The sequence below is a fragment of the Ideonella sp. WA131b genome, from assembly GCA_023657425.1.
In the GTDB taxonomy this organism is placed as follows: Bacteria; Pseudomonadota; Gammaproteobacteria; order Burkholderiales; family Burkholderiaceae_C; genus Rubrivivax.
Map to the genome: position 1 here is coordinate 227167 of JAGTJW010000002.1, position 230686 is coordinate 457852.

Here is a 230686-nt window from a genome sequence, read left to right on the forward strand (position 1 = left end):
CTCGTCACTCAGGTGCAGCCGCCGGGCGAGCGTGGCCGAGCCGTAGTAGCTCAGGCCCTGGGCATCGGACACCGTGACCAGGAACAGGTACAGCGCCGCCGAGCGGGCCTCACAGCGGTCGATGAAGTGCTGCTGCACGAGCGCCTGGTCAACCCAGCTGAACTGCTCGGGGACCTGGCGCAGCCGCTCGGGCCGAAGTAGCTGCTTGATGGCCTTCACCGCACCTCCCGTTGATCACGTCGCGCCCAAGTTGTACGAGGCGCCGGGTGGTGCTGGCCATGTCATCTTGTAGCGCCGGCTGGAACAGATGGGCCACAAGCCCCGCCAGCAAAGGCGATTCGGCGATCAAGAGATCTTGTAACGCCACGGTCGGGGGCGCCCCGGGAGCCTCGACACGATTGGCCGATTCCTCAATCGAATCAGGCACTTGCAGCGGCAAGAGATCTTGTAACGCCCGCGGCGGGCGCACCCGGTCGCAGCTGTAGCCGGGATGCGCGGCGCGCCAAGCCTGGACGCGGGCGACGTGCACGGGGCCGCTGAAGTAGTCGCGGTTGGATGGCTTGGACAACCAGGCGGCCTGGCTGGCTGCCTTGCTCGCGCGCCGGCAATCGACGGCGCAGCAGTAGCGCTGACGTTCACCGCTGCGATGGTCGGGGAGGAAAAACTCCCCGCACGACATGCACTTGCGCTGTCCCGCCTTGGCCATCGTCGCTCCCCAACGAACCCGTCGAGCGCGACAACCACCTCGAGCGAACACTCGTCGGCGCAGAGTCTGAAGAAGAAGGAGAACGGAGCTGAAGAAGACCGTCAGAGACGGTGATCCGAAGAAGACGGATCAGCAAGAACACGCACGTTCAGACCGGCTGAAAGAAGACAAATTCAAGCCGGCGCCCACACCAGGACATCGCCGCGATCTTGGGCGACGAGTTCGCTTCGAACTGACAGCACCCGCGTCCCGGCGGGCGCAGTGCGGAGGCCAATGACCGGTCTACGGCAACCTGTTCGCGAAGTTGGCTGGCCGGAACCGACCCATCAGCGACACTCGCCCCCTTGAATTGATCGCCTTGAAGCAGTCGCTCGCGCGGGCGACGCGCCACGAACGCCCCCAAGCAAGGTCCCCAGCTGCGCGGCCGCAACGAGCAGCCGTGAGCGCAGCAGCACCATGCGGCGGGCACACGGATGTGGCCACAGGCGATGATGTTGACGCTGCCGCAAGACTAGGCGAGCGAACCCGGACGCATCGTTCGATGTGCACCATTTGCTGCGGGACGGCGCGCGCGAGGTCTGCCCGCGCCCCACTCTCTTCCTGGCGAATTCGCGCAGGGGCCAACGATCGGGTCAGGGTGCGAACATGGCCTGCAAAGTCTGCAGCGCTGAAGCCAGCGTCGCCGGGCGCAGGGCACCCAGCCGCTTGACCAAGCGCACACGGTCGAGCGTTCGGATCTGATCTAGCACGATTAGGCCCTGCTTGCCCTGGAAGGTGAGCGCAACGCGGAACCGCGCGGGCCGCGACCCAGTGGTCATGGGTGCCACGATCACGGTGCGCAAGTGCGCGTTCATGTCGTCGGGCGAGATCACGACGCAGGGTCGGGTCTTCTGGATCTCGCTGCCCACTGTCGGGTCGAGCTGGGCCAGCCAGATGTCGCCGGTCTTCATCACCAGACCAGTTTGTCGTCGCCCTCGTTGGCGACCTCCGGCCAGACCAGCGCGTCGCCGCCCTGTGCGGCCAAGCGCCGCGCGTCGTCGGCCCATCCTTCACGCGGGTTGCGGTGGATGGCGCGGATCTCGATCACACCATCGCGCACCTGCAGGTCGGCCGTGCCTTCCAGGCCTACCTGGGCCAGGATGGGCTTGGGGATCAACACACCCTGCGAGTTGCCCATCTTGCGGATCGCGACTTCCATGGTCTGCTCCGAAAACTTTCAGTAAGCACAATGGTAGCACGACGGCGGGCGGCTAGTGGCTCTGGCACTCCGGCCGGTGCTGCGGGTGGTGCAGCGCGTGGTCACCCGGCATCTGCTGGACGGCGCCGGGCTCGCGGCCGATGAAGGCCGGGCGGCGTCCTCACGCTGATCCAGCGCTTGGGCTCCGACGATGGACCGGCTGCTGGCTGCCGTCGACGACGACGTGCCGCCGAAGCGGAATGCGATGGCACGGCGCTCGCTGCAGGCGCACCTGTTGAAGCTGCGCGACGACGGACTCATCACCGAGTCCATGCCCCGACACCGGACACCAGACACCGGACACGCGGCACGGCCTGAGCGTCAGTCGCCGTGGTGGCCGGCGTCGCGGGCGAAGCCGGGCGCCAACGCTGCCGACGCGGCCCGGTAGCGCTCATAGGCCGAGCAATGGGCAGCGCGCGTATGCGCTTGCGGTTCGATCCAGCGCTCGATGGCGGTGAAGCGCCGGCTCGCGTCGACCAGGTCAGCCGCACGCCCGGTGGCCACGGCCAGGATGGCGGCCAGGCCCTGCGACGTGAGTTCATGATCGGCCAGTACCGCCACCGGCACGCCCAGCACGTCGGCCTTGATCTGACCCAGCAATGCGCTGCGCGCCAGGCTGCCGGCCAGGCGCGCACTGTGCAGCGCGACGCCGCATTCGCGCATCACGTCGGCAATGTGGCCCACCGAGAAGGCCAGGCCCTCGAAGACCGCGCGCGCCAGATCGGCCGGGCGGCTGCTCAGGCGCAGCCCGAGCATGGCCCCGCTGGCCCAGGGGCTCCACAGCGGCGTGCGCTCGCCCGACAGGTAGGGCAGGAAGCTCAGGCCGTTGGCCCCCGGTGGCGCCTCGGCCGCCTTGCGCTCCAGCGCCTGGCCGGGTCCTCGCGCAGCAGGCTGCGGCACACCCATTCCAGTGAGCTGGCCGACAAGGTGAGACCGGCCCGCGGCGACGCCGACATTGGCCTGCGCCAATAGGTTCAAGGACTTCGAGCGCGCCACACTAGGTGAGCAAGTCCTCGTCGTCATCGTCGGTGGAACCCGCCGGACGGTGCTGTTCGCGAAGCGCACCGTTCACATGAGCCCAAAACGATGTCTTGCGGGCGTGGCGGGTGCGGATCTCGGCAACGTAGGCCTCGTGCGGCGTCAACGGCTGCAACGCGATGCCGCTGGCGGCAATCTCGCCGAGCCGGGACCAGTACCGGGCGGCATGCCCGTAGGCGCGCGCGTTCGCGCGATCCAGGATGCCGTGGAGCAGGGCGCGGTACACCGCGGTTTCGGCGCGCAGGCAGTCGTGCGCACGCAGGGACTTGGCCAGCGGAACCAGGCTGCCATAGTCGCCACCATCGATGTGAGCTGCCCCGGCCAGCAGCCTGTTCTCCGCCGCCTCGACCTCGCCCAGGTGCAGCAGCAGCTTGGCTGCCCCCGCCGGCTCGTCATGCGCCAGGGCCAGTTGCCGGGCGCGCTCCCTGGCCTGGGGGCGATCCGTCTCTCGCTGATGCTCAAGCCAGCGTTCCAGATCATGCACCGACAGCGAGTCCTCGAACGCTCGCTGCCGGATCGGCAGGCTTGTCCGCGCCGATCGAACTTTGACCCACCCTGCCGACTGAACTTTGACCCAGGGCTGGTGACCGGGATCGCTTGATCCCGGGTGTGGACAACTGTAGCTGCTGGCTCCTTTCGGTTTGTGTTTGGATGCCCTTCGCGGGGCGGCAAGCCGCGGAGGGCGTAGCCCGTAGAGGCTTGCCGCCCCGCGACCGCGCGATCAGCCCGGCTCTGCAGGCCGGGCCCGGCGTTCCTGCTCCCGGGCCTTGATGCGCCGCTTCGTGCTGGCTGTGGCCTGCGTGACGCGGTAGCTCTCGTTGCCGGTCTCCACGATGTGGCAGTGATGCGTGAGCCGGTCCAGCAGCGCTGTGGTCATCTTCGCGTCGACGAACACGGTGGACCATTCGGCGAAGTCCAGGTTGGTGGTGATCACCACGCTGGTGTGCTCGTACAGCTTGCTCAGCAGGTGGAACAGCAGCGCACCGCCGGCCTGGCTGAACGGCAGGTAGCCCAGCTCGTCCAGGATCACCAAGTCCAGGCGCAACAGGCTCGCTGCGATGCGCCCGGCGCGCCCTTCAGCCTTCTCGCGCTCCAGCGCGTTGACCAGGTCCACCGTCGAGTAGAACCGCACGCGCTTGCCGTGCTCGGTGATGCCGGCCACGCCGATGGCCGTGGCCAGGTGGCTCTTGCCGGTGCCCGGGCCGCCCACCAGCACCGCGTTGTGCGCGGCGGCGGTGAACTCGCAGCTGGCCAGCTGCGTGACGAGCTTGCGGTCCACCAGCGAGACCTCGAATTCGAAGCCCGCCAGGTCGCGGTGCACGGGGAACCTGGCCGCGGCCATCTGGTGGCTCACCGAGCGCGTGGCACGGTCGCTGGCTTCGGCCTTGAGCATGTACTCGATGAGCCAGCGCGAGCGCTCCAGTTCGCCGCTGTTCTGCTCGCCCAGTTCGGCCCAGGTGGCGGCCATGCCGTGCAGCCGCAGCGCCTTCAGTTCACTGATGACGTCACGCATCTTCGGCTCCTTGTTCAGCCTCGATGCGCCGCAGCCGGTCGTAGCGTGCCGTGTCGGCCACGGGCTTGGTCAGCGCCCCCAGTGCCGTGGCTACGTTCTGCGGTCGCGGCGGCGCGGTCAGCCGCGCCAGCACGTTGCCCACGTGCTCGGGGCTGACCCGGCCGCTGGGCCCCGCACGCTCCATCGCCAGTTCGGCCGCCACCAGCACGGCATCCAGCCCGGCCACCTTCACCAGGTCCAGCACCTGCGCCATCAGCCGGTCACCCCCGGCGTGCTTGAGCAGCGCCTGGCGCAGCCTGGCCAGCGGCTCGGGCAGGTCCTTGAACGGCGCCCCGTTGCGCAACGCGCCAGGCTTCCTCTGCAGCAGCGGCACGTAGTGCATCCAGTCGTACACCGTCTTGCCCTTGCCTGGCTGCCGCTCGTGCTCGGCCACCACGCGATCCTCCGCCACGATCACCACCCGGCTCGGGTACAGCCGGGTGCTTACCGTGTGCCGCGCCCACTCGCACGGCACCGAGTAGCGGTTGCGCGCCACCGTCACCAGGCACGTGCTGCTGACGCGGCTGAACTCCTGCACGTAGCCGTCGAACGGCGTCGGCATCGGCATCAGGTGCTGCCGCTCCAACTCCAGCATCTCCAGCACGCTGAACGCCTTGTACTCGGGGTGGCGCAACTCCGCCCACAGCGCACGGCAGCGCTCGGCCAGCCAGGCGTTGAGCTCGTCCAGCGTGCTGAAGCGCTGGTCCCGCGCGTCCAGCCAGATCCGTCGGCGGCTGTCCTGCACGTTCTTCTCGACGACGCCCTTCTCCCAGCCGCTGGCAACGTTGCAGAAGTCCGCATCGAACAGGTAGTGCGCGCACATGATCGTGAAGCGCAGGTTGACCTCACGCGCCTTGCCCTTGCCCACGCGGTCCACGGCGGTCAACATGCAAGTCGTAGATGCCCCGGCGTGCCACGCCGCCCAGCGCCGTAAACGCGCGGGTGTGGGCATCGAACAGCATCTCGTGGCCCTGGCTGGGGTAGGCCACCAGCCAGAACGCCCGGCTCGCGCACAGCTTCGTGTGCGCCACCTGCAGCCGCTGGTACACGCCACCGATGACCAGTGGCTCCTCGCTCCAGTCGAACTGGAAGGCCTCACCAAGTTCGAAGCTCAGCGGCACGTAGGCATCGCCCGACTGCACGCCACCGCGCTCAGCACGCCACGCACGGATGTAGTCGGTCAGCCGGCTGTAGCCGCCGTCATAGCCCACCGCGGTCAGCTGCGCGTGCAGCGCCTTGGCCGTGCGCCGCTCCTTCTTCGGCCGCCTTGCGTCGGCCAGCAGCGCCTGCTGTACCGCCTCGACAAACGGCGCCAGCTTGCTCGGCACCTCCGGCCGCCTGTACTTCGGCGCCTCTGCCTTGCCGATGCGCAAGTACTTGCGCACCGTGTTCCTCGCCAGGCTCGTCGCCTTGACGATCTCTCGCACCGACTTGTTCTCGCGGCGACGCATCCGCAAGACCTTGCCAATCATGGCCATGGTGATCACTCCTCGCACCCCGCGCCGCTGTGGATAAGTCGGGCAGGGTAGGTTGAACACCCGGGTCAGTTTTCGGTCGGCACGATCCTCGGAAGTGGGTCAAATTTCAGTCGGCGCCAACACCCAGCGCCCGGTCCAGTTCGAGATCACGCCGGCAACCCGGGATGCCTTGCAGGCGTGGATCAAGCAGGCTGGCCTGAAGTCGGATGACTTCATCTTCCCCAGCCGGCTCCACGACTCACTTCACCTCGGTACTCGCCAGTACGCCCGGATCCTCGGGAACTGGGTCGACGAGCTGGGCCTGGACCGCGCCGACTACGGGACGCACTCGATGCGCAGGACGAAGGCGACACTGATCTACCGGCGCACTAAGAACCTGCACGCTATGCAGCTGCTGATGGGCCATTCCAAGCTGGAGTCGACAGGCCGCACGCCGCTGTCGCGCTCGCCCTGACGCACCCACTCGCGCAGCGTCTCATCTCGCGCCAGACAAACTGGCTTGAGAAAGAACGAATGGCGGCTCAGGCTCGGGCGTCTGTCTACATTCCCCAGCGCAAGGCCGCCGTGTGCAGGGGCGCATCCCACAGCGCCAACATCGACGGGTCTGCCGCACAGACGGTGATCGAGCATCCCGCCATTTCCAACGACGTCACGTACGATCCCGTCAGATGCCGGACGGCCTTCACGCCTGCACCAGCAAGGACCTTGTTCGCTGCATTCACCATCACATACAACTCCATCAACGGCGTGCCACCGAAGCCATTTACCAGCAAGAACACCTCTTGCCCGCGCTTGAGCGACAGGTCCTTCAGCACAGCGCCCGTGAGTTCGGCCGCAATCTCTTCCGCGCTGGTCAATCTCACCCTGCGTCGGCCGGGTTCGCCGTGGATACCCACGCCCATTTCCATTTCATCAACGCCGATCTGAAACGTCGGCGAGCCCGCTGCCGGCACCGTGCAGGAAGTCAACGCCACGCCCATGCTCGCCGTGCTCTTGTTCACCGCATCGCCCAGCGCCTTAAGGTCTGCCAGGCCTTCGCCCCGCTCGGCCGCTGCGCCAACGATCCGTTCGACCAACAACGTGCCTGCCACGCCGCGGCGTCCGGTGGTGTAGGTGGAGTTCTCCACTGCCACGTCGTCGTTGATGATGACCGTGTCGTTCTCGCGGTCCAGCATCTCGGCGGCCATCTGGAAGTTCATCATGTCGCCAGAGTAGTTCTTCACGATGAACAGCACGCCCGCTCCCGTGTCCACCTCTTGCGCGGCCGCGAGCATCTGATCAGGTGTGGGCGACGTGAACACCTGGCCTGGGCAGGCCGCATCGAGCATGCCGTGGCCGATGAACCCGGTGTGCAAGGGCTCGTGGCCGGAGCCACCCCCTGAAATCAACGCCACCTTGCCGGGTTTGAGCGTGCGTCGGCGCACAAACTGCAGGCCCGGATCCAGGGTCACGATGTCGGCATGGGCAGCAGCGAAGCCCTGGAGCGACTCGGCAAGAACCGTATCGACGTGGTTGATGAGCTTCTTCATGTCGGGACCTCGATGGCTTGACGTTGAGGGGACGACCAGACGCGGCTCAAAGCCGGTCGCAGATGCTGCTGATGATCAAGGCCATCGAACGCGAGCCGGGGTCTACATGGCCCAGCGCGCGCTCGCCCAAGAATGAAGATCGGCCTCGGCCGGCCTCCATCTGCGCCGTTGCCAGCACACTGTCGTCGGCACATTGCCGAACACGGGCCAGCAGTTCAGCGCCATGGAGCTCACCCGCTGCGGCCAGCAACTGGCGCACGGGGTCCAGCACATCGAGCAAGGTCTTCTGGCCAACTTCAGCCTTGCCCAGCCGGGTCAAGGCCTTGATGCCTGCATCCAGCGCCCGGGCCAGGTCAGCCGAGGTCGGTTGCGCCGGAAGCTCCTTGGCCAGAGTGACCAGCAAGGTGCCGAATACCGGGCCGGATGAACCGCCGATGGTGGACATGCAGGTCACGCCCATCGTCTTTAGCGCTTCGTTGAGGCTCTGGGTGCTCAACACGTCCATCTTGGCCTGGATGGCCTGCGCGCCGCGACGCATGTTCAGACCATGATCGCCGTCGCCGATGGCCTGATCGAGCGCCGTGAGTTCGTCCACATGGTCGATCAGGGTCTGCGTGGCCGCTTGGATGAGTGGGGTGTGATTCATGGGGACTCTTCAAACGATTCATCAAACTACGGATGGGAGCTCAGGCCGACAGCCGCTGGCCGCTGGCGTCGAACCACAGGGCACGCCGCACCTCCAGGTTCACGGCGTCGCCGGATTCAAGGCCGGTGCCGGCAGTCGTGGCCGACACCAGTTCCTGGTCGGTGCCGCTGACTTGCACGTGCACCAGGTGCTGGTCGCTCAGGCGCTCGACGCGCAGCACGCGGGCCGTCAGCTCGGCCGCGTCGCCGGCGCTTGCGCGACTCAAGCCGAGATGCTCGCTTCGGATGCCGATGGTGGCTGCCTGGTCTGGAGCGGCCATGGCAGCCAAGGCGCTGCGCGGCACGAGGTTGATGCGTGGCGCACCCAGTCGAGATGCCACATAGCTGCTGACCGGGTCTTCGTAGATCTCGCGAGGCGTGCCCAACTGCACCAGCCTGCCCTGTTCCAGCACGCCCACGCGGGTGGCCATGGTCAGCGCTTCGGTCTGGTCGTGGGTGACGTAGAGCATGGTCGCACCCAGGTCCTGCTGAATGCGCTTGAGCTCCAGGCGCAGGTCGTTGCGCAGCTTGGCGTCTAGCGAAGACAGCGGCTCGTCCATCAGCGTGACCGCCGGGTTGCGCACCAAGGCGCGGCCGATTGCCACACGTTGCATCTGTCCGCCTGACAAGCGCGTGGCCGGGTTCTGCAACTTGTCGTCGATGCGCAGCATGCGGGCCACTTCGCTCACCTTGCGCTCGATCTCGGCCTTCGGCGTGGGCCGCAAGGGCGAACGCAAGGGGAACGCCAGGTTCTCGAACACGGTGAGGTGCGGGTACAAGGAATACTGTTGGAACACAAAGGTCACGTCACGTCGCGCCGGATCCAGCGCGGTGACGTCGCTCCCGCCGATGAACACCTGGCCTGCATCGGGCTTCTCCAAACCGGCCACCAGACGCAGCGTGGTGGTCTTGCCAGCCCCGCTGGGGCCCAGCAGCACGATGAATTCGCCGCTGCGAATGTCCAGATTCAGGCTGTTGACGGCGTGAACGTCGCCAAAGCGCTTGTCCACACCTTCGAGTCGAAGGTCAGCCATGATGCGCCCCTGTCTGCGTGCGACGAGCGCGTGCGTGTGCAGCAACGGGCGTGTCGTCGCGCGCCGTCTGCAACGCGCGACCACTGGCCTCATCGAACAAGGACACCGCTGACGCATCGAAGCGCAGCCCCACAAGGTCGCCGCGCACCACCGGTGCATCCACACCCACCTTGGCGCGCAAGATGGCGCCCGATGCCGTGGCCACGGTGACGATCTGGCTGATGCCCAGGTACTCGGTACCCAGCACCTCGGCGCGCAGTGCAGAGTCGTCGGCAAAGTCCACATGCTCGGGCCGCACACCACACAGCAAGGTGCTTTGGGGCACGTCTTGGCGCAGCGCGGGCACCGCCACGCGGGCCGGGCCAATCTGCACCGCATCGGTACCCTTGTTCAATGCCGCCTCGAAAGGCAGGAAGTTCATGGCCGGAGAGCCGATGAAGTCTGCGACAAAGACACTGGCCGGCCGTTCGTAGATTTCCATCGGCGCGCCGAGCTGCTCGATGACGCCCCTGTTCATGATGGCGATGGTGTCGGCCATCGACATGGCCTCAGTCTGGTCGTGTGTGACCACCACCGTGGTGGCCTGCAAGCGGTCATGCAGCGCCCGCAGCTCATGGCACATCACCTCGCGGAACTCAGCGTCCAGCGCACCCAGTGGCTCGTCCATCAGGAAGGCCATGGGCTGGCGCACGATGGCCCGGCCGAGCGCGACACGCTGGCGGTCGCCGCTGGACAAGCCCGATACCGACGAGCCCAGCAAGCCCGCGATGCGCAGCGTGGCCGCTGCCTCGTTCACCCGCCGCTCGATCTCGGCCTTCGGCAGGCCCTGAGACACCAGCGGGAAAGCGATGTTCTGGCGCACGTTCATGTGCGGATACAGCGCAAACATCTGAAAGCAGAAGGCAATGTCGCGCGCCGATGCGCGCTTGAAGCTGACGTCTTCATCACCCAGGAAGACTTGCCCCGAGGTCGGCAACTCCAGCCCGGCAATCATGCGCAGCGTGGTTGTCTTGCCGCAGCCCGAGGGGCCGAGGAGGCAGAAGAACTCACCGTCTTGCACCGTGAAGGTGGAGTCCTGAACGGCGGTGAAGTCTGCGAAGGCCTTGTGCAGGTGCAGCACCCGAATTTGTGCCATGGCTCCGGTCTCAGTCAGGAAACTTCGAGACCACCATGAACATCACGGTGCCGACGAGCGTGGTCACGAAGGACCAGGTGTAGAGGACCAGCGCAAAGGGTTGCAGCATCATGAAGATGCCCAAGGCGATGACGATGCAAGCCAGCATTTCCATGGGGCGACGACGCAGCGCCTTGGGCCAGGAGGAGGACTTCACTTGCGCACCGCTCCGAAGGTGATGCCACGCAGAAGGTGTTTGCGCAGCAGTATGGTGAAGACAAGGATGGGCACCAGAAACAGCGTGGTGCCGGCGGCCACCGCAGGCCAGTCCTGCCCACCCTCGCCGATGATGATGGGGATGAAGGGCGGCGCGGTCTGCGCCGTGCCCGAGGTCAGCAACACGGCAAAGGCGTACTCGTTCCACGAGAAGATCAGACAGAAGATCGCAGTGGCCACGATGCCGGTCGTGGCCTGTGGCAGCACCACTTTGCGGAAGGCCTGCAGCCGGGTATAGCCGTCGACCATGGCCGCCTCTTCGTATTCCCGCGGGATCTCGTCAATGAAGCCCTTGAGCAGCCACACCGCCAATGACACGTTGATCGCGCTGTAGAGCAAGATCATGCCCAGCCTGGTGTCGGAGAGCCCCAGTTCCCGGTACATCAGGAAGATCGGGATGGCCACCGCAATGGGCGGCATCATTCGCGTGGACAAGATGAAGAACAGCAAGTCGTCCTTCATCGGTACCTTGAAGCGCGAGAAGGCATAGGCAGCCATCACGCCAAGGCCCACCGCCAGGACAGTGGAGCCAACGGCGATGATCAGCGAATTGACAAAGCGTGGAACAAACTTGGATTGCCCCACCACCACCATGTTGTCGGCGCGCGCCTGGCGCTCGCAGGCGTCGTTGGCGGGTGGCAACTGGGCGATGTATTCCGGTGTCTGTCGCGAACGCGTGGTGAAAAGGTTGCAGAAGCCTTCGGTAGACGGCTCGAAGATGACTTTGGGCGGGTAACTGATGGAGTCGGCTGGGGTCTTGAACGCGGTCAGGATGATCCAGGCCAAGGGCACAATGGTGATGAAGGCATAGAGGGCGACCAGAACGCCAGCCACGATGCGGCTCGTGACCGAGGGCTCGACCACGGAGTGCGCTGTGCTGATGCCGAGTTTCATGATGTGAGCTCTTGCGCGATCAGCGACTCTTGACGTGGTTCAAGGCTTTGACGTAGATGTTGGCCAGGCCAAACACCGCGACAAAGAGCGTGACGGCGAAGGCCGACGCGTAGCCCGTGCGCCACTTCTCGAACGCCTCGCGCTTGAGGGTGATCGACGCCAGTTCGGTTGCCGACCCCGGGCCGCCGGACGTGAGCAGGTTCACCATGTCGAACATCTTGAAGTTCTCGATTCCGCGGAACAGCACGGCCAGCATCACGAAGGGCAGCACCATCGGCAGCGTGATCGACCAGAACTGCCGCCACGGCGACGCGCGGTCGACTTCAGCGGCCTCGTAGATGTAGTCGGGAATCGAGCGCAGCCCGGCCAGGCAGATCAGCATCACATAGGGCGTCCACATCCAGGTGTCGACGATGACGATGGCCCAGGGTGCCAGGTTGACCGAGCCCAGCATCGAGAACGAGGATGGCGCCACATCGCTGAAGAAGGCCACGACGTAGTTGAACAAGCCGATCTGCGGCTGGTACAGGAATGCCCAGAAGTTGCCCACCACAGCAGGCGAAAGCATCATCGGGATCAGGATCAGCGTGGTCCAGAAACCATGGCCGCGGAACTTGCGGTCGATCAACCATGCGAGCGTGAAGCCGATCAGCACCTGCAGCAGGATGGTCCAGAACAGGAAGTGCGCGGTGGTCTGCATCGCCACCCAGATGTCGGGGTCCGTGAGCACGGCGATGTAGTTGTCCAGCCCCACGCCCAGCACCTCGGCGTTGGGCCGGTTGGCGCGGAAGTTGGTGAACGACAGCCGGACCGTCCAGATCAGCGGGAAGATGTTGATGGCCAGCAGCAACGCCATCGTCGGGCCGATGAACAGCCACGCCACGCTGCGGTCGGACAGGCCGCGCATGCGTTTGGCAAGTGGCGCAGGCGTGGCCTTGGCGATGCTCTGCGCCAAGGGCGTGTTGCTGAGACTCATGAGGTTGGGGCTGCGCCGGGTCGAGAGTCGAGGTGCCCCGGGCCGCTGGGGCCCGGGGCCATTCAGCCGATCACTTCAGCTTGCCGTCTTCCTTGAACACCTTCTTCCAGTCAGCCACCAAACCATCCAGCGCTTCCTTGGCGGTGCCCTTGTCGGCCACTACGAAGTCGTGCATGCGCTTTTGCATCGCCAGCATCAGCTGCGCATAGGAAGGCTCGGCCCAGAAGTCCACCACCATGCCCATCGAGTCCAGGAAGGCCTGGGCGAAGGGCGAGCTCTTGGCGTAGCCCGGGTCTCGCAGCACCGCGTTGTGCGCCGATGAACCACCAATGGCCTGCCACTTCCTTTGCACGGCCGGGTCGGCAAACCACTTGATGTACTGCAGCGCTTCGTTCTTGCTGTTGGAATAGGACACCACCGAGATGCCCTGTCCACCGAGCTGCACGCCCTTGGTCTTGTCAGACGGGTTGGTGAAGAAGCCGATCTTGTCGCCGCCGACGTTCGGATCCTTGCTCAGGCCCGGAAAGAAGGCGAACCAGTTCATCATCATCGCCACCTGGCCCGACTTGAAGGCATCCAGCCCCTCGCCCATGTAGGCGTTGGTCAGTCCCGGCGGCGTGCTGCCCTTGTAGAGGGCCTTGTAGAACTCCAGGGCCCTAACGGCATCGGGCGAATTGACGAAGCCGTCCATTGCATAGGGCTTCTTCGGATCCTGGTACCTGAAGCCCATCGGCACAAGCACGTTGGTCACGCCCATCGTGATGCCTTCACTGCCACGCTCGGTGAAAATGTAGGCGCCGAAGACCTTCTTGCCATCGACCATGCGGCCCTGGAAGAACTCGGACACCTGCCTGAATTCCGCCCAGGTCTTGGGCGGAGCCAGGTCGCGGTTGTGCTTCTTCTTGAACTCGGCTTTCAGCTCGGGCTTCGCGAACCAATCCTTGCGGTAGGTCCAGCCCACTGAGTCGGCCATCGCCGGCAGGGCCCAGTAGTTGGGCGTGCCCTTGGGCCACTCGGCATAGCCGGTCACCGTGGCCGGTGCAAAGTCGGACATCTTGATGCCCTCCTTCGCAAAGAAGTCGTTCAGCTTGACGTAGTGGCCGCTCTCGGCCGAACCACCGATCCATTGGCTGTCACCGATGATTAGGTCACACAGCTTGCCCTTGCTGTTGAGCTCGTTGAGCATGCGATCGGCAAAGTTTGGCCACGGCACAAACTCGAACTTCATCTTGATACCGCTCTTGGCGGTGAAGTCCTTGGAAAGTTCGACCAGCGCGTTCGCCGGGTCCCAGGCTGCCCAGCACAAGGTGATGGTTTTGTTCTGCGCATGAGCAGCGGTGCCGCCCAGTGACAAGGCAGCGGCAGTGGCCAGGGCCTGAAGCCCCGCCAGCGTTCTGTGTTTCATGTTCATGAAGTCTCCGTTGGGGTGTATGGACTCTTGGGCACACATCCGGCATCCGCTCAGTCCAGGTTTTCAGCGGTCAGGATTTCAATGCGCGGTTGCGCGACGTTGAGGGCGCCACGTACGTTTTCGCACTGGGCGCGCAGAACACGCGCCGCGGCCAATACGCAGTAGTGGATGTCTTGGTGCAGGAGGTAGGACAGCGCGCCGTTCGTCAAGAGCGTCCGGTGCGTGTCGGTCAGGTCGTGAGCGATCGCGCCGGCCTGCGTCGCCAGGCCACTCTTCACGAGTGCCTGCACGACGCCGGCAGCTCCTGAGCCCACGTTGTAGATGCCGGCTACGCGCGAAGCATCGACGTAGCCGGCAAGGAACTCGGTCAGCGCCAACTCGGCCCCGACTGCATCGGCCGGCAAGTCGGGTACGCGCACCATGCGCAACCGGGGGAATCGCTCTTCGAGCACCTGCGCAAAGCCGACCCGACGTTCAATTTCGGCCGACATACGGGTGGCCTGCGAGCACAGCAACAGCGTGTCGCGCACATCGGGCTGCGCCATGCGCGCCAGCAACAAGCCTGCTGTGCGGCCAGCGGCGCGGCTATCGGCCCCGATGTAGGTTTCGCGCATCGAGCCGGCTACATCGGAAAAGAGCGTCACCACGTGCACGCCGGCCCGTACCAGCTCGTTGATCGCCAGCTTGACGGGTGGCAAGTCCGGCGCCAGCAAGGCGATGCCTTGGCAGTCACCCAATGTCGCCAGGTCCGCGGCGAACCGCGCCGGGTCCCTGGCATCCAGCCGATGGGTGACTTCGGTGATGTGCTGGTGCCGGAAGTCCCCTGCGGACTGGGCAATCTGCCTGTCGATCAGACCGAAGAACGGCGATGCATCGTCGGGCAACACGTAGGCAAATCGGAAATTCTCGCCACGGCGCGGGCGCCCGGGTTGCGGCTTCGCACCGAGCGTGGCCACCACCTGCATCACCCGATCGACCATTTCCGCATTGACGCCGGGGCGCCGGTTGAGCACGCGGTCAACCGTTGCGGTGCCCACGCCGGCCAGACGAGCGATCTCGGCGATGGTGGGAGTCGTGGCCATGCTCAACGGGCGGTGTGATGTGATGACTTTATAAACATCAATAAGTAAATCAATCATGGTTAACGAGGGCCATCATCGCGCCGCTCACAAGCGAAGCGCGGTGGGCGGCCCACACGCGACCGCATCGTCAAGGTCAGGTGTCGCGCCGGCAAGGGCATGGCAGGCGGATTGCCTGTCTGCCGTCAGTCGCGAACGGCCCGAACTGGCCGATGGCGGGTCCCCACCAGCGGCAGCTTACTGGTGCCTCATTCAGACTCATCAGACCGGCTGGCGGTCAAGCAGAAGCCAGTTTCAGATCACAGTTCCGCGCCGAAGCGGCCGGCGCTGAATCTGCCAAGACTCCCAACCGTGTTGAGAGGCCAGCCCATCGGAAACCACGCCGTTCGTCAGTGCTACCAAGATGAATAACATTAGCTTGGCATGCTTGCTATAGATCTAAAATGGTGCGCATGGAAAACGCGCTGTCAGCGCCACCCCGCACGTCCGCGGATCCGACCTGGCCGGACGAGGCTTCGTTGGCCGCATTCCGCGCCTGGCTTCAAGGGGTGCCCAGCCGCGCGGCCGTCGATCGCTATCTGCCCGATCGCCGGGCTGCCGGCGCATCGGCGCGCTCGGTGATCGGGCTAGTGAAACGCCAGCTGGTGGCCTTCGCGACGAGCCGCGCGCGGGCAGACCTGGCCGCCACTTTGTCGGCGGCCAGTCCACTCGACCGGAAACTCGTCAAGGCCGGCGCTGCCGCCATCGAGACGTTGCGCGGGATGCCCGCTCCGCAGCCTCTCCTTGGCGACGCCGTCGAGCGCTGGCTACCTGTGCGGCTCGTTGGCGTGTTGCACGCGGCGGGCATCCGCACGCTGGCCGACCTGACCCTGCGCGTGCCCAGGCGCCGGCGGTGGTGGGCAGGCATCGCGGGGCTCGGTCCGGCAGGTGCCCGTCACATCGAGGCGTTCTTTGCCCAACATCCTGCGCTGACCGAACGCGCTCGCGCGCTGATCACAGTGAACCTAAATGCAGCAGTTACCCCGGCGCCGGGAGCGGCGGCGGCGGGGTTGGCAGGCCGATTTGGCCGACGATGCGCTGGCAGATGTAGGCCAGCAGTGCCCGCCAGCGGTCGAGCTTTGGCAACTGCTCCGCAGCAGCTTTGACGTGCTGAATGGCCGCATGAACGTTGGCGATCATCGACTTGATCAAGCCAGCTTCGGCGTGCATCGGCGTGAGGTACAGCGTGGTCTGGTTGCCGCTGCTGGTGGCTCGACCCACGGCCGCCAGCAGCAGTGGCCGGCTCGTCAGCGCCTCGCGCCGGGCCTGCGGGTTGGCCGCCCTGACGTACCAGCTCCACCAGTTGTAGACCAGTGCCACGGCTCGCGCGGTGACCTGGCTGCGGTGCATGTCTTGCGTGGTGAAGCCGCCCCAGCCCCATTGGTTCTTCAACTCGTCGAACCCGTTCTCGCAGTCGCAGCGATCACGGTAGAGCTGGCCGATCGCCGCGATGTCGTACGTCGCGTTGGTCGCCAGTACGGTGTACTCCCAGACCTGCGCGTTGTCTTGCACCTCGTCGTGCGGCAGCGCCAGGACGAGTTGCCCGTTGGTCTCGTGCTGGCCGCGCTTCTTGCTCGTCAGCGCGATGTCGTGCTTGATGCGCCGTCGCAGCACCACGACGCGCCGTGCCTTGCTCCAGCCGCTCAGGCGCAGCTCGTCTTCGATGGCCTGCCAGCCCTGGCTGGCCTCGGTGGCGCGCGTCCAGTCCTCGCGCCTGAACAGTCGCTCGATGAGCCGCTTGACGTTGGCCGTCTTGCGCAGGCGCAGCAGGTAGCTCAAGGAGCGCTGCTCGCACACGTCGATGATGTCCTCGTTGCCATAGCCGCAGTCACCGCGCACCAGCGCCGGAGTCTTGTCGCCCAGCTCGTCGAGCAGCCGCGCCATCGCGGCCTTGGCGTGGCCCGAGGTGTGTTGCTTGCCCGAACTGAGCACCGCATCGAGCACCAGACGCAGGTTGCCGACCCAGAAGGTGTGCAGCACGTGGCTGGGGCGGCCCGGCTTGTGCGGGTTGTAGCCAATCTCCGCACCTTCCTGGCGGCCGTACAGCGGCTTGATGGTGGCATCCATGTCCAACACCCACGGCCGGTCCAGTGCTTCGCGCACGCTGCTCATCAGCGCGCTGCGCATCCACGGTTCGCTGGCCTCTGGCACCATCGCCGCCAGCGCCCGGCGCACCGAGTCTTCGCTGACCATGCCGCGCAGGCCCAGGGCCTTGGCCGCCACTGCGTCGCCGCGCACGCCGGCAATGTGCGCGTAGCGCTTGCTGCCGGCCAGGATGCCCAGCATCAGCGTGCCCAGCACGTCACGCGGGCGCGATGCGTTGGGGCTGCTGTACTTCAGCGGGCAGTCCTGCACCCAGCGGTCGAAGACACCGGCCGTGGCCAGGAATTCGGCGAAGAACACGATCTGTCCGTGGGGCGTGGCCTGCGCTGTCTCGTCCCAGCGCACGTGCACGCGACCACCCATCGTGTCGACCACCATGGCGTCCTCGCTGGCCTGCGCCAGAGCCGTCTTCTTTGGTTCGTTGCCTTCACCCATCGGGTGAGTGTGCCAAACAGCCTCAACCCCGCGCCAGCGTTGAAGAAACCGGCACGGGCGCGGGTTCAACAGCGGTTCTTAGGGTGAACCAAGCGCAGGAACTGGTCCCCTGGGAGCGACTGGTCATCCCCTTAGACGTCGATGGCTCCCGGGGTACCTTCCGAGCGCCGCGGGCCAGCTGTGCGCTCGACGCCTGCAACGACAGCCAGGCCGTGGACGCCTGGCTGTCGCTGCACGAGTCGGCGGCGACCCAGCGGGCCTACCGCAAGGAGGCCGAGCGGCTGATCCTGTGGGCGATCGTCGAGCGCGGGCGTGCTTTGTCGTCGCTGACCACTGAGGACGCCATTGCCTACCGCGCCTTCCTGCGTCATCCGAGCCCTCGCGCGCGCTGGGTCGGCCCACCGCAGCCGCAGTCGTCGCCGGCGTGGCGCCCCTTCGCTGGCGACCTGTCGGCGCGCTCGGCAGCCTATGCGCTGTCGGTACTCAACGCCCTGTACCGATGGCTCATCGAGCAGCGCTACGTGCTGGCCAACCCGTTCACCGGCGTCAAGGTGCGAGGCGGCCGGCCGGCGCAACTCGACACGTCCCACGCCTTCACCGAGCACGAGTGGAAGCTCGTGCGGGTCGTCGCCGAAGGCCTGGAGTGGTCCTACGGCTGGAGCGAGCCGGCAGCGCAGCGGCTGCGCTTCCTGATGGACTTTGCCTACGCCACGGGCCTGCGAATCAGCGAGCTCGTGGGCGCGCGACTGGGCGCGATCGAGTCGGACGCGCACGGCGACACGTGGATCCGGGTCGTCGGCAAGGGCCACAAGGCCGGCAAGGTCGTGTTGCCGCCGCTGGCCCGTGCCGCCCTCGATCGCTACCTTGTTCAACGGGGGCTGCCCGTGACGCCTTCGAAGTGGCGCCCGTCCACTTCGCTGATTGGCAGCCTTGGAGAGGATGGAAGTGGAATCTCCTCGTGGCGGCTGTGGCGGGTGCTGAAACGGTTCTTCGCCACGGCGGTTGAAGTCGTGGAGGAAGGCTCCCCGGCCCTCGCTGAGAAGTTACGGCGGGCCACGCCGCACTGGACGAGGCACACGCATGCCACGCACCTGCTCGAAGGCGGCGCCGAGCTGACCACGGTGCGCGACAACCTGCGGCACGCCTCGCTCGCCACGACCTCGATGTACCTGCACACCGACGATGCCCGACGGGCCAAGCAGGTGGCCGATCGGTTCGCGGCCCCGCGTTCATAGCCTACAGTCGTCTCGCCCACACGCACACCGCACTACCGGTGCAGCCAATCACCTGCGACGCCTGCCGTCAGCCCACGCCCGCCCACGATGTCGTGAACTACGGGTCGATGGAGGGCGGCTACCGGCAGCTCTGCGGCCGATGCTTCAACGAGGCGGCCGCCAGCCGCCTCGGTCTGCAGGGGTTCGAGCACGTGGTCTTCGAACCCGTGCGCATGGTCGACGGGCGCGGCGCCGAGCACGAGTTCCGGTTTCGCACCAGGCTGTTCGGGCCCGGCATGGCGATCGACGCGTTCGAGCTGCGCGACGGCAGCCCGGCCGGGTATGAGTTTCAGGTGATCGGGGAGCCAGATGACGACCCTCTGGAGTTGCTAGGCAAGCTCATTGGCAAGATGCGCCGGGCCCTGGCTCTCACCCACATTGAGGACACCGACCACGGCCTGCAGGTGAACGATCGCCTGATCTTGCGTGGCACTGTCGACAGCGATCCCGACGACGACCATCGTGTACCGATGGTCGTCATCGATGGTCGAGAGATCTCCTGGGACGAACTCGGCCGCATGGTGGCGGCTTTCGAGGGCTGGCAGTTCAAGCTGGAGTTTCGCGACCGAAGCGACGAGGTCTGACCGGGCAGATCGCGGAAGCCTCGGGTGCGGATCTCATAGGGCCGCCGGAGCCGAAGCGCACCAATCTGCACGAAAAGTACGGAGCGCGCGGAAGTGCCGAAAACGTAAGTGCTTGTCGTGCAAAGGTTTTTCAGAGCAAAGCGCACCAATCTGCACGAAAAGTACGACTACCCCGCCAGCGGCGCGCCCAGGCGGCCATCGGCCGACACCACCCGCAGCGAGCCGCCCTTTTCGGTGACGAGGCGGCGCCCATCGGGAAGGAAGGCCAGGGCCCAGGCGTCCTGAAGGCCCCGCACCACCGGTTCGGTGCGAATGGGCTGCGCGGTGGCTGGGGCGGTCAGCGCGGCGGCCAGCGCCAAGGCTGCCACGATACGGACTGCGGGATGCTCGGTCATGTCGCGAGGATGCCGCGCCCCGTGTGCCCTTGCCGGCGCGCGGACTTCAGGTCGCGGCCTCGGCGGCTTCCACCACCATCTGCACGCGCTGGCGGCCGTTCCACTCGTCCAGGCTCACGCGGTAGGCCAGGCGGGCCTCGGCGGGCAGGGTCTCGGTGCGGTTGAACCAGATGCCATCGCGCTCCTGGCCGGCGTGGCGCAGGCGCAGCTTCAGGTGCTTCTCGCCCACCAGGCGCTGCTGCAGCACCTGCACCGTATCGCAGAACAAGGGCGGCTCGAAACCCTGGCCCCACACCTGATCGTCGAGCAGAGCCACGGTCTCGGGGTTGAACCACTGCAGGTCCAGCGGGCCGTCGGTGCGCAGCGTGCGCGTGAGCGCGCCGGCGTCGAGCCACTCTCGCGCCACGGCCTCCAGCAGCGACCCGAAGCGCGCCACGGCCAGGGCCGCGGCATCGGCATCGGCATCGCCATCGGCCAGGGTGCAGCCTGCAGCCATGGCGTGGCCGCCAAAGCGCGCCAGCAGCGCCGGGTCGCGCTTGGCCACGAGGTCGAGTGCGTCGCGCAGGTGAAAGCCCGGTATCGATCGTCCCGAGCCCTTGAGCCGCCCGTCGGCCCCGCGCGCGAACACGAAGGTCGGCCGGTGCAGCCGCTCCTTCACGCGGCCGGCCACGATGCCCACCACCCCCTCGTGGAAGCTTTCGTCGAAGAGGGCCAGCGCCGGCGGCGGCGCGGGCGCGGCGTCGGTCAGCAGCGCCAGCGCCTCGTCGGCGCGCTCGCGCATGCCGCCCTCCACCTCGCGCCGCTCACGGTTGATGGCGTCCAGCCGCTGCGCCAGCTCCTGGGCACGCGCGGCGTCGTCGGTGAGCAGGCACTCGATGCCCAGCGTCATGTCGGCCAGCCGGCCGGCAGCGTTGACGCGCGGGCCCAAGGCGAAACCGAAGTCGAAACCCGCGGCGCGGGCCGGCTCGCGCCCGGCCACACGGAACAAGGCCGCCACCCCCGGCTGCATGCGGCCGGCCCGGATGCGCCGCAGGCCCAGCGCGACCAGCCGCCGGTTGTTGGCGTCGAGCTTCACCACGTCGGCCACCGTACCCAGCGCCACCAGGTCCAGCAGCGCATCGAGCCGTGGTTCGGCCCCGGCCGCGTACAGGCCGCGGGCCCGCTGCTCGGCACGCGCCGCCAGCAGCACGTAGAACATCACGCCCACCCCGGCCATCGCCTTGCTGCCGAACTCGCAGCCGGGCTGGTTGGGGTTGACGATGACATCGGCCGCCGGCAGCACGACGGCTCCGTCGTCCACGCGCGGCAGGTGGTGGTCGGTGATGAGCACGGCCATGCCCAGCGCCTTGGCGTGCGCCACGCCTTCCACGCTGGCGATGCCGTTGTCCACCGTGACCAGCAGCCCCGGCTGCTGCGGACGCGCCAGCTCCACGATGGCCGGTGTCAGGCCGTAGCCATGCACCGCGCGGTCGGGCACGACGTAGCCCACCGCGCCGGCACCGAGCATGCGCAGCCCGCGCAGCGCCACGGCGCAGGCGGTGGCACCGTCGCAGTCGTAGTCGGCGACGACGCAGATGCGGCGACCCGCCGCAATGGCGTCGGCCAGCAGCCGGCCGGCGTCGGCCGCGCCCTTCATCGAACCCGGCGGCAGCAACCGCGCCGGACTGGTGTCGAGTTCGTCCGCCGACACCACGCCGCGCGCCGCCAGCAACCGCGCCAGCAGGGGGTGCACACCCTGCTGTTCGAGCGCGTAGGCCAGGCGCGGTGGTGCCGGCCGGGGCTGCAGCAGCGGGGCGGTCACAGCGCGTCGAGCCAGTCGGCCAGCGAGGGGCGGCCCCAGCGTTGCCGCCAGCGCTGCCAGGCCGGGGCCGACGTGTCGCCAAGGGTGACGCTGCCACGCTCCCCACACAGCGTCAGCCGCGCCGGCTGCCCGCGCCGTGTGCGCGTCAGCAGTTCGGCCAGCCCGCCGGCCTCGAGCACATCCCAGGCCTTGCACCAGGCGGCCCAGTCGCCAGCCAGGGCAGGCGCGCGCAAGCCCTCGTGCAGCACCACGCCGGCGGCATCGGCCAGCGGCTGCCGAGCTCCGCAGCCGCTGACCCACACACTGTTGACGGCGTGCAGCCCGCGCTGTTCGCGCCCGGCGTTGATGGGGTGGTCGTGCAGCAACATCTGCACCTCGGCCTGAAGGCGGCGGAGCCGACGCGCCGCGGCATCGCTGCCCAGCCAGGCGTCGACGTTGCGGCCGATCACACGGTCGAGGCTGGCGGTGGGCAGGCCACCCAGGCTCTCGTGCGCGGCGAACCACGCATCCGGGCGGCCCCAGGCCAGCACCCAGCCGTCGCCGGTGAACAGAGGGCGCACGGCCTCGCACAGCGCACGCGACGTCGCCTCGTCGAGCACGAGCGCGGCCGGGTCCACCAGGCTCACCTGTTCGGTGCCCAGGTGCCAGTGCACGGGGGTGAGCTGCGCCCAGGCGAGCGCGCCCGTGTCGATGCCGCAGCGTTCAGCCTCCAGCGCTGCCAAAGGCAGCGCGCCGTCGGCACCCTTCCAGCCCTGGGCCCGCGCGTAGGCGCGCTCGTGCGGGGGCGACAGCGTCCACTCGTCGCCCGCGTCGCGCCCGGCTTCGGGCAGGCGATCGCGCAGCGCCGCCAGCACCGGCCGCTGCAGGCCACGCACGGCGGCGCGGCCTGCATCGGGCAAGGGGGCGGCGTAGGGGACGATCAGGTGCATCGGCCATGGATTATCCCGGCCACCCGACGGCGGGCCGGGGACGGCGGCCACCCACGCTCCCAGGGAGGCCACGGCGCGGCCACGCCCCGGGCCCTGCACCCCCTCGGGTAGCATCCGCGCCCCATGCTCGGGCCTTTCCATGCCCCGTTCGAGTGGCAGATCGGCTGGCGCTACACCCGCGCCGGCCGGAGCGGCCGCCGCAACGGGTTCATCTCGTTCATCAGCGCCATCTCCGTGCTCGGCATCGCCCTGGGCGTGGCGGCACTGATCATCGTGCTCAGCGTGATGAACGGCTTCCAGAAAGAGGTGCGCGACCGCATGCTCAGCGTGGTGGCGCACGTCGAGGTGATGGACGCCACCGGCAGCGCCTTGCCGGACTGGAAGGCCACCGCCGCCAGGGCGTCCGAAGACCCGCGCGTCGTGGGCGCGGCGCCCTTTGTCGTGGCGCAGGCGCTGCTCGGCCGCGGCGACGATCTGCGCGGCGCCGTGGTGCGCGGCATCGACCCCGCCGAGGAACCCAAGGTCACCGACCTGGCCCGCGGCAGCGCCGCGCTGATGGCGCAGCTCAAGCCAGGCGAATGGAACATCGTCGTCGGCGTCGAGCTCGCGCGGCTGCTGGGCGCCGGCATCGGCGACAAGATCACGGTCGTCGCCCCGGGCGGCCAGACGACGCCGGCGGGCGTCGTGCCGCGGTTGCGCCAGTTCACGCTGGCGGGCACCTTCTCGGCGGGCCACTACGAGTACGACAGCGCGCTGGCCCTGATCCACATCGACGACGCGGCGCGCCTGTTCCGCGTCGAGGGACCCATGGGCGTGCAATTGCGCCTCGCCGACGTGATGGACGCGCGCGTGGCCGGCTCCGATCTGCAGGCGCGGCTGGGCGGCGACGTCTTCGTGCGCGACTGGACGCGCATCAACCGCAACTGGTACGACGCCGTGCAGATCGAGAAACGGCTGATGGGCATCATCCTGACGCTGATCGTCGCGGTGGCCGCGTTCAACCTCGTCAGCACGCTGGTCATGACGGTGACGGACAAGCGCGCCGACATCGCCATCCTGCGCACACTGGGCGCGAGCCCACGCTCGATCATGGGCATCTTCATGGTGCAGGGGGCCACGGCCGGCATCATCGGCACGCTCGCCGGCTGCGGCCTGGGGCTGCTCGTGGCCTACAACGTCGACGTCATCGTGCCGGCCATCGAGCGGGCGCTGGGGGTGGCCTTCCTGCCCGGCAGCATCTACCTGATCAGCCGCATGCCCAGCGAGCCCATGGCCTCCGACATCGTGCCGGTGCTCGTCACCTCGCTGGTGCTGGCCTTCGTGGCGACGATCTACCCGAGCTGGCGCGCCAGCCGGGTCAACCCGGCGGAGGCGCTGCGGTATGAGTGAGCCCGCGGCCGGGCCTGTGCTGTTGGCCACCGACCTGCACAAGCGCTTCCGCGAGGGCCGCGGCGACGGCTCGATCGACGTCACCGTGCTGCGCGGCCTGAGCCTGCGTGTGGACCGTGGCGAAACGCTGGCCATCGTCGGCGCCAGCGGCTCGGGCAAGAGCACCCTGCTGCACCTGCTGGGCGGCCTGGACGCCCCCTCCAGCGGCCGTGTGGAGCTGATGGGCCGCGACGTCACCCGCATGAGCCCGGCCGAGCAGGGTGGGTGGCGCAACCGGCACCTGGGCTTCGTCTACCAGTTCCACCACCTGCTGCCGGAGTTCACGGCGCTGGACAACGTGGCGATGCCGCTGCGCATCCGCCGCGACAGCGTGGCCGCGGCGCGCGCAGCCGCGCGCGAGATGCTCGGCAACGTGGGCCTGGGCGAGCGCGTGGCGCATCACCCGGCCGAGCTGTCGGGCGGCGAGCGCCAACGCGTGGCCATCGCACGAGCGCTGGTCACGCGCCCGGCCTGCGTGCTGGCCGACGAGCCCACCGGCAACCTGGACCGCGGCACCGCCGCTGGCGTCTTCGAGCTCATGCTGCAACTGGCAGCGCGCGACGGCACAGCCTTCGTCGTTGTCACGCACGACGAGAGTCTGGCCGCGCGCTGCGGCCGCACGCTGCGCCTGGAGCGCTGACGGCCGCGCGGCAATGGCGCACCACCTCACCAACGCCGACCTGCACAGCCACAGCACGGTGAGCGACGGCACGCTCACGCCCGAAGCCGTCGCCGCGCTGGCCGCCGAGCACGGCGTGGAACTCTGGGCGCTGACCGACCACGACGAGGTCGCCGGCCAGGCGCCCGCACGCGCCGCCGCCCACGCGGCGGGCATCGCCCACCTCACCGGCTGCGAGATCTCGGTCAGCTTCGCGGGCGAGACGGTGCACATCGTCGGCCTCGGCTTCGACGAGACCGACGCCGCGCTGGTGCAGGGCCTGGCCGCCACCCGCGCCGGCCGCACGCGGCGCGCGCGAGAGATGGGCGAGGGCCTGGCGCGGGTGGGCATCACGGGTGCCTACGAGGGCGCGCTGCGCCTGGCCGGCAACCCGGATCTGATCACGCGCACGCACTTCGCGCGCTTTCTCGTCGACGCCGGCGTCTGCCCCAACACGCACAGCGTCTTCACGCGCTACCTGAAGGAAGGTCTGCCGGGCTACGTGCCCACGCAGTGGGCGCGGCTCGGTGACGCGGTGCGCTGGATCACGGGTGCGGGCGGTCTGGCCGTGATCGCCCACCCGGCGCGCTACCGCTTCTCGCCCACGGCCGAGTACGCGCTGATCACCGAGTTCATCGGGCACGGTGGCCGCGGCATCGAGGTCGTCACCGGCAGCCATGGTGTCGCGGACGTCGTCAAGTACGCCGACACGGCGCGCGAGTTCGGCCTGCTGGCCTCGCGCGGGAGCGACTTCCACTCGCCTGCCGAAAGCCGGGTCATGCCCGGCGAATTGCCCGATCTGCCGGGCTCTCTGACGCCTGTGTGGCAGGTGCTGCAGGAGCGCATCACCCGCGCCGCCTGAAAAAGAAGCCTCCGGAGAAACCCGGGATCGCCTACACTCACCGGCTGCCCTGAACCCAGGGCACTCGCTCATCTCCTTCGGCCCTCTTCCTCTTCTTGGTGACTTCGGGCTGGCGGCGATGCCGTCTGCGGGCTCCCTCGCCCGCCTCCGAACCCGGGTCATTCCATGTCCTTCGATACCTTGGGGCTCGCCGAGCCCCTGGTCCGCGCCTTGTCGGTCGCGGCCTACACCGAGCCCACGTCCGTCCAGGCCGAGGCCATTCCCGCGGCGCTTGCCGGCACCGATCTGATGGTGTCCAGCCGCACCGGCAGCGGCAAGACCGCCAGCTTCATGCTGCCCGCTCTGATGCGCGTGCTGGCGCTTCGCGAGAGCGAACCGCGGCCAGCGCCGATGCCGCGCCCCGAGGGCGGCCCGCGCGGCCCCCGCTTCGTGCCGCAAGGCCCCAGCGTGCTGGTGCTCGCACCCACGCGCGAGCTCGCGCTTCAGGTGGCCAAGGCCGCCAGCGACTACGGCCGCTTCATCCCCGGCCTGCGCGTGGCCACCGTGGTGGGCGGCGTGCCCTACGGCGCGCAGTTGCGCGCGTTGTCGGGCCCGCTGGACATCCTCATCGCCACCCCCGGCCGCCTGCTCGACCACCTGGGCGCCGGCAAGCTGCCGCTGGGCCGCGTCGGGATGTTCGTACTCGACGAAGCGGATCGCATGCTCGACATGGGCTTCATCGACGACATCCATGCCGTTGCCCAGGCGCTGCCGCAACCGCGCCAGACGGTGATGTTCAGCGCCACCTTCTCGGGGCCTGCCGGCCGCCTGGCCGAGGAACTGCTGCGTCAGCCCCGCCGCATCGAGGTGGCCTCGCACACCGAGACGCATGCCGACATCGAGCAGCGCCTGCATTGGGCCGACGACCTGCGCCACAAGAACGCCCTGCTCGACCACATCCTGACCACGCGCGAGGTTGACCAGGCCCTGGTGTTCACGAGCACGCAGCGCGACGCCGAGGCGCTGGCCCTGCGTCTGGCCGACATGGGCCACGCCGTCGATGCGCTGCACGGCGGCATGCCGCAGGGCCGACGCAACCGCGTGCTCGACGGTCTGCGCAACCGCCGCCTGCGCGTGCTGGTGGCCACCGACGTGGCCGCGCGCGGCATCGACGTCAAGACCATCAGCCACGTGATCAACTACGGCCTGCCGATGAAGGAGGAGGACTACGTCCACCGCATCGGCCGCACCGGGCGGGCCGGCCGCACGGGGCTGGCGGTGACCCTGGCCGAACGCCGCGACTTCGGCATGGTGCAGCGCATCCAGCGCTTCACCACACAGCGCATCCCGGCGGCCACGATCAGCGGCCTGGAGCCGCGCACGCCAGAGCCCGCGCCGCGTGCCAAGCCGGGCTTCGGCGCCAAGCCGGGCGGCTTTGGTGTCAAGCCCGGGCCCAAGCGCTTCGGCAACGGGCCCAAGCCGGGCTACGGCAAGCCGTTCGCGCGCGGCGGCGCGGCCAAGCCGGGGCGCTGAGCCCCGCGGCCGTCGTCAGACGGCCAAGAGGTCGACCTCGAACACCAGGGTGGCGTTCGGCGGGATCACCCCGCCGGCACCGCGGGCGCCATAGCCCAGCTCGGGCGGGATGGTGAGCACCCGTGTACCGCCGACCTTCATGCCCTGCACGCCCTCGTCCCAGCCGCGGATCACCTCGCCATGGCCGAGGCCGAAGCTGAAGGGCTGGCCGCGGTCCTTGCTGCTGTCGAACTTGCGGCCACGCGCGTTGGCGGCCGACGGGTCATGCAGCCAGCCGGTGTAGTGCACGCGCACACGCTGCCCGGCGTGGGCTTCGGCACCGGTGCCGACGACGGTGTCTTCGATCTGCAGGCTCATCGGGTTCCTTCCGGGAGACGGTGGTCAGGGGCCGCGATGATGCCAGCCCAGGCCGTCACGGCCGCGGCCAGCCCCTCGGCCACGCCGCCCGAGACCGGTAGCTGCATCCCCAACACAGCCGCGGCGGCGGCGAGCGCGGCCGACGGGTCGGCCAGGTCCAGCGGCCTGGCGCCGTTCTGCTTGCTGAGCTTGTGGCCGTCGACCGCCCGCACCAGGGGCGTATGGAGGTAGCGTGGGGTCGGCAGGCCCAGCGCACGCTGCAGCGCGATCTGGCGTGCGGTGTTGTCGGCCAGGTCCTCGCCGCGAACGACGTCGGTGATGCCCTGCGCCGCATCGTCCACCACCACGGCGAGTTGGTAGGCCCACAGGCCGTCGGCGCGCTTGAGCACCAAGTCACCGACGTCGGCCCTCAGGTCCTGGGTCTGCAGGCCCAGGCGCCGGTCGGTCCAGTCCATGACGCCGTCGACGCGCAGCCGCACCGCGCGCGGTGGCTTGCCCTGCAGCCCGTTGCGGCAGGTGCCGGGGTAGACACGCTCGCCGAAGCGCAGGGGCGGGCGACCGGCGGCGACCAGCGCCGCGTCGATGTCGGCGCGCGTGCAGCCGCAGTCGTAGGCATGGCCCGCATCGCGCAACGACTGCAGCGCCGCCGCGTAGGCCGCGCTGCGCGTGTGCTGCCACAGCACAGGCTCGTCGGGGTGCAGGCCGCAGGCGGCGAGCTGGCCGAGGATGGCCTCGCCGGCACCGGCCACGCAGCGCGGCGTGTCGACGTCCTCGATGCGCACGAGCCAGGCGCCGCCGTGCACACGTGCATCCAGCCAGCTGGCCAGCGCCGCCACCAGCGAGCCGGCGTGCAGCAGCCCGGTCGGCGAGGGCGCGAACCGGCCGCAATAGCGCGCACGGATGCTGCTCACCACCACCCGGCCGCTACACGCGCCAGACGTGGCGATCGATCAGCGAGCGCCGCGTGGCCGCGCTCTCCAGCTGCTTGAGCCACCACTGCAGCGCACGCCCCAGACCCAGCGCGCTGCGCTCGGCGCGCCAGGCGTAGTGCATGCGCGCCACCGGGTTGGCGCGCACGGTGGCCTTTTGCACCAGACGGCCGGCCTCGACCAGCGGCCGCGCCATCGGTTCGGGCAGGTAACCGCAGCCCAGGCCGCGCACCAGCGCCTCGAGCTTGGCGCGCATCGTCGGCACCGTCAGGACGTCCTGGCCCGGCAGCAGGTTCACGGTGAGCGGTGCCAGGCGTTGCGCGGTGTCGGCCACGGCCACGGCGCGGTGGTGCACGAGCTCGGCGTCGTCCAACGGCTCCGCGACCGCAGCCAGCATGTGGTGCGGCGCCACACAGTAGATGAAGGGCATCTCGCCCAGCTCGCGGAGTTCGATGCTGCCGGGGTTGCGGTGCTCGCCGCTCACACCGATGGCCAGCTCGACCTGGCCACTGACCAGCGCCTCCCAGGTGCCGGCCAGCACGTCGCTGCGGATGCGCAGCCGCGTGCCGGCATCGCCGTGGTCCTGGCAGAAGGCCTCGACGAGTTCGAACACCGTCGTTGGCGACAGGATGTCCTCGACACTGATCGACAGCTCGGTCTCCCAGCCGCCGGCCACGCGCCGCACGCGGCTGGCCACGGCCTGCATCTCCTGCAGCAGCCGGCGGCCCTCGTGCAGCAGCTCACGGCCAGCGTCGGTGAGCTGCGCCTGGCGCGAGCTGCGATCGAACAGCAGCGCATCCAGGCTCTCCTCGAGCTGGCGCACGCTGTAGGTCAGCGCCGAGGGCACCTTGCCGAGCTCGCGCGCCGCGGCGGCAAAGCTGCCCGTGCGCGCGATGGTGTCCACCATCATCAGCGCATCGGGCGTAAGCGCCTGGTGGTGCTGGGGACGGGCGCTGCCGCCGGGGGCCTTGTCGAACATGGCTTCATCTTATTTGAACGCGGCCTTGAAGCCCGCTCGCCCGCCGCGCGTCGGCCCGCGCGCACCATGCCGGTCATCGATCACCTTTGGGCCCGGAGGTCCGACATGCTCACCCTGCGCCGCTCGGCCGACCGTGGCCACGCCGACCACGGCTGGCTCAAGAGTTTCCACAGCTTCAGCTTCGCCGACTACTTCGACCCCGCGCACATGGGTGTGGGCAACCTGCGGGTCATCAACGAGGACCGCATCGCGCCCGGCACCGGCTTCGGCACGCACGGCCACCGCGACATGGAGATCGTCAGCTACGTGCTCGACGGCGCGCTGGCTCACCAGGACAGCATGGGCAACGGCACGGCTGCCGGCCAGGCCGACGGCGTCATCCGCCCCGGCGACGTGCAGCGCATGAGCGCCGGCACGGGCGTGATGCACAGCGAGTTCAACCACCAGCCCGACCGGGCCACGCACTTTCTGCAGATCTGGATCATCCCCAGCCGGCGCGGCATGACGCCCGGCTACGAGCAGAAGCACTTCGCGCCCGAGGTCAAGCGGGGCCGCCTGGCGCTGGTGGCCTCGCCTGATGGCGAGCAAGGCAGCGTGACGATCCACGCCGATGCGCGCATCCGTGCCGGCCTGTTCGATGGCAGCGAGCACGCCGAGCTCGCACTTGACCCCTCGCGCATCGCCTACGTGCACGTGGCGCGCGGCGCGCTGCGCGTCAACCAGCGCGCGCTGCAGGCCGGGGACGCGCTGCGCCTCGACGGCGAGCCGGCGTTGGTGCTGGAAGGTGGCGAGGCTGCCGAGGTGCTGGTGTTCGATCTCGCACCCTGACCAGCGGCGCGCGCGGGCGCCTGCGGCGGCGTCAGCGGGCCGGCGGCTCGGTGCGCAACAGGACCCAGGCGGCCAGCAGGCCGGCGCCCACGTTGAGCAGCGCCACCAGGCCCACCACGAGCAGCCCGGCGGTGTTCAGCGGCAGCGCGCGCAGCGCCCAGCCGCAGACCGAGGACAGCGCGTCGAAGCCGACCATCATCCAGAACATCGGGTTGCGTGGCTGCCACAGCCGCTGCCACTTCACCGCCATGGCGCGGCCTCAGGCGGCGGCCCGGACGAGGCGCTCAGTGGCCAGGCGCGCGCCGGCCACCAGGGCGGCCAGCTTGGCCTCGGCGACCTCGCGGCCCATCGGCGCCAGGCCGCAGTTGGTGCAAGCGATCAGCTTGGCCGCCGGCACGAAGCGCAACGCGGTGCCGATGGTGTCGGCCACCTCCTCGGGCGTCTCGATGGCTTCGCTGGCGACGTCGATCACACCCACCATGACCTCCTTGCCCGCCAGCAAGGCCATCAGGTCGGGCGGCACGTGCGAGTGGAAGCACTCCAGACTCACCTGGTCGATGCGGCTCTGTGCCAGCGCCGGGAACACCCGCTCGTACTGGCGCCACTCCTCGCCCAGTGTCTTCTTCCACTGCACATTGGCCTCGATGCCGTAGCCGTAGCAGATGTGCACGGCGGTCTTGCACGCGCGGCCCCGATGGGCCGCGCTCCAGGTGCCCAGGCCCTGCGCGGCGCGCTCCAGCGCCTTCGCGCCCCAGTCGGCGGCCTCGTCCATGTAGACGTTGAAGGCTGGCTCGTCGAACTGGATCACGTCCACGCCGTCGGCCTCGAGCGCCAGGGCCTCCTGGTTGAGCAGCTCGGCAAAGGCGAAGGCCATCTTCACGCGGTCGCCATAGAAGCGGTCGGCCACGGTGTCGCAGATCGTCATCGGCCCGGGGAGCGTGAACTTCACCTGCCGCGTGGTGTGCGCGCGCAGGAAGCGCGCCTCGGTGGCGTGCACGCGGCCGCGCAAGGCCAGCGGTGCCACCACCTGCGGCACCATGGCCTTGTAGCGGTCATTGCGGATGCCCATCTCGACCTTGTTGACGCGGTCGATGCCATCCACCTGCTCGAGGAAACCGTGCACGAAGTGCTGGCGGCTCATCTCGCCGTCACCAATGACGGAAAGCCCGGCGTCTTCCTGGGCCTTGATCCACAACAGTGTGGCGTCGAGCTTGGCCCGCGCCAGGTCGTCGCCCGCGGCCTTCCACTGCGGCCAGAGCTTGCGGGTCTCCGCGAGCCAGGCGGGTTTGGGCAGACTGCCGGCGATGGCGGTGTCGAACATGGTGATCAGGCGGGTCTTGGGTGCGGGGCGCGGAGCTTAACTCCGATGCCCAAGCTCCTCACCCGCGCCGAGCAGGCCACGCTGCGCGAGCAGGGGCTCCAGCCGCGGCGGGCGGCCACGAAAGGCCGCAAAAGCCGCGTTCGGCTCGACCCCGTTGCCCGCCGCGTAGATGTGGCGCTGCAGCCGCGTCGCAACCTCGGCGTCGAAGGGGCCCGCGCCCTCGGTGAAGGCACCCCAGCCGTCGGCCTCGAGCACCTCGGCCCACAGGTACACGTAGTAGCCGGCGGCGTAGCTGCTGCCCGAGAACAGATGCTGAAAGTGCACCAGGCGGTGGTTGATGCCGCAGCCCGCAGGCAGCCCGGCCCGGGCCAGGAACTCGGTCTCCCAGGCGCAGACCTCGGCCGGCGGTTCGGCCTCGCTGCGGGCGTGCAGCGCCAGATCGAGCAGGGCGCTGGCGGTATAGCGCACGGTCTCGTAGGCCTGGTTGCAGTGCTGCGCGCGCTGCAGCCGGGCGATCAGCGCCTCCGGCATGGGCTCGCCGGTCTGCCAGTGCCGGGCGTGCTCGCGCAACACCGCGGGCTCGGCAATCCAGTGCTCGAACAGCTGCGACGGCAGCTCGACGAAGTCGCGCAGGACCTGGGTGCCCGACAGGCGCTGGAAGCGCAGGTCAGACAGCAGCCCGTGCAGGCCATGGCCGAACTCGTGGAACAGCGTGCGGGCGTCGTCCAGCGACAGCAGCGTCGGACCGCCCGCCTCGCCGCGCGCGAAGTTGTTGTTGTTCAGGATGATGGGCGTCTGCGCCTGGCCGTCGGCGGTGTTGCGGACCTGCCAGCGCAGCGCGTTCATCCAGGCGCCGCTGCGCTTGCCAGGCCGCGCGAAGTTGTCCTGCAGGAACAGCCCCTGCACCGCGCCATCGGCCGCGCGCACCTCGTAGGCGACGACGTCGGGGTGGTAGACGGGCAGGTCATCGCGGCGCTCGAACCGCAGGCCGAACAGCCGCCCGGCACACGCGAACGCCGCCTGCACGACGCAGCCGAGCTCGAAGTAGGGCTTGATCTCGGCGTCATCCAGAGCAAAGCGCTCGCGACGCAGGCGCTCGGCCCAGAAGCGCCAGTCCCATTCGCGCAGGGGCTGGCCGGCCTGCGCGGGCAGCGCGGCGTCGCGCAGCGACTCCAGCTCGCGGCGATCGGCCAGCGCGCGCGGCACGGCGCGCTGCCAGACGGCCTGCAGCAAGGCTTCGACCCGCTCGCGCGTGCCGGCCATGGTGTCGGCAAGCGCGAAGTCGGCATAGCAGGCATGGCCCATCAGGCCAGCGAGTTCGTGGCGCACGCGCAGGATCTCGCACACCACCGGGCGGTTGTCCAGCGCGCCGTCTTGCTCGCCGCGGCCAACCCAGGCGCGCCAGACCTGCTCGCGCAGGTCGGCGCGTTCGCTGAAGCTCAGGAACGGCACCACCAGCGAGCGGGCCAGCGTCACCAGGGCACCGGGCAGGCCGCGGTCCTGCCCGGCCTGGCGCGCGGCGGCACGCACAAACGGCGGCAGGCCGGCCATCGCGGCGGCATCCGGCAGCGGCAACTGCCAGTCGGCTTCGGCGCGGAGCACGTTCTGCGCGAAGCGCGTGTGCAGTTCGGCCAGGGCCTGCATCAGCTCGGTGTGGCGCTGGCGCTGCGGCGGCGGCAGCCGGGCACCGCTGCGCACGCAGTCGAGGTGCTGCCGCTCCAGCAAGCGCAGCGACTCCGTGTCCAGGCCCAGCGTGGCGCGGCGTTCGTGCAGCGCATCCAGCCGCAGGAAGAAGGCGGTGTCGGTGTGGACCGCGCTGTGGAGCGCCGCCAGCGGCGCCGCCAGGCGGCGCTGCACCGCCTGCAGGGCGTCCGACGTGGCCGAAGCGCACAGCGTGCTGAACAGCGCCTGCAGCTGACCAAACCGGCGGCCGGCGCGGTCGAAGGCGGCACAGGTGTTGTCGAAGTCGGCCGGGCCGGCTTGGGCGCCCAGCGCAGCCACCTCGTCGCGGTGCTCCTGCATCGCCTGCATCAGCGCCGGCTCGAAATGCGCCGGCTCGATGGCGCCGAAGGGCGGCAAGCCGTGCGGCGCCGTCCAATCGGCCAGGAGAGGCTGCCCCACCCTGCCGGCGCTCACCGGCCGGCCTTGATGGCGATCTCGTCGTCCTCGCGGTAGCGTCGGTCGGCACAGCTGGTGACCCAGCCCTTGCGCTCTTCTTCGAGCTTGGCGCCGGTCTGGTTCCAGGCGTTGTTGCGCTGGTTCCAGTCGGCGATCGCGGCGTCGAGCTGCCGAGCCTTGGCGTTGAACGCGGCGATGATCTTCTCGCTGTCGGCCGTGATGCTGCCGCGTTCGGCTTCCAGTTCCGTCTGGGCCTTCTGAAGCGCCTCGCGCTCGGTGTTCAGGCGCAGGCGTTCGCGCTCGCCGGCCGGCCCCGCGGGCGGACGGGCATTGAAGGCCTCGATGTCGCGGTTCCAGGCCACCACACGTGCCGCGTGCGCCTCCATGCGGCCACGGAACTCGGTGACGCGCGCGGACGCGGCATCGACCTGGGTGCGCTCGGCGCGCAGTGCCTCCTGCTGAGCGGCGATGCCCTCGCGCTCGCGATCCAGCGGCGCGCGCGCCTGCTGGTGCTCGGCGATGCGCAGCCGGATCGACTCTTCCTGGCCGAGGCAAGCGCGCAGTTCATCGCGGGTGAGGATGGGTTGGCGCGAGGCCGCGCCGGTTCCGCCACTGAGCGTGGCCGTGCGCTCGCCAGCGGATGCCGTCGGGCTGGCCGCCGGGCGTGCGGGGGCCGGCTTGGCGGCGGGTTGCGGGGACGTCTGAGCCACTGCCTGCGACGCGGGCAGAGCAGCGCTGGCCAGCAGCAGCAGCAACGGTGTGAGCTTCATCGTGGGCACTGCCTCGGGGTCGGTCGGTCCGGACGGGCGCGGATTCTGCCACCCTTGCCGTCGCGGCCCGGGGCGCCGACACTCGGGCGCCACCCACGCACCGCTGGAGACCCCGAGATGGTGAAGACCCTGCTGAAGGCCTTGTTCACGCTGGTTGCGATCGCCGGCCTCGTGCTCACGGCCGGCAGCCTGCTGTTGTCGCGCGAGTTCGTGGTCGAACGTCGTCTGGTGATGGCTGCGCCGGCCGAGCGCGTGTTCGAAGAAGTGGCCGACCCGCGGCGCTGGGCGGCGTGGTCGGCCTGGAACCGGCGCGATCCGGCCATGCAGATCACCTACGAGGGCCCGTCCAGCGGGACGGGCGCGGCCTGGGCCTGGCGCAGCGCCACCGAGGGCGACGGACGCATGAGCTTCACGGCCGCCGAGCCTGGACGGCGCCTGGCCTACGACCTGGCCTTCGCCGAGTTCGGCACCACGTCCAAGGGCGAAATCCGCCTCATGCCCACGGCCGCTGGCACCGAAGTGATCTGGGTGATGCAGGGTGACATGGGAAGCAACCCGATGTACGGCTGGTTTGCGCTGTTTGCCGACCGCATGGTGGGCCCGGACTTCGAAACCGGACTCGCCAACCTGAAGGTCCTCGTCGAAGGGCGTTGAGAGACCCCGGGGCCGCGCCGGGTCCGCAACGCGCTGTGGCACAGTCCCTTGCCGCGCCGTGCCCCGCGCCCTTGAGTTTGCCCACCGATGCCCCGCCCGATCGCCGCCCCATGGCGCTGAAGTCCACCGTCTACAAGGCCGCCGTCCAGGTGGCCGACATGGACCGCAACGTCTACGCGACGCATGCGCTGACGCTGGCGCTGCACCCCTCCGAGACTGAAGAGCGGCTCATGGTGCGTGTCCTGGCCCATGCCCTGCTGGCCGACACGTCGGAAGGCGCCGACGCGCTGCAGGCCGCGCGTGGCTTGTCCGACGTCGACGAGCCCGACCTCTGGCAGCACGACCTCTCCGGCCGCCTGCTGCGCTGGGTGGAGATAGGACAGCCCGACGACCGCCGCCTTGCCAAGGCCTGCGGCCGGGCCGACCGCGTCAGCGTCTACGCCTACGCCGGCAGCGTGCCGGTGTGGTGGGCGGCGCTGCGCGGCAAGGTGGCGCGACTGTCCAACCTGGCGGTCTGGCAGCTCCCCGCAGCGCAGAGCCAGGCCCTGGCCGGCCTGGCGCAGCGTTCGATGCAGCTGCAGGTGACGGTGCAAGACGGCCTGGTCTGGGTGGCCGACGGCACCCGCTCGGTCGAACTGCAGCCCCAGGCCCTCTGGCCCGCGACCTGACGATGCCGATCGTGCGCGTGCTGGTCATCCTGGCGCTGCTCGTGCTGCCGCTGGCAGCCCACCCTGCTCCACGCTCCGCTGGTGCGACGATGAACCCCGACGACGACCCCTTCCTCTGGCTCGAAGACGTCACCGGCGAGCGCGCGCTGGCCTGGGTGCGCGAACGCAACGCCCTCACCGAAGCCGCGCTCATGGCGCGGCCCGGATTCGCCGAGCGCGAGCGCACCATCCTCGAGGTGCTGGACTCGCGCGACCACATCCCCACCATCAGCCGCATTGGCGACCGCGTCTACAACCTGTGGCGCGACCCCGCCAACCCGCGCGGCCTGTGGCGCCGCACGACGCTCGAGGAGTACCGCAAGCGGGAGCCCGCCTGGGAGACCGTGCTCGACCTCGACGCCCTGGGCAGGGCCGAGAGCGAGAACTGGGTTTGGGGCGGCGCCACCTGCCACGGGCCCGCCTACCGGCGCTGCCTGTTGCAGTTGTCGCGCGGAGGTGCCGACGCGACGGTGATGCGCGAGTTCGACCTCGTCGGCAAGCGCTTCGTGTCGCCGGCCGAGGGCGGCTTCCGCCTGCCGGAAGCCAAGAGCCTGTCGGCCTGGGCCGACGCGGACACCATCTGGGTCGGTACCGACTTCGGACCGGGCTCGCTCACCCAAAGCGGCTACCCGCGCATCGTCAAGCGCTGGCAGCGCGGCACGCCGCTGGCCGACGCGAAGACAGCCTACGAGGGCCGCGCCCAGGACGTGGTCGCCTTCGTCAGCGTCGACCTGACCCCCGGATTCGAGCGCACCGTCTTCTACCGCGCACCCGACTTCTACAGCACCGAGATGGCGCTGCAAGTGGGCGAGCGCCTGGTGCCGCTGCCCATGCCACCGGACGCCACTCTGCGCTTCTGGCGCCGCCATGTGCTGATGGAGCTGCGCAGCGACTGGCAGCCGGGTGAGCAGCGCTTCGCGCGCGGCGCGTTGCTGGTGGCCGACGCCGAGGCCTACCTGGCCGGCCAGGCGCACTGGACGCTGCTGTTCATGCCCAGCGCCACGCGCTCGCTGGTGGACACCGTCACGACACGCAGCCGCCTGATCCTCAATGTGCTGGACAAGGTCGCCAACCGGCTGGAGGAATGGACGCCTCCCGATCGGCCTGGCGCCCCCTGGACCCGACGCGAGGTGCAGGCCCCGCACCCCGGGCGGCTGTCGGTGGTGCCTCTGCACGATCCGAGGGTGGCCGACGACCCTCTGGCCGAACACCTGCTGTTGAGCAGCGCCGACTTCCTGCAGCCCGACGCGCTGTGGCTGCTGCGCACCGGCGAAGACGCCCGCGAGCAGCTGAAGTCGAGGCCCCGTCTGTACGACGCCGAGGGCATGCGCGTCGAGCAGCGCTTTGCCATCAGCCGCGACGGGGTGCAGGTGCCCTACTTCGTGATCTGGCCCCGGGGTGCAAAGGCTGACGGCCGCAACCCCACGCTGCTGTATGGCTACGGCGGCTTCGAGGTGCCGATGACGCCCTGGTACAGCGGCAGCGTGGGCCGCGCCTGGACGACGCAGGGCGGCGTCTACGTGCTGGCCAACATCCGCGGCGGCGGCGAATTCGGGCCGGCCTGGCACCAGGCCGCGCTGCTGGGGGAGCGCCAGAAGAGCTTCGACGACTTCATGGCCGTGGCCGAGGCGCTGGTGCGCGAGGGCATCACCAGCCCGCAGCAGCTCGGCATCCAGGGCGGCAGCAACGGCGGCCTGCTCGTCGGCGCGGTCATGCTGCAAAGGCCAGAACTGTTTGGCGCCGTCGTCAGCCAGGTGCCGCTGCTGGACATGCGCCGCTACCACCGCCTGCTGGCCGGCGCCAGCTGGATGGCCGAGTACGGCGATCCCGACCGGCCCGAGCATTGGGCTTTCATCTCGCGCTACAGCCCGTACCACAACGTGCGGCCCTCCCTGAAGCTGCCACCGGTGCTGTTCGTCACCAGCACCCGCGACGACCGCGTGCACCCGGGGCACGCCCGCAAGATGGCCGCCCGCATGCTGGAGCAAGGGCATCGTGTCTGGTTGTGGGAGAACACCGAGGGTGGCCATGGCGGCGCCGCCGATAACGCGCAGCGCGCGCGCATGCAGGCCCTCGAGTACGCCTTTCTCTGGCAACAACTGGCAGGCCGCTGACGCCAGACGGCACGCCCGATGTCGCTGCTGCACTGGATCGACGACGGGCAGCCGCTGCCGAACGCCTCCTTGGCGCTGGGCCCGGGCACCGAGGCCCCGGGGCTCGTGGCGGCCGGCGGCCGCGTCACGCCCGATCGGCTGCTCGAGGCCTACCGCGCCGGCATCTTCCCCTGGTACAGCCCCGGCCAGCCGGTGCTGTGGTGGAGCCCAGACCCGCGCATGGTGCTGCCCGTGGCCGAGTTCCGCCTGTCACCTTCGCTCAAGAAGACGATTCGCCGCTTCCTGCGGACACCCGGCTGCGAGGTCCGCGTCGACCTCGACCTGGCCGCCGTCATCGGGGCCTGCGCGGGCACGCCGCGCGAAGGCCAGGAAGGCACCTGGATCGTGCCGGCGATGCGCGACGCCTACGTGGCCTGGGGGGCCATGGGGCAGGTGCACAGCGTGGAGACCTGGGTTCAGGGCCGGCTGGTCGGCGGGCTGTACTTCGTGCTGCTGGGCCGCATGGCCTACGGCGAGTCGATGTTCTCGCACGCCACCGACGCGAGCAAGATCGCGCTGGCCGCACTGGTGGCGGGCTGTCGGCGCCGCGGCATCGCCTGGATCGACTGCCAGCAGAACACCCGCCACCTGGCCAGTCTGGGCGCCCGTGAGGTGCCGCGCGAGCGCTTCCTGGAACACGTCTGGCGTGCCTCGAGAGAACAGGGACCCGCGGCCTGGACCTATGATCCGGACGACTGGGCGCTGCTGCTGGAGCCGCCCGTGACGCCCCTGCCCTCCCCCGCGTGACGCACCCGAAGGAATTGCCGCTGCGGTCGTTGCAGTTCTATGCAACGGCCCCCTACCCATGCAGCTACCTGCCCGAGCGCCAGGCGCGCTCGCAGGTCGCCACGCCCAGCCACCTCATCCACGCCGAGACCTACTCGGGCCTGGTGGCCAGCGGCTTCCGGCGCAGTGGCATGTTCACCTACCGACCCTGGTGCGATGGCTGCCACGCCTGCGTGCCCTTGCGCGTGCCGGTGGAGCGCTTCCGGCCGACACGCAGCCAGAAGCGCGCGCAGCGGCAGCATGGTGCCCTCGTCTCACGCGTGCTGCGTCTGGGCTTCGTGCCCGAGCACTACCAGCTCTACCTGCGCTACCAGACCGGACGTCATGCCGGCGGCGGCATGGACCAGGACAGCGTCGACCAGTACACGCAGTTCCTGCTGCAAAGTCGCGTCAACTCGCGCCTCGTGGAATTCCGTGAGGCCGGGAGCGACGGCCAGACCGGGACGCTGAAGATGGTGAGCATCCTCGACGTGCTGTCCGACGGCATCTCGGCCGTCTACACCTTCTACGAGCCCGAGCCGCACACCAGCTACGGCACCTACAGCATCCTGTGGCAAATCGAACAGACGCGCATCCTGAACTTGCCGCACGTGTACCTGGGCTACTTGATCGCGCAGAGCCCGAAGATGGCCTACAAGGCGAAGTTCGGGCCCCATCAGGTGCTGGTGGACGGCGCCTGGCGCCACACGGACGGATCCTCAGCCGACCGCTGACCAGCCCTCTCCGGCCCCCACGGCACGGCCTTCGCTCTGCAGCTTGAGCAGGTGCGCCAGCAGCGAGCGCGCAGCCACGCCGTGCAGCGCGGCGGGAACGTCGTCGTAGACGCGCGGCAGCAGCGCCTCCAGCGGCTGCGGCGCGGCCGTGAGGGCCTGCAGCACCTTGGCCTCGCGGCGCAAGCGGTGGGCCACCAGCGCGTCGATCACCGCAGGCGGCTCCGCGACCAGAAAACCGTGCCCCGGCGCCAGCCAGTGCAAGAGGCGCGTGCCCTCGTCGTGCGCCCGGCGCAGCGTGCGCAGCGACTCCAGGTAGGCCGCCATGTCGCCATCGGGCGGGTTGATGACGACAGTGGAGCCTTGCATCAGGTGGTCGCCGGTGAACAGCAGCCGCTCCGACTCGAGCCACCAGCACAGGTGGTTGCTGGCATGGCCCGGCGTGTGCACCGCGTGAAGGCTGAGACCGTCACCGAGATCGAGCCGCTCGCCGTCGGCCGGCTCGTGGTCCGGGCGGAAGCTGTCGTCCTGCCACATCCGGTGGCCGGCGAGCCGGCCCCACACCGGCGCGCCAGTGGCAGCGGCCAGCGGTGAAGCGCCGGGCGAGTGGTCGCGGTGCGTGTGGGTGGCCAGAATGGCCAGCGGCCGCCCGCCCGCGGCTGCAGGCAGCGCGGCCTTCAGCGCCTGCAGGTGGCCCTCGTGGGCCGGTCCGGGATCGATCACCACCCAGCGGCTGCCGCTGCCCACCAGGTAGCTGTTGGTGCCCGGGCCCGTCATCGGCCCGGGGTTGGGCGCGGTGATGCGCGCCACGTTGGGTGACAGCCACACGACGCGCCCCGGCAGCAGTTCGGCCAAGACATCGGCACGCCCTTCGGGATCGAGGCGGCCGATCTCGGCGTAGGGCAACTCGTGCGGCAGCACGACCACCGGCTTGCCGGCGCGCACGGCGCGGCGCGGCATCACGCACGGCGTCGGTCCGCGGTCGCGCGCAGCCGCCAGCGCCGCAGCCACATCGGCGAAGGCGGCCAGCTCCTTCAGCGTCACGGCGGTCACCGGCAGCAGCTTCAGGCCCCGCCCGGGCGACAGGGCCTCGGCCGGTGTGAGCCACATCAAGTCGACGGCCTCGGCGAGATCGGGCACGGCCTGCTGGCCCGCCGGTGCTTCGGCGACAAAGAATCGCGTATCGAAACGCTTGGGGCTGCCCGGTGGGGTGAGCCAGTGGCTGTGATAGGCCAGGCCACTCAAGTCGATCGTCAGCCTGGCGGCGTCGCAGAGCATGCCCATGGTGGCTTCGTTGCGGTGCAGCCGGTCGCGCCAGGGTGCAAGCGCGAGCGCCTGGGCGGGTGTCACGGCATGGCCGTCGGCGCCATGGGCGATCAGCAGGCCGACCTCCTCGAAGGTCTCGCGCACCGCGGCGATGGCGTAGTCCATGCCGCCGGCAGGCAAGCCCATGCGCGCACTGAGCGCTGCGTCGTCGGCGCCATGCACGCGGCCGTAGACCTCGTGATCGCGTGGGTCGAGCACGCCGCCTGGGAAGACCGTCACGCCGCTGCGCAGGTCGCCCTGGCGTTCGGCGCGGCGCAGCATCAGCACCTCCAGGCCCGGCTCGCCGTTGCGCAGCAGGATCAGCGACGCCGCGCGGCGCGCGTCGGCGGGTGTCTGGTGCACGGCAGTCCTCACAGCAACACCCCGGCCGCACGCAGCGCAGCGGCATCCAGGCCGGCCTCGGCGAGCACGGCGTCGCTGTGCTCGCCGGGCCTGGCGGGGCGCCGCAGCGCGGGCGCTGGGGTGCGCGAGAAACGTGGCGCCGGGGCCGGCTGCCACTGACCCTCGACCTCGACAAAGCCCTCGCGGGCCTGCGCGTGCGGGTGCGCCGGGGCCTGATCGAAGTCGAGCACCGGGGTGATGCAACTGTCGGTGCCGGCGGCACGGTCCGTCCACTCGGCCTGGCTGTGGCGGCGGAACGCCGCGGCGATGGCGCTGCGCAAGGCGGGCCAGGCGCGGCGGTCGTGCTGCCGGATGCACCACTCCGCATCCAGGCCCAGCAGCGCGACGGCCTCGGCAAAGAACCTCGGCTCCAGCGCCGCCAGACTCATCCAGCGGCCGTCGGCGGTTTCGTAGCAGGCGTAGAACGGCGCGCCGCCGTCGAGCAGGTTGCTGCCACGCCCGGGGTGCCACTGGCCGGCGGCGCGCAGACCCCAGAAGATCGAGCCCAGCGCTGCGGCGCCGTCGACCATGGCCGCGTCAACCACCTGCCCGCGGCCCGAGCGCTGCCGCTCCCACAGCGCCGCCATCACGCCGAAGGCCAGGAACATCGCGCCGCCGCCGTAGTCGGCCACCAGGTTCAGCGGCGGCAAGGGGGCACCGCCGGCCGGGCCGATGGCCTGCAGCAGACCGGTGAGCGCGAGGTAGTTCAGGTCGTGGCCGGCCTGCGGCGCGAGCGGTCCGTGCTGGCCAAAGCCGGTCATGCGGCCATAGACGAGGCGCGGGTTCGCCGCCGCGCAGGGTTCGGGGCCGAGGCCGAGCTTTTCCATCACGCCGGGGCGGAAGCCCTCGACCAGCACGTCGGCGCCGGCCACCAGGCCCAGCGCCGCATCGCGGCCGGCGGGCTGCTTGAGATCCAGCGCCACCGAGCGCCGACCGCGCGCGTTGACGTCGTGCTCCGGTGCCAGGGCCAACCCGAGGCCGCTGGGGGCCATGCGGTCGACGCGCACGACATCGGCGCCGAGATCGGAGAACAGCATGCAGGCCAGCGGCGCGGGGCCGATGCCGGCGAACTCGATGACTCGAAGGCCCTGCAGCGGGCCCTGGGCGGTATCCGTCATGGCCGGCAGTGTGCCCGAGTCGGCGGTCATCACCCCGCAGGGCTCCGGACCAGGATCAAGCCGCTGGCGGCACCGTCGGCGGGGGCGGCGGCGCATCGCCCGACTGGCGCTCGGCCAGGAGCCAGGCAGCGAATGCGGCGCGTGAGGCCTCGTCGAGCGGCGCCTCGTCCAGCCCCGGCAAGGCCCTCCCAGCCGCGCGTTCGGCGGCCAAGGCAGCCACATAGCCGCGCTCGAGCTCCTGCTGCACGCGGACGAAGCGTTGCTGCATGCGCACCAGCGCCCGCAGGTCCTGGCCGACGGCGAGAGCCGGCCCCTCTGCGCCCAGGCGCAGCGCGGTGTAGGCCACCGGGATCTCCTCGTCGCCTGCCGTGCCACCCGACGACCGCAGAAGGTTCACCTCGCGTCGGCGGCCGATCCCGGTGGTGCCGACGTCGGCGAGCAGCTTGTCGACCTTGTGGCGGGTCTGCGGCGTCACCGTGTCGCCGAGCAGCCGGCCCAGCCAGCCTTCGCTGACGGAGGCCAGGCTGCGCGCCTCGTTGTGGGCAATGGCCGTGATGGTGCCCTCGCGGTCGACGACCATCGCGATGTCGCAGGCCAGGCTGGCGAAGGCCCTCGCCAGCTCCGGCGCGTACTGCGCCAGCAGCGCGAGCTCGGCATGGTCGGGCTGGGAGCGGGTCATGATCGGTGGCGCCGGCGGGTGGGGGCGCGTCCGCGGGGTGGGATACGCCAGAGTCAGGCTCGCACGAGGCCCAGCAGGTGCGCCACGTCCTTGAAGAAGATCCTCACGTGCGCCATGGGCTTCTTGCGCGCCAGCTTCTTGTGCATGTAGGACTCGAAGGTGAGCTGCTGCACGTCCTTGTCGCGACAGATGCTGACGAAGCGCTCGCGACGCTTGTCGCTCACGTACCAGAAGCGCTGCATGATGCCCAGCACCCAGAACACCATGCCGTGATCGCGCATGAAGCGCTTGCGCGCCAACTTCAGCGCCTTCGCCTCGCCAGTGCGCAGGAATTCGGCGGCCGCCTCGGCGGCCAGACGGCCGCCGGTCATGGCGTAGTAGATGCCTTCGCCCGAGGCCGGGGCGACCACGCCAGCGGCGTCACCCGCGAGCACCACATCGCGCCCGTTCTCCCAGCGGGGCAGCGGCTTCATCGGGATCGGCGCGCCCTCGCGGCGCAGCGTGGGCGCCGTGTCCAGGCCGCTGGCAGCCCGCAGCTTGGCGGTGGCGTTGCGCAGCGAGAAGCCCTTGTCGGCGCTGCCGGTGCCGACGGACAGCGTGTTGCCGTGCGGGAAGACCCAGCCGTAGAAGTCGGGCGAGAGCTCGCCGCGGTAGACGACGTCGCAGCGGCTCGGGTCGTAGCCTTCAGGCGGCTGCTCTGGGCGCGCCACGATCTCGTGATAGGCGAAGACGTAGCTGGTGCGCTCGGCGCCGGGCACGGCCTGCCGCGCGACCTCGCTGCGCGCGCCGTCCGCGCCGATGACGACCCGAGCCCGCACCTGGGCGCGGGCCGGCGGCTGCGGCCCGCGCTCGCTGCCTGCGCTGGCGTCGGTCTCGAAATGCACGACGGCAGTGCCGTCGGCCGCGCGCCCGAGTTCAGTGAAGCGACCCCGGCGGCGCACGGCGCCGGCCGCGGCGGCCCGCTCGCGCAGCCATTCGTCGAAGACCTCGCGGTCGACCATGCCGACGAAACCGCCTTCGATCGGAATGTCGACGCGCTGGTCGGTGGGCGAGACCATGCGTGCGCAACGGGCCTTGGCGACCAGCAGTGAATCGGGGATCTCGAAGTCCTTGATCAGGCGAGGCGGGATGGCGCCGCCGCAGGGCTTGATGCGGCCTGCCCGGTCGAGCAGCAGGACGCTCAAGCCCTGGCGCGCGAGATCGTGAGCCGCCGTGGCCCCGGCCGGGCCGCCTCCGACGACGACGGCGTCATAGGTACGGGGAGCGCTGGGTGAGTGGTTCATGCGGTTCCTCCTGCCCGCGGTGTGGCGCGGGTTGCGGGTTCAATGCGGGGCGCGGCGGCCGCGGCAGGCTGTGGCAGGGCGATGCGCAGCGCCAACCAGGCGGCGACGATGAAGAGCAGGGCCTCGACCGCGAACACCATCCCGTAGGCGGCCACCTGGGAGCCGAGGGCCCAGCGTGCGAGATCGCTGGCCGCTGTGCCGGCCACTCCCCCCACGGCAAAGCCCACGGCCTGCGCGGCGCCCCACAGGCCCATGCGCGTGCCCTCGCGCGACGCCCGACCCTGGCTGGCCAGGGCCATCATCGAGCCGATGGCGGCGATCGAGAAGGCCCCGTTGGCAACGCCGAGGAGGAAGACGTTGGCGCGCAGCGGCCAGGGTGGCCCGAGCGCGGCACCGGCCACCAGGCCCAGCAGCGTCAGCGCCGAAGCCAGGCAACCCCCGAGGATCCAGTGGCGCAGCGAACCGAGCGAGACACCGGCGACACGGCGCCCGGCCATCGCGGCCAGCAGCATGCCGGCCAGCGTGCCGCCGTGCTGCAGCCCCGACAGCTGGGTACTCTCGCCCGGCGTGAAGCCGAAGCGGACGCCGGCATAGGGCTCGAGGATCAGGTCCTGCGCGCTGTAGGCCAGCATCGACACCAGCACAAAGATGGTGAAGCGTCGGGCGTCTGCCTCGCGCCACACCTCGGCCAGTGCGGCACGGAACGGCGGGCGGTCGTGGCTGGGCGCGGTGACGCGCAAGGCACGGCGCTCGACCCCGGCGATGGCCACCAGCGCCAGCACCAGGGCCACGGCCGAGACCACGCCCGACACCTGGACCAGCCTTTGCGGGCTGAAAGGGTCGAGAAAGCTTCCGGCCAAGCCCGCGCTGCCGGCAAGGCCGACGATCATCATCACCCACACCAGCGTGGCGGCACCAGCGCGCCGCTCCGGCGACACCCGCGCGGCCAGCAGCGCCAGCACCGAGGTGCCGGTGGCCGACACACCCAGGCCCACGAACACAAAGCTCGCGGCGGCCAGTGTCAAGCCGGCGATGGGCGCCGTGGCCGCCCAGGCGGTGCCCGTCGCGGCACCGAAGCCGCCCAAGGCCAGCACCACCATGCCACCGACGATCCAGGGGGTGCGCAGACCGCCACGGTCGGACCCGAAACCCATGCGCGGCCTCGTCAGTTGCACGGCATAGTGCAGCGCGACCATCAGGCCCGGCACCAGGGCCGCTAGCTGCAACTCGACCACCATGACGCGGTTGAGCGTGGAGGTGGTGAGCACGACGATGGCTCCCAAGGCCATCTGCACCAGGCCGATTCGGAAGATGGCGAACCAGCTCACCGCACAGCCCTTGGGGACGGGACCTGCGGGCCGTGCACGCGGCAGCGGGCCGGTCTCATGCCAGGCCCCGGAGCGCGAACGCGCTGACCAGCATGCCGGCCACGAACAGCGTCACGCCCAGGCCACTGAACCAGATCGCGCGCTCCACCGGCGCGGCGACAAAGCGGCGTGCCATCAGCACTTGTGCCAGCACGAGGCCGGCGACGGCGGCGGCGTGCACAGGGCGGCCCCAGTCGAGCAGCAACGCGATCACGAGCGCCTGCGCGAGCACCATGGTGCCGGCCGCGGCGAGGGCCGCGCGTCGCGGGCCCAGTTGCACCGGCAGCGACGCAATGCCCATCCTGCGATCACCGGCGATCGACTTGAAGTCGTTGAGCGTCATGATGCCGTGGGCACCGGCGCTGTACAGCGCCGCCAGGATCAGCGAGCGCAGGTCGGGCATCGCACCACCGGCCATGACGGCGGCGCCGGTGAACCAGGCCAGGCCCTCGTAGCTGATGCCGCAGGCCGCATTGCCCCACCAGCCGTTGCGCTTGAGCCGCAACGGCGGCGCGCTGTAGGCCCACGCCAGCAGCAGGCCCACCACCGCGGCGCCAAAACCCCAGGGCCCGAGCAGCAGCGACAGCAGCAGCGACAGCAATGTCCAGAGGATGGCCACATAAAGGCCCCAGCGGCCCGGCATGCGACCCGAGGGGATGGGCCGGTGCGGCTCGTTGATGGCGTCGACGTGGCGGTCGAACCAGTCGTTCACCGCCTGGCTGGTGGCACACACCGCCGGTCCGGCCAGCAACACGCCCGCGACGACGAGGCCGATCCGCCCGTCCAGCGACTCGCCGGATGCCACGACGCCGCACCCGAACGCCCACATGGGTGGGAACCAGGTGATCGGCTTCAGCAGTTCGGCAACCGCCGAGGGCGCAGGCAAGGCCATGCCGGCATGGTGCCCCCTGGCCTGAAAAACGTCAATCCAAATTTACACGATATGCGTCATGTCGGGTTGACTATCGGGCTTGATGCCGCCCGGGCGCAGAGCTTCAGCCGTCACCCTCGCCAGCACCCTCACCGGTCGCCAGGCCATACCGACGCAGCTTGACGTAGAGGCTCTGCCGAGACAGTCCCAGAAACTGCGCCGCCAGCGCGCGGTTGTTGTGCGTCATCTGCAACGCAGTCTCGATGCACAGCTGCTCGATGACCTCGGCCGTCTCGGCGACGATGTCCTTCATCGGCACTCGACCGACCAGTTCGGTGAGTTCACCGGGGGAGCGCCCCAGGGCCGCCACGCCGCGGTCGGCGTTGTCGATGCGGCGGCCGATGTCGCGGATCGAGAAGGCCAGAGCCGGCGAGGCCCCGACGTCCAGCCGGGTCGCCGACACCTCGACCTCATGCTCCACCCCCACCTCGCCGCGCAGCGCCGTCGGGAAAGCAGCCACGACGTCGGCGTTGCGCAGATTGGTGAGCAGCACGTTGAGCTCGACGCCGGTGCGGCCGAGCCAGCGATCGAGCAGCGCACCGCGGGCCGCTTCGGGGCTGGCCAGTTGCGCCAGCGTCGCAAAGGCAGCGTTTGCGCGCAACACACGGCCCTGGCCATCGGTGAAGGCCAGCGCGTCGGCTGTGTGGCGCTCCCAGGCCTCGAGCAGATGGGTGTGGTCCTCGGCGGGCGCGTGGCCAGCGGCACGGGCCGAGCGCCGACCGTCCGCCGAGGCGGCAGCGGCAGGGCGCACGCGCAGCAGCAACTGCGATGACTGCTGCTGGCGGAACACCGCCAGCGAAAGCTCGAACTCGGCGTCTGGCGGCGAAGCCGAGCCGCTGGACAGACGCACGCGCGTGCGCTCCGGCGCAGCGTCGGCCAAGCCACTGCGGCTGCCCGCCAACCAGGCCTGGAGCCGGCCCTGCGAAGAGCCTTCGAACAGCCCGGGCAGCGCGATCCCGGCCAGCCGGCCCGCCGCGCGGCCGAACAATGCCTCGGCGGCGGGGTTGGCTTCCAGCACCTTCAGCGTCAGGCTGTCGGCAATCAGAACCGCCTCCGAGGCAGTCTGGAACAAGGTGCGGTAGCGGGTCTCGGCTTCACGAAAGCGCCAGTAGTCGCGCTCCATCGCCTGCTGGGCATCGACCAGGCGGCGCTGCAACTGGGCCGTCGCGCGAAGGTCGCGGCCCAGTGCCAGCAGGGCCGGGGCCTGCAGGTCTGTCGCCTCGTCGACCAGGGCCAGGGCCGTGTAGCTCACCGGTATGTCGTCACGCCCGTGCACGGCGTGGTTCACCTGCCGCCAGCGGGCCGGCTGTCCGGCTCGCACGTCCTTGATCAGGGAGTCGATCTTGTCGCGCCCTTCCACCGTGACCAGGTCGCGCCAGAGGCGGCCGCGCCAGCCTTCGCCCAGCAACAGGGCCAGTTGGGGATCCGGGACACGCAGATCCAGGACCACCGCATCGCGGTCGAGCACCAGAACGATGTCGCTGGCGGTGCCCAGAAGGCGGTTCGCCACGCGAGAGTCGAAGTCGCCGATCAGATCCGGCTTGCGGGCTGCCGGCCGCCTCATGGGAGGTCTTTCGGTTGCTGACGGCAGTTCGGGGCCCGAATCAAGGTGGTCGTCTCCCGGGTTTTCGGATCAGGTCACGCGTGCAGCCCCGGACTGCTCCCGCACACGTTGGGTCACCAGCGCCTCGGCCACGCTGGGGGCGTTGCGCCCGTCGGCGGTGGCGTCGGCGCCGACCTGACCCGCCCACTCAGGATGGATCGAGAACAAGGGGCCACCGACGAGCACCACCAGTGACGGGTTGCGCGACGCCAAGCGAACGGCCGCGATGGTATCGCGCAGCCACGGCAGGCCGGTCTCGCTGCCTAGGGAAAAACCCACGGCGTCGAACCAGTCGCGTCTCACCCACGCCACGGCCTCGACCCCGACCCCGGCAACACCACCCAGGACGTCCCAGCCTTCGCGGCGAAAGAACTCGGCGACCATCGACAGGCCGAACATGTGCTGTTCGCTCTCAGGCTGCGTGAGCAGTACGCGGCGGCCGTGGAATGGGTGCTCGACCTCACGGCCGAAGTCGGGGCTGAGCTGGCGCATCAGGCGCTGCAGACGGCCCAGGCTGACGGTGGCCGTGGCGAAGTCGACACGGTCCTGCTCCCAGAGAAGCCCGAGCTCGCGGGCCGCCGGGGCCAGCAGGTCGACGTAGAGGGTCGCCACGGACACGCCCCGCTGGCGCAGGGCCTGGATCATTTGGTCGGTTCGTTCGTCGTCTTCGGCGATGAGCGCGTCGACAAAGGCCTGGATCTCCCTTGGAGCGGGACCGGGACCTTCGGCGCCGGGGGTCTCGCGGTGCTGTCTGACCAGGCGCGGGATGACGTCGGTCTCGAGCGTGCGGGTCAGGCGCGAGACGCGCAGGCGGACGGCGTTCAAGTCGGCATCCACCCGCGCGGGCTGCGGATCGGGGGTTGCGGGAGGCCAGACGGTTGAGCTGGGCGTGCAAGGCTCAGGCTGGCCGGGCTTCGGGGACGGGCTGGGCCGCATGCTGGGTACCTCCTCACCGCCGCCGCTGCGGTCGCTCCGGGGAGCGACCGCAGCGGATCCTGCCAGGGGCCGCCGACCCTCCCCGACCCAGCACCGCCAGGCGGGGCCTTGGTCGGCCCGGAATCCCCGGCCCGGATCCGCTTTGCCGGCCGAGCACTGCAACAGCCTGCCTTGTACACCGGGGCGTCGCTGTGGTCAAAAGGGCCAGACCCACCCGGCGCGGGCGTGGATCGGCCAGTCACGCTCATCCTGATCCTCGTCTTCGGGTCGCGCGCGGCCATCCTGCGGTGGCTGCGCCTGGGCGCTGTGATGAAGGCCCCGCCGCCTCGAATGCAACGGTGGGGCCGGGTGAATCATCCACCTCCCGAAGTGTCAATGTCAGTTTACGTCTATCTCGATTGACATCCGCGCGTCCAGCCCCTAGGCTGCCCACATCCCTGACATGCGGGACTGCCACGGGACCCGCCCCCGCAACCGAGCCGACGATGTCCACCCCCTCCCGCGCCCCCGCCCACCGGAGCCCGCTGTACACCCCGGAGCAGCGGCGTCGGCGCGACGCCTCGGCCTGGACCCTCGTGCAGGGCATCCTGGCGCCGCTGCAGTTCGTCGTGTTCGCCGCCAGTGCGGTGCTGGTCTTGCGCTACCTGGCCGCTGGCACCGGCTATGAGATCGCGACGGCCTCGGTGCTGCTGAAGACGCTGTTGCTCTACACCATCATGGTCACGGGCTGCATCTGGGAGAAGGTGGTGTACGGCGTGTACCTGTTCGCCGAGCCCTTCTTCTGGGAAGACGTGTTCAGCATGCTGGTGCTGGCGCTGCACACGGCCTATCTGGTGACGCTGTTCGCCGGCTGGCTGGGTCCGCAAGGACTGATGGTGTTGGCGCTGGCCGCCTATGCCGCTTATCTCATCAACGCCACCCAGTTCGTCCTCAAGCTGCGTGCCGCGCGCCTGGCCGCACGCGCCGCCGACGCGGCCGGCCAGGGAGTCCCCGCATGAACACCGTCATCCCGCTGCACGCAGCCGCCGGCGGCTGCAGCACCGCCGCCGTCCTGCGCGAGCGTGGCCAGCACGAGGTGTTCTGCGGCCTCACCGGCATCGTCTGGCTGCACCGCAAGATCCAGGATGCCTTCTTCCTGGTGGTGGGCTCGCGCACCTGCGCGCACCTGGTGCAGAGCGCCGCGGGGGTGATGATTTTCGCTGAGCCCCGTTTTGCGACGGCCATCCTCGACGAGCGCGATCTCGCCGGTCTGGCCGACGCCAACGACGAACTCGACCGCGTGGTGGCCCGCTTGCTGGAGCGCCGACCCGACATCAAGACGCTGTTCCTGGTCGGCAGCTGCCCCAGCGAGGTCATCAAGCTCGACCTGTCCCGCGCCGCCGAGCGGCTCTCCGCGCAGTTCCTGCCGCGCGTCCGTGTCCTCAACTACAGCGGCAGCGGCATCGAAACCACCTTCACGCAGGGCGAGGACGCCTGCCTGGCCTCGCTGGTGCCGGTGATGGCGAACACGGCCGAGTCGCAGCTGCTGGTCGTGGGCGCGCTGCCGGACATCGTCGAAGACCAGCTCGCGCGGCTTCTCGGCCGGCTCGGGCTGCCGGCGCGCATCGGCTTCCTGCCGGCGCGGCGCAGCGACCAGCTGCCCGCCGTGGGCGAGGGCACGCGCTTCCTGCTCGCGCAGCCATTCCTCGGCGACACCGCCCGCGCACTCGAGGCCCGCGGAGCGCGCCGCATCGCGGCGCCCTTCCCCATCGGCGTCGAAGGCACCACAGGCTGGCTGCAGTCTGCGGCCCGCGCATTCGGCGTGGCCGACGCGGTGGTGGAGCACGTCACCAGCAGCGCGCGCGAGCGTGCCGCCGTGGCGCTGGCGCGGCTGCGCGAGTCGCTGGAGGGCCAGCGCCTCTTCTTCTTCCCGGACTCTCAGCTTGAGATCCCGATCGCGCGCTTCCTCGCGCGCGAACTGGGCGCGAAGCTGCTTGAGGTGGGCACACCGTTCCTCCACCGGGACCTGATGGCCGAGGAACTGGCCCTGCTGCCTGCGGGCACTCGCCTGTCGGAGGGCCAGCACGTCGAGCAGCAGCTCGACCGCTGCCGCGCCGACCGGCCCGACATCACCGTCTGCGGGCTGGGCCTGGCCAACCCGCTGGAGGCCGAGGGCCTGACCACCAAGTGGGCGATCGAACTGGTGTTCACGCCGATCCACGGCTACGAGCAGGCGGCAGACCTGGCCGAGCTGTTCGCCCGCCCGCTGCGCCGCAAGGCCCTGCTGGCGCGGTCCAACCCCGCGCGCGTGGCAGCCTGACACCATGCAACTGACGCTCTGGACCTACGAAGGCCCGCCGCACGTGGGCGCCATGCGCGTGGCCACGGCCCTCACCGACGTCCACTACGTGCTGCACGCGCCGCAGGGCGACACCTACGCCGACCTGCTGTTCACCATGATCGAGCGGCGCGACCGCCGCCCGCCCGTCACCTACACCACCTTCCAGGCGCGCGATCTGGGCGGCGACACCGCCGAGCTGTTCAAGACCGCCACGCGCGAGGCCTTCGAGCGCTTCCGGCCCAAGGCGCTGCTGGTGGGCGCCAGCTGCACGGCCGAGCTGATCCAGGACGACCCCGGCGGCCTTGCCCAGGGCCTGAAGCTGCCGGTGCCGGTGGTGCCGCTGGAGCTGCCGGCCTACCAGCGCAAGGAAAACTGGGGCGCCTCGGAGACGCTGTACCAGTTGGTGCGCGCGCTGGCGCCTCGCCGCGATGCCGTGCCGCGCCGCCCGGCGCGCGAGCGCCAGTGCTGCAACCTGTTGGGCCCCACGGCGCTGGGCTTCCGCCACCGCGACGACGTCGCCGAGGTCAGCAAGCTGCTGGCCCAGATCGGCGTCGACGTGCACGTGGTGGCGCCGCTGGACGCCAGCGCCGCCGACATCTCCCGCCTGCACGAGGCCGACTTCAACGTCGTCCTCTACCCCGAAATCGCCGGCCAGGCCGCCAGCTATCTTCAGCGCGCCTTCGGTCAGCCTTTCACCAAGACCGTACCCATCGGCGTGGGCGCGACGCGCCAGTTCATCGCCGAGGTCGCGGCGCTCGCCGGCATCGACGCCACGGCGCTGCTGGCGCGCAGCAGCTCGCGCGCCAGCTGGTACTCGCGCTCGGTCGACAGCACCTACCTCACGGGCAAGCGCGTGTTCGTGTTCGGCGACGCCACGCACGCCATCGCCGCCGCGCGCGTGGCGGCCGAGGAACTGGGCTTCCAGGTCGTGGGTCTGGGCACCTACAGCCGCGAGTTCGCGCGCGATCTGCGCGAGGCCGCCGCGAAGTACGGCGTCGAGCCGCTGATCAGCGATGACTACCTCGAGGTCGAGCAGAAGATCGCCGAGGCCCAGCCCGAGCTCGTGCTGGGCACACAGATGGAGCGCCACATCGCCAAGCGGCTGAAGCTGCCTTGCGCGGTGATCAGTGCACCCGTGCACGTGCAGGACTTCCCGGCGCGCTACTCGCCGCAGATGGGCTTCGAGGGCGCCGCGGTGCTGTTCGACACCTGGGTGCACCCGCTGATGATGGGCCTCGAGGAGCACCTGCTCACCATGTTCCGCGAGGACTTCGAGTTCCACGAGGGCGCCGCAGCCTCGCACCTGTCGCACGCCGGCGCGCCGCGGGAAGCACCCGAGAGCGTGCCCGTGGCCAGCCAGGCGCCGGTGGTCGAACCCGCGCCCGCGCCCGCCGCCAACGAGCCCGCACCGGTGGACGCTGCCGTGCCGGTGGCTGCGCAGTCCGGCGCCACCTGGGCCCCCGACGCGCAGAAGGAGCTGCAGAAGGTGCCCTTTTTCGTGCGCGGGAAGGCCCGCCGCAACACCGAGCGCTTCGCCGTGGAGCGAGGTTTGGCCCTGATCACCGTCGAGACGCTGTACGACGCCAAGGCCCACTTTGGACGCTGATCAGACGCATCAACTGACGCATCACATGAAGACCACCGCCCCGCCCTCGCTGCGCTTCGTCCTGGTGACCATGGACCCGCACCTGCAAGGCGCGGCCGAGCGCGCCCGCGGCACACTGGAGCGTCAACTGCCTGGCCTGCGTTTCTCCATGCACGCGGCCTCCGAGTGGGCCTGCGACACGCAGGCCCTGCAGCGCTGCAGGGACGACATCGCGCAGGGCGACATCATCGTCGTGACCATGCTCTTCATGGAGGAGCACTTCAAGCCGGTGCTCGATGCGCTGGCAGCGCGCCGCGAGCACTGCGATGCCATGGTCTGCGCGATGAGCGCCGGCGAGGTGGCCAGGCTCACGCGCATGGGCAAGTTCGACATGGCCAAGCCGGCCAGCGGCGTGTTGGCGCTGCTGAAGAAGCTCCGCGGCAAGAGTGGCGCCGAGCAGGCCAAGGACGGCAACGCCCCCAGCGCCAGCAGCGGCGAACGCCAGATGAAGATGCTGCGCCGGCTGCCGCAGCTGCTGAAGTTCATCCCCGGTACCGCGCAAGACGTGCGGGCCTATTTCCTGACCCTGCAGTACTGGCTCGGCGGCTCGCAAGACAACGTCGTCAACATGGTCCGCTTCCTGGTGGACCGCTACGCCGGCATGGCCGTGGGCACCGGGGCTCGGGCCACGCTGCGCGGTCACACCACGGCGGACGGCCCGGTGGAGTACCCCGAGGTCGGCGTCTACCACCCGCGCCTGCCTGGCCGGCTGTCTGACGAGATCGCTGCACTGCCGCAGCTGGTGCCTGCCGATCGGGCCAAGGGCCGCGTCGGCCTGCTGCTGCTGCGCAGCTACCTGCTGGCCGGCAACGCGCGCCACTACGACGGCGTGATCGCCGCACTCGAGGTGCAGGGCCTGCAGGTGGTGCCGGCCTTCGCGTCGGGTCTCGACTCACGCCCGGCCATCGAGCGCTTCTTCATGGCTGACGGCCGCGCCACCGTGGACGCGGTCCTCTCGCTGACCGGCTTCTCGCTGGTCGGCGGACCGGCCTACAACGACTCTCGAGCCGCCGAAGAGATCCTGGCCCGGCTCGACGTGCCCTACGTCGCCGCGCACTCGGTGGAGTTCCAGAGCCTGCCCGAGTGGGGCGGCTCTGCGCGTGGTCTTCTGCCGGTGGAGACCACGATCATGGTCGCCATCCCCGAGCTCGACGGCGCCACCGGCCCCGGTGTCTACGGCGGCCGCGGCGGCGCGGCCGGCAGCACCTGCCGCGGCTGCGAGAAGGCCTGCCACTTCGAGCAGGCCGATACCGACATGCAGACCTGCAGCGAGCGCACCGCGATGCTGGCTGCGCGCGTGGCCAAGCTGGTGGCGCTGCGCCGCAAGGCCCGCAGCGAACGCCGCGTGGCGATGGTGGTGTTCAACTTCCCGCCCAACGCCGGCAACCTGGGCACGGCGGCTCACCTTTCGGTGTTCGAGAGTGCCTTCGAGACGCTCAAGGGCCTCCAGCGCGAGGGCTACACGGTCGATCTGCCGGCCAGCGCCGACGAACTGCGCTTGCGGCTGCTGCAGGGCAACCGGGCGCGCTTCGGCGCCGATGCCAACGTGCTCGCGCAGATCCCGGCGGCTGACCACGTGAAGCGCGAGCGCTGGCTCAAGGAGATCGAGGCCGCCTGGGGCCCGGCGCCGGGGCGGCAGCTCTCCGACGGCCGCTCGATCTTCGTGCTCGGCGTGCACCTGGGCAACGTGGTGCTCACCGTGCAGCCCGGCATGGGCTACGAGGGCGACCCGATGCGCCTCCTGTTCGAGCGCGGCTTCGCGCCGACGCATGCCTTCAGCGCCTTCTACCGCTGGTTGCGCGAGGACTTCGAGGCCGACGCCGTGCTGCACTTCGGGACCCACGGCTCGCTGGAGTTCATGCCCGGCAAGCAAAGCGGCATGACGGGCAACTGCTGGCCCGACCGGCTGATCCGCGACCTGCCCAATTTCTATCTCTACGCCAGCAACAACCCCAGCGAAGGCGCGATCGCCAAGCGCCGCGCGGCGGCCACGCTGGTGAGCTACCTCACGCCGCCGGTCTCTGAGGCGGGGCTGTACCGTGGACTGCTCGACCTGAAGAGCTCGATGCAAAGCTGGCGCGGGCGCGATGCGGGCGCCGAGCAGCAGGCGCTTGCCACCTTGATCCAGTCGCAGGCCGCGCGCCTGGAACTGGCCGCCGCCGAGCCCCCCTGGCTGCTTGACGAGGCCGAACGCCAGGTGCAACGCCTCACCGCCGAGGTGCTGGAGCTCGAGTACACGCTCATTCCCCACGGCCTTCACGTCGTCGGAAAGCCTCCACGCCCGAACCAGCGTGCCAGCTTGTTGTGGGCCATCGTCGAGGCCGACAACCCCGCGGGGCTGAGCCGCGAATGCGTCGAGGCCATCACCCGGGGCCGCACGCCCGGGCAGGCCCTGGCCGACGCGGGCCGCCCGGCCAACGCCGACGCACTGGCCGCGCTGGCAGCGCTGGCCCACCACAACCACCTCTTGGCCGAGGACCACGAGATCCCTGGCATCGTGCGCGCCCTCGACGGCCGCTTCGTGCCGCCCGCCCCCGGCGGGGACGTGATGCGCAACCCCGAAGTGCTGCCCACCGGGCGCAATCTGCACGGCTTCGACCCCTTCCGCATCCCCAGCGCCTGGGCCGTGCGCGACGCCACGCGCCAGGCAGAGAAGTTGCTGGAGCGCCACGCGCAAGACGGCCACGGCTTGCCGGAGACGGTGGCGCTGGTGCTGTGGGGCACCGACAACCTCAAGAGCGAGGGCGCGCCGCTGGCCCAGGCGCTGGCGCTGATGGGCGCGGCGCCGCGCTTCGACGGCTATGGACGCCTGGCCGGGGCCATGCTGATCCCTCTGGAGCAGCTGGGACGCCCCCGCATCGATGTGGTGATGACGCTGTCGGGCATCTTTCGCGACCTGCTGCCGCTGCAGATCCGCATGCTGGCCGAGGCCGCCTTCATGGCCGCCAGCGCCGACGAGCCCGAGACGCAGAACTTTGTGCGCAAGCATGCCCTGACCTGGCAGCGCGAGCACGGCGGAGATCTTGAGACCGCCGCGCTGCGCGTGTTCGGCAATGCCGACGGCGCCTACGGCGCCAACATCAACCTGCTGGTCGACAGCAGCACCTGGCAAGACGAAGACGAACTCGCCGAGGCCTACACCAAGCGCAAGGGCTACGCCTACGGTCGCGCCGGCAAGCCGGTCGCGCAGGCGGCGCTGCTCAACCACGTGCTGGCCGACGTGGCGCTGACCTATCAGAACCTGGATTCGGTGGAGCTCGGCGTCACCACCATCGACACCTACTTCGACACGCTCGGGGGCATCAGTCGGGCGGTCAAGCGCGCCAAGGTGGCCGGCGGCGCCACAGGCGCGGCGGCCGAGGTGCCGGTCTACATCTCCGACCAGACACGCAGCGAAGGCAGCGGCACCGTGCGCACGCTCTCAGAACAGGTGGCGCTGGAAACCCGCACCCGCATGCTCAATCCCAAGTGGTACGAAGGCATGCTGGAGCACGGCTACGAGGGCGTGCGCCAGATCGAGGCGAGCATCACCAACACCTTCGCCTGGAGCGCGACAACCGGTCAGGTCGCCCCCTGGGTGTACCAGCACCTCACCGAGACCTTCGTGCTCGACCCGGCGATGCGCGAACGCCTCGCCACCCTGAACCCCACCGCCAGCGCCAAGGTTGCGAGCCGTCTGCTTGAGGCCTGTGACCGCCAGTACTGGCAACCCGACGCCGACACCCTGGCCGCGCTCAAGCGCGCGGGCGAGGAACTCGAAGACCGCCTCGAAGGGGTCTTCGACGGCCCGTACCAGGACGTCCACCAGAGAGCCGCCGCATGAACGTCACCGAAGTCCCCGTCACGAACATCGGCCGCGGCGCCCGCCCGGCCCCGGACCCCCGCGAAGATGGCGAGGGCAGCGTGCAGGTGCAGCAGGACGGCAACGTCAAGATAGGCACTGCCAAGGTCTTTGCCATCTACGGCAAGGGCGGCATCGGCAAGAGCACCACCAGCTCCAACCTCAGCGCCGCCTTCAGCAAGTTGGGCAAGCGCGTGCTGCAGATCGGCTGTGACCCCAAGCACGACAGCACCTTCACGCTGACGAAGAAGATGCTGCCCACCGTCATCGACATCCTTGAGACGGTGAACTTCCACGCCGAGGAGCTGCGCCCCGAGGACTTCGTCTTCGAGGGCTACAACGGCGTCATGTGCGTCGAGGCCGGGGGCCCGCCCGCGGGCACGGGTTGCGGCGGCTACGTGGTCGGCCAGACGGTGAAGCTGCTCAAGGAGCACCACCTGCTGGAAGACACCGATGTCGTGATCTTCGACGTGTTGGGCGACGTGGTCTGCGGCGGCTTCGCGGCGCCGCTTCAGCACGCCGAGCGGGCGATGATCGTCACGGCCAACGACTTCGACTCGATCTTCGCGATGAACCGCATCGTGCAGGCCATCGGCGCGAAGGCCAAGAACTACCGCGTGCGGCTGGGTGGCGTCATCGCCAACCGCAGCGCCGGCACCGACCAGATCGACAAGTACAACGCCCGCACCGGGCTGAAGCTGGCGGCGCACCTGCCGGACCTCGACGCCATCCGCCGCAGCCGGCTGAAGAAGTGCACGATCTTCGAGATGGAGAGCACGCCTGAGATCGAGGCCGTGCAGAAGGAGTACCTGCGACTGGCGGCCAGCATGTGGGCGGGTTCCGACCCCCTGCCCTCGGTGCCGATGAAGGACCGCGACATCTTCGATCTGCTGGGCTATGACTGAGCGCCCAACCTCGCTTCGCTCGGCACCCCCCGAGGGAGCCGTTCGCCAGCAGCCCGGCGAAGCCGGTTCTGCGGCTCTGGCTTGGCCGGGCGCCGACGCGCGCTACGTGCAACGCCGCGGCGAGATCGAGCACTACTTCGACCGCACCGCGGCCGACACGTGGGCGCGCCTGACGAGCACGGCCCCCGTGAGCCGCGTGCGCGCCACCGTGCGCGCCGGGCGCGACCGCATGCGCGACACGCTGCTGGGCTGGCTGCCGGCCGACCTGCGCGGCCAGCGCGTGCTCGACGCCGGCTGCGGCACCGGCAGCTTCGCCCTCGAGCTGGCACGCCGCGGCGCCCAGGTGCTGGCCATCGACCTGAGCCCGCAGCTCGTGGACGTGGCGCGCGAGCGCTGCCTGGCGCAGCTGCAGGCCGAAGGCGCACGCGGCTCCATCGACTTCCGCAGCGGCGACATGAGCAGCCCCGAACTCGGCCGCTTCGACCACGTGGTGGCGATGGACTCGCTGATCCACTACCGCACGGCCGATGCCGTGCGCGTGCTCGGTCAGTTCGCCGACCGCACCGCCGGCAGCATGGTGATCACCTTCGCGCCCGCAAGCCCGCTGCTGTGGGCCTTCTACGGCGCCGGCAAGCTGTTCCCGCGTGCCGACCGATCGCCGTCCATCGTGCCGGTGTCGCAGGCCGCGCTGGCGCGCCAATTGCGGCTGCACGCACCCATGGCCGGCTGGCAGCTGGCCGACTCGCGACGCATCGCCAGCGGCTTCTACACCTCGCAGGCCTACCGCCTGCAGGCTCCGCGGGCTTGAGTCGGCCCATGGACCTCTTCGGCTCCGCCCTCGGCCTCGTCCGTCGCCGCGGCCTCGTGGACTGGTCGGGCGTGGCCACGCGCTATCTGCCCTTTGCCGACGTGGCCACACCCGAGCTGCCACTGGCCCAGCTCGTGCGGCTGGCGCTGTTTCAGGTGAGCGTGGGCATGGTCGGCGTGCTGACGGTGGGCACGCTCAACCGCGTGATGATCGTCGAGATGGGCGTCGGGGCCTGGCTGGTGAGCCTGATGGTGGCACTGCCCCTGCTGTTCGCACCATTTCGCGCGCTGGTGGGCTTCAAGTCCGACCATCACCGCAGCGCCCTGGGCTGGCGTCGCGTGCCTTTTGTCTGGTTCGGCAGCGGGGCGATGTTCGCCGGACTGGCGATCATGCCCTTCGCGCTCGTCCTGCTGACAGGGGAGACCACCGTACAGCAGGTGGCGGGCCACGTGGCGACAGGGCTCGCCTTCCTGCTGGCCGGTGCCGGCGCGCAAACGGTACAGACCGCCGGCCTCGCTCTGGCCACCGACCGCGCCACCGAGGCTACGCGCCCACGCGTGGTGGCGTTGATGTACGTGATGCTGCTGGTGGGCATGGTGGGCAGCGGTTTGCTGTTCGGTGTGCTGCTGGCCGACTACACCCCCACGCGACTGGTTCAGGTCGTGCAAGGCACGGCCGTCGTCTGTCTGGCACTCAATGCCGTCGCGGTGTGGAAGCAGGAGGCCCGCAACCGCAGCCGCGCCACAGCGCCACCCGACACCTCGCGTTTCTCGCAACGGTGGGCGCAGTTCGCGCAGCACGGTCGAGTCGCCCGCTTCCTGCTGGCCGTGGGCCTGGGCACGGCAGCCTTCGGCATGCAGGACATCATCCTCGAGCCCTACGGCGGCGAAGTGCTGGGCCTGAGCGTCGGCCAGACCACGAGCCTGACCGGCATCATGGCCGCCGGGGCGCTGCTGGCCTTCGCGTGGGCCGCGCGGCAGCTGTCGCGCGGGACCTGCCCGCGCCGGCTTGCCGCCCATGGCCTGCTCTTCGGGTTGGCCGCGTTCTCGCTCGTGCTCTTCGCCGAGCCGCTGGGCTCGCCGCTGCTGTTCCGTGCCGGTGTGGCGCTCATCGGCTTTGGTGGCGGCCTGTTCTCCGTGGGAACGCTCAGCGCCGCGATGTCGCTGGACAGCGGTGGCCTGCACGGCATGGTGCTGGGTGCCTGGGGCGGTGTCGTTGCCACTGCGGCCGGCCTGTCAGTGGCACTGGGCGGCGCGCTGCGCGACGGCGTCGGCCACCTGGCGATGAGTGGTGCCCTGGGCGAGGCACTCATGATGCCCGCCACGGGATACGCCATCGTCTACCACCTCGAACTCGCGTTGCTGTTCGCCACGTTGGCCGTCCTGGGCCCGCTGGTGACGCGGCCACGCAAGCGCCACCCGACCAGGCACGACAGCGGCGGCACCGAGCCGCGCCGCTTCGGGCTGGCGGACTTCCCGGGTTGAGCAGTTCCGACCCCGCCCACCAGGCCCAACAGGCATCTCTGCAAGCCAACCCTTCTAGGAGCCCCTCATGGGAACCGGAGCCATCACAGCCTATGTCGACGTCGCACAGCTTGTGCTGTACGTCTTCTGGATCTTCTTCGCCGGCCTGATTTACTACCTCGCGCGCGAGAACCGCCGCGAGGGCTATCCGCTCGAAACGCACCGCGGCACCACGCACCAGGGCTGGATCGGCGTGCCTGCGCCCAAGACCTACCGGCTGCACGACGGCTCCGAGATCCGGGTGCCATCGGGCTCGGCCGGCGCGCAGCACGTGAACGCCGAGCGCACCTACGACAACGAAGGCTCGCCGCTCGATCCGATCGGCAACCCGCTGCTGGCCGGCCTGGGCAGCGGCGCCTGGGCAGACCGCGCCGACCGGCCGGATCTCGATGCGCACGACCAGCCCAAGATCCGCCCGCTGGCGATGTTCCCCGAGATGGGGGTCAGCGAGAAGGACCCCGATCCGCGCGGCATGCAGGTGATCGACCCCTATGGCGACATCGCCGGCACGGTGCGGGAGCTCTGGGTCGATGGGCCCGAGATGATGTTCCGCTTTCTCGATGTCGAACTCGCCGACGGCAGCCGCCGCGCGCTGGTGCCGATCACCTTCTGCCGCATCACGCGCGAGGCCGTGTACGTGCATGCACTGCTGGCGCATCAGTGGCGAGAGGTACCGGTCACCCGCTCCGCGGACAGCATCACGCTGCTCGAAGAGGAGAAGATCGCCGCCTACTTCGGCGCCGGTCTGCTCTTCGCCGAACCGAAGCGCTCGGAGCCGCTGGTATGAAGTCGGTCGCAGCCGCCACCGCCAAGGCCCCGCACCGGGGCCAGGAGCATGAGTTCGAGCCGCAGTTCGGGCTACCCGAGCGCCTGCCCCCAAGCGAGCGGCTGCTTTGGCAGGGCCAGCCTCTGCCGAGCATCGTGGCCCGGCGGGTGTTCCACCTGCCGCTGGTCACCGTCTACTTCGCCGTGATGCTGACCTGGAGCATCGGCGCCCAGCTGCAGGACGGCGTCGCTCTGATGGCGGCGCTGCGCGGCTCGCTGGTCCTGGGCTTGCTCGCGGCCGTGGCGATCGGCATCCTGGCCGCCCTGGCGCGGCTGACGGCCAGCACCACGGTCTACACACTCACCGACCAGCGCATCGTGATGCGCATCGGCATTGTATTGACCGTGACCTACAACCTACCGCTGAAGCACCTCGACGCGGCCCACTTGCTGCCCTTGTCGGGCACGCAGGGCGAGATCGCGCTGCAGCTGCGCGGCGACACCCGCATCGCCTATCTGCACCTGTGGCCCCACTCTCGGCCCTGGCTGTTCGCGAGGCCGCAGCCCATGCTGCGTGGCCTGGCCGACGCCCAAGCGGTCTCGCGGCAGTTGTCCGAAGCCTGGGCGATGGTCAACGCCCAGGCGGCCCGACCCGAGGCGGCGATCCAGACGCCGACGTCGATGGAGCTTCAACCCCAGGGGAACGCTGCATGAGGGCCGTCCACAGCGTGCACGTCCAACCGGACCGCATCCCGCGCTGGCTGGTGCGTGTCATCGCCGTATTGCTGCTGCTGGTGCTGGGCGGCGTCGGCGTGATGCGCCTCTCGGGCTTCAGCCCAACGGTGCACCCGCCCGCGGCGCTGGCCCAACGCGCCCTGGCCTTCGCCGACACCGCCGAGGGTGCCGTGCGCGTGAGCGACGCGTCCACCGGCGAGGTGCTGGCCGAGCTGCGCGGCGAGCAGGGCTTCCTTCGCGGCGTGCTGCGTGGCCTGGCGCGCGACCGGCGCGCGCACAGCGTGGGCCAGGAGCCGCCCTACCTTCTATCGCTTCACGCCGACGGCCGGCTGCTGATCACAGATCCCGAGACCGCCCGACGCATGGACCTCGCGTCTTTCGGCCCCGACAACGCGGTCGTGTTCGCGCGCTGGCTGCCCGCCGGAGCGCTCCAGTCGCTGCAGACCACGCCCCAGGAGAAGTAATCCATGAGCACGATCCAAGCCATCGCCAACACCAACGAGGTGATGCAGCGCGCCAAGACCGAGAACCTGATCTCGCCGCGCTTCTACACCACCGACTACGCGGCCATGGACAAGCTCGACGTCAGCGCGCTGCGCGCCGAGTGGGACGCCATGCTCGCCGAGTACGAAGGCGACAACAACCACGACCACTTCAAGCGCGACGAGGCCTTCGCGTCCGAAGTGAAGCCGCTGCCGCCCGAACTGCACCAGGAGTTCCTGGACTTCCTGATCACCAGCATCACCAGCGAGTTCAGCGGCTGCGTGCTCTACAACGAGATCCGCAAGAACGTCGACAACCCCGACATCAAGCAGCTGATGACCTACCTGACGCGAGACGAGTCCCGCCACGCGAACTTCATCAACTACTCGCTGCGCGACTACGACCTGGCCGTCGATCTGCAGGCGCTCAAGGCCAGCAAGGCCTATACCTACTTCAAGCCCAAGTACATCTTCTACGCCACCTACCTGAGCGAGAAGATCGGCTACGCGCGCTACATCACCATCTACCGCCAACTCGAGAAGCACCCCGAGCTGCGCTTCCACCCCATCTTCCGCTGGTTCGAACGCTGGTGCAACGATGAGTTCCGCCACGGCGAGAGCTTCGCCCTGATCATGCGCGCCAACCCGCAGCTGCTGCAGGGCGGCAACGTGCTGTGGATCCGCTTTTTCCTGCTGGCGGTGTACGCGACGATGTTCGTGCGAGACCACACACGCCCGGTGCTGCACCGCGCGATGGGGCTGGAGCCCGACGACTTCGACTACCGCGTCTTCGACATCACCACCGAGATCAGCCGGCAGGTGTTCCCGGTGTCGCTGGACACCGATGCGCCGGCCTTCCGCCGCGGGCTGGCGGCGCTGGTGGAGGCGCGGGTGGCCTTCGACTCTGGCGCCGCACGCGGCGGCCTCGGTGGCCGCCTGCAGCAGGCCGGCGCGGCACTGAAGGGCGCGTGGCACTTCGCGAAGCTGTACCTGCACCCTGTGAAGAAGCACGCGCTGCCGACCCAGATCCGCGTCGCGCCGGTCTGGTGAGGCGCGCTCGGACGCGCCCTTTCTGATGGAGTACGCCCTGCCCCCGATCGCCGCGGTGCTGCTGTGGTGGCTGGGCACGGGCATCGTGATCCTGCTCGACCGCATGCCGGCGTCCTGCGGCGGTCGCAAGACCGTGGCCTTCGTCGCGGCCACGAGCTGCGCCGTCGCGGCGCTCGTGTGCATCGCCGAGACCGCGCATGACCGCGGGGTGGGCGCGGCGTATGCCGGGTTCACTTGCGCGGTCGTGGTGTGGGGCTGGCACGAGCTGGCCTTCCTGGGCGGCTGGATCACCGGCCCGCGACGTGTCGCGGCCACGCCGGGCGCGCGCGGGCTGGGCCGCTTCGGGCAGGCGCTGCAGGTGCTGCTCTGGCATGAGCTGGCCCTGCTGGCAACGGCCGTGGCACTGTGGCTGCGGCTGGGCGGGAGCGCCAACCCCACGGCGGCCTGGACCTTCACCTTGCTGTACGCCATGCGCGTCTCGGCCAAGCTCAACCTCTACTTCGGCGTGCGCAACCTGGCACTGGACTTCCTGCCGCCGCACCTGCTGTACCTGGGCAGCTACTTTCGCCAGCGTGCCATCAACGCCCTCATGCCCTGGTCGCTGCTGGGCGGCGCGGTGGTGACGGGCTGGCTGATCGTCGGCGCACAGGCCACCACGGGCGGTGCGCAGGCCGCCCACCTGCTGCTGGCGTCGCTGCTGACGCTGGCTCTCGTCGAACACCTGATGATGGTGCTGCCGCTGGAGCCTTCTGCGCTGTGGCGCTGGGCCCTGCGCCGGCCCGTGGAGGCGCGATCGTGAATCCCAATCCCAGCGGCAGCGGCAACGCCCTCGTCATCGGCAGCGGCTTTGGCGGCTTGGCCGCGGCCATCCGCCTCAGCGTGCGCGGCTGGCGCGTTCAGGTGCTTGAGCGCCTGCCCCAGCCCGGTGGCCGCGCCCGCGTGCACCAGCAGGACGGCTTCCGCTTCGATGCCGGCCCTACCATCATCACGGTGCCGCACCTGTTCGAGGAACTGTGGGCGCTGGCGGGACGGCGCCTGGCCGACGACGTCACGCTCAAGCCGCTGAATCCCTACTATCGCGTGCGCTTTGACGACGGCCGCTGGTTCGACTACAGCGGCGACAACGCGGCGATGCGCGCGGAGGTGGCGCGTTTCGACCCGTCGGATCTCCCCGGCTTCGACGCGCTGGCGCGCGAGGCCGACGTCTGCTATCGCGAGGGCTTCGAGAAGCTCGGCGCGGTGGCCTTCGACAGCGTCGCTCAGCTGCTCGTGGCGGTGCCGAACATGATCCGAATGAGAGGCTGGCAAACCATCTGGCAGATGGTTTGCAGGCATCTGAAGAATCCCTACCTGCGCGTCGTGTTCAGCTTCCACCCGCTGCTGATCGGCGGCAACCCGCTCAAGGTGACGGGCAGCTACGCGCTGATCCACTCGCTGGAACGTCGCTTCGGCGTGCACTGGGCCATGGGCGGCACCGGCGCACTGGTGCAAGCCATGGTCAGGCTGCTGGCTGACCGTGGCGTGCCGGTGCGCTGCGACGCCGACGTCCAGCGCATCCTGGTCGAGAACGGCCGCGCCGCCGGGGTGCAGCTTCAGAACGGCGAACGCCTGGCCGCCGACATCGTCGTCAGCAACGCCGATGCCGCCTGGACCTACAAGCACCTGGTACCTGACGCCCGCCGACGGACCTGGACTGACCGCAAGTTGGCGCGAGCGAAATACTCGATGAGTCTGTTCGTCTGGTACTTCGGCACCAACCGCCGCTACGACGGCGTGCCACATCACCAGATGGTCCTCGGCCCACGCTACGAAGGCCTGCTGACCGACATCTTCCTCAAGCACAAGCTCACCGAGGATTTCAGTCTTTACCTGCACCGCCCGAGCGCCAGCGACGACAGCGTCGCACCGCCCGGACACGACTGCTTCTACGCGCTGTCGCCGGTGCCGCACCTGGACAGCGGCGTCGACTGGGCCACCGAAGCCGAGGGTTACCGCCAGCGGGTCCAACGGCGGCTCGAGCAGACCGTGTTGCCCGGCCTGGGCCAGCACATCGTGAGCTCACGCGTGACGACGCCGCAGCAGTTCCACGACGATCTGCTGTCCTACAAGGGCGCCGCCTTCGGCATGGAGCCGCGGCTGTTGCAGAGCGCCTGGTTCCGCCCGCACAACCGCAGCGAAGACCTGCGGGGCCTGTACCTCGTGGGTGCGGGCACCCACCCGGGTGCGGGCGTGCCAGGCGTGCTGATGTCGGCCCAGGCGCTCGAGACGGTGCTACCACCGCTGCCACCGCTGCCGGTGACGGCCGCGGCAGCGCCGCGCTCGCTGTCCAGCGCGGGGGTGGTGGCGCGATGAGCAGCGCCCTGATGCCGGCTGCTGCCACGGGCGACGCGGCGTTGCGGGCCTGCCGAACGCTGATGCGCGGCGGCTCGAAGTCCTTCTTCACCGCGTCGCTGCTGCTGCCAGCGCGTGTGCGCGGGCCCGCGACAGGCCTGTACGCGTTCTGCCGCGTCGCCGACGACGCCATCGACGGCAGCACCGAGCCAGAGCGCGCGATCGGACAGCTGCGCCAGAGGCTGGATGCCGTCTACGACGGCCGCCCCGGCCCCGAACTCGCCGATCGCGCATTGGCCTGCGTGGTGCAGCGCTGCGAGATTCCGCGCACGCTGCTGGACGCACTGCTCGAGGGCTTCGAGTGGGACGTGGCCGGCCGCCGCTACGAGACCATCGACGACGTGCATGCTTACGGCGCACGCGTGGCCGGCGCCGTGGGTGCGATGATGGCGCTGGTGATGGAGACCCGCAGCGCGCCCGCGCTGGCTCGCGCCTGCGAGCTGGGCGTGGCGATGCAGCTCACCAACATTGCCCGTGACGTCGGCGAGGACGCGGGCCTCGGCCGCCTGTACCTGCCCGCGCAGTGGATGCGCGAGGAAGGCCTGGATCCCGGGGCCTGGCTCGCTCGACCGACCTTCGACCAGCGGCTTGCGCGCGTGGTGCGGCGCCTCGTCGATGAGGCTGAGCGGCTTTACGAACGTGCCGAGTGCGGGGTGCCAGCGCTGCCGCGCGACTGCCGCCCGGGCATCCAGGCCGCGCGGCTGGTGTATGGCGAAATCGGCCAGACCCTGGCGCGTGCCGGCCTTGACTCGGTGACTCAGCGCACCGTGGTACCTCGCAGCCGACAGCTGGCCCTCCTGGCGCGCTCGATGCTGGCCAGCCTGGTACCACCGGGTCACCCGCTGACGGCCGGCGGCACGGTGCCGCCGCTGCCGGCGGTGCGCTTTCTGGTTGACGCTGCCGCCGACGACCGGCTGCCGGCTCGCACCTTCTACCAGCGCACGCTGCGCGTGCTGGCTCTGCTGGAGCGTCAGGCGCAGCGCGAGCTGGCCTGACGGGCCGGAGGATTGCACCGTGTCCACCGCCCCTGCATCACCGGGCCGTCCGACCTGGCTCATTGGCGCCACCGTACTCGCCTACCTGGCCAGCGCCGTGGCTGGCTTCATGCTGGGTTTCGGCTTCGTTCAGAACGCGGGCGGCGGAACCCTCCTCGGCCTCGCGGCCGGCCTCAACGGTGCCCTTTTCTGTACGCTGATCGCAGACGGGGTGCTGACGAGACTGCTTGGACGGCGGTCCCGCCGCTGAGCACAACCACCAGAAAAAACGGCCACGCTGCTGCGCGGCCGCCTGGGCTCGGGCGTCGATCGACGCTCAGGCGCTGGTCGTTTTGCGCTTATGGTCGTATTTGCGGTTCGACTTCTTGAACTGCCCGCCGAGCCAGAAGGCAAAGACGATGAACCAGGCGATGAACAGCAGGTGGTGGACTTCCATCGAGGAGCTCCGACAGGCCTCGCGGCCTCAAGAGGGGTTTGAAGAAGGGGTGCCCTGCGGAAACGAGGCACCGCAGAAGGCCCGGGATCCGACGCCGACCAGCGGCCTCATCACCCAGACGGTGGCGATCAACAACACGATCTCGATCGCATAGACGACAGCATAGCCGCTCACGGGGCCGCGCAGCGCCCCGCCGCCGAAGACCCCAGGCCCCCAGGCGATCACCGCGTCGCGGAGCAGCCCGCCGGCAGCCACGGCGACCCCTGCCGCGGTGGCTTGCACCGCCCCCCAGGCCCCAAGAGCAAGGCCGGCATGCTCCCGCGGTGCACGGTTCATGGTCAGAGTCAGTGTGCCGTGGGCGAACAAGCCGCCGCCGAAGCCGATGCCCACGACCCCCAGGACAAACAGGCCGACGGAGTGCGCCAGCGCAGCAACCAGCACTGCACCGAAGGCAGGTACCCCAATGACAGCCCCCAGCGCGGCCATGCCGGCGGGGTCTAGGGCGCGGGCGCGGCCGCCCAGGACGAGCGGCCAACCGCGGGTGAGCAAGCGCGATGCCAGCGTGAAGCCGGCCAGCCCGCCAGATGCGAAAGCCGCGGTCAGCCAGGTGGTCTGGCCCACGCTCATGCCCAGCACCTGGCCACCATAAGGCTCGAGCAGCACGTCCTGCATCGCGAAGCCCATCGTGCCCAGGCCGATGACGCACAGCCGCCGCCACGTGCCGTCGAGCGCGGCGTAGCCCCGCCAGGCCTCGCGGAAGTCGGGCTCCGGCGCAGGGTCGCGCAGGCGGCTGCGCCCGATCGACTCCTGCTTCCACAGCGCGACGGTGTTCAGCACCAGCGTCACCACGGCGCAGGCCTGGATCACCTGCACCAGACGGCCGGGCGAAAACTCAGCCAATACGGCGCCGAAAGCAAACGCGCTGACGATGGTGCCCAGCAGCAGCATCACGTACATCAGGCCCACGACCTTGGGCTGGTCTTCGACGGGTGCCAGGTCGGTGGCCAGCGCCAAGCCCGCAGTCTGCACAGTGTGGACACCGGCGCCCATCAGCAGAAAAGCCACCGCGGCGCCGGCTGGCCCCAGCCACGCGGGCCAGTGCGCCGACTGACCTTGGCCCGCGAGCACCAGCAGCGCAAACGGCATCACGGCCAGGCCCCCGAACTGCAAGAGGGTGCCCATCCAGATGAAGGGTACGCGCCGCCATCCCAGCGCACTGCGGTGGTGATCCGACTTGAAGCCGATCAATGCACGCACCGGCGCATAAAGCACCGGCAGCGCCACCATCAGTGCCACCAGCCCGGCACTCACGCCGAGTTCGACGATCAGCACACGGTTCAGCGCGCCCACCAGCAGGGCCAATGCCATGCCCACGCTCACCTGGAAAAGCGACAACCTCAGCAGGCGCGACAGCGGCAGCGTCTCGCTCGCCGCGTCGGCAAAGGGCAGGAAGCGCGGGCCCAAGCCGGCCCAGCTGCGCATCAGGCGACGGCTGAAAGGGCTCATGGGTCGCTGGCGGCGAGGCGGTGGTGGACGACGATGACGCTCTTCCCATGGGCGCGGGCCACGCGCATCGGAAGAGCGCCCGGCAGGCAGGCCTGCCGGGGCGTCTCGATCACCGCCGCTACTGCTTGGCGGTGGGGGGTGCCGTCGCCGCGGTGGACGTCGGCGTGGTCACCATCGCCGTGGCGGTGCCCTTGCCCTCCAGGAACTTCTTTACCCACGTGGTGTTCGTGACCAGCATGTAGTGCACGCTGAACGAACCAATGGCCACCGCGCCGAGGAACAGCGGGATGCCCACCGTCGGCTTGACCACGAGCCAGAGCTTTCCGTAGATCATGTTGGCTCCTTCGTGCTTACTTCAGCCAGGGGGAGTAGATGTACGCAAACAGGTGCGCGAGAGCGGCGATGAAGCCGAAGATCTGCGTGCCCTGGATGAGGTGCTTGTGGATCTCTTCCGACTGCTCTTCGGTCAGGCCGGTCGGCCAGACCTTGTCGGATCCGGTTGCGTCTGCCATGTTTTCTCCTTGTGTGGGAGCACTGCGAACTCGTGCAAAACCTGCACGCGGGTATCGAACAGCCGCGCCTGGGAAGGGTGGGCTGTTGTCATTGTGACCTTACAGTTTTTGAAGTCAAGCCGTATTGACACTGTGACGCCGGAGTGCGTCGGCTGCACCCCACGCGCCGTCATCCTCAGCCTCGCCTTGGCATGCGGAAAGGCAACAAGGCCTGCACCCAAGGCGCAGCGAAACGGCGGGCCGACAGCGTCTCGTGCACTCCGGTGGCCTCGTGGCCGTCCAGCTGGGTGCGCACCAGCGTGCGGGCGTAGAACGGCGTGTCCTCGAGCGTGCGCTCCACGCGTGCGACGGCCTCGCTGCGCAACCGACGGCCGATGCGCCAGCCGGTGGCAGGAAGGCCGTGGCGGGGCGGCAGAGCGAGCGTCGTGACGCGCCCGTCGGGATGAAAGCGGCGCCCAATGTGGCGCTCGCCGCCCTGGCGCAACCCCACGTCGTAGGCAACCACGCAACTGCCGTCGGGCAGCGGCACGCGCATCCAGTCCCAGGTCGTGAAGGGCTCGCTGATCGGCTCATCGCCCTCGTTGCTGTCGAGGTAGGCACTGCCCTGCCAGCGCAGGCCGGGGCGGTCGAACGCCACGTCCACGCGGGCGCAAGGTGCGATCGGGCCCCAGCGGTGGCGGCCGGCGGCGTCCAGCGGTGCGACGAAGTCCACCAGCGCCCGCGGCCGCACGACGACCCGTCCGCGCACCGGTCGCGGCAGCGGCGAGCCGATCTCGTCGATGTCAATCACCAAGGCGCCGTCTGACCAGGCCATGCGACTCGGGCCAAGCTCAAATTGCGTGGCGCTGCGCAGCACATGGCGCGCGGCGCGTTCGGTCATCGTCCAGCGGCCTTGGCCACCGCCGTACAGGCAGACGTTGAGCGCGCAGTGTTCGTCGGCCCTCGCCCGCCCCTGCTGCCAGGCGCGGCGGTAGTAGGGGGAAAAGACACTGCCCACGAAACCGATCAGCGTCAGGGCGTGGCGGCCGTCGTCGCTGAGCGCATCGACGTACCACCAGCAATACGCACCCGGCTCGACCGCTGTGTCGAACCGAGGCGAGCCATCAGCGTGGCGGCCGCGAGCCGTCCCGACATGGCCGCCATCGGCACGCCCGGCCCCGGATGCACACTGCCTCCCGCCAGGTACAGGCCCGGCAGCGCCGTGGCCGCCGCCGCGCGGCGGAACAGCGCCATCCAGCCGTGCGTCGAAGGGCCGTAGAGCGCCCCGCCCGTGGCCGGAAAGAGCCGGTGAAAGTCCACCGGCGTGCGCCGCAGCACCTGGTGCGGGTGGTCGATCTGCAGCGTCAGGCCGCAGCGGCGCAGCAGATCCAGACTGCGGGCTTGACATGCATCGGTCTCCGGGTCGTCGAAAGAACGGCAGTCGCCGTCAGGGGGTGCGTTCACCAGCATCAGCAGCCGCTCGGGTGCGCCATCGACCATGGGCAGCGGGCCGCCGTCCAGGCGGTCCTGTGCGCAGAGGTAGACGGTGGCGCGGCGTGGCAGACGGCGGGCGCGGAACACGTCGTCGAACTCGCTGGCGTAGTCGCGGTCGAAGAAGACGTTGTGCCGTGCCAGGCCGAAGCCAGTGGTGCGCACGCGCATCGCCCAGGTCACGGCCGACAGCGTGCGTGCCCTCGGCGGCGCGGGCCGGGGCGCCAGGCCGGGCAGGCCCTGCAGCATCGGCGCCAGCGCACTGGCATCGCCGTTGAACACCACCGCGTCGCTGGCCAGCGTCTCGCCATCGGCCAGCCGCACGCCGCTGACCTGGCCCTGCGTGTGCTCGATGGCCTGCACGCGCGCGCCGTAACGCAGTCGTGCACCACGGGCCAGGGCCAGCCTTGCCAGCGAATCCGCCAGCGCCGCCATGCCGCCCTGCACGGCCCACACGCCCTCCTGCTCGACGTGCGCCACCAGCATCAGGGTGGCCGGCGCGCCCCAGGGCGAGGCGCCGCAGTAGGTGGCGTAGCGCCCGAACAGCTGGCGCAGCCGCTCGTCGCGGAACTCCCGCTGCAGCGCCGAGGCGAGGCTGGCCAGCGGCCCCAGCGCGGCGAGCGTGGCCAGCCCGCGCGGGCCGAGGTCGCGGATCATCTGCAGCACGCCGGGCTTGCCGCTGCGGATGTGCGGCCTCTCCAGCTGGCCATAGACACGGGCTGCGCGTTCGCAGAAGGCCAGATAGGCGCGACCGTCCTCCGGGCCGGCGAAGGCCGCGATGGCCTCGGCCGAGCGGGCCCGGTCGGCGAACAGGTCCAGCCGACTGCCATCCCGCGCCCAGGCGTGGCGCGCCAGCACCGGCAAGGGCGTCAACGGCGGCAGCGCCTCGGCCACCGAGCTGCCGACGTCGGCCAGCAGCTCGTCGAACACCCACCGCATCGTGAACACCGTGGGCCCGGCGTCCAGCAGGGCGCCGTCCACGCGCACCGGGTGCATCTTGCCGCCGGGGCCGTCGGCGGCCTCGAGCAGGGTCACATCGAGCCCTCGCGTGGCCAGCAGCAGCGCGCTGACCAGCCCGCCGATGCCGGCACCGACAACGACGACACGGGGCTCAGGCATCACCGCCCGCCAAGACCCCAGGCCGCACGAAGTCGAAACCGCTGCCGGCCCAGCGGCCCTGCATCCACAGCGGCACGAAACGAACGAACATCGATTCCGAAAAGTAGCCCTCGCGGGTCGAGGCCTCGATGGCGCGCTGGTGCGCGCCGGTGCGCGCATAGGCGTTCATCGCTGCGACGTCGTCCCACAGGCTCAGCGTGGCCTGGCGCAAGACCGGTGCTTCGCCCAGGCCAACCGCCAGACGGCAGCCCGGGGCCGCAGCCAGCGCAGACTCGGACGCTGGCGAGTGACGCCAGAAGCGCAGCGCCTGTGTCGGCCGGATGGAGGCCCGCGTGAGCGCCACCAGTGGCTCGCCAGGACCCGGCGACGGTGAGATGGCGCGCATGGCTTGTCCGCCCCAGCGCCCACGCGCCGACGAGGCCTGCAGCACCGCCACCAGGCACTGCTCGGCACGCTCCCGGTAGGCGGCCACGCGCGGCGAGCGCCAGACGCAGCGCATCGCGTCGGCCACGTCATCGAACATCATGAACACGCCCTGGTGGTCGAGTCCGGGGCGCAGGCCGAAACCACCCCCGCGGCCACTGCCCAGCACGCGCACGAAGCGCAGCCCCGGCTCGGCCCGCCAGGGGCGACCTCCCCGTGCAAGCTGCACCACCGCCCAGGGCACGCTGTCGCTGCGCAGGCGGGCCAGCACGACGACGGCCAATCCCGGGTCGGGGAGGAACCCAGGCGGGCGGGACGCAGCGGAGGTGTCGGACCCGGTACGCAGCACGCGCGTGCGCCCGCTGCTGTCGTCGGCTTCGCGCGGCAGCGCCAGTGCCCTCCAATCCCTGGGCGACCGTTCAGCGGTCATGCCGGGCTCCGAGACAGCATCGACAGCGTCGGGCGATTACTGCAAGCGCACCTCGACGCGACGGGCGGCCGGGTCCTCGCCGGCCACGTTGGCCTCGGTCTGCCTTGGCTTGTCCAGGCGCACCCGGGCCGGGGCGATGCCGGCGGCCAGCAGGGCCTCGCGCACGGCCTGCGCACGCTTCTTGGCCAGTTCCTCGTTGGCAGCCTTCTCGCCGGCCACCGAGTGGTAGCCCGACACCATCACCACCGACTTCGGGTTGCCGCCGAGCGCCGTGAGCAGAGACTCCAGGCCCTTGCCCTGATCGGCTGCAAGCTCGTTCGAGTCGACACCAAAAAACAGCACGGCGCGGCCGGCCTCGGTGACCGGCGGCGGCAGCGTCAACAACGGTGCCAGTGCCTGCAGCCCAGGGTAGAGCTTGGCCATCTCTTTGCCGCCAAGTGGCTTGTTCTGGCCGGCGTGGCAGGTTGCGCAGTACGCCTTGCCGACGTCGCCGTGCGGGCCGAGGCGGTCTTTGGGTAACGCGCCAGTCAGCGGCACCACGTAGGTGTTGTTGATGTCGCGCTCCATGCGAATGCCGTGCCAGGCCGTCACCTTCTTCGGGACCCACCCGGCGAAGCTCTGCGAGTTGTGGCAGAAGGTGCAGTTCTGGCCCAGGCCCTTGCTGAAGTGCATCATCAGCGCGTAGGTGCGCTCGGCCTGCTGGATGGGCGCGCCGTTGCCGATGCCCTGCGGCAGTGGCTGCTTGCCGTAGACCTTGATCTCGTCGTCGCCCAGCAGATAACCCGAGTAGGGGTCATAGGGCAGCGAGGTCAGTCCGGGCCCGGTGGCCTTGTTCTGGCCGAAGTCGTTGCCGAGGGCACCGCCCAGCGAAGCGTTGCGCACCGGCGTGAGCGGCTTGAACCACATGTTCGCCGGCACGGGGGCGCCGCGGTGGCAGGTGTAGCAGGTCACGCCGGTGGCGCCGGTGTGTACCTTCCACTGGCTGTTCAGGGCCTGCGTCATCTGGATCATGCGCCGCGCCACGACCTTTGTGTACTTCGAGTCGTCGGCGAAGTTGGCGCCGATGTGGCAGTGGTTGCAGCCCTGCTCAGGCGACACCCACTGCGTGATGGCGTTCATGTGGCGGTTGAACTCGGCCACGGACAGATCGCCCAGCACCTTGACGTTCTGGTAGACCTGCCCCGCCTTCGGTCCATCGGCGCTGGCCGGCGGCGCATCCTCGGGGGGAGTGGCCCGAGCCGCGGCTTCCTGGGCGGCCAGGCGCGGGTTCACGGTGTGCTGCATCGCCGTGCCGCGGAAGCCCTGCTGGGCGGTTTCCACCGGCGGGCGTTCACAGCCCGCGAGCAGCAGGGCGGCGGCGAGGGCGGCCAACGTACCCAGCCTGGCGGGCCAGGAGGCGGGGGAGTGGGTGCGCGCGGTCATCACTTGGCTCCCGTCGTCAGCGTTGAGGGGTCGATGGCCGTGCCCAGGACTGCCGGGTAGCTCGGCGCCACGCCGTGCTTGACCGCCCACAGGTACCAGTTGTCGACCACCGTGCCCGACAGCAGGATGCCGATGCCGCCGGTGATGGGCGTGAGCACCGCGAACCACCAGGCCCAGCGGTGGATGGACTCCATCGTGGCGTTCCAGCCCATCGTCCAGCGCCAGAACAGGGCCGCGCGTTCGCTGGCCGTGCCACGATCGACGATCTGGTCGATCTCGCGGTCACCGCCATAGCGCGTGACGGCCAGGATGGTGGCGCCGTGCATCGCGAACAGCAGCGTGCTGCCGTAAAGGAAGACGATGCTCAGCGCGTGGAAGGGGTTGTAGAACAGGTTGCCGTAGCGCAGCGAAAACGCCGCGGTCCAGTCCAGGTGCGGAAAGATCCCGTAGGGAACCCCCTCGCTCCAGCTGCCCATCAGCAGCGGCCTGAACAGGCCGAGCACCAGGAACAGCCAGATGGCCGCCGCGAACGCCCAGGCGATGTGGGTGCCCATGCCGAGCTGGCGGGCGCGGTTGTAGGTGCGCATCCACCAGGTCAGCACGCTCACGAGCAACAGCGCTGAAGCCAGAAGCCACCATCCGCCTTCGTTCATCGGCGGGATGGACAGACCGTACTTGGGGTGCGGCGGCTCAAGCGCCAGCCACGGCAGCTGGCGGATGAATTCGATGGGGTTCCAGTTCACCGAGGCGAGCTGGTTCAAGCCCATGATGTTGATCGCGAGCGTGCCCGTGATGAGCGAGATCAGGCCCAGCGACCCCAGGTACAGCGGCCCGATCTGGGCATTGCCCAGGCGGCCGAACAGGTGCACGAGGAAGGGCTGGCCAACGCGCGTGTCGTTCTTGGGCGGCAACTCGACGCCGTCGTGCGCGGGCCCGACGGGTTGCACGCGGGTGAAGAGATTCTGGTAGGGAATCTGGCTCAGCATGATCGGCTCCTCACTTCCAGATCGGCAGCTGCAGCCACCAGTTCCACCACTCGGGCCATCCGCGGGTCCAGAACGGGCCGCTGATGACGATGCAAACCGCACTGAAGAATCCTGCCGCCATGGCCAGGAACAGGCCCAGGCGGTGGATGCCCAGCGTGCCCACCGAGTAGCCGATGAGATCTCGGAAGAAGGTGTCCTCGTAGTCCGGCGTCTTCACCCGCTCGCCCTTCGGCGGGTTGGTGGCGCTCAGCACCAGGGCACCGTGCATGGCCAGGGCGAGCGTCGTCGTGAAAAAGAACGTGATCGCCAGCATGTGCGCCGGGTTGTAGTGGAAGTGCAGGTACTGGTAGCCGATGTTCGACACCCAGTCGAGGTGGCTCCAGATTCCATACGGGAAGCCGTGCCCCCAGGCACCCATCAGCACGGGGCGGATCACCACCAGCGTCACGTAGGCCAGGATGGCCATGCCGAAGGCTGCCGGCACGTGATAGCCCATGCCCAGTTTTCGGCAGATCTCCACCTCGCGCAGCGCCCAGCTCACGAAGGCGCCGATCGCGCACACGGTGACGATCTGCCAGATGCCGCCTTCCTTGAGCGGCGCCAGGGCCAGGCCGTACTTCAGGTCGGGCGGAGCGATGTTGATGGTCCACGGGTTGAAGGTGCCCTGCACCGCCGCGCCGTAGAAGATCATTGCCGTTCCCAGGAACGTGAAGAAGATGGTGGTGACGCCGAAGAATCCGACGTAGAAGGGACCGACCCAGAAGTCGAACAGGTCACCGCCAACGAGGGTGCCGCCCCGCACCCGGTACTTGCGCTCGAAACTCAGCATGGCCATGGCTATGGGTCCTCCGCGCCCCGCGCCGCGCGCAGCCTGACTGCCAGGTGCCGCGGCCCGGAGGCCTTGTGTTCGGGTGGCAGGGGGTCACGGCGAGGCTTGAGGGCTGCCGCGCCACCTGCCGGTTACTGCTGGTACTGCGGGGGTACTGCGGGGGTACTGCGTTGACTGCGGATACGGTGCAGGCGGGCGCTGGCCCGCCGGGTCACTTCTTCGCGGCCGTCTTGTCGACCACGGCCCGCGCGTTCGGACCGTCGAACCAGTTGTAGGTCGCGGTGCTGAGCAGGATGAGGTGGATCATCGCCGCCAGGCCAAAGAGGAAGATCCCCTGCACGACCATCGCGCGCAGCGGGTCGTAGAGCTTCCAGATACGCCACATAGAGAGTTCTCCTATTGAAGGTGGGACATGAAGGTGTAGACCGCGGACTTGACGCCACCGGTCATCGACTTCACGCCTTCCGCGCCGGGCAACCAGGAACGCCACTGGCAACCGAACAACTGCCCGATCACCGCGATCAGCCCGAAGAGCACGAAGCCCAACAGAAAGATCGTCGAAGTCGAGACCGAGTCGGCCTGTCCCTCGTGCCGATGAGAAAGGTGTCGTGCGTCAGCCATTGCCGTCTCCTTCAGTCGCTTCGGGGGTCGGTCAGAGCCAGGGTCGCCAGATCCAGACCAGCAGGTGTGCGACCACGGCAACAGCCGTGAACCCCACGAACCCCTGGACCCAGAACCGGTGGAACTCCTGGGCCTCGTCGTCAGTCAGGCCCGAGATCGAGCCCTTGCGTTCAGCCATTGGAATGACTCCTTTGCTTCGGCCTCGCGGCCGCCTTTGCGCCAAGCCCGCGCAATGGGGCAGCCGTGGCCCAACGCCACGACATCGGGTGGGGAGCGTGCGAAAAGCCGGCTCCTGGATTCAGCCCGAAGACCGTCGCGTGCTGCGTCATGCCGGCACCCCGCGCGTCTCGGGAAGGTGATCGACGGTCACGGCAGCGGCCCCGGCACGGCGTGCGACGGCCTCGGCGGCGTCGCGCCACTGCTTGGCCGCCGAGATGCGCACCAGAACCGGTTCCTTCTCGACGCGCTCGGCGAGCTGCGCCTGAGCCTCGTCGTCCCAGGGCAGCGGCGCTTCTTGCCCGGCGCCGCCGCGGACCGGCGTGGCCTCGATGCGGTCGAGCTCGGTGCCCAGCGGCAGGATGTGGAACAACGCGTCGAACAGTGCGTTGCAGAACTCCTGCACCAGGTAGGTGGCGCCGGCATATCCCATGAACGGTGTGCCCGTGGCGCGGCGGATCAGTGCGCCCGGAAAACTGGCCGGAATCCAGCACGGCCTGGGCCCAGGGCCGCTGCTGGCCTCGGCCAGGTACATGCGTTCGTTGTACGAGCCGTAGAGAACGAGCGGCGTCTTGTCGTGCACGAGGCGACGCACCGTCTCGTTGTCGGTCTTGGCCCCGGCCTTGCGCGGCACTGCAAAGTGGCAAGGCAGTCCCAGCTCGTCTTCGAAGAAGTGGCGGATGCCGCGCGTGTAGGTTTCGTTCGCCACCACCGCAAAACTGGCGGTGCCAAAAAAGTCTTGCGTGACGCTGCGCCAGAGGTCCCAGATCGGCTTGATCGTGGTGTGCTTCTCGCGCTCGATGAAGGGCTCGGGATCCAGCTGCAGCAGCGCACCCAGCTCGCGCAGGAACGCGGTCGTGCTGAACAGGCCGATGGGTGCTTGCAGGTAGGGGCGTTCCAGCGCCTCGCAGAGCATGCGGCCGTATTCGCGGTACAGGCACACGTTCACGTCGGCGTTGGCGAGGTTGGCCACGTCGGCCAGATGGCTGCCGAGCGGAAACACCATGTTCACGTCGGCACCTATGCCCTCCACCAGGCGACGGATCTCGGCCACGTCGCTGGGCATGTTGAAGGTGCCGTAGCAGGGGCCGATGAGGTTGACGCGCGGCTTTTCTCCAGCAGGCCGCTCGGCGAACGGCGTGCGGGCAGGCACCTTGCGCGGGCCGTACTGCTGCCACAGCCAGTACATCGCTCGGTTGGCGCACTGCCACTGGTCCTCGTCGATGGTGCGTGGCAGGAAGCGCTGGATCGTCGTGCCCTCGGGCGTGACGCCGCCGCCGATCATCTCGGCGATCGAGCCCGTCACCACCACCGCGGGCAAGTCTGGGTCGAGTGCGGCGTGCGCCTTCTTCATCGCGCCTTCGGTGCCTTCGCGGCCGAGCTGCTCTTCGGCCAGGCCCGTCACCACGATAGGCAGCTCGTGCGGCGGCAACGCGTCGGTGTAGTGCAGCACGCTGGTCACCGGGAGGTTCTCGCAGCCCACTGGGCCGTCGATCACCACCTGCAGGCCCTTGATGGCCGTGAACACGTAGACCGCGCCCCAGTAACCGCCAGCCCGGTCGTGGTCGATCACGTAGTTGAGCTTCGGTGATCCGGACCGGTCCATCAGATCATCTCCTCGGCCTTGCGCTTCTTCATCAGCTTGATGACCTGACGCTGGGTCTCGGCACGGAACTCGGGGCGAAGCACGGGCTTTTCGCTCCAGACACCAGCCTGGTCGCCCTCGCCCACCTCGCCGAAGAACTCACGCATCTGCTCGAAACGCGCCTTGTTCGCGATGGCCGCGTTCACCACCTGCGCCAGACTGCCGGCACCCGCGGGGCCCATGAGCGGACGGGCGCTGATGAGGTTGGTGAAGTACAGGCCCGGGATCGTGGCCGCCTTGGCGGCCTGCACCACGGGTGTCGTGCCGATGGCCAGATCGGGGCGGAACTCGCGCACCGCGGCAATGTCCTGCTCCAGGCTGGCGCGGAACTGAACGTGCACGCCGCGGGCCTGCAGCCAGGCCAGATCGGGCGCGCTCCAGGGCGTCTGCGGGCAGGCCGTACCCACGTAGGGCACCTCGGCGCCGCTCTCGATGAGCAGACGGGCCACGAGCAGCTCACTGCCTTCATAGCCGCTCACGGTGATGCGGCCTCGGATGGGTGTCTTGGTCAGCACCGCCCGGATGGCAGGCAGAAAGCGGTTCTTGGCCGCGTCGATCTGCGCCTGCGGCACATTGCAGGCCGCGCCCACGGCCTGCAGCCAGGCCTCGGTGCCGTCGTGGCCCACCGGGGCCGACGGCAACACGGTGCGACCGGCGGCCTCGAACTCGCGCACGCTGGCGGTGTAGAAGGGGTGGATGGCGGCCACGGCCGCGCAGTCGAGCGCGGCGTAGAGCTCGCGCCACTCTCGCGTAGGGACCACGGGGCCCGCGGCCAGGCCCAGGGGCTCGAGCAGCGCGCCGATCACCAAAGGGTCGGCCGGGAACATCTCGCCCAGCAGCGTGATCGTGGGTTTGCTGCTGACGCCCTGGCGAGGTGCCATCACCGGGCCGGCCTCGGCCTCGGCACGGGCGTAGCGCAGCATGGCGCCGGCCAGCACATCCTTGGCCTCGGCGTGAGTGGGCACGCCAAAGCCAGGCACGTCGATGCCGATGATGCGCACGCCGTCGATCGCCTTGGGCAGCAGCTGCAGCGGCACACCGCTGGCCGTGGGTACACAGAGGTTGATGATGACGATGGCGTCGAGGTTTTCGCCCTTGGCCTGCGCGTGCACGGCGTCGCGGATGTCCTCGAACAACTTGCCCGTCACCAGCGTCTCGCTGTTGAAGGGCACGTAACCGACGCTGCGGCGCGCGCCGTAGAAGTGGCTGGTGAACGTGAGGCCGTAGACGCAGCAGGCGCTGCCGGAGAGGATGGTGGCCGTGCGCCGCATGCGCAGCCCCACGCGCAGCGAGCCGAAGGCCGGGCACATGCTTTGCGGCTGCTCGTGCGGGCCCCGACCTTCTTCAGGTCCGGCCACCGGGTAGTCACGGGCGTACTGCGCCAGGACCTCGCTCTTGCCCGCGGCCTGGGCCGCGGCGAGCATGCCGTCGCGGTCGCTGCAACTCAGGGCGTCAGGCTGCGTCATAGACGACCTCGAGGGTCGGCTTGACCAACTCGGTCTTGCCGACCATGTCGAACAGCGTCGCCGGCTCCATCTTGAAGTCGCGACCCGTGACCTCGGCGCTGAAGAGGCCCAGCAGTTCGTCCTGCGTCTGCGGCTTCGGGCGCACCGGGGGCGCTTCGGCGACGTTGCGCGCCAGCTCGGCGAACAGCGGGCCCCAGGCGCCATCGGGCTTGCCGATGATCTCGTAGCTGGCACTCTTGCGGCGGATGTCCTCGTGCGCGGGAATGGCCGCGAGCACCGGGATACCGGCATTGGCCGCGAACTTCTGCGCCTCGCCCGTGCCGTCGTCCTTGTTGATCACCATGCCGGCCACGCCGACATTGCCGCCGAGCTTGCGGAAGTACTCGACCGCGCTGCACACATTGTTGGCCACGTACAGGCTCTGCAGGTCGTTGCTGCCGACGACGATGACCTTCTGGCACATGTCGCGCGCAATCGGCAGGCCGAAGCCGCCGCAGACCACATCGCCCAGGAAGTCGAGCAGCACGTAGTCGAAGCCCCAATCGTGGAAGCCGAGCTTCTCAAGCGTCTCGAAGCCGTGGATGATCCCGCGCCCGCCGCAGCCGCGGCCAACCTCGGGGCCGCCGAGCTCCATCGCGTAGACACCATCGCGCTTGAAGCAGACATCGCCGATGGCGACGGCCTCGCCGGCCAGCTTCTTCTTGCTGCTGGTCTCGATGATGGTGGGCGTGGCCTTGCCGCCGAACAGCAGGCTGGTGGTGTCGCTCTTCGGATCGCAGCCGATCAGCAGCACCTTCTTGCCTTGCTGGGCCATCATGTAGCTGAGGTTGGCCAGCGTGAAACTCTTGCCGATGCCGCCCTTGCCATAGATGGCAATGATCTGGGTCGTCTTGGTCGCCGCACTGGTGGGCACCGGATCGGGCTCGATGGCCGCTTCGGCCTTCAGGCGCTCGTCGCGCAGGAAGATGACGGGGGACGCAGTACCGCTCATTGGCAACCCTTCCAGTCGAGAACCATCTTCAGGCAGTGCATGTCGCTGAAGGCCGTTCGGTAGGCGCCCGCGGCATGCTCGGCACGCTCGCGGTGCGTGATGAGGCCCGACAAGTCGAGCCGGCCTTCCTCGGCCAGCTGCCGCACAGCCAGCATGTCGGCGCGCTGCCACTCGGCGGCGGCGCGGATGTGAGCCTCGCGCATGAAGGCGGGCGCAAAGTTGAAGGCCACCGGCTCGGCATAAAAGCCCGCGAGCACGATCTCACCGCCCTTGGTCAGATGTGGCATGGCCTTGTCGATGATGCGCACATCGCCGCTCACGTCGTAAACAGCGCGGTAGTCGCGGCGCTTGTCGGCCTCGGGGCGGATGACCTCGTAGCCGGACGCGCCCTCGCTGCGCGTGGCGTCGAGTTCCCAGACCGTGGGCGGCGGCAGGCCGGCGGCCACCGTCAGACGCGCCAGCAGCCGGCCAAGGACGCCGTGGCCGATGATGAGTTCGGGCGCATTCACCGGGTGCTTCTTGCCGCCGCAGGAGACCGCGTGGTAGGCCGTGGCGGCCAGCGCCAGCAGCACCGCCTGCTCGCCCAGGCCGGGGTCGACGCCATAGACACGCTCGTCGCCCACCACCAGCCGCGCCGCCGCGCCGCCGAACAGGCCGCGAACGGGCCCGAAACAGCGCGCGCCCGGCACAAAAACGGTCGAGCCCACCTTGTGCTGCGCCTTGGGGCCGGCCTGCACGACCCGGCCAACCGATTCGTAGCCCGGCACGAGCGGGTAACCCATGCCAGGAAACATGGGCATGCGGCCGGTCCACAGGAGCTTCTCGGTGCCGGTGCTGATGCCCGACCATTCGATGTCGACGACGAGGTCGGCCTCCCCGGCGGCGTCGAGCTTGAGTTCATCCAGCGACAGCGCTTCTGGCGCCTGCATCACGACAGCGGCGGTCTTCATGCGGGCTCCCGGTTGACGGCCGATCCAGGCCGGCCGGGACCGGAGAGCCTGAAGGAGGTGTGGAATCGAGACATCGCGGGTGTCATCCTAGCCTGACACTTACCCATGTCAATAGGTCTTTACTTGGTTTGGTCGCGAAACGATCGGTCCGGGGCTGCCGCTGCCCCGGTCACACCCGCCCCGCGCCGGGCCACCAGCACGCCGGCCTGCAGCGGCATTCGGGTGCGACGGGCGCGCACGTCGGTGAACCCGGCCTGCTGCAAAAGCAGAGCCAGCGCCTGCGCAGTGCGCGGCTGGCCGCGCCCCATGGCCAGCAGGTACAGACCGAAGTAGGCGTCGCCCATCGCATGCGCACCGGGCGCGTCGGCCATCGGCTCGGCCACCACCAGGGTGCCGCCGGGCGGCAACACCCGCGCCACCGCGCGCAGGATCGACAGCGCGTGCTCGTCGTCGTGGTCGAACAGCACGCGCACCAGGGTCGCCAGGTCGGCACCGGTGGGCAGCGGGTCGTCGAAGAAGCTGCCCCCATGCACCTCGACGCGCCCACTCAGGCCCTGGCTCCCCAGGCGCGTGCGTGCCAGCTCGGCCACCGGAGGCAGGTCGAACAGCATCGCGCGCAGGCGGGGTGCTGCGGCCAGCGCCGCAGAGACGAAGCGACCCTCGCCGCCGCCCACGTCGAGCAGCACGCGGTGCCGCCCCAAGGGGTAGGCGTCGAGCAGTTCCTCGATGACCATCGACTGAGACGCCGTCATGAGCGCGGAGTACTCGGCCACCTGGCGCATGGGCAGCGCTTCGGCGCCCTGGTCGGAGTCGCCCTGGCGAGCCGGGTAACTGGCGTAGGGCCAGTAGGCGGCCATTGCGCTGCCGGCGCCTTCGTCGCGGAGAAGCGCCACGGGGTCGCGCAGGTCGGCGTACAGCGTGGCATGGTGCTCCACCATCGCCGTCAGCGCGCTGTTGCCGACCATCGGCGCGCCCAGAGCGCCCAGCCCGTAGCGACTGCTGCCGTGCCGGCGCAACAGTCGCAAGGCCACGCCGGCATCGAGCAGGCGCTGCATCGAGCGCAGCGGCAAGCCGTGTCGCTGCGCCATGCGCACCGCGGTGTCGGGGCCAGAAGCCAGGTGCTCGAACAGTCCCAGCCGCACGCAGGCGAGCAGCACCTGGGTATAGACAAAGCCGGCGACGATGTCGAACAGTTCGCCCGCTCGCCGCTGCACCAGCGGCCGCGTCAGCCAGAACCCGCTGGCCCAGCGCCGAAACCCGGGGCGGACGACGAGACCGTCGAAGAAGCCGTGCCAGCGCTCGCGCCAGCCCGCCACCGGCTCAGTCGCCGAGGCCGACCACTTCAGGACCTCGCTGTCGCGCGGCTCGGTGCGGCCGATCATCATCAGGCGGCGCTCAGGCCACTGCACGGAGCTTCGGCCCGGCGCGCAAGGACGGCGGAACCAGCCGTTCGGACTCGGCCCGCACCAGTGCGCGCAGAAAAGGTGCGCCGCGGCACGCGGGCACGGCGTCAATGGCGGCCTGCACGAGGCCCTCGAACTGCGCCAATGCGGCGTCCATGCCCTTCTCAAGCGCCACACTCGGACGGCCGAGCGCGAGGTCCTGACCGATGGGCTTGCCCAGCCACTCGGGCTGCGCGGCGACGTCGCGGATGTCGTCGGCCACCTGGTAGGCCTCGCCGAGGCAGTCGCCCAACGGCGCCCAGGCCTCGGAATCGCCTCCGGCAGCCAGCGCGCCGGCCCGCGTGGCCGCGGTGAACAGTGCGCCGGTCTTCAGTCGCTGGTACTCGCGCAACGGTACCCGTGGCTCGCACTCCCAGGCCTGTCCAGCAACGATGCCGCCCGGCATGCCCACACCGGCGGCCACCGTGTGCAGGAGCGGAGACAGGCGTGTGGGCTGCAGCGCGCCGGCTCGCGCCAGCACACCAAAGGCGGTGACGATCAGCGCGTCGCCCGTCAGCACCGCCAGCCGCTCGCCATAGGCACTGTGCACCGACGCCTGGCCGCGGCGGATGGGTGCGTCGTCGAAGCACGGCAGGTCGTCGTGCACCAGCGAAGCGCAGTGCAGCAGCTCCACCGACACCGCCGCGGCATCGGACAGCGCAGGCGCATCGTCACCGCAGGCCCGGGCCACCGCCAGCGCCAACTGCGGCCGGATGCGGGCGCCACCCGGGAACACCGCATGCTGCACCGCCGCCTGCAGCCGCGGCGGGCAGCCCGCGCCCGTGGCGGTGTCGAGCGCAGCGCGCAGAGCAAGTTCGATCCGGGTAAGTGTCGGCATGGTGGCAAGCTCCCGGGATGCCGGCGCGTCAAATGCGCATGTCGCATCCATATGTCAATTGGACTGGACACAGCATAGGCATCGAGCAGGCCGCCGTCAATGCGCGCGAACGTTGAAGCTGGCGCCGCTGTCCGGAGGGCGCGGCGACTTCCGTCGCGAATCGCGCAGGGGCCCGGCGTTCAGTTCGTCAGGAGCAGGCGCTCGATCAGCGCCGATGCCGCAGCCGGCGATTCCTCGTGCGCCAGGTGCCCGAGCCCCGGCAACCGGTGCACCGACGCATCCGGCACGCGAGCCGCCAGGGCTTCGGCCTGGGCAGGAGGCACGGCGGCATCGTTCTCCGCAGCCACCAGCCGCAGCCGCGTGCCGAGGGCCGGCAGGCGCGGCAGATCGCGCAGCAGCGGCGCAAGGTCCCAGGCGGCCATCATGGCGATGACGGCACCAACGTGCCTGGTGTCGCCGGCCAGCCGCGCGTAGTGCGCACGACTGCCGGCATTGAGCGAGGAGCCCGTGCCGCGCAGCAGCCGATCCAGGGCGGCCGGGCGGGCAGCGTGCCAGGAGAACAGGGCCGGCGCCAGAGGATTCAGTGCCAACAGACGCGCCAATGGCGCGTACCACCATCCGGCACTGCCGCCGGGCGGGAACCACGCGCCGTTGAGGCTGACCAGTGTCCGGGGGCGAGCCAGCCCGTCCAGAACCAGGCGGGCGCCGACGGCGGCCCCGGCGCTGTGGCCTACGACCGCTTCGGGTGCCACGTCCAGCGCCTTCAGCAGCGCTCCCAGGCGCGCCGCCATGCCAGGCAGCGACAAACCCTCGACGCGGGGACGCTGCGTGAAGGCGTGGCCGGGCAGGTCAGGGACGATGAGGCCATGGCGCTGCGACAGGTGCTCCACCAGGCCGGCGTAGGAGTGTGTCGACGCGCCCGTGCCGTGCAGCAGCAGCAGCCACGACGCGCCTGGATGGGGTGGGGCCCAACGCTGCACATGCCAACGCAGGCCGCCTGCGTCGACCTGCATGCTGTGGCCCGCATGGGGCCAGTCAACGGGCAGGCGGGGGCGTGCGCCCATGTGGTGGGCCCCTCAGGGCGCCTGCGGCGCTCGCAGCACCGCCTGCACAGCGCCGCTCAGTGCGTGCGCATCGGCCTGTGGCAGCGCCAGGTAGCGGGCACCCATGGCCAAGGCCAGCGCCGCCGCTGCCGGCTCAGGCCGCACCGAGGTGTCCACGAGCAGGCTGCGCACGCGCAGGGCGCGCAGCCGGTGGGCCGCGGCCAGTGCGTCTTCGGCCGCCTGAGTGCGCCCGCCCTGCCCTCCCAGCGTCACGTTGGCGCGGCCGTCGGTGAGCAGCACCACGAGCGGCGACGCGCCTTCACGCTGCACCTGCGAGACCACGCGAAGCGCCATCTCGATGCCCGCGGCCAGCGGCGTGCCGCCGCCACCGGGCAGGCCGGCCAGGGAACGCCGCGCGCGCACCAGCGAGCGTGTGGGCGGCAGCAGCAACTCGGCACCGCGCCCGCGGAAGGCCAGCACGGCCACTTCGTCGCGCCGCACATAACACTCGGCCAACAGCAGCTCGACGGCCCCTTTGGCCTCGGCGAGACGGTGCAATGCGGCCGAGCCGGACGCGTCGACCGCGAACACCGTGGTCGTACCGCGCCTTTCGGCGTAGCGACGCACGTGGAAATCGTCGGGCCGGACGTGCACGCGCGGGCCTTGAGCGCGGTCCGGCTGCGCGGTCCAGGCCCTGCGGCGCAGTGGCTGCCAGGGCGCGGCGGCGCGCAGCGTGGCCACCAGGTGCAGCCGCGCGCCCTGCGATGGCGGGCCGCGGCGCGCGCCCAGCGGCCGCCCACGGCTGCGCGAGACCTGCGTGGCGCCGGCCTTGCCCCCGCGCGCCGAGCGCGCACGCGCGGCATCGCCGTGCAGCAGCTGCGCCAACAGGCCGGGCGGGATGGCGGCGGTGGCGGCATCGAGCACGCGGTCCTGAAGCGGCGTCGTTTCTTCGTGCGGTGACGCGGGGGTTTCGCCCGGCGGTGGTGATGCGGCTTCGTCGGGCGGCGGGGTCGGTGGCGGAGTCTGCTCGGCAGTCTCCTCAGCCCGGTCCGGCGGCAGGCGCGTCGCGCGCGGCGCAAGCACCAGAGCCGCGGCGCGGTCGGCGTCCCCGGCGTCTGCCATGCCCCGGCCGAACAGCGCCGCAGAGGCTCGCGCAAGCCGCACCGCGGCCCAGGCAGCGCGCGGCGAATCGACGCCCAGCACGAGCGTGGCCGCGACCAGCGCGGCCACCAGTTCGTCGGGCACCTGCACCGTGGCAACGCGGCGCCGCGCCTCGGCCACGGCTTCGGCCCAAGCGGCCACGTCGGCGGCTTGCGGCGCGTCGCGCCAGCCCAGGCCGCGCAAGGGCAGCCACAAGGCCAGTCGGTCGGCCAAGGCCGCCGCCAGCGGGCTGTCGTCGCCCTCGGCCTCGTCGAGGGCGAGCAGCGCAAAGCCGGCGGGCACCACGGCGCTCAGACCGTCGCGCTCGACGCGCAGCGTGCCGCTGTCCAGCGCCGCGGCCACTTGCGCTGCGGTGCCGGGTGTCAACCGCTCGGCCATCGCAGCCACCACGATGCCACCGTCGGCGGCAGCCAGCAGCCCCTGCTGCAGAACTGCGCGGCCCGTGGCCAGCGTCGCCTGCAGATCCAGCCCCCCGGACAGGCGGTCTTCACTGGCGTGCTGCGGCAGCCGCCGCCAAGGTGTGCCCGTAGGCAGCAGCGCGCGCAGGGCCTCGAGCCAGGCGTCGCGCACCGGGCCGGCAGGGCCCATCAGGCGAGCGCCCCCAAGGCCGCGTGGATCGACGGCCAGCAGCGCCGCAGCCAGGGCCAGATCCCGGCCGGCGGACTCGCTGGCGTCGGCCATCGTCGGCTGGCGGCTGCAGGCGGCCCGCTCAGGCAGCCGCGGCCTGCGGAGCGCCGAAGGCCTCGGCCAACACACGCTCAACACGCACGCCGGCATCGGTGTCGTCCAGGGGGTCGCGGCGCAGGCGGTGGCGCAGCGCGGGCCGGGCGATGGCGTGGACATGCGCGTCGGAAACCGCCGCATCGCCCTGCAGCGCTGCAAAGGCCCGTGCTGCGCGCATGAGCGTCAACTCGCCGCGCAGGCCATCGGTGCCCAGCGCCGTGCAGAGGCTGGCGATGCGCACCAGTGCGGCATCCCCCAGGCTCACCTTGGCGAGCCGCTCGCGGGCGCGCACGACACGGCGGCGCGTGGCGTCCTCGTCCTTCTTCCAGCGTGCGGCGAAGGCCTCGGGATCGCGCTCGAAGGCGTCGCGGCGCTTGATGACCTCGATGCGCGTGGGCAGGTCCTGCGGTGTGCGCACGTCGACCGCGAGGCCGAAGCGGTCGAGCAGCTGCGGGCGCAGTTCGCCCTCCTCGGGGTTGCCGCTGCCCACGAGCACAAAGCGCGCGGGGTGGCGCACCGACAGGCCCTCGCGCTCGACAACGTTCTCGCCCGAGGCGGCGACGTCGATCAGAAGGTCCACGAGGTGGTCCTCCAGCAGGTTGACCTCGTCGATGTACAGGAAGCCGCGGTTGGCACGGGCCAGCAGCCCGGGCTCGAAGTGCTTCGTGCCTTCGGTGAGGGCGCGCTCGATGTCGAGCGCGCCGACGACACGGTCTTCGGTGGCGCCCAGCGGCAGGTCAACGACCGCCACGCCCACCGGCGCGCTCTTGCCGCCGGCTCGGCCAGCGCAGGGCTCGGCCTTGCTGCAGAACGGACGTACGGGGTCGCAGGCATAACGGCAGCCGACGACGGCCTTCATCCTGGGCAGCAGCGCCGCCAGTGCGCGCACCGCGGTGCTCTTGCCGGTGCCGCGATCGCCGAAGATGAGCACGCCGCCGACGGCGGGATCGACCGCGGCGACCAGGATCGCGAGCTTCATCTCGTCCTGACCGACGATGGCGCTGAAGGGGAAGGCGTGGTTCATCGCTGCCTGAGAGTGTCAACTTCAATATACACGACGACAGGTCTGCGCATCTGACGAAGAGCCTGCGCCGTCAGGAATCCAGGTCCAACGGAGGGCGCCACTGCGATGTCGGCACTTCGCGCGAGCGACCTGTCAGCAGCCCCAGCGCCAGGGCTGCCACGCCAATGGCAGCCACGGTGCCCAGCGGCGCCGCCAATTCGCCCTCGAAGGCGCCAAACAGGCTGACACGGAACGCCCGCACCACCCACGACAATGGCAGATAGGGGTGGATGGCCTGGAACTCGGCATCGGACAGCTCAATGGGCAACAGCGCGCCGGCTGCCGACACCTGCACCACCAGCAGCAGCACGGCGATCACCTTGCCCAGGTCGCCGAGCAGGCGCACCAGCGCGAACACCAATGCCAGGAAGGTGGCCGACGCCACAAACAGCGTCGCCGCAAAGGCCGCCGGTGCGGCCACCGGCACCTGCAGCACGCCGCGCAACAGCGCCAGCATCAACAAGGCCTGCAGCAGCACCGCCGCCAACGGCAGCGTCAGCTTGGCCGCGCCCACCTGCCAGGTGGGCGCCGTGCCCAGCGGCTCGGGTACGCGGCGCCAGTGCACCAGAAAGGCCGCCATCACTGCGCCCACCCACAGCGCCAGCGGCACGAAGTTCGGAGTCAGCGCCGTTCCGTGATTGGGCACCGGCGCAGCCACCTCGATGCGCGGCTCCACCGACAGCGCCAGGCCCTGCGCACTGCCACCTGGCGCATCGACGCCGCCCGGCAGGCTGCCGCGCACGAGGCCGATGCCAGCGGCGAGGCGGTCGGCGCCGTCGGCCAGTTGGACCAGGCCGGAATGCAGCACCTGCTGGCCCGAAGCCAGCTGGCGCAGGCCGCCGTTCAAGGACTCCTGGCCCCGCACGAGCTCACGGGCGCCGTCGACGAAGCTGTCGAGTCGGGCATCGTCAGGGAGGCGCCCCAGCACCGGCGCAAGCGCCGCACCGGCACGCTGAGTGCCCTCGGCCAACGCGGTGACGCCATCCTCCAGACGCTCCGCACCGCCAAGCAGGCGGGCTTGGCCGGCCACGGCCTGATCGAGGCCGCTGACGAGTTGGCCGGCGCCGTCCTCCAAGGGCACGATGCCTTCCACCAGACGGGAACCGAACAGAGGCACTTCGTCGGCCGCGGTCTTGAGCGAGCCGAGGCCGGCCTCGACGCGCCGCGCCCCGGCAGCGAGCCCGCCAAGCCCCCGCCCGAGTTCCTGTTGCCCGTCGACCAGGGCCCGCGCCCCACCGCGCAGCGCCAGCAGATCGACGTCGGAGGGCCGTGTGCGGTCGATGCCCTTCAGCACCGGTCCGAGCTGGCGCAGGCCGGCTGCGAGCTGTTGCGCGCCCTCGTTGAGCTGCGTGGCCCCGGCTCGCAAGCCCTGCGATCCATCGGCCGCCGCTGCCGCGCCATCGGACAGCCGCGCCCCGCCTTCGCGCACGCGCGCCATGCCCGCGGCGAGCTCGGCACTGCCGCCGTGCAGGTCGACCAGCGCACCGCGCAGCGCCTCCAGGCTGCGCTGCGAGCCGGCGGCGGTCGACAGCACCAGCTCCCAGCGGGCCTCGCCGAGCATGGTATTGACGCGCTGCGCCACCTCAGGGGCGAAGCGCCTTGCGAACCCGGCGCTTGCGTAGTGGTTGCCTTCGCTGGTGTAGATCGTGAGCTTGGCGGCGCCGGGCTGCTCGGCCGGCAGCGCGCTGCGGCTGAAGTCCCTGGGCAGCTCGAGGCTGAAGGCGAGCAGACCGCGGCGCACGTCGCGGCGGGCCTGCTCGGCATCGTCGTAACGCAGGTAGCGGAACTGGCCGTGCCGTCGGATGGCCTCGATGACCTCGGTGCCGAGGTTCAACGAGCGGTCGCGGTAATGGGCGCCTTCGTCCAGGTTCACCAGCGCGGCAGGCAGCTCGCGCGTGTGCGAGGCGGGGTCCCACATCGCCTTCAGGTAGATGAAGGCGTAAAGCGCCGGCACCAGCAGCACACCCGCGAAGGCGATCGCCAGCCGCCGGTGGCGGCGCATCAATCGCCACTCGGCATGCAGGACTTGCAGGAAGGGGGAGGCGTTCGACAAGGCTCCACCTTAGCCGCATCGGCTCAGAAAGACCAACGGCACACGAAGGTGCCGCTTGATGCCTGCGCAGCCGCAGGCCGATGCTGGTGGGCGGTGCAGGGTTCGAACCTGCGACCCCTGCCGTGTGAAGGCAGTGCTCTACCGCTGAGCTAACCGCCCGGAATCTGCGAACAAAACGTGTTCCGGGTAGCCCGGCATTATGCCACGGCCGAGGGCAGCTCGTTCGGACGCCAGACCGCGCCCTGCTTGCAGGCCTTGTCCAGCTCGCGCAGCAACTCGTCATGTGCCTTCCGTTCAGGGCCGCTCGCCTCGAGCAGCGGCAGCACGAGGGCGCGCAGGTCGGACGAAACCTCCTCGCTGCGCGCGCCCCCCAAGGGCGATGCCCCTTCCGCGGAATCGACAACCAGCGAGTCCTGTCCACGCGTCATCGCCAGGTACGCCTGGGCCAGCAGGTCGGCGTCGATCAGCGCTCCGTGAAGGTCGCGCCCGGAGGTGTCGACCCCCAGCCGTCGGCACAGCGCATCCAGAGAATTGCTCTTGCCTGGGTACTGCTCGCGGGCCATGAGCAGGCTGTCGGTGACCTGCGCGCAGTGCTCCGAGAAACGCGGGCGACCCAGCCGGTAGAGCTCGGCATCGAGAAAGGCGAGGTCGAAAGCGGCGTTGTGGATGATCACCTCGGCGCCGTTCACGAAGGCCAGCAGTTCGTCGACCACGACCGCAAACGCCGGTTTGTCGGCCAGGAAGTCGTCAGTGATGCCGTGCACCCGCACCGCGTCGGGGTGGCTGCTGCGCCCGGGGTTCACATAGTGGTGAAAGCGGCGGTCGCTGAAACGGCGGTTGTCGAGCTCGATGCAGGCGACTTCGATGATGCGGTCTCCCTGCTCGGCCGACAGGCCGGTGGTTTCGGTATCAAGAAAAATCTGGCGCATGGCGGCATGCTAGGAGCGTGGGCGGCAGAAATCCAGCCCCGCGTTGGGCCGACTTCGGGGCCCAGGCCAGGCGCCGCGCGCAGCCCGGGCTGTGCGCCCGGGCCAGCGTGGCAACGCCGCATGGGCCCCGAAATCGGCCCAACCCGAGGGGCCGGGGCGGCCAAAGCCGCTGGCGGGTGTTGCGCCGCTGGCGCGGGCGTCAAGCCCGCGCTGCGCGACGCGCCTACGCCAGTGGCTTTGGCCGCCCCGGCGCGGGGCTGGATTTCTGCCGCCCACGCTCCTAGGAGCGTGGGCGGCTGGCGGGCTGCCGGCCGCACCAAAGCCACAGCGCCACGCCGCCCCCGATCATGGGCAGGCACAGCCACTGGCCCATGCTCATGCCCAGGGCCAGGATGCCCAGGAAGCTGTCGGGCTCGCGGAAGAACTCGGCCACAAAACGCAGCACACCGTAGCCCACGAGGAAGGCAGCCGCCACCTGGCCGCGGGCACGCTCGCGCTGGCCATACCACCACAGCAGCGCGAACAGCAGCAGGCCCTCGAGCAGGAACTGGTAGATCTGCGAGGGGTGCCGCGGCAGCGCGCCGCCACTCTGCGGGAACACCATCGCCCAGGGCAGCGCGGGGTCGGCGGCGCGGCCCCAGAGCTCGCCGTTGATGAAGTTGCCGATGCGGCCCGAGGCCAGGCCGGTGGGCACGCAGGGCGCCACGACGTCCATCATCTCGAGAAAGGGCCGCCCGCGCGAGCGCGCCCACAGCGCCAGCGAGACGATCACGCCCAGCATGCCGCCGTGGAAGCTCATGCCCCCCTTCCAGAGCATGAAGATCTCCACCGGGTTGGCGAGGTACTGGCCGGGCTTGTAGAAAAGCGCATAGCCCACGCGGCCGCCCACGACGCCGCCGATCACCCCCCAGAAGAGCAGGTCCTCGACGTCACGGCGCGTCCAGCCGCGCGCGGCGAACTGCGGCAGCGCCACGCGGCGCGTACCCAGCCACCAGAACAGGCCGAATGCCACGAGGTAGGTGAGGCCGTACCAGTGCACGGCCAACGGGCCGATCGCGATGGCGACGGGGTCGAACTGCGGGTGCTGGAGCATGTGCTCGGGCGCCAGGCGGCGCCAGGGGCGGCAACGGGATCCCGATTCTCACCCGGCGGGGCGACGGCACGCCATGCGACGCTCTACTCGCCCAGGTAAGCGGCCCGCACCTTGGGATCGGCCAGCAGCGCCTTGGCCTCACCCGACATGGTGACCTCGCCGGACTCCATCACGTAGCCGCGGTCCGCCAGACCCAGCGCGCGGCTGGCGTTCTGCTCCACGAGCAGAACCGTGGTGCCGCGGCTGTGGATGTCGGCGACGACCTCGAAGATCTTGTCCACCATGATGGGCGAAAGGCCCATGCTGGGCTCGTCGAGCAACAGCACCTTGGGCTGCGCCATGAGCGCGCGACCCATGGCCAGCATCTGCTGCTCGCCGCCGCTCATCGTGCCGGCCAGCTGCGTGGCGCGCTCTTTCAGCCGCGGGAAGATGCCGAAGACGCGCTCGATGTCGGCGGCGATGCCGTCCTTGTCGTTGCGCACGAAAGCGCCCATCTGAAGGTTCTCGACGATGGTCATGCGCGTGAACACGCCCCGACCCTCCGGCACCATCACCAGGCCCTGCTTGACAAGATCCCAGGCGCCCTGCCCCTTGATGGACTTGCCGAGGTAGTGGATCTCGCCGTCGGCCACCGGCAGCGTGCCGGTCACGGCCTTCAGCGTGGTGGTCTTGCCGGCGCCGTTGGCGCCAATCAGGCTGACGAGTTCGCCCTGCCGGACCTCGAAGCTCACGCCCTTGACGGCCTGGATGCCACCGTAGGCGACCTTCAGGCCGCTGACCTTGAGCAGGGCCGCGCCCTTGTCGCTGGACGTCATCGAATCCTCAATGCGCTGCGTGACCGGCGCCCAGGTAGGCCTCGATCACCTTCTCGTTCTTCTGCACCTCGGCGGGCGTGCCTTCGGCGATCTGTTTGCCGTAGTCGAGCACGGTGACGCGGTCACACAGGCCCATCACCAGCTTCACATCGTGCTCGATGAGCAGGATGGTGCGGCCGTCCTTGCGGATGCGGTCGATCAGCTCGCGCAGCACCACCTTCTCGGTGGCGTTCATGCCGGCGGCGGGCTCGTCAAGGGCCATCAGCTTGGGCTCGGTGGCCAGCGCGCGGGCGATCTCCAGGCGCCGCTGGTCGCCGTAGCTCAGTGTGCGCGCACGGTACTCGGCATAGCGCCCGATGCCGACGTAATCGAGCAGTTCCTGAGCCCGTTGCGTAATCGCAGCCTCTTCGGCCTTGAATCCGGCGGTGCGGAAGATGGCGCCCGCCAGACCCGACTTCGTGCGCACGTGGCGGCCGACCATCACGTTCTCGAGCGCCGTCATCTCGGGGAAGAGGCGGATGTTCTGGAAGGTGCGCGCGATACCCTGGCGCGCCACTTCATGCACCGCCGAGGGCTCATAAGGGGCGCCGCCAAGCTCGAAACTGCCGCCGTCGGGGGTGTACAGCCCGGTGATGACGTTGAAGAAAGTCGTCTTGCCCGCGCCGTTGGGGCCGATCAGGCCATACACCTGGCCGGCGCGGATGGTGACGCCGACATCGGACAACGCCTGCAGGCCGCCGAAGCGCTTGCTCACGCCGGCGACCTTGAGGACGACCTCGCCCGTGAGGGTGCTGTGCGGGGTGCTCATGCCTTGGTCGTTCCGACAGGTCCGGGTTGCGCCGCCGCCTTGCCATGCTCACGCGCCGGCCACAGACCTCGCGGCCGCAGCAACATGATGGAGATCATGGCCAGCGCAATGAGAAGTTGGCGCAGGATGGATGCATCGAGACGCCCTCCCGTCATCTGCTGGAGTGGGCCCGACACCGCGCGCAGCACCTCGGGCAGCGCTGCCAGCAGAAGAGCCCCGAGCACCACGCCGGGCAGGTGGCCCATGCCGCCGAGCACGACCATGGCCACGATCATCACGCTCTCCATGAGGCTGAAGCTTTCGGGGCTGACGAAGCCCTGGAAGGCCGCGAACATGCTGCCGCTGACCCCACCGAAGGTGGCACCCATGCCGAAGGCCAGCAGCTTCATGTTGCGGGTGTTGATGCCCATGGCCTTGGCGGCGATCTCGTCTTCGCGGATCGCCATCCAGGCGCGGCCGATGCGGCTGGTCTCGAGACGGTGACAGATGACGACGCTCACCACCACCAGGGTCAGGAACAGGTAGTAGTACAGCGTGACGGACGGGATCGAAAAGCCGCCCACGACCAGCGGCTTGCCGAAGTTGACCCATGGGTCGGCAGCCGGTCCGATGGTCATCGGGTCGATGCGGTCCAACCCCCGCGGCCCATTGGTGATGTTCACCGGGTGCTCGAGGTTGTTCAGGAACACGCGGATGATCTCGCCGAAGCCCAAGGTGACGATGGCCAGGTAGTCGCCCCGCAACTTGAGCACCGGCGTGCCCAGCAGAACACCGGCGATGGCCGCCAGCCCCGCGGCGAGCGGGATCACCATCCAGATTGGCGTGTGCAGCCCGTTCGGGAACATCGCGGCGATGGCCGGGAAGGTCTCGAAGAGGTGCGGGCTGGCCAGCAACGCGTACATGTACGCGCCCACCGCGTAAAACGCGACGAAGCCCAGGTCCAGCAGACCGGCGTAGCCAACGACGATGTTCAGGCCCAGCGCGAGCAGCACGTACAGCAGCGCCGTGGCCAGGATGCGGATCCAGAAATTGCCCATGCCCACGGACTGCATCAGCAGCGGCAGCGCCAACAGCGCCAGTGCGCACAGCACGAAGACCACGATCTTGGTGTGCATCGACTGCATCGCGGCTCTCCCTCAGGCGCGGTCGGCCACGCGCTCGCCGAGCAGGCCCTGCGGCCTGAGCGTGAGCACGAGGATCAGCGCCACGAAGGCGAAGATGTCGGCGTAGTGGCTGCCGAGCACGCCGCCGGTGAGCGCGCCCAGATAACCGGCACCCAGAGCCTCCACCAGACCCAGCAGCAGGCCGCCCACCACGGCGCCGGCCAGGTTACCGATGCCCCCCAGCACCGCGGCCGTGAAGGCCTTGAGGCCCGGCAGGAAGCCCATGGTGTGCTGCACCGTGCCGTAGTTGGCCGCCCACATGATGCCGGCTACCGCGGCGAGCACCGCACCGATCACGAAGGTGGCCGAGATCACGAGGTCGGGCTTGACCCCCATGAGCGCCGCCACGCGCGGGTTCTCTGCCGTGGCGCGCATGGCGCGGCCGAGCTTGGTCCGGTTGACGATGTACATCAGCACCGCCAGCACGATGGCCGTGACGCCCAGGATGAGGATCTGCGTCACCGTGATCACCGGGCCGCCCAGGTTGATCGGCTCGGTGGGCAGCAGCTGCGGATAGGGCTTGGGGTTGGGCTTCCAGAGGATCATGGCGATGGTCTGCAGCAGCAGGCTGATGCCCATGGCGGTGATCAGCGGCGCCAGCCGCGGCGCGTTGCGCAAGGGGCGGTAGGCCAGCTTCTCGATCGAGAAGTTGAGCGCCGCGCACACCACCACGGCACAGCCCATCGACATCAGCATCAGCGCCCACCCCGGCAGCCCGGTGTCCACCAGCAGCGTCACCACCGTCCAGCTGGTGAGGGCGCCGAACATCAGCACCTCTCCGTGCGCGAAGTTGATGAGGTTGATGATGCCGTACACCATGGTGTAGCCCAGGGCCACGAGGGCGTACATGCTGCCCAGGACCAGACCGTTGATGATCTGCTGGAGGAATGTTTCCATGCGTGGGGATCTCCGTTGACCGGGGAGTCATGCAAGAACCCGGCCCGGGGTAGACGGCGCGGATTCTAGGTGTCGGTCGCGGGGTCCTCGGCCGGGGGTTTGCGAGCGGCTTCCGCGTCGCGGCGGCGGAGTTCGGCGAGCTTGTCGGCGATGCGCAGCTCCAGGCCCCGGGGCAGCGGCTCATAGTAGCGGCGGCCGGCCAGGTGTGGCGGCAGATAGGTCTCGCCGGCTGCGTAGCCTTCCTCCTCGTCGTGGGCGTAGCGATAACCCGTGCCGACGCCGAGAGACTTCATCAGCGCCGTGGGCGCGTTGCGCAGGTGCATGGGCACCGGGTGGGTGCCGTCGCGGCCCACCTGCTCGCGCAGCGCGCCCCAGGCCTTGTAGACGGCGTTGGACTTGGGCGCCACGGCCAGGTAGGCTGCAGCCTGCGCCAGGGCCAATTCGCCCTCGGGCGAGCCCAGGCGCTCGAATGCTGCCGCGGCATCGAGGCACATCGCGAGCGCGCGTGGGTCGGCCAGGCCGATGTCCTCGCTGGCCATGCGCACCAGGCGGCGCGCGGCATAACGCGGATCCATGCCGGCGTCAAGCATGCGTGCCAGCCAGTACAACGCCGCATCGGGGTCGGAGCCACGCACACTCTTGTGCAGGGCCGAGATGAGGTCGTAGAAGACGTCGCCACCCTTGTCGCCGCGCCGCAGCAGCTTGCCCAGGGCGGCCTCCAGTTGCACCGGGCCCAGCGTGGTGGCGCCAGGGTGGGCGGCCACGGCGCTCTCGTAGGCGTTGAGCAGGCGGCGGCCGTCGCCATCGGCAAAGGCGATGAGCTGCGCGCTCGCAGTCTCGTCGGGTTGCGGGCCCTGGATGGCGGCCTGCGCGCGCGTGAGCAGTTCGCCGAGCTCGGTCTCATCCAGCGGTTCGAGCACAAACACCGCCGCGCGCGACAGCAGCGCGGCGTTGACCTCGAAGCTCGGGTTTTCGGTGGTGGCGCCGATGAAGCTGAACAGCCCGGCCTCGACGTGCGGCAGGAAGGCATCCTGCTGCGACTTGTTGAAACGGTGCACCTCATCAACGAACAGAACCGTCGCCCTGCCCTGGCGCGCCAGGCGCTGGGCCTGCTCAACGGCCTCGCGGATCTCCTTCACGCCCGAGAGCACGGCCGACAGCACGATGAAATGCGCGCCCGTGGCGCCGGCCAACAGCCGCGCCAGTGTCGTCTTGCCCACACCCGGCGGGCCCCACAGGATCATCGACGGCAGCCGTGCGGCATCGAAGGCCACGCGCAGCGGCTTGCCCGGCGCGAGCAGATGGCGCTGGCCCACCACCTCGTCCAGCGTGCGCGGTCGCAGGCGCTCGGCCAGCGGCACCGTGACCGAGGACGGCGTGCCGGCCGCCAGCGTCTCGTCGAAAAGGCCGTCCTGCGCCATGCGCCTGGCCCCAGTTACTGCTCGACGAGTTCGGCGCCCGGCGGCACGGCGAAGCGGAAGCGCTCCGCCGGCAGCGCCACGTTGGCCTCGAAGCGCGAAAACACCAGCCGCGACCGTTGGCCGAAGCCGTCCTGCACCTCGATGACGGCGAGCTCGTTGCCGCGGAAGCCCACGCGCATCCACTCGAAGGCGCCGTCGCGCGCCTGTGGCGTGGCGCGCACCCAGTCCAGGCCCTCGGCCGAGGGCTCGGCGCGCAGGCCGAAAGCCGGCTCCAGCGCGCCGCCGGCCAGAAGTGCGGCCGGAGTGGATGCCAGCGCCTGCCCGAGCGGGCGAGAGCTCACCTGATTGAGGTCGGGATCGTGCATCCAGACCTTCTGGCCGTCGGACACCAGCGTCTGCTCGAAAGGCTTGCGGTAGACGAAACGGAAACGATCCGGCCGCGCGAAGGCGAACTCGCCGCTGCTGCTGCGGCGGCGCTGGCCATCGGGCGAGGTGACGGTCTGCGTGAACAGCGCCTGGCCCGAGCGCGTGTCGCGCACGAAGGCGCGCAGCCGCTCGGCGGCGTCCTGCGCACGGGCGGCCGGCGCCAGCGCCAGGCCGGCAGCCAGCAGCAGCGCGCGGCGGGAGACCGGGTGGCGCTTCATTCGTCGCGTTTGGGCACCAGGATGTCGCGGTTGCCGTTGTGGCCCATGGGCGACACGAGACCGGCCTGCTCCATCTGCTCGAGCAGCCGCGCGGCGCGGTTGTAGCCGATGCGCAGGTGGCGCTGCACCAGCGAGATGCTGGCGCGCTTGTGCTGCAGCACCACGGCCACGGCCTGGTCGTACATCGAGTCGCCTTCGCCGCCGCCCGTGGCCGCTCCGCCGCCGCCCTGGGCCGCGTCGCCTTCGCCGTCGAGCACGCCGCCTTCGAGGATGCCCTCCACGTAGTTGGGCTCGCCCTGCTGCTTGAGGTAGTCCACCACGCGGTGCACTTCGTCGTCGGACACGAAGGCGCCGTGCACGCGCACCGGCAGCCCGGTGCCGCTGGCCATGTAGAGCATGTCGCCCATGCCCAGCAGCGCCTCCGCGCCCATCTGGTCCAGGATCGTCCGGCTGTCGATCTTGCTGCTGACCTGAAAGCTCATGCGCGTGGGGATGTTGGCCTTGATGAGGCCCGTGATCACGTCCACGCTCGGCCGCTGGGTTGCCAGGATCAGGTGGATGCCGGCGGCACGTGCCTTCTGCGCCAGCCGCGCGATCAGCTCCTCGATCTTCTTGCCGACCACCATCATCAGATCGGCCAACTCGTCGATCACCACCACCACGTGCGGCAGGCGCTCCAAGGGCTCAGGTTCGTCGGGCGTCAGACTGAACGGGTTGCCGAGCTTCTCACCGCGCTCGGCGGCCTCGGCGATCTTCTTGTTGTAGCCGGCAAGGTTGCGCACGCCCAGCTTGCTCATCAGCTTGTAGCGGCGCTCCATCTCGCCCACGCACCAGTTCAGCGCGTTGGCGGCCTGCTTCATGTCCGTCACCACCGGGGCCAGCAGGTGCGGGATGCCCTCATAGACGCTCATCTCGAGCATCTTGGGGTCGATGAGGATCAAGCGCACGTCGCGAGCCTCGGCCTTGTAGAGCAGGCTCAGGATCATCGCGTTGATGCCGACCGACTTGCCCGATCCCGTGGTGCCTGCCACCAGGCAATGCGGCATCTTCGCCAGGTCCGCCACCACCGGGTGGCCGACGATGTCCTTGCCCAGGCCCATGGTCAGCATCGAGGCGCTGGCGTTGTAGACCTCGCTGCCCAGGATCTCCGAGAGTCGGATGGTCTGCCGGCGCGCGTTGGGCAGCTCCAGCGCCATGTAGTTCTTGCCCGGGATGACCTCGACGACGCGGATGCTCACCAGGCTCAGGCTGCGCGCCAGGTCCTTGGCAAGGTTGACGATCTGCGCGCCCTTCACACCCGTGGCAGGCTCGATCTCGTAGCGCGTGATGACCGGGCCGGGGCTGGCCGCCACCACGCGCACCTCGACACCAAAGTCCTTGAGCTTCTTCTCGATGAGCCGGCTGGTCATCTCCAGCGACTCGGGCGTGACGGTCTCCTGGCGGTTGCCCGCCACGTCGAGCAGGTCCACTTGCGGCAGCCTGGTGTCGGTGAGTTCGGCGAAGAGCGGCTGCTGGCGTTCCTTGGCCACGCGGGCCGAGGGCACCGGCGGCGCAGCCGGCGGCGTGACGACCAGCGGCGGGTGTTCGTCGATCGCATCGCGTTCCTCGACGACGCCGAGCTCGCGCTCGCGCGCCGCGAGCTCGCCCAGGCGCAGGTCCTCTGCGCGCTCGCGATTCTCGGCCCTTCGCTCGCGAAGGTGATCGACCCAAGCGCCCAGCGACTCCATCACCGCCAGCCACGAGAAACGCAGGGCCAGCGAGGCTCCACCCAACAGCGCCACGATCCACAGCACGCCCGAACCGGCGAAGCCGAGCCACTGCATCGACAGCGGGCCCAGCCACCAGCCCAGCACGCCGCCGGCATGCCCCGGAAGAGCAAGCTCGAAGCGGTACAAGCGGGTCCACTCCAGCGCGCAGCTGGCCGCCAGCAACAGCAGCATGCCCGCCAGCACCCGCAGGTGCCCGGGTCCGGGCGGCCTCGGCTGCCTGCGCAGACTGCGCGCCAGCGCCCACAGCCAGGCACGCAAACCCACCGGCACCAACCACCAGGCCGACCAGCCGAAAAGGAACAGCGCCAGGTCGGCTGCCCTCGCACCCACGAGGCCGACCGCGTTGCTCACCGGCTCGCCGCTGCCAGAGGTGGAGAACGCCGCGTCGCCAGCATGGCGGGTTGCCATCGCCAACAAGAACAACAGCCACGCCAGGCCACCAAGCGTCAACGCGACCTTGCGACGCCAGGGCAGCGCCACGCCGGATTCCGGCGCGTCACCGTCGTCGTGCCCGAGGTCGCCCTGAAGCGAGCCGAGTGGAAAGCTCATGGGCGGCATTCTGGCCGATGCCGCGGCCAGCCCAGCGACGCCAGCTTCAATCGTTCGTCAGCCGTTCCTTGATGACAACCGAACCGCTCTCCTGCGTCTCGATCACGCCGCGCTCCTCGAGATCCTTCATCACGCGGCTGACCATCTCGCGTGAGGCGCCCACCACCTTGGCCATGTCCTGACGGCTGACTTTGTGGCGCACGATCCTGAGGCCATCGATGTCCTCGGCCATGTCAAGAAGCGTGCGCGCGACGCGCCCGTAAACGTCCAGCAGTGCCAGGCTCTCGATCTGCCGGTCGGCGTTGCGCAGCCGCTTCACCAAGCCGCGCAGCACGCCATAGGCAAGCGTGCTGTTCTCGGGGAGGCAGCGCACGAAGTCGGCGCGGGCGAGCACCAGCATGTCGGTCTGTATCTCGGCACGCACGGTCGCGCTATGCGGCTCGTTGTCGATCAGGCTCATCTCGCCGACGTAGTCGCCCGACTGCAGCACTGCCAGGATGACTTCGCGGCCGCGGTTGTCGGCCGTGAGCACACGGGCACGGCCGTTGAGCAATATGAACAGGGCGTTGCTCTTGCATCCCATCTCGACGACCAGTTCGCCCCGTCGGAAACGCCTCTTCCCGACGCTGTCGGCGATCGCCCGGGCCTGATCGGCCGTCAGCATCGAGAACAGCGGGACTCGCCGGATCAGATCCAGGTTGGACAACATCGACACGCAGGGCTCCCATTTTCTGTAGCAGGCCGCACCCCCCGCAGGACAAGCATGCGGTCTGCAAGAATCGGTCTTGAACGTCACTCTATTGTGCCCATGGCAGGGCGTGCAACCCACGGGTGCGCACCCAAGCTCATGATCCGTTCCTCACCCGAGCGACGCGCCATCTTCACACGCATCCGCACCGACCATGCCCAACGCCCCGCTCCACGCCCGCGTCCTGATCCTCGGTTCCGGTCCCGCAGGCTATACCGCCGCCATCTACGCCGCGCGTGCCAACCTCAAACCGGTTCTGGTGACCGGCATCGCGCAGGGCGGCCAGCTGATGACCACCACCGACGTTGACAACTGGCCGGCCGATGTGCACGGCGTGCAGGGTCCCGAGCTGATGCAGCGGTTCCTGGAGCACGCCGAGCGCTTTGACACCAGCCTGGTGTTCGACCATGTCAACGAGGTGGATCTGCGCCAGCGCCCGTTCAGGCTCAAGGGCGACAGCGGCAGCTACACCTGCGACACGCTGATCATCGCCACCGGCGCCAGCGCCAAGTACCTGGGCCTGCCCAGCGAGGAAGCCTTCATGGGCAAGGGCGTGAGCGGCTGCGCCACCTGCGACGGATTCTTCTACCGCGGCGACACCGTGTGCGTCGTCGGCGGCGGGAACACGGCGGTGGAAGAGGCGCTGTACCTGTCCAACATTGCCGACAAGGTGCATCTGGTGCACCGCCGCGACAAGTTCCGCGCCGAGGCCATCATGGTCGACAAGGTCATGGCCAAGGTAGCGGCCGGCAAGATCGAGCTGCACCTGTGGCATACGCTTGACGAGGTGCTGGGCGACGACTCCGGCGTCACCGGCGTGCGCCTGAAGAGCACGCGGGGGGGTGCGGTCAAGGACCTGGCGCTCAAGGGCTGCTTCATCGCGATCGGCCACCAGCCCAACACCGACATCTTCAAGGGCCAGCTCGAGATGAAGGACGGATACATCGTCACCCGGACCGGACTGGACGGCATGGCCACGATGACCAGCGTGCCCGGCGTCTTTGCCGCGGGCGACGTACAGGACCACGTCTACCGCCAGGCCATCACTTCGGCGGGCACAGGCTGCATGGCGGCGCTGGACGCGCAGCGCTTCCTGGAGCAGCAGGAGGCCTAAGCGCCCGCTCGCGCTATACTTGCAGGCTTTGCCGGCCTTTGGTAGCCCGGCTCGGGAAACCGCCACCCGCTCATGGCGAGGTCAAGCCGCAACACACCACCGTCGGGCTGGTTCAGTCCTTCAGGCCCCGGGGTGCCGGCTGTTCGTGGAGATGTGACGATGTCACGCGTCTGCCAAGTCACGGGCAAGGGCCCGATGGTGGGGAACAATGTGTCCCATGCCAACAACAAGACCAAGCGCCGGTTCCTGCCGAACCTGCAGTACCGCCGCTTCTGGGTCGAGAGCGAGAACCGTTTCGTGCGCCTTCGGGTCACGAATGCCGCCCTGCGTCTGATCGACAAGAAGGGCATCGACGTCGTCCTGGCCGACCTGCGCGCGCGCGGCGAAGCCTGATCAGCGAAGGAGCATCACCATGGCCAGCAAAGGCGGACGCGAGAAGATCAAGCTGGAGTCGACGGCCGGCACCGGGCACTTCTACACCACGAGCAAGAACAAGAAGACCACGCCCGAGAAGCTCGAGTTCCTGAAGTTCGACCCCAAAGCGCGCAAACACGTGCTTTACAAGGAAGTGAAGCTGAAGTAAGTCGCTTCGGCGGTTTCCCCTGCAGACCCGCCCGGATGCCCTGTCCCGGCGGGTTTTCAGTTGCCCGGCGACACCCGCAGACGGGTGGGCGCCATGAAAAAAGCTCCCCGCAGGGAGCCCTCTTCAGCACGGCGTTCGTTGCTGGTCAGCGCACGATGCCCAGCGACTCCTTCTTGCCACCCTTGTAGGTGTAGAGCGTCAGGGCGCCGTTCTTGATGTCGCCCTTCTCATCGAAAGCGATCTTGCCCGTCACGCCCTGGTACTCGATGGCCTTCAGCGCCGGCAGATACTTCTTGGGGTCGGCCGAGTCGGCCTTCTGCATCGCGGAAACCATGGTCATCACGGCGTCGTACACGTACGGCGCGTAGATCTGCACGTCGGCGTTGAACTTGGCCTTGAAGTCAGCCTCGAACTTCTCCATCGCGGGCTTGCCGGCCTCGTCGATGCCACCGGCTTCGGCGCACACGACCTGGCCGTCGCGCATGGCGCCAGCCGCCAGCTTGGGCAGCTCGCCCGAGCAGATGCCGTCACCGCCCATGAACTTGGCGTTGATGCCCAGCTGCTTCATCTGGCGCATCATCGGGCCGGCCACGGCGTCCATGCCACCGAAAAACACGACGTCGGGCTTCTTGGCCTTGAGGCTGGTCAGAATGCCGGTGAAATCGGTGGCCTTGTCGCTGGTGAACTCACGGCCCACCACGCTGCCACCCGCGGCAGCGACGCCCTTCTCGAACTCGTCGGCGACACCCTGGCCGTAGGCCGTGCGGTCATCGATGACGGCGATGCTCTTGCCCTTGAGTTCGGTGACGGCGTACTTGCCCAGCGTGCCGCCGAGGTGCACGTCGTCAGCCACCACGCGAAACGCCGTGGCGTAGCCCTGGCGGGTGTACTTGGGGTTGGTGGCGGAGGGGCTGATCTGCGGAATGCCGGCGTCGCTGTAGATCTTGGAAGCCGGGATCGTGGTGCCGCTGTTCAGGTGCCCAATGACGCCGTGGACCTTGGCATCGGCCAGCTTCTGCGCCACGGCCGTCCCCTGCTTCGGGTCGGCGGCATCATCTTCGGCCAACAGCTCGAAGCTGACCTTCACGCCCTGGATCGTCAACCCCTTGGCATTGAGCTCGTCGATCGCCATGCGGGCGCCGTTCTCGTTGTCCTTGCCCAGGTGCGCGATGGCGCCGCTGGTGGGAGCGACATGGCCGATCTTGATGGTGGTGGCCGCCGGTGCGGGCGCGGCAGCGGGGGTGGCGGCCGGCGCAGGCGTCGCATCTTCCTTTTTGCCGCAAGCGGCAAGCAGCGCGACGGTCATCGCCGAGGCGGCGACAAGCTTGAGATTCATCAAGGGATCCTCCTGGGGGGACGAAAAAACGTTCGGATTGTAGGCGCGCCGCGCGCCGCGCCATCCGGACAAGCTCTAGCCGCTGCGCGGACCCGGCGCCGTTGCGCGCCCGTCGAAGCGCACCACCGGCCTCAGCCCTCGCTCCTTGTAGGCCCGCCAGCGCAGTCGCCCGCCGTCGACTTCGTCAGGCTGCTGCGACACCAACTCGATCAGGCGCTCGCAACCGTCCAGGAGCCCAGGCGCATCGGCGCCAAGATTGACCCACACGCCGGGACATGGCGCGGCGTCGCAGGCTGCGCGGGTCTCGGCAAAGCCGGACACGACCCACAGTGGGCTGCGCCGCCACACGGTGTCAGCCACGCCGAGCCTGGCGTGCGCCAGGAACTCGCGGGCTTCGAAGCTCCAGAACTGGCGCGACATTGCCTCCCAGCGGGGCGAGACGACGCAAACCCGGCTGCCCGCACGCAGCGCCTTCCGCACCAGGCGCATGGCGTGGTCCAGCGGCTCGGCCAGCCCGGTGTGGAACTCCACCTCCACGCCACGCGCTCCCGGCACAGGGTAGCGACGCTCAGCGCACGCGGCCGAGCACGAAGTGCGTCAACAGCGGCACCGGGCGGCCGGTCGCGCCCTTGGCTGCGCCGCTCTTCCAGGCGGTGCCGGCGATGTCGAGGTGCGCCCAGCACAGCTTGCCGGCGAAGCGCTTGAGGAACATCGCTGCGGTCACGGCGCCGCCGGCGCGGCCGCCGACGTTGCCCATGTCGGCGAAGTGGCTCTTCAGGGCCTCGTCGTACTCGTCGTCCAGCGGCAAGCGCCAGGCGGGATCGAAGGCCGCGTCGCCGGCGGCCTGCAGCTCGGCGGCCAGGGCGTCGTCGGGGCTGAACAGCCCGCTGCGGTGGTGCCCTAGCGCGATCACGCAGGCTCCGGTGAGGGTGGCAATGTCCACCACCGCGGCTGGCTTGAAGCGCTCGGCGTAGGTGAGTGCGTCGCAAAGGATCAATCGGCCCTCGGCGTCGGTGTTCAGGATCTCGATGGTCTGGCCGCTCATGCTGGTGACAACATCGCCGGGCTTGACGGCGCGACCGCCGGGCATGTTTTCGGTGGCCACGACGATACCCACGAGGTTGACCTTGGCCTTGAGTCGAGCCACTGCCGCCATCGTGCCGAGCACGCTGGCCGCGCCACCCATGTCGAACTTCATCTCGTCCATCTCGGCCGCAGGCTTGAGGCTGATGCCGCCGGTGTCGAAGGTGACGCCCTTGCCGACCAGCACCAACGGCGCGTCGGCCTTGGCCCCGCCCATCCAGCGCATGACGATGAACTTGGGCGGCTGCTCCGAGCCCTGGGCCACCGCCAGGAAGGAGCCCATGCCGAGCTTCTGGCAGTCCTTGCGCTCCAGCACCTCGACCTTCAGACCGTGGCTGCGCGCCAGCGCCAGCGCCTGCTCGGCCAGGTGGGTGGGGGTGCAGTGGTTGCCGGGGCGATTGGCCCACTCGCGGGCCAGGGTCACGCCCTCTGCCAGGGCCTCGCCGGTGCGCAGGCCCGCGGCCACAGCGGCGGCCTCGGCCTTGTCGGCGCACAGCAGGCTGATCGTCTTCAGGCGCGAGGATGCCGGGGCACTGGGCTTGGTTTCGCGATAAAGGTACGTGGACTCGGAGGCCACCACCGCCAGTGCCTCGCCGTGACTGGCGTCGAGCGATCCGAATCCAGCCGTGCAAACGGCCAGCGTACGTGCGCCGCCGCCCTTGAGCACGCCCAGGCCAGCCACCAAAGCCCGCCGGAACGCACGCGTCGTACCCGCACCGGCGAAGGCGAAAGCCACGCGCGCGGCCTTCACGCCGGCCAGCCGGTGCGCATACAAGACCTGCCCGGGCTTGGCGTCGAGGTCGCCTTCGCGCAGAGCGCGCGCGAACTCGTCAGCCAGGGGAAGATCGAGCGCCGCAGCGGCTTCGGCCGACGCCACGATGACCAGCAGGGCATCGGCGGTGGCCGTCGAGGCCGAGCCGGCCGTCGTTGTCTTGAAGTCCATAATGGAACGAGTCAGGTAAAGCCGCAAATGATATTCGATTCGACCATCCGCAAGGAGTTGGCCCGGGGCTTCGGAGCCACCCTCGTGGTCATCCTGACCATCGTGCTTACCAACGCGCTGATCCGCTCGGTGGGCCAGGCCGCCAGTGGCAACGTGGCACCGCAGGACGTCGTGCTGCTGCTGGGCTACGTCACACTCGGGCAGTTGCCCACGCTGCTGTCGTTGTCGCTGTTCGTTGCCGTGGTGGTGGCGCTGTCTCGCATGTACCGCGACAGCGAGATGATCATCTGGTTCGCCAGCGGAGTCGGCATAGGCCGCTTCGTGCAGCCCGTGCTGCGCACGGCTTGGCCGGTGTTGCTGGTCGTGGCGCTCCTGGCGCTGTTCGTCTGGCCCTGGGGCAACCGCGCGAGCCTGGAACTGCGCGAGCGGTACCAGCAGCGCAGCGATCTCGCCCGCGTCACGCCTGGCGTGTTCCAGACCTCTTCGGACGGCAACCGCGTGTTCTTCGTTGAACGCGAAAGCCTGGACGGCGTGAACGCGCGCAACGTGTTCATCCTGACGCGCAGCGGCGCCACGGAGTCGGTCACCACGGCCCGTGCCGGGCGGCTCGAGCGTGACGGCAACGACCGCTTCCTGGTGCTCGAACGCGGCCAGCGAAACAGCGTCGACCTCGACCGCGGCGGGCGAGCGCTGGCCCGCTTCGAGAGCTACCGGCTGCTGACCGGCGAGCGCGCCGCGCACTCGGCGGAACAGCGCAGCCCGCGCACCGTACCGACGGCCGCGCTGCTGGCGCAACCCTCCCCACGCCACCAGGCCGAGCTCGCATGGCGCCTCGGCCTCGTGCTGGGTGCAGGCAACCTGATGCTGCTGGGCATCGCGCTGGCGGCTGCCCAGCCTCGGCGGGCCAGCAACTGGAATCTGCTGTTCGCGCTGCTGGCCTTCGTCGTGTACTACAACCTGATCAATCTCACCCAGTCCTGGGTGGCCAGCGACCGCGTCAGTCTCGGCGCCGCGCTGGCCGGCCTGCACGGCGGCGTGTTCGCGCTGGCGCTGGCGATGCTGTGGTGGCGCGACCATGCCAGCGTGACGCGCTGGCCCGGGCGGCGCCGCACGGTGACCGCACCATGAAGACCATACGCGCGCTGCTGTACCGCGACATCGTGGCCTCTGTGCTGTTCGTGGCGCTGGCCTTCCTGTCTCTGTTCTTCTTCGTCGACTTCGTCGACGAGCTCGAGAGCGTGGGCCAGCGCGGCCGGACGGCCTGGCACGCCGGGCAGGCGGCGCTTCTCGAGCTGCCCGGGCACCTGTACGAGCTGCTGCCGATTGCGGTGCTGATCGGCAGCATCTACACGCTGTCGCGACTGGCCCAGACTTCGGAGTTCACGATCCTGCGCACAGGCGGACTCGGGCCTGGGCGGGCCTTGCAACTGCTGGCGGTGCTCGGCGTGGCTTTCGGCATCGTCACCTTCGTCGTCGGGGACTTCATCGCGCCATGGGCGGAACGCCAGGGCGTGCAACTCAAGGCGCGATTCGCAGGCGGGCTGGCGATCGGTGGCGCCGGCGCCTGGCTCAAGGAACGGCGCGACGCCGCGGCCGGAACGACCGCCCAGGGGCGCAACGTCTCGGTCAACGTCGCGGCCACCGGCAGCGGCGGTACGCTGATGGGGGTGCGCATCTTCGAGTTCGACGACGACGGTGCGCTGGTCCGGCGCATCTCCGCGCCGCAGGCCCGCGTGGGGAACAACGGCAGCTGGACGCTGGACGACGCCGAACTCACGCGATGGCCGAGCGCGCGCGAGCCCGGCCCGCTGCATCTGACGCTCACCCGCCACACCACCCTGACCTGGCCCAGCACCCTCGACGAACGCGTTGTGGCTGCTGCTGTGATGCCGGTGGCGACGATGAGCACACTGGAGCTGTGGCGCTACAGCCAGCATCTGAGCGACCAGGAGCAGGCCAGCCAGAACCAGCGCATCCGTTTTTGGCGCAAGGCGCTGTACCCGCTGTCTTGCCTGGTGATGATTGCATTGGCGTTGCCCTTCGCCTACCTGCATGCGCGCGCCGGAGGCGTGAGCCTGAAGGTCTTCGGCGGCATCATGCTGGGGATCAGCTTTGTCCTGCTGAACAATCTCACTGGCCACGTGGGCAACCTCCAGGACTGGACGCCCTGGGTGGCCGCTGCCGTGCCCAGCCTCGCGTACTTGTTGCTGTCGATGGCCGCGTTCGCGTGGCTGGTTCGTTACCGCTGATCCCGCCGCCCGCCCACCCAGCCCATGCACCCCGGATTGATTCTCTGTGCCCACGGCGCGCGGGACCCGCGTTGGGCCTCGCCGTTCGAGGCCGTGGCCGCCGCCGTGCGTGCGGCGCGGCCGGGGCTGCCGGTCCGCCTGGCCTTCCTGGAGTTCATGGCGCCCACGCTCCCCGAAGCGGGCGCCGAGCTGGCCGCGGCCGGCTGCACGCAGCTGACGGTGCTGCCGATGTTCCTCGGCGCCGGTGGCCACGTGCGCAAGGACCTGCCGCTGCTGATGAGCACGTTGAGCGCCGCGCACCCGGACCTGCAGGTGAGCCTGCTGCCCGCGGTGGGCGAGATCGACAGCGTCGTCGCAGCGATGGCCGCCGCCGCGTTGGCGCAGCTCCCACAGACGGGGGTGCGTCGATGAACCTGCAGCAGTTCCGCTTCGTCCAGGAGGCGGTGCGCCGCAACCTCAACCTCACTGAGACAGCCAAGGCACTGCACACCTCGCAGCCCGGCGTCAGCAAGGCCATCATTGAGCTCGAAGAGGAGCTCGGCGTCGAGATCTTCGCGCGCCACGGCAAACGCATCCGTCGCGTCACCGAGCCCGGCCTGCAGGTGCTGCGCTCGGTGGACATCATCCTGCGTGAGGTCGCCAACCTCAAGCGCATCGGGGAGGATTTCTCCAAGCAGGACGTCGGGCTGCTGTCGATCGCCACCACGCACACACAGGCACGCTACTTCCTGCCCGGCCCGGTGACCGAGCTTCGCCGTCGCTTCCCCAAGGTGCAGGTCCAGCTGCACCAGGGCATGCCCGAGCAGGTGGCGAGCATGCTGCTCGATGACGTGGCCGTGATGGGCATCGCCACCGAGGCGCTGGCCGGGCACGAAGGCCTGGTCACGCTTCCCTGCTACGAGTGGCAGCATGTGATGGTGGTGCCTGCGACGCACCCCTTGGCTGCCGTTGAACAACCCACGCTGGATCAGCTGGCGGCCGAGCCGCTGGTGCTGTACCACCCCACGGTGACCGGACGCACCCGCATCGACCAGGCCTTCGCGCGCCATCAGCTGAGCCCGCGGGTGGCCCTGGAGGCCATCGACTCCGACGTCATCATCACCTACGTGCGCCTGGGCCTGGGCGTCGGCATCGTGGCCGAAAGCGCCGTGGCCGCAACCTTGCCCAACGAACGGGCCGACCCCGGACTCGTGGTACGCCCTCTGGGCCACCTGTTCGGCAGCAACCTCGCGCGCGTGGCCTTCAAGCGCGGCGCCTGGCTGCGACGCTACGTCATCGCCTTCGCCGAGCTGCTGTCGCCGCGGCTGTCGCAAGCGCTGATCGAGCGTGCCATGCGGGGCGATGGCACCGACTACAAGCTCTAGGAGCGTGGGCGGCAGAAATCCAGCCCCGCGTTGGGCCGACTTCGGGGCCCAGGCCAGGCGCCGCGCGCAGCCCGGGCTGTGCGCCCGGGCCAGCGTGGCAACGCCGCATGGGCCCCGAAATCGGCCCAACCCGAAGGGCCGGGGCGGCCAAAGCCGCTGGCGGGTGTTGCGCCGCTGGCGCGGGCGTCAAGCCCGCGCTGCGCGACGCGCCTACGCCAGTGGCTTTGGCCGCCCCGGCGCGGGGCTGGATATCTGCCGCCCACGCTCCTAGGTCCGAACCCATGCCCGACAACGCCGTCCGCACGCCAGCCCTCGCCAGCCGCCTGCCGCAGGTGGGCACTACCATCTTCACCGTCATGTCGGCTCTGGCCGCCGAGCGTGGTGCCGTCAACCTGGGCCAGGGTTTCCCCGATTTCGACTGCGACCCGGCGCTGCTCGACGCCGTTCACGCGGCCATGCGCGAAGGGCTGAACCAGTACCCGCCCATGGCGGGTGTGCCGCTGCTGCGGCAGCGCGTGGCCGACAAGATCGCGGCACTGTACGACCGCCGGTATGACGCCGACAGCGAGATCACCATCACCGCCGGTGCCACGCAGGCCATCCTGACGGCCATCCTCGCCGTGGTCCACCCGGGCGACGAGGTGATCGTGCTCGAGCCCTGCTACGACAGCTACGCGCCGAACATCGAGCTCGCCGGCGGCCGGGTCGTGCGCGTACCGCTCACCCCGGGCAGCTTCCGCCCCGATTTCCAGCGGATCAGCGCAGCGCTCACGCCCCGCACTCGCCTGTTGATCGTAAACAGTCCACACAACCCCAGCGCCACGGTCTGGACGCAGGCCGACTGGCTGCAGCTGGCGGCGCTGCTCGCACCCACCGAGGCGCTGCTCGTCAGCGACGAGGTCTACGAGCACATGGTGTTCGACGCCCGGCCGCACATCAGCGCCAGCAGCGTGCCGGCCCTGGCCGCGCGCGCTTTCGTGGTGTCCAGCTTCGGCAAGACCTTCCACGTCACCGGCTGGAAGGTCGGCACTGTGGCCGCGCCGGCCGCGTTGACGACGGAGTTCCGCAAGGTCCACCAGTTCAACGTCTTCACCGTCAACACCCCAGTTCAGCACGGGCTGGCACGTTACCTGGCCGACCCGGCGCCCTACGCCACGCTTGCGGCCTTCTACCAGCGCAAGCGCGACCTCTTCCGGGACGGTCTGGCGGCGACGCGGCTGCGGCTTCTGCCCTGCGAAGGGAGCTACTTCCAGCTTGTGGACTACTCGGCGGTGAGCGATCTCGATGAACTCGGCTTCTGCCGCTGGCTCACCGCCGAGATCGGTGTCGCAGCGATCCCGCTGTCGGTGTTCTACGACGGCGGCCTGGATCAGAAGCTCGCGCGCCTGTGCTTCGCGAAGCGGGACGACACGCTGGCGCGTGCGCTGGAGCGGCTGGCGAGCTTGTAGCGGCGTGGTGGGTGGGCGGCAGAAATCCAGCCCACGCTAGGGTCGAAGACGCGACTTCTCTTCGAGCAGATCGGAAAGGCTCGTGTCCCGGTCGCCGCCGGTGAGGACGAAGTCCACGGGCGCATTGGTCAGACTGTCATCGGGCCGCATCGTGTCCTTGAAGGCGTCGTGGCCCAGCCGTCGAAGCGAGGCTGGAGCGGTGATGTCGTTGGCGCCGACGTCGGACATGGGCAGCAGCAGATCGACGCTGCCGGCATCCGCAACGTCGAGGTCGAGCAGGTCGCGCGCCAAGGCGTACAGGATCAGCACCTCGCGGTAGGCAGGCAGGTCGAACAGCTCGCCGCGGCTCTTGCGGTACAGCAATGCTTCAAGCTCTGCCACAGCGTCCAGCGGCCGCCCCCAGACCTGCTGCAGACGCGGGACGATGCCGGGGTAGTCTTCCAGCAAGCGGCCGCTGGTGAGATCGACACCCCACTGCGGCGCGTAGGCGTTGAAGCGCTGGTTGAAGCGCTGGCGCATGCGCTCATAGGCCGCGTGGTCGTCTCTGCGGTGGTGGATCTCCAGCAGCTTCAGGTAGGGCAGCGGACTGCCGCCACCGGTGCTGCGCAGATGCTCGGCCAGCAAGTTGACCGCGGCCTCGTCCTGACCCAGCACCATGAAGAACTCGGCCTGCTGCTCAAGGTCAAGCAGTTCCTCTATCGACACGTCGCGAGGCGACGCCTCGTTGCCACGTCCACCCCCCGGCTGCGTGTCGGCGCGGTTCAACGGTCTATCGGGCAAGCCGCCTGGCTCGAACAAGGCCACGGCCGGCGGTTGGCCAAGGAGATTCACATCAGCGTCTTGGCCAGGCAGTGTCTCGCTGCGCATGCCAGGAGGCAGCGTGGTCGGGGGCGGCGGCCAGGCCAGGGGTGGGGCCGCTGGCGGCCACCCGCGCTGAGCACCAGCGCTGGCTGCGGCCAGCTTGCGCCCGGCTTCCGTCACGGTGCCGCTCTCGGGGCTGCTGCTGACGGGGGAGCTGCCACCCTCCCGCGACATGAAGGCCACCGGCGCCGCCGGCATCCGGGACGACGGCGTTGCGTCGAGACCGCCCTGACCCGACAGCGATGTGTCGGGCCCGGCGCCGCCGAAGGCGTCGGCCTGCTGTTGCCACTGCTCGCGCTGTGCTGCCTGCACGCGGCCCAGGCGCCACGCCAGCCACGCCGCCACCGCGGCCAGCAGCAGCCAGGACAGCATCAGGGGCATCGTCCAGCGTGACGACGATTGGGCCTCGAGCAGCTGCCCGCTCAGCGAGGCAATCAGGTCGCGGCTGGCCGCACCCTCGCTGCGCAGCTGGGCCAACTCCAACTCAAGCGCCTCCACGCGCTGTGCCGAAGCCGAGGCGGCGTAAGCAGCCGCTTGCGCGGCACTGGCGGCCTGGGCGACGGCCGCCATGGCCTGCGCTACGGCATTGGGCTGCGATTTGCCGCTGCCGCGTCGGGGTGCGACCTCGGTCAGGTCAAGCTGCAGCCGCGGTGCCGCGCCGGCACGCTCCGCTTCGGCGCGCTGCCGGGTCTCGCGGGCAGCACGCTGTCGGGCCAGCCGCTCCTCGCTCAGCCGAGCCCGACGTGCCTCACGTGCAAGGTCCTGCTCCGCGGACAACGCAGCCGAGGGCGCGGTCCGCGGTGGTTCGGCAGGCGCTGCCGGCATCGCATCAACACCCCGCCCGGCTGACACGGCCGCCGAAACGACAGGCGGGCTGACTGCCAGGGCCTGAGTCGGCGACGGCGACGACATGCCCATGTCGGGGGGGTCGGCGAACACCACGTAGCTGCGGGCCATGCGGTTGCTGCAGATCACGACCAGTTGCACCTGCACGACGGGTTCGTCCACGTTGCCCTGGGTCTGCACCCGCACGCGTGCCGCCGTCGCGCTCGTCATGTCCACGAGAGTGCGCACCAGCGGCGGTGGAACGCGACGGTCGCCGATGACGACATCGGCCGACACGCACTCGGAGCTGAGGACCTCGCCCGGGTCGAGCCGGGCGGCCACTCCGAAGTTCAGGGGCTGGCCCAGCGTGGCGCCAGATTCAGCAGGACCAAGGCTCGCGGCGCCAGCCCCGCCTGCCATGGCCAGCAGACAGGCGGTCGCGTACCGGATCATGGCCCCGCCGGTGTTCCGTGCGAACCAGGGCCAGCGGCGATGCATCAGGTAAGTCTTGTGTCGAGTTACTTCAGCGAATTCACTCTAGCAGAAGGGTGCACGGAGCGCCGCAGGGGGCGAGGCCCTGCCTGGCAGCAGGAGCAGGATCGTGTCATCTTTCGTGGCCGGGCAGCCTGCGGCGTTCGGCACTCAGCGATCCCATCCCGGGTGATGGCATGCCAAACGCCGGAGCAGGCCCGGCCAAGCAATTTGTGCGCCAAGGCCGCGCGTGCCGGCGGCAGCCTGCTCTCGCGCGGTGGCCACGATGCCCGGATCGATGCCGATGAGCGCGCCGCCACCGGCCTGCGCACGCAACTGGATGCTGCACGAGGTCTCGAAGAAGTACATCGCCAGGAAGGCCTCGGCCACGCTGCGGCCCACCGCGAGCAGACCGTGGTTGCGCAGCATGAGGTGGGTGTTGGTGCCGAGGTCGGCCACGAGGCGCGGCTTCTCGTCATCGCGCAGTGCCACGCCTTCGTAGTTGTGATAACCGAGCGACGACAGCACGAAGATCGAGTGCTGCGAGATCGGCAGCAGCCCGCCCTTCTGCGCCGAGACCGCCACGCCGTTGATGGTGTGCGTGTGCAGCACACAGCCGGCGTCGTGGCGTGCGCCGTGCACGGCGCTGTGGATGACGAAGCCCGCGGGGTTCACGGCATGCGGCGTGTCGTCGAGCTTGACGCCGTGCGCATCGACCTTGACCAGGCTGGACGCCGTCATCTCCTCGAACATCAGGCCGTAGGGATTGATGAGGAAGGCGCCCGTGGGTTCACCGCGATCGTCGTCGACGCGGGCGCTGATGTGCGTGAAGACCAGGTCGTCCCATCCGAACAGCGCCACCAAGCGGTAGGCCGCGGCGAGGTCGCAGCGCAGCCGCCACTCCGCGTCGGCGATGTGGGTGGGGCGGACCGCGGCGGGCTCGGCGCTCGTGCTCATGGGCGACTCCGGAGAGGGCGACAATGCATGTTCCGCCCCTGTCGCTCGCACGACAAGCCATGAATACCCCGGTCCTTACACTCGACGAACAGCACAACATCGACAGCGGCGCGTGGTTCAGCAAGCTCTCGACCCCCTTACGAGCAGACATCTTGTCACGCGCCCGGGTGCGGCGCTTGGCCGACGCCGAACCCTTGGCCAGCCGTGGCGCGCCGGCCGAGGAGTGGTGCGCGGTGGCACGCGGCGCAGTGCGCATCAGCTCGGTGTCGCTGTCGGGCAAGCAGGTGACGCTCACCTACGCCGAGCCAGGCAGCTGGTTCGGCGACATCGCACTCTTCGACGGCCTGCCGCGCACGCACGATGCCGATGCGCACGGCCCGACGACGCTGCTCACCGTGCGCAAGACCGATTTCCGCGCGCTGCTGCAGCACCACGTGGAGCTGTACGACGCGCTGCTGCGACTGAACTGCCGCCGCCTGCGCCTGATGTTCGACAGCTTCGAGGACCTGAACACGCGCCCGCTGCAGGCGCGGCTGGCCAAGCAGCTGTTGCTGCTGGCGCGCAGCTACGGCGTCGCACATGGGTCCGACGGCAGCGAGATCCGCATCGGCCTGGCGCTGGCGCAGGAAGATCTGGCGCAACTGCTCGGTGCCTCGCGCCAGCGCGTCAATCAGGAGCTGAAGGGCTTCGAGCGCGAGGGCGCCCTGCGCGTGGAGCCGACGCGGCTGGTGGTGACCTCGCGCGAGAAGCTGATGGCTGCGGCCGAGCGTTGAAGACGCGCCCGCCACGCTTGAACGACTAGACCGGAGACCCGCCCCACATGGACCGCTACACCGGCACCAGGCCGATGGCCGAGAGCCACGCCTTCGACGTCGCCGCGCTCGAGCGCCACCTCGTGCAGCACCTGCCCGGCTTCGACGGCACGCTGACCGTGACGCAGTTCAAGGGCGGCCAGAGCAACCCCACCTACCTGCTGGCCACGCCCACCCGGCGCTGGGCTTTGCGCAGCAAGCCGGGGCCGGTGGCGAAGCTGCTGCCATCGGCGCACGCCATCGAGCGCGAATACCGCGTGATGAAGGCGCTGGCCGGCCGCGGCGTTCCGGTGCCGGCGATGGGCCTGCTGTGCGAGGACGAGTCCGTCATCGGCCGCGCGTTCTACGTCATGGAGTTCGTCGAGGGCCGTGTGCTGTGGGAGCAATCTCTGCCCGGCATGAGCACGGCCGAGCGCGGCGCGGTCTACGACGAGATGAACCGTGTCATTGCGGCGCTGCACACGGTGGACGTGGCCGCCGCGGGCCTGGCCGACTACGGCAAGCCCGGCAGTTACTTCGAGCGCCAGATCGGCCGCTGGAGCAAGCAGTACCTGGCCTCACGCACCGAGGACATCCCCGAGATGGAGCGCCTGATCGATTGGCTGCCCGCGCGCCTGCCGGCCAGCGCGCGCGACGAGCGGCAGGCCTCGGTGGTCCACGGCGACTTCCGCCTGGACAACCTGGTGTTCCACGCCACCGAGCCGCGGGTCTTGGCGGTGCTCGACTGGGAGCTGTCGACGCTGGGCCACCCGCTGGCGGACTTCAGCTACCACTGCATGGCCTGGCATATCCCGCCGGGCGTGTTCCGCGGCATCGGCGGGCTTGATCTCGCAGCGCTGGGCATTCCCACCGAGGCCGAGTACGTGCGGCGTTACGCCGAGCGCACCGGGCTTGGCGGCGCATCCACCGGGGCGCTGATGGCCGACTGGAACTTCTACCTCGCCTACAACCTGTTCCGCCTGGGCAGCATCACCCAGGGCATCGCCAAGCGCGTGGTCGACGGCATCGCGTCGAGCGCCGAGGCACGCGCCACGGGCGCCGCCACGCGCACGCTGGCCGAGCTGGCCTGGCACTTTGCCCGCCAGGCGGCCTGAGCGCGGCCACCCCGCATCAACCGGAGACGACACGATGGACTTCGACTACTCGCCGCGCACCCAGCAACTCGCCACGCGGCTGAACGCCTTCATGGCCGAGCACGTTTACCCGGCCGAGCCGGCCTACTTCGAGGAGATCGAGGCCAACACGCGCGCCGGTCGCCGCTGGACGCCGCTGCAGACCATCGAACGGCTCAAGCCCAAGGCGCGCGAAGCCGGGCTGTGGAACCTGTTCCTCCCGCCGACCGCGGAGGGACAGGCCGCGCTGGAGCGTGGCGAGGCCGAGTACGGCTTTGGCCTGAGCAACCAGGACTACGCGCCGCTGGCCGAGATCATGGGCGCCGTGCCCTGGAGCAGCGAGGTCTTCAACTGCAGCGCGCCCGACACCGGCAACATGGAGGTGTTCGCGCGCTACGCCACGCCCGAACTCAAGAAGCGCTGGCTCGAGCCGCTGCTGGCCGGCGAGATCCGCAGCGCCTTCGCGATGACCGAGCCCGCGGTGGCCAGCTCCGACGCCACCAACATCCAAGCCGACATCCGCCGCGACGGCAGTCGCTACGTCATCAACGGCCGCAAGTGGTGGACCAGTGGCGCCGGCGACCCGCGCTGCGCCGTGTACATCTTCATGGGCAAGACCGACCCGCAGGCTCCGCGCCACTCGCAGCAGTCGATGATCGTAGTTCCCGCGAACACGCCGGGCATCACCGTGCTGCGGCCGCTCACGGTGTTCGGCTACGACGACGCACCGCACGGCCACATGGAGGTTGACTTCGTCAACGTGCGCGTGCCGGACGACCACATCCTGCTGGGCGAGGGCCGCGGCTTCGAGATCGCTCAGGGCCGGCTCGGCCCCGGTCGCATCCACCACTGCATGCGGCTGATCGGCATTGCCGAGCGTGCGCTCAAGCTGATGTGCGAGCGCGCCGTGGCCCGCACTGCCTTCGGCAAGACCATCGCGCAGCAGACAGTGACGCAGGAGCGCATCGCCGAGGCCCGCTGCCTGATCGACCAGGCGCGACTGCTCACGCTGAAAGCCGCGTGGATGATGGACCGCGCCGGCAACAAGAGCGCCAAGGCGGAGATCGCCATGATCAAGGTCGTGGCACCGCAGATGGCCTGCAAGGTGATCGACTGGGCGATGCAGGTCTTCGGCGGCGCCGGCATGAGCCAGGACACGCCCTTGGCCTACTTCTACACGTTGTCGCGCACGCTGCGCTTCGCCGACGGGCCCGACGAGGTGCACCGCAACGCGATCGCGAAGCTGGAGATCGGCAAAGTGATGCCGAGGGTGTGAGGCTGTCCGAGCTCTTGGGCCGAAGGCGCTTCGACCAAGGCGAAATCCCTCGGCTGCTTCGGCTGCTGCGAGTTGCCGTGGTTCCGGCAGTCGGTCGTGGCAACAAGCGCTTGATCCCGAATCCTTTGGCCGCGCAAGGAGAGCGGTCAACTGCCGGATCCAGGCTTACCTGCTGCGCTCGTCGCCGGGCAGAGCGCTGGTGCTCGACAACCCGGGCAGCAGGCTCGGCGAATTCGCGTCGCGGCTCCCGGCGGCCACGCGCTGCGCCTCGCGCATCGCGGTCTCGAACAGGCGCAGCCAAGCCTGGAGCGCCGGCAGCTCGGGATCGGCCAGCGCAGTGCGCAGCATGAGGCGACCGCGGCCGATCATCAGCACCATCGGCACCGCGGCCTCGACACGCAGCGCTGCCAGCGACTGCGCCAGAGGTCCGGCCAGCCACTGCAGCAGCCAGGGCTTGAGGCTGGACAGCGCGACGTAGCGGTCGGCGAGCTGGCCCAGGTCCTTGCTGTCGAGCCTGGGGAACATCACCAGCCAGCGCATCTCGGGCGGCGTCTGGTTGTCGATGCGCGTCTGCACGCCCTCGACGTACTGTTCGAAGACGTCCTTTTCCATCTGCTCCTGCAGTGGAACGTTCATCACCACCACCTGCAGCTCGGCGCTCAGGCCCAACTCGGCTCGGATGCGCAGTTCGTGCCCGGCGATGTACGGCCGCTGTGAAGGCCCCCACTCGAGCCTCCAGGGCGATGCACCGAGTCGGCCGTCAACCACGAAGCCTTCGTCGGGCACAGGGCGGAAACCGTATTGACGCTGATGTGCCCAGGGCACGAGGTCTTCCCAGTCATGACTCTCCTGAGCGGTGCCACCGGCGCCGGAGAACAGCCGCTTCAGTACGCCCAGCATGGTTCAGAATCCCTCGGGTCCGCCAGGAGACGACACGATGATCGAAGTGTATTCGTGGGCCACCCCCAACGGCCACAAGGTCCACATCATGCTCGAGGAGTGCGGCCTGCCCTACCGTGTGCACGCGGTGGACATCGGCGCGGGCGACCAGTTCAAGCCCGAGTTCCTGGCCATCAGCCCCAACAACAAGATCCCGGCCATCACCGACCCCGACGGGCCCGACGGCCAGCCGATCTCGCTGTTCGAGAGCGGCGCGATCCTGCTCTACCTGGCCGGCAAGACCGGCCGCTTCCTTCCCGAGGGCACAGCCGCGAAGTACGAGGTGCTGCAGTGGCTGATGTTCCAGATGGGCGGCGTCGGCCCGATGCTGGGCCAGGCCCACCACTTCCGCATCTACGCGCCCGAGAAGATTGCGTACGCCATCGACCGCTACACCAACGAGGCCCGCCGCCTTTACGGTGTGATGAACAAACGGCTGGCGCGAAGCAAGTACCTGGGCGGGCCCGAGTACTCGATCGCCGACATCGCGGTCTACCCCTGGCTGCGCAGCTGGAAGAACCAGGGCATCGACTGGAACGACTATCCGAACCTGCGCCGCTGGTTCGACGAGATCGGCGCCCGGCCCGCGGTGCAGCGCGGCTGCGAGGTGCTGGCTGCGGCGCGCAAGCCCCTCACCGACGACAAGGCGCGCGAGTTGCTGTTTGGCCAGGGGCAGTATCGGCAGCGCTGACGCGGGCTGCCCGACAATCGGGCCCTGCTGCCCGTAGCTCAACTGGATAGAGCAGCGGCCTTCTAAGCCGCAGGTCGGGGGTTCGAGTCCCTCCGGGCAGGCCAGCCGTCGGCTTTTCTGGCCTGGATGCCTATACAGTCCGCGCCATCGTGACGATGGCCGATCTCTCCACCGTGGCGCGCACCGGCGAGCTGAGCGCCGAGCAGCACGCCGCCGTGCACCACGGCGACGGGCCGCTGCTCGTGGTGGCCGGCGCCGGCAGCGGCAAGACCACCACGCTGGCTGCCCGCCTGGCAGCGCTGGTGCAGCGTGGGGCCGACCCCAGACGCGTCCTGCTGCTCAGCTTCTCGCGCCGCGCGGCCATCGAGCTGGCCGAACGCGCCGCTGCGCGGCTGCACGCCATGCTCGGACTGCCCGCCAGCACGCCGGCGCCGCGGCTGCCCTGGTGCGGCACCTTCCACGGCATCGCGGCCAGGTTGCTGCGTGCCGAGGCCGTGGCACTGGGGCTGGATCCTGGCTTCTCGGTGCTCGATGGCGCCGACGCCGAGGAGCTGATGGCCCAGCAGCGCCTGGCCCTCGGCCTGGCCGGCCGTTCAGTGGCCGCCCACCGCGTGCCCACAGCCGCCGTCTGCCTGGCGATCCACGCGCGCGGCGTGGCCACCGGCCTGCCCTTGGCCGAGGTGCTGCGGCTGCACTTCCCCTGGTGCCAGCTGCCAGGCGACGACGACAGCCGCACACTCGCGTCGCTGTTCGCGGCCTATGGCAACGCCAAGCTGCAGCAGCGCCTGCTCGACTACGACGACCTGCTCGACGCCTGGCAGCTGGCGCTGCAGCAAGGGCCGGTGGCCGAGCGGCTGCGCGCGCGCTTCGATCACGTCCTCGTCGACGAGGTGCAGGACCTCAACCCGCTGCAGTGGCGCATCGTCGAGTTGCTGCGCCCGGGCGGCCGGGGGCTGACCGCGGTCGGCGACGACGCGCAAGCCATCTACGGCTTCCGAGGTGCGGCCGTGGCCGGCATGCTGGGTTTCCCGGCGCGCTGCTCGCCACCGGCGCGCGTGCTCGTGCTGACCATCAACCACCGCAGCACGCCCCAGATCGTGGCCAGCAGCAACGCCGTGATCGCACAGGCCACCGAGCGCTTCGCCAAGACGCTGACGAGCCCGCGGCCGCCGGGCGCGCGCCCGACACTGCACCTGGCCGCCGACGAGGCCGCCGAGGCCCGCGGCGTGGCCGGCGCCGTGCTCGAGGCGCGAGAGGGCGGCCTGGCCTTGCGGCGCCAGGCCGTGCTGTTCCGCACCGCCACGCACAGCCAGGCGCTGGAGCTGGAGCTCCTGCGCCGCCGCGTGCCCTACGTCAAGTTCGGCGGCCTGCGCTTTATGGAGGCGGCGCACGTCAAGGACGTGCTGGCCGTGCTGCGCTGGGCCGATAACCCGGCGGCCACGCTGGCCGCGCAGCGCGTGGCGAGGCTGGTGCCCGGCATCGGGCCGGCGGCGCTGCAGCGCCTGGCGGCGGTGGGGTACGACCCGGATCGCTTCGAGCCGCCCCGCGCCGCTGCCACCCCCTGGGCGGCATTGCGTGCGCTGATGCAGACCCTGCGCGGCCCGCAGGCGCGCTGGCCCGACGACATGGCCCGCGTGCTCGATTGGTACCGCCCGCACCTGGAGAGGCTGCACGCCGACGCCACGCCGCGCGCCACCGAGCTGCAGCAGCTGGCCACCAGCGCAGCACGCCACCGCGACCGCCTGGCCTTCGTCACCGAGCTGGTGCTCGAGCCGCCCTCGGGTCATGGCGCCGAGGCGGGCCCGCCACTGCGCGACGACGACTGGCTCACGCTGTCGACGCTCCACTCGGCCAAGGGCCAGGAGTGGAGCGCTGTGCACATCCTGCGCGTGGTCGACGGCGCCATCCCGTCCGACCTGGCCACGGGTCGCGCCACCGAGATCGAGGAGGAACGCCGCCTGCTCTACGTGGGCATGACGCGTGCACGCGACACGCTGGCGCTGTGGGCGCCGCAGGCCTTCCACGTCACGCAGCAGCGCGCGTGGGGCGGGCGTCACGTCACGGCGCTGCGCTCGCGCTTCGTCGACGAAGCGGTGCTGGCGACGCTCGACATGGCGGTCGAGACCACCGACCAGGTCCCGGCCCCCGAGGGCGCGGGGCGGTCCGCCTCGGCCGTGCCCTCCGATTCCGGGGGCCTGCTCGCCGAACTCGCGCGTCGGCGCCACCGCGGCTGGGCACCTTGACCGGCCTCGTTGAGGACATCGGCCGTGGTTGCGCGCAGCGCCTTGACCACGTCGGCCGGCAGCCCCTCCCCCCGATCTTTCGCTGGATGACGATCTCCGAGACCGTGCTGGGCTCGTGCCAACCGCTGGCGTAATTGTTCTTCCCCGCGTTCGGCAGTCCCGGGCGCGCGTCGAGGAACGGGACGACGAACTCGGCTGCATCGATCACGCCGCGCTCCAGTGCCGGGAAGTTCTCGCCGCCGGGCAACTGGCGCACTTCCACGCCGAGCGCCGAGCAGATGCGCCCCGCCAGCCCCGGAATCCGCATCTTCACGCCCTTCCGGTCCGCCAGGCTGCGGATCTCCTTCTTGAACCAGCCCGTCGTCTGCACGCCCGAGCAGCCGGCCGCAAACGGCACCACCTTCAGCGGGCGGTAGGTCTCCTCCCACAGCGCATTGCCGCCGCCGAACGGCAGCCACGCGCAGTGGCCCAGGAAGCTCATGCCGACGGGCACGGTGGCAACGTACTGCGCCGCGAAGGCCGGCAGCAGTTCGCCGGCGGCGAACACCTGGATCTTGATGCGGCTGTTGGACCTCTTGTCCACGCGCTCGGCAAAGGTGGCCGCACTGCCGGGGCCCACCTGGTAGAAGGGCAGACCGGCCGGCCAGGTGGTGGTCATGCGCCAGCGGAAGTTCACCAGGTGCCGAACCCGATCAGCAAGAGCGCCAGCGGCACCGACACCACGAACACCAGCGCGGCCCACAGCGGCGCGGACCAAAAAGGTGCGAATCTGCCAGTTGTAGTGGGACACGAGCCAGGTGCCGCGGGCGTCGCTGCCCTTCACGCAGTTGATGACCACCGCGATGATCGAGGGCCAGCCGAAGATGAAGGCGCCGATGAACCTTGGGTGATCGCCTGGTTGATCACGGGGTCGTCACAAGTCGATCCCGAGGGCGTTTGCTCGTCCCAAGGAAGGCCAGTGCGAAGGTCGGCCGCCGCTTCAGGCGACTGCATGCGCAAGGCCCGATCGCCAAGATCCCGCGCACCCGACGCTGGCGCGTCAGCGACCACGGGCGCAAGGTCATGGGGTCCACCATGTACCTGCGCGAGCGCCACTTCCCGAATGTCTACGCCGGCGTCATGCACTGATCTTCCTTGCAGAGAACAAGGAAGCCGCAGCAAGAAAATCCATCCACCTCGACGATCTCCACCGCCTTCTGCACTTTCTCTTGCACGGTGTCGACGACTTGGTCCAGTGCCCACTCTTTCGTTTTTGATTTGGCCTTTCGACCTGAAAAACCACTTCTTTTTGCTGCATGCGGGCAGTAACCCAGGTTCCATCTATCGCTAGCATCCGAGTCTATCGGTCTGTCCCAGGATGCCGTCATGGACAACACCCTCCTCGGCGCGGCGCAATGGCTCTGGCCGGCTGTAAGCCTTGCCCTGGCCTCCGGCTCGGCCGCGCTGCTGGCGCTTTGGATTCGCGCCCGCCGCAACGCCGCGCGCGAGCGCGACATAACCGCCGTCCTGACACAGTCGATCGAGCTGCTGCCGTGCCAGTTCGCCGCCTTCGCCCCCGATGGCCGCCTGCTGCTGCACAACGACACCTACCAGGACCTCCACAAGGTCAGCTTCGCCAGCCTGCCACGGCCGCTGACTTACGAGGCGATCATGCGCGTGGCCGTGCAGGCGACCCACCCGCACGAGGTCGAGGCCGAGCTTGCCCGCCGGCTGGCCGCGCACGAGGCCGCCGACGGCACCCCGTTCGAGCGCCTCTATCCCGACGGCCGCTGGATGCACGTGGTCAAGAAGCGCCTGCCCAGCGGCTGCGTCGCCGGCTTCGCGCTCGACATCAGCGCGACCAAGGCGGCCCAGGCGCAGATCACGCACCTGGCCCGGCACGACCCACTGACCGGCCTCGGCAACCGCGCCGCGTTCCAGGCCGCCCTGGCCGAGGCCGCGTCTGACCCTGCCGGCGCGACGCTGGCTCTGGCCGACCTCGACCACTTCAAGCAGGTCAACGACCTGCACGGCCACGCGGTGGGCGATGCACTGCTGGCCGAGGTGGCAGGCCGCATGCGCGCCGCCGTGCGCCCGGCCGACACGGTCTGCCGCCTGGGCGGTGACGAGTTCGCGATCGTGCTGCGCGGCGTCGGCGGCGACACCGCCTTCGGGCTCGCCCGGCGGCTGCACGGCGCGATCACCGCCCCCTGCACGATTGAGGGCAGCGCGCTCGACTTCGGCTGCAGCATGGGGCTGGCCTCCACCTGCGCCGGCGTCCCCGGGCCCGCGCAGCTGCTGCGCCACGCCGACCTCGCGCTCTACCAGGCCAAGCGCAGCGGCCGCAGCGCCGTGCTGGCCTACTCGGAGGAGCTTGGCGCGGCCGAATTCCGCGCCGAGCAGCTGCGCGTCGAGCTGCGCGAGGCGCTGCTCGACCCCGACAGCGCGGGTGCTCGCCTGCATCTGGCCTGGCAGCCGCAATTCGAGATCCGCACCCGCGCGCTGGCCGGCGCCGAAGCGCTGCTGCGCTTCGATAGCCCGCGCCTGGGCCGCGTCTCGCCGATGGAAGTGGTGGGTGCGGCGGTCGCCATGGGCCACGCCCGCGCGCTCGACGATCGGGTGATCGCGCTCGCGCTGGACCAGGCAGCCGCGTGGCTGGGCCGGCCCCGCCTGCCGCCGGTGATCGCCATCAACGTCACCGCGGAATCGTTGACCGACCCGACCTTCCCGGGCCGGCTGGGCGTCGCCCTGGTCGCGCGTGGACTGGAATCCGCGAGGATCGAGATCGAGATCCCCGAGGCGATCGCGATCCGCGACCTCCATGCGGTGGGACCGCAGCTTGCGGCCCTGCGCGCCTTGGGCGTGCGCCTGGCGCTGGACGATTTCGGCGCCGGCCATTCCAGCCTGGCGCACGCGCTGCGCTTGCCGGTGCAGCGGCTGAAACTCGACCGCAGCATCGTGTCGGAGTTGCCGCAGGGCGTACGGTCGCGGGCGATGCTGCGGGCGATCACGGCACTGGCCCGCAGCATGGAGATCGAGCTGCTGGCCGAGGGCGTGGAGACCGAGGCGCAGGCCTATGCGCTGCGGCGCGAGGGCGTGACGCTGGTGCAGGGCTACCTGTACGGCGTGCCGCAGCCGGCCTCGGCGCTGATCGCCGCGCCAGCACTGGCCGCGGCCGGGTAGCGGCCGGGCCGTCGGCGCTTGCGCCGCGGGGTCAAGACAGGTCTTGCTGGTCCATGATTGGCGAACCCACCCCGGGTCTGCGGCGCTCGGGCCAGCCCGCCCGCAACCGCCCCGCCCGCAACCGTGCGCACGTGGCCAAACCGCTGAAAGGAGCTGTTGTCGCAAGGGCCTGCACTGGCGGCTTGACTCCGGCAGCCGCAACTGCCCGAACCGCTTCAGCAGATTGCGATCGCACGCACAACAATAGGCGTCGGCCGACGACCTCGGCGGCCCGTCGGGCCCCCTCGCACCCCGCCACCCCGATGCCCAGCCCGTCATCCACCAAAACAACCGGAGAGCCCGTCATGACCCGGCCCATCAAGATGCTCAGGCGCCGGGGTGTGCTGGTCGAGGACGAGGCGATCTTGACCCACCCGGGGCTGGACCCGCAGCCCCCGCCCAGGGTCAGAGCGCGCGAGGCGGGGCAGGACTGAAGCCGCCTGATCCGCGCCGGCCGTCACATGCCCGTCGCCCCCGGCTGCAACGCAAGACCGCAGCTGCGGCGGCGTCGACCGACGCGTGAGTGCGGCACTGTCGGAGTCAGGGTCAACGACGAAGACGCGATCACCAGCGAGCGCTTGTGAGCTCTGAAGAGCCGCTGAAGAGCCCGCCGAAGCCGTATCGCGCGACGTCATGGTCGCCAAATCCAAGCACCCCAGACCGCCGCAGGATCGGCACAGGTCGACGCCGAAAGCGTTGAAATTCCTACGCACTTCGTCGCACCCGGCTGGCACAATCTGACGCGCTCTGCCCGACTCCGAGGTCTCGTCATGCCCAGCTTCCGCTCGCGCCGCCGCCTCATCCTCGCCTGCCTCGGTTCAGCACTTGCGACGAACGGCGTTCGTCCGGCCTGGGCGCAGGCCTCCGCTGCCTATCCCTCGCGACCGATCCGCCTGATCGTCCCGTTTCCCCCGGCCGGCGCCACCGACATCCTCGCGCGTGAACTGGCGCGGCAGCTGTCGGACCGGCTCAAGCAGCAAGTGGTCGTCGACAACCGCCCTGGCGCGGGCGGAACGCTGGGCAGTGACCTTACCGCCAAGGCGCAGCCCGACGGCTACACGATCCAGATGGCCACCAGCTCGACCCACGCCATCGGTCCGCTGCTCAACCCGAACATCCCGTACAACCCCAAGACCGACTTCACGCCAGTGGCGCACGTGGCCGATTCGGCCAACGTGCTTCTGGTCGCACCGAACGTGAAGGCCGCCGACGTGCGCGAGCTGTTGGCCCTGCTGAAGTCGCAGCCGGGCAAGTTCAACTACGGCTCGAGCGGCAACGGAACGATCGTTCACCTGACAGGCGAGCTCTTCAAGTCGATGACGGGCACCTTCGTCGTGCACATCCCGTACCGCGGCACGGCGCTCGTGATCCCCGACATGATCGCGGGCCAGATCCACCTGCTGTTCGACAACGTGGCCTCGGCCCTGCCGCACCTGAAGGATGGCCGCGTGCGGGCACTGGCCGTCACCTCGCGCACACGTTCCCAGGTGTTGCCCGACCTGCCAACGGTGGCTGACACCGTGCCCGGCTTCGAGTCCTCGACCTGGTTCGGCGTGTTTGGGCCCAGGAACATGCCGGCCGAAGCCACCCAGCGCCTGAACGGCGAGATCAATGCGGTCCTGAAATCACGCGAGTTCATTGATCGGCTGAAGACGCTTGGCTACGAGGCAGCCGGCGGCAGCCCGGCTGACTTCGCACGGGTGGTGCAACGGGACACCGACAAATGGGCGCGCCTGATCAAGGAGCGGAAGATCACGGGTGAGTGAGATCGACGCCGGCCCCGACCCCTTCTTGCGCGAGCTCAGACCCGACTCTGACAGTTGCGGGGCACATGGACCTTGTTCTGGCTCGTCGCGCCTTCGTAAGTTATTGATTTGACGAACCTCGGAGTGGCCGATTTGCGCCAAGCGCCCAGAGGCAGGGATTGGCGTAGAACCCTTGCTTGTCCGACGTAGAGCTGCCTACGCTTGGGCACATAGGCCTACGCGAGTCCAAGCCAGCGCGAGCTGATGTCACGCTGGTGTCGTATCTGCAGTTGGCCGAGAACGTGTGGTCGCGCGAGCGACGCCGCTCCGAGACCCACGGGGTCTACAACTGGAGGTGGTCGTGCTTCGGGTTGGGCCGATTTCGGGGCCCATGCGGCGTTGCCACGCTGGCCCGGGCGCACAGCCCGGGCTGCGCGCGGCGCCTGGCCTGGGCCCCGAAGTCGGCCCAACGCGGGGCTGGATTTCTGCCGCCCACGCTCCTAGACCGGCTGTTCCTCGGCGAAAACCGGTCGGCTCCACTCGGCCATGAGCTGACAGCGATGGCGGGCAGCCGCCTGGCTGTTCGCCCCTCTGCCGCCCATCAGCAGGGCCGTTCCCGTCCACGCGCTGGGGTAAACCTCGAACCGGCGAGGAATTCCTCGGGATAGGCTGCTGAGGGTCGTCCATCCTCTTCATCCAGGAGTGACCATCGCGTGAGTCTCTACAGCAAGTTGCAGCAGCGTCACGCCGAGGGCCGGCCGGTACGCATCGGCCTCATCGGTGCAGGCAAGTTCGGATCGATGTACCTGGCCCAGATTCCGCGCACACCCGGTGTGCATCTGGTCGGCGTTGCCGACCTCTCGCCCGAAGCTGCCAGCCGGAACCTGGCGCGGGTGGGCTGGGATCCGCGACGCATACAGGCGGATTCGCTGGACGCCGCTGTCAAGGCTGGCACCACCCATGTCGGCGACGATTGGCAGGCGTTGGTATCGCACCCGGCCATCGACGTCATCGTGGAATGCACCGGCCACCCGATCGCGGCGGTGGACCACTGCCTGGGAGCCTTCGCGCACGGCAAGCACGTCGTCAACGTCACAGTCGAGGCTGACGCTTTCTGCGGCCCGCTGCTGGCGCGGAAGGCGGCGCAGGCGGGCGTTGTCTACTCCATGGCCTTCGGCGACCAACCCGCACTGATCTGCGACCTGGTCGACTGGGCACGCACCTGCGGCTTCCCGGTGGTCGCTGCCGGCCGCGGGCACAAGTGGCTGCCACACTTCTGCGAATCGACGCCCGACACTGTGTGGGGCCACTATGGCCTGACGCCCGAGCAAGCCGACCGCGGCGGACTCAACCCGAAGATGTTCAACAGCTTTCTGGACGGCAGCAAGCCGTCGATCGAGTGCACGGCGGTGTCCAACGCCACGGGCCTTGCGGTGCCCAGCAACGGGTTGCGGTATCCACCGGCCAGCGTGGAGGACATCCCCTTCGTCACGCGACCGACAAGCGAAGGCGGCGTGCTTGAGCACAAGGGCATGGTCGAAGTGATCTCGTCGTTGGAGACCGATGGCCGCGTCATCCCCTACGACATCCGCATGGGCGTGTGGGTGACAGTCGAGGCTGAGAGCGACTACATCAAGCACTGCTTCGAGGAATACAACGCCCATACCGACCCCAGCGGGCGCTACTTCACGCTGTACAAGCGCTGGCATCTCATCGGGCTCGAGGTCGGCGTGTCGGTGGCCAGCGTGGCCTTGCGTGGCGAGCCCACGGGCGTGCCGACCGCTTGGAACGCCGATGTGGTGGCCACCGCAAAGCGCGACTTGAAGCCCGGTGACATGCTCGACGGTGAGGGCGGCTTCACGGTATGGGGAAAGCTGCAACCGGCCAAGTCGTCGATGGCCATGGGTGGGCTGCCCTTGGGTCTGGCGCACAACGTGCGCGTGATGCGCCCCGTGAGCAAAGGGCAGTGCCTCTGTTGGGCCGACGTGGCGGTCGACACCGGCACCCATGCCTGGCGGATGCGCAAGGAAATGGAGCAGGCGTTCGTCCCTTGACGCGTCATGAGGTGCCCTGATGCCGTGCGTGCGGAGTTGGGGGCCGCTCCGTGGCTGCCGGTAGGTGCACCAGTTGACCCCAAACGCTTCGTCGACGGCATGGAGGCTGCGTTCGGCCGGATCGAGCGCTTCGGTCGCTCCACTGCCAGGGGCATCTGCGCCACGGGCGACCTCGTGGTCAGTGCCGACGGTCGATTTCGGGCAGCCAACTCGACGAACAGTCTGCCGCAGACCGGTCATTGAGCTCCGGCCCTGCGCCCGCCGCGACGTGAGCAACGTTGGTTCGAAGCGAACTCATCGCCCAAGATCGCGGCGAGGTCCTGGCGCTCGCCCAGCAGCCGGACCATATCCAGGTGGTCTCCGCGTTCGAAGCAGCACCACAGCAGCGGGAACTTTGCGACCCGCCGGGTCCGAAGCCCTGCAATGCCAAGAAGCTCGCGGGCGAAGAAGACCGCGTCACGCAGGCGCCGGGCGACGGATCCTCAGCGAGCCGCGCAGGCACGCGCACAAACGCTCCGAGGCAGACCCGCCTGCGGCAGCCCGGCCTGGCGGAAGGGGTTGGCACTCGGGCGAGCCTGTCGCCGACTGATCAAGGGACGCCAGTCAGCGACGATGGCTGCCCAGTCGCGCCAGCAAGGGGTGGACGGCTCGCAAGCGCACCCAGCGCGCGCAGACCCGCGTGTGGATTGCGCCTGAACCTTCAGTTTCGACCGCCTCGACGCCAGCCGCTTCAAGTTTGCGCGCGGTGCCCGACAGGAGGCATGCAGGCACGACTTCTTCAGGCAAGGCTGGCACGGAACGCATGCCCAAGACCAAACGGTGCCGCTCAGGCGCGATCGATGGAGAAGCGGGCGATCAGCCCTTCTCACAAACGGATCGTTCGACCGCTGCCGGCTGCTGCTACCCCGGCGCTACCCCGCCAACCAAACTCACCCGCTGCGCGCAGGCCAGTTCTTGAATTGCATGGTCGGGGTGACACGATTCGAACGTGCGACCCACTGGTCCCAAACCAGTTGCGCTACCAGGCTGCGCTACACCCCGACGAATGCCGCATTCTAGTCAGCCGCCGTCCCGTGCAGCGGCCGTTCGCCGAGGACGATGCCATCGGCGTCGGCGTACAGCCAGTCGCCCGGGCGCACCGCCACGCCCTGCAGCCGCACCGGGCCTCCCTCGTGGCCGCCGCCGCCGCGCTTGGCCGGCGGCATGGGGCACAGCGCCAGCGCGCGCACGCCCACGGCGGTGGCGCGCAACTCGGCCGCATCGCGCACCGCGCCGTCGATAACGATGCCGGCCCAGCCGTTGCGCGCCGCTGCCGCCGCCAGGTTGCCGCCCACCAGCGCGGTGCGCAGGCTGCCGCCGCCGTCCACCACCAGCACGCGGCCCTGGCCGGGGCTGTCGAGCAGGCTCTTCACGAGCACGTTGTCCTCGAAGCAGCGCACGGTGGCCACCGGGCCGGCAAAGCGCGGTTGGCCGCCGTAGTCGTGCCAGCGCGGCGGCAGCACGCGCAGCGCCGTAGGCTCGTCGCGGAAGGGGTCGCAGAGGTCGCAGGTCGAGAAGTCGATCATGGCGTGGCGCAGGGGGCCCGGGCTGGGCGTCTCGCCGAGCCTAACATCGCACCTTCATGCCGAGTTCAGCCCCGCCCCCACCAGCGCCGGCACCGGCCGCACCCGGCACCGCGCTGGTGGCCGCCTGCCTGGCGGCCACCTGGCTGATCTGGGGCTCGACTTACCTCGCCATCAAGTGGGCGCTGGTGAGCTTTCCGCCGTTTTTCCAGATGGGCACGCGCTTCCTGGCGGCCGGCGGCCTGCTGATGGCCTGGATGCTGCTGCAGGGGGCGCGGCTGCCCACGCGGGCCGAATGGATCAGCGCCCTCGTGCTGGGCGCGCTGATGTTGGGCGGCGGCTACGGAGCCACCGCCGTGGCGCAGACCACGGTGAGCTCGGGCCTCGTGGTGGCCTTCATCGCCGTGGTGCCGGCGCTGGTGGCGCTGGCCGAGTGGCCCTACGGCGTGCGGCCGAGCCGGCGCGAGGCCGCCGGCATCGTGTTGGGCCTGGTGGGGGTGGTGCTGCTGGCGCGGGGCGCGGGCTTCGGCGCGTCGTTGCCCGGCCTGTTGTGGCTGGTCCTCGCCTGCGTCACCTGGAGCGTGGGCAGCGTGTGGGCACGCCATGGCCTGCCGCGGGCCCTGGGGGGTGGCGCGCTGGCGCTGGCGCACGGCGCCACCGGCTATGCCAGCCAGATGCTGGCCGGCGGCGCCTTGCTCGCACTGTCTGCGCTGGCCGCCGGCGAGCAGCCAGCCTGGCCGCCCGAGGGCCGCGCGCTGTTGTCCTGGGTGTATCTCGTGCTGGCCGGCAGCCTGGTGGCTTTCTCGGCCTACATGGTGCTGCTGCAGCGCACCAGCGCAGCGCTGGCGTCGAGCTACACCTTCGTCAACCCGGTGATCGGCCTGCTGCTGGGCGTCACGCTGGGCGGCGAGGCGGTGACGGCCGGCGAGTGGCTGGCCGCGGGCGTGGTCTGTGCGGGGGTGGTGCTGCTGCTGATCAGGCCGCGCCCTTGAGCGCCGCCGCGCGCACCGCCGTGAGCGTGGTGCGCGAGGTGATCACGTCGGTCGGCAACTCCAGGTGCAGCAGCGCCGGGCGGCCCTGGGCCTCGATGGCGGCGATGCAACGGTCGATCCCTGCCACTGCGTCGGCCGTGGTGGCGGCGAACTCGCCGTGCCAGCCATAGGCGCGCGCCAGCGCCGCGAAGTCGGGGTTGAAGAGGTCGGAGCCGCTCACGCGCGCCGGGTACTCGCGCTCCTGGTGCATGCGGATGGTGCCGTAGCTGCGGTTGTCGACGACGATGCTGAGCAGCCGCTTCGCGCCGTAGGCGGTGGCCGTGGCCAGCTCCTGCCCGTTCATCAGGAAGTCGCCGTCGCCGGCGAGGTTGACGGCCCAGCGTCCGGGCTGCAGCAGGCTCGCCGCCACCGCCGCCGGCAGGCCGTAGCCCATGGCGCCGCTGGTGGGCGCCAGCTGCGTGCGGCCGTGGTGCTGCAGGCCCGGCAGAACGCCGTAGCGGTGCAGCCAGCCGGCATAGTTGCCGGCGCCGTTGGTGTAGACGGTGCTCTCGGGCAGGCGCTGCTGCAGCGTCTTCACCACCACCGCCAGGTCCATCGGCTCCACCGCCGCTGCCACGAGGTTGGCCTCGTAGTCGGCGCGAGCGGCCTCGGCGTGGGCGCGCCAGCGCAGCTCGGGCGGCGCGGTGAGCGCCTCCAGCGACTTGGCCGCGGCCGGCGTCGCGGCCTGGATCAGCAGGTCGGCGGCGTAGACGCGGCCCAGCTCCTCGGGCCCGGGGTGGATGTGCACCAGCGCCTGCGCCGGCCGCGGCGCGGCCAGCAGCGTGTAGCCGCTGGTCGTCATCTCGCCGAGTCGCACGCCCAGGGCAATGACGAGGTCGGCGTTGCGGATGCGCGCCGCGAGCCGCGGGTTGATGCCGATGCCCACGTCGCCGGCATACAGCGGGTGGCGGTTGTCAAAGGTGTCCTGGAAGCGCCAGCCGCAGGCCACTGGCAGCTGCCAGTTCTCTGCAAAGCGCTGCAGCGCTGCGGCGGCCCCGGCGTCCCAGCCCGGGCCGCCAGCGATGACGATGGGCCGCTCGGCGACCAGCAGCCGCGCGCGCAGTTCGCGCAGCGCGCCCGGCGCCGGCCAGGCGCGCGCCGGCTCCGCGCGCGGCAGCACCCGCGCAGCCGTAGGCGTGGCAAGCATGTCCTCGGGCAGCGCCAGCACCACCGGGCCCGGGCGGCCCTGCTGCGCGGTGTGAAAGGCGCGCGCCACGTACTCGGGAAGGCGGTCGGCGCTGTCGCACTGCGCCGCCCACTTGGCCATGCCCAGCGTGCCGGGGCCGAACACCTGGCGGTAGTCGAGCTCCTGGAAGGCCTCGCGGTCGCGCTGGTCGCTGGCAACCTGGCCGACGAACAGCACCATCGGCGTGGAGTCTTGAAGGGCCGTGTGCACGCCGATGCTGGCGTTGGTGGCGCCGGGGCCGCGCGTCACGAAGCACACCCCGGGCCGGCCCGTGAGCTTGCCCTGGGCCTCGGCCATGAAGGCGGCGCCGCCTTCCTGCCGGCAGGCGATGAAGCGGATGCGGTCGCGGTGTTCGTGGAAACCGTCGAGCACGGCGAGGTAGCTCTCGCCAGGCACGCCAAAACAGGTGCTGATGCCCTGTTCGATCAGCGTCTCGACGAGCGCATGGCCGGCCAGGCGCGAGGGGGTGGGCGGGTTGGACATGGCAGCCACCCTAAGCGGCTGCCGGGCGCAGTGCGCGCAAGCGCAGCGCCACCAGCGAGGCTGAGCCCACGCCCAGGAGCAGCGCCAGCGCCGAGCCGCCGAACACGCCGCCGGCGTGGCCGTGGTCGAGCAGCCAGCCAAACACCGGCGCCGCGAGCGCGAAGCCGACGTCCAGGCCCGAGTACACCGTGCCGTAGACCCGGCCCGTGGCCCCGGGCGGCGCGGCGCGCTTGATGAGCATGTCGCGCGAGGGTCCGGCCAGCCCGGTGCCGAAGCCTGCCAGCGCCGTCACTGCCGCGGCCGCCAGCGGCGGCAGCATGCCGCTGGCCACCAGCAGCAGCAGCGCCGCGCCGGCGGCCATGGCCATCCCGATGATGAGCTCCAGCCGCTGCACGCGCGCGACCACGAAGCCGCCCATCACCATCCCGGCCGCGCCACACAGCATGTAGCCGGTGACGACGAAGGCCGTGGCCGACAAGGGCAGGCCGTACAGCATGGCCAGCGCCGGGCTGGCGAAGCTTTGGATGGCCGCCAGCGCGGCCGTGCTCCAGAAGAAGAAGCTGAAGCACAACCACACCGAGGGCAGGCGCAGGAAGGCCAGCGGGTGCTCAGTGGCGGCGGCAGCCGCACCGGCGCGTGGCGCAGCAACGGCATCGGGGCGGCGGTCGTTGATGTCCTCGCGGCGCAGCGCCAGCAGCAAGAGCACCGCCAGCGCCCAGAGCGCCGCGGCCAGGTAGGCGGCACGCCAATGGCCGAAGAGCTCGGCCACACCGATCAGCAGCACCGGCGCCACCGCCCAGCCCAGGTTGCCCGAGATGCCGTGCACCGAGAACGCATGGCCCAGGCGCGGCGACGACACGCGCTTGTTGAGTATGGTGAAGTCGGCCGGGTGAAAGGGTGCGTTGCCGATGCCGGCGAGGACCGCCGCCAGCACCAGCCCGCCCGGGCCGCGTGCGGAGGCCGCCGCGAGTGCCGCCGCGACGAAGCAGCCCAGCGCCGCCAACAGCACCGGCCGCGCGCCGACGCGGTCAACCAGGAAGCCCGCCATCGCTTGTCCAACGCCGCTGATCACGAAGAACGCCGACACCAGCAGCCCGAGTTCGGAGTAGCTCAGGCCGAATTCGCGCATGAACACCGGGAACATCGGGGGCAGCAGCAGGTGGAAGAAGTGCGAGGTGCCGTGTGCGACGCCGACCAGTCCGATCACGGTGAAGTCGGCACGGGCTGCAGCCACCGGCACCAGGGGCTTGGGGGCGAGGGACGTCATGCCGGCAGCCTAGCGACGCGCGCAGCGACCGGGTTACGATAGTCGGCCAGATTCTGTCGCGATTGCGCCATGGCCCGCCCTGTCTTCAACTGTCCCTCGGCGCCGCGACCGGCGCGCCGCAGTGCCCCAGCGGTGCCACGGGTCCACGCCCACGTGCCGGCCCCCGGACCGACCGACTTCGCGCCCACGCCCGAACACCCCCTGCGGGTGCGCGCGCGCCGCATGACGGCGGCCTCGCGCATCGCGCCGCACCGCCATGCCTGGGCGCAGGTGGCGTGGTCGGCCACGGGGGTGCTGCGCGTCAGCGCCGGCAGCCACACCTACATCGTGCCGCCGTCCCGCGCGGTGTGGATTCCTCCAGGCGTGGAGCATGTGGTGACGGTGGTGGAGGACGCCGAGTTGCGCACGCTGTACCTGCTGCAGCCCGGCGGCCGCTGCGGACCGGCCGCGCTGGATGCGGGCGTGGCGCGCGTCGGCTGGCAGCAGTGCCGGGTGCTGGAGGTGTCCCCCTTGCTGCGCGAGCTGGTGGAGCAGCTGGTGGAGCCACCCGACGACGCCGCGCGCGGGGCCTGCCTGGTGGCGCTGGTCCAGGACGAGCTGGCGCGTGCCCGCCCGGTGCCGCTGGGCGTGGGCCTGCCGGCCGACAAGCGGCTGCGCGCGCTGTGCGAGGCGGTGCTCGACGACCCCGCGCGCCACGCCACGCTCCAGGACTGGGCCGCTGGCTGCGGCGCCAGCGTGCGCACGATCGCACGTTTGTTCCGCCAGGAGCTGGGCACCACCTTCGCCGAGTGGCGCCAGCAGGTGCTGCTGGCCAAGGCGCTGTCGATGGCCGCGCGCAAGCGGCCGATGGCGCACATCGCCGCCGAGCTGGGCTACGCCAGCGCCAGCGCCTTCACGGCCATGGTGCGGCGCTCGGTGGGCATGCCGCCCAGCCGCTTTTTCGCGTCGGCCTGACCCAGCCCTGCTTGACGGGCGCGCCACGCACCCCACATCCCCATTCTGTTGCCGAGGATCCCATGAACGAGACCGTGCAGGTCAACTACACCCGTCAGGACGCAGGCGGCGCCTGCAGCACCCAGCAGGCCTGGGCCCGGGTACCCGCAGCGCTGCCGCCGCCCGAGCGCCAGGCGGCCCTGGCACGCGCTGCCGCGTTGCTCAAGGCCCGAGGTGCCGTGCTGGTGGCCCACTATTACGTCGACGGCGACCTTCAGGATCTGGCGCTTGCAACCGGCGGCATCGTGGCCGACTCGTTGGAGATGGCGCGCTTCGGCCGCGAACACCCGGCCCGCACGCTGGTGGTGGCCGGGGTGCGCTTCATGGGCGAGACGGCCAAGATCCTGAGCCCGGACAAACGGGTGCTGATGCCGGACCTCGAGGCCACCTGTTCACTCGATCTTGGCTGCCCGCCCGAGGCCTTCGCCGCCTTTTGCGACGCCCACCCCGACCGCGAGGTCGTGGTCTACGCCAACACCAGCGCCGCCGTGAAGGCGCGTGCCGACTGGATGGTGACGAGCTCGTGCGCGCTGGCCATCGTGCAACACCTCAAGGCCCAGGGCAGGAAGATCCTTTGGGCACCCGACCGCCACCTCGGCCGCTACATCCAGGAGCAGACCGGCGCCGACATGCTGCTGTGGAACGGCGCCTGCATCGTGCACGACGAGTTCAAGGGCCTGGAGCTCGAACTGCTGAAGGCCGAGCACCCGGGTGCGCAGGTCCTGGTGCACCCCGAGTCGCCGGCGCCCGTGGTGGCGCTGGCCGACGTCGTGGGCAGCACTTCGCAGCTGCTGAAGACCGTCGTCGACGGCACGGCCCGCGAGTACATCGTGGCCACCGACAACGGCATCCTGCACCGCATGCGCCAGCTCGCTCCGGGCAAGACGCTGATCGAAGCACCCACGGCGGGCGCCAGCGCAACCTGCAAGAGCTGCGCGCACTGCCCCTGGATGGCCATGAACGCGGTGCAGGGCGTGCTGGCCTGCCTGGAACGCGGAACCGGCGAGATCCAGGTGCCCGAGCCAGTGCGCAGCCGGGCCGCCGGCTGCATCGAACGCATGCTGGACTTCGTCAAGGCCCACCCGGCCGCGCTGGCCATCCCGCAGCGCGGCGCGCCGAGCGGCCTGACGCCAGACCTTGGCGCCGCCTGACGGCTGCCTTTTCGCTTCAGACCGGCAACGGCGCGCCGATAAGCCCATCTCAACCCGAAGCGCCGTCGCTGGGGGGAGGAGACGCCATGAGCGCCGATTTCACGACCGTCCGCAACCACAACGAGCGCGCCGTGTTCGACACTGTGCGGCGTCTGGCTCCGCAGTACCCGGGCCTGGACCACGACCTTGAGCTGCTGGCCGACGTGGCCTGCGTGGCCCTTAACCGACTCGCCCCGCGATACATCCGTCACGAGGTCGACTTCGTCTTCTACCTGAGCGAGCGCGAACGCAGCGACAGCGACCGCCAGCTCATAGAGGCCATCGAGTACGCCTTCGGCTTCGTGCAGGCCCGCACCGCCATGCGCGCCCGTGGCTGAGCACAGCAAGGACGTCGCCGCGGCACGCCAGCGGCTCCGCGAACTCTGCTACCTGCAGCCCGAGGCGGCCGCCGAGCTCGGGCGCCTTCTCGTGCCACTCGGTGGCGCCCTGGCGGCCGAGGGCTGGCTGCACATCGCGCTGGCCGAATTGCGCACCGGGACTGCTGCCGACACCGGCCGTCAAGCTGACGCGGCACTGGCCGAGGCCCGCCAAGTCTTCGAGGCGCTGGGCGACGGAAGCGGCACCGCCTGGTGCGACGAGGTGCGCGCGATGGCGCTGCGGCGCCAGGGCGACTTTGCCGGCTCGGCGCGGCTGCAGACCGAGATCGACGGCCGGCCCGGCGTCGAACGCGACGCGATGTTCCGATTCCTCGCGCACAACTCGCGCGCCCTCACGCACAAGCTCAACGGGCACGTCGACGAGACCTTGCACCACTTCTACGCCGCCCGGGAGGCCGCCTTCGAAACCGGCCTGGACGGGCCGCGCATCACCGTCGTCGCCAACCTCGGCGGCTTCCACCAGGCGCTGTACAACCTGGACGACGCCCGTCAGCTCAGCGAGCAGGCACTGGCCGAGGCCCGGCGCTGCGGCATGCGGCTGCTGGTGACGGCCTCGTGTGCCAACCTGGTGCTGGTTCATTACGCGGCGGGCAACCCCCCTGCCGCGCGGGCCATGGCGGGGTTCTTGCTCGAGCATCCGGCCGAGACGGTGGACGACCTGCCCCGCCACCATCCTTTGCCGCTGGCCCTGGGCTTTCTGGCCAGCGGCGAGATCGACCAGGCCCTGCGCTACCTGGCGACCGGTGCCGTGAGTGGCATCGCCGACGGCGATGGCCATTGCGAGTGGGCCTGGATCAAGTCGCGCTGCCTGCTGGCCCAGGGCAACGCCAAAGGCGCACGCGAACTCGCCGAGCGCACGTTGGCGCAGCGGGTGGATCGCCAGCGGTCAGACCCGCCCTATGCCTCGATGCAGCTTCGTCAGGCGCTCGCCGACGCCTGCGAGCACCTGGGGGATCACGCGGCGGCCCTGCGCTGGCAGCGTGAGGCCCATCAACGCTACACACACCTCGTGGGCCGCAGCGCGCGGGCGCGCATCATTGCGCTGGAGGTTGGCCATCGGCTGGCGGCCACCCAACGCGAACGTGACCTTGCGGTGCTGGGCCACCGGGAGGCCGACGACGACCGCCGCCGCCTGGCCGAGCTCAATGCCCAGCTCGAGGCCAAGGTGGCCGAGACCGAACGGCTGCACCAGGCCTTGCGCGAGCAGGCCCTGCGAGACCCGCTGACCGGGCTGCACAACCGCCGCTACCTGTTCGAAGCCGGCCCGGGCCTGCTGGAGCGGGCACACCGCAACCAGTGCATCGCCTGGGTGGCGCTGCTCGACCTCGACCACTTCAAGCTGCTCAATGACACTTACGGCCACCAGGCCGGCGACCAGGTGCTCAAGCGCTTTGCCGCGCTGCTGAGGGAGACCCTGCGCAAGAGCGACATCCTGTGCCGCTACGGCGGCGAGGAGTTCGTGGCCGTGATGCCGGACATCGACGGCGAGCACGCCCACGCCGTGCTCGAGCGACTGCTGCAAGCGCTGCAGCAGCTGCCGCCGGAGCCCGGGCGCCGCCGCGTGCCGAACGGCAGCTTCTCCGCGGGGGTGGCGATGTTTCCGCGCCACGGGACCACCCTGGAGAAGCTCCTGCTTCGCGCCGACAAGGCGCTGTACGTGGCCAAGCGCCAGGGGCGCGCGCGCATCGAGCAGGTGCCGGCCACCGGCTTCAGCACCCTGGCTTGACGCCGGCACAGCCGGTCGGGCTCAGCGGCTTCTGGCAGGCCGCGTCAGCACCGTCGGAAAGCTCACCGGCAAGGTGTGCGGGAAGTCGCGGCTGTAGTGCAGGCCACGGCTCTCGTGGCGGCGAAGCGCACTGCGCACGATGAGCTCGGCACACACCACCAGGTTGCGCAGCTCCAGCAGGTCGCGGTTGACGCGGAAATTGGCGTAGTAGTCGTCGATCTCGTCGCGCAGCAGCTTGATGCGGTGCAGCGCCCGCTCCAGACGCTTGGTCGTGCGCACGATGCCGACATAGTTCCACATCAAGAGGCGCAGCTCGTCCCAGTTGTGGGCGATCACCACCTGCTCGTCGGCATCCTCGACCTGACTCTCGTCCCAGGGCGGCGGATCGGGCGCATCGACCGCCGGCAGCCGCGCGATCGCGTCGGCGCAGCTTTGACCCAGCACCACGCACTCCAGCAGCGAGTTGCTGGCCAGGCGGTTGGCACCGTGCAGGCCGGTGTAGGTGGTCTCGCCAACGGCGAACAGCTGCGGCAGGTCGGTGCGGCCGTCCAGATCGGTGACGACGCCGCCGCAGGTGTAGTGCGCCGCCGGCACCACCGGGATCGGCTGGCGCGCGATGTCGATGCCCAACTGCCCGCAGCGGGCATGGATGGTGGGGAAATGAGACTTCAGGAAGGCCTCGCCCTTTTCGGCAACGATGGGCCGCGCGTCCAGCCAGACGTGGTCCAGCCCGTGCTTCTTCATCTCGAAGTCGATGGCGCGGGCGACGATGTCGCGCGGCGCCAGCTCCAGGCGCGCATCGTGCTCCGGCATGAAGCGCGTGCCGTCGGGCAGCGTCAGGTGCGCGCCTTCCCCCCGCAGCGCCTCGGTGATGAGAAAGCTGCGTTCCTGCGGGTGGTAAAGGCAGGTCGGGTGGAACTGGATGAACTCCATGTTCGCGACACGGCAACCGGCACGCCAGGCCATCGCGATGCCGTCGCCGGTGGCGGTGTCGGGATTGCTGGTGTAGCGGTAGACCTTACCCACCCCGCCGGTGGCCAGCACCACGGCCGCGGCCGGCAGCGTCTCCACCCGCTTCGCGTCCATGTCCAGCGCGTAGACGCCATGACACCGGGGCTCTGGGTCACCCTGCTTCAGGTGGCGCGAGGTGATCAGGTCGACCGCCACCCAGCGTTCGCGCAAGGTGATGCGCGGGTGCTCGCGGGCACGCGCCAGCAGCGCCTGGTGGATGGCCAGTCCGGTCGCGTCGGCGGCGTGGGCGATGCGGCGCACCGCATGGCCGCCCTCGCGCGTGAGGTGCAGGCCCAGCGGGCCTTCGGGGTCGGGCGAAAAGCCCACACCCTGGTCGACCAGCCAGCGCACGGCGGCAGCGCTGTGCTCGGCGATGAAGCGCGCGGCGTGTTCGTCGACGATGCCGGCACCGGCCGCCTGGGTGTCGCGGACGTGGCTCTCGACACTGTCGTCGGAACCCAGCACGCCGACGATGCCGCCCTGCGCCCAGGCCGTGGCGCTCTCGGACAGGCTGCGCTTGGCGAGCACCACCACCGGGCGGGAGCGGGCGAGCTCCAGCGCCACCGTCAAGCCCGCCAACCCGGCGCCCACCACGACCACCGGCCGCACCTGATGTGTTTCGATCATCGGCCTTCAGTCCATACGCATCGGCGACGATTCTAGAGAGCCGCGCCCTCAGTGCACGACACGCTCGAAGCCGAAGCCGCCGTCGATCACATCGACCGGGATCACATCCTTCGGCCCGAAGCGGCCCTGCAGGATCAGCTTGCTGACCGGGTTCTCGATGCGCTGCTGGATGGCCCGCTTCAGCGGCCGCGCGCCGAACACCGGATCGAATCCCACCTTGGCCAGCTCGGCCAGCGCCGCCGGGCTCACGTCGAGCTTCATCTCGAGCTTCTCCAGCCGGGCCTGCAGGATCTTCAGCTGGATGCGGGCGATGCTCTCGATGTGGCTGCGGTCGAGCGCGTGAAACACCACGGTCTCGTCGATGCGGTTGAGGAACTCGGGCCTGAAGTGCGCCTTGACCTCGCCCCAGACGGCGTCCTTGATCTGCTCGCCCGGCCGGCCTGCCATCTGCATGATGAGCTGCGAGCCCAGATTGCTGGTCATCACGATGACGGTGTTCTTGAAGTCGACCGTGCGGCCCTGTCCGTCGGTCAGACGCCCGTCGTCCAGCACCTGCAGCAGCACGTTGAAGACATCGGGGTGGGCCTTCTCCACCTCGTCGAGCAGCAGCACGCTGTAGGGCTTGCGGCGAACGGCCTCGGTGAGTGCGCCGCCTTCGTCGTAGCCCACGTAACCCGGGGGCGCGCCGATCAGGCGGCTCACCGAGTGCTTCTCCATGTACTCGCTCATGTCGACGCGGATGAGGTGGTCTTCGCTGTCGAACAGGAAGCCGGCCAGCGCCTTGCACAGCTCGGTCTTGCCCACGCCGGTGGGGCCCAGGAAGAGGAAGCTGCCGAGCGGCCGGTTGGGATCTGACAGGCCCGCGCGCGAGCGGCGGATGGCATCGGCCACGGCCACGATGGCCTCGTCCTGGCCAACCACGCGCTCATGCAGACGGGCCTCCATCTGCAGCAGCTTGTCGCGCTCGCCCTGCATGAGCTTGCTGACCGGGATGCCAGTGGCCCGGCTCACGACCTCGGCGATCTCTTCCGCGCCGACCAAGGTGCGCAGCAGCTGCGGCTTGCCACCGCCCTTCTTGCCGGTTTCCTTGGCCTGGGCTTCCTTCAGGCGCTTCTCCAGTTCGGGCAGCTTGCCGTACTGCAGCTCGGCCACCTTGTTGAAGTCGCCCTTGCGCTTGAGCTCCTCGATTTGCTGGCGGGTGCGGTCAATCTCTTCCTTGACCTGGGCCGAGCCCTGGGCCTGCGCTTTCTCGGACTTCCAGATCTCGTCCAGATCGGCGGCCTCGCGCTCGAGCTTGGCGATCTCGTCCTCGATCAGGCCCAGGCGCTTGATGGATGCCTCGTCCTTCTCCTTCTTGACCGCCTCGCGCTCGATCTTGAGCTGGATGAGCCGGCGGTCGAGCTTGTCCATCGCCTCGGGCTTGGAGTCGATCTCGATCTTGATCTTGGCCGCCGCCTCGTCGATGAGGTCAATGGCCTTGTCGGGCAGGAAGCGGTCGGTGATGTAGCGGTGGCTCAGCTCGGCCGCGGCCACGATGGCCGGGTCGGTGATCTCCACGCCGTGGTGCACCTCGTACTTCTCCTGCAGGCCGCGCAGGATGGCCACCGTGGCCTCGACGCTGGGCTCGTCGACCAGCACCTTCTGGAAGCGGCGCTCCAGCGCAGCGTCCTTCTCGACGTACTTGCGGTACTCATCCAGCGTGGTGGCGCCGATGCAGTGCAGCTCGCCGCGCGCCAGTGCCGGCTTGAGCATGTTGCCGGCGTCGATGGCGCCCTCGGCCTTGCCGGCGCCCACCATGGTGTGCAGTTCGTCGATGAACAGGATGATGCGGCCCTCATCGGCCGCCACTTCCTTGAGCACGGCCTTCAGCCGCTCCTCGAACTCGCCGCGGAACTTGGCGCCCGCCAGCAGCCCGGCCATGTCGAGCACCAGCACGCGCTTGTCCTTCAGGCTCTCGGGCACTTCGCCGTTGACGATGCGCTGCGCCAGGCCCTCGACGATGGCCGTCTTGCCGACACCGGGCTCGCCGATCAGCACCGGGTTGTTCTTGCTGCGCCGCTGCAGCACCTGGATGGCGCGGCGGATCTCGTCGTCACGGCCGATCACGGGATCGAGCTTGCCCTGGCGCGCGCGCTCGGTGAGGTCGAGCGTGAACTTCTTGAGCGCCTCTCGCTGGCCTTCGGCATCGGCCGAATCGACCTTGCTGCCGCCGCGCACCGCCATGACGGCAGCCTCAAGTGCCTTGCGCGTGAGGCCGTGGCCGCGCACGACGCTGCCGAAGTCGCTCTTCGCGTCGGCGGCGGCCAGCAGGAACATCTCGCTGGCGATGAATTGGTCGCCACGCTTCGTGGCTTCCTTGTCGGCCGCCTGCAGCAGCAGCACCAGGTCGCGGCCCGGCTGCACCGGCTGGCCGCCGCCCTGCACCTGGGGCAGCGCGTCGATCGCCGTTTCCATGGCCATGGCCAGCGCGCCCACCTTGGCGCCGGCACGCTCCAGGAGCGCGCGCGGGCCGTCGGGCTGGGCCAGCATCGCCGCCAGCAGGTGGGCCGGCTCCATGTAGGGGTTGTCGCGGCCGACGGCGGTGCTCTGCGCGTCCTGCAGGGCCTGCTGGAAGGCGGTGGTGAGTTTGTCGAAACGCATGGGGTGAACCTCCGGTCTGCCTTCGATGTGAGGCATGGGCGCCGCCTTTCAAGCCCATCGGCCGGGCCCCGGGGGCGCGCTTAAACTGGCCTTGACCTGAAGCAACAACGCCCGGGGCCACGGCCACCGGGCTGCACGAGGAGACCGCACTGAACCCGAGTGTGAGGCCGACCGCGCCCTGGCCGCGTGCGGTCGTGGGTGGCGCCGTGGGCGCCATCACCAGCATCGCCATCGTGATTACGCTGGGGCTGGTGGCACTGGCCCCGCTGGGCGCCGCCACGGCGGGCGTGGCCGCCGCGTTCCTGACCGTCATCGTCGGCGCCGCCGTGTACGCGCTGCTCGGGCGCAGCACGATGCCCGTGGGCGGCCCCACCTCGGCGACGGTGGTGATCGTGGCGGCGATGCTGGTGCCGCTGGCCTCGAGCCCGGCCCTGCCACCCGGGCCCGCCGGCCTGGCCGCCGTGCTCGTGGCGCTGGGGCTGGCCGTCGTCGGCATGGGCCTGCTGCAGGTGCTGATGGCCTGGGCGCGGCTCGGGCGGCTGGCCCGCTTCGTGCCGCAGCCGGTGCTGTCGGGCTTCATGAGCGGGGTGGCGCTGCTGATCGTGCTGGCCCAGTTGCCGCCGCTGCTGGCGCTGGAGCCCGACCGCTGGGCGTCCGAGGGTGTGCAGGCGCTGGCCCGAGCGCAGCCCGGCGCGCTGGTGCTGGGCCTGGCCACCACGGCGGTGATCGTGTGGCTGGCGCGCGTGCGGGGGCGCTGGCCCGGCGCGCTGATCGGCCTCGGGCTCGCCACGCTGGTGTGGCATGGCGTGGCCGCCGTGTGGCCGCAGGCCGGGCTGGGGGTGACGCTGGCGCCGGTGACGCTGCCCTCCACCTGGCCCGGCGCGGTTGCGGCGCTGCAGGGCGACGCCAGCGTGCTGGCCCTGGTGAACGCGCACCCGGCCACCCTGCTGCTGGGCGCGGTCGTGCTGGCCCTCGTGGCCGGCCTGGAGAGCCTGCTGAACCTGCGTGCCGTGGACCAGCAGGTGCAGGGTCGCCACGACGAGAACCGCGAGCTGCTGGCACTCGGCGTCGCCAACTTGTTCGGGGGCCTGCTCGGCGCGCTGCCGACGGTGATGTTGCGGGCCCGCGCCACCGCCATCCTGCAGGCCGGTGGCGTGGGCGGCGCGGCGGCGCTGTCGGCCGCGGCGGCTTCGCTGCTGCTGCTGGCTGCGGCCGGCACGCTGCTGGCGCTGCTGCCCAAGGCCGCGCTGGCCGGGGTGATGCTGGTGGTCGCGGCTTCGCTGGTGGACGGCTGGTCGCGCACCATGCTGCGGCAGTGCCGGAACCGCCAGCGCCGCGCCGCCCTGGCCCCAGCGATGCTGACCACCGCGCTGGTGGCCGTGGCCACGGTGGTGCAGGGCCCGGCGGCGGGCGTGGCGGTGGGCATCGCCGTCGCCGGCGTGGTGTTCGTGCGCCGCATCCGCGGCCAGACACTGCGCTGGCGCGGCACGGCCGAGGCGCGGCCGTCTCGCCGCGTCTACCCGCCGCCGCTGGAGCTGGCCCTGTCGTCGCTGCGCCCTCGGATCGCCGTGCTCGAGCTGCAGGGCGCCTTGTTCTGGGGCAACGCCGAACGCGTGGCCGAGGAGGCCGAGGCGCTGCCGACCGGGGGCCGCTTCGTCGTGCTCGACCTGCGGCGCGTGAGCGCGGTCGACGAGTCGGCGGCGGTCGAGCTGCTGCGGCTGGACCAGCGGCTGGCCGAGCGCGGCGTGACCCTGCTGCCCGTCGGCCCACCCTGCCCGGCCACCGAAGGCCGGCCCTGGGGCGACCACCTCGCGCAGGCCGGCGGCGGGCGGCCGTTGGCCTGCTGGCCCGACGCCGACCGCGCCGTCGAGCACGCCGAGCGCGTGCTGCTGGCCGAGCAGGGGGTCGCGCCCGACCTGCTGGTGCAGCCGATCGCGCCCGAGGACACGGTGCTGCTGCGCGGGCTCGATCCCCGCCACCAGCAGGCGGTGCTGGGCCGGCTGCAGCCGCGCCGGCTGTCCGCTGGCGAGCACCTGTTCCGCGAGGGCGACCCGGCCGATGCCGTGTACCTGCTGACGCGCGGCTCGATCACGGTGGTGGCCCAGGGCACGACGCGCTACGCGAGCTTCTCGCCGGGCACGCTGCTGGGCGAACTGGCGGCACTGGACAGCGGCGGGCGCAGCGCCGATGCCGTGGCCGACCGGGCCTCCGAGGTGCTCGTGCTGCCGACCGTGGCGCTGGCGCAGCTGGACCGCGACGACCCCACACTGGCGGCGCTGCTGTACCGCCAGATCGCCACCCACCTGGCCGACCGGCTGCGCCGCGCCTCGGCCGCCTGGACAGACGCGGCCGCCTGAGCGACTGCGGCCGGCACGCGCCTACAGTGCGTGGCCGATGGTGCGGTAGTGGCCGGACTGGAACAGCAGAGGCGCCGCCGTGGTCTCGGCGCAAGCCAGCACGCGGCCGATGAACAGCAGGTGGTCGCCCGCCACCTGGGTCGAGACCGTCTCGCACTCGAACACCGCCGCCGTGCCACCGAGCACGGGCAGGCCGTGCAGCCCGCTGGCCCAGTCGCCCTCGGCGAAGCGGTCGGCCTTGCGCGCGGCGAAGCGGCGCGACACCCCCACCTGCGACTCGGCCAGCACGTTGACGGCGAAGTGGCGCGCGGCCGAGAACGCTGCGGCCGACGGGCTCTCCCGCCGCAGCGACCACAGCACCAGCGGCGGCTCCAGCGACAGCGAGCTGAACGAGTTGACCGTCAGGCCCACGCGCTCGCCGGCGGCATCGGTGCAGGTGACGATGGTCACGCCCGTGGTGAAGCGGCTGAGGGCGGTGCGCAACCGGCGCGGATCCCGCGCCTGGCCGTCGGGCGCCACGGGCTCAGCACCCGGCTGCATTGCGCGCCTCGATGCCCCAGCGCGCCAGTGCCTCGTCGTCGGCCACGCGGGCATCGACCCAGCTCGCACCCGCGGGCGTGGTCTCCTTCTTCCAGAACGGTGCCTGGGTCTTCAGGTAGTCCATGACGAACTCGCAGGCCTGGAAGGCCTGGCCCCGGTGGGCTGAACTGACCGCCACGAGCACGATCTGCTCGCCCGGCTGCAGACGTCCGACACGGTGCACCACGCGCACGGCGCGGAGGTCGAAGCGGGCATGCGCCGCGTCGATCATGGCCTCGATGGACCGTTCGGTCATGCCCGGGTAATGCTCCAGTTCCAGTTCGCGCACCCGCTCGACGTCGGCCGGGTGACCCCGCTCACGCACGGTGCCGACGAAGCTGGCCACGGCGCCGACGCCCAGATCGCCGTCGCGCAGGGCCGCCACCTCGGCGGCGAGATCAAAGTCGGCGGTCTGGATGCGCACGCGGGGCGGGGGCGTTGTCGGGGCCATCTCAGCCCCCCGTCACGGGCGGGAAGAACGCCACCTCGTCGCCGTCAGCCAGCACGGCATCGTCGGCGCAGACCACCTGGCGCAGCGCCGCCCGCACGGGGCGACCGGGCGCCAGCACCTCGGCATGCGGACCGCCGCGCGCCTGGAGATGCTGGCGCAGCCGGCCCACGGTGCTGCCCGCGGGCAGCGTCACCCGCTCCTGCGGACCCAGGGCCTCGCGCAGCGACGCGAAGTAGCGGACATGGACGGTGAGCATGGATTCGGCGGAACTGACGCGCAAGCAGCCCAAGACGGGCATCAGGCGAGCATCGAGCCCGCCAGGGGCCGGTAGCTGACGACATCACCCGCGCGGATGGTATGCCCGGCCGGCAGATCCACCAGACCATCGGCCCAGACGGTGGACGTCAGCACGCCCGAGCCCTGATTGGCAAACAGCGTCAGCCTGCCATCGGGCCCCACGCGCACGCGCAGGAACTCCCGCCGCGGGTCGGGCCGGGGCCAGTCGAAGCCGGCCACCATCGGCAGCGCCGGGGGCAGACCCGGGGGCAGGCCCTGCAGCGCGGCCAGCACCTCGCGCACCGCCAGCAGCCAGGTGACGAACGACGACACCGGGTTGCCCGGCAGGCCCACGAGCAGCGCTTCGCTGCCGTCGGGCCGGCGGATGGCCCCAAAGGCCAGCGGCTTGCCCGGCTTGATGGCGAGCTGCCAGTTTTCCAGCCGCCCCTCGGCCATCGCGGCGGGCTTGAGGTGGTCTTCCTCGCCGACCGAGACGCCGCCGCTGGTGACGATGAGGTCGTGGCCGGCCGCAGCGCTGCGCAGCGCCTCGCGCGTGGCGTCGAGGCGGTCGGGAATGTGGCCGAGGTCGGTCACGTCGCAGCCGGCGGCCTCGGCCAGCGCGCGCAGCGTGTAGCGGTTGCTGTTGTAGAGGGCGCCGGGCTTGAGCGGCTCGCCCGGCATCGCCAGCTCGTCGCCGGTGCAAAGAATGGCCAGGCGCGGGCGCCGCCACACCGGCAACCTGGCCAGGCCCACCGAGGCCGCCAACCCGAGCGCCTGCGGAGAAAGCCGGGTGCCCGCGGCCAGCACCACGGCGCCCTCGGCCACGTCCTCGCCCCGGCGACGGACAGCCAGGCCCGGCAACGGCACGATGTTGACCCGCACGGCCCCGCCACCGCCCAGCGCATCGCACTGCTCCTGCATCACCACGGCGTCGGCGCCCTCGGGCACCAGCGCGCCGGTGAAGATGCGCGCGGCCGTGCCCGGCTGCAGCGGCGGCCCCACGTGGCCGGCGGCGATGCGCTGAGACACCGGCAACACCGTGCCGGCGGCCGGCACGTCGGTGGCGCGCAGCGCATAGCCGTCCATCGCCGAGTTGTCGGCGCCGGGGACGGCGATCGGGCTCTGCACGTCGGCCGCCAGCACGCGACCGCGGGCGCCGAAGGTGGAGACGGCCTCCACATCGGTGATGCGGTGGGCCGCCGCAGCTGTAGCCAGGCGCTGCAGGGCCTCGTCCAGCGGCAGCAGCGGGCGGGGCGCGTTCATGCCGGGGCGTGGGTTTCGATGTAGGCCTTGACGGCCGTCACGTCGGGCGGCATCAGCACGAAGCGCCGCGGCAGCGACTCCAGATGCTTCAGCGCCGCGGGTGGCTCGGGCTCGATGTCTGTGGCCTCGCGGATGGTGGCGGCGAACTTGGCCGGCAGCGCTGTTTCCAGCACGATCATCGGCACGCCGGCCTCGCGCTGTTCCCAGGCCACTTTCAGGCCGTCGGCCGTGTGCGTGTCGACGAGCGTGCCGTGCTGTTGCCAGCAGCGGCGGATGGTGGCCAGGCGGTCGGCGTGCGTGCTGCGGCCGCTGGCAAAGCCGAACTCGCCGCGGGCGCGCGCCATGGCGGCGGCGTCGAGCGTGAAGCCGCCTTGCCGCGGCACCTGCTCGCCGAACAGGCGCGCCACGGCCGCGCCGTCGCGGCCCAGCAGGTCGAACACGAAGCGCTCGAAGTTGCTGGCCTTGCTGATGTCCATGCTCGGGCTCGAGGTCTCGTGTGTCTCGGTGCTGCCGCGTACGCGATAGACCCCGGTGCGGAAGAACTCGTCGAGCACGTCGTTCTCGTTGGTGGCCACCACCAGGCGCCGGATCGGCAGGCCCATGCTGCGTGCCACATGGCCGGCGCAGACGTTGCCGAAGTTGCCGCTGGGCACGGTGAAGCTCACCGCTTCGTCGTTCGAGCGCGTGGCCTGGAAGTAACCCGCGAAGTAGTAGACCACCTGGGCCAGCAGCCGCGCCCAGTTGATGCTGTTGACGGTGCCGATCCTCCAGCGCCGCTTGAAGGCGAGATCGTTGCTGACGGCCTTGACGATGTCCTGGCAGTCGTCGAAAACGCCCTCCACCGCCAGGTTGTGGATGTTGGCGTCTTGCAGGCTGAACATCTGCGCCTGCTGGAAGGGGCTCATGCGGCCGTGCGGGCTGAGCATGAAGACGTGGATGCCATTCTTGCCGCGCATGGCGTACTCGGCGGCGCTGCCGGTGTCGCCGCTGGTGGCGCCCAGGATGTTGAGCGTCTCGTCGCGGCGGGCCAGCTCGTACTCGAACAGGTGGCCCAGCAGCTGCATGGCCATGTCCTTGAAGGCCAGCGTGGGGCCGTTGGACAGGGCCTGCAGGTGCAGCGTGTCGTCCAGGCGCTTGAGCGGCGTGATGGCAGCGCTGCCGAACACCGCCTCGGTGTAGGTGGCGCGCACCAGGCGCTGCAGGTCAGCGGCCGGGATGTCGTCGATGTAGAGGCTGAGGATCTCGAACGCCAGGTCGGCATACGGCAGTCCGCGCCAGCGCGCGAGCGTGGCGGTGTCGACCCGCGGGTAGTGCGTCGGCACGTACAGGCCGCCGTCGGGGGCCAGGCCCTCGAGCAGGATGTCGGAGAAGCCGCGGCGCGTACGGTCCCCACGCGTGCTGAGGTAGCGCATCAGCTCAGCTCTTCCTTGCGCAACTTGACGATCTGCGCCAGCACGGTGGGCAGTGACTGCATCTGTGCCAGGGCCGCGGCCATGCGGCCTTCGACCGTGTCGTGCGTGAGGATGATCAGGTCGGTCTTCTGCCCGCCCGCGGCGGGGAGTCCAAGTTCATCGCCTTCGGCGCTGGGGCGCTGCAGAACCGCATCGATGCTGATGTCGTGCCCGGCCAGGATGCCGGTGATGCGCGCCAGCACGCCGGCCTTGTCGGCCACCACCAGGCGCAGGTAGTACGCGGTGACGACCTCGCCAATCGGCAGGATCGGCGTGTCTACCAGGCTGCCGGGCTGGAAGGCCAGGCTGGGCACGCGGTGGCCAGGGTCGGCCGTCTGGAGGCGGGCGATGTCCACCAGGTCGGCGATCACGGCGCTGGCCGTGGGCTCACTGCCGGCGCCCTTGCCGTAGTACAGCGTGGTGCCCACGGCATCGGCCTTCACGACCACGGCGTTCATCGCGCCTTCGACGTTGGCGATCAGGCGTGTCGACGGGATCAGGGTCGGGTGCACCCGCAGCTCGATCCCCTCGACTCCCTCGGAGCTCGCTGCCGCTCGCGTGCGCCGCCGCGCGATGCCCAGCAGCTTGATGCGGTAGCCCAGTTGCTCGGCGTATCGGATGTCGGCAGCCTGCAACGCCGTGATGCCCTCGACATGGGCTTTGTCAAACTGCACCGGCACCCCGAACGCGATGGCCGAGAGGATGGTCGCCTTGTGAGCGGCATCCACACCCTCGATGTCGAAGGTGGGGTCGGCCTCGGCGTAGCCCAGGCGCTGCGCTTCCTGGAGCACCACGCCGAAGTCCAGCCCCTTGGCGCGCATCTCGCTCAGGATGAAGTTGGTGGTGCCGTTGATGATGCCGGCCACCCACTCGATGCGGTTGGCCGTGAGGCCCTCGCGCAGCGCCTTGATGATGGGTATGCCGCCGGCCACGGCGGCTTCGAAGGCCACCGTGACGCCGCGTTCGCGCGCCGCCGCGAAGATCTCGGTGCCGTGCACCGCCAGCAGCGCCTTGTTGGCCGTGACCACGTGCTTGCCCTGGCGGATGGCCTCCAGCACCAGCTGCCTGGCAACGCCGCAGCCGCCGATGAGCTCGACCACCACGTCCACGTCGGGGTCGGCCACCACCGCCGCCGCGACGGCCACCACGCGCGCCCGGCCCTTGACGACGGCCTCGGCGCGCGCGGTGTCCAGGTCGGCCACCACGGTGATCTCGATGCCGCAGCCGGCGCGCCGACGGATCTCTTCCTGGTTGCGGGCCAGCACCTCGAAGGTGCCGCTGCCCACGGTGCCGATGCCAAGCAGACCGACGCGGAGGGTGGGATTCATGCGGAGTGACGTTTTCGGTAGCCGTGGAGGAAACGTTCGATGCGGCCGAAGGCCTCGGTGAGGTCGTCGACGTTGGGCAGGAACACGAGCCGGAAGTGGTCGTGCGCGGGCCAGTTGAAGCCGGTGCCCTGCACGATGAGCACCTTCTGCTCGGCCAGCAGCTCGTAGGCGAACTGCTGGTCGTCGGCAACGGGGTACATCCTTGGATCGAGCCGCGGGAACATGTACAGCGCCGCCTTGGGCTTGACGACGCTCACGCCCGGTATCTGCGTGAGCAGCCCGTAGGCCAGGTCGCGCTGCTTGCACAGCCGGCCGCCAGGGGCCACGAGGTCCTTGATGCTCTGGTAGCCGCCCAGGGCCGTCTGGATGGCGAGCTGCCCGGGCGTGTTGGCGCACAGGCGCATGCTGGCCAGCATGTTCAGGCCCTCGATGTAGTCGCGCGCGGCGCGCTTGGCGCCGCTCACCACCATCCAGCCCGAGCGGTAGCCGCAGGCGCGGTAGTTCTTGGACAGGCCGTTGAAGGTGACGAAGAGCACGTCGTCGGCCAGGCTCGCGATGCTGGTGTGCGTGGCGCCGTCGTACAGCGTCTTGTCGTAGATCTCGTCGGCGAAGACGATCAGCTCGTGTCGGCGGGCGATCTCGACCATGCCCTGCAGCACGTCCACCGGGTACAGCGCGCCGGTGGGGTTGTTGGGGTTGATGACGACGATGGCCTTCGTGCGCGGCGTCACCCGGGCCTGGATGTCGGCCAGATCGGGCAGCCAGCCCGAGCCCTCGTCGCAGCGATAGTGCACCGGCGTGCCGCCTGACAGACTCACCACTGCCGTGTACAGCGGGTAATCGGGGCTGGGTATGAGCACCTCATCGCCGGCGTCGAGCAACGCGTTCATGCTCATCGCGATCAGCTCGCTGGCGCCATTGCCGAGGGTGATGTCGTCCACCGTCACGCCAGCGATGCCCTTTTCCTGCGTGTAGTGCATCACCGCCTTGCGCGGCGCGAACAGGCCCTTGCTGTCGGTGTAGCCGGCCGCCACCTGCGAGGGCAGGTTGTGGATCATGTCCTGCACGATCTCGTCGGGCGGCATCACGCCAAAGGCAGCCACGTTGCCGATGTTGAGCTTGATGATGCGCTGGCCCTCTTCCTCCATCTGCCGCGCCTTGTCGAGGACGGGACCTCGGATGTCGTAGCCGACGTTGGCGAGCTTGGCGGACTTGGCGATCGGCTTCATGGGGCGGCCCTGGGGCGCTGCATCGGCGACGACGGAACCTAGAATTATCCATCCATGAAGTTCCAGCCCGACACGCTCGCCGGCACCAACGCAATCACGCGCTTCGAGGGGAGCCGGCTGTGGGTAGGCGCCACCTTGCACGAGGCCAGCGTGCTGGTGCCCTGGCGAGGCAGTGTCCTGCCCTGGCCGCCCGCGACGGCGACAGACCTGGCCGCGGGGCACTTCGAGCAGATTCTGGCCTTGCAGCCCGAACTGGTGATCTACGGCAGCGGCGCTCGGCTGGTTTTCCCGCCAGCGGCACTGGCCCGGGTGCTCTTCGAGCGCCGAGTCGGCCTGGAGACCATGGACACCGCCGCCGCTTGCCGCACCTACAACGTGCTGGCGGCCGAGGGGCGCACGGTGGTGGCGGCGCTGATCCTCCCGCGACCCTGACCGTGGGGCGGCGGCCCGGGGATGACCCTTCGCGCCGACCTATAATTCGATGTTGAGGCTTGGCTCGCAGCCAGGCCAGGGTCAACAAGGGAACTTCCGAGAACATCCTCCATGACGCCTGTCATCAACAAAGCACTCCCGGAATTCGAAGCATTGGCCACCAGCGGTGTGAAGTTCACGCCCCAGTCCCACGTCGGCAAGGCCGTCGTGCTGTACTTCTATCCCAAGGACAACACCCCCGGCTGCACCACCGAAGCGATGCAGTTCCGCGACCAGCACAAGGACTTTGTCAAGGCCGGTGCCGTGGTGTTCGGCGTCTCGCGTGACAACATGGCCAGCCACGAGAAGTTCAAGGCCAACCTCGAGTTGCCCTTCGAGCTGATCGCCGATACCGAAGAGAAGCTCTGCCACATGTTTGGCGTGGTCAAGAACAAGATCATGTACGGCAAGAAGGTCAAGGGCATTGAGCGCAGCACCTTTCTGATCGACGCCGAGGGCGTGATGCGAGCCGAGTGGCGCGGCATCAAGGTCGCCGGCCATGTCGACGAGGTGCTGAAGGCCGTGAAGGCGCTGAAGAAAGCCGCTTGAAGCTGACTTTGGACCGACCGCGCCGTGCCGGCCGGTGGCGCCCCGCCACCGCCGCCTCCGCCCCTCCCCAGCCGCGCGGCTTTGCCGACGCGGCTTTTTTCTCGCCGCCCGTCCCATTTCCCATCCCGGACCGACACCATGCCTCTGCCCAAGCCGCCGTCCAAGAAAGGTGACCTGCCGCAAGCCGCCGACTACGAGGTGCAGGCCGCGCCGCGCGCTGAGAAGCGCACGCTGAAGTCGCGCGCGCCCGACGCGGCCGCTGCGCCCGCGCCTCTGGAACTGCGCGAAGGCGGAATCAGCACCGGGGCGGCTCGCCCCACGGCCCCTGCCGCAGCCAACCCCGCGCCGGCCGCGGCGCCGCAGCGCCCGGTGGAGCCGCGCACCCGGCTGCGCAAGCCGCGCAGCACCGGCACGGCCAAGCTCTTCGTGCTCGACACCAACGTGCTGATGCACGACCCGATGAGCCTGTTCCGCTTCGAGGAACACGACATCTTCCTGCCGATGATCACGCTGGAAGAACTCGACGGCCACAAGAAGGGCATGAGCGAGGTCTCTCGCAACGTGCGCCAGGTCAGCCGCGAGCTCGACGCGCTGGCCAGCTTCGACAAGGGCGCCGGCGGCAGCGACGCCGCCGAGGGTATCCCGCTGGCCAAGACCGGCCACCGCGAGGCCGGTGGCAAGCTCTTTTTCCAGACCATGCTGCTGGAGGTGAAGCTGCCCGCCGGCCTGCCTCAGGGCAAGGCCGACAACCAGATCCTCGGCGTGGTGCAGAGCCTGCGCGAGCGCTTCCCGGGTCGCGACGTGGTGCTGGTGTCCAAGGACATCAACATGCGCGTCAAGGCGCGCGCCCTGGGCCTGCCTGCCGAGGACTACTTCAATGACAAGACGCTGGAGGACGGTGACCTGCTGTACACCGGGGTGCTGCCGCTGCCGGCCGACTTCTGGGACCGGCACGGCAAGACGATGGAGAGCTGGCAGCAGGGCGGCCACACCTTCTACCGCATCAGCGGGCCGCTGGTGCCGGCGCTGCTGATCAATCAGTTCATCTACCACGAGATGCCGGGCGGCCCTAACCTCTACGCCCGCGTCGCCGAGATCACGGGCAAGACCGCGGTGCTGAAGACGCTGCGCGAGTACACGCACGGCAAGAACGCCGTCTGGGGCGTGACAGCGCGCAACCGCGAGCAGAACTTCGCGCTGAACCTGCTGATGGACCCGGACTGCGACTTCATCACCCTCACCGGCACCGCCGGCACGGGCAAGACGCTGATGACGCTGGCCGCGGCCCTGAGCCAGGTGCTCGACGACCGCCGCTACAGCGAGATCATCGTCACGCGCGTGACCGTGCCCGTGGGCGAGGACATCGGCTTCCTGCCCGGCGACGAGCAGGAGAAGATGGGCCCCTGGATGGGCGCACTCGACGACAACCTCGAGGTCCTGGCGCGCACCGACAGCGCTGCCGGCGAATGGGGCCGGGCCGCCACGAACGATCTGGTGCGCAGCAAAATCAAGATCAAGAGCCTGAACTTCATGCGCGGGCGCACCTTCCTGAACAAGTTCGTCATCATCGACGAGGCGCAGAACCTGACGCCCAAGCAGATGAAGACGCTGATCACGCGCGCCGGCCCGGGCACCAAGATCGTCTGCCTGGGCAACCTGGCCCAGATCGACACGCCCTACCTGACCGAGGGCTCCAGCGGCCTCACATATGCCGTCGACCGCTTCAAGGGCTGGCCGCACGGCGGCCACGTGACGCTGGCGCGCGGCGAGCGTTCTCGGCTGGCGGATTACGCCTCCGACGTGCTGTAGCGGGTGCAGCTTGCGTCAGTCGTCGCTGCGCACGCGCCAGTAGCGCGCGAAGCGGGGCAGGCCGTCGTCGGTGCGACCCTCGTGGCGAAAGCTCACGCGGCTGCCGATCGGCGGCGGCGCAGCCCGCTCGGCGTCGCTGAAGCCGGTGCCCAGGCGGAACTCGCGGCCATCGGCCAGGCGCAGGCGCAGCGCCCCCAGGCGGCCCTCGTGGCGGCCACGCCCCGGCAGGTGGGCGACCACGATGCCCTCGGCATCCTGCACAGGCTTGAGCTTCAGCAGTGCGGTGCTGCGACCGGCGCGCCACAGCGCGTCGGCCCGGTGCAGCATCAGCCCTTCGCCACCGGCACGCACCACGGCCGCCAGCTCGCGCGCCAGCGCCGCGGCGTCCGGCAGCCGCTGCTGCGCCAGCGCCTGCACGAAGGGCAGATGCAGAGACGCTCCCAGGTTGGCCAGCGCCGCCGCCCGCTCCGCGAAGGGGCGAGGGTCGCCCGGCAGGTCGAAGAGCGCGTACCGCAGCCCGCGCCAGGCGTGCTCGTCGGGCCGGGCCCGGCGCACGATGCCGACGGTGGACTCGAAACCTCCGCGGCCCGCCCACAGCTCGCCGTCCAGCGCCTGGGGCGGCAGCGCCGCCGTGAACCAGGCTGGCGCAACGATCAGCCCGCCACCGCGGAAGCGCAAGTGCGCACCGTCCCAGAGCGCGCGCACGCCGTCGAGCTTCTCGCTGACGAGATAGCCGGCGGGGTCGATGTCCGGGGGTGCGTCCTGGGCCAGCATCGCGGCCGGTGGTCGCGTGGGCCCCGGAGCTGCGCGCACGGCCGGGGCCAGCAGCAAGGCAGCCAGGGAGCTCAGGGCATGACGGCGCGGCAGAGACATCGTGGACTCCTCGGGACCGAGCTGCAGTCTCGTCCGCGCCGCGGCCAGGGCCCATCCCCCGCGCGAGCCGCCGGCACGCCCACCCTCGGGCGCCCCCAGGCAGGGTGCGGCGGGGATCAGCCCACGACCAGGTCCTTCACCTGCTGAAGTGCGCTCGGGTCCTCGATCGTGGTGAGGTCGCCCGGGTCCCGGCCTTCGCATACCGCCTGGATCGCGCGCCGCAGCAGCTTGCCGCTGCGCGTCTTGGGCAGCACGGTCACGAAGCGCACGCGCGCCGGCCTCGCCACGGCGCCGAGCTGCTCGTCGACGAGCTTCATGATCGCACCCTCCAGCTTGAGCGCGGCCTCGGGCGTGGCGGCAACGGCCGGATCCTTCAGCACCGCAAAGGCCATCGCGACCTGGCCCTTGAGCGCATCGGCCACACCCACAACGGCCACCTCGGCCACGGCAGGGTGGCTGGAAATGCTCTCTTCGATCTCGCGCGTGCCCAGGCGGTGGCCGGCGACGTTGATGACGTCGTCGGTGCGGCCGAGGATGAAGTAGTAGCCGTCTTCGTCGCGGATGCCCCAGTCGAAGGTGCTGTACACCTGCCGGCCGGCGATGCTGCTCCAGTAGGTCTTGAGGAAGCGCTCGTCGTCGCGCCACACGGTCTGCATGAAACCCGGCGGCAGCGGCCCTTCGATCACCACCACGCCCTTGCGGCTCGGGCCGCTGATGTCCTGGCCGGTCTGCTCGTCCACCAGCTTGACGTCGTAGCCGTACATCGGGATGCCGGGGCTGCCGAACTTGCTGGCCTGCTTGTCAACGCCGTTGGCCACGGTGAGGATGGGCCAGCCGCTCTCGGTCTGCCAGTAGTTGTCGATGATCGGCACGTTCAGTGCGTCGGCGATCCAGCGCGCGGTAGGCTCGTCCAGCGGCTCGCCCGCCAGGAACAGCGCGCGCAGGCTCGACAGGTCGTGCTTCTTCAGCGCCGCTGGGTCCTGCTTCTTGAGCACGCGCACCGCGGTAGGCGCCGAGAACATCACTGTCACCCTGTACTTCTCGACCAGGCTCCACCAGATGGCGGCGTCGGGCCGGATCGGCAGACCTTCGTAGAGGACGGTCGCCATGCCGGCGATCAGCGGGCCATAGACGATGTAGCTGTGACCGACGACCCAGCCGATGTCGGAGGTGCTGAAGTAGGTTTCGCCAGGGTTGCCGCAGAAGATGTGCTTCATGCTCGCGGCCAGCGCCACGGCATAGCCGCCGGTGTCGCGCTGAACGCCCTTTGGCCGGCCCGTGGTGCCGCTGGTGTAGAGCGTGTAGCTCGGGTGCGTGGCGTCCACCCACTCGCAGGGCACCTGGGCGTCGGCGTGGCGCGCGGAGAGTTCGGCCCAAAGCTCGTCGCGCCCGGCCTCTCGCTCGAAGCGGCTAAGGCCGCGGTCCACCATCAGCACCTTGGCGGGCTTGTGGGCGGAGAGCTTCAGCGCCTCGTCGAGCAGCGGCTTGTAGGGCACGACCTTGCCGCCGCGGCTGCCGGCATCGGCGCTCACCACCACCTTGGGCTCGGCGTCCTCTATGCGGCTGGCCAGGCTCACGCTGGCGAAGCCCCCGAACACCACGGAGTGGATGGCGCCGATGCGCACACAGGCCAGCATCGCGAACACGGCCTCGGGAATCATCGGCATGTAGATCAGCACGCGGTCGCCCAGGCCGACGCCCAGCTCGCGCAGGCTGGCGGCCATCACCTGCACCTGATCCAGCAGCTGGGCGCTGGTGTAGACGCGCTCGGCGCCGACCTCGGTGGACACCCACACCAGCGCTGGGCAGTCAGGGTGCGTGGCGGCGTGGCGGTCCACCGCGTTGTGGCACAGATTGGTGGTGCCGCCCTCGAACCAGCGGGTGAAGGGCGGCCGGTCGTTGTTGCAGATGCGGCTCGGCGGTGTCCGCCAGTCGATCAGCGCCGCCTGCTCGGACCAGAAGGCCTCGCGCTCGACCAGCGAGCGGTGGTGGAAGGCGTCGAACCTGGACGTTGCGGCCATGTGCGGTCTCCTGCAGTCGGTCTTGGAGGCCGATTGTCCAGAGCCTGGGCTTGCAGGGCACTGACGCGGCAAGGTCAGCGGCGCGAGCCGCAGGAGCCACTGCTATGCTCCCCCGCCGATGACTCCGCAAGCCCTTGCCCGCGTGCTCGCCCCGGCCGTGCTGTTGCTGACAGCGGCGGCAGCGGCGGCTGCGCCGCCGCCGGCCGCCAGCCCGCCCGCCTCGGCAGCAGGCGGTGACGCCGTGCTGGAGCTGCTGCGCGAACGCGGGCTCTTGCCCACACCGGGGCCGGCCCCGGCCAGCGGCTTCGTGCAACAGGTGCGCGACTCGGCGTCCGATCTGGTGATGACGGCGATGAACTTCCTGGGCGTCCCCTACCGCCGCGGTGGCGGCAGTGTCGAGCAGGGTTTCGACTGCAGCGGCTTCACCCGCCATGTCTTCGAGCACAGCATCGGCCTCGTGCTACCGCGCCGGTCTCACGAACAGGCCACGCAGCCCGGCTTGCTGGCGGTGAAGCGCGACGAGCTCAAGCCGGGCGATCTGGTTTTCTTCAACACCATGCGGCGGGCTTTTTCGCATGTGGGCATCTATGTCGGCGAGGGGCGCTTCATCCACGCGCCGGCCAGCGGCGGTGAGGTGCGTGTCGAGGACATGCGCATGGCCTATTGGCAGCGCCGCTTCAACGGCGCCCGTCGCGCTCCGGCAGGCGCCCTGCCGGCCCCGCCAGCCGCCCCTTCGGCGGCGCCCTGAAGGTGCCCCGGCGAAGGGCACACGGCCGAGCGCAAGTGAAGCCGAAGGCAGAATAGCCGGCCATGGGTGAGTCCGTCGTTCCGTTGGCCGATCTGCGTGCGCCCGCCATCCCCGCACGCCTGCCGGCGCAACCGATAGCTGCCACCGGGCTGCTGTCGGACCGCCTGGCCAGGCCGCTGCGCGATCTGCGCATCTCGGTCACCGACCGTTGCAACTTCCGCTGCAGCTACTGCATGCCCAAGGAGGTGTTCGACCGCGACTACCGCTTCCTGCCGCAGAGCTCGCTGCTGAGTTTCGAGGAGATCACGCGCCTGGCCTCGCTGTTCGTCGCCCACGGCGTGGTCAAGCTGCGCCTCACTGGTGGCGAGCCGCTGCTGCGAAAGGGGCTGGAGGCGCTGGTCGCGCAGCTCTCGGCCCTGCGCACGCCCGCGGGCGAGCCGCTGGACATCACGCTCACCACCAATGGCTCGCTGCTGGCGCGCAAGGCCGCCGTGCTGCGCGAGGCGGGCCTGCGGCGCGTGACGGTGAGCCTGGACGCCCTCGACGACGGCATCTTCCGGCGCATGAACGACGTCGACTTCCCCGTGGCCGACGTGCTGCACGGCATCGATGCCGCATTGGCAGCCGGGCTGGCGCCGGTGAAGATCAACATGGTGGTCAAGCGCGGCACCAACGACCACGAGATCGTCCCCTTGGCCCGCCACGTCCGCGAGCGCTACGGGCCCGCCGTGATCCTGCGATTCATCGAATACATGGACGTGGGCGCCACAAACGGCTGGCGGCAGGGCGAGGTGCTGCCCTCGGCCGAGGTGCGGGCGCGGCTGCAGGCGGCGTTTCCGCTTGAAATGCTGCCCATGGCGGCGCCAGGCGAAACGGCGGAACGCTGGCGCTATGCCGATGGCGGTGGCGAGATCGGCTTCATCAGCAGCGTGACGCAGGCCTTCTGCGGCGACTGCAACCGCGCGCGGCTGTCCACGGAGGGCAAGCTGTTCCTGTGTCTGTTTGCCACCCAGGGGCACGATCTGCGCGGCCTGCTGCGGGGCGGTGCCAGCGACGCGGAGATCGCCAGCGCCATCGGCCTGGCCTGGCAGGAGCGCGAGGACCGCTACTCCGAGCTGCGGGGCTCGGGCACCGCCGCGCCGGGAAGCGGCGAGCGGCGCATCGAGATGCACTACATCGGGGGTTGATCAGGGCAGGTTCAGTCAGCCCGGCCGGGGGCAGGCGTCAAGGCGTCGTCTGCCGGCGTGGTGATCTCGCCCGGCGTGCCTTTGCGCGCCAGCAGCGTGTAGACCGTGGGCACCACGAAGATCGTCAGCAGGGTGCCCACCGTCATGCCGCCGACGATGACCCAGCCGATCTGTTGTCGGCTCTCGGCACCCGCGCCGCTGGCCAGCGCCAGCGGCAGCGCACCCAGCACCATCGCGCCGGTGGTCATCAGGATCGGGCGCAGGCGCAGGCTTGAGGCCTGCACCACGGCCTCCATCACCGTCTTGCCCTGCTGACGCAGCTGGTTGCTGAACTCCACGATCAGGATGCCGTGTTTGGTGATCAGGCCGATCAGCGTGACCAGGCCGATCTGCGAGTACACGTTGAGCGTGCCGCCCGTCAGCTTCATCGCCAGCAGCGCGCCCAGCATCGACAGCGGCACACTCAGCAGGATCACGAAGGGGTCGACAAAGCTCTCGAACTGCGCCGCCAGCACGAGGAAAATGAACACCAGCGCGAGCACGAACACGAGCCCGAGCGCGCCGCTGGAGGCTTTGAACTCGCGGCTGACGCCGTTGAGCTCGGTGGCATAGCCCGGTGGCAACTCGCGGCCGGCGAGCCCGTCCATGTACTCCAGCGCCTCGCCCAGCGAATAGTCGGGCCGCAGGTTGGCCGTGATCGTGACGCTGCGCCGCTGGTTGAAGTGGTTCAGCTCGCGCGGGCTCACGGCCTCCCGGATCGTCAACAGGCTGGACAGCGGCACCATCGTGTCGTTGCGGCCGCGGACGAAGATCTTCTCGATGTCCTCCGGTGTCGTGCGGCCGCTGGCCGAGGTCTGCACCACCACGTCGTACTGCTCGGCGTCGCGCTTGTAGCGGGTGACGACGCGGCCGCCGAGCATGGTCTCGACGGTGCGCGCCACGTTGTCGACGTTGACGCCCAGGTCGGCCGCGCGCGCGCGGTCGACGTCCACGAAGATCTCGGGCTTGTTCAGCTGCAGATCGATGTCGGGCTGCACGATGCCGGGGTTTCGGGCCATCTCGGCCAGCATCTGCTGGCCGACGCGCGCCATGTTTTCATAACTGTCGCCGCTGACGATCACCACCTCCAGCGGCCGCGAGCGGAAGCCCTGCCCCAGGCTGGGCGGCGTCACCGGGAAGGCACTCACGCCGGGCAGCGCCATGAGGCGCGGCATCAACTCGCGCTGCAGGTCCTGCGTCGTCCTTTCACGGCCTGCCCAGTCGACGGTGCGGAACACGCCGAAGGCGCTCGACACCTGACCACCTCCGACGAACAGGAAGCGCCGGTCGAACTCGGGGAACTGTGCGCCGATGGCATCGATGGCGTCGAGGTAGCGGGCGGTGTACTCCAGCGTCGCACCGTCGGGCGCGCGCACCGGCATCGCGATGACCCCGCGGTCCTCGTAGGGCGCGAGCTCGCTCTTGGTGGTGGTGAACAGGTACCAGCTCGCGCCGGCCGAGGCGATCATCACGCCGATGATCATCCAGCGCCGCTGCAGCGTCCATGCCAGCACGCGGCCGTAGCCGCCGGCCAGGCGCAGCAGCAGCCGCTCCATGCCGCGGTCGAAGCGGCCGGGGTTCGGGTTGTGCTTGAGCAGCTTGCTGCACATCATCGGCGTCAGCGTCAGCGCCACGAATCCGCTGACCAGCACCGCGCCAGCCAGCGTCAACGCGAACTCGCCAAACAGCCGCCCCGTGCGCCCGGGCGTGAAAGCCAGCGGCGCGAACACCGCAGCCAGCGTCAGCGTCATCGCGATGACCGCGAAGCTGATCTCGCGGATGCCCTTAATCGCCGCCTGGAAGGGCTTCATGCCCTCCTCGATGTGGCGGTAGATGTTCTCGAGCACGACGATGGCATCGTCGACCACCAGGCCGATCGCCAGAACCAGCGCCAGCAGCGTGAGCGTGTTGATCGTGAAGCCGGCCAGCGCCACCAGCGTGAACGCGCCGATCAGGCTGACCGGGATCGTCACCAGCGGGATGATCGAGGCCCGGAGTGTGCGCAGGAACACGAACACCACCAGCGCCACCAGCACCACGGCCTCGGCCACCGTGGTGTAGACGGCCTTGACGGAGCGGTCGATGAACACGCTCAGGTCATTGGCCTGCACCACCGTCACGCTCGACGGCAGGTCGCGCTGGATCTGCGGCATCAGCGCACGCACACCGTTGGCCACGTCGATGGGGTTGGCGGTGGCGTTGCGGATGATGCCGGTGCTGATGCTGGGAACGCCATTCAGGCGCACGCGGCTGCGCTCGCTCTGCGCGGCCTCCTCGATGCGCGCCACGTCGCGCAGGCGCACGGTGTAGCCGTTCACCGTCTTCAGCGCCACCTGATCGAACTCGCTGACGCGGTTGAGGTCGGTGCGCGCGGTGACGCTGAACTCGCGCTGCGCGCTCTCGATGCGGCCGGCCGGCACCTCGAGGTTCTGGCGGCGCAGCGCGTCCTCCACGTCCTGCACCGTCAGGCGGTAGGCGGCCAGGCGGTCAGGATCGAGCCACACGCGCATGGCGAAGCGGCGGTCGCCGCCCACCTGCACATCGGCCACGCCGGGCACGGTCTGCAGGCGTGGCTTGACGACGCGGGTGATGAGGTCGGTCAGCTCCAGCGGACCCATGGTCTCGCTGGTGTAAGCCAGCCAGATGGTGGGGGTGGCGTCGGCCTCCACCTTGCTGATGACGGGCTCGTCCACTGCTGCTGGCAGACGCCCGCGCACGCGTGCAACACGATCGCGCACCTCGGCCGCCGCGGTGTCGGGGTCCTTGCTCAGGCGGAAGCGCACCGTGATCTGGCTTTGCTCGGTGCGCGAGATCGAGGACATGATGTCGACCCCGTCGATCCCCGCGATCGAGTCCTCCAGCGGCTTGGTGACCTGGCTCTCGATGACTTCCGAGCTGGCGCCGGTCAGCCGCGTATTGACGTTGACGAGCGGCTCATCGATGCGCGGGTACTCGCGCACGCTCAGCTGCTGGAACGACACCAAGCCCACCAGCACCAGCAGCAGGGACATCACGGTGGCCAGCACCGGGCGGCGTATCGAGGTTTCCGAGAGCTTCATCGCGGGCGGCCTTGGGTGGCGGGTTCGGATGTCGGGGGCTTCAGGGCTTGGGGCCTGGGCGTGACGCCGCCACACCCGGCACCGACGCAGCGGGCACAGCTGGTGCGCCCGGCTTGGCACCGGCACCGCCCCCCGGCCGGCCTGCACTGGCGAGGTCGATCACACGCACTGGCAGCGAGTCGGTACGCGCCAATCGGCCATGGCCGGCGGTGACGACTGTGTCGCCCGCGGCCAGACCCTCCGTGATCTCGACCTGTCCCTGCAGCCGCAGCCCGATGCGGGCCTCCAGACGCTGCGACACCTTCTGCCCGTTGGGTCCGTCGACAACCTTGAACAGGAACTGCCGTGCACCCACCGGCACCAGCGCCTCTTCGGGCACGACGAGAGCGCCTTCGCGGACCGCGAACACGACGCGCGGCCGCGCGAACATGCCGGGCTTGAGCACCGTGCCCGGGTTGGCCACCCGGGCCAGCACCTGCAGGGCGCGCCCGTTGGCATCGACTTGCACGTCCAGAGCCTGCACACGGCCCTTGAAGCTGCGGCCGGCCAACGCATCGACCGTCAGCTCCACCGGCTGGCCTGTGCGCACGCGGTCAGCGTAGCGCTCCGGCAGTGCAAACTGCACGGTCAGCGCGCTCAGATCCTCCAGTGCGACGATGTCCGCACCGTCGCGCACGTAGTCACCCACGTCCACCAACTTCAGGCCGGTGGTGCCGTCAAACGGCGCGAGCACGCGCATGCGCTGCACCTGCGCCTGTGCCAGGGCCACCTGGGCCTCGGCCACCTGCAAGGCGGCGGCGTTCTGGTCGACGGCACTGGCGCTGATGAAGTTTTGCGCCAGCAGCTCGCGGCTGCGCTGCAGATTGGTGCGGGCGATGTTGGCCTGGGCCTCGGCCTGCTTGAGCTGGGCCTGCTGCAGGGTGTCGTCGAGCTGCAGCAGCAACTGGCCGCGCCGTACCCGCGCGCCATCGGTGAAACCGAGCCGCGCGATGCGTCCGCTGACCTCAGGGCGCAGCATCACCCCCTGCACAGAGCGCAGCGAGCCCACGGCCTGCACGTCGTCGGTCAGGGTCAGGGCCTGCACGCGGGCCACCTCCACCGCAACCGGGCCGCCGGGGCCGCCACCACCAACCGGACCGCGCGCCACACCGGAGGCACCCTGGGCCCCTGCCGCGCCTGGGGCCGTACCAGCCGACCCCACAGTCTGCGGCCCGCTGCCGGCGGCGGGCCTCGGCTGCTGCCACCACCAGGCCGTGCCCGCAAGCAGCGCTAGGCCAAGCACGGCCACCAGAGTATGGACTTTCTTCAACGCCGCTCTTTCGCTGAGGTCGCGCGGTACCGCCTCTTGGACGAACCGCCGGAACGCCTGCCCAGGGACGGCCCGAAAGGACCGGCGCCGGCGACACCACAGACCGGCATTCGGGAGACTGGAACAAGCCGCCGATCGTAGCGGCTGCGTGGCCCTTGCGCGGGTGCCGGCACCCCATGGCGGCTTTCCTGGCCCTGGCTCAGCCCAGCGAGTCCACGCCGCGGTTGGCCAGCCGGTCGGCACGCTCGTTGCCGGGATCGCCTGCGTGGCCCTTGACCCAGCGCCATTGCACGCGGTGGGCCGCGTTCAGGGCATCGAGCCGCTGCCACAGCTCGATGTTCTTCACTGGCTTGCCGTCGGCTGTGCGCCAGCCCCGGGCCTTCCAGCCGCGGATCCAGCTGGTGATGCCGTCCTTCACATAGCTGCTGTCGGTGTAGATCGTGACCCGCGAGGGTCGCTTCAGCGCGGCCAGCGCCTCGATCACCGCAGTCAGCTCCATGCGGTTGTTGGTGGTCTGGCGCTCACCGCCGAAGAGCTCTCGCTCGTGCTCGCCGCTCCTAAGCCAGGCGCCCCAGCCTCCAGGGCCGGGGTTGCCGCGGCAGGCGCCATCGGCATAGATCACGATCTCTGGGCATTGCGCGTCGTTCATGCGGATCCGGTGTCGGCCAGCGTGCGCTGGCGGTTGGCGATCACGGCGGGTGCGGCGGCGCTGCGGCGGCGCCCGGTCTTCAGCAGACCGACCAGCCGCATGCCCCGCACGCGCTTGACGGCCTCCACCTGGTACACCGCACCCAGCACCGGCCACCAGTGCTCGCCGAGGGACTCCATCCAGTCCCAGCGCTGCAGCCAGGCCGCGCTCTTCAGCGGCGGGCGCCAGCAGCCGAAATGACCGGCTTCGACTTCAAAGCTCAACAGGCGCAGCCAGTCGCGCAGCCGCCAGTAGCCGATGAACTCGCCGCTGCTCGGCAGGTACAGCGGCTCCCTTCGCCCGATCCCGAGCACGCGGCGCGCATGGCCCGCACGTTGACGCAGGCCCCACAGGCTGGCCGGGTTCAGGCCGGTGATGACGACACGGCCCTCAGGCACGAGCACGCGCTCGACCTCGCGCAAGGTCTCGTGCGGATCGCGGGCCAGTTCCAACGCGTGCGGCAGCACGAGCAGGTCGACGCTGGCCGACGGAAAGGGGAGTGCGTCGAACTCGCAATGCACAGCCGTGGCGGCTGTCATGCCCGCATGCAGCGTGTCGCTGGCGACCCAACGGTGCGGCATGCGGTTGCTGCGCAAAGCATCGAGCGCTGGCAGCCCAAGTTGCACCGCGTGATAGCCGAAGACATCGGCCACGGCCTCGTCCATGCGCCGCTGCTCCCAGGCCAGCAGCACCTCGCCAGGCGGAGACTCCAGCCATGAACCCAACTCTATACTCGCCTGCTCTCGCGTCATGAATCTGGTAGCGCTGCCCGCCTTCGCCGACAACTACATCTGGATGGTGCACGACGACTCACGCGCGTTTGTCGTTGACCCGGGTGATGCGGCGCCCGTGATCGCAGCCCTGAAGAGCCGCCGGCTGCAGCTCGCGGGCATTCTAGTGACGCATCATCACGCCGACCACGTCGGCGGCATCGACGCGCTGCGGGGCCTGTTCGACGAAGGCCGCAGTGTCGTGTACGGCCCGGCGCGTGAACCCATACCCGAGCCCTTCGTGCCGCTGCGTGGCGGCGACAGCGTGGCGCTGCTCGGGCTTCGCTTCGAGGTGCTCGACGTACCCGGCCACACCGCCGGGCACGTGGCCTACGTGCAGCGCGATGTGCCCAGCGATCCCTTGCTGTTCTGCGGCGACACGCTGTTCTCGGCAGGTTGCGGCCGGCTGTTCGAGGGCACCCCGGCGCAGATGGCGGCCTCGCTGGCGACATTGGCCGCCCTGCCTGACGATGCCCAGGTCTGCTGCACCCACGAGTACACGCTGTCCAACCTGCGCTTTGCGGCGGCGGTCGAGCCGGGCAACGAAGCCGTCGCCGCGCACACCCGGCGCTGCCAGACGTTGCGCGAGGCCGGACTGTCCACGCTGCCCTCGACAGTGGCGCTGGAGCGGCGGATCAACCCCTTTCTTCGCTGTGGCGAGCCCGCGGTGGTGGCCGCCGCCCGGCGCGAAGGCGCTGCCGGCGACGAACCCGTGGCCGTCCTGGCCGCCTTGCGTGCATGGAAGAACCGCTTTCGATGAACACACGTCGTGCGCTGGGCGGGCTGTTGATCGCTCTGGCTTTGGGTGGCTGCGCCAGCACGGCACCTTCGCCGCAGCTGCAGCCCCTTTGGTCGCCGGCCATGCCGTCCGAGCGCGCCGCAGCACCCGCCCCGACGCCGCCTGCACCGAGCCCCGAACCGGCCGCGGCTGACATCGCTTCAAATGCGCCCTCGCTGTCCGCCCCACCACTGCTGCCGCTGCCTCCAATGCCCGAGCCGCTGGAGCCGCCCCTGATCGAGGGCGACCGCTCCAACCTGTGGGACCGAATCCGGGCGCAAATGGCCATACCCGACATGCGTGGGCCCCGCGTGGAGCGATGGGAGCAGCACTACGCCCGCCGGCCGGACTATGTGGCACGCATGATCGAGCGCGGCAGCCTGTACCTGTTCCATGTCGTCGAAGAGGTCGAGAAGCGTGGCCTGCCCGCTGAGCTGGCGCTGCTGCCCTTCATCGAGAGCGCGTTCAACCCGCAGGCGCTGTCACGCGTGCGCGCCTCGGGCATGTGGCAGTTCATGCCGGCCACCGGGCGCGACTTCGAACTGCGCCAGAACCTGTTCCGCGACGACCGGCGCGCCGTCATGGCCTCCACCGAGGCTGCGCTCGACTACCTCCAGCGCCTGCACGAGCGCTTCGGCGACTGGCACCTCGCACTGGCGGCCTACAACTGGGGCCAGGGCAACGTGTCGCGGGCCATCGCCCGCAACCAGCGCTTGCGCCTGCCCACCGACTACGAGAGCCTGCGCATGCCTGTGGAGACGAGGGACTACGTGCCCAAGCTGCAGGCGGTCAAGAACATCGTGCTCGACGCACCACGCCTGGGCTTGGTGCTGCCGCCGCTGGAAAACCACCCCTTCTTCGCCCGCGTCCGCATCGAACGCGACATCGACGTCGGCCTGGCCGCAGAGCTGGCCGAGGTCTCGCTGACCGAGTTCCGCGCCCTGAATCCGCAGTTCGACAAGCCGGTGATCCTGGCCGCCGGTACACCTGAAGTGCTGCTGCCTTGGGAGCGCGCCGAGCCCTTCCGCAACCGACTGGCCGCGGCATCCGGACCACTGGCCAGTTGGACAGCGTGGCGGGTGCCTCGCACGATGCGGCCCGCGGAGGTGGCGCGCGAAGTCGGCATGCCCGAGGACGAGCTGCGCGAGGTCAACCGCATCCCGCCGAGCATGTTGGTGCGCGCAGGTTCAACGCTGCTCGTCGCACGCACGGCCAGCCACGAAGATGACGTCGCGGCGCACGTCGCCGACCACGGCCAGTTGAGCTTCGCGCCCGAGGCACGCGGCCAGCGACGCGTGAAGCTCCGGATCGGTCGTGGCGGCGAGAGCGTGGCCTCGGTGGCGCGGCGCCACCGCGTCAGCGCGGTGCAGGTGGCGCGATGGAACGGTGTCAGCCCGCGCGGCCGCTTCGTGGCAGGGCAGACCGTGGTGGTGATGGTGCAGGCACCGGTGCCCCGACAGGCTCGCGCAGCCCGGGCAGAGCGCCCACCGCAGATCCGGGCCGCACGCCAGGTCGCATCGACACGCGCCACATCGCGCGCTACCGCAAATGCAGGCCGCGCCGGCACAGCCCGCGCTCCGGCACCGCAGGGCGCCGCGGGGCCGGCCGCGACGCAGAAGCAACCGGCGCGCAGGCGGCAGGAGTCGAGCCCCGCGTCGGGCCGCACCGCTGCCGCCCAGACTCCTGGGCCTCAGCCCAGGTAGTCGCGCTTACCGATCGCCACGCCGGCGTGGCGCAACAGCGCATACGTGGTGGTGGCGTGGAAGTAGAAGTTCGGCAGCACGAAATGGCGCAGATAGTCTTCGCCGCTGAAGCGCAGCTCCGCGGTACGCGTCGGCAACACGATCTCCCGCACATCGCTGCCAGCCAGCTGCTCGGGCGTGAAGCCGGCCACGTAGTCCTGGGTGCGGCGGATGCGCGCACGCAACTCGTCCAGCGTGGACTCGGTGTCGTGCCACTCCGGCACCTCCAGGCCTGCCAGCCGCGCCATGCAGCCCTTGGCGCCGTCACTGACGATCTGGATTTGGCGCGTCAACGGCAGCATGTCGGGGGCCAAGCGCAGACCGAGGTAGTTCACGGGGTCGAAGCGGCGCGCCTCGGCATGGGCCTGTGCCTTGTCGAGCCAGCCGATCATGCTGGTGAGCATGCGAGCAAAGACGGGGGCGGTGGCGGCGTGCATCGTCAGGCTCATGGCGTGCTCTCGTCGGTGTAGTGGGGGTTCGGCGGATCTCGATGCCGGGCGCGGCAGTGTAGGCGCCGCGGGCCAGGTGGCGCTGCCGCCTCGCGGCACAATCGGCCGTTGCCCATGAACATCATCATCCTCGACGACTATCAGGACGCCGTGCGCAAACTGAAGTGTGCGCAGTTGCTGGAGCCGTTCAACGCCAAGGTCCATACCAACACCGTCAAGGGCATCGGCCAGCTCAGCGTGCGGCTGCGAGATGCGGACGTTCTGGTCCTGATCCGCGAGCGCACGCATTTCCCGCGCACCCTGCTCGAGAAACTGCCCAGGCTGAAGCTGATCGCACAGACCGGCCGCGTCGGCAGCCACATCGACGTCGAAGCTGCCACGAGGCTGGGGATCGCCGTGGCCGAGGGCTCGGGCTCGCCGGTGGCGCCGGCCGAGCTGACCTGGGCGCTGACCATGGCCGCGACGCGGCGACTTCCGCAGTACGTTGGCAACCTCAAGCACGGCGCCTGGCAGCAAAGCGGGCTGAAGGCAGCGTCGATGCCGGCCAACTTCGGCATCGGCATGGTGCTCAAGGGCAAGACGCTGGGCGTTTGGGGCTACGGGAGGATCGGCCGCCTCGTGGCCGGCTACGGACGCGCCTTCGGCATGCAGGTGCTGGTGTGGGGCAGCGAACTTTCGCGCGAGCGCGCGCGCCTCGACGGCCACGAGGCGGCCGGCACCTGCGAGGCTTTCTTCGAGCAGTGCGACGTGCTCAGCCTGCACCTGCGCCTGTCGGACTCCACACGTGGCATCGTGCGGCTCGACGCCCTGTCTCGCATGAAGCCCACAGCCCTCTTCGTCAACACCTCGCGTGCCGAACTCGTCGAAGACAACGCACTGGTGGCCGCGCTCAACCGCGGTCGCCCGGGAATGGCCGCGGTCGACGTGTTCGAGACCGAGCCTATCCTGCAAGGCCACCCGTTGCTGCGCCTGGAGAACGCCGTGTGCACACCGCACATCGGCTACGTGGAGCAGGACAGCTACGAGCTGTACTTCGGAGCAGCATTCGAGAATGTGGTCAACTTCATCCAAGGCATGCCGACAAACATCGTCAACCCCGAAGCCTTGAAGGTGCTGCGCGCATGAGCCTGGGGCCGGCACGGTGGGCTTTGCTGGCGGGCAATTTCGCCATCGGCTGCGGCGTGATGGTGGTGCCGGGTTCGATGAACAGCCTCGTGGCCTCGCTCGAGGTCTCGGTGGCGGTGGCCGGGCAGCTCATCACGGCCGGTGCGGTGGCCATGGGTTGCGGCGCACCGTTGCTGGCGCTGCTGCTGGGCAGCTTGGATCGCCGTGTGCTCCTGACGGGCGCGCTCGCCTGGTATGCCATCGGCCACGTGCTGTGCGCGCTGGTGCCGGGCTATGCCGCGCTGCTGCCGCTGCGCGCCCTGGCCGTGCTGGCGGCGGCGGTGTTCACGCCGCAGGCCGCAGCCGCCGTCAATGTGATGTCGCCTGCGGCCGAACGCGGCCGCCACATGAGCTTCATTTTTCTGGGCTGGAGCCTCTCTTCGGTGCTGGGCATGCCGCTGAGCGCCTGGGTCGGCGAGAGCTTCGGTTGGCGCTGGGCGTTTCTGCTGGTGGCGCTGCTGGCCGCAATGGCGGCTGTCGCGGTCTGGCGCACGGTGCCCGACGGCGTAAGGCCGCCGCCGATGTCGTTGGGCAGCTGGGGCCGCGTGCTCCGCAACCCGTGGTTGATGGCGCTGGTGGGCGTCACGGTGCTCAGCAGCGCGGGGCAGTTCACGCTCTTCAGCTACATGGCGCCGTACTTCCGGCGGATGCTGGACGCCAGCCCCGAACACATCAGCATGCTCTTCATGTGGTTCGGCTTCTTCGGGCTCGTGGGCAATCTGGTGCTCACACGCTGGATCGACCGCCTGGGCCCGACGCGCTGCGTCAACCTGGGCCTGATCAGCATGGGACTGGCTTTCCTGGCCTGGCATTGGGTGGGCTCGTTCTGGCTCGCCGCACTGCTCATGGTGCCCTGGGCCCTGGGCACCTTCTCGACCAACTCGGCGCAGCAGGCCCGGCTGTCGGCAGCGGCGCCTGCGGTGGCCACCGCCCTGCTGGCGCTCAATACCTCGGCCATCTACGCAGGGCAAGCGCTGGGGGCAGCCGGCGGTGGTGCGGTGGTCGCTGCGGGCGGCTTTGCGCCATTGGCTGGCTTGGCACTGGCCTGGGTCTGCGCGGCCCTTCTGGTGAGTGTCTTGCTGGCGTGGCGAGCCCGCACGGGCCGCATGGATGCCTGAGACGCAGGCGGATGCCACGGCAGCTCCGGCCTCGCCAGCCGCGCTGTTCTTCGCCTTCAACCGGCTGGCGCTCCAGGGGTTTGGGGGAGTGCTGCCGGTGGCGCAGCGCGAGCTCGTGGAGCGGCTGGGCTGGATGACACGCGAGCAGTTCCTCGAGCTGCTGTCGCTGTCGCAGGTGCTGCCCGGGCCCAACGTCGTCAACCTCGCCCTGATCTACGGCGACCGCTGCTTCGGCTGGCGCGGGGCGGTGGCCGCCAGCACCGGCATGCTGCTGCTTCCGCTGTTGCTGGTGCTCGCGGCCACGATGGCGGCGCTGCGTTTCGGCGACGTGCCGGCCATCGGCGGCGCGCTGCGCGGCATGGGTGTGGTGGCCGCCGGCCTGGTGCTGGCCACGGCCATCCGCCTGGCACCTGGGCTGCGGGCCAATCCGCTGGGGCAAGGCACGGCCATCGCCTTCGTGGCGGCCACGGTGCTGATGATCGCCGTGCTGCGTTGGCCGCTGCCGCTGGTGGTGCTGGCTCTGGGCGGACCGGGCGTCGCGCTGGCCGCCTGGCGACTGGTGGGTGCGCGGTGAGCGAGGCCTGGCAGACGCTGTGGTGGGGCCCGGTGGGCATCGGGCCGGCGCAGTGGTGGCACCTGTTCCTGCACTTCACGGCCCTGTCGCTGGTGGCCATCGGTGGCGCCATCACCACGGTCAGCGAAATGCAGCGCCTGGTGGTGGCGCAGCAGGCCTGGCTCACGCCCGTGCAGTTCAACGACTGCATCGCGATCGGGCAGGCCATGCCAGGGCCCAACGTGCTGTTCGTGGCCGCCATCGGCTACAGCGTCGGTGGTCTGGCGGGCGTGGCGGCCACGATGGCGGGCTCGCTGCTGCCTTCGGCCGCACTGGCGGTGGGTGCCGGGCGCTTCGGCGAGCGCTACCGGCAGTCGCGTGGCGTGCGCGCCTTCACCGCGGGCCTGGCGCCGCTGACCATCGGTCTTCTGCTGGCCACCGGCGCGGTGCTGCTGCAGCCCAACGCGCGCGCGCCGGTGGCCTGGCTGCTGGTAGCCGGCACGCTTTGGCTGATGCTGCGAACGAACCGCAACCCGATGTGGGCTCTGGGCGCCGGGGCACTGGCCGGCGCACTGGGGTGGGTGTGAAGCCGGCCTGGCTGCGCCGGCTGGCCGGCTGGCCGCGGACGTCCACGAGCGCTGGACCGAGGTGCCCGCCGGCCGCCTGAACGCCCTTCACCTCAAGCTGCCCGCGCCGGACGGGGTGGTGTTCTTCCTGCACGGCAACGGCGGCAGCCTGGAGGGCGGGCTCGTCAAGCTCGAGGCCAACCGCCGCGCCAACCTCGACCTCTTCATGATCGACTACCGCCACGGAGCGTGGGCGGCCCGTGCTGCATCGCCAGCGAGGCCCAGCTGCACGCCGACGTGCGCGCCGCCTGGCGGGCCATCGCGCCTGCCTACCCTGGCAGGGCGCGCGTGTTCTACGGCCGCTCGCTCGGCAGCGGGCTCGCGGCAGAGCTCGCGGCCGAGGTGCAGCCCGAACTCACGCTCCTGGCCTCACCCTGTTTCAGCATGGAAGCGCTGGCCGACGAGCACTATCCCTGGGTGCCACGCGCCCTGCTGCGCGATCCACTGCGCACCGCCGAGGCACTGGCGCGCGTGAACACGCGCGTTCTGATGCTGCACGGCAGCGAGGACCGGCTGATCGAGGTCTCGCACGCGCGGCGGCTGAAGACACGGCGGCCGCAGACGAAGTTGGTGGAAGTTGCCGACGCGGCGCACAAGAACCTGTCGCGCTTCGACACCTACCGCGAGACGGTGGCCGCGGCGCTGGAGCAGGCGAAGGCGGCCTCAGCGCGCTGAGTCGCGGGACGGCAGCTGGCGGCGGCCTCAGCGCGCTGAGTCGCCGCGGCGCTGGCGTGCGGCCTCGTACAGGCACACGCCGGCAGCGACGCTGACGTTGAGGCTTTCCACCGCTCCGGCCATCGGGATGCGCACCAGCACATCGCAGGTCTTGCGCGTGAGCTGCCGCAGCCCCGCGCCCTCGGCACCCAGCACCAGAGCCACGGGGCCTGTGAGGTCGATGTCGTAGAGCGTGGCCTCGGCGTCGTCGCTGGTGCCGATGACGCGGATGTCGCGCTCCTTCAGCTCGCCCAGCGTGCGCGCGAGGTTGGTCACCATCAAGTAGGGCACGGTCTCGGCGGCACCGCTGGCCACCTTGGCCACGGTGGCGTTCAGGCCGACAGCGTGGTCCTTGGGCGCGACCACGGCGTGCGCACCGGCACCATCGGCCACGCGCAAGCAGGCGCCGAGGTTGTGCGGGTCGGTCACGCCGTCGAGCACGAGCACGAGGGCGGGGCGCTGGGCCTGGTCCAGCACGTCGTCGAGCGCGTGCTTCGGCGCCAGCGCCGTGCAGCGCGCCGCCACGCCCTGGTGGCGCGGGTTGCCCGCGAGCTGGCCCAGGCGCGTGGCGTCGCTGTCGATCACGCGCACACCGGCCAGGGCGGCACGCTCGCGGAACTGACGCATGCGGGCGTCTCGCCGCGTCGCGTCGACATGCACCTCCTCCACCGAGTCGGGCGCCGTCTTCAGGCGCACGGTGACGGCGTGGAAGCCGAAGAGGACGTGTCGGGTGACGGGCTTGTTCATCGGGCCGATTTCACCACCGCCCTCACCACCACCCAATGGCGCGGCCGGCCAGGATGCCGCCGATGAACACCGGCTGGTGCAGCATGTAGAAGCTCAGGCTCCAGCGCCCCAGCACCGCCATCGGCTGCAACGGCGCCGCCAGCGGCCCGGTGAGCCAGCCGCGCCGCTGCGCCAGCAGCCACTGCCCGGCGGCCACGCCCCACAGCATCACGCCCAGCCAGGGCAGCACGGGCACGAAGTCTTCCGTCACCGGCTTCCGGGTGATGAGCCCGATCCAGGCCAGCGGCTTGATGTTGAAGGCTTCAACCTGCACGACCCAGGGCAGCCCCAGCGCCAGCACGCCCAGCGGCCACAGCCACGCGTGCAGCGGCGCCGCCAGCCGCGCCACGATCAGCATCACGGCGATGCCGTGCAGCACGCCGAAGAAGATGAAGCTGCCGGGGAACATCAGGCTCGAGCCGACGCTCACCAGCAGCGCGCAGCCGGCCACCTGCACCCAGCGGCGCCAGAAGCGCGCCCAGCTCTGCCCCTGGGCCTGCGCCACCGCCACGCCCAGGCCCGCGCAGAACAGGAACAGGCTCACGATCACCGACCGCTGCGAGACCCAGAGCGGGTCGTGGTGGAAGCTGTGGCGGGGCTGGAGGTAGCCGTAGTGGTTGAGATCGAACAGGAAGTGGAACACCGCCATCCACACGATGGCGACGGCGCGCATGGCATCCAGGCGATGGAAGCGGTCGGGGGTCGGTGTCGTCATGCGGTCTTCTCGTTGACGTCGGTGAAGCGTACGCCGTCCCAGGCGTACAGCAGCACAGCGGCGTGCACGCAACGGCTGGCGCGGCGCGGCGTGAACAGGCCCGCGCACTGGCCGCGCGGCTGGCGCACGCTGGGGTAGACCACGCCCTCGGGGCCAGCGGCGTGCAGCGGCGCGCCGAGCGCCCGCGAGGCGCTGTCGTCCTCGCGATCGATCGCCGCGGCGGGCACTGAGCCGGGCGGACGCAGGTCCTGCAGCTTCGCGTCGAGCGCCACCGTCAGCAGCCGCATCGGCAGGTGCAGCGGCCGCTGCCGCGTGGCGGCCAGGAAGCGGGCGTGGTGTAGGCGCGTCTCGGCCACGGCCGTCTCGCGCTCCTTCGCAGCGCAGAACACGCCCCACTCGCCGGCCGAGAATCGGCTGCCCTCGGTGTTGGCCTGCGTGCACGCGGCCATGCTGGGGCCACTGCCGGGGCCAAAGCGGCGCTGCGCGCGGGGCACCCGCTGGATCTCGCCGAGCTCGTCGCGCGCACGCTCCGGCGCCTTGCGCCGGGCAAAGCAGGTGGAACGCGGCGGCCGACCCAGGAGCGCCAGCTGCTCGTCGACCGTCAGGCCCCAGGCTTCGGCCATGCGGGCGTCGGCGCGCAGGCCGGCCGCGGCCACTTGCTCAGGCACGACTGGCGTCGGCAGATCATGCAGGACAGCGCTCAGGCGGATCATCCAAGTCGGGACGATCTGCCGAGCTTAGTCCAAAACTGCACCGCAGGCCACGGCGGGCCGCCGAGCGTCAGCGGCGTGGCCCGCCGGAGCCACCCCCGGGACGCGACGGCCCGCCGGGCCGGCCACCGCCACCCCCGGGTCCGCGGCCACCGCCGGGTCCCCTTCCGCCGCCGCCACCACCGCCACCAGGCCGGCCGGCGTGCGCCGCCCCGCCCGAGCGCGGCGCCGCCGGTGTCGACGATGACGGCCGCTGCGGCGCGCCGCCGCCGGGCCGGCCGCCACGCCCACCACCGCTGCCACCGCCACCACCGCGCCGCGTGCCCCCCACGCCGATGGTCATGCGGCCCAGCACGATGGGCTCGGCGCGCTCGTCGGCCGGCGGCTCGAAGCCCGGTACCGCCTCGCGCGGGATGCTGCGCTTGATGAGCTTCTCGATGTCGCGCAAGAAGATCTCCTCGTCCAGGCAGACCAGCGAGATCGCCTCGCCCAGCGCGCCGGCTCGGCCGGTGCGGCCGATGCGGTGCACGTAGTCTTCGGGCACGTTGGGCAACTCGAAGTTCACGACGTGCGGCAGCTGGTCGATGTCGATGCCGCGCGCCGCGATGTCGGTGGCCACCAGCACCTGCAGGTCGTTGGTCTTGAAGTCGGCCAGCGCCTTGGTGCGCGCTCCCTGGCTCTTGTTGCCATGGATGGCCATCGCGCTGATGCCTTGTTCGTTGAGGAACTCGGTCAGGCGGTTGGCGCCGTGCTTCATGCGCGTGAACACCAGCACCTGGTGCCAGTCGCCGCTCTTGATCAGGTGCGCCAGCAAGTCCTTCTTGCGCTCGCGGCCCACCGGGTGCACCTTCTGTGCAATGGTCTCTGCGGTCTGGTTGCGGCGCGCCACCTCAATGAGCGCCGGCTGGTTCAGCAGCTTGTCGGCCAGCTGCTTGATCTCGTCGCTGAAGGTGGCGCTGAACAGCAGGCTCTGCTTCTTGGACGGCACCAGGGCCAGCACCTTCTTGATGTCGTGGATGAAGCCCATGTCCAGCATGCGGTCGGCCTCGTCGAGCACGAGTATCTCGATGTGGCTCAGATCCAGCGTGCGCTGCTGTGCGTGGTCGAGCAGGCGGCCGGGCGTGGCCACCAGGATGTCGACGCCCTTCCTCAGGCGGTCGATCTGCGGCTGCATGCCGACGCCGCCGAACATGACCATGCTCGTCAGCGGCAGGTACTTGCCGTAGGTGCGCACGCTCTCTTCCACCTGCGCAGCAAGCTCGCGCGTGGGCGTCAGGATGAGGGCGCGAATGGGTATTCGGCCGCGGGCATCGCGCACCGGTTTGGCCAGCGACAGGCGCTGCAGCATCGGCAGCGTGAAGCCGGCGGTCTTGCCGGTGCCGGTCTGGGCGCCGGCCAGCAGGTCGCCGCCGCCGAGCACAGCCGGAATGGCTTGCGCCTGGATGGGGGTGGGTGTGTCGTAGCCCTGCTCGCTGATGGCGCGCAGGAGCGGCTCGGCCAGGCCGAGGTCGGAGAAATGCATGGGATGGGGCCCGCGGTGGAGCCGGTGACGCAGCCTGCTGTCACCCGTTGCGGATGCACCAGTCGGGTAGGCGCGAGGGTCTGGAGGTTCGTCGGGAATCGACGCCGTCGCTGGTGACTGGATGCCGCGACGATGATTTCATTGTAAGTTGCCCGCAGACATGCGGATCACGGCCCTGCGCAGATAATCCGACACTTTCCTCCGGCTTCTTCAGAGACCCACCGATGGCGCAGTACGTCTTTACCATGAACCGCGTCGGCAAGATCGTGCCGCCAAAGCGGCAGATCCTGAAGGACGTGAGCCTGTCCTTCTTCCCGGGCGCCAAGATCGGCGTGCTGGGCCTCAATGGCAGTGGCAAGAGCACGCTGCTCAAGATCATGGCCGGCATCGACAAGGAGATCGAAGGCGAAGCCGTGCCCATGCCGGGCTTGAAGATCGGATACCTGCCGCAGGAGCCGCAACTCGAGCCCAAGCAAACGGTGCGCGAAGCCGTCGAGCAGGGCATCGGCGGCGTGCTGGCAGCGAAGAAGCGACTGGACGAGGTGTACGCCGAGTACGCCGAGCCCGATGCCGACTTCGACAAGCTGGCGGCCGAGCAGGCCGAGCTGGAATCGATCATCGCCGCCGCCGGCAGCGAAAACACCGACCTGCAGCTCGAGCTGGCCGCCGACGCGCTGCGCCTGCCGCCCTGGGACGCCACGATCGGCAACCTCTCTGGCGGCGAAAAGCGCCGCGTCGCCCTGTGCCGGCTGCTGCTGAGCAAGCCCGACATGCTGCTGCTCGACGAGCCCACCAACCACCTGGACGCCGAAAGCGTGGAGTGGCTCGAACACTTCCTCCAGCGCTTCCCGGGCACGGTGGTGGCCATCACCCACGACCGCTACTTCCTCGACAACGCCGCCGAGTGGATCCTCGAACTCGACCGCGGCGCCGGCATCCCCTGGAAGGGCAACTACTCCGACTGGCTGGACCAGAAGGAAAAGCGCCTGGAGGTCGAGAAGAAGCAGGAAGACGCCCGCGCCAAGGCGATGAAGGAAGAGCTCAAGTGGGTGCGCAGCAACGCCAAGGCGCGCCAGACCAAGAGCAAGGCGCGGCTGGCGCGCTTCGAGGAGCTGAGCGACGTCGAGTACCAGCGCCGCAACGAAACGAACGAGATCTTCATCCCGGTGGCCGAGCGGTTGGGCAACGAGGTCATCGAGTTCAAGAGCGTCACCAAGAGCTTCGGTGACCGCGTGCTCATCGACAACCTCAGCTTCAAGGTGCCGCCGGGTGCCATCGTCGGCATCATCGGCCCCAACGGCGCCGGCAAGTCGACGCTGTTCCGCATGATCCAGGGCGTCGAAAAACCTGATGCCGGCGAAGTCATCATCGGCAAGACCGCCAAGCCCACCTTCGTCGACCAGAGCCGCGACAGCCTGGCCGGCGAGAAGACGGTTTGGGAAGATGTCTCGGGCGGCCTCGACAACATCGTCGTGGGCCAGTTCGTGATGCCCAGCCGCGCTTATCTCGGCCGCTTCAACTTCAAGGGCAACGACCAGCAAAAGCTGGTGGGCAAGCTCTCGGGCGGAGAGCGCGGCCGCCTGCACCTGGCCAAGACGCTGGCGCTGGGCGGCAACGTGCTGATGCTTGACGAGCCGAGCAACGACCTCGATGTCGAGACGCTGCGCGCACTCGAAGAAGCGCTGCTGGAGTTTGCCGGCAGCGCCATGGTGATCAGCCACGACCGCTGGTTCCTCGACCGCATCTGCACCCACATCCTGGCCGCCGAAGGCGACAGCCAGTGGGTGTTCTTCCCTGGCAACTACCAGGAGTACGAGGCCGACAAGCTCAAGCGCCTGGGCGAGGAAGGCGCACGCCCGAAGCGGATGCGTTTCAAGCCCATCCACTGATCGATGCGGGGCGCGGGCGTAGGATGGGCCGGTTGCCATCTTGGCAGTCTGCCCTGCTCCTCCACACCATGCGCCTGCCTGCTCTGCCCCAACCCGTCGCGACAGCCCTGCATGCGCGCCGCCCGCGGGCCTTGGCGCTGGCGCTGACAGCCAGCTTCGGGCTGCTGCAAGGTTGCGTCCACCTGGCCGGCGACGGCACGCCTGCTCCCCCTGACAAACCAGGGCAGAAGACGGTGCCCGAACCACCGTCGCGCGCCACCAGTGCGTCGGCGGTGCCGGGGCCGGCTGCGCCTGCCTCGGCTCCGGCCAGTGCCCAGCCTGCCGCCACGGCGCAGGTCCCGGCCAGCGCCCAGCCGCCGGCTGGGGGGGCATCCGCGCCGGGCGCACAAGCCGCCGCCCGCCCGGGCCAGCCGCCGACCCCACCCGCCGCACCGCCGGCGGCACCGGCGGCGGCGCCGGGTGGCCCGCCGCCCTTTGCCACCGTGGTGCGCGACGCGCGCCGCATCGACGGCCCGCTGACGCTGTGGCAGAAGGAGGACAAGGTATGGATCGAACTGCGTCCGTCGCAGCTCGGCGCGCCCTTCCTGCTGAGCCCCAAGATCAAGAGCGGCATCGGCGAGGCGCTGGTGCTCGGTGGCCTGATGGCCTACCCGGTCAACGGGGCTGGCGGCCCGCAGTTGGTGGAGTTCGTGCGCGTGCACAACCAGGTGCGGCTGCAGGCCCGCAACACCGAGGTCAGCGCGCGCCCCGGCACCCCCGAGGCGCGGGCCGTGGAGGCCAGTTACTCGCACAGCCTGCTCGGCGCCGTGCCCGTGGCCAGCCAGCCTCACCCGGAGCGCAAGAGCATTCTCATCGAGGCCAACGGGCTGTTCCTCTCCGATGTGCTGGGCGTCGGAATGATGCTGCAGCGCGGGCTGCGCCAGGGTTACGGCCTGGACCGCGCCAACTCCCTGATCACCTCGGTGCGCGGCAACGACCAGGCTGTCACGCTCGAAACCCAGGCCCACTTCTACACCCCCGGCATCGCGATGCCGGGGCTCAACACGCCGCCGGGCATCGCCGCACCGCTGCTGCCGCACTTGCTTCCTGATTCGCGGAGCATGCTCATCGGCCTGAGCTACTCCCTCGCGCCCCTGCCTGACCAACCGATGACGCCGCGGCCGGCCGACCCCCGCGTGGGCCTGTTCACCAGCACCGTGCTCGACTTCTCCGACGACCTGCAGATGTCCCCGCGCCAACGCTATGTGAACCGCTGGCGTCTGGAGAAGAAGGACCCGGCGGCCGACAAGAGCGAGCCGGTCAAGCCGATCACGTTCTGGATCGACCGCAACGTGCCGCTGGTCTATCGCGAGACGGTGCGTGCCGCGATCCTCGAGTGGAACCGGGCCTTCGAGCGCATCGGCTTCGTCAATGCCCTCCGTGTCGAGCAGCAGCCCGACGACGCCGCTTGGGACACGCTGGACTTCGGCTACGCCTCGGTGCGTTGGATGATGAACGCCGAGCCGCTGTTCGGCGCCATCGGCCCGAGCCATGTCGACCCGCGCAGTGGCGAGATCCTCGACGCCGACATCGCCTTCGAGGGCCTGTCGGCGCGCGGCGCTCGCACGCTTCGCGCCCAGGTGCTGGGCGGTTCTCCACGCACGGCGGCGCCGGCCGGCGCGTTTGCCCTACCCTTCGTGCTGCCCCCGGCGCTGTCACCCGCCCTGCCCGGCACGGTGGACAGCGCAACCACGATGCTGCACGCCGACGGCAGCCCTCATGACTCGCGCTACTGCCTGCACGGCAGGCTCGCATCCGAGCAACTGGTGTATGCGCTCGATGTGCTCGAAGCCCGCGGTGAAGTCGATCCGGATGGTCCCGTGGCGCGCCAGTTCGTGCTCGACTACGTCAAGGAGGCCATCATGCACGAGGTGGGGCACACGCTCGGGCTGCGCCACAACTTCCGCGGCAGCCGCGCCTACACCGAGGCACAGCTGGCCGACCCCGAGTTCACGCGCGCCCACGGCATCTCGGGCTCGGTGATGGAGTACAACGCCATCAACCTGCCCATGCCGGGCAAGTCCACCGGCATGCCTTTCCAGACCACGCTGGGACCTTACGACTACTGGGCGGTGGAATACGCCTACCAGCCGCTGCCACCGGGCACCCTGCCGGCGGCCGAACGCGCCGAACTGCAGCGCATCGCCGCCCGCAGCAGCGAGCGCGGGCTGGGCTTCGGCAGCGACGAAGACAACGCCGTCGCGCTCGACCCCGAGACGATCCAGCTCGACCTTGGCGCCGATCCGATCGCCTTCGCCAAGGGCCGCATCGCCATTGCCCGCGACCTGTTCAAGCGCCAGGAGACCCGCTCGCTGCCTGCCGACCGGGACTACGCCGTCCTGCGGCGCTCGATCAACTTCGCGATCGCCGACACCACACGCGCCATGGGCGTGCTGGCAAGGCAGATCGGCGCGCTGCGCACACTGCGCGACTTTCCGGGCAGCGGCCGCGACCCGCTGACCCCGGTGCCCGCCGCCGAGCAGCGCGAGGCGCTGAACCTGATGCTGCAGACGGTGCTCGGTGCCGACGGCCTGACGCTGAGCCCCGCGCTGCAGCGGCGATTGGCACCGGACTTCCTGGACCGTGCCGAGATCGGCGTGCCCACCGACTACTCGGTGCAGCAGCGTCTGCTCGACCTGCAGCGCGCGGTGCTGAACTTCCTGATGTCCGACGTGATCGCCACGCGCATCCTCGACAGCGTTCCCAAGTTCGACGACCCGCGGCAGGCCTTCTCGCTGGGCGAGATGCACAGCCGGCTGAACGCCGAGGTGTGGCGCGAGCTGGACCGCCGGGCACCAATCCCTTCGGCTCGGCGCGACCTGCAGCGCGACCACGTCAACCGCCTGTCGCTGGCCGTGGTCCGACCCACCGGCACGGGGCGCGCGGACGTGCGTGGACACCTGCGCGAGCAGGCCCGCGCGCTCCTGGCGCGGCTCGAAGCGGCCTCTCGGGCGCGCGGGTTCGACACCGAGACGCGAGCCCACTTGGCCGACAGCGCCGATACCCTGCGCCAGGCGCTGGCCGCCACCATCGTGCGTCAGGCCCTGTAGAACGAGCGCCCCGCCGCCGCAGCAGCAGCCCGCCGATGGCAGCGTGGCTGAGCGACGCTGCGGGGCCACTCCGTATGATCCGGCGCCAGCGCGCGCCAGATGGCGCCCACCGAAGGAGACGGCCCATGCATGCCTGGTTCTGCGACACGCTCGATGGCGTCGATGCCCTGCAGTGGCGCGAGGCGCCCACGCCCGAGCCTGGACCGGGTGAGGTGCGCATCGCCATCAAGGCGGCGAGCCTGAACTTCCCCGACCTGCTCATCGTTCAGGGCAGGTATCAGTTCAAGCCGCCGCTGCCCTTCGTACCCGGGGCCGAGTACGCCGGCACGATCGACGCCGTCGGCGACGGGGTTCACCACCTCAAGCCTGGCCAACCGGTGGCGGCCATTGCCGGGACAGGGGGCTTCGGCACGCACGCCGTGGTGAAGGCGACGCAGGTGCTGCCCCTGCCGCCGGGCTTTGCGCTGGAGCATGCAGCGGCCTTTGCCTTCACCTACGGTACCTCGCACCACGCACTGGTGGACCGCGCGCAGCTCAAGGCCGGCGAAACCGTGCTGGTGCTCGGCGCAGCCGGCGGCGTGGGCACGGCGGCGCTGCAGATCGCCAAGGCCGTGGGGGCCCGGGTGATCGCCGCCGCCTCCACCGACGCGAAGTGCGCGCTGTGCCGCACGCTGGGCGCCGACGCAACGCTGAACTACAGCACCCAGGACCTGCGCGAGACGCTGAAGGCGCTGACCGGCGGCCGCGGCCCCGACGTCGTCTACGACCCCGTCGGCGACAAGCTCGCCGAGCCGGCCTTCCGTTCGATCGCCTGGCGCGGTCGCTATCTCGTGGTGGGATTTGCCGGTGGCGCCATCCCGGCGCTGCCGTGGAACCTGGCGCTGCTCAAGGGCGCCAGCATCGTCGGCGTGTTCTGGGGCGACTTCGTCAAGCGCGAACCGGCAGCCAGTGCGGCGGCGCTGGGCCAGTTGGCGCAGTGGTACGCCCAGGGCCAGGTGCGCCCGGTGCTGGACGCCACCTGGCCGATGGCCCGCATCCGCGAGGCCTACGCGCGCATGGCCGATCGACAGGTGATGGGCAAGGTGGTGCTCGTCAACCCCTGAGGCGGGGCCTGCCCGAGCGCCCCGGGGCGGGCCATGAGGCCCCGCGGTCTGGCCGTGCCGGGCGCCGACGGCGGCCTGACCCCGCCCTGTCCCTCCCCCATGGCACTCCCGAGTGCCCGGAGCTTGGTTTGCGACGACAATAGGGTCTCCGAGTCGACCGGGGCGCCACGCCCGGCCTCCAGCTGCCATGACCACCCGCCGCACCACGACCCCCGCCACGGCTCCTGGAGCCACCCGCTCTCCCCAAGCCACCTCCACTGCCGCGCCGGCTGTGCCTGGCCCGAAGCTGCGCCAGACTCAGGCCGAGTACACGGCGGCGCGCCCGCACGCCGAGCCCGGGGTCAAGCCGATGATGTCCAGCTCGAAGATGTACGTGTGCATCAAGTGCCATGCCAACTTCAAGACGGGCGACGGCAAGCCCGATCCCCGCTTGCGCGGCCTCGGCCGCTGCAACAGCTGCCTGAACGTGACCGCTTCGGCAGCGTCCTGAGCGCATCCAGCGCTGTCTTGTCCAGCGGCTTGTCCGCCAACCCTGCAACTCAATCCGGAGTGACGATTCCATGTCCCAGAGCAATCGCCGAGTCTTCCTGTTGCAAGTCGCCGCCTGCGGTTCGGCGCTGGCCGCCGCAGCCGGCGCTCAAGCCCAGGCCGTCCGTCTTGACGAGAAGGATCCCCAAGCCGTGGCGCTGGGCTACGTGCACGACACCACCAAGGCGGACAAGAAGAAGTTCCCCAAGCACACCAATGACCAGAAGTGCAACAACTGCGCGCTCTACCAGGGCAAGGCCGCCGATCCCTGGGGCGGCTGCCCGCTGTTCGGTACCAAGCAGGTGGCTGGTCCGGGCTGGTGCAGCGCCTGGGCCAAGAAGGGCTGATCGCGCCGCGCTCGCGCGCCCCCTGAAGGCGGCCAGCGGGCCGCCTTTTTCAAGGCCGCATTGAGAGAGCCGCGCCAGGGTCTGCCCAGGCGGGCACGCCGGCTGCATGCCGGCACGGGCCCTCAGCCGTCGAGCAGCCCGGCCACGTGCTCGGCGATCGCCAGCGACGCCGTCAGGCCCGGTGACTCGATGCCCAGGAGATTGACCAGCCCGTGAACACCATCTACCGCCGGGCCGTCGATGCGGAAGTCCGGCGCCGGCTCCTCGGGCCCGTGGATCTTGGGCCGGACCCCGCTGCAGGCGGGCCGCAGCGCGCCTTCGGGCAGGCCGGGCCCGTAGCGCCGCACCGCCACGGCAAAGGCGGCGGCACGTCTGGGGTTCACCCGATAGTCCAGCGCAGCGGGATCGGCGCCCTCTGGCAGCCACTCCAGGTCGGGCCCGAACCGAGCCTGGCCGCCCACGCTCCTAGGAGCGAATCGGGCGCGCTGCACCCGCGTGTGCAGCACGACCCTCCGGCCCCGATGACCAACGTGTCCACACCTTCCTTGCCCCTGGCTCCACAGCGCTGATGACAGGATCCTGTGGCCCGGCGGTTTCTCGCCGCCGGCCGCACGCGACTGCAGGGGCATGGTGACTGCTGGCCGGCGCGGTTCCGCATAATCTTCAGCGCCTCACGTCGGGAGTCCCCATGCCGCACGCCTACGCCAGCACGCTGAAGTCCTTCACCACCGCCTCGGGCAAGACCGGCCAGCTGTGGTCGCTGCCGGCACTTGCGCGGCGGTTTCCAGGGGTTCGGCGCATGCCGGTGAGCCTGCGCATCGTGCTCGAGAGCGTGCTGCGCAATTGCGATGGCCAAAGGGTGACGAAGCAGCATGTCGAGCAGCTCGCGCGCTGGCAGCCCAGGGCCGAGCGCAACGAAGAGATTCCCTTTGTCGTGGCGCGCGTGGTGCTGCAGGACTTCACCGGCGTGCCCCTGCTGGCCGACCTGGCCGCCATGCGCAACGTGGCGCAGCGCCTCGGCCAGAACCCCAGGCGCATCGAACCGCTGGTGCCGGTGGACCTGGTGGTGGACCACTCGGTGATGATCGACCACTTCGGCAGCCCGAAGGCATTGGACCTGAACATGAAGCTCGAGTTCTCGCGCAACCGCGAGCGCTACGAGTTCCTGAAGTGGGGCATGCAGGCCTTCGAGACCTTTGGCGTCGTGCCGCCGGGCTTCGGCATCGTCCACCAGGTGAACCTCGAGTATCTGGCGCGCGGCGTGCACCAGTCGGGCAAAGGCGCTGAGGCCGTGTACTACCCCGACAGCCTGGTCGGCACCGACAGCCATACGACGATGATCAACGGCATCGGCGTCGTCGGCTGGGGCGTCGGCGGCATCGAGGCCGAGGCCGGCATGCTGGGCCAGCCGGTGTACTTCCTGACGCCCGATGTGGTGGGATTCGAGCTCACCGGCGCGCTGCGCGAGGGCGTCACGGCCACCGACCTGGTGCTGACCGTCACCGAGATCCTGCGCCGCGAGAAGGTGGTGGGCCAGTTCGTCGAGTTCTGCGGCGAGGGCACGCGCACGCTGAGCCTGCCCGACCGCGCGACCATCGCCAACATGTCGCCCGAGTACGGCGCGACGATGGGCTTCTTCCCGGTCGACGAGAAGACGCTCGACTACTTCAAGGGCACCGGCCGCCGGCGGGGCGAGATCGAGGCCTTCGAGGCCTACTTCAAGGCGCAGCAGCTGTTCGGCGTGCCGCGTGCCGCCGACATCGACTACAGCCGCGTCATCCGTCTCGATCTGTCGACGGTGGCGCCGTCGCTGGCCGGGCCGAAGCGCCCGCAGGACCGCATCGAGATCGGCCACGTCAAGCAGACCTTCACCGAGTTGTTCAGCGCCCCGGCCGCCGCCAATGGCTTCAACCAGCCGGCCACCAAGCTGGCCGCGCCCGTGGCCACCGCCGACGGCCTGGCGGTGAAAAACGGTGACGTGCTCATCGCCGCGATCACGAGCTGCACCAACACCAGCAACCCCGGCGTGCTGCTGGCCGCCGGCCTGCTGGCCAGGAAGGCCGTCAAGGCGGGCCTGCGCGTGGCGCCGCACATCAAGACGAGCCTGGCGCCCGGCTCGCGCATCGTCACCGAGTACCTCGAGAAGACCGGCCTGCTGCCCTACCTCGAGAAGCTGGGCTTCGCGGTGGCGGCCTATGGCTGCACCACCTGCATCGGCAATGCCGGCGACCTGACCCCGGCCCTCAACGAGGCCATCACCGCCAACGACCTGGTGTGTGCCGCGGTGCTCAGCGGCAACCGCAACTTCGAGGCGCGCATCCACCCCAACCTGAAGGCCAACTTCCTGGCCAGCCCGCCGCTGGTGGTGGCCTACGCGCTGGCCGGCACGGTGCTGAAGGACCTGATGACCGAGCCCGTGGGCCACGACAAGAAGGGGCGCGCTGTTTACCTGGGCGACATCTGGCCCCGCAGCGAAGAGGTGCACGCGCTGATGAAGCACGCAATGGACGGCAAGGCCTACCGCCGCAATTACGACCAGGTTCGCAAGGAGCCGGGCAAGCTCTGGCAGAAGATCCAGGGCGTGCAGGGCGAGGTCTACACCTGGCCGGCCAGCACCTACATTGCCGAGCCGCCGTTTTTCGAAGGCTTTGCGATGGCGCCCCCGGCACGCGAGACCGGCGTGCGCGGCGCGCGCATCATGGCCCTGTTCGGCGACTCCATCACCACCGACCACATCAGCCCGGCGGGCAGCTTCAAGCCCGGCACGCCGGCCGGCCAGTGGCTGCAGGCGCAGGGCGTGGCGCCGGCCGACTTCAACAGCTACGGCGCCCGCCGCGGCCACCACGAGGTGATGATGCGCGGCACCTTCGCCAACGTGCGCGTGAAGAACCTGATGCTGCCGCCGGGCCCCGACGGCTCGCGCGTCGAAGGCGGTTACACGCTGAAGGACGGGCAGCAGCTGCCCATCTACGAGGCGGCCATGGCCTGGCAGGCCGAGGGCACGCCGACGGTGGTGTTCGCGGGCGAGGAGTACGGCACCGGCTCCAGCCGAGACTGGGCGGCCAAGGGCACGGCGCTGCTGGGCATACGCGCGGTGGTGGCGCGCAGCTTCGAGCGCATCCACCGCAGCAATCTCGTGGGGATGGGCGTGCTCCCGCTGCAGTTCAAGCCCGGCGACAGCTGGCAGGGCCTGGGGCTCACCGGTGCCGAGACGGTGGAGTTGCGCGTGGCCGACGAACTCAAGCCCCAGGGCGACGCAACGCTGGTGATCACGCGCGCCGACGGATCGGTGCGCGATGTGACCGTGACTTTGCGTGTCGACACGCCCATCGAGGTGACCTACCTGCGCCACGGCGGCATCCTGCCCTTCGTGCTGCGGCAGTTGCTGGCGGCCTGAGCGGCTGCGCCGAACGAGACCTCGGTTGCTGCATCCCCGGCTGTGGCATCTGTCGCGGCGCGGCGTCGCGGTCGGCGCTGAGGTGAAGGTGTTCCTCACCTTCATCACGCCGATTTCGCAGACTCTGCTGTCGGCGGATGAACGTGTTGCCGCGCTGCAACCTACCGGGTTCGGTGGTGGCGACCCGGTGGCAGCCCCGGGGCCAGGCGCGCTCAGCGGCCGCGCAGGAACAAGGCGTCAAGTTCCTTCAGCGTCACCTGACGCCAGGTCGGGCGGCCGTGGTTGCAGGTGTCGCTGCGCTCCGTGGCTTCCATCTGGCGCAGCAGCGCGTCCATCTCGGGCAGCGTGAGGCGACGGTTGGCGCGCACGGCGGCATGGCAGGCCATCGTGCCGAGCAGCTCGTCGCGGGCACGCTGCACGACACGGCTGCCGCCGAGCTCGGCCAACTCGCCCAGCACGGCGCGCACGAGCTCGGTGAGGTCAGCGTCGGGCAGGGCCGCCGGCCGGCTGCGCACCACCAGCGTACCGGCGGCAAGCACACCCACGTCCAGGCCCAGGGCCAGCAAGGACTCGGCCTGGGCCTCGGCGGCTGCCACCTCGGCCGGCGTGGCCGCCAGCGTGTGGGGGATGAGCAGCGGCTGCGAAGGCAGCGCCGCGCCGGAGCCGACGGCCGCATCGGCGGCCTGCTTGAGCCGCTCGTAGACGATGCGCTCGTGGGCCGCGTGCATATCGACGACCACCAACCCTGCCCCGTTTTCTGCCAACACGTAGGTTCCACCGAGCTGAGCCAAGGCGCGGCCCAAGGGCTGCTCGACGCCCGCAGAGCCCGCTGTCGGCGCGGGCGCGGCGGGCAGCGGCTCGGACAGCGCCCGCAGCGCTGGCGCCCAGTGCCCAGGCGGCTCGGCCGCGTGCCGGGGCGGACCCCAGGCCAGGGCCGGCTGCCAGGCCGGCAAGGCGACCTGGGGCGCAGGCGGCTGCACGGCGGCAGCCTGCTCCGGCAGCCCCGCCGCCGCCCGCGTGGGAGCCAGCGCCTCCACCACGGCCTGGCGCACCGCTTGGAACACCGCGCCGCCGTCACGAAAGCGCACCTCGGCCTTGGCCGGGTGCACGTTCACGTCCACCAGCTCGGGATCGATCTCCAGGAACAGCACCCAGGCCGGCTGTCGGCCGCCGTGCAACTGGTCGTCGTAGGCTGAACGGACGGCCTGGCCCACCAGACGATCGCGCACGCAGCGGCCATTGACAAACAGGATCTGCAGGTCGGCCCGCGCGCGCGCCGATTCGGGGTGGCCGACGCGGCCCCACAGCGACAGCGGGCCGCGCCGGGCTGCCAGCGGTCGGCTTGCGACCTCGAAGTCGCGGCCGAGCACATCGGCCAGACGCTGCGGCCACGGGGCTGGACGCCATTGGGCGATCTGACGGCCTTCGTGCCAGACGTTCAGGCCGACTTCGGGCCGCGCCAAGGCCGCCCGCCGGGCGACGTCGAGCGCGTGCGCCAGCTCGGTGGCGTCGCTCTTGAGGAACTTGCGCCGCGCCGGTGTGGCAAAGAACAGCTCCTGGACTTCCACTGTCGTGCCCGGCGCACGGGCGGCCGGCGCCAGCTCGCCACCGCGAGGCGCCAGGCGCCAGGCATGCGGGGCCTCGGGCGTGCGGCTGGTGATCGTCAGCTCGGCCACCGAGGCCAGCGCCGCCAGCGCCTCGCCCCGGAAGCCCATCGTGGCGACGCGCTCGAGCTCGGCGAGATCGCGGATCTTGCTGGTGGCGTGGCGCTTCAGCGACAGCGGCAGCTGCTCGGGCGGAATGCCGACGCCGTCGTCCTCGACGGCCACCAGGCGAACGCCACCACCGGCCAGCCGAACCGTCACCTGGGTGGCGCCGGCATCCAGCGCGTTGTCGAGCAACTCGCGCACGGCGGCGGCCGGTCGGTCGATCACCTCGCCAGCGGCGATCTGGCTGATCAGCTCGTCGGGCAGCTCGCGAATCGGGCGGCGCGGCGGCAGGGGAAGCATCGTCTGGCGATTCTAGGAGCGTGAATCCTTTCACTTTCTGCGTGAATGCGCCCTAGACTCGCTGCCGGAATGCATGCAGCGCCCACGCCGCCTACGCAGCCCCGGGCAAACGCGCCGTTGGCGCAGATGCCATCTCTTGCCGGAGGATCATGCTGCCCTTCTTCGCCGATCTGGTTTCGCGCACCGACGAGGACCGTCGGGCGTTCGAAACCCACCCCAAGCTGGTGGACGTCATCGCCCACGGCATGCCCGTGGAGCGCTACCGGGCGCTGCTCCTGGATCTGTATCACGTGGTGTGGCACTTCAACCCGGTTTGCGCCGCTGCCGCGGCACGTCTGGGCAGCCCGGCGCAAGACCCCGATGCCGCACTGCGCTATTTCCTCTATGCACACATGCACGAGGAGGCCGGGCACGAGAACTGGGTGCTCAACGATCTGGAGGCCGTGGGTCTGACGCGCGACGCCGCAAGGGCTCACCGGCCGGCCGCACACACGCTGGCGCTGAACGGCTACAACCATTGGTCGGCCGCGCAGCGCCATCCCGCTTCTGCGCTGGGGATGCTGTACGCGCTGGAAGTGATCGCCTCGGTCTATGGCGGTCCGTTCGCCAGTGCGATCCGCGAGAGCCTCCTGCTCGAAGGCGATCGGGGCGTGAGCTTCATCGCCTCGCACGCAACACTCGACTCGCAGCACATGGCCGAGCTGCGCCAGGTGCTCAACCAGGTGACGGACGAGAGCGCACGCGACGCCGTCGTCGAATCGGTGCAGGTGAATTTCCACCATCTCACGCGCATCCTCGAAGCACTGTAGGCACAGGCCTCATGACCGCATCCCCTGCCGCCGGCGTTGCCGGGCTGCTCGGCCGGCCCTACAAGACCATCCGACTGGAGTGGCACTCCGACCTGGCCCTGCTGCGCGTGCGCGCAGCGGTCAAGCCCATCCAGTGCTACAGCCTGGCCGCGATGACCGAGATGCAGCGGGTACTCGACGACATCACCGCCAATCCCGGGCTGCTGCGCCACCTGGTCCTGACCTCCGACGTGCCCAAGGTCTTCAACTTCGGCGGTGACCTTGCGCTGTTCGTGTTGCTGGTGCGCGCACGCGACGTCGACTCGCTGCGCCTCTATGGCATGAAGTGCGTCGACATGGTGTGGTGGCTCGAGAACGCGGCTGCCCTGGGCGTGCACACCACCGTGATGGCCGCCGGCGACACACTCGGCGGCGGCCTGGAGAGCGTGCTGCCCTTCCACCGCATCATCTTCGAGAAGAGCGCACAGGCCGGTTTTCCGGAGGTGCTCTTCAACCTGTTCCCGGGCATGGGGGCTTGGGACTTCACGATCCGGCGCGCCGGCTTCGCGGTGGCCAACGAGATGATCCTTTCGGGCCATCTGTACAGCGCGGAGGAACTCCTGTATCGACGTCTGATCGACCTGGTGGCCCCCGACGGCGAGGGCGAGCAGGCCATCGACCGGGTGGTGCGCGAGGTCGACCCGCGCCACCGCGGCACGCTTGCCGCGCTGCGTGCTCAGCGCATGGCAGCGCCTGTCCGGCGAGAGTCGCTGGTGGCCATCGTCGACCAGTGGGCCGAAAGTGCGATGGGCCTGACCGACCGCGATCTGCGCCTGATGGAGCGGCTGGCGCGCGCCCAGGTGCGCAAGGCCGGCGGCGGCGACGAAGGCGCTGTCGAGGAGATCAAACGCCTGGAGCTCGAGATGGCCTGGGGCGGGGAGCGCCGCAGCGGCATCGAACGACGTGCCACGCCGCCTGAAGTGGACCGTCGCGTGCGCACCTGAGCCTCGCGGCTAAACTGAAGTTCCACCGCCGCCGGCCCAGATCTCCTTTATCCATCAAGCACTTGCGATGGATTTCAGGTTTGGTTTTCTGACTACGGCTGGATGGCCTGTATGAGCGCCATGGCGCGCTGTTGGTGTGCCGTGGCGGTGGTGAGCACCTCGAAGGTCGGCGCATCGGCGCCAGCACCGGATGTGCGGCAGGTGTTGCGCACGAGAGTGGCCATCTCCGCCATCAGGGTGGCGAAGCTGTGCGCAGGCTGCGCGTCGTCGAGCGACTTCGATGCGGCCTTGCGCTGCGCCGAGGCCGAGCGTTTGGCTGGCGCTACTGGATCGCGCGTGGCTTTGGCGGCTTGGTCGGTATCGGCGAACATCAGCTCGCGCCAGGCCTCGCGCATGTGCCACTCGACGTAGAACGCCAGCATGCACAACAGGATGTGCGCGCGCACCCGGTCAGCCAAGCGGTGATGGATGGGCCGCACCTTCAGGTCCACCGTCTTCAGTGATCGGAACGCGCGCTCCACGTTGGACAGGGCTTTGTAGCTGCGCACGCAATCCGGTGCGCCCATGCGCTTGGCGTCCAGCGAGGTTCGAATGACGTACAGGCCGTCCAGCGCCGCCTCGGCGTTGATGGCGTCTTGCCTTCTCGCCCAGGCGAGTGTTGCCTCACCGATGCTCAGCTCGAAGTGCTTGGCCACCTTGTGGCGGTTGATGATCTTGCCCACCTGCACGCCGATCTTGTCCTGCCCGGTGAGTCGGCCCGCATCCACGCTGGCCTTGATCACGGCCAGCAAGGCCTCGGTGGACTGCAGCAGGCTCTCACGCTTGTGCGCCCTCAGCTTGGCCAAGGCGTCGTTGCGGCAGGCCACCAGGCGCTCGCCGGGATAGTCAGGCGAGGTGATCTCGGCCAGATTGCGCTGATCGAACAAGCCAAGTTGCAAATGGCCCTGCTCGACCAGCGAGCGGATCGAGACGCTCTTGAGCGCCGTGATCCAGTCGATCCCGCCTTGGCCGCGAAGATCGTCAATAGCCTTTTGCGACACCATGCCGCGGTCGCCCACCATCACCACCTGCGCCAGACCGAAGCGCTCGCGCACACGCCGCACGGCGGGCAGGAAGGTCAGGCTGTCCGACGTATTGCCCTCGAACACCGAGACCGCCACAGGGCAGCCACGCGCATCGGTAAGCAAGCCGTAGTTGACCTGCAGCGTGCCGGGCCGGCCATCTCGGCTGTAGCCCCGCTTGGCCAACGGGCAGGTGCTGCCCTCGAAGTAGCTCGACGACAGGTCATACAGCACCAAGGCATCCTCGCGCAGGTGGCGCGCGGCGAGCTTCTTCTCGATGGCGTCTTGGCGGGCCAGCAACCAATCCATGGCGGCATACAGATCGTTCTCGGTGGCCTCAACAACGCCGAAGTCCTCGGCCAGGGTCGAGCAGTGCCAACGCCGGGAGGTAGCCAGCTTGGTGTCGGGCTGCACGATGCGCGAGGCCACCATGGCCAGCACCAAGTCGCGTTCACGGCTGGGCTGCGACGCGACAACCGAGGCCAGCCCCAGGCGCTGCATGGCCACAGCGACGGCCTGCACGTGGCCATGGGCGCGCGAGCGCACGACCTCGAAGGCCTGGGAGGCGGGAACGAAGGTCTCGCCTTGCAGCGAGCGCCGGATGATGTCGATCAGCGCATCGGGCAGATGCGACAGGTTACCCAGGGTCTCGTTCTTGACCTTGCCGTTTTCGCGGTAGCTGCGGCGCAGCAGGTGGGTGCAGTAGACCTTGTCCTTGTACGCCCGCTTGGTGGTGACGACGTGTGCGGTTCCGGTGCGAGATGCCATGTCCGCCATTCTGGATCAATATGCGCGCAAGATCAACACAGTTTAGTGACTACACATTCAGGCACAAAAAAGGCCCAAAAGGGCCGAATTTGTGAGTCGTGACAAGCACTTGGCTACGCCACGCCTTAAGTCAGGGTGCGGAACTTCAGGCTAAAGGCTGCGCCGGTACTGCCCACCCACCTCGAACAGGGCATTCGTGATCTGCCCAAGGCTGCACACCCGGACAGCGGCCATGAGCTCATCGAACACGTTGCGGTCCTCGATCACGGCCTGCCGCAGGCGACGCAGCATGGCCGGCGCTTCGGTCCGATGGCAGTCATGGAAATCGGCCAGGCGGGCCAGCTGGCTCTGCTTCTCGGCCTCGGTGCTGCGGGCCAGCTCGATGTGCTCGGGCATGGGGTCGCCCTTGGGACTGCGGAAGGTGTTCACCCCGATGATCGGATGCTCCCCGGTGTGCTTGAGCATCTCGTAGTGCATCGACTCTTCCTGGATCTTTCCACGCTGGTAGCCCGTCTCCATCGCCCCGAGCACGCCGCCGCGCTCGGCGATCTTCTCGAACTCGGCCAGCACGGCCTCCTCCACCAGCTCAGTGAGCTCGTCGATGACGAAGGCACCCTGGTTGGGGTTCTCGTTCTTCGCCAGGCCCCACTCGCGGTTGATGATCAGCTGGATCGCCATCGCGCGGCGCACGCTGTCCTCGGTGGGCGTGGTGATCGCCTCATCAAACGCGTTGGTGTGCAGGGAGTTGCAGTTGTCGTACACCGCGATCAGCGCCTGCAGCGTGGTGCGGATGTCGTTGAAGGCGATCTCCTGCGCGTGCAGCGAGCGGCCGCTGGTCTGGATGTGGTACTTGAGCTTGCAGCTGCGCTCGTTGGCACCGTAGCGCTCCTTCATGGCCACCGCCCAGATGCGGCGCGCCACGCGGCCGAGCACCGTGTACTCCGGGTCCATGCCGTTGCTGAAGAAGAAGCTCAGGTTGGGCGCGAAGTCGTCGATGTGCATGCCGCGCGCGAGATAGGCCTCCACGAACGTGAAGCCGTTGCTCAGCGTGAAGGCCAGCTGGCTGATCGGGTTGGCCCCGGCCTCGGCGATGTGGTAGCCGCTGATGCTCACCGAGTAGAAGTTGCGCACGTCGTGGTGCACGAAGTACTCGGCGATGTCGCCCATCACCTTCAGGCTGAACTCGGTGCTGAAGATGCAGGTGTTCTGGCCCTGGTCCTCCTTCAGGATGTCGGCCTGCACGGTGCCCCGCACGTGGGCCAGCGTCCACTCGCGCACCTTGGCCGCCTCATCCGAGGTGGGCTCGCGGCCGTTATCGCTGCGGAACTTCTCGAGGTTCTGGTCGATCGCGGTGTTCATGAACATCGCCAGGATCGTCGGCGCCGGGCCGTTGATCGTCATGCTCACGCTGGTGTTCGGCGCCGTCAGGTCGAAGCCCGAGTACAGCACCTTCATGTCGTCAAGCGTGGCGATGCTCACGCCCGAGTTGCCCACCTTGCCGTAGATGTCGGGCCTCGGGTCAGGGTCGTGGCCGTACAGCGTGACACTGTCGAAGGCCGTGCTCAGGCGCTTGGCCGGCATGCCCTCGCTGACCACCTTGAAGCGGAGGTTGGTGCGGAAGGCGTCGCCTTCGCCGGCAAACATGCGCGTGGGGTCCTCGCCCTCGCGCTTGAAGGCAAAGACGCCAGCGGTATACGGATAACTGCCGGGTACGTTCTCCAGCAGCAGCCACTTCAGCAGCTCGCCGTGACACCCGTAGCGCGGCAGCGCGACCTTGCGGATCTTGCTGCCGCTCAGCGTGGTGTGCACGAGACCGGTGCGGATCTCCTGGCCGCGGATCTTCACCACGTATTCGTCGCCGGCATAGGCCTGCTGCATGGCCGGCCATTGCGCCAGCAGTTGGCGCGACGAGGCGTCGAGTTGCGCCTCACGCTGGCTGGCCAGGTCGGCGAGCGCGTCGCGCGCGCGATGCTTCTCGGGGTTTGCCTCGGCCAGCATGCGGCTGCTCTCGCGCAACTGCTGCACCTCGCGCGCCAGCTCGGCCTGGCGCTGGGCACGCCGCTTGTAGCCGCGCACGGTGTCGGTGATGTCGGCCAGGTAGCGCACGCGCGCCGGCGGCACGATGGGCCGCTCCCGGGTGCTGTGTCGCGTGGCCACCTGGGGCAGCCGCCCGTCGTCCAGCGGCAGGCCCAGTTCCGCCAGCCGCGGCTTGAGCGCCTGGTACAACGCCGTCACGCCGTCGTCATTGAAGCGGCTGGCCATGGTGCCGAACACCGGCATGTCCTCGGGCCTGGCTGTCCACGCCTCGCGGTTGCGCTGCACCTGCTTGGCCACGTCGCGCAGGGCGTCGAGAGCGCCCTTGCGGTCGAACTTGTTGATGGCTACGAACTCGGCGAAGTCGAGCATGTCGATCTTCTCGAGCTGGCTGGCGGCGCCGAACTCCGGCGTCATCACGTACATCGGCACGTCCACCAGCGGCACGATGGCGGCGTCGCCCTGGCCGATGCCGGAGGTCTCGACCACGATCAGGTCGAAGCCCGCCGCCTTGCAGGCGGCCAGTACGTCGGGCAGCGCCTGGCTGATCTCGCTGCCGAAGTCGCGCGTGGCCAGACTGCGCATGAAGACGCGCGGGCCGGGATCCGAAAGGCCGTCCAGGCCGGCCGGTCCGTGCCACGGCCCGATGGCGTTCATGCGGATGCGGTCGCCCAGCAGCGCGCCGCCGCTCTTGCGACGGCTGGGGTCGATGCTGATGACGGCGATGCGAAGCGCGTCGTCCTGATCCAGCCGCAAACGGCGGATGAGTTCGTCGGTGAGACTGCTCTTGCCGGCGCCACCGGTGCCGGTGATGCCCAGCACGGGAACCGATCCCGCAGCGGCCTTCGCCGCCGACTCGAGCGAGGCCTTGAGCCCCGCCGGCGCGCGCCCGTTCTCCAGGGCCGTGATGGCTTGCGACAGCGCGCGCCAGGCGCCGGGCGTATGGCCCTGCAGCGCCGAGGCGTCGGCCGGCGCGTGCGTCGAGAGATCGACGTCGCAGCGCATCAGCATCTCGCCGATCATCCCCTGCAGTCCCATGCGCTGGCCGTCTTCAGGGCTGTAGATGCGGGCCACCCCACTGGCGTGCAGCTCGCGGATCTCGGCTGGCACGATGACGCCGCCGCCGCCGCCGAACACCTGGATGTGGCCGCCGCCGCGCTCGCGCAGCAACTCGACCATGTACTTGAAGTACTCGACGTGGCCGCCCTGGTAGCTGCTGATGGCGATGCCCTGCACGTCTTCCTGCAGCGCGGCGGTGACGACCTCGTCGACGCTGCGGTTGTGCCCGAGGTGGATGACCTCGGCCCCCATGCTCTGCAGCAGTCGCCGCATGATGTTGATGGCGGCATCGTGACCGTCGAAGAGGCTCGCTGCGGTGACGAAGCGCACCTTGTGGGCGGGGCGGTAGGCTGCCAGGGCCTTGAAGTCGGCAGAGAGCTCGCTCATTGCGCGGCCTTGTCTCGTGGGGCGGTTCCGGGGGGCACTCGTCGGCACCTGACGTTGACGTAAACGTCAATCAGCGATGATGCCATGGACACCCCGGCCGGCCCTGCTAGCCTTGCGGCCTATGTTCCTGGCCATCGACTGCGGCAACACGCGCCTGAAGTGGGCGTTGTTCGCCACGCCGCGCCCGGGTGCCGAGCCTTTGCACCAGGGGGCGGTGTTCCTGGAGACGATCGACGAACTGGCCGAACGCCAATGGAAGCCGCTGCCGCCACCGCAGGCCATGCTGGGCTGCATCGTTGCCGGCGACCACGTCCGCCGCCGCGTCGAGGAACAGATGGAGCTCTGGGACCTGGAGCCTCACTGGGTGGTTGCCAAGCCCGAGGAGGCTGGCCTCATCAACGGCTACGACCACCCGGCCCGGCTGGGCGCCGACCGCTGGGTGGCGCTGGCTGGCGCGCGCTGGCACCTGCAGCTGCGCGGGCCGGCGCGGCCGGCGCTGGTGGTGATGGTGGGGACCTGCGTCACGGTGGACGCGCTCGACGCCTCGGGCCGCTTTCTTGGTGGGCTCATCCTGCCCGGCTTCGGCCTGATGCAGCGCGCGCTCGAGATGGGCACCGCGGGCCTGAAGGTGCCTACGGGCGAGGTCGTGGAATTCCCGACCAACACCTCGGATGCGCTGATGAGCGGCGGCAGCAACGCCATGGCCGGTGCCATCGAGCGTCAGGCGCGGCGCCTGCGGGAGCGCACGGGGGCTGAGCCGCTGCTGCTGATGACCGGCGGAGCCGCGCAGAAGCTCTCGGGCATCACCGATCTGCACTTCGAGGTCGTCGACAGCCTGATATTCGACGGGCTGCTGATGCTGCACCAGCACCGCTGCGGCGGCTGAGAGCTCTGTGAATCAGAGCCAGCGCTGCACGATCCCCCTCAGCCGCTCGCGCGAGTACGGCTTGGCCAAGTGGGCATCCATGCCGGCGTCCAGCGCCTTCGCGGCGTCACTCTCGAACGCAAAAGCGGTCAGGGCCACCACCGGCACACGCGGCAGCTTCAGGCGCTGTTCGCGCTTGCGCAGCTGACGGGTTGCCTCGTGGCCGTCGAGCAACGGCATGCCGATGTCCATCAACACCAGATCGACCCGGTGCTGTTCCAGCAGCTGAAGCGCCTGCTGTCCGTCGTGGGCCACCTTCACGTCGAGGCCAAAGCTGCGCAGCATCTCGGTGCCGATGAGGCGGTTGACCTCGTTGTCTTCCACCAGCATCACCACGCCCTCCAGACGGTCCTGGCCGTCAAGTGCCGCGAAGTCGCTGTCGGCGGGCCCTGGCGGCGCCTCCGGCGCCAAGGGCAGGAACAGCGTGAACCAGAAGCTCGATCCTCCGCCGACGCGGCTGCTCACCTCGATGCGGCCGCCCAGGGCCTCGATGATGCGCTGGCTGATCGACAGCCCGAGCCCGGTGCCTCCCGACAGTCGAGAGCGCGTGCCACCAAACTGCGTGAAGGGCAGGAACACACGGTCGAGCTCGGCCGCCGGAATGCCCACGCCGCTGTCCTGCACATCGAAACGCACGCGCACGGCATTCGGCTCGCGCGCCTGCGGGGCCAGCTTCAGCGTGATGCCGCCCCGCTCGGTGAACTTGACGGCGTTGCTCAGCAGGTTGAGCAGCACCTGCTTCAGGCGGGGACCGTCGGTGATGACGCCGTCGGGCACCTCAGCGTCGATCTGCAGGGTCAGGGCCAGGCCCTTGGTCTCGGCACGGGTACGGAACAGCGCCGCAGCCGACATCGCCACCGAGTGCAAGGAGGTCGGCGACGGCACCAGCACCAGTTTCCCGGCCTCGATCTTGGAGTGGTCCAGGACGTCGTTAAGGATCTCCATCAGCGACTCGCCCGACTGTGAGGCGGTGCGCACCAGCCGCCGCTGGCGGCCGTCCAGAGGCGTCTCGCGCAGCAGATCCATGGCCCCAAGGACCCCGTTCATCGGCGTGCGGATCTCGTGGCTCATCGTGGCCAGGAACTGACTCTTGGCGGCATCGGCGGCGCGCGCCTCTTCGACGGCCCGCTCCAGCGAGCGGCGCGTGTGCTCGGCAGTCTGGCGGTCGCGCAGCGAAGCCAGGGTGACCTCGCGGAACTCGCGCGTGGCGCGCAGCAGCGTCACCCCCGTCAACACCGCCAACACCGCCATCGGCATCGACTGCACCGACGGCACGAACAGCGACACCAGCGACAGTGTCAAGACCTGGCAGGCCAGCAGGATCTTGAACGCACGTCCGGCCATTGCCAGGAACAGCGCAGCCACGGCCACCGAGCCGGTCATCGCAACGACGTAGGTCGAGGCCAGCGGACCCTCCAGCAGCGGATACACGAACACCGTCACAACGCCCCACATCACCCCCACGCCCAGCGCGTTGGCCTCAAGCTGGCGGATCACCACGACGATGTCCTGGGGTGGATGCTCGGCCCTGGCGCTCCAGCCTGCCGAGAGGCGCCACCGCCACGCAGAGACTGCGCTGCCCAGCACCAGCACCAGCAGCGCCACCGAGGGCCGGTCGACGTGCCAGCCCAGCCAGGCGATGAAGAGCACTGCGGCCATCAGCAGGACGACAGACCGTTCGGAGTTCCGCAAGGCCACCTGCAGCACTTCGCGCTCTATCGCAATGCCAACCTCGTCACGCCCAGCTTGTTCGATCATGGAGTGGCGAGGATACCAAGCGAGAGCGCCCGCGCCAGACGACTGCGGCACTCCGACGCCAGCCGGTGGCCGCGTCAGGAGTGGATGTAGCTCTCGAGCTGCGCGATCGTTTCTTCGCGGTCGGCGATCAGGTCGTCCATGATGTCGCGGATGGAGATCATGCCCAGGACCGTGCCGCCGTCGACCACCGGCAGGTGGCGGATCTTCTTCTCGCTCAGCAGCGCCATGCAGACTTGGGTGCGCGTCTCCGGTCGCACGGTGAACACCTGGCGGGTCATGATCTCGTCCACCCGGGTGGTCCGGGAGTTGCGCCCCTGCAGCGCCACCTTGCGTGTGTAGTCACGCTCGCTGACCACGCCAACCAGGCGCGGGCCGTCCATCACCACCAGTGCACCGACGTCGTGCGCGGCCAGCAATTCCAGCGCGGTGTAGACGGAGTCTTCGGGGCGCGCGTGCCACAGCGTGCCGTCACGGGACTTCAGCAGTTCGGCCACCGTCTTCATGCAGGTCCTTTCGCTTGCGCCAAGGCGTCGCGCTGGCGTAGCCTAGCCCTGGAGCGGCAGCGCGCGCAAGGGGCCCAAACCCGCCGCCTCCTGCTGGAGCCGGAAGCGCTGCAGCTTGCCCGTTTCGGTTCGGGGCAGACTGCTGCGAAACTGCAGCTCGCGCGGGTACTTGTAGGGCGCGATCGTCTGCTTGACGAAGTCCTGCAGCACCACAGCCAGGGCGGCATCGGCCGTGTGGCCGGGCTTGAGGACGATGAAGGCCGCAACGATCATGCCGCGAGCCTCGTCGGGCTTGCCCACCACGCCGCACTCGGCCACCGCCGGGTGCAGCAGCAGCGCCGCCTCGACCTCGGGGCCGGCGATGTTGTAGCCGCCGGAGATGATCATGTCGTCGGTGCGCGCCTGGTAGACGTACTGGCCGTCGGCGGGGTCCACGAGGTAGGCATCGCCGGTGAGGTTCCAGCCGCCTTGCACGTAGCTGGCCTGACGGGCGTCGTCGAGGTAGCGGCAGCCCGTTGGCCCACGCACCGCCAGACGCCCCACCTGGCCGGGCGGCAGAGGCTGGCCGGCGTCGTCGAGGATGGCGGCCTCGTAGCCGGGCACCGGGTAGCCGGTGGCGCCGCCGCGGGCTTGGTCGGCGCGCGCCGAAATGAAGATGTGGAACATCTCGGTGGAGCCGATGCCGTCGATGATCTCCAGGCCGCTGGCCTGCCGCCAAAGCGTGCGGGTGGCCGCGGGCAACGCCTCGCCGGCACTGACGCACTGGCGCAGGCTGGCGAGGTCGTGCCCCTGGAGTTGCGGCGCCATCGCGCGGTAGGCCGTGGGCGAGGTGTAGCACACGGTGGCGCGGTGCTTGGCGATGGCCGCCGGCAGCGCATCCGGCGTGGCCCTCTCCACCAACACCGTGCTGCCGAGCGCGGCCAGCGGAAACACCAGCAGCCCGCCGAGCCCGAACGTGAAGGCCAGCGGCGGGCTGCCGATGGCGCGGTCGTCGGCACCGGCGCGCAGCACGTGCACCGGCCAGCAGGCGGCGGCGGCCAGCAGATCACGGTGGCCGTGCACCGCCGCCTTGGGCTGGCCGGTGGTGCCGGAGGTGAAGGCGATCAGCACCGGGTCGTCGGCCGCGGTGTCCACGGCCTCGGCGGTGCTGGGGGCGGCAGCCATCTCGGCCTCGAGGTCGCCGGTGTTGAAGCAGCGCAGCGCCTGCAGCGTGGGGCACAGCGGCAGCGCGGCGCGCAGCTCGTCCTGCAGGCGTGCATCGCACAGCGCCAGGCGGATGCGGGCTTTGTCGATGAGACCGGCGAGCTCACGGGCGCGCAGGAGCGGCATCGTTCCCACCGCGATGCCGCCGGCCATCGCGACGCCGAACCAGCTGGCCGCCAGCATCGGGCTGTTGGCGCCGCGCAGCAGCACACGCTCGCCCGGCACCAGGGCCAGCTGCCGCACCAGCACGTGGGCGATGCGCGCGGCGCGGTCGGCGAGCTCGTCGTAGGTCCAGGCGATCGGCGTGCCGTCGGGCGCGGTGCCGAAGACACAGGGCCGCGCGCCCTGCGCCGTGCCGCGGTGACGCATCAGCAGCGCCTGCGCCACGTTGATCTGCGGCGGGAACTGCAGCGACGGGCCGTCGAACACGAAACGCGGCAACGCGTGCGGCGGCGGCAAACGATCGATGACGTAGCGGTCGACGTGGGCGCTGGGCATGACGGGCACTGTAGGCTGCGGGCGGCGACCGCGGGCACCGGACTGTCCCGGGGCGCGGCCCGCGCCGTCGCCGCGCCGATGTCTGAAAAAACCGACACCACGCCAGCACGGGCCGCAGTACGGTGGCACCCATGCCACAGCTCTGGGACATCTCCCCGCCGGTCGCCGCCGACAGCCCGGTGTTCCCGGGCGACACGCCGTTCGCACGGCGGTGGCAGGCACGCATCGGCCCCGGCTGCGCTGTGAACGTGAGCATGCTGACGCTCAGCCCGCACACCGGCGCCCATGCCGACGCGCCTCTGCACTACGACAACGCCGGTGCCGCCATCGGCGAGCTGCCGCTGGAGCCCTACCTGGGCCACTGCCGCGTCATCCACGCCATCGGTCGCGGCCCGCTGGTGCAGCCCGCACACCTGGCGCACGCGCTGGCCAGCCTGCCGCCTCGCGTGTTGGTGCGCACCTACGCCCGCATGCCGCAAAGCCACTTCGACGACGTCCTGCCTGCCTTGGCGCCCGAGACGATCGAGCAGCTGGCCGATGCCGGCGTGGTGCTGGTGGGCATCGACAGCGCGAGCATCGACCCCGCGGACAGCAAGACGCTGGACGCCCACCAGGTGCTGCGCCGCCGCGGCCTGCGCGTGCTGGAGAACCTCCTGCTCGACGAGGTGCCCGAAGGCGATTACGAGCTCATCGCCCTGCCCCTGAGACTCACCACGGCCTGCGCCTCGCCCGTGCGCGCCGTGCTGCGAGAGCTGCCATGACCCGAGACGACGCCCTGGCGCTCGACGCCGCCGACGCGCTGGCGCCGCTGCGCGAGCTGTTCCACCTCCCCGAGGGGCTGATCTACCTCGACGGCAATTCGCTGGGCGTGTTGCCGCGCGCCACCGCCGCCCGCGTGCAGCAGGTGGTGCAGCAGGAATGGGGGGTGGGCCTCATCCGCAGCTGGAACAGCGCCGGCTGGATGGACCTGCCCTCGCGCGTGGGCGACAAGATCGCCCGGCTGGTGGGTGCCGAGCCCGGCACGCTGGTGGTCGCCGACTCGACCAGCGTCAACCTGTTCAAGGTGCTGTCGGCGGCGCTGGCGATCGTGCGGGAGGATGCCCGCGAAGACCCGCCCGCGCGCCGCACCATCGTCAGCGAACGCAGCAACTTCCCCACCGACCTGTACATCGCCGAGAGCCTGGCGCGCCAGCACGGTTTCGAGCTGGTGCTGGTGGAGCCCGAGAGCCTGAACGCGGCGCTGGACGCGCGCTGCGCCGTGCTGATGCTCACGCATGTGAACTACCGCACCGGCCGCATGCACGACATGGCCGCCCTGACGGCCGCGGCACAAGCCGCAGGCGCGCTGACGATCTGGGACCTGGCCCACAGTGCCGGCGCCGTGCCGGTGAACCTGGGCGCCGCCGGTGCCGACTTTGCGGTGGGCTGCGGCTACAAATACCTCAACGGCGGCCCTGGCGCGCCGGCCTTCGTGTGGGCGCACCCGCGGCACGTCGGCCGCTTCTGGCAGCCGCTGGCAGGCTGGATCGGGCATGCCGCCCCCTTCGAGTTCACCCCCGGCTACCGGCCGGCGCCGGGCATCGCGCGCTACCAGTGCGGCACCCCGGCGGTGCTGAGCCTGGCGGCGCTGGAGTGCGGCGTCGACACGGTGCTCGCGGCAGAAGCGCTGGGTGGCATGGCCGCGCTGAGGGCCAAGAGCCTGGCGCTGACGCGGCTCTTCGCCGATCGCGTGCAGGCCACCTGCCCCGGCCTCACGCTGGCCTCGCCCGCGGCCGACGCCGAGCGCGGCAGCCAGGTCTGCTTCAGCCACCCCGGTATCGGCTACCCGGTGGTGCAGGCGCTGATCGCGCGCGGCGTGATCGGCGACTTCCGAGCCCCCGACATCCTGCGCTTCGGCTTCACGCCCCTGTACCTGCGCCACGTCGACGCCTTCGACGCCGCCGGGCACTTGCAGGCGGTGCTCGAGCACGAAGAATGGCGCCGCCCCGAATTCAACCAGCGCCAGGCGGTGACGTGATGAGCGGCTGCCCGCTTCACCACGATGACGCGGCCTCGGTCGACGGCGCCGAGCTCGACTTCGCCGGCAGCATGAGCTATGGCGACTACCTGCACCTCGACGCCGTGCTGAACGCCCAGCACCCGCTGAGCCCGGCCCACGACGAGATGCTGTTCATCGTGCAGCACCAGACCAGCGAGCTGTGGATGAAGCTGATGCTGCATGAGCTGGCCGCCGCCATCGCCGCCGTGGCGGCCGATGACCTGCCCGTGGCCTTCAAGATGCTGGCGCGCGTGAGCCGGATCATGGAGCAGCTGGTGCACGCCTGGGACGTGCTGGCGACGATGACGCCGCCCGAGTACAGCGCCATGCGCGCCTCGCTGGCCAAGAGCAGCGGCTTTCAGAGCTGGCAGTACCGGTGCATCGAGTTCCGCCTGGGCAACAAGAACGCCGCGATGCGCCGGCCGCACGCCCACCGGCCCGACCTGCTGGCCGTGGTCGACGCCGCTTACACCGCGCCGAGCCTGTACGACGAGGCGCTGCGCCTCCTGGCCGGCCGCGGCCTGCCGGTGCCGGCCAGCCACGTGCAACGCGACTGGACGCAGCCCTACACCGAGAGCCGCGAGGTCGAGGCCGCCTGGCTGCAGGTGTACCGCGCGCCGCGCGAGCACTGGGACCTTTACCAGCTCGGCGAGGAACTCACCGACCTCGAAGACACCTTCCGCCTGTGGCGTTTCCGCCATCTCACCACCGTGGAGCGCGTGATCGGCTTCAAGCGCGGCACCGGCGGCACGGGTGGCGTGAGTTATTTGCGCAAGATGCTCGACGTGGTGCTGTTCCCTGAGATCTGGCGGCTGCGCACCGACCTCTGATCCCATCGAAGGTGCGGCCTCTGTGAGGGCCGAGCGGATCATGTCGGCGTCTGCGGCGGCTCGCGCTCGTCTGCGGCCCTGACCGAATCGGCGGCACCGGCCATGCCCAGCTCGATCGAGATCCGCGCGCCGCCGAGCGGCGAGTCATCGATGCCCAAGCGGCCGCCGTGAGACAGCACGATCTGCCGTGCCAGGCTCAGACCGATGCCGCTGCCAGCCGGTTTGGTGGTGTAGAAGGGGACCAGCACCTGCTCGCGCTGCGTTGCCGGGATGCCGCCGCCGCTGTCTTCGATGGCCAGCATCACCCGGCCCTCCCCGCAGGGCTCGGCCCGGACGGCGACCGACGCCGGCCGACCAACCGCGCGCGATGCCGCGTCGAGTGCCGCCTCCGCGGCGTTGACCGCAACGGCGCCCAGGGCCTGCTGCAGCAGGGCCGGATCGGCGCGCAACGCCAGTGTGGGCGGCCGCACCTCGCACTGCCACTGCACGGCCCCGCCCCAATGCGCCCGCCATGCCAGCAGGTTCTCGGCCAGCCAGGGCGCCAGCACGATCGTCTCTTCTTGCGGCCGCAACGGTTGGGCCATCGCGCGGTAAGCCGCCACGAAGCGCAGCAGCGACTGCGAGCGCTTGGCCAGCGCGTCGACCGCCGCGGCGGCCGCGGGCAGGCCGCTGCCGGACTTCATCTCGCGCGCAGCCGACTCGGCCAGTGACGTGATCGGCGCCATCGCGTTCATGATTTCATGCGACAGCACGCGCGCGAGATCGCGCCAGGCGTTGGCCTGCGCGCGGTCCAGGGCGTCCTGAACATCGAGCAGCGCCACGATGCGCGCACTTCCGTCGGGCGTCGCCAGTTCCGCCATCGACAGCGCGTAGCGCAACGGCTGCCCGGCAAGCCGGACCGTGGCCGCGTTGGCGCTTGCCGATCCGGATGGCCATGCCGGGGCCGTGACCAGCGCCTCGAAGTCCGCACCCAGCGCCGCCACCGCCGGCCGCTCGCCGGTGCCCAGCCGCGTCAGCAGCCGCCGGGCCGCATTGTTCAGCGGCTCGCAGGTGGTCTCGCGCGCCTGTCCGCCGCTGCGGATGCGCAGCAGCGGTGCGGGCGAGTGGTCGACCAGCGCCTGCAGCGTGTGGATTTGCGCCCAGAGCCGGCCTTGGGTGTCGAAGAGGCGTTGATTCACGGCCGCCAGCGCGCGCTGCACCTGCGGGTCGATCAGCGACGCGGTCGAGGCGCGCTCGCCGGCCGCCCAGGTCTCGATCACGCGCAGCAGCGCCCGTTCGCGCCGGCTGAAGCTGCGCAGCAACTCGGCTGCCGAGACCGCGGCACCGAGCACGCCAACCAGGGCAGTCACCGGTTTGCCGGCCAGCCACGCCCAGGCCACCAGCGCCAGCAGCAGGCACAGCAACCCCAGCCGCAGCAGCAGCGGCGCGGTGCGCAGCGCCGTGGCGCGTGCCCGTCGCCCGCGCGTCGGCGGGGCGTCAGAGGCCATGCTTTTCCATGCGCCGGTACAGCGCCCCTCGCGACAGCCCGAGCTCGCGGGCCGCCAGGGCGATGTTGAACTGATGTCGGCGCAAGGCCCGCTCGATGAGCTGGCGCTCGGCCTGCTCCAGGTTCAGGCTGTCGGGACCCGCCTGCGGCAGCTGCGGCGGCGTGTGTTCGGCGGAGGACGCGCGTGGCATCGGCCTGCCGCCAGCCGGGCCGGCCACGGCGAAGTCCTCCACGCCATAGGCGTCGCCCGTGTTCAGGATCACGGCCCGCTCGGCCGCATGGCGCAGCGCGCGCACGTTGCCCGGCCAGGGATCGGCGCGCAAGGCGGCGGCCACCGGATCCGGCAGCGGCTTGACCGGCCGGCTGTACTTGCGCTCATAGGCCCGCAGGTAGTGCAGCGCGAGCGCGACGATGTCGTCGCGGCGCTCGCGCAGCGGCGGCAGGTCGATCTCGATCGTGTTCAGGCGGTACAGCAGGTCGGAGCGGAACGCCGTCTCGTCCAGCAGCCGCTGGCGCGGCTGGTTGGTCGCCGCGATCACCCGCACGTCGATCGGCATCGCTGCGTTGCCGCCCACCGGCACCACGCACCGCTGCTCGAGCACCGTCAGCAATTTGGGCTGCAGTGCCAGCGGCAGGTTGGCGATCTCGTCCAGGAACACGGTGCCGCCCTCGGCCGCCTGCAGGCGGCCGATCCTGTCGCTGCGCGCGTCGGTGAAGGCGCCACGCTTGTGGCCGAACAGCTCGCTGTCGATCACGCTGGCCGAGAGCGCTCCGACGTCGATCGACACAAACGGCCTCGCCGCGCGCCGCGACAGCCGGTGCAGTTCGCGCGCGGCCAGTTCCTTGCCGGTGCCGTTCTCGCCGAGCAGCAGCACGTTCGCATCGGTGGGTGCGGCGCGCGCCAGCAGTTCGCGCAGCTTGTGCATCTGCGCCGAGTCGCCCAGCAACGCGTTCTCGTTGCGCCCTGCCGCGCCTGTCAACACCGTGAGACGGGCGCCCTCGTCGGCCGCCTGCCGGTGGCTGGCGCGCAGCCGCAACGCCGAGCGCAGCGTGGCCAGCAGCCGCTGCTCGGTCCAGGGCTTGGTGATGAAGTCGACCGCACCGCGCCGCATGGCCTCGACCGCCCGGTCGACATCACCGTAGGCGCTGGCAACGACCACCGGCAACGAGGCGTCGGCACGCAGCAGCTCGCTCAGGCAGGCCAGGCCTTCGGCCCCGTCGGTGGCGCCGCGGGAGAAGTTGAGATCCAGCACCACAACGTCCACCGCATGCGCGGCCAGCAAGGCCGGCAACTCCCGCGGGTGGCCAGCCGTCAGCACCTGGGCCTGCAGCGGCGCCAGCGCCAAACGGGCCGCGAACTGCACATCCAGGTCGTCATCCAGCCAGACGACGACCGGAGAGCTTGATGCCGGGATACCGATCATGTGTCCATTATCGGACACCTGTGACCGGTCGCGGACGCCGTGTTGCTGCATCGAAGCCGCAGCGGGCGACTAACTCATTGATTTCTCTTGGTTTGCGGCGTTGGCACGCACCCTGCTCAAGACAGGCCATGCGCTCCCTTCCCCGAATCAGCCCTGGCACCGACACCGCGCCCGGCTCGACGCCAGCCACCGCCGCCCGCATGGACCGGGCGCTGCCGCGACCGCGCTGGACGAGGTGGCGCTGGCCCGCGGCCGTCGCGCTGCTGGTGGCCGGGCTGTCGGTCCTGGTGGCGCGCACGCCAGCGCCGGGCAGCACGCAGAGCGTGGCGGCGGACCGCGTGACCGTCGGCGCGGTGGTGCGTGGCCCGTTTGTCGACGACTTGCCCGTGCGAGCCTCCGTGCTGCCGCTGACCAGCGTCTACCTGGACGCGGTCGAGGGTGGGCGGGTCGAGCGCGTGCTGGTCGAAGACGGTGCCCGGGTGACCGCCGGGGCACTGCTCGCCGAACTGACCAACGCGTCGCTGCAGCTCGAAGTCCTCTCGCGCGAGACCCAGGTCGCGGAGCAGATGAACGCGCTTCGCACGCAGGAGCTGAACCTCGAGCGCAGCCGGCTGGACGCCAAGCTGCGCGTGGCCGAGCTCGAGCTGCGCGACAAGCAGCTGCGCGACACCGTCGAGCAGCAACGCGCGCTGGCGGACCGGGGCTTCATCAACGCGTCCTCGCTGCAGCGCAGCGAGGACGAGCTGGCCAGCGTCAGCCGGACACTGACGCTGGCGCGCGACAACCAGCGCCTCACCGACACCCTGCAGGCGGCGCAGCTCACGCAGCTGCGCACGACGGCCACACAGCTGCAGAGTCATCTCGAGCTGGCGCGCACCCACCTGCGGTCGCTGCAGGTCCGGGCGCCGATCGATGGCCAGCTCACCGCCTTCGGGCTCGAAGTCGGCCAGAGCGTGGCCCGCGGCGCGCGCATCGGCCAGGTCGACTCGCCGGCCGAGTTCAAGCTGATGGGTGCGATCGACCAGTTCTACCTGCCACGCCTCGCCACGGGCCTGGAGGGCTACGTCGAGGCCGCCGGCCGGCGCTGGCCGCTGCGGGTGACCAAGGTCTACCCGCAGGTGCAGAACGGCGAGTTCCGAGCCGACATGGTGTTCGGAAACGGTGCGCCGCCCAGCCTGGCGCGGGGCCAGACCGTCAACGCGCGCGTGAACCTGGGCGCCAGCACGAGCGCGCTGCTGCTGCCGGTCGGCCCGTTCCTGCAGGACAGCGGCGGCGCCTTCGCCTTCGTCGTCGACGCCAGCGGCCAGGCCGCCGAGCGGCGCAGCGTCCGGCTGGGGCGCCGCAACACACAGTACGTCGAGGTTCTCGACGGGTTGGCCGAGGGCGAGCGGGTGGTGACCTCGTCCTATGCCACGTATGCCGAGCGCCGCGTGCTGCGGCTCGAGCAGGGCGGTGGCTGAACCAGCGCCTGCCCATATCGGTTCACCTTCTTCCCGTGTCTTTCCCAAGGAGATCCTGCCCATGAAACTCGGCCCCCTGCTGCTCTGTGCCGCGCTCTGCGCGGCCGCGCTCACCCCGTTCGGCGCGAGCGCCGCCGACAAGCCTCTTTTTGAGACGACCGAGGACGCGGTGCGCTACCGCAAGGCCGCGTTCACCCTGATGGGCGAGCACATGGGCCGTGTCGGCGCCGAGCTGAGAGCTGCGCGACAGAACCCGCAGAAGCTGCGCACCAGCGCCGAGTTCATCGCCTTCCTGAGCGGCACCCCCTGGGAGGCCTTCGCTGCGGACACCGCTGCGTTCAAGGGCACCAGGGCTAGCGCGGCGATCTGGACGGAGCGCGCGCGCTTCGACCGTCTGGCCGAGAACATGCGCACCGAGGCCGGCAAGCTGGGCAGCGCTGCCGCGGGTGGCGACGTCGCAGCGATCCGAGCCCAGTTCGGCAGCCTCGGCCAGACCTGCAAGGCGTGTCATGACGCCTTCAAGTCGAAGTGAGAGGCATGGGCGTTCGTCCCCTCCGCGGCCGGAGGGGGTCGATGTCGCTGCTGCACACCCGAAGGGGGCCCATGACACCCCTGTCCCCAGCGGCCCTTGGGCTGCGATCCACCAGCCCGCATGCCGTTCGTCGACGGTGCCACCCGCCTCGCCCGTTGCCTGGCAGGCGGCACGTCGCCGAGTCCCGCCCTGCTACGGAGTCCTTCTCATGCTTCAACTGACCGGACTGACCAAGACCTACCGCACCGAAGACGTCGAGACCACCGCGCTGGATGCCGTGGACCTGAACATCGCCGCCGGCGAATTCGTGGCCGTGATGGGGCCGTCGGGTTGCGGCAAGTCCACGCTGCTGAACCTCATCGGCATGCTCGACACCCCCTCCTGCGGGCAGTACGTGTTCGAGGGCACCGACATCAGCGGCTACTCGGAGCGCCAGCTCGCCGAGCTGCGCAAGCGCCGGCTCGGGTTCATCTTCCAGAGCTTCAACCTGATCGACGACCTGACGGTGCGCGAGAACATCGAGCTCGCGCTCTTGTACCAGCGCGTCGATGGCCGCGAGCGTGCCGCCCGCGTCGACGAAATCATGGACCGGGTCGGCATCGCCCATCGCGCGCGCCATCGTCCGCCGCAGCTGTCGGGCGGCCAGCAGCAGCGCGTGGCGGTGGCACGGGCGCTGGTGGGCCGGCCGGCGCTGATCCTGGCCGACGAGCCGACCGGCAACCTGGACAGCGCCCACGGCACCGACGTGATGCAGATGCTGCGCGGCCTCAATGAAGAGGGCACCACGATTCTGATGGTCACCCACTCGCTGGAGCATGCCCAGTACGCGCGCCGCATCGTCAACATGCTCGACGGCCACATCCTGACCGAACGGCGCACCCTGGTCGCTCCTCAGGAGGCAGCAGCATGAACGCAGCCGGGCGTCTGTGGCTCAGCCACCTGGCGGTGGCACTGCGCGCGCTGCGCCGCGATGCCGTCGGCAGCGCGATCAACATCGTCGGCCTGGCGCTGGGGTGCATGACCTGCCTGCTGGTGCTGCTGTACGCGCGCTACGAGCTGTCCTATGACCGCTTCTGGCCCGATGCCGAGCGGATCGTCAAGCTGACCGTGACGAGCACTATCCCGGGTCCTCCCCCAAGGAGCTCCCAGGTGCCCGGCGTGGCGATGCCGTTCATCCTGCAGGACCTGCCCCAGGTCGAAGCCGGTGCGCGCATGATCCCGCGCACCTTGCGCGTGCAGTACCGCAACGCCCAGGGCGAGCGCCGCGAAAACCCGCAGAGCTGGTTCGTCGACCCGGACATCCTGCGCATCTTCCCGCTCGAGTTCATCGCCGGCCAGCCAGAGACCGCGCTGGTCGATCGGCACTCGATGGTGCTGGTCGAGTCCACCGCCAAGGCGTGGTTCGGCACCACCGACGTCATCGGCCGCGAGGTCGAGGTCGATCTGCCTTGCTGCGGCAAGTGGGTTGCGCGCGTCAGCGGTGTGGTGCGCGAGCCGCCGCCCAACAGTCACCTCGGCCTACAACGCGTGCTGATGCGTTTCAGCGATGAGACATTCGCCGCGGATCGGAGGACGTTCGATTCCTGGCTGGCCATCTATTCTCGGATCTATCTGAAGCTCAAGCCCGGTGCCTCGGTCGACGCCCTGAATCGTGACCTGCGCACGCTGGTCGAGCGGCGCATGCCACCCACAACGATGGTGGGCGAGGTGCCGCTGCGCGAGGTGATCATGTTGGGTGCCGCCCCGCTGCTGGGACTGCATCTGGACGCCGAGCTGGCCGACAGCCTGATGCGTCCGTCCGGCAGCGGCGAGCAACTGGCGATCCTGGTCGCCGTGGCCCTGGCGGTGCTGCTGGTGGCGGCCGTCAACTTCCTCAACCTGTCGCTGGCGCAGGCCACCCTGCGCCAGCGCGAGGTGGCCTTGCGCAAGGTGATCGGCGCCAGCAGTGCCGAGGTGGTGCTGCAGTTCCTGCTCCAGTCGGTGCTGGCTGCCGGGCTGGGCGTGCTCGGCGCGCTGGCGCTGGCCGAACTGCTGCTGCCGCCGTTTGGGGAGTTTCTTGCGCGCCCGGTGCCGGCCGCGGGCCTGTGGACCGCCGCCGCCGCCGCACTGCTGGTGGCGCTGCTGGGCCTGGGCGCCGGCGCCTTGCCGGCTCTGCGGATGGCCGCCGTGCGGCCGGGCGAGGCGCTGCACGCCAACCGCTCGACCACCACGGCCGGCGGCACGCGACTGCGCACGACGCTGGTGGTGGCTCAGTTCGCGCTGGCCATCGGCATGCTGATCGCGCTGCTGGTGTCGCAGCAGCAGTATCGGCACCTGCAGGCCGCCGAGCGCCACATCGACACCGATCACGTGATCACGCTGTGGGGCCTGCGCTGGGCCGAGGTGCGCCAGGGCAAGCAAGCGTTCTTGCAAGAGGTCCGTTCCTTGCCCGGCGTGCAGGCGGTATCGGCGTCGGGACGGGTACCGACCTCGTTCAATCCGGACTCGGTTTCGGCGCGTCTGGCCGAGCGCCCGGATGCCGCGCCCATCGTCATCGCGACGACGTCGATCGACGAGAACTTCTTCGACCTGTACCGCGTGCCGCTGCTGGCAGGCCGTCATCTCGGACTGGAGCACGAGCTGGACGCCGCGCACGACCTGTCTTTCGAGCAACTGGCGCGGCGTGGCCTGAACGTGGTGATCGACGCTGCCGCCGCCCGCAGCCTCGGGCTGGCGCAGCCGGCCGACGCGCTCGGCAAGATTCTGCTGGTGCCGCGCGGGGAGCCGCCGACGACGATTCCCGCGACCGTCGTCGGCGTGGTGCAGGCGGCTCGCTACGGTGGCCTCACCGCCGCAGAAGGGCCAAAGCTCTTCGATCAAAACGGCCGCGAGCACCTCTGGTTCTCGATCCGCGCCAAGCCGGGCTCGCTGCGCGAGGTGATCCCGCAGGTCGAGGCGATCTGGACCCGCATGTTCCCGCGGGTGGCGTTCGATCCGAGGATCCTGTCCGAGCGGCTGGCCGGCGACGCCGCCAAGCACCAGCGGCCGACCCAGGCCTTTGCAGTGGCCGCGCTCATCGCCATCGCGCTGTCGGCCGTGGGCATGTACGCGCTGGCCGCCTTCGCCGCCCAGCGCCAGGCGCGCGAGATCGCGCTGCGCCGCCTCATGGGCGCCAGCATTCCGCAGGTGGCCGGCCTGCTGCTGTGGCGGCTGACCCGGCCCGTGCTCCTCGCCGCGCTGATCGCCTGCCCGCTGGCCTGGTGGGCGCTGTCGCACTGGCTGGCGCAGTACCCGTCGCGCACCGAATTGAGCGTGGCCCCGCTGGCGCTGGCGCTGGTGGCCGCCATCGCGCTGACCTGGGCCGTCACTGCCGGCCGCGTCCTGGTGGCGGCACGCCGCCGTCCGATCGAGGAGCTGCGGCGTGAGTAGGGACCGGCACAGCCCCAGCCTGCGAGCCAGCGGTGACCGGTCCGCCACGGCACGGCTCGGAGGGGCCTCGGCCGCTGCGCCGTGGTCCTGGCATCATCGTCCCCCCGTCCGAGGAGCCAACATGCCCCCCCGTCCCTTGCGCACCGCGATCAGCCTCGCCATCTCTGCTGCCCTGCTCGCGGCGTGCGCATCGACCACCCCCTTGCCCCCCGAACCGCGGGTCGAGGCGATGACCGGCATCGGCAGCGTCACCTTCGCGGTGACCGCGCGCGACGAGCGGGCGCGCGCCTGGTTCGCGCAGGGCCTGCTGCTGACCTATGCCTTCGAGCACCAGGAAGCGGCGCGCGTGTTCAAGGCTGCAGCGGCTCGGGATCCGTCGTGCGCCATGTGCGCCTGGGGCGTGGCGTATGCGCTGGGGCCCAACATCAACAACCCAGACCGCGGCCCGGTGCGCGAGATCCGCCGCTACATCGCGCGCGCGCAGGCGGCTGCGGCGGCAGCGACCCCCGTCGAGCGCGCCCTCATCGGTGCCTTGGCCGTTCGCTACGGCCGCGGCGAGGACAAGGCGCAGGCCGCCTATGAGGCGCAGGGTGCCGCGATCTGCACCACGCGCCGGACCGATCGCCCGGTCGATCCCCAGGAGCTGGCCTACGCCGCCGCCATGCGCGACGTGGTCGAGAAGTTCCCGCAGGACGCGGACGTGGTCACGCTGTACGCCGACGCCGCCATGAACGCCAGCCCCTGGGACTGGTGGGATCGCAAGACCGGTGCGCCGCGCGGCTACGTCGCCGACGTCGTTCAGCGGCTGCAGGCAACCACGCGGGCCCATCCGCAGCACACCGGGGCAGCCCACTTCTACATCCACATCGCGGAGCAGTCCCCCGACCCGCGCCAGGCCGAGGCCGCCGCCGACCAGCTGGCCAGGATCGCGCCCGAGGCGCCCCATCTGGTGCACATGCCCAGCCACATCTACAAGAACATCGACCGCTTCGCCGACGCCGTGCGCGCGAACGAGCAGGCGCTGGATGTGCAGAAGCGCTTCAGTGCAGCGCTGAAGGCGCAAGGCGTAGACGGGTCGCGCACCTGGGACTTCCACCACCTGCACTTCCTCTGGTATGCGGCGCTGATGGACGGGCGCACCGCCCATGCCCTGCAGACCGCGCGTGCCATGGTCGATCGCTGGGGCGCCATGGGCAACGACGGCCGCGAGTACGTGCAGATGCTGCCCCTGGTCACCCTGGTGCGCGCCGAGCGCTGGGACGAAGTCCTCGCCGAGCCGGAGCCGGCGGCGGGGCTCGGCATCGTGCAGGCCTACTGGCGCCACGCGCGCGGCGTGGCCCATGCGCGGACCGGCAGTCTGGTCCAAGCCCGCGCCGAGTTGGCGCACTTCGACGAGATCAACGCGCTGGGGACCGTGCGGCGCGCCCGCATCTTCGGCGGCAGCGCTGACAGGCTCATGGCGGTCGCCCGCGGGACGTTGGAGGCCACGATCGCCCGCGCCGACGGGCGCCTGCAGGATGCGATCGCGCCGCTGCGAAAGGCGGCCGACATCGAGGACGAGGTCGGCGGCGAGCCGCCGACGCTCGGCGCGAGCGCGCGCATCGCGCTGGCGGGTGCGCTGATCGAGGCACGGCAGCTCGACGAGGCACGCAAGGCACTGCACGAGTCGGTGCGCCTGAACGGACCGAGCGCTTGGACGCATCACGGCGACGCCCAGCTGGCGCGGCTCGAGGGCAAGGACGCGGAGGCCGCCCGCAGCCTCGCCATGGCACGGTTGGCCTGGCGGAACGCTGAGCGCCAGGACTTGCCGACGCTGTGAACGATCGCGCCCGGGGCGTGCGTTCAGGCCGCCCGCGCCGTCCGCCGCGCCGCGAAGCGATTGCCCGGCTCGCACGGGAACACGTCGTGCACACCGCCCGCGAGCACGTGCTGCCGGCAGTCAGGGACTCGCGCTTTGGAGCCGGCAGTTCTCATGAGTCAGGCTGGTTGAACGGGTGCAGCGGCGCGAGGACTCCACGCTGACGAACTCTTGGCTGACGCTGCGGTTGTTGCGCGTACCGGCCATGTCGTCGTGGTCCAGCAGCGCGGTGTAGCGTGCGGTGAAGTCCTCTTCGGCGGCCAGGTTCTCGAAGGCCGCCGACAGGCTGTCGGTGCGGTGCTCCTGCGGCACACCGCCAGCCTGCCACAGCGCGTTCTGCAGGCCCTTGGACAGGGCCACGAAGCTCTCGCCTACCTTGACCACCTCCACGTGCGCCCAGCGCGAGAAGGCCAGCACGAAGTGGTACAGGATGTGGACGAACGGCTGGCCTGCGATGGTGATGCGCAACCCAGCCATCGAGGTGAAGTCCGCCAGGCCGCGATGGCCGGGGGCGTGGTCTTGCGGGAAGAACACGCCATTGCGCCTCGGAGCGTGGGCGGCGAGGAGATCGTGCTGGACGGCCGCAGCTGATGTTCCGTGATCGCAAGGTCGGCCACCTGATGACGAACCCGGCGATCCTGCCGGGCCCGGACCGTCGCGAGATCCCGGAGGCATCCTGGACGCGGTGGTGACGACGACGATCGCGCTGCACGACCCGCAGGGCCGCCTCGAGCCGCTGCTGCACGCCTGGCGGCCGCGCAAGAAGGCCGAAGGCTGAGCAGCCGCGCAGGGACCTGTGGCGCGCCGTGCGCCGTGCGCCGTGCGCCGGCGTGCCGGTTGCAGTGCCGCGCAGGGCCCGATCCACGACGTAGCGAGCACTGCGTGGTGCCGGTGCCAAGCGATATCCAGAACCGACGAAACGCCTTTCCCCCCTCCCCTCCGTAAGGGCCCCTTCAGGCCAGCGCCTGCTCGACGAACGTGAGCCGGTCCTGGCCCCAGTACATGGCGTCACCGACGAAGAAGGTCGGGGCACCGAAGACGCCACGGCCTACGGCATCGGCTGTGTTCTTCTTGAGCGCCTCCTTGACCTCGACCTGGCCCGCCATGGTCAGGAGCCGCTGCGGATCGAAGCCGCCCTCGGTGAGCACCGCGGCCAACTCGCTTGGCGACGACAGGTCACGCGGGACCTCGAAGAGCGCCCTGAACACTGTGGCCAGGTAGCGATGGAATTCGTCGTCGCTCGACGCCTGCAAGGCCACCGCCGCGCGCATCAACAGCAGCGTGTTGATCGGGAAGTGCGGGTTCATGCGCAACGGCACACCGAAGTACCGTGCCCACCGCAGCAGGTCGACCTCGGCATACCTGCCCTTGGACGGCACCTCGACCGGACTGCGGTTGCCCGTGGCCTGGAACACGCCGCCGAGCAGCATGGGTCGCCAGACGACCCGGGCCTGCCGCGCCAGCGCAATCTTTGGCAGCTGGTGGTAGGCCAGGTAGGTGTAGGGGCTGCCCACGTCGAAGTAGAACTCGACTTCCCTGGTCATGGGTGTCTCCGGCTTGAAAGGGTGAGTCACCAGCGCTCGCTCCATGGGCGAAGATCGAGCTCATGGGTCCACGCGTCGCGCGGCTGCTGGTGAAGATGCCAGTAGTTCTCGGCGATGTGTTGCGGGTTGAGAATACCGTCTTGCGCCTTGGTGGCGTAGCGCTCGGGCAGGTTCTCGCGGATGAATTCGGTGTCGATGGCGCCGTCCACCACCACATGCGAGACATGCAGCCCCCGCGGCCCCAGTTCGCGCGCCATGCTTTGGGCCAGTGCACGCAGGGCGTGCTTGGCGCCCGCGAATGCGGCAAAGCCGGACGCGCCGCGCACGCCAGCAGTCGCACCGGTGAAGATGATGGTGCCACGGCCTCGCGTGACCATGCGCTTGGCGACCTCACGGCCACAGAGAAAGCCCGCCATGCAGGCCATCTCCCAGATCTTGAAGTACTTGCGCGCGGTCTCCTCGAGGATGCTGCACGGGACGTTGGCGCCAATGTTGAACACCAGCACTTCAATGGGTGCGATGTCGCGCTCGATGCGGTCCACCAGCTCGACCACGGCTTCTTCCCGGCGGGCATCGCAACCGAACCCATGGGCCTGTCCGCCGGCCTGCCGGATCTCGGCCAACAGCGGCTCCAGCTTGTCGGCATGGCGGCGGGCCACACAGGCAATCAGCCCGCCACTTGCAAAGCGCTTGGCGATGGCACCACCGGTTGCGTCACCGGCCCCGACAATCAGTGCAGCGGAGGTTGCAGCAGCGGGTCGGTCGGTGCCCGCGGGTGAGCCGTCGTTCATTCGAAGTTCGCCTTCAGAGGGAGTGTTGGCGGTGCAGTGGCCGCTTCGTGCTCGCATTGTGCAAACGTGTACGCAGCCAGGCGGTCACGCAGCGATGCCCTGGCGCCGCTGGCGGCCCAGTGCACTTCCCACCCGTAGCGAGGTTCCTGGGTGGCTGAGAGTGCCGTCAAGGTCACGGCAGCGGCCGTGGCTTCCTTCCGCACCACGTCGAGAATCTCGCGCTCGACCAGCGCCGGCTTGAATAGCTTTCCCACGGCTGTCGTGGGCAGCGCATCGAGGATGTGGATCGCCTTGGGCACCGCAGCGCGCTCGGAAATCCGCGAATGCGCGAAGGCGGTCAGCGCCTCCTCGGTGGCTGAAGCACCCGGCCTGAGTTGCACATAGGCCACGGGAACCTCGCCGGCATGTGCATCCGGGCGGCCGATGGCGGCGGCCAGGGCCACGGCCGGGTGTGCGCACAGCGCCTCTTCAATCGACTGCGGGTCGATGTTGTGGCCGGCGCGGATGATCAGTTCCTTGGTGCGGCCGGACAGCCAGAAGTAGCCGTCGGCATCCACCCGGCCGAGGTCGCCGGTGTCGAACCAAGGCTCGGTGCGCCCGCCCTCCGCGGGGCGGTCGACCCAGGCCTTCTCGTTGTTGCGGGGGTCGAGGTAGCCCTTGAACACGTTGGGCCCGCGCACCACCAGGGCACCCACCTCTTCCACCTCGGCGTCCCGCAGGTAGGCGCCATCAGCGCCCAGGCGGGCGATGCGCACCTCCTGCCAAGGCAGCCGCAACCCGATCGAGCCGATGCGGGCCTCGCCGTCGGGCGGGTTGACGGTGGACACGCAGCCACACTCAGTCAGACCATAGCCTTCCAGAATGTTCACGCCGGTCAGTGAGGTAAAGCGCTGAAACAGTTCGCGGGGCATCGGCGCGGCGCCGCACAGGCCGAAACGCAAGCTGCTCGTGTCCAGCTTGTCGCGCGGCGACTGCAGCAAGGCGGCGTAGACCGTCGGCACCGCCGAGAACGTCACCAGCCTGTGCCGCGCCACCAGTTCCCAAAACCGGGCAATCAGCCCGGGGGTGCGGTAGCCCAGGGGCGTGCCCAGCAGCACGTGCGCCCCGCTGGCCCAGATGGCCAGCCCGGTGATGATCTGGGCATTCACATGGAACAGCGGCAGACCCGAGAAGACGGTGGCTTCCGGGCTGCTTAGGGTCGTGGCCAGCGCAGTGGAGAGCTGCAGCGCATTGGCCACTTCGGTGCGGTGTGTGCGCACAGCAATCTTGGGCATGCCGGTGGTACCGCCAGTGCAGAAATACGATGCCACGTCGTCCAGCCCCGGCAGCTCGAAAGTCAGCGCCTTCCCGTCCTCGCGCGACAGCGCGTCGTGAAAGTCAATCACCGGCAGGCCGCGCAATGACGTCGGCACCGCGGCTGACGGGGCCAGCGCGGCACGCTGTGCGTCGTTCAGCAGATAGCGGCCGGGCGACACGGCCAGCAGGGCGGTGATCGAGTCCACGCCTTCCAGCGCTGTGCAGACCTTTTCCCACAAATCCTGCCCCGGCATGGGCGCCAGCGTGACCACCAGCCGGGGCCGGGTGGTGGCCATCAGATGCCGCATGGTGGCGGGCTCCAGCATCGGGTTGATGGCCATCACCACGCCCGCCGTTTCTCCACCCCAGATGGTCCAATGAGTCTCCGGAAGGTTGGGCAGCACGAACACCACCACGTCGTGCCGGCCGATGCCCAGCCGGCGGAACAGATGGGCGGCCTGGGTGATGCGGACCAGCCACTCGGCATAGCTCCAGCGATGGGGCCGGTCGTGCTCGTCGAGCGTCAGAAAGAACGACAGCGCGGTCGCATCGGGGCTGACCTCGGCGCTGCGCTGCAGCAGCGCATAGGTGCTGGGTGTGCGATCCAGCGGCAAAGCTGCGCTGGCCTCCAGGTCGTGCACGTCCTGCAGGCTTCGAATCGATGGGACAGCGGCGGCCATCACGCGGCTCCCTGCTGCTGCAGGGCCCGGTCACGGCGGGCCAAGCCGGTTGCCGCCTGGCGCTCGCGCACCGGGCCGTAGCCGCGCACACTCTCGGGCCAGCCTGCCAGCTCGCGCAGCCGTTCGGCGGGCCAGCTGGCCGCTTCGCCGGCCATGCGCCCCAAGTCCTCTTCGTAGGCTGCAAGAACGCGGCGATTGAGCCGCGCCTCTGCCCCGCGGCAGAACGGGTCCAGCCAGGTTCCGCGCAGAAAGCGCAGTGACGACAGAACGCTGAATACCGGCATCACCCAGCCGCCGACGCTGGACTTGGTGACCGCACCCGTGGTCGTGTCGCGCTTTCCGAAGGGACCACCGGCCAGGTGAAAGCGAAGCTTGTAGTTGCCGCTGAAGCCTTCGCCCAGGCTCATCTTGAATGCCGGCCGGGTGTACAGGCGGGCCACTTCGAACTCGTCCTTGACGGCCAAGGTGCGGAAATACTGGGTGGCCACCTGGCGCAGCACTTCTCCGGCGTCTTCGCGCCGGCCCAGCGCACGTTGCACCGTCTCGATGCGCTGCCGGTAGCGCAGGCCCAGGGCCTTGTTCTGGTAGTCGGTCAGGCGCTGGACCCGGTCGGTGATCAGGTCGGCCAGCGGCAGTGTGTTGGCTGGCACTGGCCATCGCACGGGAACGGCGGGCGCCTGCGCCCGTCGCGCGCCTGCGGCATCGTGTGCCAGCCAGCGGCCCAGCGCGAAGGCCTGTCGGTTGGCCTGCACGGCCACGGCGTTGAGCTCGATGGCCCTGTCGATCGCCGCCAGCCTCACCGGGATGACACCCCTTTGCCATGCATAGCCGAGCAGCAGCATGTTCGACAAGATGGCGTCGCCCAGCAGGGATTCGGCCAGATCGGACGCGTCGATGAACACCACACGGTCGGCCAGTGCCTGCTCCAGCCGGGCCCGCAAGCTGGTTTCATCAGCAGACCAGTCGGGCTGACGGGTGAAGTCGCTGGTGGGCACGACCTGCGTGTTGATGACGGCCGTGGCCCGGCCAGGCCGCAGCCTCGAAAGCGATTCCGCCCCGGCTGCCACGATCAGGTCGCATCCCAGCAGCACGTCGGCCTCGCCGGCTCCGATGCGGGCCGTGCGCAGCAACTCGGGCGTGGGTGCGAGGCGGATGTGTGAGCCCACCGCGCCGTACTTCTGCGACAGCCCGGTCACGTCGAGCGAACTGCCCGCCTTGTCATCCAGATGGGCGGCCATGGTCAGAACCGCGCCGATGGTGACGACGCCAGTGCCTCCGATCCCCGAGACCAGCAGGGCCATGGGTTCGAACGACTCTGGCAAGGGCGGCTCTGGCAGCGCCGGGATGCTGACCTGGATGGGCTTGCCGCCCTGCAGCTTGCGCGGCGCCGCGCCGTGCAGCGTCACGAAGCTGGGGCAGAAGCCGCGCACGCACGACAGGTCGGTGTTGCACGACGACTGGTTGATCTTGCGCTTGCGGCCCAGCGGAGTTTCCAGCGGCTCGATGGCCAGGCAGCCGGACTGGTCGCCACAGTCGCCGCAGCCCTCGCAGACCTCCGGGTCGATGTAGGTCCGGGTCAGCGGGTCGGGCAGCTTGCCGCGCTTGCGCAGGCGGCGCTTCTCGGTGGCGCAGGCCTGGTCGTAGATCAGCACCGACAGACCGTCGTGTTCACGCAGGTCGCGCTGCACGGCCTCCAGCGAGCCGCGGTCGAACACCGGCACCCCGAGCGCCTGCCGCCGTGCACCACCATAGGACCCGACGTCGTCGGTGACGATGACCAGCCGCTTGACGCCCTCGGCACGCAGCTGGGCTACTGCCTTGTCCACGCTCAGATCGCCGTCGATCGGTTGTCCGCCGGTCATCGACACGAAGCCGTTGAACAGCAGCTTGTAGGTCATCCGCAGGTTGGCCGCCACGGCCTGGCGGATGGCGAGGTAGCCCGAATGGAAGTAGGTGCCGTCTCCCATGTTGGCGAACACATGGGGCTCTCGTGTGAACGGCAACTGCCCCATCCACATCACTCCTTCGCCGCCCATGTGAGAGACGGTGTGCGTCTTCTTCGGGTCGTTGAGCATGGCGATGGTGTGACAGCCGATGCCGGCCAGTGCACGGCTGCCGTCCGGCACCTTCGTCGAGGTGTTGTGCGGACAGCCGGCGCAGAAGCTGGGCTTGCGCATCGGGCCCATGGCCGCCCCCGCCAGGGCGGTGCCCGGTGCGGCAGGCATGGCCACCGGCCTTCCCAGCAGCCGCTGGATGGCTTCGGCGATCTGCAGGACGGTGAGTTCGTTGCACAAGGGCAGCCACGCATCGCCCCGTGAGGCGGAAGACTCTGGAGAGCCGTTGAACTTGCCCACCACCTTTGGCGGCGTGGCCAGGCGGGCGTCGAACAGCACCGACTTCAGCTGCGATTCGATCAGAGGGCGCTTCTCCTCCACCACCAGGATCTGATCCAGGCCCATTGAGAACTGGCGCACGATCTCGTCATCCAGCGGCCAGACCATACCCAGCTTGAGCAGCCGCACCGGCAGCTCGGCGGTGCTTGCCGCGATGCCCAGGCGTGCCAGGGCCTGCAGCGTGTCGCCATAGGATTTGCCGGCGGTCACGATGCCGATGCGGGCGCCGTCACCGGGCCAGACGATGCGGTTGAGACCCGCGGCCTTCGCGAACTGCACGGTGGCGGGCAGCTTGTGGTTGTGGAGTCGCTCCTCGGCCATGACCGGCATGTCGAGCGCGCGGATGTGCAGCGGGCCGTTGGCGACCGCAGGCGCGGCCACCGGCGTCAACTGGCCCACGGTCACCTCGCCGGCAGACTCCACCACGTCGGTTACCAGCTTCAGGCCGACCCAGCAACCGGTGTGGCGCGACATCTCGATGCCACGCAGACCGAAGTCCAGCACCTCCTGCACGTTCGATGGGTAGAGCACCGGAATGCCGGCCGCGATCAGCGAGAAGTCGGACTGGTGAGCGGTGGTGGACGACTTGGCACTGTGGTCGTCACCCGCCAGCACCAGAACCCCGCCCAGCGCGCTGGTGCCCGCCAGGTTGCCGTGCTTGAGCGGGTCGCCGCTGCGGTCCACGCCCGGCCCCTTGCCGTACCAGATGCCAAACACCCCCTGGACCGTGGCACCGGCAAAGGTGCCTACGTACTGCGACCCCCAGACGGCAGTGGCCGCCAGATCTTCATTGATGCCGGGCTGGAAGTGCACCTTTGCAGCCCTGAGCAGCGGCTGAACCCGCCACAGCTCCATGTCCAGCCTGCCCAGCGGTGAGCCGCGGTAGCCGGAAATGAAACCCCCGGTCTGATGGCCCTGGCGTTCGTCGATGCGGCGCTGGTCCAGCGCAATGCGCACCAGGGCCTGGTTGCCGCTGAGGAAGACCGTGCCCTCGCCAAGCTCGTAGCGGTCTTCCAGGCGAGCGGACTGCAGTTTTTGGAGCTCGGTTCGAGCGTTCATGGGGCCGTGGTGGGGGCTGGGAGGCAGGGTGTCGCTGCCGCGTCAGGACACGCGAACGACAAGTTTTCCGCTGGCATGCCGCGACTCGCAGCGCTGGTGTGCTTCTGCAATGTCCTCCAGGCCGGGGTAAACGGTGTCGACGACCGGCCGGATGCGTCCTGCGTCGACCAGCCCGGCGATGGCATCCAGCGCCTGGCGGTCGGGCGAGTGCAGCACCCACGCATAACGGCGGCCGAGCCTGGCCTGGGCAGCGCGTGCCGACCGCATGGCCAGGAAGGCACGGAACAGGCCGCCGGGCACGCCGTGGCGGCTGACCAGGTCCAACGTCGGGTGGAGCAACGTGGCGTAGGCCGCGCCGCCATGGACCTTCAGGATCGACAGCGAGCGGGCTTCCACATCACCCCCCACGGTGTCAAGCACGGCGTCCAGGTTGCCCAGCAGGCTGCTGAAGTCCTGCCTTGTGTAGTCGATGGCCTGCGCCGCCCCGAGCGACAGGCACAGCGCAGCGTTGCCCGCACTGCAGGTCGTGATCACCTCAGCGCCCCAGGTCCGCAGCAGTTGAATGGCGAATGAGCCTACGCCACCGGCACCGGCATGCACCAGCACACGCTTGCCGGCGCTGTTGTGTTCGTTCAGGCGCAGCCCGTGGGTGATGGCCTTCCATCCGGTCAGCGCGGCGTAGGGCAAGGCAGCCGCTTCGTGCGTGCCAAGCCTGGCCGGGCGCAGTCCGACCTCACTCTCAGGAACAACCACGTACTCCGCATAGCTGCCCCAGCGCCCATGTCCCTTCGCGCCCCAGACCCGGTCGCCTACCTTCAGTGTCTTGATCCGGCCGCCCACCGCGGTGACGACCCCCGAGAAGTCGGTGCCCAGCACCATGGGGAACGACTTCGCGCCCTTGAGCCTGAACAGCGGTGCGCCATAGCCACTGCGGCGGCCGCAGTCGATGAGGTTCACGCTGGTGGCGTCAACCCGGACCAGCACCTCGCGGGCACCGGGTTGCGGCACCGGCAGGTCGTGGCGGACCGCCAGCGTGTCGGTGTTGCCAAACTTTGTGAGGACGCAGGCCTTCATGCAGAACAACCTCTTTACGGAGAGTGGGTGGAAGACGGACGCGCGCGGCCCGTGGCTCCCGTCGACCAAGGGGCAACCGGCCAGCGCGTCAATGGCGAATCGAGTACTGGATGCCGAAGGCATGCAGCGAGGTGGACAGGCTTTCCTGGCCCGCGGCTGTCGGAACGCCCGTGAACTGCGAAACCACACCCGAGGCCAGCGCGGACGTTCCTGTGGTGGTGCGCTTGGGCGAGCGCGCATAGAAAAACGACCACTCGGTGCCGGGTGCATGGGTGTAGCCAGCACCCAGCGTGTAGTGCCGGCGAAAGGTGGACGGCGTGGTGAGGTTGTGGGTCGTGTCCTTGTCGTCGAAGACCCTGCTGCTGGCCGACATGCCCGCCGAGACGCGCAGTGCCGGTGTGGCCTGATAGCGCACGCCGAGCTTGTAGACATCCAGATCACGCCAGCCGTTGCCCGGACCGCCGTTGCTGCCACGAAGCGCGCTGCCGTCAAATCCAGGGTTGGCCAAGGCATCCGTCCCGGAATAGCGTATGCGCTGATAGTCCAACATCAGCGAGAGTGCCGGGCTGGGCGAGAACTGAAGCCCCGCCATCAGCGTCTCTGGAATGTCAAACCGGCCGCGGTCGGCCAGCAGGCCTTCGTACTCCTCGAATCGGCTCATTGCGACGCGTGGCGACCACGAGGCGCCCAGGCTCAGCATCTCGTGCGCCCGCCAGTAGCCGCCCACCCGCAGCCCTGCGCCAAAAGAGTACGCCGTGCCGCGGTTGGTCACCCTGTCGGGTGAGGCCGATTGCGAGGTCAGCGCCTGCTGGCCCTCAGCCTTGAACATCTGGCCGGCCAGCAGCAGTGAGCCGCCCACCGATACGCTGTTCGACAAACGCATTGAGAGCGTCGGCGCGACGATCAGCTGCTTCACTCCGGAGACGATGCGGCCGCTGCCGCATAGCGCGTTGCCCCGGAAGGTGGTGCCGGGTGGCGCGGGTTGCGGCGCCAAGCACACGGTGGTGTCGGCAGGGAGGAAAGTGCCTGCGCCATTGCTGTAGCCCACCACGCCGAGAGCCAAGTCCGGCGACATCATGCGGCTGTAGGCTACTTCGCCCAGCAGTTCCCAGCGCTTCTCGCTCTCGATGTCGGTGTCGAGCGCACCGTTCACGGGCGGCGGCAGGCCGGCCTGCCGGCGGAACCGGGTGCTGCCGGATGTCATTGAGAGATTGGCGTCGAAGCGGTTGCCCACCCAGACGGTCGTGGCCGGGTTGGCCGCAGCACCAAACGCGTCCCGCGTGGCCGCTGCGGCCGCACCGCCGACCCCACGCGCCTCCGCGCCGTAGCCGATCTGGAAGTAGCCGTTGTCGGCTTTGGCGGGTGTGAACGCGAGGACCGCTGCGGCGGCCATGAGCCAAGGGACTGGGTGCATGTTGTCTCCAAGTGGATTTGTGATTGACGAACGAAAGGACACGGCAGTACCGCCCGACGTCGGGGCTCACTGCGCGGTGATCGTGTTGCTCAGTGCGCCCAGGCCGGTGATGTCCACGTCGACCCGGTCGCCGTCCTGCAGGAAGCGCCACTGCTCGATGCCCGCGCAGTTGGGCACGCAGCCGGTGGCCAGCAACTCGCCGGGGTGCAGCGTCTCGTTCCATGAGGCGTAGCTGACGATGCTGTCGATCCGGTGCGTCATCAGCGCAGTGCTGCCCTGGCCGCGCAATTGGCCGTTCACCCGCACCGACACCTCCAGCGCATGTGGATCGCGCACCTCGTCGGCGGTGACGATCCATGGCCCCAAGGCATTGCTGCCATCGAAGTCCTTGCCCTTGGCCGGACCGGGGCTGGGTCGGGTGCGCATCTCCTTCATCAGCTGGTCGCGTTCTGAGAAGTCGTTGAAGACCACGTAGCCAAAGACATGCGACATGGCCCGTGCCTTGTCGATGTCCTTGCCCCGGCGGCCGACCACCACGCCGAGTTCGGCCTCGTAGTCGAGCTTGCCGCCCGGCCGGGGGCGAGACACGGCATCCAGGTGCCCCGACAGGTTCATGCGCACGCCCTTGTAGTAGGCCGGCGCAGCGTAAAACGCCTTAGGGATCTTCGCCATGCCCAGCGTGCCCAGCAGCAGCCGGGCGAAGAAGCCGAACTCGTTCTTCAGCACCTGGCCGAAGGCATTCTTGAGGTGCTGCTCGTAGACGCTGAAGCAGCGAATCTGTGGTGGTCTGTAAGGCACATGCAGCGTCACGCTGCGCAGATCGAAGACGGGCATGCGATCCGATGGCGGCGACGCCGCGACGTCCCGCATCAGCGTCCGGATGGCCGGCAACGCGACCGCCTCGTGTTCCATGATGGACAGCAAGCTGGCATAGCGGGAGTCGGAGGCCATTGCGGCGGTGACGTCCAAAACGCGATCGCCCGACAGGGCCACGCCGACATGGGACGTGGCAGAGCCCACGGAGAAGGTGCACAGCTTCATCGAGCCGATCTCAGGACAGGGTCACGAAGCTGCGGCTGACCACTTTGCCGGCGCTCAGCAGCGTTTGCTCGGGGTCCCCGGCCCGGAACCGTTCGAGCAGGAAGTCGGGGTCGAACTCGACGCCGATGGAGTTGTCGGCAAACGCGCCCGAGCGGAACCACTCATCCAGTGCCTCAGGGGTGGCGAAGTTCTCGACCTGCAGTTCGGCCTGCACACCGTCCGGATCGCGGAAGTACATGGACGTGGTGGGGCCATGGTTGATGCACCACTCGGGCGCCAGGCCGTGGCGCTTGAGCCGCTCGAAGGTGTGCAACAAATCGGCCAGCGAACCGTAGGTGAAGGCCACGTGGTCCAACCCCGTCGACTCGCGTCGCTTCGTGGCGAAGTTGTTCGTGTTGACGAGGGCCACCCGGTGATGCTCGTCGTCATAGGACAGGAAGCACAGCAGCTCGTTGCGGAACATCACCTTGGCTCCCAGCACGATGCTCCACCAGTGAATGGCCTTCTCGTAGTGTCGGGTGGTCAGGACGATGTGGGCCAGTTTCTTCGGCGACTTTGCGTCGGGATCGGGACAGGCGACGGGAAAGGGAGTCATCGGATCGGTCATTGCATTTCCTGAATGGGGTTCGATGTCAGGGCCCTCGCGGACCGCTTGTTCGGGGCCAACAGGCCAGTGAACACATCACGCAGCGCGATGCCGGGGTCGGTGCAGCGGCGGCGACTGCGCCACACCACGACTCCGTCGCCGCGCACCAGCACCACGCCGTCTTCATCGACTTCCAGCGCGGCGGCCCAGTCGGCCGTTTCCGCCCGGAATGGCGCCTCCTCACCCTGACCGATCGCCGGGCAGGCCACCTCGATGCCCCAGTCGCTACGCAACTGAGCAAGCGCGGGCTGCCAGCGCGCGTGCTCGGTCTGGCCGACCAGCAAGGTCAGCGGCGCGGCACGGACGAGGTCCCTTGTTGACACCGAGACGCCTTGCTCCTCGCTCCACAGATGCGGAATCAGAGATCCCGGGCTGGTGGTGGGCCAGTACTCGGTGGCACTGTGAGGTGCCGCCGGCTGTGGGCGCGGCTCGCGCAGCACGAAGCCGCTTTCAACGGCGTAGCCCAGGTCTGTGCCCAGCGTGACGAACACCTCGCGCTGCTTGTCGATCGCACGACTCACCCGCTGGCGCGCTGACATCCCAGCGGCTTCCTTGCCGGCCAGCCGGGCCAGCGGCTTCAAGCCACCCGCCATCAGGCCGGCAAAGAGCTTGCGGACGAGTGTGCCCGGCAACAGTCCCAGCAAAGAGGACTGGGACAGGGCGGTCAGCTTGCCGAATCCGCTGGGGTCCAGCCCGGCGACACGCAACACCTCGTCTGACAGCTCGGTGAGTTGCTGGGTACGCAAGGCATGGAAGGTCGCGCTCTCCGCGCGTTCGACCGCAAAGCTGGCCAACAGGGTCTCGGCAAGATCTGGGTGCAGCCGGCCGTTGACCAGCAAACTCAAGCGCCAGGCCAGGCTGGCCGCATCCTGGATGCCATGGTTCAGGCCAAAGCCGCCGATGGCAGAAAAGCCCGCCGCCGCGTCGCCGATCAGCATCACCCGGCCATGGCGGGTGGTTTCGGTGCGACGAAGCGCCATCGTCCAGGGCCGCACAGCCACCAGGTCCACCGGCACTCTGGTGTCCCCGATGGCGGCGTGCACCAACGCAATGGCGCGTGACGCGGGCATGGCCTCGGCCGGCTCCACCGCCGGCAGCGTGGCCGTGGTGAGCACCCAGTCCGAGTCGTCTGCCGTGTGGGCCGTGAGGGTGCCCACCACGGCCGGATTGAGCACCCAGTACAAGGGGCCTGGCCGCGGCGAAGTGAACTTCGACAGGTTGGCGCGGAAATGAATCTGTGCCACCGATTGCAGCGGCGTGACCTTGGTGGCCAGTTCCAGCAGCTGCCGCACCGTGCTGTGCTCGCCGTCGGCGCCGACGGTGTAATCCGCCTGCTGGGTGATGCTCTGACCATTGCGAGCGCGCAGCGTGAGGGTGCAGCCGTCGCGTGCCTGCTGCAGAGCCTGCAGTTCACAGCCCGTGATCAGCCTGATGCAGGGCTCGGCGAGCACACGGCGCCGCAGTATGGGATCGGCCACGTTCTGCGACAGGTGCAGCGGCCTGCAGGGGCTGCTGGCCAGCAGGTGGGCGGTGTATGCCGGGTCGTTGCCGATGGGCACACAGCGGCCCAGGTCCACACCCGCCAGCGAGGTGCACCAGGTGATGTAGCGCAGCTTGAGCGGCGCCGGGCTGGTCTCGCGCATTTCCTCGGCCAGTTCCGGGTCGATAGAGCGCAGCACCTCCATCGACCGGATGGACCAGACATGGCCACGCGGATGCGTGTCGACCTCGGTCTGCCGTTCCACCAGCAAACTGCGAATGCCTTGGCGGGCCAGCAGCAAGGCGAGCACCGAGCCCGCCACGCCAGCGCCGATGATGGCCACCGGCACGGTGCCTGCTTGCGCCGGGGACTGTGTTGGGGTCGGCGCGGTCATGGCAGCAGGCGCGACAGGACTTGCGAGATCTCGGGCGACGATCGCAGGCGACGCAGCCCGGGCAAGGCGACTGCCTCAAGAGCAACCGGTGTCACTTTCGCGGCCAGGTCCAGGGCCACGGCGGCGGCAAAGTCGCCCTGTGTGATGCAGTCTCCCGCCACCCAGGGTGCGTTGCCCATGGCGGCTTCGAGTGCCGTCAGGCCACCCAGGGCCTGGCTGCCGCACTGGTCGATCCAGGGCTGGTAGCGCTTGTCTGCAGGCCGGCGCGTCATCTCGTAGCCGATGGCCACCAATTTGTCGCACACACCGGTGGCCAGCGCGAGGCGCTGCAGGGCCTTGCGCCGCGGCGGACCGTGATGCGGCAGCAACGCCCGGTTCGCCGGGACGGTGTCGTCGACATGGTCCAGGATGGCCGAGCTCTCGACGAGCACTTCTCCATCGGGCAGCACCAGGGCCGGCACCCGGCCGAGCGGGGCAATGCGGCGGATCTCGGCGAACTCGGCCGGGTCGGCGGTCGACAGCGAACGGTGCTCGAATGCCACCTCCTGGAACACCATGCAGGCTGCGACGCGACGCACGGCGGGCGAGATGTAGCGGCCCACCAGCACCGGCAGACGGGCGGCGCTCACCAGGGCTCCTTAAACGGACGCAGGTCGAGCTCGAAGGTCCAGGCCTGCTTGTGCTGGGTGTGCAGGTACCAGTAGGCGTCGACGATTCCCTCGATGCTGATCAGGCCCTCTTCACCCTTCATCTCGGCGATGTAGGGCTTGCCCTTGAGGATGCGGTCGCCTTCCACCGCGCCGTCGACGATGACGTGCCCCACATGCAGCCCCTTGGGGCCGTACTCCTTGTTCATGGCCTGCGCGAAGGTCCGCAGGCCGGCCTTGGCGGCGGTAAACGGGTACATCTTCGGGACGCCGCGCCAGGACGCGCTGGCGCCTGTGAAGAGCACGGTTCCCCGGCCACGTGGCAGCATGCGCCGCACCGCTTCACGGCCGAACAGGAAGCCACCGAAGCAGGCCACGCGCCAGCAGCTCTCGAAGAGCGACGACTCCATGGTGGCCAGGTCGCCGTTCACGTTGTTGCCGGCGTTGTAGATCGCCGCGTCCAGCGGCAGGCCGGCGTCTTCCACGGCCTGGAACAGCCGCACGATGTCGGTCTCCTGCGTGGCATCGGCAAGCACTGCAGTGGCCATCCCGCCCTGCTGGCGGATGGCCTTGGCTACGGCCTCGATCTTGTCGAGCGAGCGGCCGCCCACGAAGAGATGCAGGCCTTCCCGTGCGAACCGGTGGCAGAGCTGGGCGCCAATGCCACGATCAGGGCCAACGCCCAGCACGATGGCAGCTGACGGGCCGGAAGGAGGTGGTGAGTCCAAGGAGAGTCCTTTGTGCTGTGTGGTTGAAGGGCGTGTGATGTCTGACAGCCCGGAGCCTCAGGCGGACAAGGCATGGGATGGAGCCGCTTTGCCCGCCGGAACCTGCAGAACCCGGTTCAGGGCCGCCGTCAGGTCGTCCGCGGCCACCGGGGCAGCGCCCATGTGGCGCCAGGCAATGTGGCCGTCGGGACGAATCATCACCATGCAGTCGGCGCTGCCCTGGGCCCATCCGGCCAGCAAGGGCAGCACGGTCTCAGGGACCAGGGCATTCAAGTCGGCGCTGCGCACTGCGGCGTCGGCGGCCTGGCCGGCAGTGCGTGCGAGGTCGGCCACAGCAGGACCGTGGCAGCCGAAGCCGGCGAGCAGGAAGTGGCCATGTCCGATCAATGCATGTGAGGTGGCCGGGGATGCCGCGCCGCCGCGCAAGGGGAAGTGGGGAAACCGCGCCCCGGGTGTCAGGCACTGAACACAGTCCATCACCGGGTTCGCGCCTTGCGGTGCCGGGTTGCCGTCGTCGCATATCGCTGCGCTGCGGTAAACAAAGCCCAGGTCCATGCCCAGCGTATGGAAGTGCTCGCGCTGTGCTTCGGCGGCTTGCTGTGCCTGTTGCTTGACCTTCGCGAACGTCGGTGTGGCAGCACGCGCCACCTTGCGCAACCGGGCGTCCACTTGCGCCACCATCAGCTTCTTGACTGTGGAGCGGGTCCGTGCAGGCAGGACACGGGACACCGCACTGGCGCGCAGGCGCGCCATGATCGGCAGGTGATCCTGATTGAGGCCCAGTGCATCGGTCACCTGACGCATCCGGTGGTAGTTGGCGGTGCTCAGCCGAGCATTGGCCTCGGCTGATGGTCGTCGCTCGCTGGCATAGGTCTCCAGCAAGCCTGGCCCTGCTTGGCCCTTCATCACCAGAGCCAGTTTCCACGCCAGGTTGTGCGCGTCCGCCGCCCCGGTGTTCAGGCCCAGGCCACCTGTTGGCGGGAACCGGTGCGCGGCGTCGCCAATCAGGAAAGCGCGACCCTGGTGATAGCGCTCTGCCACCTGCGACTGCATGGTCCAGTTCGACAGCGAGGTGATTCGCACCGGCATGCGGCGGTCGCCGAGGGCGGTGCGCAGCAAGCGTTCGCAGCGCTCCAGCGGGAAGTCCTGCGGCGACTCGTGGGGTGGGAAGTACGGCGTCATGAACACCGAGTAGCGGGCGGCGTCGTGAACGATGAAGGTGCCCGGAGCACAGGCTGACAAGGTCCAGAACAGAATCGACGGGCTGTCGCCCACCAAGTGCCGAACATCGGCCTCGAAGTTCACCGTGATCAAGTGGGCCAGGCCGGTCTCACCCAGCATCGGAATGGCCAGTTCCCGTCGGACGCTGCTGCTCGCGCCATCGGCGGCCAGCAACCACTGGCTGCGCACGCGATAGGTCTCGCCGGTGGTGGCATCCTGCACGCGAGAGGTCACGCCTTCGGCCGACTGCTCCGCGCACCGCCACGACTGCCCAAACCGGACTTGGCAGGGAACACGGCGGGAGACTTGTGCCAACAGCAGGCGCTCAAGCAGGTGCTGCGGCACATTGGCCGTCCTCCGGGCACTGACAGCATCGAGCGCCGATATGTAGTCGTGTCCACCCACTTCGATGCGCGCCAGGTCGGGGCTGGCGACGTTGCGGCGCCAGGTGACATAGCGGGCGGCCTGCCATGGCGTGGACACCTTGGCCAGCACCGCCTCGTCGATGCCGATCTCGGCCAGGATCTCCTGGGTCCGGGAGCTGATCACATGGGCCTGCGGCGCTTGGTGCAACTCCTCGCGTTCCTCGATCAGCATGGAGTCGATGCCCTGATCGGCCAGCAGCGCCGCGGCCAGCATGCCCACGGGGCCGGCGCCGACGATCAGGACAGGTGTCTCCACTTCGCGCACTGCTGCCTCTCAAGGACCGCGGCCGCTGCGCCATGCAACAACCGATGTCGCGAGAGCTTATATGTACATAAGCGACCTGGCCTCGGGACTTATACGCATATCAGTTCGGGCCTCGATCCAGAGCGTCGCAAGGCATGCCGTGGGCTCCGGCTCAGGCCGCTGAGCGTTCATTGCACCTGGATGCCGTGGAGTCGCCGCCGGTCGACAATCCATGCACTCCGGCGACAGGCTGGCGCATCCATCCGAAACACGTCACCCACAGCCCATACGACATGAACACAGCGAAGAAGTCCCGAACAGCGTCTGGCGGGGCCAAGGCCGCGAACCGCGCCAAAGGGTCTGCCAGCGCTGATGCGGTCAGCCCCGAGGTGTCGGGCCGGCAGCGCCTGATCGAGGCGGCCGAAATCGAGTTTTCGCAGAAGGGTTTCGATGGCGCGTCGGTGCTGGCCATTGCCCGCCGTGCAGGCGTCAAGCAGCCGCTCCTGAACTACCACTTCGGCAACAAGGAAGGCCTGTGGCGCGCCGTTGTCGAGAACGCCTACGTTGAGACCATCAGCTACTGGATGCACGCCGACGCAGCGATCGACGGCGCCGCCCCCTTAAGCCGACTGCGGGCGCTTCTGCGCGCGTTCGCGGTGATCAACATCCTGCATCCCGCCGCCCACTCGCTGGTATTCATGGAAGTCACCCAGGCGGGCCCCCGGCTTGACTGGCTGGTCAACACGTACATGCGACCGTTCCACCAGGCGCTTGACGCGGTCGTTGCCGAATGCACCGCCGCCGGCTTGTTGAAGACCTATCCGGTGGAGCACGCGAGCATCATGATGACCGGCATGCTGACG

General features: G+C 69.8%; 197 protein-coding genes, 3 tRNA genes and 5 pseudogenes (2 of these 205 running past the window's edge). 84 read left to right on the forward strand and 121 right to left on the reverse strand.

The annotated features are described in order from the left end of the window. From KA711_11085 to KA711_11095, 3 genes are all read right to left on the reverse strand, one after another. A protein-coding gene (locus tag KA711_11085) for a hypothetical protein (GenBank protein ID MCM0609516.1) crosses the window boundary here: on the reverse strand, window positions 1-219 show its 5' portion. The gene continues 204 nt to the left of window position 1, outside the view; 219 of the gene's 423 nt are visible here — the first part of the coding sequence; it begins with the start codon at window positions 217-219; its stop codon lies off the left edge, out of view. Between the two features lie 1119 nt (window positions 220-1338). Continuing rightward, complete coding sequence (locus tag KA711_11090) at window positions 1339-1656, reverse strand: type II toxin-antitoxin system PemK/MazF family toxin (protein MCM0609517.1); 318 nt, start codon at window positions 1654-1656, stop codon at window positions 1339-1341. Next, window positions 1656-1904, reverse strand: coding sequence for an AbrB/MazE/SpoVT family DNA-binding domain-containing protein (locus KA711_11095; GenBank protein MCM0609518.1), 249 nt, complete (start codon window positions 1902-1904; stop codon window positions 1656-1658). Before KA711_11095 ends, KA711_11090 begins: the two co-directional genes overlap by 1 nt. Before the next feature lie 190 nt (window positions 1905-2094). On the opposite strand from KA711_11095, the gene KA711_11100 reads away from it, so the two are divergent. Beyond that, on the forward strand, window positions 2095-2331 hold the full coding sequence (locus KA711_11100) for a hypothetical protein (protein MCM0609519.1): 237 nt from the start codon (window positions 2095-2097) through the stop codon (window positions 2329-2331). Here the strand turns inward: KA711_11100 and KA711_11105 are convergent. The 4 genes and pseudogenes from KA711_11105 to istA all read right to left on the reverse strand — a co-directional run bounded on the left by KA711_11105 (window position 2265) and on the right by istA (window position 6011). Next, a complete protein-coding gene (locus KA711_11105; protein ID MCM0609520.1) occupies window positions 2265-2843 on the reverse strand; it encodes a hypothetical protein in 579 nt (192 codons plus the stop codon). The two genes, KA711_11100 and KA711_11105, sit on opposite strands and share 67 nt — an antisense overlap. Before the next feature lie 97 nt (window positions 2844-2940). Continuing rightward, window positions 2941-3465: a hypothetical protein gene (locus KA711_11110; GenBank protein ID MCM0609521.1), complete on the reverse strand. Its 525-nt coding sequence runs from the start codon at window positions 3463-3465 to the stop codon at window positions 2941-2943. A 237-nt stretch (window positions 3466-3702) separates the two neighbouring features. Beyond that, complete coding sequence (istB, locus tag KA711_11115; protein ID MCM0609522.1) at window positions 3703-4494, reverse strand: IS21-like element helper ATPase IstB; 792 nt, start codon at window positions 4492-4494, stop codon at window positions 3703-3705. After that, window positions 4487-6011 (reverse strand): annotated as a pseudogene (gene istA, locus KA711_11120) (IS21 family transposase). The gene istB and the pseudogene istA overlap by 8 nt, the downstream one beginning before the upstream one ends. 103 nt (window positions 6012-6114) lie before the next feature. On the opposite strand from istA, the gene KA711_11125 reads away from it, so the two are divergent. Continuing rightward, on the forward strand, window positions 6115-6465 hold the full coding sequence (locus KA711_11125) for a tyrosine-type recombinase/integrase (GenBank protein MCM0609523.1): 351 nt from the start codon (window positions 6115-6117) through the stop codon (window positions 6463-6465). Window positions 6466-6550: 85 nt separating this feature from the next. Here the strand turns inward: KA711_11125 and dhaK are convergent, their stop codons facing one another. From dhaK to KA711_11170, 9 genes are all read right to left on the reverse strand, one after another. Continuing rightward, complete coding sequence (gene dhaK, locus KA711_11130) at window positions 6551-7540, reverse strand: dihydroxyacetone kinase subunit DhaK (GenBank protein ID MCM0609524.1); 990 nt, start codon at window positions 7538-7540, stop codon at window positions 6551-6553. A gap of 46 nt (window positions 7541-7586) precedes the next feature. Then, a complete protein-coding gene (gene dhaL, locus KA711_11135) occupies window positions 7587-8135 on the reverse strand; it encodes a dihydroxyacetone kinase subunit L (GenBank protein MCM0609525.1) in 549 nt (182 codons plus the stop codon). Between the two features lie 91 nt (window positions 8136-8226). After that, window positions 8227-9258: an ABC transporter ATP-binding protein gene (locus KA711_11140; GenBank protein ID MCM0609526.1), complete on the reverse strand. Its 1032-nt coding sequence runs from the start codon at window positions 9256-9258 to the stop codon at window positions 8227-8229. Then, window positions 9251-10393 carry an ABC transporter ATP-binding protein gene (locus KA711_11145; protein MCM0609527.1) on the reverse strand — a complete coding sequence of 381 codons (1143 nt, stop codon included), beginning with the start codon at window positions 10391-10393 and terminating at the stop codon, window positions 9251-9253. Before KA711_11145 ends, KA711_11140 begins: the two co-directional genes overlap by 8 nt. A gap of 10 nt (window positions 10394-10403) precedes the next feature. Further along, the gene (locus KA711_11150) at window positions 10404-10589 is read right to left on the reverse strand and encodes a hypothetical protein (GenBank protein ID MCM0609528.1); all 186 of its coding nucleotides are present in this window, start codon (window positions 10587-10589) and stop codon (window positions 10404-10406) included. Beyond that, on the reverse strand, window positions 10586-11542 hold the full coding sequence (locus KA711_11155) for a carbohydrate ABC transporter permease (protein MCM0609529.1): 957 nt from the start codon (window positions 11540-11542) through the stop codon (window positions 10586-10588). Before KA711_11155 ends, KA711_11150 begins: the two co-directional genes overlap by 4 nt. Before the next feature lie 19 nt (window positions 11543-11561). Continuing rightward, complete coding sequence (locus KA711_11160) at window positions 11562-12518, reverse strand: sugar ABC transporter permease (protein ID MCM0609530.1); 957 nt, start codon at window positions 12516-12518, stop codon at window positions 11562-11564. Window positions 12519-12588: 70 nt separating this feature from the next. Next, entirely contained in the window at window positions 12589-13923 is a 1335-nt protein-coding gene (locus tag KA711_11165) for an extracellular solute-binding protein (GenBank protein ID MCM0609531.1), read from the reverse strand. Between the two features lie 56 nt (window positions 13924-13979). Then, entirely contained in the window at window positions 13980-15011 is a 1032-nt protein-coding gene (locus tag KA711_11170) for a LacI family DNA-binding transcriptional regulator (protein ID MCM0609532.1), read from the reverse strand. Window positions 15012-15460: 449 nt separating this feature from the next. On the opposite strand from KA711_11170, the pseudogene KA711_11175 reads away from it, so the two are divergent. Further along, window positions 15461-16012, forward strand: a pseudogene (locus tag KA711_11175) (integrase). Window positions 16013-16025: 13 nt separating this feature from the next. On the opposite strand, the gene KA711_11180 reads toward KA711_11175, so the two are convergent. Beyond that, window positions 16026-17585, reverse strand: coding sequence for an IS1380 family transposase (locus tag KA711_11180; GenBank protein MCM0609533.1), 1560 nt, complete (start codon window positions 17583-17585; stop codon window positions 16026-16028). 101 nt (window positions 17586-17686) lie between these two features. On the opposite strand from KA711_11180, the gene KA711_11185 reads away from it, so the two are divergent. Next, window positions 17687-18820, forward strand: coding sequence for a tyrosine-type recombinase/integrase (locus KA711_11185; protein MCM0609534.1), 1134 nt, complete (start codon window positions 17687-17689; stop codon window positions 18818-18820). Window positions 18821-18858: 38 nt separating this feature from the next. Then, window positions 18859-19443, forward strand: a complete 585-nt coding sequence (locus tag KA711_11190; GenBank protein ID MCM0609535.1) for a hypothetical protein — start codon at window positions 18859-18861, stop codon at window positions 19441-19443. Window positions 19444-19610: 167 nt separating this feature from the next. On the opposite strand, the gene KA711_11195 is transcribed toward KA711_11190, so the two are convergent. Genes KA711_11195 through KA711_11205 form a run of 3 tightly spaced genes read right to left on the reverse strand, consistent with a single transcriptional unit; the run spans window position 19611 to window position 22568 of the window. Beyond that, window positions 19611-19838 carry a PQQ-dependent sugar dehydrogenase gene (locus KA711_11195; protein MCM0609536.1) on the reverse strand — a complete coding sequence of 76 codons (228 nt, stop codon included), beginning with the start codon at window positions 19836-19838 and terminating at the stop codon, window positions 19611-19613. A gap of 46 nt (window positions 19839-19884) precedes the next feature. After that, window positions 19885-21627, reverse strand: coding sequence for a DHH family phosphoesterase (locus tag KA711_11200; protein MCM0609537.1), 1743 nt, complete (start codon window positions 21625-21627; stop codon window positions 19885-19887). Between the two features lie 8 nt (window positions 21628-21635). Next, complete coding sequence (locus KA711_11205) at window positions 21636-22568, reverse strand: hypothetical protein (GenBank protein ID MCM0609538.1); 933 nt, start codon at window positions 22566-22568, stop codon at window positions 21636-21638. Window positions 22569-22691: 123 nt separating this feature from the next. Here KA711_11205 and KA711_11210 point away from each other — a divergent pair, with 123 nt between their 5' ends. The 4 genes from KA711_11210 to KA711_11225 all read left to right on the forward strand — a co-directional run bounded on the left by KA711_11210 (window position 22692) and on the right by KA711_11225 (window position 27028). After that, window positions 22692-23957 carry a lipoprotein-releasing ABC transporter permease subunit gene (locus tag KA711_11210; protein ID MCM0609539.1) on the forward strand — a complete coding sequence of 422 codons (1266 nt, stop codon included), beginning with the start codon at window positions 22692-22694 and terminating at the stop codon, window positions 23955-23957. Next, on the forward strand, window positions 23950-24636 hold the full coding sequence (locus KA711_11215; GenBank protein ID MCM0609540.1) for an ATP-binding cassette domain-containing protein: 687 nt from the start codon (window positions 23950-23952) through the stop codon (window positions 24634-24636). Before KA711_11210 ends, KA711_11215 begins: the two co-directional genes overlap by 8 nt. Window positions 24637-24649: 13 nt before the next feature. Continuing rightward, window positions 24650-25516, forward strand: coding sequence for a PHP domain-containing protein (locus KA711_11220; GenBank protein ID MCM0609541.1), 867 nt, complete (start codon window positions 24650-24652; stop codon window positions 25514-25516). A gap of 165 nt (window positions 25517-25681) precedes the next feature. Further along, window positions 25682-27028: a DEAD/DEAH box helicase gene (locus KA711_11225; protein ID MCM0609542.1), complete on the forward strand. Its 1347-nt coding sequence runs from the start codon at window positions 25682-25684 to the stop codon at window positions 27026-27028. 15 nt (window positions 27029-27043) lie between these two features. On the opposite strand, the gene KA711_11230 is transcribed toward KA711_11225, so the two are convergent. The 3 genes from KA711_11230 to KA711_11240 are packed head-to-tail and all read right to left on the reverse strand — an operon-like array spanning window position 27044 to window position 29293. After that, window positions 27044-27385: an FKBP-type peptidyl-prolyl cis-trans isomerase gene (locus KA711_11230; protein MCM0609543.1), complete on the reverse strand. Its 342-nt coding sequence runs from the start codon at window positions 27383-27385 to the stop codon at window positions 27044-27046. Beyond that, on the reverse strand, window positions 27382-28287 hold the full coding sequence (gene gluQRS / locus KA711_11235; protein MCM0609544.1) for a tRNA glutamyl-Q(34) synthetase GluQRS: 906 nt from the start codon (window positions 28285-28287) through the stop codon (window positions 27382-27384). The genes KA711_11230 and gluQRS overlap by 4 nt, the downstream gene beginning before the upstream one ends. A gap of 22 nt (window positions 28288-28309) precedes the next feature. After that, window positions 28310-29293, reverse strand: coding sequence for a LysR family transcriptional regulator (locus KA711_11240; GenBank protein MCM0609545.1), 984 nt, complete (start codon window positions 29291-29293; stop codon window positions 28310-28312). Window positions 29294-29398: 105 nt separating this feature from the next. Between KA711_11240 and KA711_11245 the strand changes: the two genes are divergently transcribed. Then, entirely contained in the window at window positions 29399-30121 is a 723-nt protein-coding gene (locus tag KA711_11245; protein ID MCM0609546.1) for a pirin family protein, read from the forward strand. Between the two features lie 31 nt (window positions 30122-30152). Here the strand turns inward: KA711_11245 and KA711_11250 are convergent, their stop codons facing one another. From KA711_11250 to KA711_11265, 4 genes are all read right to left on the reverse strand, one after another. Then, on the reverse strand, window positions 30153-30371 hold the full coding sequence (locus KA711_11250; GenBank protein ID MCM0609547.1) for a hypothetical protein: 219 nt from the start codon (window positions 30369-30371) through the stop codon (window positions 30153-30155). Between the two features lie 9 nt (window positions 30372-30380). Continuing rightward, window positions 30381-31442, reverse strand: a complete 1062-nt coding sequence (locus KA711_11255; GenBank protein MCM0609548.1) for a methionine synthase — start codon at window positions 31440-31442, stop codon at window positions 30381-30383. A 36-nt stretch (window positions 31443-31478) separates the two neighbouring features. Then, window positions 31479-33473, reverse strand: coding sequence for a M3 family metallopeptidase (locus KA711_11260; protein ID MCM0609549.1), 1995 nt, complete (start codon window positions 33471-33473; stop codon window positions 31479-31481). A 101-nt stretch (window positions 33474-33574) separates the two neighbouring features. Then, a complete protein-coding gene (locus KA711_11265) occupies window positions 33575-34330 on the reverse strand; it encodes a hypothetical protein (protein MCM0609550.1) in 756 nt (251 codons plus the stop codon). A 117-nt stretch (window positions 34331-34447) separates the two neighbouring features. Between KA711_11265 and KA711_11270 the strand changes: the two genes are divergently transcribed. The 5 genes from KA711_11270 to KA711_11290 all read left to right on the forward strand — a co-directional run bounded on the left by KA711_11270 (window position 34448) and on the right by KA711_11290 (window position 39343). After that, on the forward strand, window positions 34448-34984 hold the full coding sequence (locus KA711_11270) for an SRPBCC family protein (protein ID MCM0609551.1): 537 nt from the start codon (window positions 34448-34450) through the stop codon (window positions 34982-34984). A 110-nt stretch (window positions 34985-35094) separates the two neighbouring features. Continuing rightward, entirely contained in the window at window positions 35095-35652 is a 558-nt protein-coding gene (locus tag KA711_11275; protein ID MCM0609552.1) for a YaeQ family protein, read from the forward strand. Between the two features lie 89 nt (window positions 35653-35741). Next, window positions 35742-37805 (forward strand): S9 family peptidase, encoded by a 2064-nt coding sequence (locus KA711_11280; protein ID MCM0609553.1) that lies wholly within the window; start codon window positions 35742-35744, stop codon window positions 37803-37805. An 18-nt stretch (window positions 37806-37823) separates the two neighbouring features. Further along, window positions 37824-38591, forward strand: coding sequence for a leucyl/phenylalanyl-tRNA--protein transferase (gene aat, locus KA711_11285; protein ID MCM0609554.1), 768 nt, complete (start codon window positions 37824-37826; stop codon window positions 38589-38591). Beyond that, window positions 38588-39343, forward strand: a complete 756-nt coding sequence (locus KA711_11290) for an arginyltransferase (GenBank protein ID MCM0609555.1) — start codon at window positions 38588-38590, stop codon at window positions 39341-39343. The genes aat and KA711_11290 overlap by 4 nt, the downstream gene beginning before the upstream one ends. Here the strand turns inward: KA711_11290 and KA711_11295 are convergent. The 8 genes and pseudogenes from KA711_11295 to KA711_11330 form a co-directional block, all read right to left on the reverse strand. Continuing rightward, window positions 39329-41008: pseudogene (locus KA711_11295) on the reverse strand (MBL fold metallo-hydrolase). The gene KA711_11290 and the pseudogene KA711_11295 sit on opposite strands and share 15 nt — an antisense overlap. Before the next feature lie 8 nt (window positions 41009-41016). Next, window positions 41017-42165, reverse strand: coding sequence for a CoA transferase (locus KA711_11300; GenBank protein MCM0609556.1), 1149 nt, complete (start codon window positions 42163-42165; stop codon window positions 41017-41019). 55 nt (window positions 42166-42220) lie between these two features. Beyond that, window positions 42221-42844: a hypothetical protein gene (locus KA711_11305; GenBank protein ID MCM0609557.1), complete on the reverse strand. Its 624-nt coding sequence runs from the start codon at window positions 42842-42844 to the stop codon at window positions 42221-42223. Window positions 42845-42897: 53 nt separating this feature from the next. Beyond that, a complete protein-coding gene (locus tag KA711_11310) occupies window positions 42898-44127 on the reverse strand; it encodes a geranylgeranyl diphosphate reductase (protein MCM0609558.1) in 1230 nt (409 codons plus the stop codon). Further along, on the reverse strand, window positions 44124-45416 hold the full coding sequence (locus tag KA711_11315) for a BCD family MFS transporter (GenBank protein MCM0609559.1): 1293 nt from the start codon (window positions 45414-45416) through the stop codon (window positions 44124-44126). The genes KA711_11310 and KA711_11315 overlap by 4 nt, the downstream gene beginning before the upstream one ends. Before the next feature lie 94 nt (window positions 45417-45510). Then, the gene (gene chlG, locus KA711_11320) at window positions 45511-46386 is read right to left on the reverse strand and encodes a chlorophyll synthase ChlG (GenBank protein MCM0609560.1); all 876 of its coding nucleotides are present in this window, start codon (window positions 46384-46386) and stop codon (window positions 45511-45513) included. 103 nt (window positions 46387-46489) lie between these two features. Further along, a complete protein-coding gene (gene ppsR / locus KA711_11325) occupies window positions 46490-47989 on the reverse strand; it encodes a transcriptional regulator PpsR (GenBank protein ID MCM0609561.1) in 1500 nt (499 codons plus the stop codon). A 69-nt stretch (window positions 47990-48058) separates the two neighbouring features. Then, entirely contained in the window at window positions 48059-48964 is a 906-nt protein-coding gene (locus tag KA711_11330; GenBank protein ID MCM0609562.1) for a cobalamin-dependent protein, read from the reverse strand. 485 nt (window positions 48965-49449) lie between these two features. Here KA711_11330 and bchF point away from each other — a divergent pair, with 485 nt between their 5' ends. From bchF to KA711_11405, 15 genes are all read left to right on the forward strand, one after another. After that, on the forward strand, window positions 49450-49962 hold the full coding sequence (bchF, locus tag KA711_11335) for a 2-vinyl bacteriochlorophyllide hydratase (protein MCM0609563.1): 513 nt from the start codon (window positions 49450-49452) through the stop codon (window positions 49960-49962). Continuing rightward, complete coding sequence (locus KA711_11340; GenBank protein MCM0609564.1) at window positions 49959-51263, forward strand: ferredoxin:protochlorophyllide reductase (ATP-dependent) subunit N; 1305 nt, start codon at window positions 49959-49961, stop codon at window positions 51261-51263. Before bchF ends, KA711_11340 begins: the two co-directional genes overlap by 4 nt. 4 nt (window positions 51264-51267) lie before the next feature. Continuing rightward, window positions 51268-52890 carry a ferredoxin:protochlorophyllide reductase (ATP-dependent) subunit B gene (locus tag KA711_11345; protein MCM0609565.1) on the forward strand — a complete coding sequence of 541 codons (1623 nt, stop codon included), beginning with the start codon at window positions 51268-51270 and terminating at the stop codon, window positions 52888-52890. Window positions 52891-52915: 25 nt separating this feature from the next. After that, window positions 52916-56752 carry a magnesium chelatase subunit H gene (locus KA711_11350; protein ID MCM0609566.1) on the forward strand — a complete coding sequence of 1279 codons (3837 nt, stop codon included), beginning with the start codon at window positions 52916-52918 and terminating at the stop codon, window positions 56750-56752. Beyond that, entirely contained in the window at window positions 56749-57675 is a 927-nt protein-coding gene (bchL, locus tag KA711_11355; protein MCM0609567.1) for a ferredoxin:protochlorophyllide reductase (ATP-dependent) iron-sulfur ATP-binding protein, read from the forward strand. Before KA711_11350 ends, bchL begins: the two co-directional genes overlap by 4 nt. Beyond that, window positions 57668-58483 carry a magnesium protoporphyrin IX methyltransferase gene (bchM, locus tag KA711_11360; GenBank protein MCM0609568.1) on the forward strand — a complete coding sequence of 272 codons (816 nt, stop codon included), beginning with the start codon at window positions 57668-57670 and terminating at the stop codon, window positions 58481-58483. The genes bchL and bchM overlap by 8 nt, the downstream gene beginning before the upstream one ends. Window positions 58484-58491: 8 nt before the next feature. Further along, window positions 58492-59967 carry a BCD family MFS transporter gene (locus KA711_11365; GenBank protein ID MCM0609569.1) on the forward strand — a complete coding sequence of 492 codons (1476 nt, stop codon included), beginning with the start codon at window positions 58492-58494 and terminating at the stop codon, window positions 59965-59967. Window positions 59968-60034: 67 nt separating this feature from the next. Beyond that, window positions 60035-60793: a photosynthetic reaction center subunit H gene (gene puhA, locus KA711_11370; GenBank protein MCM0609570.1), complete on the forward strand. Its 759-nt coding sequence runs from the start codon at window positions 60035-60037 to the stop codon at window positions 60791-60793. Further along, window positions 60790-61485 (forward strand): PH domain-containing protein, encoded by a 696-nt coding sequence (locus KA711_11375; protein MCM0609571.1) that lies wholly within the window; start codon window positions 60790-60792, stop codon window positions 61483-61485. Before puhA ends, KA711_11375 begins: the two co-directional genes overlap by 4 nt. Next, window positions 61482-61970: a photosynthetic complex assembly protein PuhC gene (locus KA711_11380; GenBank protein ID MCM0609572.1), complete on the forward strand. Its 489-nt coding sequence runs from the start codon at window positions 61482-61484 to the stop codon at window positions 61968-61970. Before KA711_11375 ends, KA711_11380 begins: the two co-directional genes overlap by 4 nt. 3 nt (window positions 61971-61973) lie before the next feature. After that, a complete protein-coding gene (gene acsF / locus KA711_11385) occupies window positions 61974-63038 on the forward strand; it encodes a magnesium-protoporphyrin IX monomethyl ester (oxidative) cyclase (protein MCM0609573.1) in 1065 nt (354 codons plus the stop codon). A gap of 25 nt (window positions 63039-63063) precedes the next feature. Continuing rightward, window positions 63064-63837 carry a DUF3623 domain-containing protein gene (locus KA711_11390; GenBank protein ID MCM0609574.1) on the forward strand — a complete coding sequence of 258 codons (774 nt, stop codon included), beginning with the start codon at window positions 63064-63066 and terminating at the stop codon, window positions 63835-63837. Then, window positions 63801-65390: a phytoene desaturase gene (gene crtI / locus KA711_11395; GenBank protein ID MCM0609575.1), complete on the forward strand. Its 1590-nt coding sequence runs from the start codon at window positions 63801-63803 to the stop codon at window positions 65388-65390. Before KA711_11390 ends, crtI (KA711_11395) begins: the two co-directional genes overlap by 37 nt. Window positions 65391-65401: 11 nt before the next feature. Continuing rightward, window positions 65402-66424: a phytoene/squalene synthase family protein gene (locus tag KA711_11400; protein MCM0609576.1), complete on the forward strand. Its 1023-nt coding sequence runs from the start codon at window positions 65402-65404 to the stop codon at window positions 66422-66424. 19 nt (window positions 66425-66443) lie between these two features. Next, window positions 66444-66674 carry a hypothetical protein gene (locus KA711_11405; protein MCM0609577.1) on the forward strand — a complete coding sequence of 77 codons (231 nt, stop codon included), beginning with the start codon at window positions 66444-66446 and terminating at the stop codon, window positions 66672-66674. Window positions 66675-66887: 213 nt separating this feature from the next. On the opposite strand, the gene KA711_11410 is transcribed toward KA711_11405, so the two are convergent. The 33 genes from KA711_11410 to KA711_11570 all read right to left on the reverse strand — a co-directional run bounded on the left by KA711_11410 (window position 66888) and on the right by KA711_11570 (window position 100572). Next, complete coding sequence (locus tag KA711_11410; GenBank protein ID MCM0609578.1) at window positions 66888-68342, reverse strand: MFS transporter; 1455 nt, start codon at window positions 68340-68342, stop codon at window positions 66888-66890. Window positions 68343-68484: 142 nt separating this feature from the next. Then, on the reverse strand, window positions 68485-68700 hold the full coding sequence (locus KA711_11415; GenBank protein ID MCM0609579.1) for a light-harvesting protein: 216 nt from the start codon (window positions 68698-68700) through the stop codon (window positions 68485-68487). Window positions 68701-68716: 16 nt separating this feature from the next. Further along, window positions 68717-68878, reverse strand: a complete 162-nt coding sequence (locus KA711_11420; GenBank protein ID MCM0609580.1) for a light-harvesting protein — start codon at window positions 68876-68878, stop codon at window positions 68717-68719. A 175-nt stretch (window positions 68879-69053) separates the two neighbouring features. Continuing rightward, window positions 69054-69893, reverse strand: a complete 840-nt coding sequence (locus tag KA711_11425) for a carotenoid 1,2-hydratase (protein ID MCM0609581.1) — start codon at window positions 69891-69893, stop codon at window positions 69054-69056. Further along, window positions 69890-71467, reverse strand: a complete 1578-nt coding sequence (gene crtI / locus KA711_11430; GenBank protein MCM0609582.1) for a phytoene desaturase — start codon at window positions 71465-71467, stop codon at window positions 69890-69892. Before crtI (KA711_11430) ends, KA711_11425 begins: the two co-directional genes overlap by 4 nt. After that, window positions 71460-72320, reverse strand: coding sequence for a spheroidene monooxygenase (locus KA711_11435; GenBank protein MCM0609583.1), 861 nt, complete (start codon window positions 72318-72320; stop codon window positions 71460-71462). The genes crtI (KA711_11430) and KA711_11435 overlap by 8 nt, the downstream gene beginning before the upstream one ends. A gap of 36 nt (window positions 72321-72356) precedes the next feature. Continuing rightward, window positions 72357-73742 (reverse strand): photosynthetic reaction center cytochrome c subunit, encoded by a 1386-nt coding sequence (locus tag KA711_11440; GenBank protein ID MCM0609584.1) that lies wholly within the window; start codon window positions 73740-73742, stop codon window positions 72357-72359. Continuing rightward, a complete protein-coding gene (gene pufM / locus KA711_11445) occupies window positions 73742-74728 on the reverse strand; it encodes a photosynthetic reaction center subunit M (GenBank protein ID MCM0609585.1) in 987 nt (328 codons plus the stop codon). The genes KA711_11440 and pufM overlap by 1 nt, the downstream gene beginning before the upstream one ends. A 10-nt stretch (window positions 74729-74738) precedes the next feature. Further along, entirely contained in the window at window positions 74739-75563 is an 825-nt protein-coding gene (gene pufL, locus KA711_11450; protein ID MCM0609586.1) for a photosynthetic reaction center subunit L, read from the reverse strand. 205 nt (window positions 75564-75768) lie between these two features. Continuing rightward, the gene (locus tag KA711_11455; GenBank protein MCM0609587.1) at window positions 75769-75942 is read right to left on the reverse strand and encodes a light-harvesting protein; all 174 of its coding nucleotides are present in this window, start codon (window positions 75940-75942) and stop codon (window positions 75769-75771) included. An 11-nt stretch (window positions 75943-75953) separates the two neighbouring features. Continuing rightward, a complete protein-coding gene (locus KA711_11460; GenBank protein ID MCM0609588.1) occupies window positions 75954-76178 on the reverse strand; it encodes a hypothetical protein in 225 nt (74 codons plus the stop codon). Window positions 76179-76209: 31 nt separating this feature from the next. Beyond that, entirely contained in the window at window positions 76210-76356 is a 147-nt protein-coding gene (locus tag KA711_11465; GenBank protein ID MCM0609589.1) for a light-harvesting protein, read from the reverse strand. A gap of 147 nt (window positions 76357-76503) precedes the next feature. Beyond that, complete coding sequence (gene bchZ / locus KA711_11470) at window positions 76504-78000, reverse strand: chlorophyllide a reductase subunit Z (GenBank protein ID MCM0609590.1); 1497 nt, start codon at window positions 77998-78000, stop codon at window positions 76504-76506. After that, the gene (bchY, locus tag KA711_11475; protein ID MCM0609591.1) at window positions 78000-79463 is read right to left on the reverse strand and encodes a chlorophyllide a reductase subunit Y; all 1464 of its coding nucleotides are present in this window, start codon (window positions 79461-79463) and stop codon (window positions 78000-78002) included. The genes bchZ and bchY overlap by 1 nt, the downstream gene beginning before the upstream one ends. Window positions 79464-79491: 28 nt before the next feature. Beyond that, window positions 79492-80496: a chlorophyllide a reductase iron protein subunit X gene (locus tag KA711_11480; GenBank protein MCM0609592.1), complete on the reverse strand. Its 1005-nt coding sequence runs from the start codon at window positions 80494-80496 to the stop codon at window positions 79492-79494. Beyond that, entirely contained in the window at window positions 80493-81446 is a 954-nt protein-coding gene (gene bchC / locus KA711_11485; protein MCM0609593.1) for a chlorophyll synthesis pathway protein BchC, read from the reverse strand. The genes KA711_11480 and bchC overlap by 4 nt, the downstream gene beginning before the upstream one ends. A 119-nt stretch (window positions 81447-81565) precedes the next feature. Continuing rightward, window positions 81566-82831 (reverse strand): methyltransferase domain-containing protein, encoded by a 1266-nt coding sequence (locus KA711_11490; GenBank protein MCM0609594.1) that lies wholly within the window; start codon window positions 82829-82831, stop codon window positions 81566-81568. 10 nt (window positions 82832-82841) lie between these two features. Further along, complete coding sequence (locus tag KA711_11495) at window positions 82842-83726, reverse strand: polyprenyl synthetase family protein (GenBank protein ID MCM0609595.1); 885 nt, start codon at window positions 83724-83726, stop codon at window positions 82842-82844. A 179-nt stretch (window positions 83727-83905) separates the two neighbouring features. Next, entirely contained in the window at window positions 83906-84790 is an 885-nt protein-coding gene (locus KA711_11500; protein MCM0609596.1) for an alpha/beta fold hydrolase, read from the reverse strand. A 12-nt stretch (window positions 84791-84802) separates the two neighbouring features. Then, a complete protein-coding gene (locus KA711_11505; protein ID MCM0609597.1) occupies window positions 84803-86611 on the reverse strand; it encodes a magnesium chelatase subunit D in 1809 nt (602 codons plus the stop codon). A gap of 28 nt (window positions 86612-86639) precedes the next feature. Beyond that, window positions 86640-87677, reverse strand: a complete 1038-nt coding sequence (gene bchI, locus KA711_11510) for a magnesium chelatase ATPase subunit I (GenBank protein MCM0609598.1) — start codon at window positions 87675-87677, stop codon at window positions 86640-86642. A gap of 70 nt (window positions 87678-87747) precedes the next feature. After that, on the reverse strand, window positions 87748-89769 hold the full coding sequence (locus KA711_11515) for a YhgE/Pip domain-containing protein (GenBank protein ID MCM0609599.1): 2022 nt from the start codon (window positions 89767-89769) through the stop codon (window positions 87748-87750). Window positions 89770-89853: 84 nt separating this feature from the next. Continuing rightward, a tRNA-Val gene (locus tag KA711_11520) sits at window positions 89854-89928 on the reverse strand. Between the two features lie 38 nt (window positions 89929-89966). Next, the gene (gene dnaQ / locus KA711_11525; GenBank protein MCM0609600.1) at window positions 89967-90698 is read right to left on the reverse strand and encodes a DNA polymerase III subunit epsilon; all 732 of its coding nucleotides are present in this window, start codon (window positions 90696-90698) and stop codon (window positions 89967-89969) included. 280 nt (window positions 90699-90978) lie between these two features. Further along, window positions 90979-91791, reverse strand: coding sequence for a prolipoprotein diacylglyceryl transferase (locus tag KA711_11530; GenBank protein ID MCM0609601.1), 813 nt, complete (start codon window positions 91789-91791; stop codon window positions 90979-90981). 83 nt (window positions 91792-91874) lie between these two features. Next, complete coding sequence (locus KA711_11535) at window positions 91875-92606, reverse strand: ABC transporter ATP-binding protein (protein MCM0609602.1); 732 nt, start codon at window positions 92604-92606, stop codon at window positions 91875-91877. A 7-nt stretch (window positions 92607-92613) separates the two neighbouring features. Beyond that, complete coding sequence (locus KA711_11540; GenBank protein ID MCM0609603.1) at window positions 92614-93414, reverse strand: ABC transporter ATP-binding protein; 801 nt, start codon at window positions 93412-93414, stop codon at window positions 92614-92616. Continuing rightward, the gene (locus tag KA711_11545; protein ID MCM0609604.1) at window positions 93411-94529 is read right to left on the reverse strand and encodes an ABC transporter ATP-binding protein; all 1119 of its coding nucleotides are present in this window, start codon (window positions 94527-94529) and stop codon (window positions 93411-93413) included. Before KA711_11545 ends, KA711_11540 begins: the two co-directional genes overlap by 4 nt. 21 nt (window positions 94530-94550) lie before the next feature. Next, window positions 94551-95474 (reverse strand): branched-chain amino acid ABC transporter permease, encoded by a 924-nt coding sequence (locus KA711_11550; GenBank protein MCM0609605.1) that lies wholly within the window; start codon window positions 95472-95474, stop codon window positions 94551-94553. A gap of 65 nt (window positions 95475-95539) precedes the next feature. Beyond that, the gene (locus KA711_11555; GenBank protein MCM0609606.1) at window positions 95540-96895 is read right to left on the reverse strand and encodes a replication-associated recombination protein A; all 1356 of its coding nucleotides are present in this window, start codon (window positions 96893-96895) and stop codon (window positions 95540-95542) included. Between the two features lie 14 nt (window positions 96896-96909). After that, window positions 96910-97539, reverse strand: coding sequence for an outer membrane lipoprotein chaperone LolA (gene lolA, locus KA711_11560; GenBank protein MCM0609607.1), 630 nt, complete (start codon window positions 97537-97539; stop codon window positions 96910-96912). Beyond that, window positions 97536-99857 (reverse strand): DNA translocase FtsK 4TM domain-containing protein, encoded by a 2322-nt coding sequence (locus tag KA711_11565; protein ID MCM0609608.1) that lies wholly within the window; start codon window positions 99855-99857, stop codon window positions 97536-97538. The genes lolA and KA711_11565 overlap by 4 nt, the downstream gene beginning before the upstream one ends. 46 nt (window positions 99858-99903) lie before the next feature. Then, window positions 99904-100572, reverse strand: coding sequence for a Crp/Fnr family transcriptional regulator (locus KA711_11570; GenBank protein ID MCM0609609.1), 669 nt, complete (start codon window positions 100570-100572; stop codon window positions 99904-99906). 187 nt (window positions 100573-100759) lie between these two features. Between KA711_11570 and trxB the strand changes: the two genes are divergently transcribed. From trxB to rpmG, 3 genes are all read left to right on the forward strand, one after another. Continuing rightward, window positions 100760-101719, forward strand: a complete 960-nt coding sequence (gene trxB / locus KA711_11575) for a thioredoxin-disulfide reductase (GenBank protein ID MCM0609610.1) — start codon at window positions 100760-100762, stop codon at window positions 101717-101719. Between the two features lie 159 nt (window positions 101720-101878). Next, on the forward strand, window positions 101879-102112 hold the full coding sequence (rpmB, locus tag KA711_11580) for a 50S ribosomal protein L28 (GenBank protein MCM0609611.1): 234 nt from the start codon (window positions 101879-101881) through the stop codon (window positions 102110-102112). A 19-nt stretch (window positions 102113-102131) separates the two neighbouring features. Then, window positions 102132-102302, forward strand: a complete 171-nt coding sequence (gene rpmG / locus KA711_11585) for a 50S ribosomal protein L33 (GenBank protein ID MCM0609612.1) — start codon at window positions 102132-102134, stop codon at window positions 102300-102302. Window positions 102303-102447: 145 nt separating this feature from the next. Here the strand turns inward: rpmG and KA711_11590 are convergent, their stop codons facing one another. The 3 genes from KA711_11590 to KA711_11600 all read right to left on the reverse strand — a co-directional run bounded on the left by KA711_11590 (window position 102448) and on the right by KA711_11600 (window position 105664). After that, window positions 102448-103638, reverse strand: coding sequence for a branched-chain amino acid ABC transporter substrate-binding protein (locus KA711_11590; GenBank protein MCM0609613.1), 1191 nt, complete (start codon window positions 103636-103638; stop codon window positions 102448-102450). Between the two features lie 75 nt (window positions 103639-103713). Further along, the gene (locus KA711_11595) at window positions 103714-104193 is read right to left on the reverse strand and encodes a DNA polymerase III subunit chi (protein ID MCM0609614.1); all 480 of its coding nucleotides are present in this window, start codon (window positions 104191-104193) and stop codon (window positions 103714-103716) included. 13 nt (window positions 104194-104206) lie between these two features. Beyond that, on the reverse strand, window positions 104207-105664 hold the full coding sequence (locus KA711_11600) for a leucyl aminopeptidase (GenBank protein MCM0609615.1): 1458 nt from the start codon (window positions 105662-105664) through the stop codon (window positions 104207-104209). 27 nt (window positions 105665-105691) lie between these two features. Between KA711_11600 and lptF the strand changes: the two genes are divergently transcribed. From lptF to KA711_11625, 5 genes are all read left to right on the forward strand, one after another. Continuing rightward, window positions 105692-106792 (forward strand): LPS export ABC transporter permease LptF, encoded by a 1101-nt coding sequence (gene lptF / locus KA711_11605; protein MCM0609616.1) that lies wholly within the window; start codon window positions 105692-105694, stop codon window positions 106790-106792. Beyond that, complete coding sequence (lptG, locus tag KA711_11610; GenBank protein ID MCM0609617.1) at window positions 106789-107913, forward strand: LPS export ABC transporter permease LptG; 1125 nt, start codon at window positions 106789-106791, stop codon at window positions 107911-107913. The genes lptF and lptG overlap by 4 nt, the downstream gene beginning before the upstream one ends. A gap of 24 nt (window positions 107914-107937) precedes the next feature. Next, window positions 107938-108324: a CbiX/SirB N-terminal domain-containing protein gene (locus KA711_11615; protein ID MCM0609618.1), complete on the forward strand. Its 387-nt coding sequence runs from the start codon at window positions 107938-107940 to the stop codon at window positions 108322-108324. Next, entirely contained in the window at window positions 108321-109277 is a 957-nt protein-coding gene (locus KA711_11620; protein ID MCM0609619.1) for a CysB family HTH-type transcriptional regulator, read from the forward strand. The genes KA711_11615 and KA711_11620 overlap by 4 nt, the downstream gene beginning before the upstream one ends. A gap of 281 nt (window positions 109278-109558) precedes the next feature. Continuing rightward, window positions 109559-110725 carry a pyridoxal phosphate-dependent aminotransferase gene (locus KA711_11625; GenBank protein ID MCM0609620.1) on the forward strand — a complete coding sequence of 389 codons (1167 nt, stop codon included), beginning with the start codon at window positions 109559-109561 and terminating at the stop codon, window positions 110723-110725. Between the two features lie 36 nt (window positions 110726-110761). On the opposite strand, the gene KA711_11630 is transcribed toward KA711_11625, so the two are convergent. Together KA711_11630 and KA711_11635 are read right to left on the reverse strand one after the other, a co-directional pair. Continuing rightward, window positions 110762-112864 (reverse strand): hypothetical protein, encoded by a 2103-nt coding sequence (locus KA711_11630; protein MCM0609621.1) that lies wholly within the window; start codon window positions 112862-112864, stop codon window positions 110762-110764. 189 nt (window positions 112865-113053) lie between these two features. Continuing rightward, window positions 113054-113839, reverse strand: a complete 786-nt coding sequence (locus KA711_11635) for a class II aldolase/adducin family protein (GenBank protein ID MCM0609622.1) — start codon at window positions 113837-113839, stop codon at window positions 113054-113056. 59 nt (window positions 113840-113898) lie between these two features. Here KA711_11635 and KA711_11640 point away from each other — a divergent pair, with 59 nt between their 5' ends. From KA711_11640 to KA711_11650, 3 genes are read left to right on the forward strand one after another with little or no spacing between them, the layout of a single operon-like run. After that, window positions 113899-114612, forward strand: coding sequence for a Crp/Fnr family transcriptional regulator (locus KA711_11640; protein MCM0609623.1), 714 nt, complete (start codon window positions 113899-113901; stop codon window positions 114610-114612). Between the two features lie 47 nt (window positions 114613-114659). After that, window positions 114660-115745 carry a phosphotransferase gene (locus KA711_11645; GenBank protein MCM0609624.1) on the forward strand — a complete coding sequence of 362 codons (1086 nt, stop codon included), beginning with the start codon at window positions 114660-114662 and terminating at the stop codon, window positions 115743-115745. A gap of 34 nt (window positions 115746-115779) precedes the next feature. After that, the gene (locus KA711_11650; protein ID MCM0609625.1) at window positions 115780-117039 is read left to right on the forward strand and encodes an acyl-CoA dehydrogenase family protein; all 1260 of its coding nucleotides are present in this window, start codon (window positions 115780-115782) and stop codon (window positions 117037-117039) included. Between the two features lie 165 nt (window positions 117040-117204). On the opposite strand, the gene KA711_11655 is transcribed toward KA711_11650, so the two are convergent. Further along, a complete protein-coding gene (locus KA711_11655) occupies window positions 117205-117939 on the reverse strand; it encodes a hypothetical protein (GenBank protein ID MCM0609626.1) in 735 nt (244 codons plus the stop codon). A 37-nt stretch (window positions 117940-117976) separates the two neighbouring features. Between KA711_11655 and KA711_11660 the strand changes: the two genes are divergently transcribed. The 4 genes from KA711_11660 (at window position 117977) to KA711_11675 (ending at window position 122040) form a co-directional block, all read left to right on the forward strand. After that, window positions 117977-118669 (forward strand): glutathione S-transferase N-terminal domain-containing protein, encoded by a 693-nt coding sequence (locus tag KA711_11660; protein MCM0609627.1) that lies wholly within the window; start codon window positions 117977-117979, stop codon window positions 118667-118669. A 27-nt stretch (window positions 118670-118696) separates the two neighbouring features. Further along, a tRNA-Arg gene (locus tag KA711_11665) sits at window positions 118697-118773 on the forward strand. Between the two features lie 45 nt (window positions 118774-118818). Then, window positions 118819-120912, forward strand: a complete 2094-nt coding sequence (locus KA711_11670; GenBank protein ID MCM0609628.1) for an ATP-dependent helicase — start codon at window positions 118819-118821, stop codon at window positions 120910-120912. Window positions 120913-121848: 936 nt separating this feature from the next. Further along, window positions 121849-122040, forward strand: coding sequence for a hypothetical protein (locus KA711_11675; GenBank protein MCM0609629.1), 192 nt, complete (start codon window positions 121849-121851; stop codon window positions 122038-122040). Here KA711_11675 and KA711_11680 read toward each other — a convergent pair. After that, window positions 122019-122279, reverse strand: coding sequence for a hypothetical protein (locus tag KA711_11680; protein MCM0609630.1), 261 nt, complete (start codon window positions 122277-122279; stop codon window positions 122019-122021). The genes KA711_11675 and KA711_11680 overlap by 22 nt on opposite strands. Between KA711_11680 and KA711_11685 the strand changes: the two genes are divergently transcribed. The 3 genes from KA711_11685 (at window position 122278) to KA711_11695 (ending at window position 127912) form a co-directional block, all read left to right on the forward strand. Continuing rightward, window positions 122278-124074 (forward strand): EAL domain-containing protein, encoded by a 1797-nt coding sequence (locus KA711_11685; GenBank protein ID MCM0609631.1) that lies wholly within the window; start codon window positions 122278-122280, stop codon window positions 124072-124074. The two genes, KA711_11680 and KA711_11685, sit on opposite strands and share 2 nt — an antisense overlap. An 809-nt stretch (window positions 124075-124883) precedes the next feature. Beyond that, window positions 124884-125879: a tripartite tricarboxylate transporter substrate binding protein gene (locus tag KA711_11690; GenBank protein ID MCM0609632.1), complete on the forward strand. Its 996-nt coding sequence runs from the start codon at window positions 124884-124886 to the stop codon at window positions 125877-125879. A 692-nt stretch (window positions 125880-126571) separates the two neighbouring features. Further along, the gene (locus KA711_11695; GenBank protein ID MCM0609633.1) at window positions 126572-127912 is read left to right on the forward strand and encodes a Gfo/Idh/MocA family oxidoreductase; all 1341 of its coding nucleotides are present in this window, start codon (window positions 126572-126574) and stop codon (window positions 127910-127912) included. A 964-nt stretch (window positions 127913-128876) separates the two neighbouring features. Here KA711_11695 and KA711_11700 read toward each other — a convergent pair. Both KA711_11700 and rraA read right to left on the reverse strand, forming a co-directional pair. After that, window positions 128877-128953, reverse strand: a tRNA-Pro gene (locus KA711_11700). A gap of 14 nt (window positions 128954-128967) precedes the next feature. Then, entirely contained in the window at window positions 128968-129477 is a 510-nt protein-coding gene (gene rraA, locus KA711_11705) for a ribonuclease E activity regulator RraA (protein MCM0609634.1), read from the reverse strand. Between the two features lie 56 nt (window positions 129478-129533). Between rraA and KA711_11710 the strand changes: the two genes are divergently transcribed. Next, window positions 129534-130466, forward strand: coding sequence for an EamA family transporter (locus tag KA711_11710; protein MCM0609635.1), 933 nt, complete (start codon window positions 129534-129536; stop codon window positions 130464-130466). On the opposite strand, the gene KA711_11715 is transcribed toward KA711_11710, so the two are convergent. Together KA711_11715 and KA711_11720 are read right to left on the reverse strand one after the other, a co-directional pair. Further along, window positions 130450-132174 carry a thiamine pyrophosphate-binding protein gene (locus tag KA711_11715; GenBank protein MCM0609636.1) on the reverse strand — a complete coding sequence of 575 codons (1725 nt, stop codon included), beginning with the start codon at window positions 132172-132174 and terminating at the stop codon, window positions 130450-130452. The two genes, KA711_11710 and KA711_11715, sit on opposite strands and share 17 nt — an antisense overlap. A 10-nt stretch (window positions 132175-132184) precedes the next feature. Next, the gene (locus tag KA711_11720) at window positions 132185-133441 is read right to left on the reverse strand and encodes an MFS transporter (GenBank protein MCM0609637.1); all 1257 of its coding nucleotides are present in this window, start codon (window positions 133439-133441) and stop codon (window positions 132185-132187) included. 69 nt (window positions 133442-133510) lie between these two features. Here KA711_11720 and KA711_11725 point away from each other — a divergent pair, with 69 nt between their 5' ends. The 4 genes from KA711_11725 to KA711_11740 all read left to right on the forward strand — a co-directional run bounded on the left by KA711_11725 (window position 133511) and on the right by KA711_11740 (window position 137748). Further along, window positions 133511-134395: a helix-turn-helix transcriptional regulator gene (locus KA711_11725; protein ID MCM0609638.1), complete on the forward strand. Its 885-nt coding sequence runs from the start codon at window positions 133511-133513 to the stop codon at window positions 134393-134395. 62 nt (window positions 134396-134457) lie between these two features. Then, entirely contained in the window at window positions 134458-135585 is a 1128-nt protein-coding gene (gene nadA, locus KA711_11730) for a quinolinate synthase NadA (protein MCM0609639.1), read from the forward strand. An 86-nt stretch (window positions 135586-135671) separates the two neighbouring features. Beyond that, a complete protein-coding gene (locus KA711_11735) occupies window positions 135672-135962 on the forward strand; it encodes a late competence development ComFB family protein (protein ID MCM0609640.1) in 291 nt (96 codons plus the stop codon). Then, complete coding sequence (locus KA711_11740) at window positions 135955-137748, forward strand: GGDEF domain-containing protein (protein MCM0609641.1); 1794 nt, start codon at window positions 135955-135957, stop codon at window positions 137746-137748. The genes KA711_11735 and KA711_11740 overlap by 8 nt, the downstream gene beginning before the upstream one ends. A gap of 21 nt (window positions 137749-137769) precedes the next feature. Here the strand turns inward: KA711_11740 and nadB are convergent, their stop codons facing one another. Both nadB and clpB read right to left on the reverse strand, forming a co-directional pair. After that, complete coding sequence (nadB, locus tag KA711_11745; GenBank protein ID MCM0609642.1) at window positions 137770-139386, reverse strand: L-aspartate oxidase; 1617 nt, start codon at window positions 139384-139386, stop codon at window positions 137770-137772. Window positions 139387-139434: 48 nt separating this feature from the next. Continuing rightward, window positions 139435-142026, reverse strand: coding sequence for an ATP-dependent chaperone ClpB (gene clpB, locus KA711_11750; GenBank protein MCM0609643.1), 2592 nt, complete (start codon window positions 142024-142026; stop codon window positions 139435-139437). Between the two features lie 161 nt (window positions 142027-142187). Between clpB and KA711_11755 the strand changes: the two genes are divergently transcribed. Beyond that, complete coding sequence (locus KA711_11755; GenBank protein ID MCM0609644.1) at window positions 142188-144383, forward strand: SLC26A/SulP transporter family protein; 2196 nt, start codon at window positions 142188-142190, stop codon at window positions 144381-144383. A 21-nt stretch (window positions 144384-144404) separates the two neighbouring features. On the opposite strand, the gene KA711_11760 is transcribed toward KA711_11755, so the two are convergent. Genes KA711_11760 through KA711_11790 form a run of 7 tightly spaced genes read right to left on the reverse strand, consistent with a single transcriptional unit; the run spans window position 144405 to window position 150960 of the window. Further along, complete coding sequence (locus KA711_11760; protein MCM0609645.1) at window positions 144405-144923, reverse strand: flavin reductase family protein; 519 nt, start codon at window positions 144921-144923, stop codon at window positions 144405-144407. Further along, window positions 144907-145413, reverse strand: a complete 507-nt coding sequence (locus KA711_11765) for a molybdenum cofactor biosynthesis protein MoaE (protein MCM0609646.1) — start codon at window positions 145411-145413, stop codon at window positions 144907-144909. Before KA711_11765 ends, KA711_11760 begins: the two co-directional genes overlap by 17 nt. 1 nt (window position 145414) lies before the next feature. After that, a complete protein-coding gene (moaD, locus tag KA711_11770; GenBank protein MCM0609647.1) occupies window positions 145415-145669 on the reverse strand; it encodes a molybdopterin converting factor subunit 1 in 255 nt (84 codons plus the stop codon). A 41-nt stretch (window positions 145670-145710) separates the two neighbouring features. Further along, window positions 145711-146952, reverse strand: coding sequence for a molybdopterin molybdotransferase MoeA (locus tag KA711_11775; GenBank protein MCM0609648.1), 1242 nt, complete (start codon window positions 146950-146952; stop codon window positions 145711-145713). Continuing rightward, window positions 146949-148364, reverse strand: a complete 1416-nt coding sequence (locus KA711_11780; GenBank protein ID MCM0609649.1) for a threonine synthase — start codon at window positions 148362-148364, stop codon at window positions 146949-146951. The genes KA711_11775 and KA711_11780 overlap by 4 nt, the downstream gene beginning before the upstream one ends. Continuing rightward, entirely contained in the window at window positions 148364-149731 is a 1368-nt protein-coding gene (locus tag KA711_11785; GenBank protein ID MCM0609650.1) for a homoserine dehydrogenase, read from the reverse strand. Before KA711_11785 ends, KA711_11780 begins: the two co-directional genes overlap by 1 nt. Next, window positions 149728-150960, reverse strand: a complete 1233-nt coding sequence (locus KA711_11790) for a pyridoxal phosphate-dependent aminotransferase (GenBank protein ID MCM0609651.1) — start codon at window positions 150958-150960, stop codon at window positions 149728-149730. Before KA711_11790 ends, KA711_11785 begins: the two co-directional genes overlap by 4 nt. 54 nt (window positions 150961-151014) lie before the next feature. Between KA711_11790 and KA711_11795 the strand changes: the two genes are divergently transcribed. From KA711_11795 to KA711_11805, 3 genes are all read left to right on the forward strand, one after another. Then, complete coding sequence (locus KA711_11795) at window positions 151015-151392, forward strand: hypothetical protein (protein ID MCM0609652.1); 378 nt, start codon at window positions 151015-151017, stop codon at window positions 151390-151392. Window positions 151393-151503: 111 nt separating this feature from the next. Then, window positions 151504-151980: a peroxiredoxin gene (locus KA711_11800; protein ID MCM0609653.1), complete on the forward strand. Its 477-nt coding sequence runs from the start codon at window positions 151504-151506 to the stop codon at window positions 151978-151980. Between the two features lie 138 nt (window positions 151981-152118). After that, window positions 152119-153789, forward strand: a complete 1671-nt coding sequence (locus tag KA711_11805) for a PhoH family protein (GenBank protein MCM0609654.1) — start codon at window positions 152119-152121, stop codon at window positions 153787-153789. Between the two features lie 15 nt (window positions 153790-153804). Here KA711_11805 and KA711_11810 read toward each other — a convergent pair whose 3' ends face one another. Continuing rightward, on the reverse strand, window positions 153805-154662 hold the full coding sequence (locus KA711_11810; GenBank protein MCM0609655.1) for a DNA ligase: 858 nt from the start codon (window positions 154660-154662) through the stop codon (window positions 153805-153807). 116 nt (window positions 154663-154778) lie between these two features. Then, window positions 154779-156683 carry a propionate--CoA ligase gene (locus KA711_11815; GenBank protein ID MCM0609656.1) on the reverse strand — a complete coding sequence of 635 codons (1905 nt, stop codon included), beginning with the start codon at window positions 156681-156683 and terminating at the stop codon, window positions 154779-154781. Between the two features lie 118 nt (window positions 156684-156801). Between KA711_11815 and KA711_11820 the strand changes: the two genes are divergently transcribed. After that, on the forward strand, window positions 156802-157431 hold the full coding sequence (locus tag KA711_11820; GenBank protein MCM0609657.1) for a C40 family peptidase: 630 nt from the start codon (window positions 156802-156804) through the stop codon (window positions 157429-157431). Window positions 157432-157493: 62 nt separating this feature from the next. Then, on the forward strand, window positions 157494-158618 hold the full coding sequence (gene moaA, locus KA711_11825; protein MCM0609658.1) for a GTP 3',8-cyclase MoaA: 1125 nt from the start codon (window positions 157494-157496) through the stop codon (window positions 158616-158618). Window positions 158619-158629: 11 nt separating this feature from the next. Here moaA and KA711_11830 read toward each other — a convergent pair whose 3' ends face one another. From KA711_11830 to KA711_11845, 4 genes are all read right to left on the reverse strand, one after another. Beyond that, window positions 158630-161716 carry an efflux RND transporter permease subunit gene (locus KA711_11830; GenBank protein ID MCM0609659.1) on the reverse strand — a complete coding sequence of 1029 codons (3087 nt, stop codon included), beginning with the start codon at window positions 161714-161716 and terminating at the stop codon, window positions 158630-158632. A gap of 40 nt (window positions 161717-161756) precedes the next feature. Then, window positions 161757-163025, reverse strand: a complete 1269-nt coding sequence (locus KA711_11835; protein ID MCM0609660.1) for an efflux RND transporter periplasmic adaptor subunit — start codon at window positions 163023-163025, stop codon at window positions 161757-161759. A 199-nt stretch (window positions 163026-163224) separates the two neighbouring features. Continuing rightward, window positions 163225-163674 (reverse strand): ribonuclease HI, encoded by a 450-nt coding sequence (gene rnhA, locus KA711_11840; protein ID MCM0609661.1) that lies wholly within the window; start codon window positions 163672-163674, stop codon window positions 163225-163227. Beyond that, window positions 163671-164465, reverse strand: a complete 795-nt coding sequence (locus tag KA711_11845; protein MCM0609662.1) for a methyltransferase domain-containing protein — start codon at window positions 164463-164465, stop codon at window positions 163671-163673. The genes rnhA and KA711_11845 overlap by 4 nt, the downstream gene beginning before the upstream one ends. On the opposite strand from KA711_11845, the gene gloB reads away from it, so the two are divergent. Further along, on the forward strand, window positions 164464-165243 hold the full coding sequence (gene gloB, locus KA711_11850; protein MCM0609663.1) for a hydroxyacylglutathione hydrolase: 780 nt from the start codon (window positions 164464-164466) through the stop codon (window positions 165241-165243). The genes KA711_11845 and gloB overlap by 2 nt on opposite strands. Before the next feature lie 101 nt (window positions 165244-165344). Further along, window positions 165345-166748 (forward strand): annotated as a pseudogene (locus KA711_11855) (transglycosylase SLT domain-containing protein). A 203-nt stretch (window positions 166749-166951) separates the two neighbouring features. On the opposite strand, the gene KA711_11860 reads toward KA711_11855, so the two are convergent. Continuing rightward, window positions 166952-167452 carry a DUF1993 domain-containing protein gene (locus KA711_11860; GenBank protein MCM0609664.1) on the reverse strand — a complete coding sequence of 167 codons (501 nt, stop codon included), beginning with the start codon at window positions 167450-167452 and terminating at the stop codon, window positions 166952-166954. A gap of 114 nt (window positions 167453-167566) precedes the next feature. Between KA711_11860 and KA711_11865 the strand changes: the two genes are divergently transcribed. The 5 genes from KA711_11865 to KA711_11885 all read left to right on the forward strand — a co-directional run bounded on the left by KA711_11865 (window position 167567) and on the right by KA711_11885 (window position 171588). After that, on the forward strand, window positions 167567-168577 hold the full coding sequence (locus tag KA711_11865; GenBank protein ID MCM0609665.1) for a D-2-hydroxyacid dehydrogenase family protein: 1011 nt from the start codon (window positions 167567-167569) through the stop codon (window positions 168575-168577). Further along, the gene (locus KA711_11870; GenBank protein ID MCM0609666.1) at window positions 168574-169734 is read left to right on the forward strand and encodes an MFS transporter; all 1161 of its coding nucleotides are present in this window, start codon (window positions 168574-168576) and stop codon (window positions 169732-169734) included. Before KA711_11865 ends, KA711_11870 begins: the two co-directional genes overlap by 4 nt. Next, window positions 169727-170308, forward strand: coding sequence for a chromate transporter (locus KA711_11875; protein MCM0609667.1), 582 nt, complete (start codon window positions 169727-169729; stop codon window positions 170306-170308). Before KA711_11870 ends, KA711_11875 begins: the two co-directional genes overlap by 8 nt. A 17-nt stretch (window positions 170309-170325) precedes the next feature. Continuing rightward, a complete protein-coding gene (locus KA711_11880; protein ID MCM0609668.1) occupies window positions 170326-170874 on the forward strand; it encodes a chromate transporter in 549 nt (182 codons plus the stop codon). A gap of 228 nt (window positions 170875-171102) precedes the next feature. After that, window positions 171103-171588 (forward strand): hypothetical protein, encoded by a 486-nt coding sequence (locus KA711_11885; protein ID MCM0609669.1) that lies wholly within the window; start codon window positions 171103-171105, stop codon window positions 171586-171588. Window positions 171589-171615: 27 nt separating this feature from the next. Here the strand turns inward: KA711_11885 and rlmB are convergent, their stop codons facing one another. The 4 genes from rlmB to KA711_11905 form a co-directional block, all read right to left on the reverse strand. Continuing rightward, a complete protein-coding gene (gene rlmB / locus KA711_11890; protein ID MCM0609670.1) occupies window positions 171616-172374 on the reverse strand; it encodes a 23S rRNA (guanosine(2251)-2'-O)-methyltransferase RlmB in 759 nt (252 codons plus the stop codon). A 22-nt stretch (window positions 172375-172396) separates the two neighbouring features. Then, complete coding sequence (locus KA711_11895; protein MCM0609671.1) at window positions 172397-173128, reverse strand: DUF1624 domain-containing protein; 732 nt, start codon at window positions 173126-173128, stop codon at window positions 172397-172399. Further along, complete coding sequence (locus KA711_11900) at window positions 173125-173751, reverse strand: RES family NAD+ phosphorylase (GenBank protein ID MCM0609672.1); 627 nt, start codon at window positions 173749-173751, stop codon at window positions 173125-173127. Before KA711_11900 ends, KA711_11895 begins: the two co-directional genes overlap by 4 nt. 157 nt (window positions 173752-173908) lie before the next feature. Continuing rightward, window positions 173909-175360: a DEAD/DEAH box helicase gene (locus KA711_11905; GenBank protein MCM0609673.1), complete on the reverse strand. Its 1452-nt coding sequence runs from the start codon at window positions 175358-175360 to the stop codon at window positions 173909-173911. Window positions 175361-175584: 224 nt separating this feature from the next. Between KA711_11905 and ettA the strand changes: the two genes are divergently transcribed. The 5 genes from ettA (at window position 175585) to KA711_11930 (ending at window position 182316) form a co-directional block, all read left to right on the forward strand. Continuing rightward, complete coding sequence (gene ettA, locus KA711_11910) at window positions 175585-177249, forward strand: energy-dependent translational throttle protein EttA (GenBank protein MCM0609674.1); 1665 nt, start codon at window positions 175585-175587, stop codon at window positions 177247-177249. Window positions 177250-177317: 68 nt separating this feature from the next. Next, entirely contained in the window at window positions 177318-180338 is a 3021-nt protein-coding gene (locus tag KA711_11915; protein MCM0609675.1) for a zinc-dependent metalloprotease, read from the forward strand. Between the two features lie 125 nt (window positions 180339-180463). Further along, a complete protein-coding gene (locus KA711_11920) occupies window positions 180464-181441 on the forward strand; it encodes an NADPH:quinone oxidoreductase family protein (GenBank protein MCM0609676.1) in 978 nt (325 codons plus the stop codon). Between the two features lie 271 nt (window positions 181442-181712). Further along, the gene (locus KA711_11925) at window positions 181713-181931 is read left to right on the forward strand and encodes a hypothetical protein (protein MCM0609677.1); all 219 of its coding nucleotides are present in this window, start codon (window positions 181713-181715) and stop codon (window positions 181929-181931) included. A gap of 70 nt (window positions 181932-182001) precedes the next feature. Continuing rightward, window positions 182002-182316, forward strand: coding sequence for a high-potential iron-sulfur protein (locus KA711_11930; protein MCM0609678.1), 315 nt, complete (start codon window positions 182002-182004; stop codon window positions 182314-182316). A gap of 122 nt (window positions 182317-182438) precedes the next feature. Here the strand turns inward: KA711_11930 and KA711_11935 are convergent, their stop codons facing one another. Beyond that, entirely contained in the window at window positions 182439-182945 is a 507-nt protein-coding gene (locus KA711_11935) for an FAD-dependent oxidoreductase (GenBank protein MCM0609679.1), read from the reverse strand. A gap of 59 nt (window positions 182946-183004) precedes the next feature. On the opposite strand from KA711_11935, the gene acnA reads away from it, so the two are divergent. Next, complete coding sequence (acnA, locus tag KA711_11940) at window positions 183005-185713, forward strand: aconitate hydratase AcnA (GenBank protein ID MCM0609680.1); 2709 nt, start codon at window positions 183005-183007, stop codon at window positions 185711-185713. Window positions 185714-185925: 212 nt separating this feature from the next. Here acnA and mutL read toward each other — a convergent pair whose 3' ends face one another. Then, complete coding sequence (gene mutL, locus KA711_11945; protein MCM0609681.1) at window positions 185926-187722, reverse strand: DNA mismatch repair endonuclease MutL; 1797 nt, start codon at window positions 187720-187722, stop codon at window positions 185926-185928. A gap of 149 nt (window positions 187723-187871) precedes the next feature. On the opposite strand from mutL, the gene KA711_11950 reads away from it, so the two are divergent. Both KA711_11950 and KA711_11955 read left to right on the forward strand, forming a co-directional pair. Further along, window positions 187872-188531 (forward strand): iron-containing redox enzyme family protein, encoded by a 660-nt coding sequence (locus tag KA711_11950; GenBank protein MCM0609682.1) that lies wholly within the window; start codon window positions 187872-187874, stop codon window positions 188529-188531. 11 nt (window positions 188532-188542) lie between these two features. Further along, a complete protein-coding gene (locus KA711_11955; protein MCM0609683.1) occupies window positions 188543-189514 on the forward strand; it encodes an enoyl-CoA hydratase in 972 nt (323 codons plus the stop codon). Between the two features lie 92 nt (window positions 189515-189606). Here KA711_11955 and KA711_11960 read toward each other — a convergent pair whose 3' ends face one another. Next, entirely contained in the window at window positions 189607-191343 is a 1737-nt protein-coding gene (locus tag KA711_11960) for an IS1634 family transposase (protein MCM0609684.1), read from the reverse strand. A 150-nt stretch (window positions 191344-191493) separates the two neighbouring features. After that, the gene (locus KA711_11965; GenBank protein MCM0609685.1) at window positions 191494-194823 is read right to left on the reverse strand and encodes a cobalamin-dependent protein; all 3330 of its coding nucleotides are present in this window, start codon (window positions 194821-194823) and stop codon (window positions 191494-191496) included. Window positions 194824-194944: 121 nt separating this feature from the next. On the opposite strand from KA711_11965, the gene KA711_11970 reads away from it, so the two are divergent. Continuing rightward, on the forward strand, window positions 194945-195709 hold the full coding sequence (locus tag KA711_11970) for a type III pantothenate kinase (GenBank protein ID MCM0609686.1): 765 nt from the start codon (window positions 194945-194947) through the stop codon (window positions 195707-195709). A 12-nt stretch (window positions 195710-195721) separates the two neighbouring features. Here KA711_11970 and KA711_11975 read toward each other — a convergent pair whose 3' ends face one another. The 3 genes from KA711_11975 to KA711_11985 form a co-directional block, all read right to left on the reverse strand. Beyond that, window positions 195722-197506, reverse strand: coding sequence for a response regulator (locus KA711_11975; GenBank protein MCM0609687.1), 1785 nt, complete (start codon window positions 197504-197506; stop codon window positions 195722-195724). A gap of 74 nt (window positions 197507-197580) precedes the next feature. Continuing rightward, window positions 197581-198009 carry a CBS domain-containing protein gene (locus KA711_11980; GenBank protein MCM0609688.1) on the reverse strand — a complete coding sequence of 143 codons (429 nt, stop codon included), beginning with the start codon at window positions 198007-198009 and terminating at the stop codon, window positions 197581-197583. Window positions 198010-198051: 42 nt separating this feature from the next. Beyond that, window positions 198052-199710, reverse strand: coding sequence for an AMP-binding protein (locus KA711_11985; protein MCM0609689.1), 1659 nt, complete (start codon window positions 199708-199710; stop codon window positions 198052-198054). Window positions 199711-199841: 131 nt separating this feature from the next. On the opposite strand from KA711_11985, the gene kynB reads away from it, so the two are divergent. Genes kynB through kynA form a run of 3 tightly spaced genes read left to right on the forward strand, consistent with a single transcriptional unit; the run spans window position 199842 to window position 202578 of the window. Then, the gene (kynB, locus tag KA711_11990; GenBank protein ID MCM0609690.1) at window positions 199842-200471 is read left to right on the forward strand and encodes an arylformamidase; all 630 of its coding nucleotides are present in this window, start codon (window positions 199842-199844) and stop codon (window positions 200469-200471) included. Next, a complete protein-coding gene (kynU, locus tag KA711_11995; GenBank protein MCM0609691.1) occupies window positions 200468-201727 on the forward strand; it encodes a kynureninase in 1260 nt (419 codons plus the stop codon). Before kynB ends, kynU begins: the two co-directional genes overlap by 4 nt. Further along, window positions 201727-202578, forward strand: a complete 852-nt coding sequence (kynA, locus tag KA711_12000; protein ID MCM0609692.1) for a tryptophan 2,3-dioxygenase — start codon at window positions 201727-201729, stop codon at window positions 202576-202578. Before kynU ends, kynA begins: the two co-directional genes overlap by 1 nt. A 38-nt stretch (window positions 202579-202616) precedes the next feature. Here kynA and KA711_12005 read toward each other — a convergent pair whose 3' ends face one another. Beyond that, window positions 202617-204065, reverse strand: coding sequence for a sensor histidine kinase (locus tag KA711_12005; protein MCM0609693.1), 1449 nt, complete (start codon window positions 204063-204065; stop codon window positions 202617-202619). After that, on the reverse strand, window positions 204055-205488 hold the full coding sequence (locus tag KA711_12010; GenBank protein ID MCM0609694.1) for a sigma-54-dependent Fis family transcriptional regulator: 1434 nt from the start codon (window positions 205486-205488) through the stop codon (window positions 204055-204057). The genes KA711_12005 and KA711_12010 overlap by 11 nt, the downstream gene beginning before the upstream one ends. 128 nt (window positions 205489-205616) lie before the next feature. Between KA711_12010 and KA711_12015 the strand changes: the two genes are divergently transcribed. The 5 genes from KA711_12015 (at window position 205617) to KA711_12035 (ending at window position 212707) form a co-directional block, all read left to right on the forward strand. Continuing rightward, complete coding sequence (locus tag KA711_12015) at window positions 205617-206948, forward strand: efflux RND transporter periplasmic adaptor subunit (GenBank protein MCM0609695.1); 1332 nt, start codon at window positions 205617-205619, stop codon at window positions 206946-206948. Between the two features lie 61 nt (window positions 206949-207009). After that, complete coding sequence (locus KA711_12020) at window positions 207010-207480, forward strand: cytochrome c (GenBank protein MCM0609696.1); 471 nt, start codon at window positions 207010-207012, stop codon at window positions 207478-207480. Between the two features lie 208 nt (window positions 207481-207688). Next, entirely contained in the window at window positions 207689-208390 is a 702-nt protein-coding gene (locus tag KA711_12025) for an ABC transporter ATP-binding protein (GenBank protein ID MCM0609697.1), read from the forward strand. Then, complete coding sequence (locus tag KA711_12030; protein MCM0609698.1) at window positions 208387-210888, forward strand: ABC transporter permease; 2502 nt, start codon at window positions 208387-208389, stop codon at window positions 210886-210888. Before KA711_12025 ends, KA711_12030 begins: the two co-directional genes overlap by 4 nt. Before the next feature lie 121 nt (window positions 210889-211009). Further along, complete coding sequence (locus KA711_12035; GenBank protein MCM0609699.1) at window positions 211010-212707, forward strand: hypothetical protein; 1698 nt, start codon at window positions 211010-211012, stop codon at window positions 212705-212707. Between the two features lie 180 nt (window positions 212708-212887). On the opposite strand, the pseudogene KA711_12040 reads toward KA711_12035, so the two are convergent. From KA711_12040 to KA711_12100, 13 genes and pseudogenes are all read right to left on the reverse strand, one after another. Next, window positions 212888-213280, reverse strand: a pseudogene (locus KA711_12040) (DDE-type integrase/transposase/recombinase). A 419-nt stretch (window positions 213281-213699) separates the two neighbouring features. Beyond that, the gene (locus tag KA711_12045; GenBank protein MCM0609700.1) at window positions 213700-214290 is read right to left on the reverse strand and encodes a 2-hydroxychromene-2-carboxylate isomerase; all 591 of its coding nucleotides are present in this window, start codon (window positions 214288-214290) and stop codon (window positions 213700-213702) included. Between the two features lie 26 nt (window positions 214291-214316). Beyond that, window positions 214317-215081: an SDR family oxidoreductase gene (locus tag KA711_12050; protein ID MCM0609701.1), complete on the reverse strand. Its 765-nt coding sequence runs from the start codon at window positions 215079-215081 to the stop codon at window positions 214317-214319. Then, window positions 215078-217057 (reverse strand): acyl-CoA synthetase, encoded by a 1980-nt coding sequence (locus tag KA711_12055; protein ID MCM0609702.1) that lies wholly within the window; start codon window positions 217055-217057, stop codon window positions 215078-215080. Before KA711_12055 ends, KA711_12050 begins: the two co-directional genes overlap by 4 nt. Then, complete coding sequence (locus tag KA711_12060; GenBank protein MCM0609703.1) at window positions 217057-220509, reverse strand: indolepyruvate ferredoxin oxidoreductase family protein; 3453 nt, start codon at window positions 220507-220509, stop codon at window positions 217057-217059. The genes KA711_12055 and KA711_12060 overlap by 1 nt, the downstream gene beginning before the upstream one ends. Before the next feature lie 42 nt (window positions 220510-220551). Continuing rightward, window positions 220552-221583 carry a zinc-binding dehydrogenase gene (locus KA711_12065; GenBank protein MCM0609704.1) on the reverse strand — a complete coding sequence of 344 codons (1032 nt, stop codon included), beginning with the start codon at window positions 221581-221583 and terminating at the stop codon, window positions 220552-220554. Window positions 221584-221671: 88 nt separating this feature from the next. Continuing rightward, entirely contained in the window at window positions 221672-222976 is a 1305-nt protein-coding gene (locus KA711_12070; GenBank protein MCM0609705.1) for an outer membrane protein transport protein, read from the reverse strand. Window positions 222977-223063: 87 nt separating this feature from the next. Next, window positions 223064-224038, reverse strand: a complete 975-nt coding sequence (locus KA711_12075; GenBank protein ID MCM0609706.1) for a fumarylacetoacetate hydrolase family protein — start codon at window positions 224036-224038, stop codon at window positions 223064-223066. A gap of 10 nt (window positions 224039-224048) precedes the next feature. Then, window positions 224049-224645, reverse strand: a complete 597-nt coding sequence (locus KA711_12080; GenBank protein ID MCM0609707.1) for a VOC family protein — start codon at window positions 224643-224645, stop codon at window positions 224049-224051. Beyond that, window positions 224642-226558, reverse strand: a complete 1917-nt coding sequence (locus tag KA711_12085) for an FAD-dependent monooxygenase (protein MCM0609708.1) — start codon at window positions 226556-226558, stop codon at window positions 224642-224644. Before KA711_12085 ends, KA711_12080 begins: the two co-directional genes overlap by 4 nt. Continuing rightward, entirely contained in the window at window positions 226555-227187 is a 633-nt protein-coding gene (locus KA711_12090) for a glutathione S-transferase family protein (protein ID MCM0609709.1), read from the reverse strand. The genes KA711_12085 and KA711_12090 overlap by 4 nt, the downstream gene beginning before the upstream one ends. After that, the gene (locus tag KA711_12095; GenBank protein ID MCM0609710.1) at window positions 227184-227933 is read right to left on the reverse strand and encodes an SDR family NAD(P)-dependent oxidoreductase; all 750 of its coding nucleotides are present in this window, start codon (window positions 227931-227933) and stop codon (window positions 227184-227186) included. Before KA711_12095 ends, KA711_12090 begins: the two co-directional genes overlap by 4 nt. 57 nt (window positions 227934-227990) lie before the next feature. Then, a complete protein-coding gene (locus tag KA711_12100; protein ID MCM0609711.1) occupies window positions 227991-229844 on the reverse strand; it encodes an FAD-dependent monooxygenase in 1854 nt (617 codons plus the stop codon). A gap of 272 nt (window positions 229845-230116) precedes the next feature. Between KA711_12100 and KA711_12105 the strand changes: the two genes are divergently transcribed. Continuing rightward, window positions 230117-230686 carry the 5' portion of a TetR/AcrR family transcriptional regulator gene (locus tag KA711_12105; protein ID MCM0609712.1) on the forward strand. Its footprint extends 126 nt past the window's final position, so the window shows 570 of its 696 coding nt (coding positions 1-570); the start codon lies at window positions 230117-230119; its stop codon lies off the right edge, out of view.

Excerpts from the sequence above, each read along its gene's own strand:
- KA711_11155 (MCM0609529.1), bottom strand. The coding sequence starts at position 11,542 with ATGAAACTCGGCATCAGCACAGCGCACTCCGTGGTCGAGCCCTCGGTC.
- KA711_11140 (MCM0609526.1), bottom strand. The coding sequence starts at position 9,258 with ATGGCTGACCTTCGACTCGAAGGTGTGGACAAGCGCTTTGGCGACGTT.
- KA711_12070 (MCM0609705.1), bottom strand. The coding sequence starts at position 222,976 with ATGGCCGCCGCAGCGGTCCTCGCGTTCACACCCGCCAAAGCCGACAAC.
- KA711_11720 (MCM0609637.1), bottom strand. The coding sequence starts at position 133,441 with ATGACGTCCCTCGCCCCCAAGCCCCTGGTGCCGGTGGCTGCAGCCCGT.
- KA711_11305 (MCM0609557.1), bottom strand. The coding sequence starts at position 42,844 with ATGACCCGCTCCCAGCCCGACCATGCCGAGCTCGCGCTGCTGGCGCAG.
- KA711_11165 (MCM0609531.1), bottom strand. The coding sequence starts at position 13,923 with ATGAAACACAGAACGCTGGCGGGGCTTCAGGCCCTGGCCACTGCCGCT.
- KA711_11715 (MCM0609636.1), bottom strand. The coding sequence starts at position 132,174 with ATGTCCAACCCGCCCACCCCCTCGCGCCTGGCCGGCCATGCGCTCGTC.
- KA711_11505 (MCM0609597.1), bottom strand. The coding sequence starts at position 86,611 with ATGGCCGACGCCAGCGAGTCCGCCGGCCGGGATCTGGCCCTGGCTGCG.
- KA711_11380 (MCM0609572.1), top strand. The coding sequence starts at position 61,482 with ATGAGGGCCGTCCACAGCGTGCACGTCCAACCGGACCGCATCCCGCGC.
- KA711_11345 (MCM0609565.1), top strand. The coding sequence starts at position 51,268 with ATGCAACTGACGCTCTGGACCTACGAAGGCCCGCCGCACGTGGGCGCC.
- KA711_11455 (MCM0609587.1), bottom strand. The coding sequence starts at position 75,942 with ATGTGGCGTATCTGGAAGCTCTACGACCCGCTGCGCGCGATGGTCGTG.
- moaD (MCM0609647.1), bottom strand. The coding sequence starts at position 145,669 with ATGCTCACCGTCCATGTCCGCTACTTCGCGTCGCTGCGCGAGGCCCTG.
- KA711_11490 (MCM0609594.1), bottom strand. The coding sequence starts at position 82,831 with ATGATGATCGGCCGCACCGAGCCGCGCGACAGCGAGGTCCTGAAGTGG.
- KA711_11820 (MCM0609657.1), top strand. The coding sequence starts at position 156,802 with ATGACTCCGCAAGCCCTTGCCCGCGTGCTCGCCCCGGCCGTGCTGTTG.
- kynU (MCM0609691.1), top strand. The coding sequence starts at position 200,468 with ATGACCCGAGACGACGCCCTGGCGCTCGACGCCGCCGACGCGCTGGCG.
- KA711_11800 (MCM0609653.1), top strand. The coding sequence starts at position 151,504 with ATGACGCCTGTCATCAACAAAGCACTCCCGGAATTCGAAGCATTGGCC.
- KA711_11100 (MCM0609519.1), top strand. The coding sequence starts at position 2,095 with ATGGACCGGCTGCTGGCTGCCGTCGACGACGACGTGCCGCCGAAGCGG.
- KA711_11915 (MCM0609675.1), top strand. The coding sequence starts at position 177,318 with ATGCGCCTGCCTGCTCTGCCCCAACCCGTCGCGACAGCCCTGCATGCG.
- KA711_11210 (MCM0609539.1), top strand. The coding sequence starts at position 22,692 with ATGCTCGGGCCTTTCCATGCCCCGTTCGAGTGGCAGATCGGCTGGCGC.
- KA711_11540 (MCM0609603.1), bottom strand. The coding sequence starts at position 93,414 with ATGAGCACCCCGCACAGCACCCTCACGGGCGAGGTCGTCCTCAAGGTC.
- clpB (MCM0609643.1), bottom strand. The coding sequence starts at position 142,026 with ATGCGTTTCGACAAACTCACCACCGCCTTCCAGCAGGCCCTGCAGGAC.
- nadA (MCM0609639.1), top strand. The coding sequence starts at position 134,458 with ATGAACGAGACCGTGCAGGTCAACTACACCCGTCAGGACGCAGGCGGC.
- KA711_11400 (MCM0609576.1), top strand. The coding sequence starts at position 65,402 with ATGCCGGCTGCTGCCACGGGCGACGCGGCGTTGCGGGCCTGCCGAACG.
- KA711_11735 (MCM0609640.1), top strand. The coding sequence starts at position 135,672 with ATGAGCGCCGATTTCACGACCGTCCGCAACCACAACGAGCGCGCCGTG.
- KA711_11095 (MCM0609518.1), bottom strand. The coding sequence starts at position 1,904 with ATGGAAGTCGCGATCCGCAAGATGGGCAACTCGCAGGGTGTGTTGATC.
- KA711_11965 (MCM0609685.1), bottom strand. The coding sequence starts at position 194,823 with ATGAGCGAGCTCTCTGCCGACTTCAAGGCCCTGGCAGCCTACCGCCCC.
- KA711_11830 (MCM0609659.1), bottom strand. The coding sequence starts at position 161,716 with ATGAAGCTCTCGGAAACCTCGATACGCCGCCCGGTGCTGGCCACCGTG.
- KA711_11460 (MCM0609588.1), bottom strand. The coding sequence starts at position 76,178 with ATGGCTGACGCACGACACCTTTCTCATCGGCACGAGGGACAGGCCGAC.
- pufL (MCM0609586.1), bottom strand. The coding sequence starts at position 75,563 with ATGGCCATGCTGAGTTTCGAGCGCAAGTACCGGGTGCGGGGCGGCACC.
- KA711_11620 (MCM0609619.1), top strand. The coding sequence starts at position 108,321 with ATGAACCTGCAGCAGTTCCGCTTCGTCCAGGAGGCGGTGCGCCGCAAC.
- moaA (MCM0609658.1), top strand. The coding sequence starts at position 157,494 with ATGGGTGAGTCCGTCGTTCCGTTGGCCGATCTGCGTGCGCCCGCCATC.
- KA711_11775 (MCM0609648.1), bottom strand. The coding sequence starts at position 146,952 with ATGAACGCGCCCCGCCCGCTGCTGCCGCTGGACGAGGCCCTGCAGCGC.
- crtI (MCM0609582.1), bottom strand. The coding sequence starts at position 71,467 with ATGCCTGAGCCCCGTGTCGTCGTTGTCGGTGCCGGCATCGGCGGGCTG.
- KA711_11785 (MCM0609650.1), bottom strand. The coding sequence starts at position 149,731 with ATGAATCCCACCCTCCGCGTCGGTCTGCTTGGCATCGGCACCGTGGGC.
- bchZ (MCM0609590.1), bottom strand. The coding sequence starts at position 78,000 with ATGGACCGGTCCGGATCACCGAAGCTCAACTACGTGATCGACCACGAC.
- KA711_11410 (MCM0609578.1), bottom strand. The coding sequence starts at position 68,342 with ATGCGCAGCTGGGCCGGCTTGGGCCCGCGCTTCCTGCCCTTTGCCGAC.
- KA711_11330 (MCM0609562.1), bottom strand. The coding sequence starts at position 48,964 with ATGCGGCCCAGCCCGTCCCCGAAGCCCGGCCAGCCTGAGCCTTGCACG.
- rlmB (MCM0609670.1), bottom strand. The coding sequence starts at position 172,374 with ATGAACAAGCCCGTCACCCGACACGTCCTCTTCGGCTTCCACGCCGTC.
- KA711_11310 (MCM0609558.1), bottom strand. The coding sequence starts at position 44,127 with ATGAACCACTCACCCAGCGCTCCCCGTACCTATGACGCCGTCGTCGTC.
- KA711_12045 (MCM0609700.1), bottom strand. The coding sequence starts at position 214,290 with ATGACCAGGGAAGTCGAGTTCTACTTCGACGTGGGCAGCCCCTACACC.
- puhA (MCM0609570.1), top strand. The coding sequence starts at position 60,035 with ATGGGAACCGGAGCCATCACAGCCTATGTCGACGTCGCACAGCTTGTG.
- KA711_11480 (MCM0609592.1), bottom strand. The coding sequence starts at position 80,496 with ATGAGCGGTACTGCGTCCCCCGTCATCTTCCTGCGCGACGAGCGCCTG.
- KA711_11710 (MCM0609635.1), top strand. The coding sequence starts at position 129,534 with ATGCCGAGTTCAGCCCCGCCCCCACCAGCGCCGGCACCGGCCGCACCC.
- KA711_11420 (MCM0609580.1), bottom strand. The coding sequence starts at position 68,878 with ATGGCAGACGCAACCGGATCCGACAAGGTCTGGCCGACCGGCCTGACC.
- KA711_11690 (MCM0609632.1), top strand. The coding sequence starts at position 124,884 with ATGCCCAGCTTCCGCTCGCGCCGCCGCCTCATCCTCGCCTGCCTCGGT.
- KA711_12055 (MCM0609702.1), bottom strand. The coding sequence starts at position 217,057 with ATGGCCGCCGCTGTCCCATCGATTCGAAGCCTGCAGGACGTGCACGAC.
- KA711_12025 (MCM0609697.1), top strand. The coding sequence starts at position 207,689 with ATGCTTCAACTGACCGGACTGACCAAGACCTACCGCACCGAAGACGTC.
- gloB (MCM0609663.1), top strand. The coding sequence starts at position 164,464 with ATGAATCTGGTAGCGCTGCCCGCCTTCGCCGACAACTACATCTGGATG.
- KA711_11685 (MCM0609631.1), top strand. The coding sequence starts at position 122,278 with ATGGACAACACCCTCCTCGGCGCGGCGCAATGGCTCTGGCCGGCTGTA.
- chlG (MCM0609560.1), bottom strand. The coding sequence starts at position 46,386 with ATGGCCTTGCCTGCGCCCTCGGCGGTTGCCGAACTGCTGAAGCCGATC.
- KA711_12005 (MCM0609693.1), bottom strand. The coding sequence starts at position 204,065 with ATGGCCTCTGACGCCCCGCCGACGCGCGGGCGACGGGCACGCGCCACG.
- KA711_11465 (MCM0609589.1), bottom strand. The coding sequence starts at position 76,356 with ATGGCTGAACGCAAGGGCTCGATCTCGGGCCTGACTGACGACGAGGCC.
- KA711_11935 (MCM0609679.1), bottom strand. The coding sequence starts at position 182,945 with ATGCCCCTGCAGTCGCGTGCGGCCGGCGGCGAGAAACCGCCGGGCCAC.
- KA711_11600 (MCM0609615.1), bottom strand. The coding sequence starts at position 105,664 with ATGGACTTCAAGACAACGACGGCCGGCTCGGCCTCGACGGCCACCGCC.
- KA711_11725 (MCM0609638.1), top strand. The coding sequence starts at position 133,511 with ATGGCCCGCCCTGTCTTCAACTGTCCCTCGGCGCCGCGACCGGCGCGC.
- KA711_11970 (MCM0609686.1), top strand. The coding sequence starts at position 194,945 with ATGTTCCTGGCCATCGACTGCGGCAACACGCGCCTGAAGTGGGCGTTG.
- KA711_12080 (MCM0609707.1), bottom strand. The coding sequence starts at position 224,645 with ATGACCGATCCGATGACTCCCTTTCCCGTCGCCTGTCCCGATCCCGAC.
- KA711_11955 (MCM0609683.1), top strand. The coding sequence starts at position 188,543 with ATGACCGCATCCCCTGCCGCCGGCGTTGCCGGGCTGCTCGGCCGGCCC.
- bchY (MCM0609591.1), bottom strand. The coding sequence starts at position 79,463 with ATGCTCGCCGCGGCCCAGGCCGCGGGCAAGAGCGAGGTCCTGGCGCAG.
- KA711_11680 (MCM0609630.1), bottom strand. The coding sequence starts at position 122,279 with ATGACGGCATCCTGGGACAGACCGATAGACTCGGATGCTAGCGATAGA.
- KA711_11545 (MCM0609604.1), bottom strand. The coding sequence starts at position 94,529 with ATGCACACCAAGATCGTGGTCTTCGTGCTGTGCGCACTGGCGCTGTTG.
- KA711_11640 (MCM0609623.1), top strand. The coding sequence starts at position 113,899 with ATGAATACCCCGGTCCTTACACTCGACGAACAGCACAACATCGACAGC.
- bchL (MCM0609567.1), top strand. The coding sequence starts at position 56,749 with ATGAACGTCACCGAAGTCCCCGTCACGAACATCGGCCGCGGCGCCCGC.
- KA711_11920 (MCM0609676.1), top strand. The coding sequence starts at position 180,464 with ATGCATGCCTGGTTCTGCGACACGCTCGATGGCGTCGATGCCCTGCAG.
- KA711_11415 (MCM0609579.1), bottom strand. The coding sequence starts at position 68,700 with ATGATCTACGGAAAGCTCTGGCTCGTGGTCAAGCCGACGGTGGGCATC.
- KA711_11260 (MCM0609549.1), bottom strand. The coding sequence starts at position 33,473 with ATGCAGGCGATGCAGGAGCACCGCGACGAGGTGGCTGCGCTGGGCGCC.
- ppsR (MCM0609561.1), bottom strand. The coding sequence starts at position 47,989 with ATGAGGCGGCCGGCAGCCCGCAAGCCGGATCTGATCGGCGACTTCGAC.
- KA711_11815 (MCM0609656.1), bottom strand. The coding sequence starts at position 156,683 with ATGGCCGCAACGTCCAGGTTCGACGCCTTCCACCACCGCTCGCTGGTC.
- bchC (MCM0609593.1), bottom strand. The coding sequence starts at position 81,446 with ATGAAGACCGCCGCTGTCGTGATGCAGGCGCCAGAAGCGCTGTCGCTG.
- KA711_11895 (MCM0609671.1), bottom strand. The coding sequence starts at position 173,128 with ATGACGACACCGACCCCCGACCGCTTCCATCGCCTGGATGCCATGCGC.
- KA711_12085 (MCM0609708.1), bottom strand. The coding sequence starts at position 226,558 with ATGACCGCGCCGACCCCAACACAGTCCCCGGCGCAAGCAGGCACCGTG.
- KA711_11495 (MCM0609595.1), bottom strand. The coding sequence starts at position 83,726 with ATGCCGACACTTACCCGGATCGAACTTGCTCTGCGCGCTGCGCTCGAC.
- KA711_11500 (MCM0609596.1), bottom strand. The coding sequence starts at position 84,790 with ATGGGCGCACGCCCCCGCCTGCCCGTTGACTGGCCCCATGCGGGCCAC.
- KA711_11280 (MCM0609553.1), top strand. The coding sequence starts at position 35,742 with ATGAACCCCGACGACGACCCCTTCCTCTGGCTCGAAGACGTCACCGGC.
- KA711_11555 (MCM0609606.1), bottom strand. The coding sequence starts at position 96,895 with ATGGCGCAGGACGGCCTTTTCGACGAGACGCTGGCGGCCGGCACGCCG.
- ettA (MCM0609674.1), top strand. The coding sequence starts at position 175,585 with ATGGCGCAGTACGTCTTTACCATGAACCGCGTCGGCAAGATCGTGCCG.
- KA711_11975 (MCM0609687.1), bottom strand. The coding sequence starts at position 197,506 with ATGATCGAACAAGCTGGGCGTGACGAGGTTGGCATTGCGATAGAGCGC.
- KA711_11275 (MCM0609552.1), top strand. The coding sequence starts at position 35,095 with ATGGCGCTGAAGTCCACCGTCTACAAGGCCGCCGTCCAGGTGGCCGAC.
- KA711_11860 (MCM0609664.1), bottom strand. The coding sequence starts at position 167,452 with ATGAGCCTGACGATGCACGCCGCCACCGCCCCCGTCTTTGCTCGCATG.
- KA711_11535 (MCM0609602.1), bottom strand. The coding sequence starts at position 92,606 with ATGACGTCCAGCGACAAGGGCGCGGCCCTGCTCAAGGTCAGCGGCCTG.
- lptG (MCM0609617.1), top strand. The coding sequence starts at position 106,789 with ATGAAGACCATACGCGCGCTGCTGTACCGCGACATCGTGGCCTCTGTG.
- KA711_11440 (MCM0609584.1), bottom strand. The coding sequence starts at position 73,742 with ATGACCGCGCGCACCCACTCCCCCGCCTCCTGGCCCGCCAGGCTGGGT.
- mutL (MCM0609681.1), bottom strand. The coding sequence starts at position 187,722 with ATGCTTCCCCTGCCGCCGCGCCGCCCGATTCGCGAGCTGCCCGACGAG.
- dhaK (MCM0609524.1), bottom strand. The coding sequence starts at position 7,540 with ATGAAGAAGCTCATCAACCACGTCGATACGGTTCTTGCCGAGTCGCTC.
- KA711_11865 (MCM0609665.1), top strand. The coding sequence starts at position 167,567 with ATGAACATCATCATCCTCGACGACTATCAGGACGCCGTGCGCAAACTG.
- KA711_11245 (MCM0609546.1), top strand. The coding sequence starts at position 29,399 with ATGCTCACCCTGCGCCGCTCGGCCGACCGTGGCCACGCCGACCACGGC.
- KA711_12020 (MCM0609696.1), top strand. The coding sequence starts at position 207,010 with ATGAAACTCGGCCCCCTGCTGCTCTGTGCCGCGCTCTGCGCGGCCGCG.
- KA711_11180 (MCM0609533.1), bottom strand. The coding sequence starts at position 17,585 with ATGGGTGAAGGCAACGAACCAAAGAAGACGGCTCTGGCGCAGGCCAGC.
- KA711_11780 (MCM0609649.1), bottom strand. The coding sequence starts at position 148,364 with ATGCGCTACCTCAGCACGCGTGGGGACCGTACGCGCCGCGGCTTCTCC.
- KA711_11365 (MCM0609569.1), top strand. The coding sequence starts at position 58,492 with ATGGACCTCTTCGGCTCCGCCCTCGGCCTCGTCCGTCGCCGCGGCCTC.
- KA711_11590 (MCM0609613.1), bottom strand. The coding sequence starts at position 103,638 with ATGAATCTCAAGCTTGTCGCCGCCTCGGCGATGACCGTCGCGCTGCTT.
- aat (MCM0609554.1), top strand. The coding sequence starts at position 37,824 with ATGTCGCTGCTGCACTGGATCGACGACGGGCAGCCGCTGCCGAACGCC.
- lolA (MCM0609607.1), bottom strand. The coding sequence starts at position 97,539 with ATGAAGCGCCACCCGGTCTCCCGCCGCGCGCTGCTGCTGGCTGCCGGC.
- KA711_11870 (MCM0609666.1), top strand. The coding sequence starts at position 168,574 with ATGAGCCTGGGGCCGGCACGGTGGGCTTTGCTGGCGGGCAATTTCGCC.
- KA711_11170 (MCM0609532.1), bottom strand. The coding sequence starts at position 15,011 with ATGGCCACGACTCCCACCATCGCCGAGATCGCTCGTCTGGCCGGCGTG.
- KA711_11615 (MCM0609618.1), top strand. The coding sequence starts at position 107,938 with ATGCACCCCGGATTGATTCTCTGTGCCCACGGCGCGCGGGACCCGCGT.
- KA711_11900 (MCM0609672.1), bottom strand. The coding sequence starts at position 173,751 with ATGGCCGAAGCCTGGGGCCTGACGGTCGACGAGCAGCTGGCGCTCCTG.
- KA711_11270 (MCM0609551.1), top strand. The coding sequence starts at position 34,448 with ATGGTGAAGACCCTGCTGAAGGCCTTGTTCACGCTGGTTGCGATCGCC.
- KA711_12065 (MCM0609704.1), bottom strand. The coding sequence starts at position 221,583 with ATGAAGGCCTGCGTCCTCACAAAGTTTGGCAACACCGACACGCTGGCG.
- pufM (MCM0609585.1), bottom strand. The coding sequence starts at position 74,728 with ATGCTGAGCCAGATTCCCTACCAGAATCTCTTCACCCGCGTGCAACCC.
- KA711_11255 (MCM0609548.1), bottom strand. The coding sequence starts at position 31,442 with ATGTTCGACACCGCCATCGCCGGCAGTCTGCCCAAACCCGCCTGGCTC.
- KA711_11220 (MCM0609541.1), top strand. The coding sequence starts at position 24,650 with ATGGCGCACCACCTCACCAACGCCGACCTGCACAGCCACAGCACGGTG.
- KA711_12010 (MCM0609694.1), bottom strand. The coding sequence starts at position 205,488 with ATGATCGGTATCCCGGCATCAAGCTCTCCGGTCGTCGTCTGGCTGGAT.
- KA711_11390 (MCM0609574.1), top strand. The coding sequence starts at position 63,064 with ATGGAGTACGCCCTGCCCCCGATCGCCGCGGTGCTGCTGTGGTGGCTG.
- nadB (MCM0609642.1), bottom strand. The coding sequence starts at position 139,386 with ATGATCGAAACACATCAGGTGCGGCCGGTGGTCGTGGTGGGCGCCGGG.
- kynB (MCM0609690.1), top strand. The coding sequence starts at position 199,842 with ATGCCACAGCTCTGGGACATCTCCCCGCCGGTCGCCGCCGACAGCCCG.
- bchI (MCM0609598.1), bottom strand. The coding sequence starts at position 87,677 with ATGAACCACGCCTTCCCCTTCAGCGCCATCGTCGGTCAGGACGAGATG.
- KA711_12050 (MCM0609701.1), bottom strand. The coding sequence starts at position 215,081 with ATGAACGACGGCTCACCCGCGGGCACCGACCGACCCGCTGCTGCAACC.
- bchM (MCM0609568.1), top strand. The coding sequence starts at position 57,668 with ATGACTGAGCGCCCAACCTCGCTTCGCTCGGCACCCCCCGAGGGAGCC.
- KA711_11530 (MCM0609601.1), bottom strand. The coding sequence starts at position 91,791 with ATGCTCCAGCACCCGCAGTTCGACCCCGTCGCCATCGCGATCGGCCCG.
- acnA (MCM0609680.1), top strand. The coding sequence starts at position 183,005 with ATGCCGCACGCCTACGCCAGCACGCTGAAGTCCTTCACCACCGCCTCG.
- rpmB (MCM0609611.1), top strand. The coding sequence starts at position 101,879 with ATGTCACGCGTCTGCCAAGTCACGGGCAAGGGCCCGATGGTGGGGAAC.
- KA711_11225 (MCM0609542.1), top strand. The coding sequence starts at position 25,682 with ATGTCCTTCGATACCTTGGGGCTCGCCGAGCCCCTGGTCCGCGCCTTG.
- KA711_11090 (MCM0609517.1), bottom strand. The coding sequence starts at position 1,656 with ATGAAGACCGGCGACATCTGGCTGGCCCAGCTCGACCCGACAGTGGGC.
- KA711_11195 (MCM0609536.1), bottom strand. The coding sequence starts at position 19,838 with ATGACCGAGCATCCCGCAGTCCGTATCGTGGCAGCCTTGGCGCTGGCC.
- KA711_12015 (MCM0609695.1), top strand. The coding sequence starts at position 205,617 with ATGCGCTCCCTTCCCCGAATCAGCCCTGGCACCGACACCGCGCCCGGC.
- KA711_11760 (MCM0609645.1), bottom strand. The coding sequence starts at position 144,923 with ATGCAGCCGGGTGCTGAGCCCGTGGCGCCCGACGGCCAGGCGCGGGAT.
- istB (MCM0609522.1), bottom strand. The coding sequence starts at position 4,494 with ATGCGTGACGTCATCAGTGAACTGAAGGCGCTGCGGCTGCACGGCATG.
- KA711_11765 (MCM0609646.1), bottom strand. The coding sequence starts at position 145,413 with ATGGCCCCGACAACGCCCCCGCCCCGCGTGCGCATCCAGACCGCCGAC.
- KA711_11435 (MCM0609583.1), bottom strand. The coding sequence starts at position 72,320 with ATGACCGCTGAACGGTCGCCCAGGGATTGGAGGGCACTGGCGCTGCCG.
- KA711_11660 (MCM0609627.1), top strand. The coding sequence starts at position 117,977 with ATGATCGAAGTGTATTCGTGGGCCACCCCCAACGGCCACAAGGTCCAC.
- KA711_11145 (MCM0609527.1), bottom strand. The coding sequence starts at position 10,393 with ATGGCACAAATTCGGGTGCTGCACCTGCACAAGGCCTTCGCAGACTTC.
- KA711_11300 (MCM0609556.1), bottom strand. The coding sequence starts at position 42,165 with ATGACGGATACCGCCCAGGGCCCGCTGCAGGGCCTTCGAGTCATCGAG.
- KA711_11790 (MCM0609651.1), bottom strand. The coding sequence starts at position 150,960 with ATGAAGCCGATCGCCAAGTCCGCCAAGCTCGCCAACGTCGGCTACGAC.
- KA711_11315 (MCM0609559.1), bottom strand. The coding sequence starts at position 45,416 with ATGGCCTTGGGAGCCATCGTCGTGCTCACCACCTCCACGCTCAACCGC.
- KA711_11650 (MCM0609625.1), top strand. The coding sequence starts at position 115,780 with ATGGACTTCGACTACTCGCCGCGCACCCAGCAACTCGCCACGCGGCTG.
- bchF (MCM0609563.1), top strand. The coding sequence starts at position 49,450 with ATGTCCACCCCCTCCCGCGCCCCCGCCCACCGGAGCCCGCTGTACACC.
- KA711_11805 (MCM0609654.1), top strand. The coding sequence starts at position 152,119 with ATGCCTCTGCCCAAGCCGCCGTCCAAGAAAGGTGACCTGCCGCAAGCC.
- KA711_11950 (MCM0609682.1), top strand. The coding sequence starts at position 187,872 with ATGCTGCCCTTCTTCGCCGATCTGGTTTCGCGCACCGACGAGGACCGT.
- KA711_12035 (MCM0609699.1), top strand. The coding sequence starts at position 211,010 with ATGCCCCCCCGTCCCTTGCGCACCGCGATCAGCCTCGCCATCTCTGCT.
- KA711_11160 (MCM0609530.1), bottom strand. The coding sequence starts at position 12,518 with ATGAGTCTCAGCAACACGCCCTTGGCGCAGAGCATCGCCAAGGCCACG.
- trxB (MCM0609610.1), top strand. The coding sequence starts at position 100,760 with ATGCCCAACGCCCCGCTCCACGCCCGCGTCCTGATCCTCGGTTCCGGT.
- KA711_11905 (MCM0609673.1), bottom strand. The coding sequence starts at position 175,360 with ATGCATTTCTCCGACCTCGGCCTGGCCGAGCCGCTCCTGCGCGCCATC.
- KA711_11375 (MCM0609571.1), top strand. The coding sequence starts at position 60,790 with ATGAAGTCGGTCGCAGCCGCCACCGCCAAGGCCCCGCACCGGGGCCAG.
- KA711_11265 (MCM0609550.1), bottom strand. The coding sequence starts at position 34,330 with ATGAAGCTCACACCGTTGCTGCTGCTGCTGGCCAGCGCTGCTCTGCCC.
- KA711_11645 (MCM0609624.1), top strand. The coding sequence starts at position 114,660 with ATGGACCGCTACACCGGCACCAGGCCGATGGCCGAGAGCCACGCCTTC.
- KA711_11550 (MCM0609605.1), bottom strand. The coding sequence starts at position 95,474 with ATGGAAACATTCCTCCAGCAGATCATCAACGGTCTGGTCCTGGGCAGC.
- acsF (MCM0609573.1), top strand. The coding sequence starts at position 61,974 with ATGAGCACGATCCAAGCCATCGCCAACACCAACGAGGTGATGCAGCGC.
- dnaQ (MCM0609600.1), bottom strand. The coding sequence starts at position 90,698 with ATGCGCCAGATTTTTCTTGATACCGAAACCACCGGCCTGTCGGCCGAG.
- KA711_11655 (MCM0609626.1), bottom strand. The coding sequence starts at position 117,939 with ATGCTGGGCGTACTGAAGCGGCTGTTCTCCGGCGCCGGTGGCACCGCT.
- KA711_11875 (MCM0609667.1), top strand. The coding sequence starts at position 169,727 with ATGCCTGAGACGCAGGCGGATGCCACGGCAGCTCCGGCCTCGCCAGCC.
- KA711_11565 (MCM0609608.1), bottom strand. The coding sequence starts at position 99,857 with ATGAGCTTTCCACTCGGCTCGCTTCAGGGCGACCTCGGGCACGACGAC.
- KA711_11845 (MCM0609662.1), bottom strand. The coding sequence starts at position 164,465 with ATGACGCGAGAGCAGGCGAGTATAGAGTTGGGTTCATGGCTGGAGTCT.
- KA711_11635 (MCM0609622.1), bottom strand. The coding sequence starts at position 113,839 with ATGAGCACGAGCGCCGAGCCCGCCGCGGTCCGCCCCACCCACATCGCC.
- KA711_11795 (MCM0609652.1), top strand. The coding sequence starts at position 151,015 with ATGAAGTTCCAGCCCGACACGCTCGCCGGCACCAACGCAATCACGCGC.
- rnhA (MCM0609661.1), bottom strand. The coding sequence starts at position 163,674 with ATGAACGACGCGCAATGCCCAGAGATCGTGATCTATGCCGATGGCGCC.
- KA711_11960 (MCM0609684.1), bottom strand. The coding sequence starts at position 191,343 with ATGGCATCTCGCACCGGAACCGCACACGTCGTCACCACCAAGCGGGCG.
- KA711_11205 (MCM0609538.1), bottom strand. The coding sequence starts at position 22,568 with ATGCACCTGATCGTCCCCTACGCCGCCCCCTTGCCCGATGCAGGCCGC.
- KA711_11350 (MCM0609566.1), top strand. The coding sequence starts at position 52,916 with ATGAAGACCACCGCCCCGCCCTCGCTGCGCTTCGTCCTGGTGACCATG.
- rraA (MCM0609634.1), bottom strand. The coding sequence starts at position 129,477 with ATGATCGACTTCTCGACCTGCGACCTCTGCGACCCCTTCCGCGACGAG.
- KA711_11930 (MCM0609678.1), top strand. The coding sequence starts at position 182,002 with ATGTCCCAGAGCAATCGCCGAGTCTTCCTGTTGCAAGTCGCCGCCTGC.
- lptF (MCM0609616.1), top strand. The coding sequence starts at position 105,692 with ATGATATTCGATTCGACCATCCGCAAGGAGTTGGCCCGGGGCTTCGGA.
- KA711_11215 (MCM0609540.1), top strand. The coding sequence starts at position 23,950 with ATGAGTGAGCCCGCGGCCGGGCCTGTGCTGTTGGCCACCGACCTGCAC.
- KA711_11980 (MCM0609688.1), bottom strand. The coding sequence starts at position 198,009 with ATGAAGACGGTGGCCGAACTGCTGAAGTCCCGTGACGGCACGCTGTGG.
- kynA (MCM0609692.1), top strand. The coding sequence starts at position 201,727 with ATGAGCGGCTGCCCGCTTCACCACGATGACGCGGCCTCGGTCGACGGC.
- KA711_11250 (MCM0609547.1), bottom strand. The coding sequence starts at position 30,371 with ATGGCGGTGAAGTGGCAGCGGCTGTGGCAGCCACGCAACCCGATGTTC.
- KA711_12075 (MCM0609706.1), bottom strand. The coding sequence starts at position 224,038 with ATGAAGCTGTGCACCTTCTCCGTGGGCTCTGCCACGTCCCATGTCGGC.
- KA711_11340 (MCM0609564.1), top strand. The coding sequence starts at position 49,959 with ATGAACACCGTCATCCCGCTGCACGCAGCCGCCGGCGGCTGCAGCACC.
- rpmG (MCM0609612.1), top strand. The coding sequence starts at position 102,132 with ATGGCCAGCAAAGGCGGACGCGAGAAGATCAAGCTGGAGTCGACGGCC.
- KA711_11625 (MCM0609620.1), top strand. The coding sequence starts at position 109,559 with ATGCCCGACAACGCCGTCCGCACGCCAGCCCTCGCCAGCCGCCTGCCG.
- KA711_11810 (MCM0609655.1), bottom strand. The coding sequence starts at position 154,662 with ATGTCTCTGCCGCGCCGTCATGCCCTGAGCTCCCTGGCTGCCTTGCTG.
- KA711_12060 (MCM0609703.1), bottom strand. The coding sequence starts at position 220,509 with ATGAACGCTCGAACCGAGCTCCAAAAACTGCAGTCCGCTCGCCTGGAA.
- KA711_12030 (MCM0609698.1), top strand. The coding sequence starts at position 208,387 with ATGAACGCAGCCGGGCGTCTGTGGCTCAGCCACCTGGCGGTGGCACTG.
- KA711_11630 (MCM0609621.1), bottom strand. The coding sequence starts at position 112,864 with ATGATCCGGTACGCGACCGCCTGTCTGCTGGCCATGGCAGGCGGGGCT.
- KA711_11240 (MCM0609545.1), bottom strand. The coding sequence starts at position 29,293 with ATGTTCGACAAGGCCCCCGGCGGCAGCGCCCGTCCCCAGCACCACCAG.
- KA711_11985 (MCM0609689.1), bottom strand. The coding sequence starts at position 199,710 with ATGCCCAGCGCCCACGTCGACCGCTACGTCATCGATCGTTTGCCGCCG.
- KA711_11230 (MCM0609543.1), bottom strand. The coding sequence starts at position 27,385 with ATGAGCCTGCAGATCGAAGACACCGTCGTCGGCACCGGTGCCGAAGCC.